Here is a 225859-nt window from a genome sequence, read left to right as displayed (position 1 = left end):
GACGGCGCTGTTTCGGCCGCGTGGACTTCCCGTCACGGCCCGCAGGTGGGCGGTGGGAGGGGGTTGAGAGGACTGCACGGCCAGCCCTTGGGGGTGCTGGTCGTCGTCACCGTCGTGGTCGGCTGCGTCGTGACGGGGGGTGGTTCCGCGGTCGTCGACGTCGGGTCCACTGGCGGTGGTGCCGCCGGAGGGGTCGTGGTGGTGGTCTTGGAGGTCGTCGTCGAGGAGGACGACGGCGTCGACGAGCTCGGGCCGCTCGACGACGAGACGGGTCTGGAGCTGTTGGTCGGCATGACGGTCGCCCAGTTCGCGCCGGTCTTCGGGGCCTCGCTCGTCTTGCCGCCCGACCCGTCGAGGAGGACACCCAACAGCACGCCCGCCAACGCCGACGCCGCGACCGCGGAACCGCACGCGGCCCAGAGCACCCGCACAGCCGTCTCCTTCACAGGTGTCGCGACAACAAGGTGGGGGAGAAGAGGATCGACCGAGACAGTACCGCTACTTCGGCATTAGCAGAATGCGTCGACCGGGCTCGATCCTGCCATTGCGCGGCGGCGGGAGTTCGCCGGTGCCCGGCGAACCGATCGATCTCTTTCGCCGCGGAATTCCGCACCGGTGCGCTGACCTTGCGGAATGGCTCCGCGGACACCTCGGGGCACTTGCCCGCGCGCTTGTGGAGCCTGTCGGGATGAACTTCCGGCGCACCTTCGGGGTCGGGACGGGCGACCCGCCGGGCCGGTGCACACGGTCGGGTGAAATGCCGGACGGCGGTCCGCTCGCGTGCCTGGTGGTGGCGGCGGCCCGGCCCGCGCGGCGGACGGCGACGTCGGCGGTCGGCCGGGTGGGCGCGCCGCGGGGTCAGCGGCGGTCGCGCAGCGCGTCGAGGTCGTGCTGGATCCGGGCCAGCCTGCGGTCGACGCTGCCGGTGCCCGCGATCCTGGCCAGCACCAGGCTCGCGCCGGACAGCCCGGCGACCAGCACCGCGCCGGTCATGTGCCACGTGGGCGCGTCGCCGGTGCAGCTGAACACGTCGGTAAACCGCTCGGTCGAGCAGGTCGCGAACGGCACGGCGGCCAGGCCGATGCTCGTCACGGCGACGCCGCCGAGCAGTGCCGAGCCGAACGTGCGCATGAGGTCGAACGCGGCGTTCGCGGTGCCCACCGCGGCGATCGCGAACAGCAGGGGCACGGGACTCGGGAACGGGCCGAGGGCGGCGCAGCCGAGCATGAGAGCCCCGACGACCGCCTGGCCGACGGCGGTGTCCCTGCTCGTTCGTGAAACCACCGGGCGACCCTAACCCGCGTCGGGGGCCCGCCGTCAGAACTTCGTAATGCCGGAACGGGACTCCGGGCGGTGTCCGGGGCGTCCCCTTTGTCGAAGATGGACGGACGACGGCGGAAGGCGGTGGGGCATGTCCCGGCGGGTGCTGGTGGGTGTGGTCGCGGTGGTGCTGGTGGTGGGGATCGGGGTCGGCCTCGCGCTGTTCCAGCCGTGGCGGCTGGTGACGACCCGGACGGCGGACGAGGCGCTGCTGGTGCCCACGTCGTCGGCGGGCGCGGTGGTCGTGCCGACCACGCCCTCGGCCGCCCCGGTGGCCCCGGCCCCCTCCTCGGCCGCGTCCTCGGTCCCGGCGGTCCCGGCGGGCCCGGTGGCGTTGGCGTCGGGTCCGTTCCGGTCGTTGGAGCACGCCACGACGGGGTCGGCGACGCTGGTGCGGCTGGCCGACGGCGGGCACGCGGTGCAGTTCGAGGGACTGGACACCAGCGACGGGCCGGACCTGTACGTGTACCTGTCGGACAAGCCGTCGGACTCCGCGGAGTCGGCGTTCGGCAGCGGGTTCACCAGCCTGGGCGAGCTCAAGGCCAACCAGGGCAACCAGGTGTACCCCGTTCCGGCCGACGCGGCGCTGGAGGACGTGCGCAGTGTCGTCATCTGGTGCAAGCGCTTCTCCGCCGGCTTCGCCGTAGCGCCCCTGGAACGAGCGTGACATCCGGGGGAAACATTCCGATTGGTCTGGGCCAGGCATAGCCTTTTCGCAGTATTGACGTATCTGGTCTAGACCACATAAAGTGGTGTGCGACACACCACGTCCCTTGTCGGTGGGCGAGCGGAAGCCCCATCGGCGAGGAGCCGGCTCACTGGGGTGAGCCACCGCGGACGGCGGTGCGGGCTCTCCCCGCGCCGCCGCCCGCGGTCACCCGGTGCCACACTGGTCGGTGATGCTCACCAGGACCATCGCGATCCACTACGTCCGGGCCGCCCTGCGCGGCGCGCTCCGCGGTGGGCACGACGTGTCCGGTGTCCTCGCCGCCGCGGGCGTCAGCGCGGCCCTGCTGGCCGACGACCGCGCCCGCGTCACCGCCGACCAGTACACCCTGCTCATCCAGGCGCTGTGGGACGAGCTGGACGACGAGGCCATGGGCTTCGCCGCCAAACCCAGCAAGCGCGGCACGTTCCAGACCATGTGCCTGCTCGCCGTGCACTGCCCCGACCTCGGGTCGGCGCTGCGCCGGGGGCTCGACTTCTACGACCTGCTCGACGCCCAGCCGACCGCCCGGCTGGTCGACGACGGGGGCGAGGTCCACCGGCTGGAGCTGGACCTGTCGGGGGCGGACGACCCGGACCACTTCCTGACGGAGTCGCTGCTGGTGCTGTGGCACCGGTTCTCGAGCTGGCTGGTGGGCAGGCGGATCCCGTTGCGGCGGGTGGACTTCACCTACCCGGAACCCGCGCACGGCGGCGAGTACCACCTGATCTTCGGCTGCCCCTTGGGGTTCGAGGCGTCCAGCACGTCGCTGTGGTTCGACTCGCGGTTCCTGCGGATGCCCGTGGTGCAGGACGAGGCGGCGTTGCGCCGCTACCTGCGCGGGTCGCCCGCGGAGCTGTTGTCCCGCAGGGACTACGGGGCGAACACGGCGAGCCTGGTGCGGCGGATCCTCGGCAACGGGATCAGCGGCGGGCTGCCGGAGGTGGCCTCCCGGCTCGGGGTGAGCGCGCCGACGCTGCGGCGCAAGCTCGCCACCGAGGGGACCTCGTTCCGGGAGGTCCGGGAGCAGCTGCTCCGCGACCAGGCGGTCGCGAGCCTCGTGCGCGGCGGCGAGTCCGTCGAGGAGCTGGCGATCCGCCTCGGGTTCTCGGAGGCCAGCGCGTTCCACCGGGCGTTCAAGCGCTGGACGGGCAGCAGCCCCGGCGCCTACCGGGCGGGCAGCTCCTGACCGTGCCGGAAAGGGCCCTCACCGCGCGGTGAGGGCCCTTTCCCGTGCTGCCGGTCAGAACTGCTCGTCGCGCGCCGCCCGCTCGCGCAGCGAGGCCGGTGGCCGGAAGCGCTCGCCGTAGGTGTCGGCGAGGTAGTCGGCGCGCTCGACGAACGCGGCCAGCCCGTAGGAGTTGGCGAACTGGAGCGTGCCGCCCGACCACGGGGCGAACCCGAAGCCGAAGATGCTGCCGATGTTGGCGTCGCGGGCGCTGGTGAGCACGCCCTCGTCGAGGCAGCGGATGGTCTCCAGCGACTGGACGAAGAGCAGGCGGTCGCGCACGTCCTGCTCGGAGACCCCGGCGTCGTCGCGGGTGTAGCGGGTGACCAGCTCGGGCCACAGGAACTTCTTGGCGCCCTCGGGGTACTCGTAGAAGCCCGCGCCGCCGGACTTGCCGGTGCGGCCGAGGCCGACCAGCTCCTCGATGACCCGGTACGCCGGGTGGTCGCCCAGCGGTGCCGCGTCCGGGTCGTCGGCGAGCGCCTGGTCGCGGATCTTGAGCTGGAGGGTGAGCGTGACCTCGTCGGAGACGGCGAGCGGGCCGACGGCCATGCCCGCCTTGCGGGCGACGTTCTCGACGAGCGCGGGCTTGACGCCCTCGGCGACCATGGTCACGGCCTCGGTGACGTAGGTGCCGAACGTGCGCGAGGTGTAGAAACCCCTGCTGTCGTTGACGACGATCGGGGTCTTGCCGATCTGCAGCACGTAGTCGAAGGCCTTGGCGAGGGTCTCGTCGGAGGTCTTCTCGCCGCGGATGATCTCGACCAGGCGCATCTTCTGCACGGGGGAGAAGAAGTGCAGGCCGATGAACTTCTCCGGGTCGGACACCGCGGTGGCCAGGCCGGTGATCGGGAGCGTGGAGGTGTTGGACGCGATCACGGCGTCGGGCAGGGCGGCGGACTCGGCGGCGGGCAGGACCTTGCCCTTGAGCTCGCGGTTCTCGAACACGGCCTCGATGATCAGGTCGCAGCCCGCGAGGTCGGCGTCGGAGTCGGTCGCGGTGATGCCGGGGACGCCGTTGGCGCCCTTCTCGGCGGCCTCGCGGGTCACGTCCTTCAGGACGACCTCGATGCCGGCCTTGGCGCTCACCTCGGCGATGCCCGCGCCCATCATGCCCGCGCCGAGCACGCCGACCTTGGTGGTCCTCGCGCGGTCCACACCGGACGGACGCGAGCCGCCGGCGTTGATCTCGTTGAGCTGGAACCAGAACGCGGTGATCATGTTCTTGGCGACCTGGCCGGAGGCCAGCTCCAGGAAGTACCGGCCCTCGATCTTCAGCGCGGTGTCGAAGTCGACCAGCGCGCCCTCGACGGCGGCGGCCATGATCTTCTCCTGCGCCGGGAACGCGCCGTGCGTCTTCTTGCGCAGCACGGCCGGTGCCGCGCCCAGCAGGGCGTAGACGTTCGGGTCGCCGACCCGCATGTCCTTGATCGTGAAGCCGGGCTTGTCCCACGGCTGCCGCGGCGCCGGGTTCGCGGCGATCCACGCCCGCGCCTTGGCGATCAGGTCGTCGCGGTCGGTGGCCAGCTCGTCGATGAAACCCGCCTGCAACGCCCGTGCGGGACGGAGCTGCCTGCCCTCCATCAGCAGCGGCAGCGCGGCCTGCAGACCCAGCAGCCGCACCATCCTGGTCACGCCGCCGCCACCGGGCAGCAGGCCCAGCGTGGCCTCGGGCAGCCCGAGCTTGATCTTGTCGTCGTCGACCACGACGCGGTGGTGGCACGCCAGGGCGATCTCCAGCCCACCGCCCAGCGCGGCGCCGTTGACCGCGGCGACGACCGGCTTGCCGAGCAGTTCGAGCCTGCGCAGCTGCGCCTTGACCCCGGTGACGCCCGACAGCGCCTCGTCGGCGTTGTCCGGCCGGACCTGGACCAGCACGTTGAGGTCGCCACCGGCGAAGAAGGTCTTCTTGGCCGAGGTGAGCACCACACCGGTGATCTCGTCGCGCTCGGCTTCGAGCCGATCGACGGCTCCGCCCATCGCTTCCGTGTACTCGGCGTTCATCACGTTCGCCGAGCCGGACATGTCCATCGTCAGCGTCACGACGCCCTCGGCGTCGCGCTCGTAGTGCACCGGCATGTCCTAGACCCTCTCGATGATCGTCGCGATGCCCATGCCGCCGCCGACGCAGAGCGTGGCGAGGCCGCGGCGCAGGTCCTGGCGCTCCAGCTCGTCGAGCAGGGTCGACAGGATCATGCAGCCGGTGGCGCCCAGCGGGTGGCCCATGGCGATCGCGCCGCCGTTGACGTTGATCTTCTCCTCGGGCAGGTCCAGGTCGCGCCGGAACTTCAGCACCACGGAGGAGAACGCCTCGTTGATCTCGAACAGGTCGATGTCCTCGACGCCCAGCCCGGCGCGGTCCAGCGCCTTGCGCGCGGCGGGCGCGGGCCCGGTCAGCATGATCGTCGGCTCGCTGCCGATCACGGCAGTCGCGATGATCCGCGCCCTCGGCGTGAGACCGAGGTCGCGGCCCGCGCGCTCGTTGCCGATCAGCATCGCCGCGGCGCCGTCGACGATCTGCGACGAGTTGCCGGGCGTGTGCACGTGGTGGATCCGCTCGACCGACGGGTAGCGGTCGATGGCGACCGAGTCGTACCCGAGGTCGCCGTGGAACTGGAAGCTCGGCTTGAGCCCGGCCAGCCGCTCCAGCGTCGTCTCGGGCCGGATGGTCTCGTCGGCGGCCAGCACGAGCGTGCCGTTCTGGTCCACCACCGGCACGATCGACCGGTCGAAGTAGCCCTTCTCCTGGGCGAGGGTCGCCAGCCGGTGCGACCGCACGGCCCAGGTGTCGACGGCCTCGCGGTCGAAGCCCTCCAGGGTCGCGATCAGGTCGGCGCTCACGCCCTGCGGCACGAAGTTCGTCGCCATGTTGGTCTCCGGGTCGGCCAGCCACGCGCCGCCGTCGGACCCCATCGGCACCCGCGACATCGACTCGACACCGCCCGCGACCACCAGGTCCTCGAACCCGGACGCCACCTTCGCCGCGGCCATGTTCACCGACTCCAGGCCGGACGCGCAGAACCGGTTGAGCTGCACGCCCGCCGTCCGCTGCGCCCACCCCGCCGCCAGCACGGCCGTGCGCGCGATGTCCGCGCCCTGCTCACCCACCGGTGACACCACGCCGAACACGACGTCGTCGACCGCCGCGGTGTCCAGCTCGTTGCGCTCGGCCAGCGACTTCAGCACCCCGGCGGCCAGCGTGACCGGCTTGACGCTGTGCAGCGACCCGCGCTTTCCCTTGCCGCGCGGCGTCCGCACGGCATCGAAGATCAAGGCTTCGCTCATGCACCCGACGGTAGGCCCGTGGCGACAACTTGCCCATGACCGCCGGAGGTGACCTTTTCGCTCAGGATCACCCCCGTGCGAAGGGTGTGACCAGGCGCTCACCCGAGCGGAACGACCTTTTCGCTCATCTTTGCCCGTCGATCCGAAGCGCGATGGTCATGGCAGACCGGGCGGTGCGGTGGTTTCGTAGCGGGTATGCCGAAGCGCCGTTCCACCTGGATGACCGAGGACCTCGACCAGCTGCGCGAGCTCGCCCGCACGTTCGTCGCCAAGGAGATGACGCCGAACCAGGAGCGCTGGGCCGAGCAGAAGCAGGTCGACCGCGCGCTGTGGACCAAGGCGGGCGAGGTCGGGCTGCTGTGCCTGTCGATCCCGGAGGAGTACGGCGGCGGGGGCGGCACCTTCGCGCACGAGGCCGTGGTGATCGAGGAGCAGGCGCGCGGCGGCGACAGCTCGTGGGGCAACAGCGTGCACAGCGGCATCGTGGCGCCCTACCTGCTGGCCTACGGCACCGAGGAGCAGAAGCTGCGGTGGCTGCCCAAGCTCGCCGGCGGCGAGTTCGTGGGCGCCATCGCGATGTCCGAGCCGGGCGCGGGGTCGGACCTCCAGGGCATCAGGACCAAGGCCGTCCGCGACGGCGACGAGTACGTGGTCAGCGGCTCCAAGACGTTCATCACCAACGGCAGCCAGGCCGACCTGGTGGTCGTCGTGGCCAAGACCGACCCCGAGCGGGGCGCGGCGGGCATCTCGCTGGTCGTCGTGGAGACCTCGACGCCGGGCTTCCGCCGCGGCCGGGTGCTGGACAAGGTCGGCATGAAGGGCCAGGACACCGCCGAGCTGTTCTTCGACGACGTGCGCGTGCCGGCGGGCAACCTGCTCGGCGGCGTCGAGGGGCAGGGGTTCGTCCAGCTGATGAACCAGCTCCCGCAGGAGCGGCTGATCATCGCGGTGGCGTCCATCGCGGGCATCGAGGCGGCCGTGGACATGACGCTGGAGTACGTGAAGGACCGCACCGCCTTCGGGCGTGAGCTGATCAAGTTCCAGAACACCCGGTTCACCCTCGCCGAGTGCGCCACCGAGGCCGCCGTCACCAGGTCCTTCGTCGACGACTGCGTCAACCGGCACCTGGCGGGCGAGCTGGACATCCCCACCGCCGCGATGGCGAAGTGGTGGTCCACCGAGCGGCTCTGCCGGGTCGTGGACGAGTGCGTGCAGCTCTTCGGCGGCTACGGCTACATGACCGAGTACCCCATCGCGCGGGCGTGGGCGGACGCGCGGGTCCAGAAGATCTACGGCGGGACGAACGAGATCATGAAGGAGATCATCGCCCGGTCGCTGTAGTGCTCACGAGGGGAAGCGGCATGAAGCAGGGACCACTGGCCGGGTTGACCGTCGTCGAGCTGGCCGGGCTCGCGCCCGCGCCGTTCGGCGCGATGGTGCTGGCCGACCTGGGGGCGGACGTCATCAGGGTCGACCGCATCGGCGGCGACCCCGGCGCGGTGCCGGGCGACCCGCTGGGGCGCGGCAGGCGCTCGGTGGCGATCGACATCCGCAAGCCGGAGGGCGCGGACCTGGTGCTGCGCCTGGTGGCGCGCGCCGACGTGCTGATCGAGGGGTTCCGGCCCGGCGTGACCGAACGGCTCGGCATCGGCCCGGCGCACGCGCTGGCCCGCAACCCGCGGCTGATCTACGGCCGGATGACCGGCTGGGGCCAGGACGGGCCGCTGGCCGACCGCGCGGGCCACGACATCAACTACATCTCCGTGGCGGGCGCGCTGGAGCCCATCGGCCGGGCGGGCGATCCGCCGACCGTGCCGCTCAACCTGCTCGGCGACTTCGGCGGCGGCGGTCTGCTGCTGGCCATGGGCGTGCTCGCCGCGCTGTACGAGCGGGAGCGCTCCGGGCACGGCCAGGTCGTCGACGCCGCGATGGTGGACGGGGCGGCGCTGCTGACCACGTTCCTGCACGGCATGCGCGCGGCGGGCGGCGAGAAGGGCGCGCGCGGCACGAACCTGCTGGACGGCGGGGCGCCGTTCTACGACGTCTACCGCACCTCCGACGACCGCTACGTGAGCATCGGGGCGCTGGAGGAGAAGTTCTACGCCGAGCTGCTCGACGTGCTCGGCCTGGCCGAGGAGGAGCTGCCGAACCGGCACGACCCGGCCAACTGGCCCGAGCTGCGGGCGCGCATCGGCGCGGTGGTCGCGACCAGGACCAGGGACGAGTGGGCGGACCTCGCCGACGGCACCGACGCGTGCCTGGCGCCCGTGCTGGAGCCCGCCGAGGCGCCCGGACACCCGCACAACGTCGCGCGCGCCGCGTTCGTCGACGTGGACGGCACCGCGCTGCCCGCTCCGGCGCCGCGGTTCGACCGCACGCCCACCGGTCGGCCCGACGCGCCGGTGCGGCCGGGAAAGCACACGACCGAGGTGCTGGCGGAGCTCGGGCTGGGCGAGGACGACATTACGGAACTGGGGCGGGCCGGAGTTATTGGCTGATCATTAAATGGGCAGCGTAATAACAGCCGGGAAATGGTCGCAGCACACGAACGCAGTGATCACGCAGAGTGTTCACCGTGCATGGTTCTGGGGGCGACGGGCCCACGGGAGTGCTGGTGGTTCGCGAGTACCTCGGTGCATCTGTGCTGGGGGTGTCGGGCGAATGGCCCGTACCCAGGTCATCGTCCCGTCGGGGCAGGTCCTTGAGCGGCCATTCGGGTGATGCTTGATGACGCTGAGGCGTGCCAGGCGGCCGATCTTGGGTCCGTACGGTGGCGGGCCGCGTGTTCCACGTTCATCAACCGGGTGAATGGGGGACCATGTCGGTGACGCGGCGTGCAACCGGCGATCACCGGGGAGCGCCGACACGGACCTGAGCGGACGGAGTGGCTTGACGTGAACACCAAGAAGGTGGTCGTGCTGGCGGCGGTCGCGCTGGTGCTGTTCCTCCTGATCACCAGGCCGGTGGAGTCCGCCGACGCCGTGCAGCAGGTCCTGACCTGGCTGCGGGAGGGCGCGGAGTCGATCATCACCTTCCTCAGGAGCCTGTTCGGCTAGTCGGCCGCCGCCGGTACGGCTGTTCGCCGTACCGCGCGGCAGGTCGCGCCACCCCTCCGGGACCGCGTTCCCGACCTGTCACCCTCGGTGACGTCAGGCCTGGAGCGTTGGACCTTATGGGTGGAATAGGGGCTATAACACCCTGGTAACGGGGTTATCGGCAAACCAGGGTCTAGCGGTTGTCCGAACGCTTGAATACGGTGCGCTGCATTGGCTGATCTTCGACCCCAGGGAGGCATAAATGGTCGAGGACTCCGGAGTCGACGAACTGCTTAGGCAGTGGGCGGCGGAGCGGTCGGACGACGCTGAGATGCAGGAGGTGAACCGGATCAAGAACGCGTGGCTCGCGGAGGCACCGCCAAGCGCTTCTCCGGGGATCCCCTCCCAGCGGGCGAACGGTGGACCGCGTGGCGTGGTGAGGGTCGAGTCGGCCAACCCCGCCTACGTGGCAGCGATGCGCAGGAGGGCACCCGAGGTGCCCGAGGTCCTGCTCGAGGCGGCCGCCAGCTACTGGCAGCTGGTCGGCGACCTCGCCGAGGCGGAGCAGTGGTGGGACGCGGGCATCAGCCCGCTGGACCAGCGCGCTCTGGACTACCGGGTGGCCGGGCTCCTGCCCGCCGACCTCGGTCGTCGTCTCGGTCCGATGACGGTGCTCCAGCACCTGCGTCGGGGCAGTGCGGCGGCGTGGTGCGTGGCGCGGCTGCAGCGGCAACGCCGGGACGGCGTGGCCTAGGAGGCTGGCGGTCCGGATACGGGAGTGGGCTCCTGGTGGAGCCCCAACCCTTGGGCACCCGGCCCTGGACCTCCAACCGCACGACCACCGGTGCTAGCTTTGAGCTGTGTCCGGCGGTGCAACGACTTCGCGGAGACTGGCCATCGCGCTGGTCTGCGTCGTCTCGCTGGTCGGCTGCTGCGGTCTCGCGTGGTGGCAGTGGACCCGGTTCGAGTCCGCCAGCGGGACCTTCCAGAACCTCGGCTACGTGTTGCAGTGGCCGTTGTTCGGCCTCTTCCCGGCTTTCATGGTCTGGCGCATCCGCAGGCTGGACGCCCAGCGCAAAGCCGAGCCGCCCGTAGTGGCGCCCACGCCTGTCGTTACCGTTGACGCCGTCAGGACACCCGTCGCGGACGAGGACGACGAGCTGGCGGTCTACAACCGCTACCTCGCCGAGCTCAACGCGCGGGACCGGTAGCGGAACGAAGGCGGTCTGTCGGGCGATGAACGGTGCGTTGAGCCGGTTCCGGTTCATGGCCTACGTGGTCGGGGTCGGGTTGCTGGTGCTGGTCGTGGCGATGCTGTTCAAGTACGTCGGCGACGCCCCCGGCCTGGTCAAGGTCGTCGGCCCGGTCCACGGCTTCCTCTACGCCATCTACCTCGTGCTCGCGGTCGACCTCGGCCTCAAGGCGCGCTGGTCGATCAAGGGCACGATCCTGGTGCTGCTGGCGGGCACGATCCCCTTCCTGTCGTTCTACGCGGAGCGCAAGGTGGTCGAGCGGGTCCGCGAGGGCGTCCCACTGTGAGGCGACCCCTGTTGACCTGCGACCCGACCGGCGAATAGCGTCTGGCGGTATCAACTGAACACGGCCGTCGATGGTGTGCGGAAGAGTCCCCCTCGGGGGCGCCGAAGGAGCAACTCCTCCCCGGAATCTCTCAGGCACAGGTACCGCGCACCGCAGGCAACTCTGGAAAGCAGGCGCACCAGCGCGCCTCGCCCACGGTGCAAGTCGCGCCCGCGCGACGAAGCTCTCAGGCTCATGACAGAGGGGGAGGCTCGCTCTAGTGGAGGAGTCTCGCCGGTGACCGTGTTCCCCTCGCCCGCCGTCGGTCGACCGGTCGCGTCCGCGCGCCAGTCGGCCGTTCCGCATGCCCGCCACCAGGGAGGACCCACCCAGATGGAAAGCCGTCGGACGCCGCTGCACGCCGAGCACGAGGCGCTGGGCGCCATGTTCACCGACTTCGCGGGCTGGCGGATGCCGCTGCGCTACGACAGCGAGCTCGCCGAGCACCACGCCGTCCGCACGACGGCGGGCCTGTTCGACCTCACGCACATGGGCGAGATCGTCCTGACGGGCCCCGAGGCCGGTGCGGCGCTGGACCACGCGCTCGTCGGCCACTCGTCGGCCATCGGCGTCGGCAGGGCCCGCTACACGATGATCACGCGGGTCGACGGCGGCGTGCTGGACGACCTGATCGTGTACCGCCTCGGCGAGACCGAGTACCTGGTGGTCGCCAACGCCTCCAACGCCGAGCTCGTGTTCGGCGAGCTGGTCGAGCGGGCCGCGGACTTCGACACCGAGGTCGTCGACAGGTCGCAGGACTACGCGCTGCTCGCCGTGCAGGGCCCGGCGTCGACCGCGATCCTCGCGGGCCTCACGCCGACCGACCTGGCGACGGTGAAGTACTACGCCTCCTACCCGACCGAGGTCGCGGGCACGCCGGTGCTGCTGGCCAGGACGGGCTACACCGGCGAGGACGGCTTCGAGCTGTTCGTGGCACCGGCCGACGCGCCCGCCGTCTGGGCGGCGCTGCTGGAGGCAGGCAAGGCCCACGACCTCAAGCCCGCGGGCCTCGGCTGCCGCGACACGCTGCGCCTGGAGGCCGGGATGCCGTTGTACGGCAACGAGCTCGACACCGCGCACACCCCGTACCACGCCAACCTCGGCCGGGTCGTCAAGCTCGACAAGCCCGGCGACTTCGTCGGCCGCGAGGCGCTGGCGGCGGTCGCCGAGTCCGGTGTGGACACCACGCTGGTGGGCCTGCGGTCCGAGGGCCGCCGGGCGCCGCGGCACGGGTACACCGTGCTCGACGCCGAGGGCGCCGCGGTCGGCGAGGTCACCAGCGGGGCGCTGTCCCCGACGCTCGGGTACTCGGTCGCCATGGCCTACGTGGCCAGGTCCAGCGCCGAGCCCGGTACCAAACTGGCGGTCGACGTCCGCGGCAGGCAGGAGCCCGTCGAGGTCGTCGCACTGCCGTTCTACAAGCGCGCCAACTGATCCGTCCAAGGGAGATCACATGTCCGACCACTTCAACTCCTCCCTCGCGGAGTTCGACCCGGAGGTGGCGGAAGCCGTCGCCGCCGAGCTCTCCCGCCAGCAGAACACGCTGGAGATGATCGCGTCGGAGAACTTCACGCCGGTGTCGGTCCTCGAGGCGCAGGGCTCGGTGCTGACCAACAAGTACGCGGAGGGCTACCCCGGCCGCCGCTACTACGGCGGGTGCGAGAACGTCGACGTCGTCGAGCGCCTCGCCATCGCGCGGATCAAGGAGCTGTTCGGCGCGGGCTTCGCCAACGTCCAGCCGCACTCCGGCGCGCAGGCCAACGCCGCCGCGATGTTCGCGCTGCTCGACACCGGCGACACGATCCTGGGCCTCGACCTCGCCCACGGCGGCCACCTGACGCACGGCATGCGGATCAACTTCTCCGGCAAGCTGTACAACGTGGTGCCCTACCACGTGTCCGAGTCGGACGGTCTGGTCGACATGGCCGAGGTCGAGCGCCTCGCCGTCGAGCACCGGCCGAAGCTGATCGTCGCGGGCTGGTCGGCGTACCCGCGCCAGCTGGACTTCGCCGAGTTCCGCCGGATCGCGGACTCCGTCGGCGCGTTCCTGATGGTCGACATGGCCCACTTCGCGGGCCTGGTCGCCGCGGGCCTGCACCCGAGCCCGGTGCCGCACGCCCACGTGACCACCACGACCACGCACAAGACCCTCGGCGGCCCGCGCGGCGGCGTGATCCTGTCCAACGACGCCGACATCGCCAAGAAGGTCAACTCCGCGGTCTTCCCCGGCCAGCAGGGCGGCCCGCTCGAGCACGTGATCGCGGGCAAGGCCGTGGCGTTCAAGCACGCCGCCAGCCCGGAGTTCGCCGATCGCCAGCGCCGCACCGTCGAGGGCGCCAAGATCCTCGCCGACCGCCTCACCCGCCCCGACGCCGCGGCCGCGGGCATCAAGGTGCTCACCGGCGGCACCGACGTCCACCTGGTCCTCGTCGACCTGGTCGCCTCGGAGCTCGACGGCAAGCAGGCCGAGGACCGCCTGCACCAGGTCGGCATCACCGTCAACCGCAACGCCGTCCCGAACGACCCCCGCCCCCCGATGATCACCTCCGGCCTCCGCGTCGGCACCCCCGCCCTGGCCACCCGCGGCTTCGGCGAGGCCGACTTCGTCGAGGTCGCCGACATCATCGCCACCGCCCTCGGCACCGACCCCGACCTCACCGACCTCCGCTCCCGCGTCGAGGTCCTCGCCGCCAAGCACCCGCTCTACCCGACCCTCTGACCTGCTCACACGACCGAGGCCCGGCTCCCGTACGCGGGGGCCGGGCCTCGGTCGTGTGGCGCGCAAGTTTGCGGCAAAGCTGAGCTTGCCTCGTTCGAGAAACCGAGGAATCTCCGCAAACTTGCCTAAATTGGCCACTTGCCTATACTAAGCAAGGTGGGCTTTTAGGCAAGTTGAAGCCAGTGGTCGGGATGAGGGCAGCCATGGATGCGACGGACAGCCTGCTTGAACAGGCCCTGGACCAGCTGCGGAGCCTGCTGGGCACCGGCTGGACGGTCTTGCCGCTGCCGAATGAGGGGCAAGACCACGCTTCCGACAGTGCGATCGACGCCGCGGTGCGGATCTCACCTCCCGACGGTGCAAGCCCGTACACGGAGATCCTCGTTGCCGCGCGGCAGAACGTGGTGCCGCGCGACGTCGACACCGAGTTCCGCGCGATGCGCAACATCATGCGCCACTCCGACAACCGCCAGACGCTGCTCGTGGTGTCGCCCTGGCTGAGTCCTCGCACGCGGCAGCAGTTGAGCGATCACGATGTCGCGTACCTGGACCTCACCGGCAACGCCTCCTTGTCGATCACCTATCCGTCCGTCCGCATCCACACCCACGGTGCGGCCAAGGCTCCGGGGTCGCTGCTGAAGGAGGCGGATACCGGCCGAACGGTCGGACTGGGCGGTGCCCGAGCCGCCCGCGTCGTGCGGTTCCTGGCCGACTTCACCCCGCCGTACCAGGCCAAGAACATCGCCGACGCCACCGGCGTCAGCTTGGCCTGGGTGTCCCGACTGCTCGGCCAGTTGGAAGACCAACTGCTCATCCGCCGCGACGGCCGCACGATCACCGCGGTGAAATGGCCGGAACTGCTCGAAGCACGCGCGGAGTCCTACGACCTCCTCCGGCGGAACCCCCATGTCAACGCCGTCGCCCTGAACGGTGCCCGCTCGGTGCTGGACGATCTCCGCGACGTGCTCCACCGTGGCGAAGCCCTGCCGCGAATCGCCGTCACCGGCACCTACGCCGCGCGGCGGATCGCACCGTTCGCGGTCGGCGGCCAGTTGCTGCTCTACGTGGACGACGAGCCGACGGCTCCGCACAGGTGGATCGACGCGCTGAACCTGCTTCCGGACGAGGAGGCGGGCGACGTCCTCCTGCTCCGCGCGCACGACCCGGTCGTCTTCGAGCGCACGACAACGGTGGAAGACATTCCTTACGTGGCACCGACCCAGGTGGTGCTCGACGGGCTGTCCGGGCCGGGACGAATGCCCGCGGAAGCCAGGCAGGTGCTGAAGTACTTGACCGACAACGACTCGAGGTGGCGACGTCCGTGGTCGCCCGATCGTGTCTGATCAAGCGCCGTTAGGATCCTGGCTCCCGTTCAAGTGAGGTTCCAACGATGTCGAAGGCCCCCGCGGGTGTCGACCAAGCCGAACTGACCGTTGTCGCGCGGAACGTTCTGCTCGACGGGCTGACGGCGTTGAGCGATCATCTCGACGCCGTCACCGTTGTCGGCGCGCAGGCTGTTTACCTGCGTACCCAGGGGTCGCGGCTGGCCACAGCCGCGTACACCTCGGATGGAGACCTCGGACTCGACCCGGCCGTCCTCGGTTCCGAGCCCCTGATCCAGCAACGCCTTCGGGAAGCCGGTTTCGAACTGCTCGACGGGAACCAGCCGGGTCTGTGGGTGCGCGAACTGGTGTTCCCCGGAATCGACACGCCGGTTGCAGTGGAACTCGACCTGCTCGTCGGTGCCACCGTCGCCGGCAAGGGATCCCGAAGTGCCGACCTCAAGCCGCACGACAAGATGACCGCCCGCCGGGTGCCCGGTCTGGAAACGGCTCTCGTGGACCGCTCACCCATGGAGATCACCGCGCTCGACGGAACCGACCGTTCGATCCACGTCCACGTGGCGGGTCCTGTCGCCCTTCTCGTGGCCAAAGCGCACAAGATCCACGACCGGCTGGACGATGCGGCCACGAAGCCGAACCGACTGACCAACAAGGACGCGGGCGACGTCTACCGACTGATGACCGAGATCGATGCCCGCGTCACCGCCGAGTCCTTCGCTCGTCTGCTTGCCGACCCGAGGGTCGGTGAGGTGACCGCGACCGGGTTGAAGTACCTGCGGGAGCAGTTCGGAGGACTGGACACCCCTGGTGTGCGGCTTGCGGTTGAGGCTCTTGCAGGTGATGTTCCCGCGGACCGCGTCGCGCGGGTCTCCCGCGCTTACGTCACCGCTCTCCGCCACTTGCCCTGACACCCTGACCCCACCCCGCACAAGAACGAGGCCCGGCCCCGCGGATTGCGGGGCCGGGCCTCGTCGTACCTCACCGCGAAGCGAATGAGCGGCAAGTACTGCGTTTCCAGTATGCCACCGAAGCCCGGCCCCTTCCCCGGGGCCGGGCTTCGGTGGTTTCACCGGATCGTCGGCTCCTAGGCGGCCGGAGCGGTGACGCCCGCGGGGAGGCACTCGACGTTGCGCTTGCCGTTGGGCTGGATCACGAACCAGGTGCCGCCGACGCCCTGGCCCGCCCACTTACCGGGGGCCGGGTCCTTGGAGTAGGTGTAGAGGGCCCAGCCCGCGAGGGTGACCTGCTCGGTGCCGTCGGCGCGCTTGATCGTGCCCACGAGAGCGGGGTCGACGCCTTCGAGCTGCGGGGTGGAGCCGGGGGCGACGGTCAGCGGCGGCCAAGTCTCGGCGCACTTGTCGACGCAGTTGGAGGCCGGGGGCTTGGGGGTGTCCTTGTCGAAGCGGTAGAGCGTGCGGCCGTCGCCGTCCTGCACGACGTCGCCCATCTTGTCGACGGTCTTGGCGACCAGTCGCACGTTGGACACCGCGGGGGCGGCGGCCGGGGGCTGCTGGGCGGCGCTGTTCTGGGCGCCGGCGGCGGGGGCGTCGGTGGGGGCACTGCTGCTGGGCGCGTCGTAGCCGTAGTCACCCGGCGCGGCAGCTGCCTCCACCGCGGAACCGGTCTGAGCCACGTTGGTGCCCTGCACGCCAACGGCGTTGGTGCTCCACATGACCAGCGCGAGCACGGTTGCCATGCCGCCTGCAACGGCGATGGCGATGCGGTTACGTCGGATCACTTCTCAACTCCTCCTCGTCCGTTCATTCGCTTCACTGGAGCAATACGGGGGGAGCGCGTGAGCGGTTCAGAACCGAACCGAAAACAATCTCGGGACGAACTACAGCCATCCGTCGTGAGTGTGGAGGCATGTGGTGGTCGGTACCGGTGGAGTGGCAGGTCAGCTGGCCTCGGTGGTCGAGAAGGTGCTCGGCACCTCCCTCCCGATCGGCCTGCGCGCCTGGGACGGCAGTTCCGCGGGGCCGTCGGACGGGCCGGTGGCGGTGATCCGGTCCAAGCGCGCGCTGCGCCGCCTGGTGTGGAACCCGAACGAGCTGGGCCTCGCGCGCGCGTACGTAGCAGGAGAGCTGGACGTGGACGGCGACCTCACCGACGGGCTCGCCCGGTTCTGGGAGCTGGCCCGCGCGGGTGCCCTGCGCGTCGGCAAGCCGAAGCCCGCCGACCTGCTGGGCGCGCTGCGCGTCGCGGCCCGCCTCGGCGCGCTCGGCCCGCGGCCCGCCGCGCCCGGTGAGGAGGCCCGGCTGTCCGGCACGCGGCACACCCGCGACCGCGACAAGGCCGCCATCGCGCACCACTACGACCTGAGCAACGACTTCTACCAGCTGGTGCTCGACCCGAGCATGGCCTACTCCAGCGGGTACTGGACGTCCGACAGCCCCGAGTACACGGTGGCCGACGCGCAGCGCGACAAGCTCGACCTGGTGTGCCGCAAGCTCGGTGTCGGCGAGGGCACCCGGATGCTCGACGTCGGCTGCGGCTGGGGCTCGATGATCATCCACGCGGCCAAGCACTTCGGCGCGACCACGACCGGCGTCACCATCTCCCGCCAGCAGCACGCGCACATCCGCAAGCGCGTCGCCGACGAGGGCCTGGAGGAGCTGGTCACCGTGAAGCTCCAGGACTACCGGGAGGTGGACGACGCCCCGTTCGACGCGATCTCCACGATCGAGATGGGCGAGCACGTCGGCGAGGAGAACTACCCCGAGTACGCCGCCACCCTGCACCGGCTGCTCAAGCCCGAGGGCAGGCTGCTGCTCCAGCAGATGTCGCGCGGCGCCAACGCCCCCGGCGGCGGTGCGTTCATCGAGTCCTACGTGGCCCCGGACATGCACATGCGCCCGGTCAGCGCGACGGTCGGCCACCTGGAGCGGGCGGGCCTGGAGATCCGTGATGTGGAAGCGCTGCGCGAGCACTACGTTTGGACCGTGCGCGCCTGGGCCGCGACGCTGGAAGAGCGGTGGGACGAGGTCGTCGCGCTGGTCGGCGAGGGCCAGGCGCGGGTGTGGCGCCTCTACCTCGCCGGTGGGGCGCTGACCTTCGAGGAGGGGCGGATGGGCGTGGACCAGATCCTCGCGGTGCGGCCGAGTGCGAACGGCACCAGCGGCATGCCGCGCGTGCGCGACTGGGTGGTGCGGTGAACGCGGGTGCCTTCGGCCTGAACGTGCTGTTCACCGGGATCTTCGTGGTGGTGCTCGTGTCGGCCCTGTTCACCGCCGCCAAGGCGCGCGGTCGCTACGACGTTGTCGACGTCTTCTGGGGCGTCGGCTTCGCGATCATCTCGGTCGCGACGCTGCTGATCGCGGGCCCGACGCCGCGCGGTCTGCTGGTGGCCCTGCTGACGGTGGTGTGGGGCGTGCGCCTCGGCGTGCACATCCACCTGCGCAACCACGGCAAGGACGAGGACCCGCGCTACGTGGCGATCCTCAAGCGCCGCGGCGTGCTCGGCATGTACCGGGTGTACCTGACCCAGGCCGTGATCATGATCCTGGTGTCGCTGCCGGTGCAGGCCGCGTCCTACGAGACCGCCCCGATCGGTCTGCTCGACTACCTCGCGGTCCTGCTCTGGGTCGTCGGCTTCGCGTTCGAGTCCGTCGGCGACTGGCAGCTGACCAGGTTCCGCAACGACCCGGCCAGCAAGGGCCAGGTGATGGACCGCGGTCTGTGGCGCTACACCCGGCACCCGAACTACTTCGGCGACGCCGTGGTGTGGTGGGGCCTGTTCCTGTTCGCCACCCACCACTGGGTCGGGCTGCTGACCGTGGTCGCGCCGATCGCGATGACGTTCACCCTGGCCAACGGCACCGGGAAACCCATGCTGGAGAAGGGGATGGAGAAGCGCCGCCCCGGTTACGCCGACTACGTGCGGCGGACCAGCGGCTTCGTCCCGTGGCCCCCGAAGAAGGCCGCCTCCTAGGTTCTTACCCGCCTCTCACCGGGACCGGCCAGACTGCGTCGGGTGACGAGCACGGTGCTGCTGGCTGACGACGACCGCGCGATCCGCGACTCCCTGGTGCGGGCGATGGAACTGGAGGGGTACCGGGTCATCCCGGTGCCCAACGGGGTGCAGGCGCTCAACGAGGTGCGCCGGTCCGGGGTGGACGCGGCCGTCGTCGACGTGATGATGCCGGGTGTCGACGGGCTGGACGTGTGCCGCCTGCTGCGCGCGGGCGGCTACCGGACGCCGATCCTGTTGCTCACGGCCAGGTCCGAGACGTCGGAGCGGGTCGAGGGGCTGGACGCGGGCGCCGACGACTACCTGGTGAAGCCGTTCGAGCTGGACGAGCTGCTGGCCCGGCTCAGGGCGCTGCTGCGCCGGGTGGAGCCGCCGCCGGAGGAGAACCGGGTGCTGCGGGTCGCCGACCTGCGGCTCGACCCGGCGGCCCGGCGGGTGTGGCGCGGCGACACCGCGGTCGAGCTGTCCAAGACCGAGTTCGACCTGCTGGAACTGCTGGTGCGCAACGCGGGCATCGTGCTGGACCACGGCACCATCTACGAGCGGATCTGGGGCTACGACTTCGGTGTCGAGTCGAAGAACCTCGCCGTGTACGTGGGGTACCTGCGGCGCAAGGTGGGCAAGCCGTCGTTGATCCACACCGTGCGCGGTGTCGGCTACACGGTGCGCGAGCCGTGAGGGCGCGGCGCCGGGCCGCGCTGGCGTCCGCCTTGGTCGCCTCCGCCGCCGTGGTCGCGGTAGCCCTGCTCGGGTACCGGGCCGCGACCGAGCTGTTCGAGGGCGACGCCGAACGGGTGTTCCGCGAGCACGTCCGGGCCGCGGTCGACGCCACCCACCGGGCCGAGCTGACCCCGCGGGCGTTCGTCGAGGCGCAGGTCGGGGACGAGCTGCTGCACTCGCGCGACGTCGTCGTGCAGGTCCTCGGCGGCAACGGGGTGGCCATCCGCGTCGAGTCCGACCGCCCGACCATCCCCGTCTACAGCGACGCCAAGGAAGTCGCGGCCCTCGACGCCGCCGGGCAGCAGGCCGAGAGCGGGATCACCCCGCGCGGGGGCGACGAGCTGCGCCTGGTCACGGTGTCGCTCGGCGGTGGGCGGGGTGCCGTCCAGGTCGCGCGGCCCATCACCAGGACCGAGCGCCTGCTCGACGGGCTGGCGTGGCGGACGGCGGGCAAGGCGGGCGCGGTGCTGCTGCTGGCCGTCCTGGCCGGGTGGCTCGTGGCGCGGCGGACGACCCGCGGGCTGGAGCGGTTGGCGGAGACCGCTCACGAGGTCGCCGCGGGCGGTCGCCTCGACGTCGTGCTGGCGACCGGCGGCACCGACGAGGTGGCCAGGCTGGCCGCGGCGTTCGACTCGGTGCTGGTGCGGCTCGCCGCCGCCCGCGAGGACCAGCGGCGGCTGGTGCAGGACGCGAACCACGAGCTGCGCACACCCCTGACCAGCCTGCGCACCAACGTGTCCGTGCTCAAGCGGATGGACGAGCTGTCGCCGGAGTCGCGCGGGCAGCTGATCGAGGACCTCGACGGCGAGACGCGGGAGCTGTCGCACCTCGTCGCCGAGCTGATGGAGTTCTCCTCCGAACGCCGGGTCGACGAGGAGTTCGGCGCGGTCGACCTGCCGGACCTGGGCGACCGGGTGGCCACGCGGGCCCGGCGGCGCAGCGGGCGGGACGTCCTCGTGGACGCCGAGGGCGTGGTCACGGGCCGGGCGCGCGGGCTGGAACGGGCGCTGGCCAACCTGGTCGACAACGCGGTCAAGTTCGCCCCCGACGGCCCCGTCGAGCTCGTGCTGCGGCCCACCGGCTTCCGCGTCCTGGACCGCGGACCCGGTGTGGCGCCCGAGGACTCCGCCCGGATCTTCGACCGGTTCCACCGCTCCGCGGCCGCGCGGTCGCTGCCCGGATCGGGGCTGGGCCTGGCGATCGTCCACGAGGTCGCCACCACGCACGGCGGCGCCGTGTTCGCCCGCACGCGGCCGGGTGGGGGAGCGGAGATCGGGTTCACCCTCTGACCCGCCCAACCGCCGGTACCAGCGCGGATCACGGTATTAGGGTGGCCGGGTGGGCAACGACACCTCCTTCCCGCGCCAACACGCGCGCACCCAGCGGTTCACCCTCGGCGCACCGAGGACCTTCACCGTCGCACCCGACGGTTCACACGTGTTCTTCCTGCGCGTCGCGACGGCCACGAGCCGGGCGAACGGGCTGTGGACCCTGGACACCGCCACCGGCGCGGAGAAGCTCGTCGCCGACCCGGCGGTGCTGCTGACCGACCCCGAGGACCTCTCGCCGCAGGAGCGCGCACGACGGGAGCGCAGCCGCGAGTCGGGCGCGGGCATCGTCGGCTACGTGGTCGACGCGGCGGCCCGGCAGGCGGTGTTCGCCTTGTCCGGCAGGCTGTTCCTCGCCGACCTGGTCTCGCACGAGGTGCGGGAGCTGCCCGCGGCGGGCCCGGTGATCGACCCCCGGCTCGACCCGACCGGCGCCCGCGTCGCCTACGTGGCCGACGGCGCGCTGCACGTCCTGGACCTGGCCGGTGGCAACGACACCGCGCTCGGCCGGGACGACGACCCCGAGGTCACCTGGGGGCTCGCGGAGTTCATCGCGGCGGAGGAGATGAGCCGCTTCCGCGGGTACTGGTTCGCGCCGGACGGCGAGTCCCTGCTGGCGGCCAGGGTGGACAACACCCCGGTACCGCGCTGGTACATCGCCGACCCCGCCAACCCGGCGACCCCCGCGGCCGAGATCGCCTACCCGGCCGCGGGCACGGCGAACGCGCTCGTGGGTCTGTTCGTGCTGGGCGTGGACGGCTCGTCGGTCGAGGTCGTCTGGGACCGGGAGGCCTTCCCCTACCTGGCTTCGGCGCACTGGTCCGCCGCGGGCTCCCCGCTGCTGCTGGTGCAGACCAGGGACCAGCGGACCGCGCAGGTCCTGGCGGTCGACACCGCGACCGGCGCCACCGAGCTGCTGCACACCGACACCGACCCGACGTGGGTCGAGATCATGCCGGGCGTGCCGGTCTGGACGCCGGACGCGAAGCTCGTCCGGATCGCCGTGCGCGACGGCGCCAACCGGCTCGTGGTCGGCGCCGACGAGTGGACGCCGGACGGCTTCCAGGTGCGCTCGGTGCTCGACGTGACGGCCGACGACGTGCTCGTGACGGCCTCGGAGGACGACCCGACGCAGATCCACGTCTACCGGGTCACCGCGGCCGGTGTCGAGCGGCTGTCCACTGTGGACGGCGTGCACACCGCGGTGCGCGGCGGCGACGTGCTGCTGCTGGCGTCGGCCGGTCTCGGTTGGTACGGCTCGAAGGTGACGGTGAACGGGCACGAGATCGGCTCGTCCGCGGAGACCCCGGTGCTCACGCCCGAGGTGGAGATGCTCACCGTCGGCGAGCGCGACCTGCGGGTGGCGCTGCTGTTCCCGACCGGCCACGTGCCCGGCTCGGCCAAGCTGCCGGTGCTGCTGGACCCGTACGGCGGGCCGCACGCGCAACGGGTCCTGTCGGCGCGCAACGTCCACCTGGCCTCGCAGTGGTTGGCGGACCAGGGGTTCGCGGTGCTCGTCGTGGACGGCCGCGGCACGCCGGGGCGCGGACCGGTGTGGGAGCGGGAGATCGCGTTCGACTTCGCCGGGGCGACGCTGCAGGACCAGGTCGACGGGCTGCACGCGGTGGCGGCCAAGTACGAGGACCTCGACCTGACCCGCGTCGCGATCAGGGGCTGGTCCTACGGCGGGTACCTGTCCGCGCTGGCCGTGCTGCGCAGGCCCGACGTGTTCCACGCGGGCATCGCGGGGGCGCCGGTGACGGACTGGGCGCTGTACGACACGCACTACACCGAGCGCTACCTCGGCCACCCCGAGGAACGGCCGGAGGTCTACGAGCGGAACTCGCTGATCGCCGACGCGGGGGACCTGGAGCGGCCGCTGATGATCATCCACGGGCTGGCCGACGACAACGTGGTGGCGGCGCACACGCTGCGGCTGTCCTCCGCGCTGGTCGCCGCGGGCAGGCCGCACACCGTGCTGCCGCTGTCCGGGGTCACGCACATGACGCCGCAGGAGCAGGTCGCGGAGAACCTGTTGCTGCTCCAGGTGGAATTCCTGAAGAGGTCGCTCGGCTGAGCGAACGGGGGAGCCGGTCGACCCGGCTCCCCCGACGGCTCACGCCAACGACCGCCGCACGGTGTACGGCGGGATCGAGCCCGACAGCAGGGCCAGGTCGTCGATGGTCTCCGGCTGGTAGCCCGAGGTCGCCAGGCGCTCGGTCATCAGCGCGGTCGGGTCCTCCACGACGTCCGCGCGGCCGAACAGGTAGGCCCACTCGTGCTCGTCGGAGCCGTAGTAGACCGTCGTGTCGAACACGTCGTTGAACCGCTGGAACGAGCGGATCAGCGTCTTGTTGCGCCACATGGTCTGGCAGCCCGCCTGCGTCACGACCACGCCGCCGGGCGTGAGCAGCGCCTTGCACATGCGGAGGAACTCCTCGCCGTACAGGCGGTTGTGCTGGGCCTCCTCCTCGCGCTCGTCGGGGAGGTCGACCAGCACGATGTCGTACTTCTCCGAGGTGGTGCGGATGTACTCCCACCCGTCGACGTACTTCACCCGGACGGTGCCGTCGCCCGCTTCGGCCTCGGCCAGCTCGGTGGTCGTGTAGCCGTAGGGCAGGTGCTCGGCGCAGAGCTTCACGGCCTGCGAGTCGATGTCGATGTGGTCGACGGCGGTCGCGCCCGCCGCGACGGCCATCTGGCACACGACGCCCTCGCTGGAGCCGATGACGAGCACGCGGTCGACCCGGTCCGCGAGCAGCAGCGCCGGGACCATCAGCGCCTCGTGGTAGGTCAGCTGGCTGAACTCGGTGCTCTGCCGGTCGTTGTCGCAGAACAGGGACCTGCCCTGCGCGGTGTCGGCGATCACCAGGTGCTGGAACTCGGTCCTGGTGTCGACGACGACGTCGTCGAGGTCCCAGATCCTGGTGAGCCCGTCGCCGAGGGGTTCGCGGATCGTCGTCGAAGACGACAGCTGGACATCAGTGTCGATGCCGTTCATACCTTTTCCTCACCAACAAGAGCCGGGACGCGGTTGCCGCGGCTGATCATGTCCGTCCGTGTCGACGCGGCGCCCAGCGCCTCGGCGAGCAACTGCACCGCAAGCGCGGGTTTCGCCTTCGTACCGCAGGTGAACACGTCCACGAACACCGATCCGACCTCCGGATAGGTGTGGATGGACGCGTGCGACTCCGAAAGCAGGGCCAGCACGGTGACCCCCTGCGGGTCGAACTGCTTGGAGATCACCTCCAGCACCGTGGCATTCGCCTGGGTGAGAGCCTCACCGAGCGCGTGCCGCAGGAACTTCTCGTCATCGAGGATCTCGGGGCTCACGCCCTCCAACTCGGCGAGCACGTGCTGTCCTGCGAACAAGCCGACCGGCTCCGTCTCGCACGGAACTTCGGACATCAATCACTCCAAACATCTTCAGTGGGACCGGGCTGTGGACAATCCGGGGCGTGCTCACCGCACGCAGTGGGTGGCCAGCGGGCCGAAACCGTTGAAGGCCACCGAGGAGTAGCTCGACGTGTACGCGCCCGTGCCGAGCAGGTCGACGTGGTCGCCCGCGGTCAGGTCGAGCGGCAGCTCGTAGACGGTGCGCTGGTACAGCACGTCGTCGGCGTCGCACGTCGGCCCGGCCAGCACGACCGGCCCGCGCGGCCCGTCGTCCTTGCCCGTGCGCAACGGGTACGCGATGGCCTCGCCCTCGGTCTCGGCCAGACCACCGTAGCGGCCGACGTCGAGGTAGACCCACCGCCGTTCGTCGGAGTACGACTTCCGCGACACCAGAACGACTTCCGACCGGATGACACCGGACTCGGCCACGACCGCGCGCCCCGGCTCGATCATCACCCGCGGCGCGTGGTCGCCGAAGTGCCGGGCGATCGAGGCGGTGATGGCGGCGGCGAACTCGGCCAGCGGCGGCGGTTCGTCCAGGTACGCCGAGGGGAGCCCGCCGCCGAGGTTGACCGTCGACAGCTCCAGCCCCTCGGCGCGCAGCTTCGCGGTCACCGCGGCGGCGTCGGCGATCGCGCCGTCCCACCCGTTGGGGTCCAGTTGCTGGGAACCGGCGTGGAACGCGACGCCCAGCGCGCGAAGTCCCATCCGGGAGGCCGAACGCAGGAGATCCGTCGCCATCTCCGGGTCGCAGCCGAACTTCTTGCCGAACGGGTACGTGGACCTGTTGGCCTCCACGAAGATCCGCAGCAGCACGGAGGAGCCCGGCGCGTGCTCGGCGATCGCCCGCACGTCCTGCTCGCTGTCCGACACGAACAGCCGCACGCCGCGCCCGTGGGCGTAGGCGATGTCCGCGGCCTTCTTGATGGGGTTGCTGTAGGAGATCCGCTCGGCGGGCGCGCCCTGCGCCAGGCACAGGTCGATCTCGGCGGGGCTGGCGACGTCGAACGAGCAGCCCTCGGTGGCCAGCAGCGCCACCACCTCGGGCTCCGGGTTCGCCTTCACGGCGTAGAAGACGCCGACCCCCGGCAGCGCCGACGCGATCGCGGCGTACCGCTCGCGGACGGTCTCGAGGTCGATGACCAGGCACGGCGTGGCCGGTCGCTCACGATCCAGGAAACGGCGGATACGAGCTTGTGCCTCCTCACGCCCGGTTCCAGCGGGACGCGGCATCGGCGGTTCGACCGCCGGTGTGGCAACGCTCTCAGTCATTCCGCCAGGGATCTCCCATCACACCGTGTTCGGGCACGGCCGTCCACTCTAGGTGGTGTTCGCGGAAAACGGGGTATCCGATCCGGTCAATGTGATCGATCAGGCTGTACGCAGCTCCACCAGGGTGACGTCCGGCGGTGCGCCGACGCGGACCGGTGGTCCCCAGAAACCCGCGCCGTTGCTGACGTACACGGGCATCCCGTCGACTTCGGCCAGTCCGGAGACCACCGGCTGCTGGAGCGTGACGGCGTAGTTGAACGGCCACATCTGGCCACCGTGGGTGTGCCCGGACAGCTGGAGGTCCACCCCGAGCTTCGCGGCCTGCACCGCCTGCACGGGCTGGTGCGCCAGCAGCACCACGGGCGTCGAGGTGTCGTGCCGCTCCAGGGCCTTCTCCATGTCCGGCCCGTCGCCGTAGCTCCGCCCGGTCACGTCGTTGACGCCCGCGAGGTCGAACGCCGCGCCGCCGCGGGTGACCGCGAGCAGCTCGTTGCGCAGCGGGTGCACGCCGAGCCTGGTCAGCTCGGCCAGCCACGGCTGCGCGCCGGAGAAGTGCTCGTGGTTGCCGGTGACGAAGAAGCTGCCGTGCGGGCTGACCAGGTCCCGCAGCGGTGCGGCGGCCTCGCCGAGCTCCTCCACCGTCCCGTCGACCAGGTCGCCGACGATCGCGACGAGGTCGGGCCGCAGGCCGTTGATGGTGTTCACGACCCGCTCGGTGTGCGAGCGGCCGAGCAGCGGTCCCAGGTGGATGTCGCTGACGACCGCGATCCGGAACCCGTCGAACGCGGGCGCGAGCTTGCCCAGCGCGATCGGGACCCGCTTGACGACCGGTCCACCCATCGCCTGGGTCACGCCGTAGCCGACGACGCCGGTGGCCACCACGCCGCCGGCCACGGCCAGCGACCGGGCGATGAACAGCCGCCTGCCGGGGTCGGCGGGCTCGCCCCCGGCCGGTTCGGGCGCGGGCGCCACGTCGTCCGCGACGGGCTCCTCGGGCCCGGCGGGCACCGTCACCTCCGCCGGGGTGCGAACGGGCCGCAGACGGCGGTTCAGCACCGCGCGGGGCACTTCCAGCACGAGCAGCAGCAAGGTGAGGTAGAGGACCATCGCGAGCCACAGGTAGCCGGGCCAGGCCAGCACCGCGGCGACGTCCGGGCCGAGCGCCCGCGACCCCACCAGCCCGCCCAGCAGGACCAGGAACATCACGACGACGGCCACCGTGCCCAGCGTGCGGCCGCGACCGGACCGCGTGGTGTCGCGGACGAGCCGCTTCCACAGGTAGAGGTGGGCGAGCCCGCACGGCACGCCGAGCAGCAGGAGGAAGATCACCCCTCAAGTCTCCACGTCCGGGCGCGCCCCCGTCGGCGGCCCCGCCGATCGGCCATTCGGGGTGACGCGATCCGCCCTAACGATCAGCGCTTGCCACCCGAACGGACCTCCACGAAGACGTTTCCCGGGGCATAATGCGGAAAGTGCGTCTCAAATGAAGACGAGGTGACCTGCCATGTCGCTCCGGATTCAAGTATTGACAGGTTATCTCCGGCACTGCCACGCTCCCCGCGGCGGCGTTGAAACCGCTTGCTTCCACTGGGGGAAGCGCACCCGTGGAATTCACGGGTTTCCCGGTCGGCTGGACTGGACCGGAATCCAGCTTCCTGGCGGACATCTCCGTTTTCCGCCACGGGTGGGGGCTTCGTGGGCCTATTGGCTGGAAAGAGGCTTGAGATGACCTCGACGATCGACGACGACGTGCAGAAATCGCTTTTCGTCAACGGGCACGATCTGACGCTCCGTGAGGTCGCCGACGTCGCGTGCGGCTCCTTACCGCTGCGTTTGAAGGTCGATCCCGACGCGGCCTCCAGGATGGCGGACTCGCACGGTCTCAAGCTCAGGCTGATCGACCTCGGGCTGCCCATCTACGGGGTCACGACCGGTTTCGGGGACAGCAGCACGCGGCAGATCTCGCCCGAGAAGACGGCCGACCTGCAGCGCAACCTCGTGGTCTACCACCTCAACGGCACCGGCCCGGAGAGCACCCGCGAGGTCGTCCGCGCCACCCTGCTCATCCGGGCGAACTGCCTGGCCCGCGGCCATTCGGGTATTCGTCCCGAGCTGGCGGCCCACCTGCTGGCGATGCTGGAGAACGACGTCCTGCCGATCATCCCCGAGCGCGGCTCGGTCGGCGCGAGCGGCGACCTCGTTCCGCTGTGCTACGTCGCGAGCGCCGTCATCGGCGTCGGTACCGTCCGGTACCAAGGGCGTGACGTGCCCGCAGTGGAGGCGTACGAGGACTGCGGCATGGAGCCGTTCGTGCTCGAGGCGAAAGAGGGACTCGCGCTCATAAACGGGACCTCGTTCATGTCGGCGTTCGCGGTTCTGGCGGTCGAGGGCGCGAAGGAGATCGCCGCGGTCGCGGACCTCTGCACGGCGCTCGGCGCGCAGGTCATGCTGGGCAACCAGGGCCATTACGACCGTTTCATCCACGAGCAGAAACCCCATCCCGGTCAGCTGTGCAGTGCCGAGAACATCTCCAGGCTCATGAGGGGTTCCGGTCTTTCGCACACCCAGGGCGAGGTTCTGACCTCCGACCCGATGCCGTCGGGTACCGGGTACTACCGGCTGGACCACCCCGTTCAGGATCGCTATTCCCTGCGCTGCGCCCCCGGCGTCACCGGCGTGCTCCGCGACCTGCTGGAATGGTCGGAGAAATGGGTGTCGATCGAGATCAACTCGACCAATGACAACCCCTTGTTCGACGCGGGCGAGAACGTCGTGCGCAGCGGCGGCAACTTCTACGGCGGGCACATCGGCCAGTCCATGGACGGGCTGAAACTCGCCATCGCCAACGTCGCGGACCTGCTGGACCGGCAGCTCGCGCTCATCGTGGACGAGAAGTTCAACAACGGCCTGCCCGCGAACCTGGTCCGCCCGGTCGAGCCGGACGACTGGCAGGCGGGGCTGCACCACGGTTTCAAGGGGATGCAGATCGCCGCCTCCTCGTTGGCGGCCGAGGCGCTGAAGCTGACCATGCCCGCGAGCGCGTTCTCCCGCTCCACCGAGGCGCACAACCAGGACAAGGTCAGCATGGGCACGATCGCCGCCCGCGACGCGAGGACCGTGCTCGAGCTGACCGAGCAGGTCGCCGCGATCCACCTGCTGGCGCTGTGCCAGGCGGTCGACTTCCGCGGGCCGGACCTGCTCAGCCCCGGCTCGCGGCCCGCCTACGACCTCGTCCGCGAGCACGTGCCGTTCGTCCACAGCGACCGTCGCATGGACGCCGACATCCACGCGGTCGTCGCGCTGATCCGCAGCGGTGCGCTGCGGAAGTCCTGCGCGGTGTCCTGACCATGGTGAGGAGTGACCCCATGTCCAGTCCTTCGGCTGAGTACGACGCGATCGTGATCGGTGGCGGCCCGGCTGGTTCGGCCGCCGCGTGGACCCTCGCCAACCGAGGCCACTCGGTGCTCGTCCTGGACCGCCAGCCGTTCCCGCGGTTCCACATCGGCGAGTCGATGCTGACCTACGCCGCCGCCCTGTTCGAGCGGCTCGGGCTCGGCGACCGGCTGCGCTCGGAGTTCCCGATCAAGACCGGCGCGGAGTTCTGCGACACCGACGGCAAGGTCACCAGGGTCGACTTCGCCGACCAGGGCGGCGGCCGGGTGGAGACCACGTTCCAGGTGGAGCGCGCGGACTTCGACGAGATGCTGCTGGACAACGCCGCCAAGGCGGGTGCAGAGGTGATCCACGAGGCCAAGGTGACCAAGGTCCTCGTCGAGGGCGGTCGGGTCGCGGGTGTCGTGGTGGCCATCGGCGACGCCTCGCACACCGTGCGGGCCAGGCAGGTGGTCGACGCCAGCGGCCGCGCGGGCGTCATCGCGAACCAGCACTTCCGGAGCAGGCGGATCAGCGAACGGCTGCGGATGCTGGCCGTGTTCAAGCACTACGACGGCATCGACGAGGCCACCAACCCCGGTGTCGAGGGCGACATCGTGATCGGGTCGCACACCGAGGGCTGGGTCTGGTCGATCCCCATCCGGCCGGGGAAGCTCAGCGTCGGCACGGTGAGCAGCCCGGCGGTGTACCAGCGGGTGGGCGACCCGGAGCAGGTGTTCGCCGAGCACGTCGACCGCATCCCCCGCATCCGGCAGCGGATCGCGGACGCGACCGCCGTGACGGAGCTCAAGAGCGAGAGCGACTACTCCTACCACACCGAGGACCTGGCGGGACCGGGCTTCTTCGTGGCCGGGGACGCGGGCTGCTTCGTCGACCCGATCTTCTCCGCGGGCGTCTACCTGGCGACCTCCAGCGGCCTGCGGGCCGGTGAGCTCGCCGCGAGCGCGCTGGAGGGCGAGCTGTCCGAGGAGGACGCGGTCGACCAGTACACCCGGTTCTACAAGACCGGCTACGACTGCTACTTCCGGTTGATCTACGCGTTCTACGACCACGACTTCAAGATCGGCTCGTTCCTCAAGAGCACCGGCGTGTGGGTGGACCCGCGGTGGGTCGCCCGGCTGCTCGGCGGAGACTTCTGGAGCGAGAAGAACGCGCTCGCCAACCACCTCCGGTCCATTGAGGACTTCGACACGTTCGCCCCCTTCGAACCCCTCTACGGCTGCCCGGTCTACCCCGAGATCGACGCGACGGAGGAGAAGGGAATGGTGCTGGGCATCGGATGAGGACCTTCGCCGAACCCAGGGTGGTCGCCGAACAACGGCCGGACGGGGCGCTGCTCCTGCGCTCCGCCGAGCCGCTGGGCGACCACCCGGCGCACCTCGCGCTGTCGTTGCGGCACTGGGCTTCCGCCGCGCCGGACGCCGTGCTCGCGACGGACGGGACGGGCTCGCTGACCTACGGCCGGGCCGCGCGGGACGCGGACGCGATCGGCCAGGCGCTGCTGGACCTCGGCGCCTCCCGCGAGCGCCCGGTCATGGTGCTGTCCGGGAACTCGTTGGCGCACTTGAGGATCACGCTCGCCTGCTACACCGCGGGCGTCCCGGTGGTCCCGGTCAGCGCGGCGTACTCGTTGCTGTCCAAGGACCACGGCCGCCTGCGGGCGATGGCGGAGCTGGTGCGGCCGGGTGTGGTGTTCGCCGACGACGCCGACGCCTTCGGGCCCGCGCTCGAAGCGACGCGCGCCCACGCCGTGACCGACCTGGAACCGCTGGCGGCCGCGGTGCCCGGCGCGAGCCTGGCGGCCGCGTTCGACGCGATCACCCCGGACACGGTGGCGAAGGTGCTGTTCACCTCGGGTTCCACCGGCACCCCGAAGGGCGTGCTGAACACCCACCGCATGCTGACCGCGAACCAGGCGATGCTGCGCGCCACCTGGCCGTTCCTGGTGGACGAGCCGCCGGTGCTCGTGGACTGGCTGCCGTGGAGCCACACCTTCGGCGGCAACCACAACGTGCACCTGGTCCTCACCAACGGCGGCACGTTCCACGTCGACACCGGCCGCCCGGCGCCCGCGCTGTTCGAGCGGTCGATCACGGCGCTGACCGCGACCCGCCCGACGGTGTACCTCAACGTGCCCGCCGGGTACGCCGTGCTGGTGCCGAGGCTGGAGGCCGACCCGGCGTTCGCCCGGCACTTCTTCTCCCGGCTGCGCCTGCTGTTCTGCGCCGCGGCGGCCATGCCGACCGCGCTGTGGGACCGGATCCGGCGGCTGGTCGACCGGCACGCCGACCACCCGATCCCGCTGACCGCCGCGTGGGGCGCGACCGAGACCGCGCCCGCCGCCACGTCCGCGCACTGGGCCGACGCGCCGTGCGGCTCCATCGGCGTCCCGCTGCCCGGCGTGACGGTGAAGCTCGTCCCGGTCGGCGGCAAGCGCGAGATCCGGGTGGCCGGACCCAACGTCACGCCCGGCTACTTCGACGCGCCGGACCGGACCGCGGCGGCGTTCGACGAGGACGGCTTCTACCGGACCGGCGACGCCGCGGCGCTCGCCGACCCGGCGGATCCGGGGCGGGGCCTGGTGTTCGACGGCCGGATCGCCGAGGACTTCAAGCTCACCACCGGCAGCTGGGTCAGCACGGGCGCGCTGCGCACCGCCCTGGTGTCCGCGGCCGGGGTGCTCTCCGACGCGGTGATCGCGGGCCACGACCGCGCCGAGGTGACGGCTTTGGCGTGGCTGAACCCGATCGAGGCGCGGGTGCTGTGCGGCAAGGACCACGACGTCGCCCTGGACGACCAGTTCCTCCGCGACCACCTGGCCGACGTGCTCGCGTCGCTGGGCGACGGCCTCGGTTCGGCGTCCCGCATCACCAGGCTGCTGCTCCTGGCCGACCCGCCCGACCTGGACGCGGGCGAGATCACCGACAAGGGCTACGTGAACCAGCTCGCGGTGCTCGGCCGCCGGGCCGGGGCGGTGGAACGGCTCTACGCCGACCCACCCGACCCGGACGTGATCACAGCGGCGGGATCAGCCCGGTGAACGTCCGGTTGCCCTCGCAGTGCGGGCACGACCGGCCGTTGTCGACGGTGCGGGGCGTCCCGCTGATCACAGCCAGCACCGGGTTCGCCACGAACCCCGCGCCACCGCACAGCTGGCACACCGTGCGCACCTCGCGGGTCACCTCGAACAGGTCGGACGGGTCTTCTTCGAAATCCTCGTCGAAGCCCTCGTCGTCGTCCTCGGAGTAGTCGTCGTCCTGCTCGTCGTCCTCGCTCATCAGGGCACCACCGTACCTGTTGAGAGCTGCGCCACCGGCCCGTGGTCGGGGTACTCCTTCCGGGTGTTTCAGCAGGTACCGTGCCGTACGTCATGCGCACGCTGCTGATCGACAACCACGACTCGTTCACCTTCAACCTGTTCCACCACCTCGCACAGGTGAACGGGCGGGACCCGGTCGTCATCACCAACGACGACCCGCGCTTCCGACTCGCCGATCTCGGCGGCTTCGACAACGTGGTGATCTCGCCGGGGCCGGGGAACCCGCGCACCAGGTCCGATTTCGGGATCTGCGCCGACGTGGTCCGGGAGAGCCCCATCCCGCTGCTCGGCGTGTGCCTCGGGCACCAGGGGCTGTGCCTGGAGCACGGCGCCGCGGTCGGGCCCGCCCCACAACCGCGGCACGGTCGGGTCGACCTCGTCCGGCACACCGGCGTGGACGTGCTGGACGGGCTGCCGTCGCCGTTCTCGGTGGTGCGCTACCACTCGCTCGCGGTCACCGACCTGCCGCCGGAGCTCGAGGCGATCGGCTGGGCGGACGACGGCGTGCTGATGGCCGTGCGGCACCGGACCCGGCCCGCGTGGGGCGTGCAGTTCCACCCCGAGTCGATCCGCACCGAGCACGGGCACCGGCTGTTGGCGAACTTCCGCCGTCTCACCGAGGAACACCACCCGGTCGTCCCCGAGCCGCCCGTGTCGGTGGTGCGGCCCGCGCCGCCGGTGCCGGAGCGGGAGGTGCTGGTGCGGTCGCTGGACGTGCACCCGGACCCCGAGGCGGTGTTCGCCCGGCTGCACGGCGGGTCGCCGGACGCGTTCTGGCTGGACAGCAGCCTGACCGGTGGGCGGGGGCGGTTCTCGGTGATGGGGGACGTGAGCGGTCCGCTGGCGCGGGTGGCCTCCTACGACGTGTGGACCGCACGGGTGACCGTGAGGGGTGCGGACGGCGAGTCGACGCACGACGGGCCGTTCCTGGACTGGCTGGAACGCGACCTCGCCGAGCACGCGGTCCGGCCGCCCGACCTGCCGTTCGAGTTCGCGCTGGGCTGGGTGGGCTACCTCGGGTACGAGCTGAAGGCCGAGTGCGGCGGCGACGCGGCCCACCGGTCGGAGACGCCGGACGCGGAGATGGTGTTCGCCGACCGGGCCGTCGTGTTCGACCACCTCACCCGGCGCGCGCATCTGCTGGCGCTGACCGACGACGGGTGGTTCGACCGGGTCGAGGCGGTGCTGCGGGAGGTGCGGCCGTTGCCGGGGCCGGTTCCGGGGACCGCGTCGGGGGAGGTGCGCCTCCGGCACGCCAGACCGCACTACCTGAAGCTCGTCGACGCCTGCCTGGAGGCGATCACCGCGGGGGAGACCTACGAGGTGTGCCTGACCAACCAGGTGACCCGGCGCGGCGAGGTGGACCCGTGGGCGGCCTACCGGTTCCTGCGGCGGGAGAGCCCGGCCCCGTTCGCCGCGTTCCTGCGGTTCGGCGGTCTCTCGGTGCTCAGCACGTCGCCGGAGCGGTTCCTGCGGGTCGACCGCGCGGGCGTCGTGGAGTCGGAGCCGATCAAGGGCACGCGGCCGCGGGGGAGGACGCCGGAGGAGGACGACGCGCTGCGGCACGACCTCGCGACCAGCGAGAAGGACCGCGCGGAGAACCTGATGATCGTGGACCTGGTCCGCAACGACCTCGGGCGCAACGCGGAGGTCGGCTCGGTCGAGGTGCCGCGCCTGTTCGACGTCGAGACCTACGCGACCGTGCACCAGCTCGTCAGCGGCGTGCGGGCGAGGCTGCGGACCGGTGCTTCGGCCGTCCGGTGCGTCCGGGACGCGTTCCCCGGCGGTTCGATGACCGGTGCGCCGAAGATCCGCACAATGCAGATCCTCGATGGGCTGGAAGGGGGACCCAGAGGTGTCTACTCGGGTGCCCTCGGTTACTTCTCGCTGTCCGGTTCAGCGGACTTCAGCATCGTCATCAGGACACTGGTGGTCCACGACGACAAGGTGAGTTTCGGCGTCGGCGGAGCCGTCATCGCGCTCTCCGACCCGGCGGCGGAATTCGAGGAGACGGCCGTGAAGGCGACCGCGATGCTCCGTCTGCTGGACACGCCGTTTCCCGGCCGCTAGACCGGTGATCAGCGGACGGCGGAATGTCCCACGATGTGGTTAACCACCCGTTTCCCCGCGTTGACCTGCCAGTAGGCAAGGCCAACGCGGCGAAACGACGACGTCAGGAAGCGTGGGCTTCCTGGAACTGCACGACCAGGCCCTGCGGAATGCGGCCACGGTCGGAGATCTGGTGCCCCTGCGCGCGCGCCCAGTCGCGAATGGCCTGAGCCTGGGCCTTGTCACCGGCCTTGACGGTGCTCTTGCCAGTGCCCTTGCGCTGCTTGCGGCCGCCCGCACGACGCGCCTTGGCGACGAAGTCACCCAGCGAGTCGCGCAGCTTGTCCGCATTCTCCTTGGACAGGTCGATGGAGTACTCCACACCGTCCAGCGCGAAGGTTACGGTCTCGTCGGCTTCGCCGCCGTCGAGGTCGTCGATGAGTTGGACGACGGTCTGCTGTGCCACTGTTCCTCCGTATGTGCTCGCATAGCGCGTGCTGCCGTCGACTGTAACTTCGCCACACGCTTCGGGGTCACCATAGTGCACAACTTGAATATCGGCTAACCTTTGAGAGGGAAAATGTGACAGAAGCCCCCCGGTCGGGTCATTTTGCGACCCGGCGTTTAAATGTCCGCCTTGGCACGGCGGCGTTACCGGCACAATCGCCCCTTCGCGGCGCCCGCCGACCGCCTATCCTGGAGCGGCATACCCACCCAGGGTAGGGAAGGCCGGGAGTGATGCACGGGTACACCTCGAACAAGGACGCCTACCTCAAGCGCCTGCGCCGCGTCGAAGGCCAGGTCCGCGGACTCCAGCGCATGGTCGACAACGACGAGTACTGCATCGACGTGCTCACCCAGATCTCCGCCGCCACCAAGGCGCTCCAGGCGGTGTCCCTCGGCCTGCTGGACGAGCACCTCAAGCACTGCGTGGCCCAGGCGGCCGCGGAAGGCGGCCCGGTCGCCGACGAGAAGATCCGCGAGGCGAGCGAGGCGATCAGCCGCCTCGTCCGCTCCTGACCCCACCACCCGCCCGGACCCGCCCGGAACCCGCGCACCCCTTGCCCGACCGGATCCACCTGATCCAGTACAGTTGGCCCCGGCCGGCCCCCGTAGCCCAACCGGCAGAGGCAGCGGACTCAAAATCCGTCCAGTGTCAGTTCGACTCTGACCGGGGGCACGCACAGGATGCACACCGCACGCGGTGTGCATCCTTTTTGTTTGCCCGAACTCGTCCGCGCGATCGGAGAAGTCGATCTCGGCGGGGGGCGGTGGCATTGGCGGGCGGGTGCGGACGGTGACAACACCAGCATCCGTTGCACCATGCGCACCATAAGCCGGGTGCCGGGTGGATCGTGTTCGGCCGGATGTGCGCGCAAAGCATCGAAACCGCCTATACCGGGCCGCGGGGCGGTCACGGGGGTGTTCGGGGTGGATCTGCGTTGAGAACTGCAAGCCGGACTGCGGGTTGGCGGACGGGGGTCCGCGCGGGGGTGAGCGGCTTGATTTCCGGTGCGACCCGATCCGGGCGGTGCGGTCGCGGTGGGTGGTCGTGGATTGGATTGGTACGGCAAAACGGAGGGGATCCGAACCGGGTGGTGTGGATCTGCCGCGTGCGCGCGTTCGGTGGTTATGCCGGGTCGGGTGGATGTCGATGAGGTGGATCTCCGGAGGGGATTCCGGCGCATAACGCGTGCCCGGTCGCCGGACGGCGGTTCGGCGCGCGGCGGGAGTGGGTGTTATGCCCGCCGCGGTGATTCGGTGTTCCGACGAGGGGAACGGCGGGTGTTCGTTCGGGGTGTTCCGGAGGGGGTGGTCTGGTTCCGATGGCGGTGGCACGACCGGGCGCGCCGGAAGGTCTCCTGTCGAGCCGCGGTGGAATTCACGTCTTTGCGGTGAGCGTGTCATTTCGCGCCAAGTTGTCACCGGTGCACGTCACCAGTCGTCCGGGGGTCACACTCCGGTGTCGTTGACACCGCGGAAGTGCCGGTCGTAGCTTTGGGTTTCTACATAGGTGTGGTGTGTGCGAGCGCGCCCGGTGAAGGGAATCGGACACCGATGGCGGAGGACACCCGCGGCTGGAACGAGAAGATCGTCGACGAGTTCCGCGCGAACGGCGGCAAGGTCGGCGGCCCCTTCGAGGGCAAGGAGCTCGTGCTGCTCACGATGACCGGGGCCAAGAGCGGCAGGGAGCGCACCACCCCGCTCGCGACGAGCCGCGACGGCGACCGCTTCGTGATCATCGCGTCCTACGGCGGGGCGGACCGCAACCCCGACTGGTACTACAACGTCCTGGCACACCCGCGCGTCACGGTGGAGTTCGGCACGGACAAGTTCGAGGCCACGGCCAGCGAGGTCACCGACCGCGCGGAGCGCGACCGCCTGTACGCGGACATGGTGGCGGTCATGCCGGGCTTCGCCGACTACGAGAAGAAGACCGACCGGCTCATCCCGGTCATCGTGCTGGAGCGCTAGGGCCCGGTCGGAGGTCCGTGGAGTCCCCGTTCGGAGGGCCGTCACGGACCTTCGTCATGCCGTAGGCGGTGCGGCGGTAGCCGCGGGTGGTCCGGGGCCGCCACCACGTCGGATCACCGGCCGGACGACCGTGCGGCCGTCCTGGACGGCGACCGGCGCCACGGTCCGGTGCCCAGGGCGACCAGGACGCCCGCGGCGCCCGTGGACGACGTGAGGGCGCCGGGGTCGGTTGACCGGTCGAAGTCGGGCCCTTCGACGAGGCCGCCGACCAGGGGGAACAGCGGCGCGACCACCCGACGACGGCGACCTGGGGGCGACCGGCCCCGGTGGCACGGGTGGATGGCCGGGGACCCCGGCCGCGGCGGCGTGCGGCGCGGCGTCGGGCACGGCGGAGGGCCGCCTGTTCGGTGGAGCGGTCACGGCCCCGGCGTGGTCCGACCGGGCCACGGGCGTCGTCCGCCGCGGTCGGCGCTTCCGTTGCGCGCCAAGACGTGCGGTGACGACCGTGCTCACCGTGTCGTACGGTCCTGGCATGTACGTGAAGCTGTGCGGCCTGCGCACCGAAGCCGATGTCGCCGCCGCCGTCTCCGCCGGTGCCGACGCGGTCGGGTTCGTGCTCACCCGGAGCGCCCGGCAGGTCGACCTCGACACCGCCAAGCGGCTCGTCGCCGCCGTGCCCGCCGGGATCCTCACCGTCGCGGTGTTCGCCGGGCTCCCGGCGCGGGAGGCGGGTGAGCTGGCGGTGGCCGCGGGCGTCGAGGCGGTGCAGCTGCACGGCGCCGACTACCCGCGGTCGTCGTTCGACGCGCTGGCCGACCTCCCGGTCAAGCTGATCCGCGCGACCCCGCTGACCGAGGACACCGACGTCACCGTCGGCGCGTACGGCGAGGACCTCCTGCTGCTCGACTCCCCGGTGGCGGGCTCCGGCCACCGCTGGGAGCTCGGTTCCACCAGGATCGAGGGGAACTGGCTGCTGGCGGGCGGTCTGGACGTGCACAACGTCGCCGAGGCCATCGCCCAGGCCCGGCCGTGGGGCGTGGACGTGTCCAGCGGCATCGAGTCGAGTCGCGGCGTGAAGGACCACGGGCTCATGCACGGGTTCGTGGCCGCCGCCCGCGGGGCCTGACCTGCCGTTCGCCCACCGCCGAACCGGTGGCGGCGGACAAAACGGGCAGGTGGGAGGGTTGATCGGCGGCACGGGGAGTGGTCGGGCATCCTTGGCTCGTTTGCCCGACGGCCCGCCGGCAGGAGTGACATGAGCACGACCCCAGAACTCGTCGTTCCGGAGAGCGTCGACTCCCCGGTGCGGGTGACGCCGCCGAAGAGCGCGCTGGCGCGTTGGCTGCTCGCGAACCGCGTGCAGCCGGTGGGACCGGAGAGCGAGGAGTCGCACGCGACGCCGCAGGCGTGGTGGAAGGTCATGTGCCTGACCGGTGTCGACTACTTCTCCACGCTGTCCTACCTGCCCGGCATCGCGGCGCTCGCCGCGGGCGCGCTGTCGCCGTTGGCGACGCTGCTGATCGTCGCGCTGACCCTGCTGGGCATGCTGCCGATGTACCGCAGGGTGGCGAAGGAGAGCCCGCACGGCCAGGGGTCGGTGGCGATGCTGGAGACCCTGCTGCCGTTCTGGCGGGGCAAGATCTTCGTGCTGGTGCTGCTGGGGTTCGTGGCCACGTCGTGGATCATCACGATCACCCTGTCGTCCGCGGACGCGACCGTGCACATGCTGGAGAACCCGCTCGTGCCCGGCGTCTTGCACGGGCACGAGGTGCTGGTCACCGTGGTGCTGCTGCTGATCCTCGGCGGGGTGTTCCTGCTGGGCTTCAGCGAGGCCGTCAGCGTCGCGATCCCGTTGGTGGGGCTGTTCCTGCTGCTGAACACGGTCGTCGCCGTGGTCGGCCTGGTGGACGTGCTCTCCTCGCCCGACGCGCTGTCGAGGTGGGTGGACGCGCTCACCGCGGGCGGCGGCCTCGGTGACGTGGTCGGACCCGCGATCCTCGCGTTCCCGTTGCTGGTGCTGGGGTTGTCCGGGTTCGAGACCGGCGTGAGCATGATGCCGCTGGTCGCCGCCGACGGCGAGGACGCCGAGGCGAAGCTGGCCGACCGGATCCGCAACACCCGCAAGCTGCTCACCGTCGCCGCGCTGATCATGTCCGTCTACCTGCTCGCGACCAGCTTCATCACGACGGTGCTGGTGCCCGCCGACGCGTTCAAGGAGGGCGGCGAGGCCAACGGCCGCGCCCTGGCCTACCTGGCGCACCACGAGCTGGGCAACGCCTTCGGCACGCTCTACGACATCAGCAGCATCCTGATCCTGTGGTTCGCGGGCGCCTCCGCGATGGCGGGCCTGATCAACATCGTGCCGCGCTACCTGCCGTCCTACGGCATGGCACCGGACTGGGGCCGGGCCGTGCGGCCGGTCGTGCTGGTCTACACGCTCATCAGCGTCCTGATCACGGTGGCGTTCGGGGCCGACGTGAACGCCCAGGCGGGCGCCTACGCGACCGGGATCCTGGCGATGATGGTGTCCGGGGCGGTCGCGGTGACCATCTCGGCGTGGCGGCGCAAGCAGAAACCGGCCACGGTCGGCTTCACGGTGCTGACGCTGGTGCTGCTGTACGCCCTGGCCGAGAACGTGCGGGAGAAACCGGACGGCATCGCGATCTCCGGGGTGTTCATCCTCGGCATCGTGCTGGTGTCACTGGTGTCGAGGGTGTCGCGGACGACCGAGCTGCGGGTGGACCGGCTGGAGTTCGACGAAGCCGCGCGCCGGTTCGTCACCGAGTCGATCGAGTTCGACGGCGCCCTGAACCTGATCGCGAACCGGCGGCAAGCCGGGGACAAGGCCGAGTACGACGCGAAGGAGACCGAACAGCGGGCGATGAACCCGGTGCCCGGCAAAGCGGACGTGCTGTTCCTGGAGATCGACGTGGACGACCCGTCGGAGTTCAGCGAAGTGCTGCGGGTGCGGGGGGTGGAGGTCGGAGGGCACCGGATCCTGCGGGCGCACAGTCCGGCGGCGCCGAACGCCATCGCGGCGATCCTGTTGTCGTTGAGGGACACGACGGGGGTGCGGCCGCACTGCTACTTCGAGTGGTCGGAGGGGAGCCCGTTGGGGCATCTGTTCCGGTATTTGATCCTGGGGCGGGGGGATACGGCGCCTGTGGTGCGGGAGGTGCTGAGGAAGAGCGATGAGGAGCCGGGGCGGAGGCCTGGGATTCACGTGGGTGGGTAGGGGGTTGTTTGCGAGGGCTGGGCCGGCCCTTGGTCTCCTTGATCCCAGGGAACTCCAGCCTGGCCCTCCCGCTGCGCAGAGCCCGGCCCTCGGCCCTCTCGCCCCGCGAGTTCGGCCCTTGGCCCTCCCGCTCGTGGGAAGCCCGGCCCCCGGCGCGCGATTGTCTCAATGCCCGATCTTCGTTGTCAAGACGATGAAGCTGTCTTGACAACGAAGATCGGGCAGGAGGGCGCTGTGGATCGGGGGCAGAGGGGAAGTCTGGCTTCGCCAGCATCGGCTTCGCCGACTCAAGCATCCTCGCTCCGCGTCGGACCAAGCATCCGCGCTTCGCGGCGGAAAAGGCATCCTTGCTGCGCTGCGGACAAGGCCCCAGGCGCTTCGCGCCGGATGCGCGGTGGCGGGCTGCGCCCAGCGGGGTGGTCTGTGCTCGCTGTCCTGTTCCTGCTTGTTTCTCAGCTCTTGAAGAAGTCTAGGACGAGGGCGTTGACCTTGTCTGGTTGTTCCATGTAGCCGAGGTGGCCTGCGTTGGGGACTTCGGCGTACTTGGCGTTGGGGATGGCGTCTGCGACTTCTCGGGCTAGGTGTGGGGGGAGGGTGCGGTCGTCGGTGAAGCCGATCGCCAGGCAGGGGGTGGTGATGCGGTGGTAGTCGGTCAGGCGGTCGGTGAAGTCGTTGAGGGCCATTTGGGCGCGTACGCCCGCGCCGACGGTGGAGCCGCCGTACTCGAAGAGGTCCAGCCAGTCGCGGGCGGTTCTGGGGTCGGCGAGGGTGGTGGGGGAGAGGTAGCGCAGGGCGGTGATGGCGGCGTGGTACTTGGACGGGAGCTTGACGCCGGAGTCGTGGAGTTCGCGTTCGCCCAACGACAACGCGGTGCGGAGGGGGTCGGGGCGGCCGTAGGTGGCGAGGAGGGCGGCGTGGGAGACGAGGTCGGGGCGGGCGAGGGCGAGTTCCTGGGTGATGCGGGCGCCCAAGGAGGTGCCTGCCACGCGGGCGGGGCCGCCGCCGAGGTGTTCGATGAGGGCGGCGGTGTCGCCGACCATGTCGTCCACGGTGAAGCCGTCGGCGCACTCGTCGGTCGGGGGGATGCCGCGGTTGTCGAAGGTGGCGACGCGGTAACCGGCGGCGACGAAGGCGGGGACCTGGTGGGCGGTCCAGACGCTGCCGGGGCTGCCGGTGCCCATGACCAGCACCACGAGATCACCTTCTCCGGTGACCTGGTAGTTGACCGTGATCCCGTTGAGTTCCGCTGACGGCATGCGCCAATGCTTACGGCAGCCCCGTCGGCGGTGTCAACGAGGCCGCGGGCGCCGACGCGGGGGCGTGGATCCGGCTACCGTGGAGGCACACCGAGCGAGGGGGTTCGATGGCGAACAGCGGTCCGGTCTTCGACCGGCGCGAGCAGTACGAGCAGATCGTGAGCGGGCTGCTCGACGGTGAGCGCGTGATCGCGGTGTACGACGCGGTCGGGGTGGGCACGGGGTTCATCGGCATCACGGACCTGCGGGTGATCCTCCAGGACAAGTCGTTCGTGGGGAAGAAGACGGCGCTGGTGTCGGTGCCGTACTCGAAGATCAGCAGCGTCGCCATGGTGTCCAACAAGAGCTGGGCGGGCGGGTTCTTCAGCACCTCGTCCATCGCGGTCACGGCGGGCACCCACGTGCACGAGATCGACTTCCGCGGGTCGGAGAAGGCGTCCCACGTGCACAACGTGGTGCTCTGGCACATCACCCGCAAGTAGGCTCGGCCCCATGGGGGAACGCCGCGCCATCCTGTCCGGGTCCACGTTCGAGGAGTCGATCGGGTACGCGCGCGCCGTGGTGGACGGCGACTGGGTGCACGTGTCCGGCACGACCGGGTTCGACTACGCCACGATGACGATCTCCGACGACGTGGTGGCGCAGGCCGAGCAGTGCCTGGCGAACATCGGCGCGGCGCTCGCCGAGGCGGGCTGCACGTTCGCGGACGTCGTGCGGGTCCGCTACCTGGTCCCGGACCCGGCCGACTTCGAGCCGTGCTGGCCGGTGCTGCGCCGGACGTTCGGCGAGGTCCGGCCCGCGGCCACGATGATGTCGGTCGGGCTGGCCGACCCGCGGATGCTGATCGAGATCGAGGTCACCGCGCACAAGCGCTAGCGGGGGCCGTGCGCGGCCCACTCGATCGCGGGGCAGTGGTCCATCACCATGGACAGCCCGGCCTCGCGGGCCCGTTCGAACGCCATCTCGTCCACGACGCCGAGCTGGAACCACACGGCCTTCGCCCCGATCGCCACGGCCTCGTCGACGAACGCGCCCGCGCTGGACGAGCGGCGGAACACGTCGACGCAGTCGACCGGGAACGGGATGTCCGCGAGCGAGGCGTACCCCTGCTCGCCGTGCACGGTGGCCGCGCTCGGGTGCACGGGCACGACGCGCTTCCCGCGCTGCTGCAGGAACCTGGCCACCCCGTAGGCCGCGCGCGACGGGTTATCACCGAGGCCGACGACCGCCCACGTGTCGCACTTGGCGAGCACGTCGCGGATGGTCGCCGGGTCGCCCCACGGTTCGTTCGTCATCCACCGATCGTACGTGGGCCCGTGCATGAGGATTTGATGAAAGTCTTTCGGATATACACCTCGGTGGGTGATCCTGTGGCCAACCGCCCGCCGCGGGAGCATCCGAGAGGACTCTTGATGCGCGTCATCACCACAGCCGTCGTCGCCGCCCTGCTCGTCGGACTGGTCGCACCGGCGGTCGCGACCGCCGAGGTCCCCGCGGCGGGGCAGTACTACCTCCAGAGCGTCGCCACGGGCCTGAACGCCGCGGTCACCGGCGACACCGTCGACCAGCACCGCCCGAAGGGCAACGAGGACCACCAGCAGTGGACCCTGCGCGCGGACGGCAGGCTGGAGGAGTCCGGCCGCTGCCTCGGGCGCTCCGGCGACAAGGCCGCCATGCAGGCCTGCGACAGCGCGGACACCCTGTGGGAGCTCACGTCCGAGGGCGACCGCCTGCGGCTCAAGGTGCCCGGCGCGGACCGCTACCTCAAGCCCGCCACGCCGTTGGCGGTCGGCGCGGGCGGTGACCAGTGGTACCTCACGCCGCTCATCCCGAACCGGCAGCCCGCGCTGCCCGACGGCGAGCGGACGCTCGACCAGGTCACGTTCCTGACCGCGCACAACGCCTACGCCAACGGCGTGGACGGCGGGTTCGCGCCGCCGTTCGTGAACCTGTTCCCCAACCAGAACCGCGGCATCGCCCAGCAGCTCACCGACGGCGTGCGCGGCTTCATGCTGGACGTCCACGAGACCGGTGACGGCGCGATCCTGTGCCACAACAGTTGCACGCTGGTCAGCAAGCCGGTCGCGCTGTGGGTGGACCTCCAGCGGATCGTGGACTTCCTCGACGCCAACCGGAACGAGATCGCCACGGTGTTCCTGGAGGACTACGTGTCCGCCGACGTGCTGCGCCGGGAGCTGGCGCGGGTCAACGGCCTGTCGACCGTGCTGTTCCGCCCCGACCAGAACGGCGTCCGGCAGAACGGCTGGCCGAAGGTGGCCGACCTGCGGGCCCGCAACCAGCGGCTGCTGATCTTCACCGACCACGCCGCCGACGGCCGGGAGAGCTCCGGTGTGCAGTACCAGCGCGACTGGACGGTGGAGAACTACTGGTCGATGGGCGCGGGCACCGGCTCGTCGGACTGGTCCTGCTACAGCCGCTGGTCGGACATCCCGTTGACCCGCACCGAGGGCGCGTTCCGGCCGCTGTTCGTGATGAACCACTTCCGGGACGTCCCCATGAGCGGCACGGTCACCACGGACAACACCAAGCTGCTCGACCGCGCGCAGCGGTTCTGCGAACCGGCGGCCCGCAAGAAGCCGACGTTCCTCGCCGTCGACCTCTACCACCTGGGCAACCCGAAGGGCGCGGTCGACGCCCTCAACACCTACCGCTACTGAAGCTGCGCCGGACGCGGCAGCGTGCAGCCCGGCGCGGACAGGGCGAGCACGCTGCCCGCGCCGAGGCACGGCACGGCGGTGTAGGTCTGCTGGCCGTAGCCGACGCCGCGGCGCACGGTGACCGTGCCCTCGTCGTCGACCTCGCACGGGTTGTCGCGGGTGCAGCGCTTGCCGCTCTCGTTCATGGTGTTGTTGACCCCCACCACCTTCCCGCTGGCCGCGTCCACGACCGGCGAGCCGGAGGTGCCGCCGACGGTGTCGCACTCGGCGGTGTAGCGGATGGAGTCGAGCCAGGTCCACTTGCCCTCGCGCAGGTGGAAGGCGAACCCGTCGATCTCGCAGGAGTACAGCCGCTTCCAGTACCCGGAGACGACCCGGATGTCCGCGTGCGCCGCCGGGTGCCTCGGCGAGAGCACCAAAGCCCTGCCGCCCATGGCCTCCACCTCCGCGTAGGTCCGGTCGAGCCGGTAGAACGACAGGTCGGTGTCGGTCATCGTGGCGTAGAGCAGGGTGGTGGCGCGCAGGGTGCCCAGCGTGCTCCTGCCGTCCGGGGCGACCAGGGTGAACGTCCGGTCGCTCGGCTGGTCGGCGACCACCTCGCCGGGTGCCATGACCTTGACGCAGTGGCCGTTGGACATGACCAGCGCCGGATCCGTCGGCTCCGCTGTCGCTGTACGCACGACCGCGCCCGAGCAGTTGTCCAGCGCCACCGTGCCGGTGAAGTCGACCCCGGTCGTGGCGGCGGCGGGTGCGGCGAGTGCGGTCAGGAGGAGCACGGCGCCGACGAGGGCGCCCGGCGTGCGGTTGGCCATGATCGCATCCAACCAGCAGGGGGCTACCCCGAAGGGCTGACTCGCTACCCCCGATAGGCGGACAGTCCGGTCAGCGCCTGGCCGATGGCGAGGGCGTGGATCTCCGAGGTGCCCTCGTAGGTGAGCACGGACTCCAGGTTGTTGGCGTGCCGCAGCGGCGAGTACTCCAGCGAGATCCCGTTCGCGCCGAGGATCGTGCGGCTCTCGCGGGCGACGGCGACGGCCGCCTCGACGTTGTTGAGCTTGCCCGCGCTGATCTGCTCCGGCCTGATCCGCCCCGCCTCCTTCAGCCCGGCCAGGTGCAGGGCGAGCAGCATCGCGTTGCCCACGGCCAGCGCCATCGACGCCAGCTTGCGCTGGGTCAGCTGGAACCCGGCGATCGGGCGGTCGAACTGGACGCGGGTGCCCGCGTAGTCCAGCGCCACCTCGACGCAGTCGCGGGCCGCGCCGACGGCGCCGAACACGATGCCGAACCTGGCCTCGTTGAGGCAGGACAGGGGCGCGCCGAGGCTGGTCGCGCCGGGCAGCCGCGCGCTGTCCGGCAGTCGCACGCCCTCCAGCACCAGCTCCGAGGTGACCGAGGCGCGCATGGACAGCTTCCGGGTGATGTCGCGGGTCGAGAACCCCGGTGTGCCGCGGGGGACGAGGAAGCCGCGCACGCCCTCGTCGGTGTTCGCCCACACCGTCGCGACGTCCGCCCAGCCGCCGTTGGTGATCCACGTCTTGGTGCCGTCCAGGACCCAGTCACCGCCGTCGCGCACGGCCCGCGTCCGCATCCCCGACGGGTTGCTGCCGAAGTCCGGTTCGGTGAGCCCGAAGCAGCCGATGGCCTCGCCCGCCGCCAGCCGCGGCAGCCACTCCAGCTTCTGCTCCTCCGAGCCGTAGCGGTGGATCGAGAACATCGACAGCGAGCCCTGCACCGACACGAAGCTGCGGATCCCGCTGTCCACCGCCTCCAGCTCCAGGCAGGCCAGGCCGTACGCGGTCGCGCTCGTCCCGGCGCAGCCGTAGCCCTCCAGGTGCATGCCGAGCACACCGAGCTTCCCCAGCTCGCGGGCGAACTCGCGGGGCAGCACGCCCGCCTCGAACCAGTCCGCGACGTGCGGCCGGGCGTGCTCGGCCAGGAACCCGGCGACGGTGGCCTGGATGTCCCGGTCCTCCTCTCCCAGCAAAGACCGGATGTCCAGCAGCTCCAACGGATCGCGCACTTCTCACTCCTGGTCGAGCCTCGGGGGCGGCAACCGGTAGGTCACCGGGGTGCGGGACAGCCGGATCGGGTTCGACACCAGGTCCAGGCCGTCGACGGTCGTGGTGGGCTCCAGGCCGAGGTCCCCGGCCAGCTCGAACGCCCCGGCCAGGTCGTTCACCGGCCCGCACGGCACGCCCAGCGGGGTGAGCACCTCGAACCAGTGCCGCGCGGAACCGGTGCGCAGCCTGGGACCCAGCAGCGCCAGCAGCTCGTCCACGTGCGCGACCCGCTGCCCGTTGGTCGCGAACCGCGGGTCGGCCGCGAGCGCCGGGACGTCGAGCGCGGTGCAGAGCCTGCCGAACTGCCGGTCGTTGCCCACCGCGAGCACCATCGGCCGGTCCGCGGTCTCCACCAGCTGGTACGGCGCGATCGACGGGTGCCGGTTGCCCATGATGCCGGGCACGACACCCGCGAGCGCGTAGCCCGCGCTCTGGTTGACCATGCTGGACAGCAGCACCGACAGCAGGTCCACCTCGACGTGCTGGCCCTCGCCGGTCGCGTCGCGGTGCCGCAGCGCGGCCAGGACGCCGACCGCGGCGTGCAGCCCGGTCAGCACGTCCACCAGCGCCACCCCGGCCTTCACGGGTTCGCCGGGACGGGCGCCGGTCACGCTCATCAGGCCGCCGACGGCCTGCACGAGCAGGTCGTAACCGGGCAGGTCGCGGCCCCGACCCGCGCCGAAGCCCGTGACCGAGCAGTAGACGAGTCCGGAGTGGACGGTGCGCAGGTCGTCGTAGCCGAGGCCGAAGCGGGACATCGTGCCCGGCCGGAAGTTCTCGACCAGCACGTCGGCGCCCAGCACGATCCCGCGTGCCGCGCGCAGCCCCTCGGCCGTGGCCATGTCCAGCGTGGTGGACGTCTTGTTCCGGTTCACCGACAGGAAGTACGTGGCCTCGCCGCGCGCGTGCGGCGGCCCCCACGAGCGGGTCTCGTCGCCGCGCGGGTGCTCGATCTTGACCACCTCGGCGCCGAGGTCGGCCAGCATCATCGTCGCGTACGGCGCGGCCAGCACCCGGCCGAAGTCCGCGATCACCACGCCGTCCAGCGCGCTCACGTGACCTGGCCCTTGGCCCGCATCGCGGCGAGCACCCGTTCCTGCGCCAACGACCGGGCGACCTCGTGCGAGGTCACCCCGCGCTCCCGCGCCCCGCGCACGACGAGCGCCGCGTTGGCCCGCAGCTTCGTCGACACCGCGGCCATCACCTTCGCCACCTCGACCGGGAACGGCGAGTAGCGCGCGTCCATGCCGAACGCCGCCGCGACCACGCCGCCCGCGTTGGCGATGAAGTCCGGCACGACCGTGATCCCGCGCGAGGCCAGCACCTCCTGCGCGGCGGGGGTCGTCGGCAGGTTCGCGCCCTCGACGACCATGGCCGTGTCGACCCGGCCCGCCCAGTCCTTGTCGATCACGTCCTGGGTCGCCGCGGGCACCAGGACGTCGCACGCCACCAGCAGCTCCGACCCCAGCGGCCGCACCCGGCCGTACTCGGTCACCGCGGCCTCGCCGACCTCGGCGCGCAACGCCAGCAGCCGCGCCACGTCCAGCCCGTCCGGGTCGTGCAGGGCGCCGTTCACCGACGACACCGCCACCACGAGCGCGCCCAGCTCCGCGAACCGGCGGGCGGCCGCGGCGCCGACCGCGCCGAACCCCTGGATCGCGACCCGCTTGCCCCGCAACGACTCCGACAGCTCGTCGGCCACCTCGGCGACGCCGTACCCGGTCACGCCCAGCTCGTCGTAGGGCAGACCGCCCAGCGACGCGGGCGCGCCCATCATCGCGCCGCGGTCACCCAGCTCGTCCTGCACGATCGCCGCGTCGCGCTCGGTGAGCCCCATGTCCAGCCCCAGCACGTACTCGCGCGGCACCTCGTTGGACAGCGCCCGCGCGAACGCCCGCAGCGCCCGCTCCTTGTCCGGGGAGGCGGGGTCGAACACGATGCCCGCCTTGGCACCGCCGAAGAACAGGTCGACCGCCGCCCACTTCCACGTCATCACCCGCGCCAGCCGGGCGATCTCCCCGGTGCTCACGTCCGGCCCCATCCGGGTGCCGCCCTTGCCCATGCCGCGGGCGGTGTTGTCGATGACCAGCACGCCCCTCATGCCCGAGCGCCGGTCCGACACGGTGACGACCTTCTCGGGTCCCCACTCGTCGATGAGCTGAAGCAGGTCGGTCATCAGGCACCTCAGACGGTGTTGAGCTCGGGGCGGTGGCCGTTCGAGGCGAATCTAGCGGCATCCAAAGTGGACACGTCGACCACGGGTTCGCGACCGAGGTAGAGGTCCCGCACGACCTCGCCGACCGCCGGCCCCTGGAGGAACCCGTGGCCGGAGAACCCGGTGGCGTAGAGGAACCGGCCAGCCGCGACCCCGTCGGGCACCTCGCCGATCAGCGCGTTGCGGTCGGGGGTCTCCTCGTACAGCCCGGCCCAGCCGGTGCTGATGCCGACGTCGAGCAGGGACGGGGCGCGGGCGCCGATCGCCGCGGCCAGCCCCGGCAGCCACGCGTCGGACCGGTCGAGGTGGAAACCGGGCTCCTGCGCCGGGTCCGACATGCCCATCAGCAGGCCGCGGCCCTCGCGGTGGAAGTAGAACGAGGACGAGAAGTCGATGGTGAACGGCACGACCGGGGCCAGGTCCGGCATCGGCTCGGTGACCACGATCTGCCTGCGCAGCGGCGTGACGTCGAGGTCGACGCCGACGAACCCGCCGACCCGCCGCGACCACGCGCCCGCCGCGCACACCACCGCGGACGTGCGGATCACCCCGCGGTCCGTCACGACGGCGGTGATCTCCCCGCCGGACGACTCGATGTCCAGCACCTCGGTGCGGGTGCGCAGGTCGGCGCCGAGCCGCCGGGCCGCGGTGGCGTAGCCCAGCACCACGGACTCCGGTGTGCAGTGGCCGTCGTCGGGGGAGTAGGTCGCGGCGAGCAGCCCGTCGGTGGACACCAACGGGGACAGGGCCTTCGCCTCGGCCACGTCGACCATCCGGCTGGGCACGCCGAGCTCGTTCTGCAACCGCACGTTCCGCTCGGCCGCGGCCACGTCCTCCGGCGTGGACAGCAGGAACAGGTAGCCGACGCGGTGCAGGTCGATCTCCTGCCCCGGCCGGTCCCCGAACCGCCCGAACGCTTCCAGGCTGCGCGCGCCCAGCCGGATGTTGACCTCGTCGGAGAACTGCGCCCGCACCCCGCCCGCGGCCTTGCACGTGGACCCGGACCCCAGCCCGTCCCGCTCCACCAGCACGACGTCGCGCACACCGGCCTCGGCGAGGTGGAAGGCGGTGCTCACGCCCACCACCCCGCCGCCGATGACGACGACCTCAGCCGAGTCGGAAGTCAAGGTCGGCCTCGATCACGGCGGTGTCCATCTGCGCCTTCTGCAACGACCCCGAGTAGTCCCAGTTCATCGACTGCCAGCGGGTGAACTGGTCGAGCACCCAGATCCCGGACTGGCGGCTCCCGTTGCCGGACTTGCCGTTCCCGCCGAACGGCAGGTGCGCCTCGGCGCCGGAGGTGGAGTTGTTGACGCTGACCATGCCCGCGCCGATGCCCGTGCGGAACCGGAACACCTTGTTCGGGTCGGTCGTGTAGATCGCGCAGGACAGCCCGTAGCCGGGCAGGTTGCCGAGGTCGACCGCCTCGTCCAGGTCGCGGTAGGTGGTGACGCCCACGACCGGCCCGAACGACTCCTCCAGGAACAGCCCGTCCTCCGGCCGCACGCCGTCGACGATCGTCGGGTGGTAGTAGAGGCCGCGGTCGGGGTCGCCCTGGAAACCCTTGCGGGGGTTGTCCTTCGTGATCCGGCCGATGCCGGTGGACCCGTGCACGACGTGGTGCTCCCGCACCGTGTCGAGGATCCGCTCGAAGTGGTCGGCGAACTTCCGGTCGAGCAGCGGTCCGAAGAGGACGTCACCGGTCGGGTCGCCGACCACCGCCTCCTCGGTCGCCGCGACGAAGCGCCGCAGGAACTCCGCGTGCACCGACTCGTGCACGATCGCCGTGCCGAGCGAGGTGCAGCGCTGCCCGGCCGACCCGAACCCGGCGAACAGCGCGCCCCGCACGGCCAGGTCGAGGTCCGCGTCCTCGGTCACCACCATGGGGTTCTTGCCGCCCAGCTCCAGGCACGGGGTCTGCAGGTGCCGCCCGCACAGCTCGCCGATCCGCCTGCCGACCGCGGTCGACCCGGTGAACCCGACCTTGTGGACGACACCCGCCTCCAGCGCCAGGTCCAGGCCCTTGAACGTCTCCTCGCCGTCGGCGAAGACGATGTTCAGCACGCCCTCGGGCAGCCCGGCGCTGGTGAAGATGTCGTAGAACGCCTTGGCGCTCGCGGCGGAGTACTCGGCGGGCTTCCACACCACCGCGTTGCCGCACAGCAGCGCCGGGACGATGTACCAGGACGGGACGGCCACCGGGAAGTTGCCCGCGGTGATGATCGCGGCGACGCCGACCGGCGTGCGGAACGTGAACAGCTGCTTGTCCGGCATCTCCGACGGCACGGTCTGCCCGTAGAGCCTGCGGCCCTCGCCGAGGAAGAACGCGCAGGTGTCCACGATCTCCTGCACCTCGCCGCGCGCCTCCGCGATCGGCTTGCCGATCTCGCGGGTCACCAGCCGCGCCAGCGCCTCGGCGTTGGCCTCGACGAGCTTGCCGATGTTGCCGATGACCTGCCCGCGCACCGGCGACGGCACGGCCGCCCAGGCCCGCTGCGCCCGGTGGGCGGCGCGGGCGGTGTCGACGAACGCCTCCGCCCGCTGCAGCTCCACCTCGAGGACCAGGTCGTTCACGTCGATCGGACTCGTGGAGGCGTAGGCGTATCCGCTTGGCATGACCCCCAGCGTGCTGCCGGGACAGGCGGTTGCCAAGCCCTCGCAGGGCGAAACCTCGCACGGTCGAGCATAAGGTGGGCTGGTGCTCAACCCGGTGCACCTGCGGACCGTGGTCGAGGTGGTCGCCGCGGGGTCGTTCGCCGCCGCCGCGCGGAACCTCGGCTACACGGCCTCGGCCGTGTCGCAGCAGGTCTCGGCGTTCGAGCGCGCCGTGGGCGTCGAGCTGTTCGAACGCGGGGCGCACAGCATCCGGCCCGCCGCCGCGGCGCTGTTCATCGCCGAGCGCGGCGGCGAGCTGCTGGCCGCGTTCGACGGGTTCGAGCAGGAGGTCCAGGCGCTGGTCACCGGTCGGCGCGGCCGGATCCGGCTGGGCACGTTCCCCACCGCGAGCGCCCGCGTCGTGCCGCACGCGGTGGCCAGGCTGACCCACGACCGACCGGACGCCGAGATCCGGCTGGACGAGGCCGAGCCGGACGACGTGCTGCCGCTGGTGCTGGCGGGCGACCTGGACGTGGCGCTCGTCTACGCCTACGACCTGGTGCCGCGGACGTGGCCGGACGAGCTGACCGTGCTGCCGCTGCTGGACGAGGCGCTGCTGGTGCTGCTGCCCGACGGCCACCCGGCGGCACGGCACCAGACCGTGCGGCCGGACGACCTGCGCGACGCCCGCTGGATCGCCAGCCGCGACGGCACCGCCGGGTCGACGTGCCTGACCCGGCTGTGCGCCGCGAACGGGTTCACGCCGCGGATCACGTTCCGCAGCAACGACTACGGCGTCGTGCACGCCCTCGTCCGGGCGGGCGTGGGCGTGGCGCTGGTGCCCGCGCTCGGGTACGAGCCGCAGGACGGCACGCAGGCGCGGCCGCTGCGCGGGACGGTGCTGCGGCGGCACGTGTCGGCCGTGCACCGGACCGCGAACACCAACCCGCTGCTGCGCGACGCGCTGGACGCCGTGGTCGCGGCCTGCGCGCTCGTCGAGGGCGAGCACCTGACCCGCGCGTGAGCTACTCGCCCTTGGCGCCGTCGGCCAGTTCGCGGAGGAAGTCGAGGTGGCCGACGTGGCGGGCGGTCTCCTGGGTGAGGTGGACCAGCAGCCAGCGGACGGTACGGGTGTCGTCGGCGGCTGCGGGCTCGTCGGGCGCGCGGCCCTCAAGGGCCTTGCCCGCCAGCTCCCACTCGGCCCGGTAGTCGGCGATGACGGACTCGGGCGTCTCGTCGTCGCCGAACGTCCAGGACGACTCGGGGTGCGAGTCCCACAGCTTCGGCAGGTCCGACCCGCCGCCGACGATGGTGAGCCAGTACCGCTCCACGGCGGTCAGGTGCTTGAGCACGCCCATCGCGCTGACCACCGGCGAGGTGGGGATGGGCGTCGCGGCCGCCTGTTCGCGGTCGAGCCCCTCGACCTTGGTCACCGCGGTGATCCGCAGAAAGGTCAGGAACTCCCAGAGCAGCCGGGACTCGTCCGTGGCGCAGGTCTCCGGCCAGCGCCTTTCCGGCGTGTTCGAACTCATGTTCGACACCTTATCGCCGGTACCAGCGGGGCGAGGTCGTGGGTGGCGGCTTGAGCCGGGCGTTCACCACGAGCACGTTCGGGCCCTCCGCGGCCACGAACTCGGTCAGCCGCGCGCCGAACACCGGCCCGAACCCGTCCACGGCCATCGCGGGCACGCCGAAGCTCGTGGCCAGCGCGACGAAGTCGGGCGTGCGCAGGTCGACCCCGGTCGTCGGGTGGCCCGCGACCTCCTGGTCGTAGCGCAGCATCCCGTAGCCGCCGTCGTCGACGACCACGACGGTGACCGGCAGCCGTTCCTGCGCGGCCGTGGCCAGGTCGCCGCAGGCGAACAGGAACCCGCCGTCGCCGCAGACCGCGACCGTCCGGCCCGCGACGGCCGCCCCGAGCGCGGCCGGGAAGCCGAAGCCGAGCGTGCCCCAGCCCACCGGGTAGGACAGGCCGCGCGGCCGGTCCACGCGGTGGAAGCCGCCGACCCAGTACCCGGCCACGCACATGTCGGCGACCAGCGTCGCGGACACGCCCTCCAGCGCCGACAGCAGGTACGCGGCCTGCGGGTCCTCCGCCAGCACGGTCCGGCGCACCTCCGCGTTGACCGTGCCGACGGGGTTGGTGAACTCGCGTTCCGGCACCCGTTCGGCCAGCTCCCCGACGACCTGGCGGGCGTCGCCGAGCAGCACGACGTCGGCCGGGTAGTTCTTGGTCGCGTCGGCGGCGTCCACGGTGACGCACAACAGCTTCCGCGGCGCGGGCATGGCCCAGTTCTGGGTCGACATCCCGTCGAAGTCCGTGCCGACCGCGATCACCAGGTCGGCGTCGTCCCACAGCGCGCCCACCTCCGGCACGTGCGCCGGGCCGTGCACGGCGCACGGGTGGTCCAGCGGCAGCAGGCCGCGCGCGGCGTACGTGGTGACCACCGGGGCCGAGATCCGCCGGGCCAGCTCGCCGACGGCCCCGCCCGCCCCGGACCGCTGCGCCCCGCCGCCCGCCCACACCAGCGGCCGTTGCGCGGCGGCGATGAGCGCCAACGCCCCGGTGAGGTCGGGCACCTCCGCCTCCTCGGCGGGCCGGTGGTCGGCGTCCGCGGCGTCGGCGGTCAGGAAGTCCGTGGGCACGCCCAGGTAGACCGGGCCCTGCGGGGCGGCCAGCGCGGTGCCGACCGCGTGGTGCGCCCGCGCGGCGAGCTCGTCGGCGGACCCGACCGTCCACCCGTCCTTCACCACCGGCAGGAACATCGCGCGCTGGTCGCGGGTCTCGTGCAGCACGCCCCGGTGCACGTCCGGCCGCCGCAGCGTCGACGGGATGTCGGTGGCGACCACCAGCACCGGCGACCCGGACGCCCACGCCTCGCCGACCGCGCCCAACGTGTTCGCCGCGCCTGGACCGGTGGTCACGATCGCCACGCCGAGTCGTCCGGTCGTGCGGGCGTACCCGTCGGCCGCGTAGACCGCGGTCTGCTCGTGCCGCACGCCGATCATCCGGATGCCGCTGCCGCGCAGCGCCTCCCAGATCGCCAGGTTGTGCACTCCGGGCAGGCCGAAGACGACCTCCACGTCGTGCGCGGCGAGCACTTCGAGCAGCCGTTCGGCTCCGGAGGTCATGGCCCCGACGGTAAGCAGCGCTGGTCAGCAGGGCAACGCGCGGTAAGCGGATGTGGGGGTCAGGACCGCGCGCGCAGGGGCTGGCACCTGGACCGCTCCCCGTCCCACCAGCCACGTCACCGTGGCCGCGGTGTCCTCCAGCCGTTCCAGCGGGTCGTGCGCGCGCAGCACCGACAGCACGTCGGACAGCGGCCGCCCGTCCAGCTCGCGCCACAGCCGCAGCGCCCGCTCCGGCAGCTCCACGTCCCGGCCGGGCCCGATCAGCGCCCACCCCGCCCGCAACCGCACCGGCGTGAAGTACGGGCTGCGCCGCGGCCCCGCGCCACCGGAGCGCTCCGGCGGACCGGGCAGCTCCAGCAACGGCCCGTCCCAGCCTTCGAGCGTGCACCACGACAGCAGCAGCCCCGCCACCCGCAGGCGTTCCTCGGCCACCTCGCGCGAGGGCGGCCCCGCCTTCGTGAGCAGCCGCGACACCAGGTCGCACCACGGTGCCGTCACCCGCTCGCGGCTCAACCGCCGCACCAGCGGCCGCGCCTGCGACCGCTCCGCGCCGGCCGCGGCCAGCACCGCCTCGCACGCCGACTCCAACGCCTCGGTCGACGCGATGTCCGCGCTCACGTCGTCCTCGGCGGACCAGGCGTCCACCGCACGCGCCGTCGACTCGGCCCCGTGGTGGAGCACCGCGATCCTGCGCACCTTCGTCAACAGGTCGGTCATGTGGTTCTTCACGGACGGCGGACCGATCCGGTTCGGTCGTCCGCCGAATTCGCTCGCCCGCGTTGGTATGGTGGTCCTGGCGTGCGTGAGCAGACGTGAGGCTGGAGCCACTCCCCGGCAACCGGGTGGCAGGTCCGCCGCGGGGTTGAGGTACCCCTGCTCTCGAGGACAACCAAGACCACCACCGACGCACGTGCGCGCGTCCTACTTCGCCGAGCCGGGCGGTGCGAGCGGGAGCCCGACGTGTCACGCACATCCCTCACCGACCAGCTGGTCGACCTCCGCCGCGACTACACCGGCGAGAACCTGACCCAGGCGGTACCGGCCGTCAAGGCCGTCCTCGCCGACTGCACCGCCGACGACCGCGACCGCATCGTCGAGACCCTGCGCGGCCGCGCCGAACTGGCAGCCCCACTGCGCGAGGCGCTGCTCCCGCCCGCGCCGTCCACCGCCCAGCAGGAGCTCGAGGCCGCCCTGCTGCGCGTCGCCTCCGACGCCGCCTCCCACCTGCAACTACGCCCACCCGCCAGCATGCTCCGCCCCGCCCACGCCTTCCGCGCCGTGGAACCGTTCGCCACCCCTCGCCTCCACCTCGCGGACCACGCCCTCGGCCCCGTCCTCTACGAGCTCCTGCCCCGCCTGGAGGACGACTGGGTCGCGGGCATGGCCGGCCTCCGCGTCGTCCACCACCCGCGCGCCGTCGAATTGACGGTCCTGGACTCCGACGCCCGCGCCATCCTCACCGGCGTCGACACCACCTCCTGGGACGTCGGCATGGCCTACGTCCACCAACTCCTGGCCGACCGCACCCTGCCCTCCACCTTCGCCACCGGCCCCCTCACCACCGCCGAACACGACCACCTGACCGACCACGGCCACACCCCCGGCCCCGCCGCCGTGGGCAGCGCCCTGCTTCGCCGCACCAACCTCTTCACCAGGGCCCCTTGGCTCCGCTCCTGGTCACAGGGCCACCAGTGGTGGCTCGAATGGCCCCAAGGCCCAGGCCTCGTCCACACCACCGACAAACTCCTCCACCCGATCTTCGGCCTCCCCAACGCCACCGAATCCCCCAGCACCGCAGGCGGCCTGGGCCTCTCCACCGGCCCCGACCTCCTCTACCTCCGCGAAATCGACGCCCCCGACGCCTCCAACGAGGAAGCACTCGCCAACTTCAAATGGCCCGCAGGCGTCACCGGCTGGTCAGCCATCATGTAACCGCCACCCACGCAGACGAGGGACGCAAACCCACCCCCCGGCCACCCCTGCCCCGTTGGGCGCAGCCCGCCAGCGCGCATCCGGCGCGAAGCGCCTGGGGCCTCGTCGGCGCCAGCCGATGCCTTGTCGAGCGAAGCCCGATGCCCTGTCCAACGGCGCAGCCGAGGATGCTTTGTCGGACGTAGTCCGATGCTGGCGAAGCCAGACTTCCCCTCTGCCCCCGATCCACAGCGCCCTCCTGCCCGATCTTCGTTGTCAAGATGGCTTTATCGTCTTGACAACGAAGATCGGGCATTGAGACAATCGCGCGCCGGGGGCCGGGCTTCCCCAGGGGTGGGAGGGCAGGCGCTGAACTCCACCTCTCAACCCCAGACCACGCCAACCAGAGGTCCCCCATCCAGCAAGACCCCCCAATGCACAAGGTACCCACGGGGTCCGACAATTCCTGCCCCTCGACCCCGCACCGACCGGTCCACAAAGGACCCCACCCCACCCCGATCCCACACCCCCGTCACACCCGTTCACCCACATGTGACATCACCTCGTGTCCGCGATCACGACGTTTTGCGATGGTGGCACCCATCGGCGTCGGTAGACTGCCGTCGACCAGCCGCGACCGCGTCCGGTCGGGCAAGACCGTCAGGAGGACCCCGGTGACCCAACCGGCCGAGGCCCACCCCGCGCCGCGCCGCGTGCTCGTCGCGGAGGACGAGGCGCTGATCCGCCTCGATCTCGTCGAGATGCTCCGCGAGGAGGGTTACGAGGTCGCCGGTGAGGCCGCCGATGGTGACGAGGCGATCAAGCTCGCGACCGAGCTGCGTCCGGATCTGGTGATCCTCGACGTCAAGATGCCCAAGGTCGACGGCATCGAGGCGGCGTCGGTGATCGCGGGCAACCGGATCTCCGCGGTGGTGATCCTGACCGCGTTCAGCCAGCGCGAACTGGTCGAGCGGGCTCGTGACGCGGGGGCGATGGCGTACTTGGTGAAGCCGTTCGCGAAGCGCGACCTGGTGCCCGCGATCGAGTTGGCGATGAGCCGGTTCTCCGAGCTGCAGGCGTTGGAGACCGAGGTCGCCGGGCTGACCGAGCGCTTGGAGACCCGCAAGGTCGTGGAGCGCGCCAAGGGACTGCTCATGAGCAAGCAGAACCTGTCCGAGCCGGAGGCGTTCCGCTGGGTGCAGCGCACGGCGATGGACCGCCGCACGACCATGAAGGCGGTCGCCGAGGCCGTCATCGAGAACTTCGGCTGACCTGGCGACACGGTCGAACCGCACCGCGGCCGTCCCCGACGCCGCGGTGCGTCCCACCCTCTGGAACCCACCGCACGCCCGTCGGTCTTCGTGAACGACGGCGTTCACCGCCGCCCGATATCGCCCCGCCGCACCGAGGCCGGCTCCGGAACCGCAGCCTGGGATCGCACTGCCGCGTCGAGGTCAAGGCCGGAACCGCTGCCGTGATCACCGCCGCATCGAGGTCGGCACCCGAACCGCGGCCTGGGAGAACACCGCCGCGTCAAGGTCGACACCGAATCCGCCGCCCACGATCGCACCGCCGCATCGATGTCGGACACCGGAACCGCGGCCTGGGATCGCGCTGCCGCGTCGGGGTCGGCGCTGGAACCGCTGCCCGTGATCGGCCCGCCGCGTCCATGTCGGCACCGGAACCGCGGCCTGCGACGGCACTGCCGCAGCGAGGTCAGCACCGGAACCGGCGCCTGAGATCGCACCACCGCGTCCCGGTCAGCGCCGCAGCCACCGTCGCGGCGCACCGCACAACGGCCATCGGCGGCCACGGTCCAGCAACACTCCTGGTCAGCTCTCCAACCTGACCAGCGTGGACCGCTGCGCCACCGCCGGGTCGACGGGGAGCACGCGCAGCTCGATCGTGTGCTTCCCGGTCGGCAGCCTGCCCAGCTCGACCCCCACCGTGTACTCGCCGCCCACCCCCGGCCCTTCGCGCGCGGTCGGGACGCTCGCCGCGAGCCGTCCGTCGATCCGGAGCTGGAACCCGGCGACGCCCGCGACGGACCCGGTGGCGCCCTCGGCGGCGATCCCGTCCACCGCGATCGCCAGCACCACCCTGCGGGCCCCGAGGGGTGTGTCCAGCGCGACCGGGCGGTCGTCCTGGTCGCGGACCTCCACCGTTCCGGGCGGCAGCTCGTCGACCCTGGCGGGCGCGCTCGGCGTGGCGCGCGGGCCGGGTGACGCGTCCACTGTGGAGTCGATCTCCAGGTAGCTCGACCGCACGGTGCCCTTCGCGTCGTGCGCGCCGGGCATCCGCAGCACGAACGGCGTCAGCGAGTCGGGGCCGTCGGCGGTGAGCAGGTCCGGTGGCACCTCCGCGACCACGGTGACCGCCGCACCGAGCCTGGCGACGCCGTCGACGACGGGCGCGGACGCCGTGGCCACGGCGGGGATGCGGCGGTCGCCCAGCTGCACGACCAGGCCGGACGGGTCGGCGGGGCCGGCGAAGGCGACGGTGGTGCGCATCCGGGCGGCGGTGGCGCCGCGCAACGGGGCGCGGGAGACGCCGATGCCGGGCGCCGGGTCCTGGAGGTCCAGCACCTCCTGGGTCGCCGGTGTCGTCGGCACCTCCACGACACCGCGCACGTCCGTGCGCGGTCCGCTGAACCCGGCCGCGTCCAGCCGCACCCTGCTCTCCCTGCCCTGCGGTCCGCGCACTCCGATGAGGACGGTCGCCTCCCGCCACGTCGGCACCGCGCCGGACGTCCCGATCACCCCGCCGTCCTGGAGCACGCGCACGCCGGTCGTCGTGACCAGCACGTCGATCCGGTGCAGCACACCGGTTCCGCGCCGCGAGGACCCCGGCGAGCTCGGGTCGGCCGCGGTCGGCACGTCCGGCCCGGTCAGCACGCGGGCGCCGGTGTCCCCGACGACGACCCGGACGGCACCCGAGGGCAGCGCGGGGTCGGCGACCTCGGTCGACCCGACCTGGTCGGGCCCGCCGGGCACCAGGTCCACGGTCAGCAGACCGCGCGAGCCCGCCGCGTCGGTGACCACCCCGACCCTGCCCAGCACACCGTCCACATCGGACAGCACGAGCGGTCGGCGGGCCCGCAGCACGGCGGAGTCGGCGCCGCAGTTCATCTCCACGACGAGCTGCCCGCCGGCGTTGCCGGTGTTCACGCAGCCGCGGTAGCCCTCCAGGTGCCACAGCGACCCGGTCCGCCGCGGGTCGGTGCTGGCCGGGTCGTCGAAGTCGTCGAGCAGGCCGGTCAGCCCGGTGCGCCAGTCGCCGTCGTCGCCGGTCCGGCCCACGGCGTCCGTCCACCCAGACCGGCGGCCGAACGCGTCGACCGTGCGGACCCCGATGGCGTAGTCGACGCCCGCGGCCAGCCCGTCGAGCTGCACCTCGGGGCTGGCGACCCGGCGCAGGCGCGGCTCCTCGCCGTCGCGGTGCCAGGAGACCTCGTACCCGGCCGCGCCCGCGGGGTCTGCCCGACCGGGCAGGGCCGAGCCCCAGGCGACCCGGATCCGGGCAGGACCCCCGGACACCGCCACCGCGTCGGGCGCGGAAGGCGGATCACGAGGACCCGTCACGAGAAGGTAGGGAGCGCTGAAATCGGGCACCAGGACGGGCTCGGGCGGCGGGTCCGATTGGGCGTGGCGAAGGGCGACGACGATGCCCGCCAGCACGGCGAGACCCACCATCGTGGTGGCGAGCCGCCGTCGCGGAGTCATCTCGCAAGGCTAAGCCGAGTTCACCCGTGGGAGGGATACAACTCGCTTAACACCCGCACGTATTGTGATCGTACTATCACAGCAGGCAGTCGATCGGAAAATCGTTCGGGTGACCTCAGAAGGGGTGCCGTGACCTGCGGGGATGACGCGGTGTGCGGAACAAAGTCCGTGTTACGGAGTGTATAAATTATCAAGTCAAACATAACGCCGCGTTGCGTTATGGTCACGAGCGCCTTGCCTGTGGTGACTGTGACCCTCCTCATCGCCTAGGTTCCGGCCAACCCTCAGGAGAGGGGATTAAGCGCGGACGGCGGAGATCTCGCTGCCGCCAAGAGCTTGGATTGAGGAGGGACATCACGTGCGTAAGCACTCAGTGAAGTCCGCAGCAATCGTTGTCGGTGTTCTGCTCGTCGCAGGAGCATGCGGCACGAACAAGACCGAGACCGGTGCTTCCGGTGGTGCCTGCGACACGTCCAAGGGCACCCTCTCGATCGGCGTGATCGCCCCGCAGTCGGGCGGCCTGTCGGCGCTGGGACTCGGCATCAAGAACTCGTCCCAGCTCGCCGTGGACGAAGCCAACGAGAAGTGCACCGTCAAGGGCTACAAGCTGGTCGTCGACACGCAGGACGACGAGGCCAACCCCGCCAAGGGCGCCCAGGCCGCGACGAAGCTGTCGTCCGACCCGAACGTCGTCGGTGTCGTCGGCACGCTGAACTCGTCCGTCGCGCAGACCGTGCAGCCGATCCTCTCCCAGAAGAAGATCGTCCAGGTCTCGCCCGCGAACACGAACCCGACGCTGACCCGCGGCGAGGCCTTCGCGACCGCCCCGAAGCGCGCGTTCGACACGTACTTCCGCGTGTGCGCCACCGACGAGCTCCAGGGGCCGTACGCGGCCAACTACCTGGTGACCAAGGCGGGCAAGAAGAAGATCGCGATCATCACCGACGGCAAGACCTACGGTGAGGGCCTCGCGGCCGAGTTCTCCAAGCAGGCGACCAAGAACGGCGCGACCATCGTCGCGACCGAGAAGGTCGGCGAGAAGGACACCGACTTCGCCGGTGTCATCGCGACCATCAAGGCCGCCTCGCCCGACGCCCTGTACTACGGCGGCGAGTACCCGCAGGCCGCTCCGCTGAGCAAGCAGATGAAGAGCTCCGGCCTCAACATCCCGCTCATGGGTGGCGACGGCATCTACGACGACAAGTACATCAGCCTCGGCGGCGGTGACGGCGACCTCGCGACCTCGGTCGGCGCCCCCACCGACAAGCTGGACAGCGCGAAGGCCTTCGTCGACGCGTACGCCAAGAAGGGCTTCAAGGACGCCTACGGCGCCTACGGTGCCTTCTCCTACGACGCCGCCAACGCCATCATCGGCAGCCTGGCGACCGCCCTCAACGGCGGTGACTGGTCCGAGTCCAAGCGGGCCGACCTGCTCAAGGCCGTCGGCACCTACAGCGGCTCCGGCGCGACCGGCTCGATCAAGTTCGACGAGTACGGCGACAGCACCAACAAGGTCCTGACGGTGTACCAGGTCACCGGTGGCAAGTGGAACGCGGCCGAGACCGGTGAGTTCACCGGCTGAGCACGACTACTGATCGTTTGACGTCAGATGCGGTGGGGGCGGGCAGTTCTGCCCGCCCCTGCTGTCTACGGAGGTAGAGGTAGTCGTGTCAACCCTGCTTCAACAGCTGGCCAACGGGGTGGTGCAGGGCGCGTTGATCGCCCTGATCGCGCTCGGGTACACCATGGTGTACGGCATCATCCAGCTGATCAACTTCGCGCACGGTGAAGTCTTCATGGTCGGTGCCTACGGCGGCCTGGCGACCTACACCTGGATCGTCCCCGAGTCCGTCAAGGACGTCTGGTACGTGTCCCTTCCCATCGTGCTCGTCGGCGGTGTCGCGGTGAGCGTCGCGATCGCACTGCTGATGGAGCGCTTCGCCTACCGCCCGTTGCGGAACGCCCCAAGACTCGCACCGCTGATCACCGCTCTGGGTGTCTCGGTGTTCCTCCAGGAGTTCGTGCGCAACTTCTACCCGAACGCCACCGCGGCCCTGCCCTTCCCCGGTGTGTTCGTCCAAGGCCAGCTGGTCATCGGACCGATCCGCGTCGGCTGGAGCGGCATCCTGCTCATCGGCGTCTCGGTCCTGCTCTCCATCGCGCTGCAGACCTACATCAACCGGTCCCGCATGGGCCGCGCGATGCGGGCCACGGCGCAGGACCCCGACACCGCCAAGCTCATGGGTGTCAACCCCGACCGCGTGATCGTGCTGACGTTCGTCCTCGGCGCGGCCCTCGCGGGCGTGGCGGGTGTGCTGTTCGGCACCTACCTGAACAACATCAACACGGACATGGGCTTCCAGACCGGCATCTTCGCCTTCACCGCGGCCGTGCTGGGCGGCGTCGGCAGCATCCGCGGCGCCGTCGTCGGCGCGTTCATCATCGGTCTGGTGAAGACGCTGGCGGGGCAGTACATGCCCGGCGGGACCCAGTACGACTACGTCTGGATCTTCGTCGTGCTCATCCTGGTGCTGGTGTTCCGGCCTCAGGGCCTGTTCGGCGAGCCGGAAAGGGTGCGCGCGTGAGCAAGCTGGCGAACACAATCAAGCCTTTCGCGCGTCCACTGGCCATCCTGGGCGGTGTGCTGCTGATCGTCGCGGCCCTCCTGCCCTGGGTGACCTTCGCGCTCAACTCGGGCAAGTACCCCGACCTGGCGACGCTGCAGTTCTTCGACGCGCCGTTCGCGGTGACCGGGTTCCGGTGGCACATCCTGCTGCTCGGCGTGCTGGTGCTGATCGCGGTCTTCGCGCCGATTCCCAGCAAGGGTCGGGTCGTCAGGTCGCTCGGCTGGGGTGGTCTCGCGGTCGCGCTGATCAACTCGATCTTCATCACGACCGAGGGCGGCGGCCTCGGCGCCATCACCGCCGCCGACGGCAACGCCGCGTTCGGCGGGATCGTCGGCATCGTGGCGGGCATCGCGGTCATCCTCGGCGGCACGGGCATCGGCATCGAGCTCCCGGCCAAGTGGAAGGTCAAGCTGTCCACGCCGCTGGCGTACCTCGTCCTCGTGGTGACCTTCGCCGCCGTGCTGTTCGCCGTCGCCCAGACGCTGACCGCGGGCGGCCAGGGCGGTCCGGCCAACCCGTACGCGGGCGGGCTGTTCCTGTCCTTCCTCGGGTTCGCGGCCGGTCTGCTGACCGCGCTCAACGGGATCGGCCTGATCGGCTGGATCTCCGAGCTGTCCGAGAAGCACCGCGTGTTCAGCGTGGTCGTCCTGCTGGCGTGCGCGCTGCTGCTGCCGTTCACCAACGCCGGGTCCGAGTACTGGATGACGGTCGCGGCGAACATCGGCATCTACGCGGCCACCGCGATCGGCCTCAACATCGTGGTCGGCCTGGCGGGCCTGCTCGACCTCGGCTACGTGGCGTTCATGGGCATCGGCGCGGTCGTCGCGGCGAACCTGTCCGGCGCCGCGGCCTCCAAGGTCGGCATCGACCTGCCGTTCCCGATCGCCGCCGTCATCGCGGCGATCATCGCGGGCATCTTCGGCGCCATCGTCGGGTCGCCGACGCTGCGCGTGCGCGGTGACTACCTCGCGATCGTGACGCTGGCCTTCGGTGAGATCTTCACCAGGTCCGCGCAGAACAACATCGGCGGGCTCACCAACGGCGCCAACGCCATCCCCGGCGTGCCGCCGCTGGACCTGTTCGGCAAGGAGTTCAACGAGCCCCTCAACATCGGCTCGGTCGAGCTCCCCTCGGGCGTCCTCTACTACGTCCTGATCGTGCTGCTCGTCGCGGCCGTGATGGCGATCTTCGCGAACCTCAAGTTCAGCCGCATCGGCCGGGCCTGGATCGCGATCCGCGAGGACGAGGACGCCGCCCGCGCGATGGGCATCAAGACCGGCAAGGCGAAGATCCTCGCCTTCCTGGTCGGCGCCACGCTCGCCGGTCTGGCGGGCGCGGTGTTCGCGCACAAGAACGGCACCGTCTCCTACGAGAGCTTCAAGTTCCTGGAGTCGGTCACCCTGCTCGCCGCGGTCATCCTCGGCGGCATGGGCTCGATCCCCGGCGCGGTGCTGGGCGCGTCGCTGCTGTTCGTGCTGCCGGAGAAGCTGCGCGAGTTCAGCGACTACCGCCTGATGATCTTCGGTCTCGCCCTGGTGCTGATCATGCGGTTCCGACCGCAGGGCCTCGTGCCGGACCGCCACCGCAGGGCCGAGCTCGCTGGTGAGGATGTCGGCGGGGTTCCGGTCGACGAGGTGCACGAGCACGACACGAAGGGGGCCACGGCGTGAGCACGCCAGTCCTGGAAGCGCGCGACGTCTCGATGGTCTTCGGTGGCCTCAAGGCGCTGCAGAACGTGTCGTTGAAGCTCGACGAGGGCAAGGTCGTCGGTCTCATCGGCCCCAACGGCGCGGGCAAGACCACGTTCTTCAACTGCCTCACGGGCCTCTACACGCCGACCACGGGCAGCGTGCTGCTCAAGGGCGACGTGCTGCCCGGCGACCCCGCGAAGGTCACCACCGCGGGCGTGGCCCGCACGTTCCAGAACATCCGGCTGTTCCCCAGCATGACCGTGCTGGAGAACGTCATGGTGGGACGGCACGTGCGGATGAAGCAGGGTCCGCTGGCCTCGATCTTCCACGGTCCGGGGTACCAGAAGGGCGAGCGGGCGGCGCGCGAGCGCTCCGCCGAGCTCCTGGAGTTCGTCAACCTCCCCGGCATCGAGGAGGAGCTGGCGCGCAACCTGCCCTACGGCGACCAGCGCCGCCTGGAGATCGCCCGCGCGCTGGCGACCGACCCGGCCGTGCTGCTGCTGGACGAGCCGACCGCGGGCATGAACCCGCAGGAGACCGAGGCCACGCGGCAGCTGATCCTGGCCATCCGCGAGACCGGTGTCTCCGTGGTCGTGATCGAGCACGACATCAAGTTCATCTTCAGCCTGTGCGACTCGGTCTCCGTGCTCGTGCAGGGCCAGCTGCTGGTCGAGGGCAGCCCCGAGGTCGTGCGTCGTGACCCGCGGGTCATCGAGGCCTACCTCGGCAAGCCGCCGGACGAGGTCGAGGCCGAGGTGCAGGCGATGGTCGAGGAGACGCGCCAGCACGGCGACGCCGCCGAGTCCACCACCGTCCTCCCGGTCGTGACCGATCCCAAGCCGGAAGGGGAGCAGGCATGAGCGCGCTCCTTGAGGTCCGCGACCTCAGCGTCGCGTACGGAGCGATCGAAGCCGTCCGCGACATCTCGTTCACCGTCGAGGCCGGTCACATCGTCAGCCTCATCGGCAGCAACGGCGCGGGCAAGACGACGACCCTGCGGACCATCTCCGGTCTGCTGCGGCCGACCGGTGGCGAGATCGTCTTCGACGGGAAGCCGATCCACGACCAGCCCGCCCACACCATCCTCGGCAGCGGCCTCGCCCACTGCCCGGAGGGTCGGCGGCTGTTCCCGCGGATGACCGTCGAGGAGAACCTCCAGCTCGGCGCCTACGTCCGCAAGGACGACGGCGTCGAGGCGGACATGCAGAACGTGTACGAGCTGTTCCCCGTGCTCGGTGAGCGCAGGCACAACAAGGCCGGTCTGTTCTCCGGTGGTGAGCAGCAGATGCTCGCCATCGGCCGCGCGATGATGTCCAAGCCGAAGCTGCTCATGCTCGACGAGCCCTCCATGGGCCTCTCGCCGATCATGACCCAGCTGATCTTCGACACCATCAAGGAGCTCCAGAAGCAGGGCACCACGATCCTGCTCGTCGAGCAGAACGCCCTGGCCGCACTCGCCCTGTCCGACCACGGCTACGTGATCGACCTGGGCCAGACGACGCTCGACGGCCCCGGCCACGAGCTGCTCGCCGACGAGCGCGTCCGCGCCGCCTACCTCGGCGAGGACTAGCACCCGGTGCGCCCGGCGCCCCGCCCTCCACGTCGGAGGGCGGGGCGTCCGCGTTTTCCGGATACCCGCCGGTACGGCCGGTCCTGTGTGGAACCCTGTCCAGGGTGAACCCGTTCATGGACCCGTGGTGGGCCACGCCCGCGGAGGGCATCACCCAGGGTGCCGTCTACGCGCTGCTCGCCATCGCGTGCACCGCCCCGGCCCGCCGCGTCGACCCCGGCCCGCTGGCGGCCTTCACCCTCGGCGTGTTCGCCTCGTACGTCGCCTACCTCGCCCTGGGCTTCCGCCCCGGCCCCACCCCGGACGTCCACCCGGCCCTGCTCGTCGGGTACCTGGCCCTCGGCCTGCTCGCGGCGGTCGCCGTCGCCGTCCCGCTCGCGGCGGCCCGCTGGCCGTTCGCCCTGGGCGCCGCCGTGGTGGTCGTCGTCCACGCGGGCGCGTGGCTGCTCCGCGGCGACTCGCCGGAACCGCCGCTGCGCCTGTTCCGCCCGCACGAGCTGGTCCCCGGGGTCGACGACGTCCAACTGCTCGTCATCGCCCTGGCCGCCCTGGCCCTGGCCCTGCGCCACCGCGTCCCACCCGTCGCCCTGAACGGCGTGCTGGCGGGCGTGGCCGGGTTCCTCTACCTCCTCAAGGTCCCCGGCTCCGCCTGGTACCTCACCGGCGTCCTGGTCGGCCTCTACGCCCTCACCGCGGCCGTCCTCGGCCTGAGCGCGCGCGCCACGATCACCATCGCCGTCGTGCTCGGCCTCGTCCAGGTGTGCTTCGAGTCCGCCATCGGCCAGCGCTGGTGGCTCCCGTTCGCCGCGGCGCTGCTGCTGGTCGCGGTCGTCTACCGGCTGCTGGCGGGGCGCCTGCGCAAGGCGCCCGCGCCCGCGGTCGCCTAGGGCGTGTGTCGAAGTCTCGTTCGATGGGAGTCGCGCCTGAGGTGGTTCCAGTCGGCCGTGCCCCCAGGGGCCACCTCAGGCCCGGCTACCGCGAACACGGACTTCGACACACGCCCTAGGGCCGCTCGCCCGGCGGGCGTTCGCGCAGGATGCAGGTCAGCCGGGCGGTGCAGACGGCCTTGCCCGACTCGTCCGACACGGCGATCTGGAACGTCGCGGTGCTCCGCCCGACGTGCAGCGGCGTGCACACGCCCGTCACCAGGCCCTCGCGCGCGGCGCGGTGGTGGGTGCAGGACAACTCCAGCCCGAGTGCCACCCGATCGGGTGCCGCGTGCAGGGCGGCGGCGACGGAGCCGAGGGTCTCGGCGAGGCTGGCGGTGGCGCCGCCGTGGAGCAGGCCGTAGGGCTGGCGGTTGCCCGCGACCGGCATGGTGCCGACCACGCGGTTCGGGTCCCACTCGGTGATCACGATGCCCAGCCTGGTGGTGAGCTGCTCCTCGGCGAGGCCCATGTCGAGACCGGGCAGGCCGTGGGGCATGGATGGGACTTCGGCGGTCACCGGCTACCTCCGGGCGGTTCGAAACTGTCGGTGCCCCACCCTAGACTCGGCCCGTGAGCACTTCCGACGCACCGCGCCTGCTGCTGATCGACGGTCACTCCATGGCCTACCGCGCCTTCTTCGCGCTGCCCAAGGAGAACTTCCAGACCAACACGGGCCAGACCACGAACGCGGTCTACGGGTTCACGTCGATGCTCATCAACCTGCTCCGCGACGAGGCGCCGACGCACGTGGCGGTGATGTTCGACGTCTCGCGCAAGACGTTCCGCTCCGAGGCGTTCGCCGACTACAAGGCGAACCGGAGCAAGTCGCCGGACGAGTTCAAGGGCCAGGTCAGCCTGATCCAGGACGTGCTGGCGACGCTGTCGATCCAGACCATGTCGAAGGACAACTTCGAGGCCGACGACCTGATCGCGACGCTGACCACGCAGGCGGTGGCCGACGGCTTCAAGGTGGCCATCTGCACCGGCGACCGGGACGCGTTGCAGCTGGTCAACGACTCGGTGACGGTGCTGTACCCGGTCAAGGGCGTGTCTGAGATGGCGCGGTTCACCCCCGAGCTGGTGCTGGAGAAGTACGGGGTCACGCCGGAGCAGTACCCGGACTTCGCGGCGCTGCGCGGCGACCCGTCGGACAACCTGCCGAAGATCCCCGGCGTCGGCGAGAAGACGATCACCAAGTGGATCCAGCAGTTCGGCTCGCTCAACGGGCTGATCGACCGGGTCGACGAGGTCAAGGGCAAGGCGGGCGAGGCGCTGCGCGACAACCTCACCAACGTCATGCTCAACCGGCACCTGACCGAGCTGGTGCGCGACGTCGAGCTGCCGCTCGGGCCGTCGGACCTGGAGAAGAAGGCGTGGGACCGCGAGGCGGTGCACCGCCTGTTCGACGAGCTGGAGTTCCGCGTGCTGCGGGACCGGCTGTTCGCGACCCTGCCGTCGGAGGAGCCGGAGGCCGAGGAGGGCTTCGAGGTCAACGGCGGCGCGATCCCGTCCGGCCTGCTAGGCGGGTGGCTCGACGAGTACGCGCGCGGGTCGCGGATCGGCATCGCGTTCCGCGAGAGCGGCGGCGACCTGGAGGGCATCGCGTTCGCGTCGGCCACCGGCGACGGCGGGTACGTCGAGGTCGCGGGCCTGGTCGAGGAGGACGAGAAGGCGCTGGCCGCGTGGCTGGCCGACGAGTCCGTCGAGAAGGCGGGGCACGAGCTGAAGCTGCCGCTGCGCCGGGTCCGCGCGCGCGGCTGGAAGCTGCGCGGCCTGACCAGCGACACCGGCCTCGCCGCCTACCTCGTGCGCCCAGGCCAGCGGTCGTTCGCGCTGGACGACCTGGCGATCCGGTACCTGCACCGCGAGCTGCGCGCCGAAGAGGTCGCCGACACCCAGCTGTCGCTGCTGGTCGACGAGGAGGAAGAGCTCCAGAAGGCCGCGAACGGCACGATCCTGCGCGCCCGCGCGGTCGCCCAGCTCGCCGACGCCCTCGACGAGCAGCTGGTCGGCATCGGCGGCACGGGGCTGCTGGCCGAGCTGGAGCTGCCGCTGATGGTCGTGCTCGACGAGGTCGAGGCGGTCGGCATCGCGATCGACTCCGAGCACCTCGCCGCGCTGGAGGCGCACTTCGCCGCGGGCGTGAAGCAGGCGGCGCAGGACGCGTACGGGGTGATCGGCAAGGAGATCAACCTCGGCTCGCCCAAGCAGCTCCAGGTGGTGCTGTTCGACGAGCTGGAGATGCCGAAGACCAAGAAGACCAAGACCGGCTTCACGACCGACGCCGAGGCGTTGCAGGACCTGTTCGAGAAGACCGAGCACCCGTTCCTCCAGCACCTGCTGGCGCACCGGGACGTGACGCGGCTGAAGTCCACCGTGGACGGCCTGCTGAAGTCCATCGCGGACGACGGCCGCATCCACACCACGTTCCACCAGACCATCGCGGCCACCGGTCGACTGTCCTCGACCGACCCGAACCTGCAGAACATCCCGATCCGCACGGACGAGGGCAGGCGCATCCGCGAGGCCTTCGTGGTCGGCGACGGGTACGCCGAGCTGATGACGGCCGACTACAGCCAGATCGAGATGCGGATCATGGCGCACCTGTCGGAGGACGCCGGGCTGATCGAGGCGTTCAACAGCGGCGAGGACCTGCACACCTACGTGGCCGCGCAGGCGTTCTCGGTGCCGACCTCCGAGGTCAGCGCGGAGATGCGCCGACGGGTGAAGGCGATGTCGTACGGGCTGGCCTACGGGCTGTCCGTGTACGGGTTGGCCCAGCAGCTGCGGATCCCGGCCGAGGAGGCGCGGGAGCAGATGGACGCGTACTTCGCGCGGTTCGGCGGAGTGCGGGACTACCTGCAGCAGCTGGTGGTGCAGGCGAGCAAGGACGGGTACACGGAGACGATCCTGGGCCGTCGGCGGTACCTGCCCGACCTGAACAGCGACAACCGGCAGCGGCGGGAGATGGCGGAGCGGATGGCGCTGAACGCGCCGATCCAGGGATCCGCGGCGGACATCATCAAGGTGGCGATGCTGGGGGTGTACCGGGCCCTGGACGAAGCCGGGCTGCGGACGCGGATGCTGCTCCAGGTGCACGACGAGCTGGTGCTCGAAGTGGCCGAGGGGGAGAGGGAGGCCGCGGAGGCGTTGGTGCGGGAGCACATGGGGAACGCTTACCGGTTGTCGGTGCCTTTGGAGGTTTCGGTGGGGGTTGGGCGTTCTTGGGATGATGCGGCGCATTAGTTGAGGGGGGCTTTTGGTGTGGTGGTTGGCCTCTGGTGGGGTTCGGCCTCCGGCCGTCTCGCCCTTGGTGAAGCCTGGTTCCCGGCGTCCCACCCCCTGGTGAGCCCGGCCCCCGGCCCTCTCGCCCCGCGAGTTCGGCCCTTGGCCCTCTCACCCCTGGTGAAGCCCAGCCCCCGGCGCGCGATTGTCTCAATGCCCGATCTTCGTTGTCAAGACGATGAAGCTGTCTTGACAACGAAGATCGGGCAGGAGGGCGCTGTGGATCGGGGGCAGAGGGGAAGTCTGGCTTCGCCAGCATCAGGCTGCGCCTGACCAAGCATCGAGCTCCGCTCGACACTGCATCCTCGGCTCCGCCATCGGACAAGGCATCCGCGCTTCGCGGCGGACAGGGCATCCTTGCTGCGCTGCGGACAAGGCCCCAGGCGCTTCGCGCCGGATGCGCGTTGGCGGGCTTCGCCCAGTTGGTGGCGGCGTTGGTTTGCTGTGGCTTTTTGCTGCTGTCCTAATGAGACGTGGTGTCGGAGTTGTGACGTGTCGTGGTTGTGCCATCGCGTTCTAGTGACCTGGCGGGTGGCTGTCAGCAAGCTGTGCGGCATGTACCGGACAACTTGGAAGCTCGCCACGGTCGTGGTGGCGGTGGGCTTGGGGCTTGGCGGCGTTGTGCCTGCGTCGGCGGGGCAGGTGGGGGTTGGGGCGGCTCGGCAGTGGCAGTCGATGGGGCCGAACGCGGGTAGTGGGGATCTTGCGTTCACGCGGGCAGAGCCGTCGCGGTTGTACGTGCTGACGTCGACCGGGCGGAACGTGTACCGGACTGATGATCGTGGGCGGACGTGGGGGCCGCCGGTGGGGTTGGACCTGGCCGCGGCGAACGGGCGGCAGATCGTGGCGGATCCGGAGGACGCGGATCTGGTGTACGTGGCGGTGGCGCCGCAAGGTGGGGATCGGGGGTCGGTGCTGCGCAGTCGCGACGCGGGGCGGACGTTCCGGGCGGTGTTGGAGACGGCGGCCGGGTTCACGAGCGTGGTGGTGTCCGGTAGGGGCGAGGCGGTGTTCGCGGGCGGTGACGACGGTGTGCAGGTCAGCACCGATCACGGGGCCCGCTGGAAGGTGATCGAAGGGGCGCCGAAGGGTGTGCGGCAGCTGGGGCTGGACGGGCGGGACCTGTTCGTCGGGACCGGGAGCGGTGTGCACCTGATCGAGAACGCGGTCGGCAAGCCGGGAGCGGCGAAGAAGCTGCCGGTGGACGTGGCGGTGGACTCGCTGTCGGTGGGCGGCAAGGTCGTGGTGGCGGCGGGGATCTTCAGCGGCGCGTTCCTCTCGACGGACCACGGGCGGACGTGGCGCAAGCCGAGCGGGACGTGGGGTGCGCAGGACGCGGTGCCGTTCGTGGGTGTCGCGCCGTCCGGTGACGTGCAGGTGCAGACGATCGAGGGCTCGCCCGACGGCACCGGGCGCAAGGCGCTGTGGGTGAGCCGGGACCTCGGGCGGACGTGGGCGGAGAAGCCCGCGACGGAGAAGGTCGACGTGTACACGGAGGTCGGGGCGTTCCCGGACCGGCCGGACGTGCAGGTGGTGGCGGCGTCGGCGGGCATCTTCACGACGCGGAACTCGGTGGACTTCGAGCGCATCGGCATCCCGGACACGGCGGTGAACGCGCTGACCGTGAGCGGGTCCGCGCTGATCGCGGGCACGCCGACGGGCAGTTACCGGTCGACCGCGCCGCTGCGGCGGACCCTCCGGGCGGGCTACCAGGACTGGGGCTGGACCGGGAAGGTACCGGACACCATCGGCAACACGATCGGCTCGCTGGAAGCGGTGCCCGGCAAGGGGAACGGCGTGCTCAGGACGCGCAACGCCTACTGCCCCGGCGACTGCTTCGTGGTGGAGCGCTCCGCCGACGGCGGGTCGACCTGGCAGCACGCGGCGGACTTCCCCGGCAACTCGCGGTCGCTGGTCGTCGACCCGCGCAACCCCGCGAACGTCTACACCGGCGCCTACCTGGCGCCCGCGGTGTACGTCAGCACCGACGGCGGGGTGAGCTTCACGCCGCGCCACGACGACGTGCTGACCGGCGTGAACGACGTCGCGGTCGACCCCACCCGGCCCACCGGGTCGCTGTGGATCGCCGACGTCCGGGGCCTCTACCTGAGCACCGCCGCCGACCTGCCGATCGGCAAGGCCTTCGACGGCCGCGTCGAAGCGGTCGCCGTGGACCCCGCCGACCCGAAGCACGTGGTCGCGGTCGGCGACGGGCTGCTCAAGATCAGCTACGACGCCGGGAAGTCGTTCGCCGACGGCGTCGGCGCGCCGGGGCTCTACTACACGTCCGTCACGTTCGGGCGCCACGGTGAGCTGTTCGCGGGCACGAGGGACTGGACCGTGGCCGCGCAGGGCGTGCAGCGCAGCACCGACGGCGGCAAGCACTGGAAGGCACTACCCACCCAGCCCGCCGACCGCGAGGTCCGCACGGTGCTCGTGTCCCCCGACGGCACCTGGCTCTTCGCGGGCACCATGGCCAGCGGCGTCCACCGACTCGCCCTCCGCTGACCCCGCGGAGGCCCGACTCGCCGGGGTGAACCGGTCAACCGGACCGCGGCTGACCGGCTGACCGGCTGACCGAACCAGGCGGCTCGACCGGGCCGGTCGACCAAGCCGAGCAACCGGGTGGGCTCACCGAAGCGTGAGCCCACCCGGCGTTGCCGCCGGGCAGACCGAACAGACCGGGCCTGCCGAACAGACCGGGCCTGCCGAACAGACAGGGCGAGCCGTGCCGGTCCACCGGCGCCGGGTGGGATCACCGCGGCGAGAGCCACCTGGCGTCGTCGGCGAGCCAGCCGAGTTCGTTGATCCGCCACGCGAGGTGCATGCGGCTTTGCGCGTCGGCTCGTTGCATCAGCTCCTGCAACCGCCGCTGGACGGTCCGCTGGCTCACCCGGAGCTGGGTGGCGATGGCCTTGTCGCTGATCCCGGCGAGCAGCAGGGACAGCAGCTGCCGTTCGTCGGGGGTCAGCGGCACGTCGGCGCCGCCCGCGTCGTCGTCGATCCGCAGCGGGATCGCGCGTTCCCAGTAGCTCTCGAACAGGGCGACGAGGGCGCTGAGCAGGCTGCTCTCCATGACCAGCGCGGCGGTCGGCTCGCCGGTGGCGTCGTCGGTGACCAGCGGGCACAGGGCGATGGACCGGTCGGCGATGGCCAGGCGCACGGGCAGGGTCGGCAGCGAGCGGCCGACCAGGCCCGCGCGGATCGAGTCGACGACCTCGGCCAGCTCGCCGGGCTGCTCCAGCAGCGCCGTCTCGAACACCGCGCGGTAGCGGACGCCGCGTGCCAGTGCCGCGGCCTCCTCGTCGTTCTCCGGCGAGGTCATCGCGATCGGTGCCTTGCGGCAGAACCAGACCACCTCCTCGCGGGCCTCGCGCTGCATGCTCAGCAGCTGGTGGCGGATCGCCTCGGCACCGGTCACCACGTCGACCAGCCGCGCCGAGTCCCGCCGCCGCGCCCCGCCCCGGTACTCGTCGGCGAGCTGCGACACCGCCGCCCGCGCCTGCTCCAGCTCCGCCTGCCCCTTGACCAGCATCGGACCGAGCAGCACGTCCGGCGGCGCGGCCGCGTACCACCCGTCGGTGCGGGTCACCAGGCCCTTGGCCAGCAGCGTCGACAACGTTGCCATGACCTCGGTCCGCCCGACCCCGGCGGCCGCGGCGATGGCGTCCGCGTCGCTGCGGTAGCCGCTGATGACGGCCCGGTAGGCCCGTTCCTCGGCCGGATCGAGCCCGAGTGCTCCCAGCACGGCCCCTCCCTTCGCCCGAGGTCACAGTACGTTCGGGAGATGATCTCCCTGGAACGGCCGGATCACCTCGGCCGCAGGGCCTCCGGCAGGCGGACCGCGTCCGGGGCCAGTCGCAGCGCCCGCAGCGCGACCGGGGCCGCCTCGCCGAGCAGGCCGACGCCGATCGACAACGAGAGCGGCCGCGCGTCGGTGTAGTGGCCCGCCGTGTAGCCGACGACCGCGTTGACCGCGATCGACAGCCCCCAGCAGGCGAACGTCCGGACGGTGTAGCGCTGCCACAGCCGACCGTCGCGGGTGGACACCACCACGGACGAGCCGCGCAGCACGCCCATCGCGAGCCCGACCAGCGAGCCGACGACCAGCCACAGCACGTCCACCGGGCCGAGGTGGCCGACCTCCGTCAGCGCGTACCCGCCCAGTCCCAGCAGCACCAGCGGCGGGCCCACCAGGTCCCGCGCGTTCAGCGGCTCCCCGACGGCCCGGCGGACCACCACCGCCACCACGGCACCGGCGACCAGCAACCACGTGATCATGACTCCCCCTTCGTAGCACGACCGTGCTACTTAAATTAGCACGGCCATGCTAAAAAGGGGAGTGCCCAGGATCGTGGACCCCGAAGCCCGCCGTTCCGCCGTGGTGGACGCGCTGTTCCGCGTCGTCCGGAGGGACGGTGTCGAACAGGCGTCGCTGCGCAACGTCGCCGAGGAGGCCGGACTGGCCATCGGGTCGGTGCGGCACTACTTCGACAGCCACGACGAGCTGCTGGTGTTCGCGCTGCGCGAGCTGGAGGACCGCGTCGAGGTGCGGATGCGCGCGGGTGCCGAGCGGATCTTCGCGGCGGACTCGTCGGCCGAACGGCGGCCGCTGGTCGAGGCGTTGCTGGGGGAGCTGCTGCCGTTGGACGCCGACCGCCACGACGAGGCGGTGATCTGGCTGGCGTTCGTGACCGCCGCCCGCACCCGCCCGTCGCTGCGGCCGTCGGCGCTGCGGCTGCACGAGGGCCTGCGGATGGTCGTGGGCCGGATCCTCGCCGGTGCCGCGCGGCTCGGCGCCCTGCCCGAGGGGGTGGCCGTCGACGTCGAGACCGAGCGGCTGGCGGCGCTGGTCGACGGACTGGCCGTCAACGCCGTGCTCCAGCCGGACCGGACGACCCCCGAGGTCATGGTGGCGGTGCTGAGCCGACACCTGGACGACCTGGCAGGCTGACGCCATGCAGATCGAGATCGTCGAGGGCGACATCACGACGCAGGACGTGGACGTCGTGGTCAACGCGGCCAACTCGTCGCTGCTCGGTGGTGGCGGGGTCGACGGGGCGATCCACCGCGCGGGCGGTCCGGAGATCCTGGCCGAGTGCCGGGCGCTGCGCGCCGGTCACCTGGGCGGCGGGCTCCCGGTGGGGCGGGCCGTCGCCACGACCGCGGGGCGGATGACCGCGCGCTGGGTCGTGCACACGGTCGGGCCGGTGTTCTCGGCCGAGGAGGACCGGTCGGCGCTGCTGACGGCCTGCCACCGCAACTCGCTGCTCGCCGCGGCCGAGCTGGGCGCCGAGACCGTGGCGTTCCCGGCGATCTCGACCGGCGTCTTCCGCTGGCCGCTGGACTCGGCGGCGAGGATCGCGCTGGCGGCCGTGCGGGAACCGGTCGGGTCGGTGCGCCTGGTGCGGTTCGTGCTGTCCGGCGAGGCGGCCTTCCGGGCGTTCAGCGAAGCCTGACCGCCGGTCGGTGGGTCACCCGCACGTCGCGGGCGGTCAGCTCGGCGCCGCAGTCGGCGCACTCCACCTTCGCGCGCACGTCGCCGCCGCAGTCGTGGTGGTGCAGGTCGAACGACGCGCCGTCCTCGGGCGCCATCCACCGCGATCCCCAGTCGCGCAGCGCCATCATCACCGGGTAGAGGTCGCGGCCCTTGTCGGTGAGCCGGTACTCGTACCGCGTGCGCACGTCCTTGTACGCGACGCGCCGCAGGATGCCCTCGTCGACCAGTTCGGCGAGGCGGTCGGTCAGGACGCTGCGGGAGATGTCCATCGAGTGCTGGAAGTCCTCGAACCTGCGGGTGCCGAGGAAGACCTGGCGCAGCAGCAGCAACGTCCAGCGTTCGCCGAGCAGGGCGGCGGGGAGGGCGATGGGGCACTGCAGGTCTGCGAGCTTCGCGTGTGCCATGTCTCCCAGAATACTCTTGCGTTCGGAAAACAGACCCAGCTATGGTCGGCGTTCTGATTCCGAACCCAACTGAGGACTGACTCCCGATGAACGGTCCACGCGTGCACGCGCTCGACCGCTGGAGCGCCCCCGCGGCCGTCGACGCGGTCTTCGAAGGCCTGTCCGACCACAGTCGCTACCTGCGGTTCCACTCGCCGATGCCCAGGCTCACCAAGGCTTTCCGCGACCGGCTCACCGACCTCGACGGCCACCGCCACGTCGCCGTCGTCGCCGAGGTCGTCGGGCGGCCGATCGGCATCGCCCGCCTCGTCGCGACCGAGCCGGGGTGCGCGGAGATCGCTGTCGCGGTCGTCGACCACTGGCAGCGCCGGGGTGTCGGGCGGATGCTGCTCACCGAGCTGGCCCAGCTCGCCGGGACGCTCTGCTACACCGAGCTGCACGGCGACGTGCTGCCGGAGAACACCGCGATGGTCCGGCTCGTCCGCGGCGCCATGCCCGGCGCGCGCACCGTCCACCAGGACGGCGTCGTCCACTACAGCTTCCCGGTGGCCTGGGCGTTCGGCGCCCCGACCCACGAGGACCTGCTCGCGGTCGTCAGCCCAGTCGTCCGATAGCGGCGACGACGAGGTCCCAGAACCGGTCCACGTCCAGCTCCACGGCCACCTTCGCGTTCGGCGCGAGGCCGCGGTAGCCGTCGAGGTCGACGACCGTCGCGCCGGTGGTGTGCGTGCCGGTCAGCTCGACCTCGACGTGCGCGTCGACGCACCGCACCAGCGACGGGTCGACCACCCGCGCGACGGCCACCGGGTCGTGCAGCGGCGGCGCGGCGAAGCCGAACATCGTCCGGTAGGTCTCGCCGAAGAACGTCATCAGCTCCGCGCACGTCCGCCCGAGCGGCCCGAGCGCCTCCAGCCGGGCGACGACCTCGGGCGTCACCAGCGCCTGGTGCGTCACGTTGAGCCCCACCATCGTCACCGGCACGCCGCTGCCGAACACGATCGCCGCCGCCTCCGGGTCGACGTAGATGTTCGCCTCGGCGTACGGCGTGATGTTGCCGCGCCCCGTAGACCCGCCCATCAGGACGATCTCGTCGATCCGCTCCGCGTCCTCGGGGTAGCGGGTGAGCAGCAGCGCGATGTTCGTCAACGCCCCGGTGGCGACCACCGTCGCGGGCAGCGACCGGTGGATCAGCTCGACGGCGTGCCCGTCCACGACGTCGACCGACGGCGGCCCGAAGTCGGGACCGTCCAGACCGGACGTGCCGTGGATGTCGTCGGCGATCCGCAGCGGCCGGGTCAACGGGCGCGCGCAGCCCGCCGCGATCGGCACGTCGATCCCCGCGGCCGTGCAGACCCGGCGCGCGTTCAGCGTCACCTTCTCCAACGTCTGGTTGGCCGCGACGGTCGTGATGGCGAGCAGGTCGAGCGACGGGTCGCCCGCCGCCAGCAGGATCGCGATCGCGTCGTCGTGCCCCGGATCGCAGTCGAGGACCACCCGAGTTCCCATCCGCCCAGTCTGGACGACCGGTTCTTGTCGGTCCGCGGCGGTAGCCTGGCCCGGTGCCTGTGCCGGGACCGCCGCTCGGATGTCTGCTCGGACCGACCGACGCGCTGCCGCACCCGCCGAGGCGGGTGCTGGTGGCCGGGACGTCCGGTGCGGGCAAGTCGACGCTGGCGGGCGGGATCGCCGCCGTGCTCGGCATCTCCTACGTCGAGCTGGACGCGCTGTTCCACGGTCCACAGTGGACACCGAGGCCGGAGTTCGCCGAGGACGTGCGGAGGTTCGTGCGTGCGCCGTCGTGGGTGACGGAGTACCAGTACCACGCCGTGCGGCCGCTGCTGCTCGGCGAGGCGGACACGCTGGTGTGGCTGGACCACCCCAAGCCGTTCGTCATGCGCAGGCTGGTCGTGCGCACCGTGCGCCGCAGGCTGGTGGGCGAGCACCTGTGGAACGGCAACTACGAGCCGCCGCTGCGGACCGTGTTCACCGACCGCGAGCACCTCTGGCGGTGGGCGTGGAAGTCGCACGGGCGGATGCGGGACAAGCTGACCCAGATACTGGCCGGGGAGCACGGGTCGCGGCTCGCGATCGTGCGGCTGCGCGGCCAGCGCGAAGTGGACAGGTGGCGCGCGGGCCCGCTGCGCCAGGCCGCCGGACTCGACGAGGAGTCGCTGCGATGAGTGATCGGATCGCGTTGGTGCTGGGCGGAACCGGCATGCTGGCCGGGTGCGCCGGGGCGTTGGTGGCGGACGGCTGGAAGGTGGTGCTGCCCAGCCGGAGACCGCGGTTCGGGCTGGCCGCCAGGGCGGCACTCGGACCGCGCGGCCAGCTGCCGACCACGACCCCGCCAGCGGAACGGCCGCGCGAGGTCGCCGCCGACTGGGCACGCCCCGACGAGCTCGCCAACCGCGTCCGCGCCGTCCTCGACGCCCCCGCCGGCCTGCTGGTCGCGTGGGTGCACTCGACCTACCGCGAACCGGTCCTGCGCGCCGTCGCCCCCCTGCTCGCCCCGACCGCCCCGGTCGTCGAGGTCCACGACTCCGGCGCCGTCCACCCCGTGCACGGCATGCGCGAACCCGTCATCGACGGCCACCCCACCCAACAGGTCGTCCTCGGCCACGTCCGGCACGGCTCCAGCACCCGCTGGCTGTCGCACGAGGAGGTGTCCGAAGGCGTGCTCGCCGCCGTCCGCCGAGCACTGGACGGACGACCGCCGTCGGTGCACCAGGTCGGCGAGGTCGACCGCTGGGGGTGAGCCGCCTTCACGGTTCGGTACCGGATCGCCCGATGAGGTCATGCGGTGGCCCCGCGGTGCGCTAGCTTGCGCGCTCGGCATCAGGGGGATGCCGCCTCGGGGGGATTCTCATGGTGTTTCCGGCTGGCCGCTCGCCGCACGAGTACCGGCCGGTGGCTGGTGCCGCCTCGATGGTGATCCTGTTCGCCTGGGTCGCCGTGGTCGCCTCGGCGGTGTACGCGGTCGGGTCGTGGACCTGGGCGCGGTGGATGGTGAGCGGGTCACCCGACTCGAGCGATTCGGGTGACCAGGGGTGGTACGCGGAGGTCCTCGGGCTCCTGTTCAGCCGGGTGGCCTGGTTCGCCATGGCGATCTGCTTCGTCTTCTGGTGGCGTCGGGTGCGGTGGAACGCGAAGCTCGTGGTTGGTCAGGGGTGGGGGCGGCGACGCGGGTCGTTGTCGATGAACGAGGTCTGGAACGCGAGCGATCCGGCGCAGCGCTCCACGGCGGCAGCGGACCGCCCCAAGAACCCGGCGTTCGGGGTGTGGTTGCTGGGCTACGCCGTGCTGCAGCTGGCCAACGCGTTGGTCGGGTACCTGGACCGCCAGAGCACCCAGGAGACCGCCATGGAGTGCACGGCTTACCCGGCCGTGGTCCACCTGGTGATCGCCGTCGTCTTCGCCTTCGTGACCACCCTCTCCGTCCGCGCGATCACCCGCAGGCAGACCGTCCCCACCTTCTTCGCCCGACCTCAGGGGTGAGGGCCGAGGCCGCGGACGAGCGGCACGGACTCGTGCACCTCAGCCGGTGACCGCAGGGGTCGAACCGCCGCCCAGATGGGGTGATGTGACGTCTTCGGGACGCGCTAGCCTGCGCGCTCGACATCAGGGGGATGTCGGGTTTCCCAGGGGATTTCCATGGCCTTCCAAGACGTCCGGTTCCCGCGCGGGTACCGCCCGGTGGCCGGTGCCGCTCGCGCGATGGGCGTGTCCGCCTGGGTCGGGGTGGTCGGCTCGCTGGTGTTCGCGGTCGGAGCGTGGGACTTCCGCTGGTGGATGGAGGACGAGGACCACGGGTCGCCGACCTCTGTCCTGGTGCTGCTCGTCGGCGGGCTGCTTGTGTTCCTGGTGGGCTTCATCGGCGCGGTGGTCTGCTTCCTCCTCTGGCGGCGGCGAGTGCGGTGGAACGCGAAGCTCGTGGTGGGCGCGGAGTGGTCCGGGCGGCGCAGGGCGTTGTCGTTGAACGACGTCTGGAACGCGGGCGACCCGGCGCAGCGGTCCGCGGCGCGTGCGGACCGCCCCCGCAACCCGCTGTTCGTGGTGTGGCCGCTGAGCTACTTCGCGCTGACCCTGGTCATGGTGGCGTACTGGTACTTCGGCCGCGGTCTCCACGGCGCGGCGTACGCCCGGTTCCTCAGCCACTTGGCCGTGGTCCACGTGGCGGTAGCCCTCGTCCTGGCCACCACGGCGACCCTCGGGGTCCACGCGATCACCCGCAGGCAGAGCGAGCCGGCTCAGGTCTGAGGGCCGAGGCCGCGGACGAGCAGCAGTACGGACTCGCGCACCTCGGCCAGTGACCGGTCGGGCTGGAACACCTGCCAGTCCAGGGCGATCACCAGCAGCGTGCCGAACAGCGCGGCCGACGCGGTGCCGACCTGCACCCCCGCGGGCAGGCGGCCCGCGTCGTGCACGCGTTGCATCTGCGCCTTCACGATCGACACGATGTCGTCGCGCAGCAGGCTCAACGTGCCGTGCCACTGGCCCGGTGTGCGCCACAGCTCGCTGACCAGCAGTTGGCCGAAGGCGGGGTACTCGGCGAAGAAGCCGAGCATCCCGTCGACCAGAGCGGCCAGCGCGTCCTCGGTGTCGTCGTGCTCCCCGGCCGGGCGCAGTCTGGCGGCGAGCAGGTCGACGCCGTGCCGCAGCAGGGCGTCGACCAGGGCGTCCTTGCTGCCGAAGTTGTAGTACACGGTGCCCTTGGCGACACCGGCCTCGGCGGCGATCTCGTCGACGGTCACCGAGGCGGCGCCGCGTTCACCGACGAGCTTCAGCGCCGCGTCGAACAGCTTCTGCTTGGTGGCGCCCGTGCGGCCCGGCCGGGGTGTGCTCACAGCACGAGCTCCGGCTTGAGGCGCGACGGCGTCCACACCCGCTGGCGGTAGGCGGCCAGCGTGGACAGCGCGAGCGCGCCGAGCAGGTAGGCGACCAGCACCAGCGCGTCGTGGCCGACCCCGGACAGCTCGCCGCCGTACATGAGGTGGCGCAGACCGTCCACGGCGTAGCCCATCGGCAAACCGTAGTGCAGCGGGTAGAGCGGTTCCGGGATGGTCTGCCACGGGAACGTGCCGCCCGCGCTGACCAGCTGCAGGATCAGCAGCACCAGGCCGACGAACTTGCCGACCGCGCCCAGCAGCGCGTTGAGGGCGTGCAGGATCGCGACGAACGTCATCGACGTGAGGAACAGGAACGCCAGCGTGCCGACGGGGTCGCTGGGCCGGATGTCGACGACCAGCGTGACGACGGAGAACATGACGACCACCTGCGCGAGGCCGAGCAGGGCGCCGGGCAGCCAGCCGCCGACCGCGACCCGCACCGCGGTCTGGCCCGCGGCCAGCGCCCGCCGGGACAGCGGCCGCAGCAGCAGGAAGAGCACGAACGCGCCGATCCAGGTGGCGAGGCCGAGGAAGAACGGGGCCAGGCCCGCGCCGTAGGTACCGGCGGCGGTCTGGCTGATGCCGCGCACGTTCACCGGGTCGCCGATGGTCTTCGCGGTCGCGTCGCGGGTGGGGTCGTCGGGGTTCGGGATCTGGCCGACGCCGTCGTTGAGGCCGTCGCGCAGCTTCGTGGTGCCGTCGACGAGCTGCTGCTCGCCGTCGCGGAGCTTGGTGGCGCCGTCGCGCAGCCGCACGGCGCCGGAGGCGAGGGCGCCCGCGCCGTCGTCGAGCTTGCCGATCGCGTCGGTCAGTGCGGGCGTCGAGGCGGCGAGCTGGGCGGCGCCGTCGGAGACCTGCTTGGCGCCGTTGGCGAGCTGGCGCAGCTGCCCCGCCGCGCCCTGGACCTTGCCGTTGGCGTCGTCGACCGGCGCCTTGGCCGTGGTCAACGCGGTCAGCACCTTCTGCACGTCCTCCTCGGCCATGCCCGCGGCCCGCAGCTTCGTCGCGATGTCGCCGTTGACCTGGTCGAGCCCGTTCACGAGCGCCTGCGCCTTGGCCGCGTAGTCCTCGGCGGTCGTCGCGGCGGTCGCGTTGCCGTCGGACACCTGCTTGGCGCCGCTCGCGAGCTGCTGCGACTTCGCGGGCAGGTCCTTGGTCTGGGTCCGCAGCTGGTCCAGCCCGCCCGCGAGGGTGGCCGCGCCGTCGGCCAACGGGGTCGCGCCGTCCACGAGCTGCTGCGTGCCCGACAGCGCGGACTGCTGCGCGTCGGCGAGCTTCGTCGCGCCGTCGGCGGCCTCGACGGTCTTCTGCCGGATCGTGGAGAAGCCCAGCAGCAGCTTGTCCGCGGCCTCCTCGCCGACCTTCACCGACACCGAGCGGCGCACCTCCGTGACGACCTGGTTCGCGATCGTGCTGCCCAGGTAGTTGTTGGCGTCGTTGGTGGTCAGCGTGATCACGCCCTGGCGCGGGGTGAACGCGCCGGGGGAGGAGAGGGCCTGCGAGAAGTCCTCGGGAAGGGTCAGCGCGAACGTGTAGGTGCCGTCGCGGACGCCCTTCTCGGCCTCGTCCTCGGAGACCTGGTGCCAGTCGAACCTGGCGCCCTTGACCAGCTCGTCGGCCACGTCGCGGCCCGCGTGCAGCTGGTCGGTGCCCTTGTCGGCCACCACGAGGGCGGCGGGCACGTGCTTGAGGTTCGAGTAGGGGTCCTTGTTGGCGTACAGGTAGAGCGACGCGTAGAGCAGCGGCACCAGCGCGAGCGCCAGCAGGGCGAGCTTGGGCAGCTTCCCGGAGCTGACCCGGCGCAGTTCGTTGAGCGCCATCCGGATCGCGGTCATGCCGTCTTCTCCTGAACTTCCTCGGTCTCGGGGACGACGACCGCGGCGGTGTCGACCACGGTGTCGTCGGTTGCCGCGTCGTCGGCGGCTTCGGCGGGCGGGGTGTTGTCCTCGCCGAGCCGGGTGGTGGGGACGTCGAGCAGCCGGGCGGAGGCGGTCGTGCAGAGCACGACGACCGAGCGCTCGGGGGTGACCTGGGCCCGTGCGAGCCGGAGCCAGGACTCGGGGACGCCGTGGTAGCGGTCCGGGCTGTCGAGCACGAGCGCGCGCACGCCGGGGCGGGCGGCGGCCAGCTCCAGCAGCAGCGCGCACCGCACGTCCGGGGGCACGTGCTCGAAGCGGCTGCCCGCGTACCGGTCGGCGTCGCGGTCGGCCAGCCAGTCGGCCACGGCCTTGCGCCCGCTGCGCTTGCCGATCATGGCGAGCTCCTCGCCCACGACGGTGCCCAGCGTGAGCGCGGCCTCCGGCTCGTTGACGTCGGGCGCGTCCACCAGCGCGACGCGCTTGCGCAGCTCCTTGGGGTCGTCGACGCCGTCGAGCAGCACCGACCCCGAGCCGGGCTTGAGCCTGCCGGACAGCACGAGGCCGAACGCGGTGTGACCCGTGCCGGGATCGCCCGCCACGAGCACGAGCTCGCCCGTGCCGACGAGCAGGGTGGTCGGCCGCACCAGCGGGCCGTGGGCCCCGGTGACACCGACGCGCCGGGCGTGGATCTCCACCGCTACCTCCTTTGAACTGACCAGTCAGTTCAAATAGTGGCGCGCACGGCGGTGGCCCGCAACTCCGGGCGGTGTGACGTTCTCGGCAACCTCGCGAAACGGACTTCGGGGCTCAGCGCAGCGCGAACGCCGGGCGCACTTCCCACACGGTCCACAGTGGACGATAACCCTGCCGCGGCCAGAACACCGAGGAGAGCGGGTTCGGCGGGTTGTAGTACAGGTACGTGCCCACCGTCCCGAGCCGCCGCAGCTCCCGGTGGGCGAACGCCATCAGCTGCTGCCCGATGCCGCTGCCGCGCGCGCCCGGCAGCACCGACAGGCAGTTCACGTACCCCCAGCGGCCGTGCGGCAGCCGGGTCGACGTCCAGTTGCCCGGCTCCGACGACACGATCGCGCACTCGGCCAGCGCCACCGCGATCCCGTCGCGCTCGGCCAGCCACGTCGGCCCGTTCGACGCCAGCCGGTCGCGCAGCGTGCGGCGCTTGAGCGCCACCGCCTCCGGCCGGGCGACCGTCGAGCCGACCAGCGACGAGTAGTGCAGCTCGGCCAGCGCCAGCTGGAGGACCGCCTCCAGGTCGTGCGGGGTGGCCCGGCGGATCCGCAGCGTCGGCGGCGGGCCGTTGTCCCGGCCGCCGGGATCGCGGCGGACGGCGATCGTCGACAGGGGCACCAGCCCGTGGTCCAGCAGCGCCTTCGTCGCCTCGGCGTCCCGGCTCGGCCAGGTCAGCACGCACGCCGAGTCCGGCTCGACGCTGCCCACCCGGTCCATCATCCGCCGCCACGACCGCAGCAGCGCGTCCATCCCGCGCCCGCCCGCCGCGCCCAGCAGCGGCGTCATCTCCCACACCTCGGTGGCCGACCAGAGCCTGCTCATCGACGCGGGCTCGTGCACCTGGTGGTGCACCACACCTGCGACCCGCGTGCCGTCCGGCAGCGCCGCCGTGAGCACGTCGCCGTCCGGAGGCTCCGGGACGGCCGGGAGCATCGGGTCGAGCGACGCGAACCGCGCGGACTGAGCGTCCAGCAGTCCTCGACCCACCCTCATGGGCCCAAGATTACGACTCGGGACCGCTCCCACCTGGTCAGGTGTGCGCGGCGCGTCGTGCCGGAGCGGTGTCCGGCGGGCTCGGCGCGACGAGCGGGGGCGCTAGCGCTTGCGGGTGCGGAAGATCGCGGTGCCGGGGAAGAGCCTGCCGCGCAGCGGGCTCCACTGGCCCCACTCGCGCTCGTGGCCCTCCGGCCACTCGGGTTCCAGCAGGTCGACCAGGTCCAGGCCGGCCTCGGCGAGCTGCCGGACGTAGTCGCCCATGGTCCGGTGGTGCTCGACGTAGGTCGCCCGGCCCGCCTCGTCGACCTCGACGTACGGCGTCCGGTCGAAGTACGACTGGGTGACCGTGAGCCCGCCGGGGCCGGGGTCGTCCGGGAAGATCCACCTGATCGGGTGAGTCACCGCGAACACCCACGGCGCGCCGGGGCGCAGCACCCGCGAGACCTCGCGCATCACCGTGCCGGAGTCCGCCACGAACGGCACCGCGCCGAACGCCGAGCAGGCCGCGTCGAACGAGCCGTCCGCGAACGGCAACTGGTCCGCGGACGCCTGGACCAGCGGGACCGCGATGCCGGTCTCCCGGTTGGCCGCGGCGGCGTGCCGGAGCATGCCCGCGGAGATGTCGAACGCGACCGGGTGCGCGCCCTGCGCGGCGAGCCAGCGGGCGCACGGCGCGGACCCGCAGCCGACCTCCAGCACGCGCTTGCCCGCAACGTCCCCGAGCAGCCGCGCGTCCTCCTCGCGGACCCCCTCCGGGCACCACATGAAGTCGGCCGCGCCGAGGAAGTCCCCGTGCTCGGCGTGGTAGTCGTCGGCGTCGGCGTCCCACCAGATCCGGTTGGCCGCGCGGGACTCGTCCGCGTCCACGGGACGCTTGGCGATCCCGGTCGTGCCGAGGGTCAGTTCGGCACTGGCGTGCTGGGTGGACACACTGCTCCTAACGTGGGGGTACCGGTTTGCCCGCTGGTCGCGAAGCCGCGTACGATACCGCCTGCGTAGTGGGTTAGCTCTGCCCATGATCCAGTAGCACGACAACTGGCCTGTGGAGGTCGGGTGTGCCCGCCGCGCGAAGCACTTTGCAGGCCACCCAATCCCAATCCGTACCGGAGCCACCTACCTAATGTCCACCGACACCACCATTGTCCCGGTCGCCAAGGCGCCGAAGCAGGTCGCGATCAACGATATCGGTACGGAGGAGGACTTCCTCGCCGCTATCGACAAGACGATCAAGTACTTCAACGACGGCGACATCGTCGAGGGCACGATCGTCAAGGTCGACCGGGACGAGGTCCTGCTCGACATCGGCTACAAGACCGAGGGCGTCATCCCCTCGCGTGAGCTGTCGATCAAGCACGACGTCGACCCCAACGACGTTGTCAAGGTCGGCGACGAGGTCGAGGCCCTTGTTCTCCAGAAGGAGGACAAGGAAGGTCGGCTGATCCTCTCCAAGAAGCGCGCCCAGTACGAGCGCGCGTGGGGCACCATCGAGGCGCTCAAGGAGAAGGACGAGCCGGTCAAGGGCACCGTCATCGAGGTGGTCAAGGGTGGTCTGATCCTCGACATCGGCCTGCGCGGCTTCCTCCCCGCGTCGCTCGTCGAGATGCGCCGCGTGCGCGACCTCCAGCCCTACGTCGGCCGCGAGCTCGAAGCCAAGATCATCGAGCTGGACAAGAACCGCAACAACGTGGTCCTGTCCCGCCGCGCGTGGCTCGAGCAGACGCAGTCCGAGGTGCGCAGCGAGTTCCTCAACCAGCTGCAGAAGGGCCAGGTCCGCAAGGGCGTCGTGTCCTCGATCGTCAACTTCGGTGCCTTCGTGGACCTGGGTGGCGTCGACGGCCTGGTGCACGTCTCGGAGCTGTCCTGGAAGCACATCGACCACCCCTCCGAGGTCGTCGAGGTCGGCCAGGAGGTCACCGTCGAGGTCCTCGACGTCGACATGGAGCGCGAGCGCGTGTCGCTGTCGCTCAAGGCGACGCAGGAAGACCCGTGGCGCCAGTTCGCCCGCACCCACGCCATCGGCCAGATCGTGCCCGGCAAGGTCACGAAGCTGGTTCCGTTCGGCGCGTTCGTCCGCGTGGACGAGGGCATCGAGGGCCTGGTGCACATCTCCGAGCTGGCCGAGCGCCACGTCGAGATCCCGGAGCAGGTCGTGCAGGTCGGCGACGACGTCATGGTCAAGGTCATCGACATCGACCTCGACCGCCGCCGCATCTCCCTCTCGCTCAAGCAGGCGAACGAGGGCTTCACGGTCGACTCCGAGTTCGACCCGACGCAGTACGGCATGGCCGCCGAGTACGACGCCGAGGGCAACTACATCTACCCCGAGGGCTTCGACGTCGAGAGCCAGGAGTGGCAGGACGGCTTCGACAAGCAGCGTGAGGAGTGGGAGCGCCAGTACGCCGAGGCGCACACTCGTTACGAGGCCCACATGAAGCAGGTCGCGAAGGCCGCTGCCGCCGAGGAAGAGGCCGCTGGGGAGACCAACTACTCCTCCGGTGGCGACGCCCCGGCCGCCGCGTCCAGCACCGGCGCCCCGGCCCAGTCCGGTGGCACCCTCGCCAGCGACGAGCAGCTCGCCCTCCTCCGCGAGAAGCTCTCGGGTGGCGCCTGATCCTCACGGATCGCTAGCCGGTAACACCTAGAAGAAGCCCCGCACCACACCAGTGGTGCGGGGCTTCTTCAGCTCCAATCAGACCAACGGCACGCCTGCCCGCCGCGCAACGAGAACCCCTCAGGCGCAGCCTGATCCCACCTGGGCGCAGCCCGCCACCACGCATCCGGCGCGGAGCGCCCCACCGCTTTGTCCGACGCGCAGCGAGGATGCCTTGTCGGGCGCAGCCCGATGCTTGGTCAGGCGAAGCCTGATGCTGGCGTAGCCAGATCCACCCGGCAACCCGATCCGAAGCCATCTCTATGCCCACCACACCTTGTCAAGACAGCTCCATCGTCTTGACAAGGTGTGGTGGGCATAGAACACTCGGCGAGCGGGTTGGAGGCATGTCCCCCCCAACCCACCCACCCCCGACCACCAACAGTCACCCCCCACCCGAACCGGTCAACCCCAAACACCACCCACCCCCACCCCGCCGCGCCTCTTGGATCCACCCCCTCCCCCCACTAAGTTCGTTCTCCTATGCCAGTCGCCAGGTACTTCCCCGCCCTCCTAGCCATGTGCGCCATGGCTTTGCTGGCCTGCGCCGCCCCCAAGAAGCCCGCCGCGCCCCCGCCCCAGATCCCCAAGATCGTCATCCCCACCTCGGTCACCCGCACTCCCGTCATGGCCGACCGCCCCATTCCCGACGACTGCGAGCTGATCGTCCCCACCACCCAGGTCGCCCAGGGGATCGGCCAGGACCTCCCCGGCGACACCCGCATGATCATCGGCCTCCCCGAGCCGTCGCTCGGCCGCACCGCCAAGATCGACTGCTACTACGGCATCCCCGACGCCAAGCCCCTCCCCGACGCCGTCGTCGTGGTCGGCATCTCCACCTACGCCGACGAGGCGACCGCCAAGGGCAGGGTCACCGAGAGCGTCGACGCGGAGCGCTCCGAGGGTGCCGCCGTCTCCGAGGTGGACGTCGGCAAGCAGAAGGCCAGCATGATCGCCAACGCCCAGGAGCGCCTGGTCGTCGGTTCGCTCGGCAAGTCCACCTTCGTGGTCAGGGCCAAGAACGGCGTCCTCCCGGACGACAAGATCGCCCCGGTGCTGGCGGGTTTCGCCGCCCAGTCCATGACCCAGCAGATCTCCTGAAAGACTGGCGCCCATGTTGCGCGTGGGCCTCTCCGGAGGAATCGGGTCAGGCAAGTCCACGGTCGCCGGCAGGCTGGCCGAGCACGGCGCCGTGCTCATCGACTCGGACAAGCTCGCCAGGGAGGTCGTCGAGCCGGGCACCGAGGGCCTGGCCCAGATCGTCGAGGCCTTCGGGCAGGACGTCCTCGACGAGCACGGCGCGCTGAACCGGGGGGCCCTGGCGGCCAAGGTCTTCACCGACGAGGCCTCCCGCAAGATCCTCAACGGGATCGTCCACCCCAAGGTGGGTGCCCGGACCGCCGAGCTCATCGCCGCCGCCGCCCCCGACGCGGTCGTCGTCCACGACATCCCGCTGCTGGTGGAGAACGGCGTCGCGCCCGCCTACCACCTCGTCGTCATCGTCCACGCCGACCAGGACGAGCGCGTCCGCAGGCTGACGACCTCCCGCGGCATGTCCGAGACCGACGCCCGCAACCGCATCGCCTCACAGGCGAGCGACGAGCAGCGCAGGGCCGTCGCCGACGTGTGGCTGGACAACTCCGGCACCCCGGACCTGGTCCTGGCGGCCGTGGACGAGCTGTGGGCGGACCGCCTGGTCCCGTACGAGGCGAACATCCGGCTCCGCCGGTTCACGCCGAGCGGCCCGAAGGTCGTGCCGTACGACGGGACGTGGCCCGTGCAGGCCGCGCGCGTCGCCAACCGGATCGCGCTGGCGTCCGGCGGGCTGACCGTCGAGCACATCGGGTCGACCGCCGTGCCGGGGCTGGCGGCGAAGGACGTGCTCGACTTCCAGCTGGGCGTCCCGTCGCTGGAGGTGGCCGACGAACTGGCCGAACGGCTGGGCGACGCGGGGTTCCCGCGGCTCACCGGTACCTACGAGGACACCCCGAAGCCGGCTGGCGCGGACCCGGAGCTGTGGCGGAAGCGGGTGCACGTGGGCGCGGACCCGCGCAGGAGGGTCAACCTGCACGTCCGGGTGGAGGGCGGCCCGGGGTGGGAGTGGGCGCTGCGGTTCCGGGACTGGCTGCGGGCCAACCCGGACGAGGTGGCGGACTACCAGGAGCTGAAGGTCGGGCTGGCCGCCGAGCACGCCTCGGACGGCACGGCGCTGGCCTACGGGGACGCCAAGGAGCCCTGGATGGCGGCCGCGTCGGAGCGGATGGGCTACAGCGGGGGCCAGACCTCGTAGAGGCCGCGGTGCATCAGCCACGCCGTCATGTCGTGGCGGTGCAGGCTGATCTCCTCCAGCGTGCGGTGCACGGTCCGCAGCGCCAGGTCGGCGTCGCCCGAGCGCAGCACGCGCCCCGCGACGGCGGCGGCGAACTCCTCCGAGCGCACGATCCGGGCGGTGGTGCCGCCGGGGACCGCGAGGCCCAGCAGGAGGTCGGTGGTGCGCCACGACCGGCCGTCGCGCTCGACGCGGACCGCGGTCAGGACGCTCGGCGTCCGGCGCGCGTGGCGCGATCGCGGACGGTGGTGCGTCAGGCGGAGGCCCAGGTCCGGGATCAGCCAGGTGACCTCGGAGTCGGAGAACGGGTCCTCCGGCGTAGGGCATTCCATCCGGAGTCCCCACCGTTCGACCTCGCAGGTCGTCAGGTGCCGCGACATCCCGGAGGAGTAGCTGCGAACAGCGCTTATGGTGTCGACCGTGTCGACCAGCTGAGGTGTGATGACCGCTCCCACGCGATCCGAGGGTAGCCCTACGTGCGCGCTTGGTAACCCTCCGGGTCGATTCGTTACATCACGGATTGATGCTCGTACCACTCTCCGTACTACCGCCGTCGCCAGGTCGTGACCGTTCCCAGGGAGGCGAGCCAGCGGACCGCGTCGAACCCGTGCGCCGAGATCCCCGTGACCGCCCGGTAGGTGGTCTCCAGCGCCCACTGGGCGCGCGGCGGCTGCACCAGGCCCGCGCCCAGCGCGGTCAGCAGCTCGTCGGTGTCGAGCACCGTCACGCTGTGCCCGGTCCGCACGATCAGGTCCAGGTAGAGGTCGATCGTCTTCCACACCGTGCCGCTGGAGGTGATCTCGACGACGTCCACGTAGAGGTCGTAGTCCCGTTCGTGGCCGGGGTGCCACGACTGCCGGGTGACGCGCAGGCCGTGCGCGGGCAGCAGCCACGACTCGAAGTGCGAGAGCTGCGGGTGGCCGGGGACGGGGCGGAACATGTAGAGGCCGCTCGGCGAGGTCCGGTACTCCTCGACACCGCGCAGGTGGCCCTTGGGATCGGTGTTGCTCTTCGCGTCCAGGTCGAAGTACTCGATCTTGGGTGGGTGGATGTGCGCCACGGGGGCGGCCTCCTGCGTTCGCATCCCGTTATCTTGCCGAGTCCAACGGCCTACCGATATTGCTACATTCGGTTGATTCCGGTGTCTAAGATCCGCCCATGTTCGGCATCATTCGCCCTTGTCGCAACCGCCTCGGCCCCGAGCTGAGGGATGCGTGGATGGCTCATCTCTGCGGTCTCTGCCTCGCCCTGCGCGACGACCACGGCCAGTTCGCGCGGGTCGTGACCAACTACGACGGCCTGGCGATCTCGGCCATGGTCGAGGCCCAGTCGCCCGCCGGGACCGGCCGCCGCGCCGCGGGCCCGTGCGCGCTGCGGGGGATGCGGCCCGCCGACGTGGCGCACGGCGGGGGAGCCCGGCTGGCCGCGACGGTGTCGCTCGTCCTGGCCTCGGCGAAGGTGCGCGACCACGTGGAGGACGGCGACGGAGTGTTCGCCCGCCGGGCCGCCAGGGGAGTGGGCCGCCGGGTCGCGGCGCGCTGGGCCGACCAGGCCGCCGAGACCGGAGCCGACCTCGGGTTCGACACGTCCGTGCTGGTCGCGGCCGTGCGCAGGCAGGAGGAGGTGGAGGCGGCCGCCGGGCTGGGCAGCTCGGTGCTGCTGGTCACCGAGCCCACCGAGACCGCGACCGGCGAGGCGTGCGCGCAGACCGCCGTGCTCGCGGGCCGCCCCGGCAACGTCGCCCCGCTGCGCGAGGTCGGCAGGCTGTTCGGGCGGCTCGCGCACCTGCTGGACGCCGTGGAGGACCTGGAGGCCGACCGCGCGTCCGGTGCCTGGAACCCGTTGACGGCCACCGGCACGGACCTGGTCGAGGCGCGGCGGCTGTGCGACGACGCCGCGCTGGGCATCAAGCTCGCGCTGCGCGAGGCGACGTTCACCGACGACCGGCTGGTGCACCTGCTGTTCGTGCACGAGCTCAAGACCGCGATCGCGCGCACGTTCGGCGACCCGCACTCCCACCAGCCGCCGCCCCCGCCCGGCTGGCGGCCCGAGCCGGGCATGTACCCGCCGCCCCACCAGCCCGGATCGGGCCAGGACAACACCTACGGCCAGTACGCCCCGCCGCCCGTGCCGCCCGCTGGTGCGCCCGGTGGCGGCACGCCGCCCGGTGGTCCGCCCCAGTCGCCGAAGAAGGGCCGCAAGAACCCCAAGGAGCCGGGGCCCGGCCGGTTCCTGTGGGCGTGGCCGAAGCTGGTCTGGCCGCCGCACGGCCGCAACGCGCTGGCGGGCTGCCTCGCGGTGTTCTACCAGTGCGGGACCTGCCAGTACTGCTGCCGCGACCCGCACCCCGGCCCGTTCAGCGGCAAGTGGCGCGACGGCTGGTGCAACGACTGCGACTGCGACTGCGGCGACGCCTGCTGCTGCGACGGCGACTGCTGCGGGTGCGACTGCTCGTGAACGGGGGTTGACCAGCGCCGATCTGAAATTGTCGGACCCCAGGCGTACCTTCGTGCTGTGGCTTTCCCTACCGAGATCCCCGCTGAGGACGCGACCCCCAAGGCGCACTCGCAGTTCCGGCCCGTCGGCGACATCCCCCGCACCGACGGGCAGTTCCGCATGGTCGCCGACTACGAACCCGCGGGCGACCAGCCCGCCGCCATCGCCGACCTGGAGCGCCGGATCCGCGGTGGCGAGAAGGACGTGGTGCTGCTCGGCGCCACCGGTACGGGCAAGTCGGCGACCACGGCGTGGCTGGTGGAGAAGGTCCAGCGGCCCACGCTCGTGATGGCGCCGAACAAGACGCTCGCCGCGCAGCTGGCGAACGAGCTGAAGGAGTTCTTCCCGGACAACGCGGTGGAGTACTTCGTCAGCTACTACGACTACTACCAGCCCGAGGCGTACATCCCGCAGACGGACACGTACATCGAGAAGGACTCCTCGGTGAACGACGACGTCGAGCGGCTCCGCCACAAGGCCACGATGAGCCTGCTGACCAGGCGCGACGTGATCGTGGTCGCGTCCGTGTCGTGCATCTACGGCCTCGGCACGCCGCAGTCCTACCTCGACCGGTCCATCGACCTGAAGGTCGGCGGGGAGATCGAGCGCGACCTGCTGCTGCGCGCCCTGGTCGACGTGCAGTACACCCGCAACGACATCGCGTTCAACCGCGGCACGTTCCGGGTGCGCGGCGACACGGTGGAGATCATCCCGGCGTACGAGGAGCTGGCCATCCGGGTCGAGTTCTTCGGCGACGAGGTCGACCGGCTGTACTACCTGCACCCGTTGACCGGCGACGTGATCCGCGAGGTCGACAGCCTGCGCATCTTCCCGGCCACGCACTACGTGGCGGGGCCGGAGCGGATGGAGCGCGCGATCGGCGACATCGAGCGCGAGCTGGAGGAGTCGCTCGCGACGATGGAGCGCCAGGGCAAGCTCCTGGAGGCCCAGCGGCTGCGGATGCGGACCAGCTACGACATCGAGATGATGCGCCAGGTCGGGTTCTGCAACGGCATCGAGAACTACTCGCGGCACATCGACGACCGGCCCGCCGGGTCCGCGCCCGCGACGCTGATCGACTACTTCCCGGACGACTTCCTGCTGGTGGTCGACGAGTCGCACGTGACCGTGCCGCAGATCGGCGGCATGTACGAGGGCGACGCGTCCCGCAAGCGCAACCTCGTCGAGCACGGCTTCCGCCTGCCCAGCGCGCTGGACAACCGCCCGCTCACCTGGGAGGAGTTCGCCGACCGCATCGGCCAGACCGTGTACCTCTCGGCCACCCCCGGCCCGTACGAGATGGGCCAGGCGGGCGGCGAGTTCGTCGAGCAGGTCATCCGCCCGACCGGCCTGATCGACCCCGAGGTCATCGTCAAGCCCACCGAGGGCCAGATCGACGACCTCGTGCACGAGATCCGCACGCGGGCCGAGCGCGACGAGCGCGTCCTGGTCACCACGTTGACCAAGAAGATGTCCGAGGACCTCACCGACTACCTGCTGGAGCTCGGCATCCGGGTCCGCTACCTGCACTCCGAGGTCGACACCCTGCGCCGCATCGAGCTGCTGCGCCAGCTGCGCCTCGGCGACTACGACGTCCTCATCGGCATCAACCTGCTCCGCGAGGGCCTCGACCTCCCCGAGGTGTCGCTCGTCGCCATCCTCGACGCCGACAAGGAGGGCTTCCTCCGCTCCGGCACCAGCCTCATCCAGACCATCGGCCGCGCAGCCCGCAACGTCTCCGGCCAGGTCCACATGTACGCCGACCGCATCACCGACTCGATGCGCCACGCCATCGACGAGACCAACCGCAGGCGCACCAAGCAGATCGCCTACAACACCGACCGCGGCCTCGACCCGCAGCCGCTGCGCAAGAAGATCACCGACATCCTCGAACAGGTCTACGCCGAAGCCGAGGACGCCATCGAGGTAGGCGGCTCCGGCCGCAACGCCTCCCGCGGCAAACGCTCCACCGGCGAACCAGGCGGCACCGGCCGCAGCTCCGGCGTCCTCGCCGACAAGGACCGCTCCGGCATGGCCCGCTCCGAACTGGCCGACCTCGTCCAACAACTCACCGACCAGATGATGAACGCCGCCCGCGAACTCCAGTTCGAACTGGCAGGCCGCCTACGCGACGAAATCCAGGACCTCAAAAAAGAACTACGAGGCATGGACGCCGCCGGCATCAAGTAACCCCAGACCACCCCCCCACAACGCCCTTCCTCGCCTAGTGGGGCGCCGGGTGCACGTTGGCGAGCTTCGCCCACGGGGTGTTGCGCGCGGCTTCGCCCACGGGGGTGTTGGCGGGCTTCGCCCACGGGGTTGGCGCGGCTTGCCGTTGCGCAGGGAATCGGGCTACGTCTGGCAGGACGTCCACGCTAGGCGTCGGATCAGATGGCTGGCCGCCCAGCTTTGCTGGGTAGGTGGTGGCTCGTGGCGGGCCTGCCTGTGGGCGGCCGGGGAATGGGCGTGTTGGTGGGGCGGCCCTCATCGGCACCAGCCAATGCCCCGTCCGACGGCGCAGCCGAGGATCCCCCCCCCCCGGATGGGCGCAGCCCGCCAGCGCGCATCCGGCGCGGAGCGCCTGGGGCCTTGTCGGCGCCAGCCGATGCCTTGTCCGACGGCGGAGCCGAGGATGCCTGGTCAGGCGCAGCCTGATGCTGGCGAAGCCAGATCCCCTCCCGCCCCCGATAAACAGCGCCCTCCTGCCTCACCCTTGTTTGTCAAGATGGCTTTATCGTCTTGACAAACAAGGGTGAGGCATTGAGACAATCGCGCACCGGGGGCCGGGCTTCACCAGGGGTGAGAGGGCCGGGGGCCGGGCTTCGCCACAGGGTGGGCACCGACCACCCCGCACCCCCACCAATAACATGCCCCCCAACAACTACATGCAACAACACATCCACCCCCACCGAGGCCCCATGAACCACACCCCCCACCTGGCCGCCGTGGAACAAGCCATGACCCGCATCCGCCACCGCCAATCCCGCCAATCCCGCCGAGCCCTCTCCACCCCCACCCCAGCCACCTTCGACGTCCTAGACGCCGTAGAAGCCGCCGAACACACCCAATCCCCTCCCACCGTCACCACCATCGCCACCGCCTTGTCCATCGACCAACCCCGCGCCAGCAAGCTCGTCGCGAAAGCCGTCACCGCCGGCCTGGTCGAACGGGTCGCCGACCAAACGGACGGCCGCCGTGCCTTCCTGAAACGAACCGAAGCCGGTCGCGCCGCTTCCGAGGAAGTGCACAACTCCCGCCGGAGCGCGTTCGACAAAGCCATGTCCGGCTGGTCGGACGCGGAGAAGGAACAGTTCGCCCGGCTGCTCGTCCGATTCGTGGACGCCCTTCCCTAGTCGGAGAATCACCGGATGACCCTCGACGACGTGATCGCGCACTGCCTGGCGAAACCGGGTGCGGAGGAGACCTACCCCTGGGGTGACGCCGAGCTGGTGTGCAAGGTGGGTGGGAAGGCTTTCGCGTTCATCGGGCTGGAGGGCGGAACGATCGGTCTGAAGTGCGCGGAGGACGCGGTGGAGCTGCGGGAGCGGTACCCCGACGACATCACGGCCAGTGCCCACATCGGACGGTACGGGTGGAATTCGGTGCGCACCAACGGTGCCGTGCCGGTGGACGAGCTGCGCGAACTGGTGGATCGTTCCTACGACGCCGTCGTGGCCAAGCTCCCGAAAGCGAAGAGGCCGTAGTGCCGCAAGCGTTCGCGGGGTGAAGTACTACGGTGGTGTCCGGGCATCGACGTGGTCAACACCGGAGGTAGTTCGCGTGGCTTATTCGGCCGAGATCAGCAGGGTCAACCCGACCTGCTTCGTGTTCCTCGTGGACCAGTCGGCGTCCATGAACGACCCCATTGGCGGGGACAGCCCGCAGCGCAAGGCGGACGTGGTCGCGGACGCGATCAACCGGCTGTTGACCGAGCTCTCGGTCAAGTGCGCGAAGGAGGAGGGCGTTCGCGACTACTTCCACGTCGCGGTCATCGGCTACGGCAGCTCCGTCGGCTCCGCGTACGCGGGGTCGCTGGCCGGTCGTGACCTGGTGCCGCTGAGCGAGGTCGCGGACAACCCGGCGAGAGTCGAGGAGCGGGTCAAGAAGGTGCCGGACGGCGCCGGCGGCCTGGTCGAGACGACGACCCGGTTCCCGGTGTGGATGGACCCGGTGGCCAACGCGGGCACGCCCATGTGCCGCGCCCTGCAGTACGCCGAGTCGATCGTGGCGAAGTGGCTGGTGGACCACCCCGGCTGCTTCCCGCCGATCGTGCTGAACCTGACCGACGGCGAGTCCACCGACGGTGACCCGGACGCCCCGGCCGCGGGCATCCGCGCGCACGCCAGCGCCGACGGTGCCGCGCTGCTGTTCAACCTGCACGTGTCGGCGGGTGGGGGTGAGCCGGTGACGTTCCCCGACGCCGACGGCGGGCTGCCGGACGCCTACTCGCGGACCCTGTTCAACATGTCGAGCGTGCTGCCCACGGACATGCGCTCCTACGCCGCTACGCAGGGCTTCTCCGTCAGCGACGCGACCCGCGGGTTCGTCTACAACGCGGACATCGCGTCGATCGTGCAGTTCCTCGACATCGGCACTCGCGCGACCGACCTGCGCTAGCGCATGTGGGCCTACGTCTCGACGCTGTCCGTGCACAAGGACGGCGCGACTCCCGAGGAGTGCGAGGACGCGGCCGGCGTGGTTCCCGTCATCGAGTCGGACGAGCCCACGGACGGGGCGGTGTCGGTCGCGGTGTCCGACGGCGCGTCGGAGAGCCTGCTCGCGGGCCCGTGGGCGCGGCTGCTGGTCGAGTCGACCGTGGAGGCCGTGCGGGCGAAGCCGGAGGTGCTGCACAGCGACTCCGGGTTCGCCCGCGTCGTGCTGGACGCGGTGGACGACTGGGACGAGTGGTTGGCCGCCTACATCGCCGGGCGCGAGGCGGAGGACCGGCCGATCAAGTGGTACGAGCAGCCGGGCCTCGACCGGGGCGCGTACGCGACGCTGCTGGCGTTCCACCTGACCGACGTCGGGCTGTGGCACGCCGCGGCGCTGGGTGACAGCTGCCTGTTCCAGGTGCGGTCCGACCGGCTGCTCCGGGCGTTCCCGGTGGAGACGGCCGTGGCGCTGGGCACGTCGCCCGCGCTGCTGAACAGCCGCAACCGCAACGAGGGGCTGATCGCCTCGAAGGCGGGCCTGGCCAACGGCGACTACGAGGAGGGCGACCAGTTCTTCCTGGGGACCGACGCGATCGCGCACTGGTTCCTCAGCGAGGTCGAACAGGACGACTGCCCGTGGGAGGTGCTGAGGGACCTCAGCGCCATCGGCAGCCAGGAGGCGTTCGCGAAGTGGGTCGCGGATGAGCGCGCGAGTGGCCGGATGAAGAACGACGACGTGACGCTCGTGCACGTCGACCTCGGGTAGGCGCCGTGGCGACGGCGAGATTCCCCTCCGGTGCGGCCTACGTCGAGGCGCTGCAGAACACGGCGCTGTGCTTCGACGACCCCGAGCTCAAGGGCGCCCGCGTCGAGCTGGACAAGCTCCAGCGGCCGCGGGCGATCTCGGGCAACTTCGCGAGCGTGTTCTCGGTGACGGCGGCCAACGGGCGGCGCTACGCGATCAAGTGCTTCACCAGGGAGGTCGCCGACCAGGAGGTCCGCTACCGCGCGGTCAGCGACCACCTGGCCAAGCTCGACCACCGCTGGAAGGTGGGGTTCACCTACCTGCCGCACGGGATCATGGTCGAGGGCCGCCGGTACCCGATCCTGAAGATGGACTGGGTCGAGGCGACCAGCCTCACCCGGTGGCTCGACGAGCACGTGCACGACTCGGCCGCCGTCGCCCGGCTCGCGGACCGGTTCGCCGAGCTGGTGGGCGAGCTGGAGTGGGCCGGTATCGCGCACGGCGACCTCCAGCACGGGAACCTGCTGGTCGTGGGCGACGGCTCGTTGCGGCTGGTCGACTACGACGGCATGTTCGTCCCCGCGCTCGCGGGCGCGGGCGCCGCCGAGATCGGGCACCGCAACTACCAGTCGCCCTCGCGCACCCAGTCGGACTTCGACGCCACGATCGACCGCTTCTCCTCGTGGGTGATCTACCTGTCGCTGGTGGCCGTGGCCGCGGAGCCCGCGCTGTGGGGCCAGCTCCGCGAGGAGGGCGGCGAGTACCTGCTGCTCACCGAGGACGACTTCACCGACCCGGACGGGTCCAGCCGGTTCTCGATCCTGCTCAACCACGTCGCACCCGAGGTGCGCGCGCTGGTCGGCCACGTGCAGGCCCTCGTCGGGATCCCGCCGAACCTGCTGCCGGAGCTCAAGCCGATCCCGGTCGACTCGCTGTCGACCCGCTCGGCGTTCCACCAGCCCACGATCTCCGGGCTGCCCGCGTGGATGGTCGACCACGTGCCGGAGGCCGACCCGGTCCCGGACAAGCACTTCACCCAGCGCGGCCCGGTCGTCTGGTCGGCCACGCTGCTGCTCGTCGCCTTCGTCGTGGGCGCCGTGCTGATGGGCGCGCTGGCCGTGGTGACGCCCGTGGCCGCCGCGGGGTTCGGTGCCGTCGGCGTCGTGCTGTGGCTCGCCGACCTGGCCGTGCTGTACCTGCGCGGCCCCGAGGCGCGGGCCGCGAAGCAGGCCAGGACGCAACGCGACGAGGCGCGGCAGGCGCGGGTCGCGGCCGACGTCGAGCTGGGCGTCGCGACCCGCCGTTCCGACGAGCTGGTGAACGCCGCCAAGGAGATCGCGGAGACCGGCCGCAAGCGCAGGCAGACCATCCAGGCCACGCACGGCAGCGAGCTGGCGGTGCTGAACCAGGAGCACTCCAAGCACCTGGCGATGCTCGCGGGCGAACGCACCGGCATCAGCAACCAGCTGCGCCAGGAGCTCGCCCAGGCCCTGCTCGCCGCGCAGGCCGAGCACGTGCGGAGCAAGCTCGCGAAGATCGAGATCGCGGCCAGCGGCCTCGACGGCTTCGGCGACAAGCTGATCGGCAGCCTCCAGGACGCCGGCATCGTGACGGCGGCCGACTTCGACGGCGTCGGCTACATGGTCAACGGCCAGTTCCAGAACCGGATCGCCCAGTTCCACCTGACGTCGGGCTACTCGGTCCGGGTCCCCGGCATCGGCGAGGTCAAGGCCAACCGGCTGGAGGAGTGGAGGCGCGAGCAGGAGCGGATCGCCCGCCTCACCCAGCCGATCCGGCTCGGCGACGGCCAGCTGCGGGTGATCGAGGCCCGCTTCCGCACCCAGATGCTCCAGCTCGGCACCACCGAGCAGCAGGCACAGGCCGCCGCCCAGCAGCGCAAGACCCTGCTCAACCAGCGCCTCACCCGCGACCTGGCCGCGTTGGACGTCTCGCAGCGCACGGCCACCGCGCAGGCCGCCCAGGAGCAGAGCAGGCACCTGCCGGTGCTGCGCAAGGCGCAGGCGGGCGCGGAGCGCGCCAGGCACCAGTACGAGCTCGCCGAGCAGGAGGCGCGGGCGCAGCGCACCATCACCTACCCGCGCTTCGTCCTGTTCTCCCTGACCGGCCGCTGACGCCCGGCAGGACTTCACCGGTCGGATGACGGGGCCGGCGGCCGGTCAGGAAGCTCAGGCGCGCGGTTCCGGCTGGATCATCCCGAACACGTTGCCCTCGGTGTCCTTGTAGTAGGCCAGCTTCCCCACGCCGGGCACCGCGTCCTTCGGCAGCGCGACCGTGCCGCCCGCGCGCTCGGCGGCGGCGATGTAGGCGTCGATGTCGTCGACCGCCACCACCATGGACGCCCCGTTGATCGGTCCGTCGATGGCGGGCTCCGGCCCGCGGCGCTGGGTGAGGCCGCCGTTGATGCCGTCGCCTTCGTCGCCGGTCACGATGGACCAGTACGGCATGTCGCCGAACTGCTGGAACTTCCAGCCGAACGTCGACTCGTAGAAGGCCTGGGCACGCGCCGGGTCCGAGGCGTGGATCTCGAAGTGCACTGGGCGAGGCATGCGCCGGACGCTACGCCCGAAACCACCCGCTATCCAGGACCGCGGTTGTCACCAATTCGGCTTAACGTCGACCGCATGGCATTCGGCATCCAGGTCACGTTCGACGCCCACGACCCCACCAAGCTGGCCGAGTTCTGGGCCCTCGCGGCGGGCTACGTGTTCCAGCCACCACCACCCGGCTTCGCCACGTGGGAGGACTTCGGCCGGTCCATCGACCTGCCGGAGGAGCGCTGGAACGACCAGTCCGCGCTCATCGACCCGGAGGGCAGGGGGCCGCGCATCTACCTCCAGCGCGTCCCCGAGGGCAAGACCGCGAAGAACCGGGTCCACCTCGACATCGACCCCGGTCCCGACAAGGCCGCGCACGTGGCGCGCCTGGTCGAGGCCGGGGCCGTGGTCGTCGGTGAGGTCGACGAGCCGACCGGCAGGTGCACCGTGCTGCAGGACCCGGAAGGCAACGAGTTCTGCGTGCACTGAGCCGGTTAGCTGGTGATGTCCTTGGTGCGGAAGCGGCGGGCGGCCAGCACCGTGAACAGCCCGCCGTACACCAGGGCCGAGAACACGCCCTTGGTCATGTCCGACCAGTCGATGTCGGTGGACAGCAGGTCCGCCCACGACAGCGCGTAGTGCGTGGGCAGGTACTGCCGCAGGTCGCCCAGCGCGGTGATCTGGTCCAGGATCTGCGACAGGATCGACGCCAGCACCGCGCCGCCGACCGCGCCGAGCGGCGCGTCGGTGGCGACGGACAGGAACAGCGCGAGCCCCGCGACCCAGAACAGGTGGATCGCGATGTAGCAGACCGCGAGCACCAGTGCCGTGACGCCGTCGGAGAACGAGGCCGCCTCACCGGTCGGGCTGACCAGCTCGCCCGAGCCGTACCAGACCACGCCGACGGCCAGCGCCACGGCGGGCAGCAGGAGCAGCCCGAACACCGACAGGATCCCGGACGAGATGGCTTTGCGGCGCATCAGCCGGTGCCGGGGGATCGGCGCGGCGAGCAGGTACTTCAGGCTCGACCACGACGCCTCGCTGGCGATCGTGTCGCCGAAGAACAGCGCCACGATCATCGGCAGCAGGAAGCTGCTCGTCACGAACAGCGTCAGCAGCACGAAGTTCACGCCGCTCGCGGTGGCCAGGTCGACGAAGCCGCCCGACCGCCGGTTCGGCGAGGACTCGCCCAGCTCGAACGAGATCACCAGGATGAACGGCAGCAGCACCAGGAAGCCCAGCACCAGCTGGGTCCTGCGCCGCCGCAGCTGGCGGACCAGCTCCACCCGCAGCGGCATGGTCTTGCGGGCCCGGTAGCCGACGGTCGAGCCGTCCGGCGCCACCCGCGTCACCTCGCCCGCCACCGCGTCCGTGAGGTCGTCGATGGCGGCCGAGTCGGTGTGCACCCCGCTGTCGTCGGTCCCGACGGCAGCGGCGTCGGCGTCCTTCTTCGCGGCGTTCACGCGGACGTCCCCTCTCCGACCAGTTCCAGGAAGGCGTCTTCCAGCCTGCGGCGCGGTCCGGCCTGGTCGACCGTCACCCCGGCCTTGACCAGCTCGGTCAACGCCTCCGAGCGCGGCGTGCCGTTGAGGCCCGCGTGCACCAGCTCGCCGTCGACGTGCACGTCGTGCACGCCGTCGATGGCGCGCAGCACGGTGGCCGCCCGCATCGGGTCGCCGACCTTGAACGTCGCCTCGCCACCGCCCTGGGCGATGTCCTCGACGAGCCCGGCCGCGACCAGCTTGCCCTTGTGCATCACCACGACGTGGCTGCAGGTCTGCTCGACCTCGGCCAGCAGGTGGCTGGAGACCAGCACCGTCCGGCCCGCCGCCGCGTAGCGGCGCAGCACGTCGCGCATCTGGTGGATCTGGGGCGGGTCGAGCCCGTTGGTCGGCTCGTCCAGCACGAGCAGGTCCGGCAGGCCGAGCATCGCCTGGGCGATGGCCAGCCGCTGCCGCATGCCCTGGCTGTACGTGCGGACCTTGCGGTCCACGGCGTTGCCGAGGCCCGCGATCTCCAGCGCCTCCTCGAAGTGCGCCTGCTCGACCGGTCGGCCGGTGGCCGCCCAGTACAGGCGCAGGTTCGCGGTGCCGGACAGGTGCGGCAGGAAGCCCGCGCCCTCGACGAACGACCCGATCCGCGACAGCACGGGAGCACCGGGCGTGACCTTGTGGCCGAACACCCTGATGCCGCCCTCGGTCGGGTGGATCAGCCCCATCAGCATGCGCAGCGTGGTGGTCTTGCCCGCGCCGTTCGGCCCGAGCAGGCCCAGCACCTGGCCGTGCTCCACCCGGAAGGACAGGTCCTTCACGGCGGTGAGCTTGCCGGGGTAGGACTTCGTCAGGTTCTCGATCACCAGCGGCACCGAGGTCAGCTCGGGGTCGACGTCCGCGGCGAGCCTGCGCCGGAACGCGGCCACGACACCGATCGCGACGAAGGCCAGCAGCACGATGCCGATGCCCCACAGCGCGGTGGTCGCGAGCCCGGTCGTGGTGTTCGTGCCCGCCACGGTGGGCAGCTGGATGTTCTCGTCGGCGAGCGCGACCCGGTACGCCGCGGGCGCCCCGGTGTTCGCGTACGCCTGGTCCGTGGTGGCCACGACGAGCTGCACGCGGTGGTTGCTCTCGATCGGCCGCACGACACCAGCCAGCGTCACGGTCACGTCGACCGGGGTGCCGTCGGCGGGCAGCGAGCCGATCCGGACCGGCGCCACGGCCGCGCCCGGCAGCGTGCGGGCGCCGTTCGCGTCGGCGTCGTAGAGCTTCACGAACAGCACCGTGCCGTCGGCGGGCACGGGCTGGCCGGGCACCGCGGCGACCCGCAGCCTCACCGTCGGCGAGCCCGCGACCAGGACCTGGCTGGTGAGCTGGTCGGAGCTGAACAGGGCGGCCTGGCCGGGCAGGTCGATCGACAGCCTGCTGGACAGCGAGCTGGACCCGCTGAGCACCGAGCCGAAGCCGGGCAGGCTGCTCACCGCGGCCGGGTTGCCGCCCGCGGGGTTGACCACGACCTGCTCACGGCCCTTGAGCGGCAACGACGTCCGCGAGGTCGCGTCCTTGCCGGTCAGGCCGGGGTAGCCGGCCGCGGACACGGTGCGCACCGACGTGGTGCCGTTGGTGCGGAACGCTCCCTGCACCGAGTACTCGAAGCCGGTGCCGGGGTCGGTGCCCTTGCCCTGGAGGTGGAACGCCATCCAGTCGGCGATCTCGCCGCGCAGCCCGGCGCCGGGGCTGCCGCCGTCGTGGCCGCCCGCGTACCAGACGACCTTGACCTTTGCGCCGTTCGCGCTGATCTGCCGGGCGTTCGCGTCCGCCTGGTCGAGGCCGAACAGGGTGTCCTGCTCGCCCTGCACGATCAGCGTCGGTTGCTTGATGCCGCTGTTGTAGGACACGGGGGAGACGTCGCGCAGCAGCTTCACCGTCGCGGGGCTCGCCTTGCCCGTGGTCGCGACCTCGGTGTAGGCGGCGCACACCTCGGCGGTGAACCGGCCGCACGCGTCCGGCGCGGCCTGGGTCCCGCCTTGCTGGCGGCCCTGGCCTTGACCCTGGCCCTGGCTCGTGGCGGCCGCGGAGGCGTCGGCGACCGCGTTGCCCGCGGCGTCGTCCTCCTGGCCCGGCTCGGCGGCCTCCCGGCCGGGGCTGGCGCTGTCGCTGCCGGAGAGGCCCGCCGAGAAGAAGATGCCCGCCCACGAGCGCTTGAACACGCCGTCGTCGCCGAACGACCCGGCGGCGGGCGTGGTGGCGGTGGGGGACCCGGTGGCGCCCGCGTTGGGCAGCAGCGCCTGCGACAGGTCGTTGTAGGTGATGACCGGCGCGAGCGTGTCGACCCTGGGGTCGGCCGCGGCCAGCAGCAGCGACAGCGAGCCGCCGTAGGAACCGCCGGTCACGCCGACCTTCGGGTCGCCGGGGCCGTCGGTCTGCACCTCTTCGCGGGTGGCCAGCCAGTCGAGCAGCTTGCGGGCGTCGGCCACCTCGCGGTCGGGGGCGTTCAACGAGATCTTGCCGGTGCTGCGGCCGAAGCCGCGCGCCGAGTAGGCCAGCACGACGAACCCCCGCTGGGCCAGCTCGGTGGCCTGTGCGGAGACGCTGGTCTTGCTGCCGCCGAAACCGTGCGGGAGCAGGATCGCGGGCGCTGGCGTCTGGACGGGCAGGTACAGCGTGGTGTCGATCTGGATCGTCTGGGAGCTCCCAGGACTTTCCGGCACGTCGATCACCGCGTCACGGGTGCTCACCGGCGGAGGGGCGTCTTCCGATCGTGTCCAGAGCACGGTGCCGCCGACGAGGGCGAGCACCACGAGCACGATGGGGAGAGACCACCTGCCGCGGAGGCGGGAGAGGTGGGACACGGGTTGACCTTATTGGAGGTTTGCTGAGAACGGGCTGAAGGTATACAAGCGGCCTCTCAGCGCGTCGCGCGCTCTTTCGGCTGGTGGGACGAACCGGCTGGGTGGATCGGGTGATTCGGGACGCGGGCGGGTGCCCCTGATCACGACGAGTGGCGCCGGTACCTCGGAGTAGGACACACTCAGTGCGAGCGTGGAGGGGAGTACTCCCAACGCGGCGGTGTCGTCAGCACGGTGCTCGACCTGAGAGCACCCGGTGCCGCCGGCCGGCAGCAGAAGTCTGCTGTTGGCGGAGGAGACCTCCGGGCATTGGCGTGCGCCTGTCCGGAGGTTGACAACATGGTAGTTCCCGCGTGGCTGTGGATCGCTACGATCGCCGGTCTGCTGGTACTCCTCGCCATCGACCTCGTCATCGTCGACCGGAAGCCGCACGAGGTCACCATCGGTGAAGCGGGCCGCTGGGTGGCGTTCTACGTCGCCGTCGCCGTCCTCTTCGGAGCGGGGCTCTGGCTCTTCGGCGACTCCGAGGCCGCGACCGGGTTCTTCGCCGGGTACATCACGGAGTACTCGCTCAGCGTGGACAACCTGTTCATCTTCCTGATCATCATGACGACGTTCAAGGTGCCCGCGATCCACCAGCACAAGGTGCTGCTGATCGGCATCCTGATGGCACTGGTCATGCGCGGCATCTTCATCGCGGTCGGCGCGGCCGTCATCTCCCAGTTCAGCTGGGTCTTCTACATCTTCGGCGCGTTCCTCATCTACACCGCCTACAACCTCGCGAAGACCAACCACGACGAGGACGACGAGGACTTCAAGGAGAACGCGGCCCTGCGCATCGTCCGCCGGGTCTTCCCGGTGTCCGACAAGTACCACGAGGCCAAGTCCTTCGTGAAGATCGACGGCAAGCGCTTCGTCACGCCGATGTTCATCGTGATCGTCGCCATCGGCACCACCGACCTGCTCTTCGCCCTCGACTCCATCCCGGCCATCTTCGGCCTCACCAAGGAACCGTTCCTCGTCTTCTCCGCCAACGCCTTCGCCCTGATGGGCCTGCGCCAGCTGTACTTCCTGCTCGGCGGCCTGCTCAGCAAGCTGGTGTACCTGTCCGTCGGCCTCTCGGTGATCCTCGGCTTCATCGGCGTCAAGCTGATCCTGGAAGCCCTGCACACCAACACGTTCTCGTTCCTCAACGACGGCGAGGGCCTGCCGGTCCCGACCATCGGCATCGAGCTCTCGCTCGGCGTCATCGTCGGCGTCCTCGCCATCACGACGGTCGCGAGCCTCATCAAGGTCAAGCGCCACCCCGAGGCCGCCAAGCACGTCGCGGGCACGGTCTAGCCAGGACGGTGCCGGTGGGCGGACGGGCTTCCCGTCCACCCACCAGCCCCGTTCCCGTCACACCACCCGCTTGCCGTCCATCCACACCCCGCGGACCGCCGCGCGCAGCTCCGCACCGCTGCGCGCCGCCATCTCCTCCGCGTCCCCCTGCACCAGCACCAGGTCCGCCTTCTTGCCCGGTTCGAGCGTCCCCAGCTCACCGTCCACACCGAGCAGTTCCGCGGCCGACCGCGTGGCCGCGTGCAACGCCTGCGCGGGCGTCAGTCCACAGGCGACCATCAACGGCAGCTCCTCCAGGTTGTCCCCGTGCGGGCCGACCCCGGAGTCCGAGCCCATCGCGATCTTCACGCCCGCCTGGACGGCCATCCGCACCGACTCGTCGTGCCGGGCCGCCACGCTCGTGGCCTTCTCCCGGATGGCGTCGGACACCTTCATCCCGTCGGCGATCTGCTTGAGCACGGCCCGCGGCGCGGTCAGCGTCGGCACCAGCCACGTGCCGTTGGCCAGCATCAGCTCCACGGCCTCCTCGTCGAGGAACACCCCGTGCTCGACCGAGCGGACGCCGTTGCGCGCGGCGACCTTGATGCCGTCGGTGGCCTGGGCGTGGGACATGACGAAGATGCCCGCCGCCCTGGCCTCGGCGACGACCATCGCGACCTCCTCGTCGCGGAACTGGCCCAGCCGGGGGTTCGAGCGCGGGGACAGCACGCCGCCGCTGGTGGCGATCTTGATGACGTCGGCGCCCGCGCGGACCAGCTCGCGGACGATCCGGCGCAGCTCCTCGGGGCCGTCGCCGACGCCGTTGGGCGCGCCGGGGTGGTGCACCGCGCCGTGCACGCCGCACGGCATCCACTCGTCGCCGTGACCGCCGGTCTGCGACACCATGCTGATCGCGATCTGCATCCGCGGCCCGGCGACCAGCCCGGTGCGCACGGCGGTCGCGACGCCGAGGTCGGAGCCCAGCGCGTCGCGCACGGACGTGATGCCGCACTCCAGCGTGGCCCGCATGCGGCCGATGGCCTGGTAGAAGGGCAGTGAGAACGGGGTGTTCAGCGCCTTCACGGTGTCGATGTCGCCGAACATGAAGTGCGTGTGGCAGTCGAACAGGCCGGGCAGGACCGTGTGACCGGTCGCGTCCACGACCTCGTCGCCGTCCAGGCCCGTGCCGACGTCCACGACCCGGCCGTCCTCGACCACCACGTCACCGGGCCGCGCGGCAGCGCCGGAGCCGTCGAACACCTTGCCACCTGCGAACACGATCCGAGTCATGGCACCGCAATCCTGTGTGATCGTCAATAAATCTCGTGAGCCTTGCTAAGAATAGTGGGGTAACGTGCTCCATCGTGCGCCCCGATGACCTGAAACTGCTGTCCGTGCCCGGCCCGCTCGCGCTGCACGGCGACCTCCTCCTGGTCACCGTGACGAGCCCCGACCTGACCGCGAACGCCTACCGAGGCGGTCTGCACCGCGTGCCGCTGGACGGCGGCGAGCCCGTGCGCTGGACGTGGGGGGACCGCGACCAGGCCCCGCGCGTCTCGCCGGACGGTCGCTGGGTGGCGTTCCTGCGCAGCTCCGGACAGGGCAAGGCGGCCGTCCCGCAGCTGCACGTGCTGCCGACCGGCGGCGGCGAACCGCGCCGGGTCACCGACCTGCCGCTGGGCGCGGGCGCCCCGGTGTGGGCTCCGGACTCGCGGCGGATCGCGTTCACCGCGCGGGTCCCCGAGCCCGGCCGCTACGGCACGGCGCTCGTCGAGGGCGAGGACGCGCCCGCACCGGACGCCGAGGCCCCGCGCCGGATCACCCGGCTGGACTACCGCGTCGACGACGTGGGCTTCCTCGGTGACCGGATGCCGCGGCTGCACGTCGTGGACGCGCTGGACCCGGACGCCGAGCCGGTCGAGCTGACCGACGGCGCGTTCGCCGTCGCGGAGCCGACCTGGACCCCGGACGGCGAGCGGCTGGTCTTCGTGGTCGACCGCGACCTGGGCGTCGTCGAGTCGCTGCACAGCGACCTGTACTCGGTGGCCGCCGAGGGTGGTGAGCCGGAGCTCGTCGTGCGCACCGAGGGCAGCGCGGCCCACCCGTTCCACGGCCCCGACGGCACGCTGCACTTCCTGGCCAGCGAGTTCACCGGCACCAACGGCGTGGCGCGCAACCTCGGCCTGTGGTCGTACTCCGGGTCGACCGCGACCAGGCTCACCGACGTCGAGACCGTCGACTGCGAACGCGCCGCGGGCGTCCCCGTGGTGACCGGCTCCGGCATCCTGGTCGCGGTCCGCAACCGCGGTGCCGTCGAGCTGCGCCGCGTGCCGCTCGACGCCTCCGGTGCGGTCCTCGACGACCTGGAAGTCGTTGCGGGACAAGGCGGTGAGGTCAAGTCGTTCGGCGCGGACGGCGACCGCGTCGTCGCGGTCGTGTCCACTTCGGACAACCCCGGCGAGGTCGTGCTCGTCGGCACCGGCGCGATCACCGACTTCGCCGCCCCGCTGCGCGCGGCGGGCGTGCGCGCGTCGGTCGAGCTGACCGGCACCGCGCCCGACGGCTACCCGGTGCACGGCTTCCTGGTGCTGCCCGAGGGCGAGGGCCCGCACCCGGTCGTGCTGGCCGTGCACGGCGGCCCGTTCATGTACCACACCAAGGGGTTCTTCGACGAAGCCCAGGTCTACGCCAGTGCGGGCTACGCCGTCGTGCTGCCCAACCCGCGCGGCTCGGCCGGGTACGGCCAGGCGCACGGGCAGTCGATCGTCGGCGGGTTCGGCACGGTGGACGTGGACGACGTGCTCGCGGTCCTGGACGCCGCGCTGGAACGGCCGGAGCTGGACGCCGACCGCGTCGGCGTGATGGGCGGCTCGTACGGCGGGTTCATGACCAGCTGGCTGGCCGCGCACCACGGCGAGCGCTTCCGCGCCGCGTGGAGCGAACGCGCCGTGAACGCCTGGGACTCGTTCGGCGGGTCGTCCGACATCGGCTGGTTCTTCGCCGACGCCTACTGCGGCGCCGACCCGGCCAAGCAGCAGGCGATGAGCCCGCTGACCTACGCCGAGAAGATCAGCATGCCGTTCGCCGTCGTGCACTCCGAGCACGACTGGCGCTGCCCGCTCGAACAGGCCCAGCGCATGTTCGTCGCGCTCCGCCGCAACGGCGTGCCCGCCGAGATGCTGATCTTCCCCGGTGAGGGCCACGAGCTCACCCGGTCGGGCAAGCCGCGGCACCGCCACCAGCGCTTCGACGCCGTCCTGGACTGGTGGTCCAGGCACCTCGGCTGACCGGTACGACTTTCGGTGGATTTCCCGCCGAAGTCGTCCCGCGCGGTGGGCGGGATATCTCAATGGCTAGCGGTGGCGGCTCCCGTGCGGCACGCTCCCTGCATGCAGTGGACAGTCCGGCCCGCGAGGCCGGAGGACGCCACGGAGATCGCCCGGATCAACGTGGCCGCGTGGCAGCACGCGTACCGGGGCATCGTCGCCGACCCCGTGCTCGATCGCATGCTGCCGGAGAGCAGGCTCCCCGGCTGGAGCCGCGTCCTCGCCCTCCCGGAGCCCAGCGCCGTGTTCGTGTCCGTGACCGACGACGGTGTCATCGGGGCCTACTGCGCGGTGGACGCCGTCCGCGAGATCGGCGACGCCCACCCGGACCTGCACACGGGCGAGATCACGGCCATCTACGCCGACCCCCGGTTCAAGGGGACCGGGGCCGGGCACGAGGTGCACGAGGTCGCCGTCCGACACCTGATCGACCACGGGTTCCGGTACGCGGTGCTCTGGGTCTTCCAGGACAACACACCCAGCCGGGAGTTCTACGAGGCGCACGGGTGGCGGCACGACGGGGTGGTGCACCGGTACGAGCTGGGGGACCAGGAGCTGCCTGAGGTGAGGTATGCCCGGTTCCTGTCGGCGCCTCGACGCCGGTCGACCGCGGCGGCCCGCCGTTCCTGAGGGTGGTCTTGGGGCGTGGCTTGGTGGGTGGTGGGTGAGGTGCCTCTACCCCGGTCGCCGAGTGTTCTATGCCCACCCAAGCTTGTCAAGACGGTGAAGCTGTCTTGACAAGCTTGGGTGGGCATAGAGATGGCTTCGGATCGGGGTGCCGGAGGGGACTGGCTACGCCAGCATCAGGCTGCGCCTGACCAGGCATCCTCGCTGCGCGTCGGACAGGGCATCCTCGGCTCCGCCGTCGGACAAGGCCACTGGCGCTCCGCGCCGGATGGGGGTGGCGGCTGCGCCAGTCCGTGTTCCTCGCGCCGCGAGGGGCGGGCGTTGGGTGGGGGCCCGAGGTGGGTGTTCGTGCGTGCCAAGGCCGAAGCGGCCCCTGATCACCCCAGCAGTGTGTAGTTCAGCTCCTCGCACACCCTGGCCAGTGGCAGGTCCAGGCCTGGGTGGTCCAGAGGTAGGAGGACGTCCGGGGCTGCTGGTAGGCAGGAGGCGCCTGGGGGGTCCCAGAGGCAGACGGCGGGGTCGCCGGAGTCCATGGAGGAGCGGTACCAGAGGCCGTCGAGTTCCGGGTAGGCGGCGCGGATGGCGCGTGCCCAGGCTTGGGTGAGGTGTTTGGGGCCGCTGCTGAGTTCCTGGGAGGCGCCGACGCGGGTGGGCCAGAGGCCGGTGAGGTCGAGGAGGCGGAGGGTGCGGCGGGGGCGCAGGGCGACCAGGAAGGGGCTGCGGGTGCGGCGGTCGACGACCGAGGTGGCCTGGAAGACCTCGGCGACGCTGGTCCGCACGGTGAGGCCGAAGTAGAGGACGCCGTGCTCCTGGGCGACCGACGGGGTGCCGTCGGGGCTCGGGGGGTGGGTGTCGAACCTGGCGTGCGGCAACGGGCCGGTGTAGCGGAAGGTGTTCCAGCGCTGGGGGTGCTGGCCTTTGGCGGTGAAGACGCGCACCAGGCGGGTCGCGCGGTGCACCGCCACCACGTCCTCGGTGCGGCGCAGGATCGCCTGCAGCACGGCGGGAGCGGGCGGCTGGGGAAGCCGTGACATTCGGGTCCAGTCGTTCGGGGACGTGGGTCAGACGGGCGTGCCGAGCATCGCCGCGAGGTCGGCGACGCGGCGCGGGTCGCCGCCTGCCAACAGCCAGTCGCGGGGAGTGGTCGGGGTGCCGTCGACGAGCAGGTCTTCCTGGGCGGTCGTCATGAACGCGGCCACGACGAGCGCGGGCTGGTCCTGCGCGACGGTGGCGAGCACGGCCTCCAGGCCGGGCAGGACGCCGGTGCCGGCGAACTGCCACGCGGGCAACCGCCAACTGCCCTTGTCCTTCCAGCCCACGAGCCTGCCGACGCCGAGCCGGTGCCGGATGCGGCTGGTGTCGACCTGCAGCTGGCGGGCCGCCTCGGCCACGGTCAGCGCGGTGTCGCGCAGCACCGACAGCGCCACTATGGACCGCGCCCTGGGCATGGCGTCGGTGTTGGTCTGCGGGCCGAGGTCGAGGCCGACGTCGGTCAGCACCTCGCGCTGGTCGGGCGTGAAGTAGCTCGCGGGCTCCGGATGAGGAGGCGCGAGCCGCTTGGCGGCCTCGGCGACCAGGTTGAGGAACTCCATTGGCGTGACCTGTAGGCCGGCCTTGGCCAGCACCGTCTCCAGCGCAGGACTCATCCGCACAGAGTATCCCGAGCGTGCGCCTTTGTGCGCCCGTTCGGGAGGATTGGTCCGAATGTTCCACTGTGCGCGCACAGCTCACCACACTACGTAAACGCGCGAGGTCCGGCACGTGAGATGGCACTCACCCGCCGCCTGGTTACCATTCGGGCCGCGCCGCTCGGCGCGTTCACGTTGCGGGGGTGGTCGTCCGATGGTCGTGGAAGCCGGGGATGCGGTCCGGTCGGACAAGCTCACCCGTGCCGTCGTCGCGGTCTGGCTGCTGGTCATGGTGGGCACGCTCGTCTACGTGATGACCCGCGAGCACGAGTGGTCGCTGGACCTGCGGGTCTACCGCAACGGCGGCGGCGCGTGGCTCAAGGGCCTGCCCATCTACGTCGACCACTTCGGCAGCGCGCTGGGCGGTCCCGACCTGCCGTTCACCTACCCGCCGATCGCGGTGGTGCTGTTCAGCCCGCTGGCCGCCGTGCCGCTGCCCGTCGCCATCTTCGTCATCGCCCTGCTCAACCTCGTCGCGCTGACCGCCCTCTGCCTGATCGCCGCCACCCGCGTCTGCGGCCGCGGCCCGCTCGCGATCCGCTACGGCCTCGGCGCCGCCGCGGTCGGCTCGGTCTTCGACCCGGTGCGCGAGACGCTGTCGTTCGGCCAGATCAACCTGCTGCTCGCCGTGCTCGTGCTGCTCGACTGCCTGCTGGCCCGCACCCGGCTGCCGCGCGGCGCGCTCATCGGACTGGCCGCGGCCATCAAGCTCACGCCCGCGGTGTTCGTGCTGTTCTTCCTCGCGAAGAAGGAGTGGCGGCCCGTCGTCACGGCGTTCGCGTCGTTCCTGGTGTTCGCGGGGATCGGTTTCCTGATCATGCCCGGCGAGGCCCGCCAGTTCTGGTTCCACGCCCTGCTCGACCCCGGCCGCGTCGGCAGGCTCACCTACACCAGCAACCAGTCGCTGCGCGGGCTGGTCGCGCGCCTCGGCCTCGACGGCACCCCGCAGGTCGCCGTCTGGGCGCTGCTGTGCCTGGTGGTCGTCGTGCTCGCGTTCGTCGCCGCGGTGAAAGCGCGGAAAGCGGGTGACGACGTGGCCGCTTTCCTGGTCGTCGCCGTCGCCGGACTGCTCGTCTCGCCCGTGTCCTGGGGCCACCACTGGATCTGGATCGCTCCGGCCCTCACGGTGTTCGCGGTTCCCGCGTACCGCGCGGCGAAGGCGTTCTGGGCGTTCGCGGTTCCCGGTGTCCTGGTGTTCCTGATCGGGCCGCACTGGCTGTTCCCCAACGACAACGACGTCGAGCGGAACTGGGCCTGGTGGCAGCAGGTCATCGGCAACGCGTACGTGTGGTTCGGGCTGGCCGTGGTCGTGGCGCTGGCCGTGGCCCGCCGTCCGAGGCCGGTGGAGGTCGGCTGACCCGCGTTCCCCGCACCACGTGCGGAAAGCGGACGGTGGTCTCGGTCCGTGTGCGACGATGACGGCGATGGCTTCAACTCCGTCCTCCCCCCGATCGAGCGCCGTGCCACTTGCGCCGCGTGCTGCTGTCAGCACGCCGCCCGAGCCCACCGGACTGCCGATCCGGACGATCCTCCTCGGCGTGGTGGGCGTTTCCCTCGTCGCGCTCGGCGGCGCGGGCGCGGGTGCCGTCGTGAAGACCGACCCGGTGCTGACCGACCTGTCGTTGAGCTGGATCCGGTACGGCCATGGCCACGACCTGGCGACGGCGCTGCTGTACGCGGGTCTGGGGCTGGTGATCTGGGCGTGGGTGCGGCTGGGGCGGATGGTGCACCGGCGGCACGTGGGCAGCCTGGCGGTGCTGGTCGCGATCGTGGCGTGGACGTTGCCGCTGCTGCTGTCGCCGCCGTTGTTCAGCAAGGACGTGTACAGCTACCTGGCGCAGGGGCAGTTGGCGCTGCACGGGTTCGACCCGTACCGGGTGGGTCCGGCGGCGTTGCCGTCGCCGTTGAGCGACAACGTGAGCTGGGTCTGGCAGAACACCCCGGCCCCGTACGGACCGCTGTTCATCCTGATCGCGAAGTCCGTGGTGTGGGCGACCGGCGCGGGCGTGATCGGCGGTGTCGTGCTGATGCGGCTGGTGCTCGCGGCCGGGCTGGCGCTGCTGTGCTGGTCGCTGCCGGGACTGGCCCGCCACCTCGGCGGTCGTCCGGCGGTCGCGCTGTGGCTGGCCGGGGCGAACCCGCTGATGCTGGTCCACCTGATCGGCGGCGGCCACAACGACATCCTGATGGTCGGCCTCATGGCCGCCGGGGTCCTGCTCGTGCTCGACCGGCGGCACGCCCACGGCATCGCGCTGGTGTCGGCGGCGGTCGCGATCAAGGCGACCGCCGTGGTGGTGCTGCCGTTCCTGGTGCTGGTCTGGGCCGCCCGGCTCGACGGCACGCGGCGCTCCCGGCTCGGCCGGGCCGTCGCGCGCGGCACGGCGGTCTTCGGCGCGGTGTTCGCGCTGTGCTCGGTGGTCGCGGGCGTCGACCTGGGCTGGATCCCGGCGCTGAAGTCGTCCTCCGCGATCGTGAACTGGCTGTCGCTGCCCAGCGCGCTGGGGGACTTCGCGCACACCCTGGTCGCCGTCGTGGTGGACGTGGAGCCGGGGGTCTTCATGGCCGTCGCGCGCGCCGCCGGGTCGGTGCTGCTGGTCTACATCGCGTGGCGGCAGTGGCGGGCGGCCGAGGACGGCGGACCCAACGCCATCCGGCACGCCGCGCTCACCATGCTCGCCGTCGCCCTGCTCTCGCCCGCGACGCTGCCCTGGTACTTCAGCTGGCCGCTGGTCCTCGGTGCCGGGCTGGCGTGGACCGCGAAGGGGCTGACCGCGGCGGTGTTCTTCTCCAGCACCCTGCTGCTGGTGACCTTCCCCGACGGCGACACGGCCCTGTACTCGTGGGGCTACCTGGCCCTGACCGCGGCCGTGTCCGCGCTGGCCGCGGTCTCGCTCACCAGGCCCGACCCGCTGGAGCTGTCGTTCAGACCGCTACCGGCGCGGCCTTCCGCAGCCGCAGGCTGAGCAGCACCAGCACGATCCCCCAGAGGATCGCGAACCCGCCGATCATCACCACGAGCGCTAGCGCCCCGGTGCCCGGCGTGGACAGCAGGATCAGGCCGAGCACCACGGACAGCACACCGCTGAGCGCCAGGAACCGCTCGTGCTCGATCACCTTGCGCAGCCGCACGGCCGTCACGATCTCCAGCACCCCGCCGACGACGGCCCACACGGCGATCACGACCAGCAGCGCCAACGCCGTGATGCCCGGCCAGAACAGCGCGACCAGCCCCGCGACCACGCCCAGCGCGCCGAGCACGCCGTGCGCCGCGTCCCGGTGGGTGATCGCCAGGTACAGCTCGGTGGCGCCGTCGACCAGGGTGTACGCGCCCCACAGGACGACCAGCGCGACCAGCGTGATGCCCGGCCAGATCAGCGCCATCAGCCCGAACAGGATCGCGAACGCCCCGCGCAGCGCGAACAGCCACCAGCGGCGGGCGAGCATTTCCCTCATCGCGTGCCTCCCCGATCGGATCACCTGACCCAATCGTGGCAGCGCCGCGGGAAACGGCAACACGGGCGAACCCAGTGTCCGCCCGTGTCGCGCGAGCTCAGCCGACCGAGACGCCCTGGCCCGTGATCAGGCCGACCGCGACCTCCTTGGTCGCCTCGTCCACCGGGGCCAGCTGGAAGTTCAGCCCCATGATGTGCGCGACCATGTCCGGCTCCGGCGGCAGGCCGTACTTGCGCAGGTAGTGCGGCACGGCTCCCGCCCAGATCCAGGTGCCGTCGGTGCGGAAGTTCAGCGGCACGTCCTGCTCACCGGCCGAGAACTCGTCCACGTCGTACTTGCTCGCGGCCAGCACGACCGGCGCGGCCTCGAGGTAGGCGGTGAGCTGCTCGCGCAGCCGCGGGTCGACCGGCGGCCGGTTGACGAACGGCCTGCCGTTCGGCGCCTTCCCGTCGTACACGCGGGCCGTGCGCATCGGCGCGGGCACACCCCCCGGGGGCGTGTCGACCGGCGCGTCCACGGGCGGCAGGCCGATCCGCTGGCGCCACCAGGCCGGGATGCGGTCCTCGGTGCGCGGGAACGTCCGCAGCTCGTCCTGGAGACCGATCGGCGGCGGCGGGTTGCGCCAGCGCGGCTCGTCCTCGGAGTTGAAGTCCACCGTGAACGCGCTCGGCGCCTCGAGCTCGTAGACGGCGGTCAGCCACGTCCCCCGGTCGGGCGCGTGCATCCCCGCGCGCAGCTGGCCCAGCAGCGTCACCACGTCCATCGGCGGCCGCAACGGCTGGAACTGCCCGTCCGGACCCGCGAACGCCATGTCGACCTCGATGTGCCGCCCGGCGGCCCGGTACTCGGTCCGCACCCGCTGCCACCCCGGCGGGAGCGCAGGCAGCATCGCGCGTCCGATCTGCCGGACCAGCACCTGCTGCTCCTGGTCGGTTAGCGGTGTAGTCGGCTGGCTCATGCGTCGCGCACCCCTTCGACATCCCCCCGGTTCGGTGCGCCGATCTTAACGGTCGCGCCACCGGCGCGTGACCGCGTCGACCCGGAAGGGGTCAATCGGAGTCGTCCCCGGACGCTTCCGCCAGCTTGGCCCGCAGCCAGTCCGGGATGTGCTCATCCGACCGGGGGAAGTAGTCCTGGTCGAGCGCGTACGCGCTCGCCGTCAGCGGCGGCGTGAAGGTCGGCTCGCCGTCGTAGTCGTACTCCACCTCGTAGCGGCCGGGCGGCTCGATGGTGATCCGCGCCGTGTACCAGCTGCCGCGGTCCTCCTCGTACATGCCCGCGCGCAGCTTCTTCAGCACGCGCATCGCCGCCGCGGGCGGCGCGACCTTGGTCTGCCCGCCGTCCGGGCCGGTGGACAGGAAGGTCGCGGTGTCGATGCCCACCGTCGACCGGAACGACAGCTCCAGCGCCCGCCAGCCCTCCGGGGCGGCGGACAGCAGGATCCCCCCCGCCTCCTGGAGCAGTTCCTCCTGCTCGGGCGGGGTCAACTGGATCGGGTCCGACATGACCACTTCCTCATCGGTAGGGCTGCTGTCCGGCGTCGAGCCTATCCCGGCCGCTCAGCGCCGACGTGGTGGGATGTTGTTGTAGACCAACGGATCCTCGGGGACGCCGTCGATCCAGTACTGCACGTGGATGGACGTGGGCGTCTTCTTCCCGTCCGGGTAGTCCATCTCGACCTGCACGGTCAGCTTCGGCTTCGGGTCGCGCGCGAGCACGTCGCCCCAGTGCTCCTCCAGCGCGCGGAAGTTGTCCGCCAGCGTGCTGCCCGGCTGGTGCTGGTTGAGGGTCTCCAGCATCGGGACCATGTTGATGTACTCGCCGGGCCCGTCGAACTCGGTGCCCGCGAGGTGGCCGCCGTTCCAGCCGACGTCCTCGTAGAGCTGGACCTCGTGCGGCTCCGGGGGCCTGCCGTGCGCCTCCTCGAACTCCTTGACGACCTGCTGGTTGTGCGCCCGGTACTCGTCGCGGCCCTCGTGGCCGACCGGGCCCTGGTCGGGGCTGCGGCGGGCCGAGTCCGACCCGGTGTGCACCAGGTCGCCCGTCATCCGCGAGGTCCGGGCGTCCGCGTCGGTGTGGAACGTGTAGACGCTGCCCGCCTGCCCGGTCACCCGGTACTCGCAGTTCGGGAACGGCTGCCTGCTGTCGGGCCGCCAGTCGCCCTGCTTGCCCGACGTGGTCTCGACGCGCACGACGTTGCCCTCGGCGTCGGTGGTGAACACGCCCCGGTCGCGGCCCGCCCGGTCGGTGACCTCGTACCGGGTGTTCGGCTCGAGCTGGACGGGGTTGCCGTCGGCGTCCCGCCCGAACGGCCTCGACTTGAGCGGCGCGTTCGGGTCGTCCCTGTCGACCTGCACGGTCCGCGGCGGCTCGTCGGCCGCGCGGTCGCGCGCGCCGCTGGGGTCGAGGTCGGACTTGTCCTTGTCGTGCGTGCCGGGGACGAACCCGTCCTCGCTGGACCTGACCTTGGTGCCGTCGGGGTTGTGGGTCTCCCACTCGCCGTTCGGCGGGATCTTCGGCTGGCGGTTGCCGTGCGCGTCGACCTCGGCGTCGGAGGTGTAGACGCGGCCGTTGCTGTCGGTCCACGCGGGCTTCGTCGGGGCCAGCACGGGGGCGTCGGTGTGCGCCGCGAGGCGCTTCGCGAAGTCGTTGCTGCCCGCGTCGCAGCCGATCAGCCTGATCGGCGTCTTGCCGTCCCACCCGTTGCGGCGCAACAGGTCCCCGTACTCCTCGGGGCTGTAGGTGTGGTTGCCGATCCGGGCCCGGCCGTCCGGGGTGATGTGGACGTCGGCGGTGAAGTAGCGCGGGTCGTTCGGCACCCGGCTCGGCAGGTCGCCCATGTCGGCGTCGCCGCGGTGGTGCGACACGCCCGCGGGCGTCGTCTCGCCGTACCGCGCGTGCGCCTCGTCGATGTCGGGCCGGTGCTGGTCCGGGGTGTGGTGGGTCGGGTCGGGGGTGTTCGGGTCGTGGTGCGGCGGCGTGTTCGGGTCGTGCTGGCGCGGGCCCGCGGGGTCGCGGTGCGGTGGTGCGGAGGGGTCGTGGTGCGGTGGCGCGCCGGTCTGCGGGCCGCGGGCCCGCGGGGCGTGCTGGGGCGGCCCGGTGTTCGGCCGCGGCTGGGTCGGGCCGGTGTGCGGCGGGTTCGTGCGCGCCGGGTTCGTGTGCGCGGGCCCGCCGGGACGGGTCTGCGGCGGTCCGGCCGGACGGGCCTGGGGAGGACCGGCGTGCGGGGGACCGGCGTGGGGAGGTCCGGCGTGCGGGGGACCGGCCTGCGCCGGTCGGTACGGCGGCGGGCCCGCCTGGGGCGGCCGCGCCTGCGGCGGACCGGAGTGGGACGGCCCGGCGCTCTGCGGCCGGGTGCCGTCCGGGGCGCGACCCTGCGGGGTGCCCGACGACAGGTCGCCGCGGTGACCGGGTGTCCCGGTCCAGCCGCTGCCCGAACCGGGCCTGGACGACCCCGGTGAACCGCCTCCGCCCGGCTGGCCACCGCCGTGCGGCGCCCCGCCACCCGGCGCGGGCGCACCCTGCTGGGGCACCTGCGCAGGCCCGGTGTCCCGCGGCCCGGTGTGCGGCTGGTCGACCCTGGACGGCGCGTCCGCCCCGGACGAGTGCGTCTGGTCCACCCGCGCTGGCGCCGACCCCGCCGGGCTCGTCGACGGCCCGTGCCCCGGCCCGACCGGACTCGGCGACGGACCACCAGGTGCGTGCGGCGGCCCACCGGGCGCGTGCCCGCCCGGCGCGGGAGCACTGGGACCGTGTCCGCCCGGTGCGGGCGAGGGGCTGCTCGGGCTGTGCCCGCCAGGGCCGCCGGGGCTGTGACCACCTGGGGTGGGGCCGCCGTTGCCGGGGCTGTGTCCACCGGGTGCGTGCGAGGGCGCGCCAGGGCTGTGCCCACCCGGAGCGTGCGACGGACCGCCGGGGTTGTGTGCGGGGCCGCCGTTGCCGGGGCTGTGCCCGCCTGGAGCGTGCGACGGACCGCCGGGGTTGTGTGCGGGAGCGCCGTTGCCGGGACTGTGCCCGCCGGGTGCGTGCGAAGGTGCGCCGGGGTTGTGTGCGGGTGCGCCGTTGCCGGGGCCGCCCGGAGCGTGGGATGGACCGCCGGGACCGTGCCCACCGGGACCGTGACCGCCGGGGGACGAGCCGCCGGGGCTGTGGCCGCCAGGGGCGGGGGAGTGCCCGGAAGGGTTGGTGGTGCTGGGGTTGTGCCCGCCCGGCCCGTGCCCGCCCGGACCGTGACCGCCGGGCGTCGAGCCGCCGGGGGAGCTGCCGGGCGTGTGGCCCGCGGGGCTGGTGCTGCTGGGGCCGTGTCCCGCCGGGCCGCCGGGTGAACTGCTGCTGGGTGACGGCGAGCTGCCGGGTGCGCGTCCCGCCGGGCTGGTGCTCGGACTCGGTGACGGGCTGCCGGGTGCCCGCGACGTCGGACTGGGCGACGGCGAGCCGCCGGGCGTCTGCGCCGCCGGAGTGGGCGAAGGACTCGGCGTGGCGCTGGACGGCGTCGTGGTGGACGGCGTGGTGCTCGACGGCGCGGTGTTGGACGACGGCGTGGTGGTGTCGGACGAAGGCCGGGACGGCGGGCCGTCCGGCTGGGTGGAGCGCGAGGTGTCGGAAGTGCTGGTGCTGGAGGACGTCGTGGTCGAGGCGGGCGTGTCGGCGTGCGACGTGGACGGCAGGTCCGTCCCGTCCCGGTTGAGCTTCTTCAGGAAACCGGGGTCGTCGATCTTCGTGCCGAGCACGTCCAGACCGGACGCCTTGCCCGCCAGCTTCCCGAGCACCTTCATGATCTTCTCGAAGATCTCGACCAGACGCTTGAGCATCGGCGAGACCTTCTTGATGGTGTCCAACAGCTTCTGGACGAGCTTCGCGATCCGGGCCGCCCACTTCCCGATGGCCGTGATGGCCTGCGCGACGATCACCGGCGTGCCGAAGCCCAGTGAGAACACGGCTTCCAGCACCCACGCGATGAGCTTCGCGACCAGGTCGGCGATCAGGTCGCGCACCATCTCGCGCACGAACGCGACGACCATGCCCATCACGCCGACGACCGTGCCGACGGACCCGGCCGCGCTGGCCGCGCCGGTGATCGCGTCGGACTGCTGCGCGGCGGCATCGCGGTAGGCGTCCGCGGCGGCGCCGGTCCACCCCTCGGTACCGGACTTCAGCGCGGTGGCGTAGTCCTCGCTGATCTTGCCCAGCTCGGTGGCCACGTTGTTCCACGTCGTGCTGTAGGACTCGATCACCGGCGGGTCGCCCGCGAGCCAGTCGAGCATGTCCTTCAACGGCTGCACGTGCTCCATCAGGAACGACGCGGCCGACGACATGAGGGTGCCGAACGGGTCGATGGCCATCGACGCGGCGTCCGCGGCGAGCCCGACGACGCCGAGGCCGCCCTCGATCCAGTTGCCGTCCTTGAAGCCGTTGAACGTGTCCATGGCGGACTCGGCGATGGAGACGCCGGTGGCCCAGCCGTTGTCACCGGTGCCCTGGGTGAACCCGGAGCCCTCCTGGGGTGCCTGCGCGACCAGGGGGTTCGACATGGTCAGTCACCGACCTTGAAGGTCTCGCCGATCGACTCGTCGACCGTGCGGTACTGCTTGACGGTGTCGTTGACGCTGTTCGCGGTGGTGTCCATGGCCTCGACGGCGCCGTTGAGCGCGTCCAGCCCCCACTGCTCGACGGGGTCGAGCATCATCCGGAACGGCTGGCACAGGATGCCGTAGGCGTCGGTCGGCATGCTGACCGTGCGGGCGGCGTCGAGCGCGCCCCGCAACCGCTCCCCCAGGTCGTCGAGCTGCTTGCGGTGTCCGTCCAGTGTCTCCGGGACGATGTCGAACTTCTCGGCCATCGGGCCGACCCCCTAGCCGTTCTCGATCAGGACAGGTATGAACCGCCGTCGAAGTCGTCGTCGTCCGCGGGGCGCCGCTGGGGGCGCTGCGGACGTGGTGCCGGTGGCGGTTGCGGTGCGTTGTGGTCGTCCTCGATGCCGAACCGGAGCTCCTCGTTCACCGACGGCGGCGGTTCCTCGGCCGGTGCGGCGGGGAAGTTCTTGCGCGCCTCGGCGAAGAGCGCGTTCGCCGTCTCGTCCTGGGTGCCGATGGTCTCGGCCATCACCTGCTGCAGCAGCTCGGGGATCCGCGACTGCGCGCGTTGCAGGCACCGCATGATCTCGGCCGACACCTCGGACATCCGCTTCTCCCGCGCGGGTTCCGCGATGTCCACAGAGGACAGGATGCCGTTGGACCCGATGGTCAGCCTGATCAGGCCGTCCCTGGACGTCTCCGTGATCGTCAGGCCCTGCACGCGTTCGGCCATGCTCTGGTAGCGCGCGGCCTTCTGCTGGATCGACTGCTCCCACTGCGCGAGCATCCGCTCCGATCCCCCGATGTCGTCCGGCACGCCGGCATCCCCCCTCGAAGCCCTCCCGAGCACTCCCGTCCAGGATGACGCACTCCGGAACGCACTGGTTCCGGTCGGTACCCAAATACGCCGAATGGCTGACGGACGACGGCGGCCCGCCGCGCTCCGAGGAGCAGGGCGGGCCGCCGTCGGACGGATCGCGGACTAGTTCACCGCGAGCAGGTCCACCACGAAGATCAGGGTCTCACCGGGCTTGATGGCGGCACCGGCGCCGCGGTCGCCGTAGGCGAGGTGCGGCGGGATGACCAGCTGGCGACGGCCGCCGACCTTCATGCCCGCGACGCCCTTGTCCCAGCCCGCGATGACGCGGCCGCCGCCGAGCGGGAAGCGGAACGGGTCGTTGCGGCTCCACGAGGAGTCGAACTCCTCGCCGGTGGTGAACGAGACGCCGACGTAGTGCACGGTGACGGCCTGGCCCGGCGTGGCTTCGGGCCCGTCGCCGACCGAGAGGTCGTTGATGACCAGGTCGGCGGGCGGCGGGCCCTCGACCAGGTCGACTTCGGGCTTCTGCGTGGCCATGCGGGTCCTCCTCGGATCGGGATGGGTCTGCCGGCGAGTCAATCATGTCCGCGACGGCGCTGCCGAATGGCCTACGTCGAGTGGAGCTTGTGGCCGCTGTAGTCGGTCTGTTGCTCTGTGTGCACCCCGATTGGGGCCTACGACACCGAGGAGATGATCATGGCGGCAACCCTGCACCGCCTGCGGTCGTGGCTTGGCGCGCTCGTGGTGGCGATCCTGCTCCCACTGGCGGGCTTCAGCGTGGCAACGGCGGCACCGGCACCTCCGTCGGCCGACGGCGAGGTCGGCACCCAGATCGTCGGCGGCACCCGCGCCAGCACGAGCACGTACCCGTGGGTGGTCTACCTGGCCACCAGCAGCGGGTTCCAGTACTGCGGCGGCACCCTGGTCGCGGCCAACAAGGTCGTCACCGCGGCGCACTGCACCGTCGGCGACTCGGCCTCCGCGGTCCGCGTGGTCGCCGGTCGTGACGACAAGAACTCCACCGCGGGCGTCGTCGCCCGCGTCACCAAGATCTGGATCCACCCGAGCTACGTCGACGCCACCCAGGGCAACGACGTCTCGGTGCTGACCCTGGACCGCAACCTCACCCAGGCGACGCTGCCGATCGCGACCAGCTCCGACACCGGGCTGTACGCGGCGGGCACCTCCAGCACGATCCTCGGCTGGGGCACCACGTCCTCGGGCGGCTCGGCGTCGCGCTACCTGCTCAAGGCGACCGTGCCGCTGACCAGCAACGCCACCTGCTCCTCGGCGTACGGCTCGGACTTCAAGGCCGCGCACATGGTCTGCGCCGCGTACCCCCAGGGCGGCACGGACACCTGCCAGGGCGACTCGGGCGGTCCGCTGGTCGCGGGCGGCAAGCTGATCGGCATCACCTCGTGGGGCGAGGGCTGCGCGCTGGCGGGCTACCCCGGCGTCTACACCAGGGTCTCCAACTTCGCGACCCTGATCACGCAGCAGATCAACTCCTAAGCACCGCAGGGGAATGCCGGGGGACCCACGGGTCTCCCGGCATTTCCGCTTTCCTTGCAACGCGCCGCGCCCCGGCTTGCGTCCTGGGTCCATGAAGCGGCCGGGAGTGGTGTTGGCGGGGATCGTCGTCGTGGGGCTGTGCGCGGGTTCCGCGCCCGCCGTCCTGGACGGGTGGGCACCGGACCCGGTGCCGCCCGTGGGCACCGCCGGACCGGTGGAGCTGGTCGCCTTCGACTCGTGCGACGAGGTGCTGTCGCGGTTCAGAGCGGCGGCGAAGGGCGACCTCGACCGGCTCTCGCGCCAGTGGGTGCCCGTCGACGGCGACGTCGCCGTCGAGTCCAAGGCCGAGGCCGGGACCTCGTTCGACAGCAGGACCGCGGCCGTGCCGGGCACGGCGGAGCACTCCACGACGAACGTGCAGGAGAACGGGGTCGACGAGCCCGACCTGGTCAAGACCGACGGCAAGCGGGTCGTGTCGGTCGCCGACGGCGTGCTGCGGGTGGTCGACGTGGCGTCCCGCCGGGTCACCGGGACGCTCGACCTGGCGAACAGCTCGGCGTCCCAGCTGCTGCTCAGCGGCGACCGGGCCCTGGTCGTGACGACGGAGGTCGCCGCCGGGATCCCGGTGCCGCCCGACGAGTTCGCGCCGCGGACCGGGTCGAGGCTGGTCCTGGTCGACCTCTCCGGACCGCCGAAGGCGCTGGGGGCGCTGACGGTCGACGGCACCTACCTGGACGCCCGCCAGATCGGTGGGGTGGCCAGGGTCGTGGTCAGCTCGACGCCGCGCCCGGCGTTCGTGTACCCGCAGGACGGCTGGTCGGTCGCCCAGACCCGGCTGGAGAACGAGAAGGTCGTCGACGCCGCACCGATCTCGACCTGGCTGCCGCACTACGAGCTGTCCACGCCGACCTCGCGCCGCGACGGCACCCTCGTCGACTGCTCGCGGGTCAGCTTCCCCGAGCAGCCCACGTCGGCGTCGCTGCTGACCGTCCTCACGCTGGACCTCTCGGCCGCGCTCGGCACCGGCGACCCGGTGTCCGTCGTCGCCGCGGGCGACACCGTCTACGGCACGGCGTCGAACCTCTACGTCGCCGACCAGCACCAGGTCTTCACCACCGGCCGGGGCCGGATCGCCCCGTCCGGGACGACCTCGGTCCACCAGTTCGACATCTCCCGGCCCGGTCCGCCGCGGCACGTCGCCTCCGGTGTGGTGGACGGCCTGCCGCTCAACAAGTACTCGTTCTCCGAGTACGCTGGGCACCTGCGGATCGCCACGACGGGCAGCACGGCGCAGAACGCCCAGCAGAGCTCGGTGATCGTGCTGGAACGGCGGGGCGACGCGCTCGTGCAGACCGGTCGGGTCGACGGACTCGGTGTGGGGGAGCGGATCCACAGCGTCCGGTTCCTCGGCGCGGTCGGCTACGTGGTCACGTTCCGGCAGACCGACCCGCTCTACACCCTCGACCTGGCCGACCCGGCGAAGCCGCGCGTGGTGGGCGAGCTGAAGATCAACGGCTACTCGGCCTACCTGCACCCGGCCGGTGACGGCAGGCTGATCGGCGTCGGCCAGGACGCGAACGACCGGGGCCGGGTCTCCGGCACGCAGGTGTCGCTGTTCGACGTGCGCGACCTCGCGAGGCCGGAACGCCTTGCCCAGTACCAGGTTCCGGGCGGCACCTCGGAGGCCGAGTACGACCCGCACGCGTTCCTCTACTGGCCCGCGGACGGCCTGCTCGTGCTGCCGGTCACCGACCGCGCCGACGGCACCGGCGGCTCGCTCGTGCTCCGCCTGTCCGGCAACGGGTTCGACGAGGTCGGCCGGGTCGTGCACCCGACCGGCACGATCCGCCGCGCACTGGTGATCGGCGACGACCTGTGGACCGTGTCGGAGGGGGGTGCGCTGGTCAGCAGCGGTGACCGGGCGGCTCAGCTCGCCTGGGTGCCGTTCGGGTAGGGGCGGTGGGCCGGGACCTGGTCGCGTCCGGTGAGCAGGCGGTGCGCGAGGACCGTGCCGCCCGCCATCGCCGCGGGCATGACCACGATGGCCGCCAACGGGATCAGGCACAGCAGGTACGACGGCACGGCGAAGCCCAGCGCGAGCGCCCGCTTGCTCCGCAGCACCGCGCGGCGCTCCTTGAGGGACTTGCCGCGGCGGGTGAACGGGATGCCGGTCAGCTCGATGCCGAGCAGCCAGCCGTTGACGAACACCGCGACCACCGGCACGACGGTCTGCCCGACGACGGGGATGAACCCGGCCGCGAACAGCGGGATCGCGAACAGCACCGCCAGCCCGATCAGCAGCACGGCGTCGCGCACGCCGTTGAGCGCGGACCGCCACCACGGCACCTGCTCGGCGTCCGGCACACCGCCCAGCTCCTCGTCCTCGATCGTCTCGGCGATGTGCTCGTAGAACGGGCCGCCGATGACGATCGTGACCGCGGTGAACGCGAGCAGCCCGATCGCCAGGTACGCGCCGATGAACGAGATGCCCGCCGCGAACCGGGTCACGGTCCGCACCGACTCGCTCCAGTCGTCCGCGAACGGCGTCGCCCAGGTGGCGATGGCGTCGATGTTCAGCGCCAGCAGCACGAAGCTGCCGATGAGCAGCGCCGAGCTGAGCACCGCCGGGATCGCCCCGATGAGCAGCAGCTTCGGCGACCGGAACACCAGCCCGAAGCCCTTCGCGAGCAGCCCGACACCCGTGGAGAAGTCCTTCAGCACCCTGATCACGGCCGCAGCCTAATCGGGTCGGCGCGGGCGTTCCCGCAAGGCGTCCGGGAACCCGGTCCCCCGCGGGTCGTGGTCGACGCCGCCACCGCTCGGGAATCCCTTCCCGGTCAGGGACTTCGCGGTCCTCGTCCGCCTGCTCGGTGCGGGGTTGCGCCGGCGGTGGGCCACGGGCGGGGCCGACCCGCCGAGGCGGCTACTCGGTCTCCGCGATGCAGGCGGTGCCGACGCGGCGGAAGCCGACCCGCTCGTAGACCCGCGCGATCTCCTCGCTGCCCGCGGACAGGAAGACCCGCGCGACGCCGTTGTCCAGGGCGTCCTGGGCCAGGGCGGCGGTGATCGCGGCGCCGAGGCCGCGGCGGCGGGCCGAGGGGAGGGTGCCGACGCCGACGACCTCGGCGACGTCCCCGGCCCGCTGGGTCATGCCGGTGGCCACCGGACCGTGGTCGGGGATCTCGGCCAGCGCGTAGCGGAACTTGGGCACGTGCACGGGGGTGACGGTCGGCAGGAGCGTGTCGCGGTCCCGCGGGCCCGTCTCGCCGGTCGCGGTGCCGGGCGCGGAGAACGAGAGCTGGGCGATCGTCCTGACCATGGCGACGTCGTGGAGGAAGCCGGGCGCCTCCGGGTCCAGGACGCGCACCCGCGCGTCGACCTCGGGCACGCGGACCGGCCCGTCCAGCACCAGCAGGGGCGCCCGCAGCACGGTGAACCCGGCCTGCTCCACCACGTCGAGCATCCCCGGCGTGGTCTCGTGGACCCACTCGAACGCCTGGGAGACGCCGAGGTCGCGCTGCCGCTCCCGCACCACCCGCACGTCCACCGCGGTCGGCTCGCCACCGGGGAACGTCGGCCGGGCGTAGTACGGGAACCCCTCGCCGTCCCGGACGAACAGCGTCAGTCCGCCGTGGACCTCCGCTCGGGCGTCCAGGCGGGGGACCGCGTCGTAGAAGGACTCGAGCTCGGCGAGGAGAGGGAGGGGCACTCGGGGCAACGTACTGGGCGGGAGCCCGGACTGCCAGGGCTTGACCGGGTCAGCCGGTCGCCGCGAACAGGTAGCGGTTGAGGCTGAAGAAGTAGTCCGGGCCGAGCGCCCGCTGACCGGCCGCCCACGCGGTGGCCTCTTCGGCGGTGATGCCGTCGCGGCCCGGCACGAACTCCGCGACCAGCTCCAGCAGTCCCGCGCTGTAGGTGGTGGGGGAGTAGCCGACGTTGAGCAGGGGGACGACGCTCGTCCGCACGTCGCGGAAGCCCGCGGCGACCAGCGCCGCGGGCAGCTTGCGCGGTAAGCGGGCGTCGGCCAGGTGCTGCTCGAACGCGGTCAGCACCCGGTCGGTCAGCGCGTCGTCGGGCGAGCGCCAGACCAGGGAGTCCCAGTCGGTGTCGACCAGCACCAGCCGACCGCCGGACCGGAGCACCCTGCGCACCTCGGCCAGCGCGCCCGGCACGTCGGGCAGGTACTCGAAGACCTGAGTGGACACGACCGCGTCGAAAGTGCCGTCCTGGAAGGGAATTCGTTCGGCACCCGCCTGGCGGTACTCGACGGCGTGGCCTGATCGGTCCGCGGCGAGCGCGAGCATGCTGGGGGACGGGTCGATGCCGCACACCGCGCCGTCGGGGCCGACCTCCGCGGCCATCTCGACGGCGAGGAAGCCCGGCCCGCTGCCGAGGTCGAGCACCCGCTCGCCGTGGTGCAGGGACAGGGCTTCCCGGACGATCCGGCGCTGCCGCACCACGTCCGGTGCCAGGTAGGTGGCCTCGACGCGGCGCGAGGTCCGCTCGTCGAACTCCAACCCGCTCATCCGGACGCGGCCCGCGTCAGCGACGACGACGGCGGAAGCTGGGGCGGCGGACGGAGGTGCCGACCCCGGCCAGGTGCAGGGCGACGCACAGCAGGCCCGCGGTGATCAGCGTGCCGGGGTTGATGACCGATCCGATGGAGGCGTCGGCGAGGTCGAGCAGCAACGCCAGTCCGAAGATGACCGCTGCGACGATGGCGAGCATTGGGTGCCTCCTTGTGCGACAAGAACTTCTTGCCACGTCACTACCCGGCGGTGGAGGCCTTCAACCGGGCATTCGGCCCAACTTCGGGGTACGGGTCGTGGAACGCCCGGACGCCGGTCGACACGTGGCTCGGTGTTCGTCGTGCCGGTCCGCTTCACGTCGTCCGCGGCGGTTCGAGGTGTGCTCGCGGAAAATCGCTCGGTCCGGTGCGCGGTCGCGGTCCACACTCCTCGGATGCCACCACCACGGGGTTTCACCCACACCACCCGTCCCGACGGGACGGTCGTCGTCCTGCACCACGGCCGCGTCGCCGCCACCCTCCGCGGTGCCAGGGCCGCCGAGTTCCTCGCCGAGGTCGACGACGACCCGCAGGAGGTCATGGCCAGGTGGACCGGCAACTACCGGCACGGCAACGAGCGCACGGCCAAGAACCACCCCCGCAACGCCGATCGGCGCTGACACCCGAATGGCCCAACGGTCCCGTTACCCTTCTACCGCACCACCTTCGGGTGATCGCGGGTGCCCACTTGGTTACATCCGACACTGGGTGTGATCCGATTGGTGGATGAGCGAGTGTCCGAGTTGCCACGGCTCCGGAATCGCGATGGACAGGAGCATCTGTGGAACCTGCGGAGGGATCGGCCAAGTCCCGGCCCCCGTGCGACCTGTGCGGTGGAACGGGGGAGATGACCTGGTTGCAACCCGAACCGGAGGACGGGGGGTACGTGCTGCGGGAAGTGGGGCATCCGTGCACGAATGGCTGCTCGGGGTGGTGGAGGGTGCCGGCGGCGGAACGGGGTGACTCGGTGGGGTGGGCCGCTGAGGCGAATGTGGGGTTGGGGGAGCTGTGAGGGGGTCTGGGGCGCGGGGAATGTCGGACCCTGTGAGTACCTTGGGTTTCGGGGGGTTCTCACGTTGGGGGGACCTTGGGTTTCCGGAGCGCGAAGCCCGGCCCCCGGCGCGCGATTGTCTCAATGCCCCACCCCCGCTTGTCAAGACGATAAAGCCATCTTGACAAGCGGGGGTGGGGCAGGAGGGCGCTGTGTATCGGGGGCAGGGGTAGATCTGGCTTCGCCAGCATCAGGCTGCGCCTGACACCGCATCCTCGGCTGCGCCGTCGGACAGGGCATCCGCGCTTCGCGTCGGACCAGGCATCGGCTGGCGCCGACAGGGCCCCAGGCGCTCCGCGCCGGATGCGCGCTGGCGGGCTGCGCCCGACGACGGATCCTCGGCTTTGCCGTCGGACGCTGCATCCTCGCTTCGCGTCGGACAAGGTATCGGGCTTCGCCCGGCGGGGTCTGGCTGTCGTCGGGTCGGGTGTTGTGTGTTGTGGTTGGTGGGTTAGCTGGCGAAGGTCTTGCCGGTTTCCAGCAGGGTCTTCAGGTCGCTGATGATGTAGGTCCAGCCGCCGCCCGCGCCGGGGATGTCGCCCGCGACCTGGGCGGCTGCCATGGGGGCGCCTTCGAGTTCGTGGGTGACGGTGAGGCGGACCGCGCCGTACTCCTCGGTGATCTCCCAGGTGAGGCGGGTGAAGCCTTCGGCGGTGAGGTCGGGGCTGAAGTTGGCGCGCCAGGTTTGGACGAGCTTGTTGGGCGGGTCGGATTCGAGGACCTCGCCGTCGATGATGACGGGTGGGGCGCCGTGTTGGGTCATGGCCTCGTTGGCGAGGACGCGGTAGGTGCCGCCGGGGCGGAGGTCGTACTCGCTGGGGCAGCCGTAGCCGTACTGGGCGTTCCACTCAGGACTGGTGATCGCGTCCCAGACCGCCTGCGGGGTCGCCTTGATCCACACCCGGTGGACCTGGACGGTGCTCGTGCTCATGCGCTGCCTCCAACTGGGCCTTGAGGTCGGTGAGCGCCGAGACGCGGCGCTCGGTGTACTTGTCGATCCACCGGTCGTGGATCAGCCGGATCGGGACCGGGTTGAGGAAGTGGAGCTTCTCCCGGCCCGAGCGGCGGGTGACGACGAGCCCGGCGTCGGCGAGGACGCCGAGGTGCTTCATGACGCCGAACCTGGTCATCGCCAGCTCCGACTCCAACTCCGTGAGCGTGCGCCCGTCCCGCTCGAACAGCAGGTCGAGCAAGAACCTCCGGGTGGGGTCGGCGAGCGCTTTGAAGACGCGGTCGTCGTCGGTCACGAACCAAGGATAGGTGACCAAATGGTCACATGTAAAGACCTCGGACATGCTGAAGGGGGCCACCCGCTCGGGTGGCCCCCTTCGACGCTCCTGCTCAGCCCCAGATGGAGTCGACCCACTCGGGGTGGTCGATGAACGGGTTGCGGTTGTGCTGGAAGGTGTCGTAGATGACCTGGTTGCGCCGCTTCTCGAACGTGCTCGGCGGGTCCTGGGTGTTCCACTGCTTGAGCACCGACAGCTTGCCGATGTAGGGGTTCGTGCCGTTGCTGGTGCTGTTGTTGACCTCGAGGTCGGGGAAGCCGTCGCCGCCCTCGTAGCGGATGGCCATGTAGAAGATCATCCTGGCCACGTCGCCCTTGTCGGCGTTGCGCGGCTCCCACGAGTCGGCGTCGGTGTAGTTGCCGGGCGCCTCGGTGGACTGGGTGCCGCCGTTGTCGAAGTCCTTGTTGCCGCGGTCGGAGTTGACGGTCACGTCGGCCGGCCGCAGGTGGTGGATGTCCGTGCCGGGACCGGTCGCGGTGCCGAAGTCGCCGTGCGACTTGGCCCAGACGTGCTCGCGGTTCCAGTCGTCGGGGTTGCCGCCGTTGAGGCTCTTGGCCCGTGACGTGCCGGAGTACAGCAGGATCACGTTGTTCGAGTTGTTCGGGTCCTGGTCGGTCAGCTTGAGCGCGTCCCAGACCTGCTCGTAGGTGAGCTTGGTCTGCGTCCGGATGATCTGGTTCAACGACGTGCGCAGCGCCGTGCCGGACTTCCCGATCGCGGGCAGGTAGTACGTGCCGTCGTAGTCACCGGGCGTCCCGGTCGGCGGCGTGGTCGTCGGCGGGGTGGTGCCACCGCCGCCCGCCAGTGCGAACGCGGTCGGCGAGGTGAGGCCGGCGTGCGAGAAGTACGCGCCGAGCGGGCCGGTGACGTCGAGCTGCTTGCCCAGCAGGCTCGGGTTGGACTGCAACCCCCAGGCCGCCCGGAACGACGACGTGATCTGGACGTAGACCATCTTCGACGTGGCGGTCTCGCTCGCGGAGTCGGCGAGGGCGAGCGCGTAGTCGTTGGGGAAGCCCGACCGGATGACGGTGCTGGTCGCGGTGGGCTGGCCGACCACGTAGCCGCGGACGGTGGCCGAGGCCCCGGTCTGCTGGCCGATGGCCTGGGCGACGGTGATCGGTGTGGCGGCGGTGGCGGTGGGGACCTGGACGGCGACGGCGACGACCGTCGCCACGACGAACAGGCCCACCGCGCTCCACCGGGCGGCACGGGATCTCGGCATGGCGTGTCCTCTCCCGAGGGCGGCGCTCCCGTGGGCAGGGATCCACGGGCTACGCAGTGTGATTAAACGTCACACGATGGGATGAAGACTGCCATGAGAATCCGCGCCAGAGGATGAACGATACGGAGCAATCCGGTGTCGGACTGGCTCAGTCCAGGTGGCGGATACCGGGCCAAAGCGCCGCCCAGGACTCGCCGAGATCCGTGCAGAGCCACACCCGACCGCCCTGCTCCTTGTTCTTGACGCCCTGGTCGTTGTCCGTCGTCGCGACCTGCCGCACCCCTCCGCGGCACGCCCGCACGGCCCACGCGGGCGGGTCGGACTTCCCGCCGGGGCGCACGAGCAGCACCGTGGTCGCCGTCTCGGGTGGCGGTCCCCAGTCGGCGTAGCCGCGGTAGCCGCTGTACGCGGCGGGCAGCCCGAGCGCGGGCCCGTAGCGCTCCAGCGCGGCGGCCTCGCCGAAGTTCTCGGTCAGGACGACGGCGTGCTCGCGTTGACCAGGTGGCAATCCCCGGTGGACGCTCGCCACCGTCTCGGCCAGCTCCGGCCAGCCGAACTGCTCGGCCGTCAGCCCGTTGAGCTTGACCACCGGGATCGTCGACAGCCGGTCGAGCGGCACCACCGGCAGCGCCAGCGGCACGACGAACGCCGCGGACCCCACCAGCGCCGTGCCGACGGCCACGCGGCGTCCGGTCGCGCCGCGCTCCAGCCACCCGTCGACGGCCAGACCACCCGCAGCCAGCAGTGCCGAGTAGGCGCCGAACAGGTACAGCGCCGAGCCGCCCGCAGCGATGAACGCCGCGGCCAGCAGCAGGTAGGCGACGCCGAGGAAGCGCGACGCGGGCGTGCGCAGCAGCCGGACCAGCCCGGCGATCCACAGCGGGGCCAGGAACGGGCTGACGTAGACCAGCTGCAGCGGCACGAAGGCCAGGCGGGCGCCGTTGCCGCCGCGTTCGCTGATCAGCTGCGCCATGTCCAGCTGCGGCCACCCGTGCTGGGCCTGCCACCACAGGTTCGGCGCCCACATCACCAGCGCCACCAGCACCCCGGCGGCGAACCACGGGCTGCGCAGCAGACCACGCGGTCCCGCCACGGCGAGACCGAGCACCAGGGCGACCGCGACCGCCGCGATCTGGTACTTGTTCAGCAGCCCCACCCCGAGCACCGCGCCCGCGACCGCCAGCAGCCGCTCGTCACCGGTCCGCAGCACCCGCACGACCAGCCACGTCAACGCCGCCGACAGGCAGATGTCGACCGTCGTGGTGTGCATCATGTGACCGGGCACCAGCACCAGCCCGGACACCGCGGCGCCGGTCGCCGCGACCAGCTGCGCCCGCGGCCGTCCGCCCATCTCGCGGGCGGTCAGGCCGACGAACAGCACCGTCAGCCCCGCGGCGATCGCGGCCGGTACCCGCAGCGCCACCAGGGAGTCGGGCGCGACGAGGTCCATCAGCCTCGCCAGCAGCGGCGTGAGCGGCGGCTGGTCCGGATACCCCCACGCCAGGTGGCGGCCCGCCGCCACGAAGTACAGCTCGTCACCGTGGTAGCCGTACCCGCCCGCGAACGCCACCAGGACGACGCCGACCAGTGCCGCCACGCCGTACACCAGCCGCGACCGCGGTGGTGCCTCGACAACCGTGCTCATGATCTTTCCCCCAAGTCCGTGTGCCTTGAGAACGTAGGGAGCGCGGCCGGTGCCGACGAGGGGGCGAGCACCCCGACGGGGGTGGGGGCAGCACCCGGATCTCCGGTGGGCGACGGCGGTTCCGGGGACGTGGCAGGATCGGGGTGTGGATGCGGAGCAAGGGGACCCGGCCTGCTGGTTGGACGCCGTCTGCCCGGAGTGCGGCCGGATCCGGGAACGTCCGGGCTCGACCGCGTGCGAGCACTGCGGCTTCGCCCCCGACGCGCCGAAGCTGGTAGCGGGCCCGGCGACGTCGGCCGTGCGCGACCGCGACCAGGAGGGGCGGGCCCGCAACGCCCGGCCGCGCGACGGCCTCGGCCGTCCGCTGCCCTACGGCGTGCCGGGTGTCGAACGCCAGCCCGAGGGCGTGCCGAGGACACCGGACGAGTCCCTGGTGGAGGCGCAGCGCCTGCTGGACGCGGGGATGCCGTTCCACGCGCACGAGGTGCTCGAGGACGCGTGGAAGATGTCGGACGGGCCGGAGCGCGAGCTGTGGCGGGGGATGGCGCAGCTGGCCGTCGGCCTGACCCACGCCGCGCGCGGCAACACGACCGGCGGGGCCGCGCTGCTCCGGCGCGGGGCGCGCAACATCGCCCCGTACCTGGACGCGCCGCCGCACGGCATCGACATCGCGGGCCTCGGCGACTGGGCGGCGGCGCTGGCGACCACGTTGGACACCGCGTCGGGCGAGGTGCCGCTGGCGGCCAACACGCCCCGGCTCGTGCGGCGCTGAGCACGCGGGAACCGACGGCCGCGGCGTGCGTCCTACCTGGTGACAGGGGTGCGGCGCGACGATGGGAGTGGCATGGCCGGAGTCAGGGGCTCGGGGTTCGCGGTCGTCGGCGTGCTGCTGGCCGTCCTGCTGGGAGGGTGCTCCGCGGTCGTCGCCGGGAGCGGTAGCGGTTCGGGGGACCGGCCGGGCACCACCACCACGCGCCCGACCACCACCACCACCACCACCACCACCACCACCGCGCCGACGACCACCGTCGTCACGACCACCGCGCGTCCGACCACGACCGCGCCGACGCCACCACCGACGTCCGTGGACGAGAGCGCCCCGGCCCAGTACTGCGACCGCCCGTTCACCGGCGCGCTCGGCAAGGAGATGCTCGCCGTCGTCGTCGAGACCCCGGCGGGCAGGCTGGACTGCGACAAGGCCGCTGCCGTCCTGGTCGACTACTACGCGCAGCGCTCCGAGCCGAAGACCGGGCTGCCGCCGCTGGCCATCGGACCGTTGTCCTGCAACCAGATCCCGGAGGGCGCGCTGCCCCAGGTCGTCTGCGCGGACGGCGACAACCTCATCTACTCGATGTGGCAGCAGCGGTGACTAGGGCGTGTATCGAAGTCCGTGTTCGCGGTAGCCGGGCCTGAGGCGGCCCCTGGGGGCACGGCCGACTGGCCCGCATACAACAGCGGTATGCGGGCCAGTCGGCCGCACCGCCAGGAACCACCTCAGGCGCGACTCCCATCGAACGAGACTTCGATACACGCCCTAGGGGGCGGGCGGCGCACCGCCCGCCCCGGCCGGTCAGTAGCGGTAGTGGTCGGCCTTGAACGGGCCTTCGACCTCGACGCCGATGTACTCGGCCTGCTTGGGCGTGAGCTTGGTCAGCTTCACGCCGAGCGCGTCGAGGTGCAGCCGGGCGACCTTCTCGTCCAGGTGCTTGGGCAGCACGTAGACCTGCCGGTCGTACTCGTCCGGCTTCGTGAACAGCTCGATCTGCGCCATCGTCTGGTTGGTGAACGAGTTCGACATGACGAAGCTCGGGTGCCCGGTGGCGTTGCCCAGGTTCATCAGCCTGCCCTCGGACAGCACGATGACCGAGTGCCCGTCCGGGAAGCGCCACTCGTGGACCTGCGGCTTGATCTCGACCTTCTTGATGCCGGGCACCTTCGCGAGCCCGGCCATGTCGATCTCGTTGTCGAAGTGGCCGACGTTGCCGACGATGGCGTTGTGCTTCATCCGCGCCATGTCCGCGGCCATGACGATGTCGAGGTTGCCGGTCGTGGTGATGAAGATGTCGCCCTTCTCGACGACGTCCTCCAGCGCCACCACGTCCAGGCCCTCCATGGAGGCCTGCAACGCGCAGATCGGGTCGATCTCGGTCACCACGACCCGCGCGCCCTGACCGCGCAACGACTCCGCCGCGCCCTTGCCGACGTCGCCGTACCCGCAGATCACCGCGAGCTTGCCCGCGATCATCACGTCCGTCCCGCGGTTCAGACCGTCCACAAGGGAGTGCCGGATGCCGTACTTGTTGTCGAACTTGGACTTCGTGACGGAGTCGTTGACGTTGATCGCCGGGAACAGCAGCGTCCCGTCGGCGGCCAGCTTGTAGAGCCGCTTGACGCCGTTCGTCGTCTCCTCGGTCACGCCCTTGATCCCGGCCGCGATCCGGGTGAAGCGGCCCGCGTCCTCGGTCAGCGACCTCGCCAGCGTCGCCAGGACGATCCGGTACTCCTCGGGGTCGTCGTCGGTCGGCGCGGGCACCGCGCCCGCCGCCTCGAACTCGACTCCCTTGTGCACCAGCATGGTCGCGTCGCCACCGTCGTCGACCACCATGTTCGGCCCGAGCCCGTCCGCGAACTGGAACAGCTGGTCCGTGCACCACCAGTAGTCCTCCAGCGTCTCGCCCTTCCAGGCGAACACCGGCGTGCCGGTCGGCTCCTCGGGTGTCCCGTCGGGACCCACCACCACGGCCGCCGCGGCCTCGTCCTGCGTGGAGAACACGTTGCACGACACCCAGCGCACCTCCGCGCCCAACGCCACCAGCGTCTCGATCAGCACCGCGGTCTGCACCGTCATGTGCAGCGACCCGGCGACCCGCGCGCCCTTGAGCGGCTGCGACTCCGCGAACTCCCGGCGCGTCGCCATCAGACCGGGCATCTCCTGCTCGGCCAACCGCATCTGGTGCCGACCGGACTCCGCCAGCGACAGGTCCGCGACCGCGAACTCGATCCCGTTGACCTTCTGCAGCTTGGAACTCACAACCCACCAGCCTCCTGTGTCAGGAGGCGCCCTTGGGGGTGGAGTCGCGAGCCGAGCGTGGCGGGTCTTCCCCGTCGCAGCGCCTCTCGACTCCTTTCCAGCATGGCAAGCCCTCCGCCGCGTTGTCAACGCGGGGCGGTTGGCACAATCGGGTGCATGGCGGCGAAGCGCAGTGCCGGGATCCTGTTGTTCCGCGACACCGAGAACGGCACGGAAGTGCTGCTGGGTCACATGGGCGGCCCCTTCTGGGCGCGCAAGGACGACCACGCCTGGTCCCTTGTCAAAGGCGAGCACCTCGACGACGAGGAACCCCAGGACGCCGCCCGCCGCGAGTTCCAGGAGGAGCTGGGACTGCCCGCACCGGACGGCGACCTGCTGGAGCTGGGCGAGGTCAAGCAGTCCGGCGGCAAGGTCGTCACGGCCTGGGCGCTCCGCGGCGACCTCGACCCGGCCGACGTGGTGCCCGGCACGTTCGAGCTGGAGTGGCCGCCGAAGTCGGGACAGCTCAAGGAGTTCCCGGAGCTGGACCGGGTCGGGTGGTTCGACCTGGAGACGGCCAGGACCAAGATCGTGAAGGGCCAGGCCGCGTTCCTGGACCGACTGGCGGCCCTGCCGGAGGGCTGAGGTCAGGCCGCCGCCCCCCAGGCTGACGTGGCGGATGTGGTGCGAGGTGGCCATCGCGATCCACTGCCGGACGACCCCGCTTCACCGGTGCCGCGCCCGCAGCTCTCCAGGCGCTCGTCACCCCACGAGCAGTCGGGACCCGCGAAGTCCGGCCGGTCGTCGTGCTCCCGCGGCCGGGCCACTCCGGTGCTCGCGGAGGAGCTCTCCGCGAGCACCGGCACGAAACATCGCGTGATGTCGCCATCACGCCGAGTCGCTAACGCTCGAAGTTCGGCGTCGCGTCGCGGGCGTTCGAGGTGCGCCCCTTCGGCTCCTCCCAGTCCTCCTGCCGTCCCAGCGGCGTCAGGTCGAGGTAGTAGTAGGAGCCGCCGGTGGCCTCGGCACCGCGGGCGTAGCTGGAGTAGGTGTGGAACACCTCGTCGCCGTCCCGCAGGAAGATGCTCTGACCAGGCGCTTCGCCCGGTTCGGTCTGGTCGACCGGACTGTAGTTGTACTCGGTGGGGAGCACGGCCGGGTCCAGCGTGACGTGGAAGTCGTAGTTGAAGTCGCTGCCGAAGGACGAGTACCAGGGGAACGTCCACCCCTTCTTCGCCTTGTAAGCCTCGATCTTCGCCAACGGCGCGCGGGACACGAACGCCAGCGACGTGTCGCGCGTGTTGAGGTGCCTGACCAGCCCGTCGGACACCTCGTCGGCGCCCGCGCTGCAGCTCGAACAGCCCTCGTCCCACGCCGGGTCGAACATGAAGTGGCCGAGGACGAGCTGGTGACGGCCCTCGAACAGGTCGAGCAGCGACACCTTCCCCGACGGCCCGTCGAACTCGTACTCCTTGTCGATCCGGACCATGGGCAGCTCACGGCGTTCGGTGTTCAGCGCGTCGCGCGCCCTCGTCGCGGCCTTCTCCTTGGCGAGCAGCTCCTTGCGCGCGACCAGCCACTCCTCGCGGGAAACCACCTTCGGCAGGCTCATGGGAATCTCCTCTCGTCACAGGGGTAGACCCGGCCACGCCGCGGAACTCGTCGGTGCAGGATCGGGTCCATGGCACTCCGGCACGTCGAGGCGCTCTCCCATGGTGACCCGATGCCCCCCGACCTGCGCGTCGGCCTGCATTTCCACCCGCACATCCTCGGCTCGCTGCTGCGCGACGGCGTCTACCGGTCGCAGTTCGAGACCGGGACCAGCAACGGTGGCCTGACCGCGCACCCCGGCGGTGACCGGTGGCGGTGGGAGAGCAGGTTGTTCGGCGGCGTCTACGACCACGCCCCGCCCGCGGACCGCCCGAAGTACGGCGCCCTGAACCACCTCCGCAAACCCGCCGGACCGGCGCCGAGGTTCGGGTCGGCGCACCTGCGGCTCACCGCGGCCACGCTGCCGCGCACCACGTTCTGCTACCCGGACAGCGTCTTCGAACCGGTGGACTTCGGGGTGGCGCACCGGATGTCGTTGATCGACAAGGCGCTGGCCGACGACCGCGACGCGCTCGACGACTACATCGAGGCGCACGTGCACGGGCCGGTGCTGCTCGACGGCGACGTGGAGGCGCTGGTGCTGGACCCGTGCTTCCGCGGCACCGGGGTCGAGGCGCTGGCGGCGGAGCTGCCGTGCCCGGTGGAGTGGCACCACGGGTTCCGCCTGCACGTCGACGACCTGCGGCCGGACTACCGCGGCGAGGAGGTCGCGGAGCTGGGGCGCGCCCTCGCGCGGGAGGGGTACCTGGACGCACGGGTCGTCGACGAGGCGCGCGGTGCGCACGACCCGCAGCTGCTCAAGCGGCTGTGGCACGTCATCGCGAGGTTCGGGTGACGGTGGCTCACAGCCCCGCGAGCTTCGCCCGGCCGTGCCGCGACAGCCACGCCTCGAACGTCATCAGCCCAGGGTGCGCTACCCGCAGCGCGGCCACGTCCGCCTTGGTCGCCGGGGGCGCGTCGAACACCGAGGCCAGGCCGGGGTCGTGCCGGCGGATCAGGTCCATCGGGATCTGGTGGTAGGCGACGGGGTGGCCAAGGGCGCGGCCGAGGACGGTGGCGACCTCGCGCGGGGTGCGCTCGTCGCCCGCGATGGTGAGCGACCGGCCGACGTACTCCTCCGGCGCGGCGAACACGAGGGAGGCGAAGGCGCCGATGTCGTCCACGCCGATCAGCTGGTAGCGGGTGTCCGGGTCCAGGACGTGGGTGAACGAGCCGTCGAGCACGTCCTTCGACAGCACGAGGCCGTCCATGAACGTGACCGGCCGCAGCACCGTGGTGGGCAGACCGAGGGAGCGGATGTGCCGCTCGACCTCCCACTTGCTGTCGAACGACGGCACGCCGGTGCGCTGCTCCGCCTCGACGAGGGAGGCGTAGACCAGGTGCGCGACGCCCGCGGCGGCCGCGGCGTCGGCGACGTTGCGCCCCCACCGGACCTCGACCTCGGTGCTGTACCCCATCGGGGCGCCGGGGTCGTGCGGGGCGGGCTGGACGCTGAACACGCCGTGCGCGCCCGCGAAGGCCCGGCCGAGCGAGGCCGGGTCGTCCATGTCGGCGACGACGACCTCGGCGCCGGCCGCGGTGAGCGCGGCGGCGGCCGGGCTCTGCGCGTTCCTGGTCACGGCTCGGACGTGCCACCCGCCCCGGAGGAGGTGGGCCGCGGCCGCGCCGCCCTGCTTGCCGGTGGCGCCGACCACGACGACGGTCTTGCCCAAGACAACCTCCAGTGCCGGATCATTTCGTTCCACACTATCCAGTGCGGAACGAAATGGATCAAGGTGCCGGAGGTGCCGTGCTGTGCCGGACGACCAACGTGGTCGCCAGCTCGATCCGCCGGTGCTCGGGCTTCTCGCCGCGCGCCAGCGTGATCGCGAGCCTGGTGCCCGCGGCGGCCATGTCCTGCAACGGCTGCCGCACCGTGGTGAGCGGCGGGCCGACCCACTCGGCCAGCGGCAGGTCGTCGAAGCCGACGACGCTGAGGTCCTGCGGCACGCGCAGGCCCGCGGCGCGCGCGGCCTCGTACACGCCGAGCGCCTGGAGGTCGCTGCCCGCGAAGATCGCGGTCGGCCGGTCGGGGCGGGCCAGCAGCACGGCCGCCTGCTTGAAACCGGCCTCGACGTGGAAGTCGCCGTAGCGCACCAGGTCCGGGTCGACGGTCAGCCCGGCGGTCTCCATCGCCGCCCGGTAGCCGTCCACCCTGGCCCGGCTGCACAGCACGCGCTCCGGGCCGCCGATCATGCCGATCCGGCGGTGGCCGAGCTCCAGCAGGTGCCGGGTCGCGGTGAGCCCGCCGTTCCAGTTCGTGGCGCCGATAGACGGGGTCTCCGGGCCGGGCTCGCCGACCGGGTCGACCACGACGACCGGGATGTCACGGGCGCGCAGCTTCGCCAGCTGCGTCGCGCTGAGGTCGGAGAACACCGCGATCACGCCCAGCGGCCTGCGCGCGATCACGCTCTCCAGCCAGCCGTGGCCGGGCGTGAGCCTGCCCTGCGACTCGGACATGACGACGGCCAGCCCGTGCTCGCGGGCGACCTGCTCGGCACCCCGGATGATCTCCAGCGCCCACGCGCTCTCCAGCTCGTGGAACATCAGCTCCACCAGGGTGGACCTGCGCGACCTGTCGTCGCCGCGGCGCTGGTACCCGTGCCTGCGGATGATCGCCTCGACGCGTTCCCTGGTGTGCGCGGCCACGTCCGTGCGGCCGTTCATCACCTTCGAAACTGTCGGTACCGACACGCCTGCCTCGGTCGCGATGTCGGCAATGGTGATCTTTCCCGACGCGGGCCCGCCGGATGCGGAGGGCTCGGCTTTCGCTGACATGCCGGCAGTCTACGACAGGGATGACCGGGGTCGAAACTATCGGCACCTATTTGCCGAACCCGGCGGTCAGGCCGCTGAGCAGGTATCGCCTGCCGATCAGGTACACGACGAAGATCGGCAACACCGACAGGGTAACCGCCGCGAGGAGCGCGGGCACGTTGGTCCCGAACTGCCCCTGGAAGTTCCACAGGCCGAGCGTGAGCACCCTGGTCGACTCCGACTGCGTCAGCACGAGCGGGAAGAGGAACCCGTTCCACGCGTTGAGCGCCGTGTAGACGACGACCGTCACGATCGCGGGCTTGGCCAGCGGCAGCACCAGGTGCCGCAGCACGCCGAACGCGCTGGCGCCGTCGATCGTCTGCGCCTCGTACAGCTCCTTCGGCACGTCGCGGAGGCTGTTGGTCAGCACCAGCGTCGCGACCGGCAGCGCGAACGCCGCCGTCGGCAGGATGATCGCGGTCAGGCTGTCGTACAGGTTCAGCCGGGTGATCAGCAGGTAGACCGGGATGATCGTCGCCTGCGCGGGGATCGCCAGCCCGGCCAGCAGCAGGGTGAACCCGCGCTGCACGAGCTTGCTGGTGCTCCGCACGATCGCGTAGGCCGCGGGCACGCCGAGCAGCACGACGATCGCGACGGTGGCGAACGTGACGACGACGTTGTTGAACAGGTAGCCGCCGAACCCGCCGGTGAGGACGGTCCGGTAGTTGTCCAGCGTCGGGTCGGTGGGCGGTTTGAGCGGGTTGTTCGTCAGGTAGTCGGCCCGCCCGCGCAGGCTGACCGCCACCATGAAGTAGAGCGGCCCCGCGACGAGGACCAGCCACACCAGCGCCGATACCCCGGCGGGCACGTTGCGCTTCACGCGCCCTCCTGCTGACTGTTCATGGACCGGTACCCGGTCACCCGCATCACGAGCAGCGACAGCCCGGTCCCGACGACCACGAGGAGCACGGCCATGGTGCTGGCGTAGCCCATCTCGAACCCGCTGAAGCCGGTGATGTACATGTGCAGCGGCGCGATCCTGGACGCCGTGCCGGGTCCGCCGCCGTCGGTGAGGATCAGGACGGTGTCGAACGTGGTGAGCGACCCCACGATCATCAGGATCGACGACGTGATGATCGTGTACCGCAGCTGCGGCAGGGTGATGTGGACGAACTGCCGCACCCGCCCGGCGCCGTCGATCGTGGCGGCCTCGTAGAGGTTGCGCGGGATCGCCCGTGCCGCGCCCTGGTAGAGCAGCGTGTGGAACGGCACGTACTGCCAGGTGATCACGAACGCCACCGTGTAGAGCGCGATGGACGGGTCGCCGAGGAACTGGATGTCGCCCAGCGGCCCGCCCAGCGCCTGCGTCACGCCGAAGTTCGGGTCGAGCATCACCTTCCACAGCAGCGCGATGGCGGCCGTGGACAGCAGCAGCGGCAGGAAGAAGATGGAGCTGAGCACCGCGCGGGAGCGCTGGCGGCCCGCGGCCCAGACGCCGATCAGCAGTGCGATCGGCGTCTGGACCAGCCACGAGACCACCATCAGGATCGCGGTGCGGCCCACCGCGTCGTACGCCTGACCGTCGTCGGCCAGCCGAGCCCAGTTGTCCACCCCGTTCGGTTGCGGTGTGCCCAGTCCGTCCCACGACGTGAAGCTCAGGAACACGACGAGGACCATGGGCAGCGCCGCGAACAGGGCGAAGAACGCGAAAGCGGGTGCGGCGTACCAGAACGACGGTCGTTGGCGCATCGTCAGCCCTGCGCCAGCGCGTCGACGAAGGCCTGCGGGGTGATCTTGCCCAGGAACAGCTCCTGGAGCTGGGTCAGCATCTTGGTCGCCTGGTCCGCGGGCAGGTCCTGGTCCCAGGACAGCTGGAACGTGGACGCCTTCTCGACCTGCTCGTAGATCCACGTCGTGTACTGGGAGTTCGCGGCCTTGGCCAGCTTCTCCTTCACGCCGGTCACCGCGGGCACGTCACCCGCGTCGATCAGCGACTGCACGTACTTCTCGTCGTTCAGCGCGGTCGAGACGAACTTCTTGGCCGCGTCCAACGACTTCGAGGACTTCGTGATCGAGTAGTAGTTCGACGCGTTGCCCACCACGGTGTCCGGCTTGCCCTTGCCGCCTGCCAGGCTCGGGAAGGTGACCCAGCCGAGCTTGTCGTTCTTCACGAAGTCGGGCGACTGGCCGAGCTGGTTCACGTACTCCCAGGAGCCCATGAGGTGCATCGCGGCCTTGCCCTGCGCGAGGATCGTGGACGCGCCGCCGACGTCGTAGCCGACGGAGGCGTAGTTGGTGCCGAAGCCGCCGCGGTCGACGAGCTCCTTCACCTTGGTCGCCGCCTCCAGCACGGCCGGGTCCTTCCAGCCCGCGGGGCCCTTGTCCCTGATGTTCTGGAACACCTCGGAGCCGCCTACCCGGTCGAGCAGGTACTCGATCCACATCAGCTCGGTCCACGCCTGCGAGCCCGCCAGCGCGATCGGCTGGATGTTCTTGCCCTTGAACGCGTCGACGAGCTTGAGCAGGTCGTCCCACGTCTTCGGCGGCTGCACACCCGCGGAGGTGAAGAGGTCCTTGTTGTAGAAGAGGACCACCGGCTGCATGCCGCGCATCGGCAGGCCGTAGTACTTGCCGTCGATCTTCGCGCCGTTCAGGACGCTGGGCAGGAAGGCGTCCTTCAGGCCGCTGGTCGAGTCGAGCACCGGCGTCAGGTCCTCGATCTTGCCCGCGTCGACGTACTCCTTGAGGTTGCCGCCGCCCCAGTTGAAGAAGACGTCCGGCGCGTTCGGGGAGCCGATCGCGACCCGGACCTTCTGCTTGTACGGGTCGTTGCCGAAGGTCTCGAGCGCTCCGCCCGCCCCCTCGATGGAGGTCTTCTCGATGGGGTTGAGCACGGGGTCCTGGAGGGCCCAGACCTTGAAGGGGCCGCCACCCCCGCTCGACGGGCCCGAGGTGCCGCACGCGGCTACCGCGGCCACCATTGCGACCAGTGCGATCAGGGGGCGCGTCCTCGATCGGCGGAACATGCGACCGCCTTCCTCTCTGCCACGGTGCGGAGTGTCGAAACATTTCGAAACATGTACGACTTGCGGAGACAGTAGGGCTGTCCCAATAGGGTGTCAAGAGTCACTTTTGTGGCCTAATTGTGCTGTTCTTGCTGCTCATTGTGTTTCGAAGTGTTTCCGATAGTATCGGGAAACAGCTTGGAACTTGCGTTGAGGAGGAGCGGGCGTGCACGACGATTCCCGGACCACCGGAGCGGCTTGGGCCGATCCGTCCCGTCCCGTCGACGAGCGCGTCGACCTGGTGGTGCGCGACATGACGATCGAGGAGAAGCTCGCCCAGCTCGTGGGGGTGTGGGTGGGCGTGTCCCCGGACGACGCCGAGGTCGCGCCCGCGCAGCACGAGTTCGCCGAGCCGCTGCCGTCGTGGGCCGAACTGACGAAACCCGGTCTCGGGCAGCTGACGCGGGTGTTCGGAACCCGCCCGATCGACCCCCTGGTCGGGGCGCGGGTGCTGGCCGAGACCCAGCGCAAGCTGGTCTCCGGATCGCGCCTCGGCATCCCGGCGATGGCGCACGAGGAGTGCCTGTCCGGCTTCACCGCCTGGCAGGCCACCGTGTTCCCGACGCCGCTGGCCTGGGGGGCGACGTTCGACCCGGTGATCGTGGAGCGGATGGCCACCGAGATCGGCGGCCAGCTGCGCGACCTCGGCGTGCACCAGGGCCTCGCGCCGGTGCTCGACGTCGTCCGCGACCCCAGGTGGGGGCGCACGGAGGAGTCGATCGGTGAGGACCCGTACCTCGTCGGGCTCCTCGGCTCCGCCTACACCCGCGGCCTGGAGTCGACCGGGGTCGTGGCGACCCTCAAGCACTTCGCGGGCTACTCGGCGTCGGCCGCCGGGCGCAACCACGCGCCGGTGTCCATCGGGCCGCGCGAGTTCGCCGACGTGGTGCTGCCGCCGTTCGAGATGGCGCTGCGCCTGGGTGGCGCGCGGTCGGTGATGCAGTCCTACGCCGACGTCGACGGCGTGCCGCCCGCCGCGAACCCCGTGCTGCTGACGGATCTGCTGCGCGGCGAGTGGGGTTTCCGCGGGGTCCTGGTGTCGGACTACTTCGCGGTGTCGTTCCTGGAGACCGCCCACGGCGTCGCCGGGTCGCCCGGCGAGGCGGCGGCGCTGGCGCTCGCGGCCGGTGTCGACGTCGAGCTGCCGACCGTCCGCTGCTACGGCGACCCGCTGGCCGAACTGGTCCGTTCCGGCAAGGTGTCGGAGGAGCTGGTCGACCGCGCGGTCACCTACGTGATGCGGCAGAAGTGCGAGCTCGGCCTGCTCGACGCCGACTGGGACCCCGAGTCGCCCGCGGTGCGCCGCGCCGAACCGGTCAACCTCGACCCGCCCGGCCTGCGCTCCCTCGCCCGCACGATGGCCGAGCGGTCCGTCGTGCTGCTGGACAACCACCGCGACGCGCTCCCGTTGCAGGCCCCGCCCCGCATCGCCGTCATCGGGCCGTGCGCCGACGACGTGCTGGCGCTCATGGGCTGCTACTCGTTCCCCAGCCACGTCGGCGTGCAGCACCCGGACGAGCCGCTCGGCGTCGAGGTCCCCACGGTGCTCGACGCCATCCGCGCCGAGTTCCCGGACGCCGACGTCGTCACCGCGCGGGGCTGCACCGTCGACGGCCCCGACCTCGGCGGTCTCGCCGAGGCCATCAGCATCGCCCGCTCGGCGGACGTCTGCGTCGCCGTCCTCGGCGACCGCGCGGGCCTGTTCGGCCGCGGCACCTCCGGTGAGGGCTGCGACGCCGAGGACCTGACCCTCCCCGGCGTCCAGGCCGACCTGCTCGCCGCCCTGGTGGACGCCGACATCCCCGTCGTCCTCGTCCTCGTCGCGGGCAGGCCCTACGCCTTGGGCGACTTCCCCGGCACCGCCGCCACCGTCCAGGCCTTCTTCCCCGGCGAGGAAGGCGCTTCCGCCGTCGCGGGCGTCCTCAGCGGCCGCGTCAACCCGTCCGGCAAACTCCCGGTGCAGGTCCCCAAGGGCCCCGGCGGCCAACCCACCACCTACCTGCACGCCAAACTGGGCGGCCCCGGCGGCGTCAGCTCGGCCGACCCCACCCCCCTCTACCCGTTCGGCCACGGCCTGTCCTACACGACCTTCGAGTACGACGCCCTGGAGCTGTCCGCCACCGAGGTTCCGACCGACGGCGAGCTCACCATCTCCTGCACCGTCACCAACACCGGCACCCGCTCCGGCACCGAGGTCGTCCAGCTCTACCTCCACGACCCCGTCGCCAGCGTCGCCAGGCCGGTCCGCCAACTCGCGGGCTTCACGCGGCTCGACCTCGAAGCGGGCCAGTCGAGGCGGGTCGCGTTCCACCTGCACGCCGACCGCACCTCGTTCACGGGCCTGCACGGCCACCGGATCGTCGAGCCGGGCGCGCTGCACGTGCTGGTCGGCGGTTCCAGCGAGGACATCAGGCTCTCCGACGAGTTCACCCTCGTCGGCGAGACCAGGCGCCTGGGCCACGACCGCGTGCTCACCACGGAGGTCGTGCTGGACTAGTGCGACGGCGGTCGCGGGGGGCGGGTTCACCCGCTGGAACCCAACCCCCGCAACCGCTCCGCCGTCGCGGCCTCGCTCGGCGCCGCACCGAGCTCCCGGTACTGCCCCAGCGCGTCGGCGTGCCTGCCCGCCCGGTACACCGGACCGAGGTCCACCGGGGCGCCGTCGTGGAACGCCTCGACCCCGCCCAAAAGTCGGAACTCCACGAGCAGCCCGCCCGTCCCCCTATCGTGGGTCGCATGGGGGAACGCATAGGGGGATTCCGGAGCGCGGCAGCGGAGGAGCGGTTCGCGGCGGCCTACCGGGAGGCGATGGCCGCGGGTCCGAGACCGGTCGAGCAGTACGACGTCCGGACGTCGTTCGGCACCGCGAGGGTGTACCGGTACGGCCCCGACGAGGGCGCGCCGATCGTGCTGCTGCACGGGTTCATGTCCACGTCGGCGGGCTGGGGGCCGTTCGTCGGCGCGTTCGCCGAGCGCAACCCGGTCTACGCGGTCGACGCGCTCGGCGAGGCGGGCGGCAGCGTGCAGACGAGACCGCTGCTGAGCGCGGCCGACCGGGCGCGGGTGCTGGACGAGGTGCTGGCGGGGCTGGGGTTGAGCGGTGTCCACGTGGTGGGGGTGTCCGCGGGCGGCTGGCTGGGGGTGTCGCTGGTCGCGCACGAACCCGCGCGGGTGGCGACGCTCAGCCTGCTGGAGCCGACGACCGTGACGTCGACGTACCACCCGGCGGTCATGTGGCGCGCGGTGCTCGCCGCGGCGATCCGGTCGGACCGGGCGATGCGCTGGTTCCTGCGGCACTCGTTCGGGCACGACGTGCTGGACCGGCCCGAGGTGCGCGTCGTCCTCGTCGGGACGCGCACGTACCGGATGAGGCTGCCGATGCTCCTGCCCCCGTCGGAGGAGCAGCTCCGCGCCGTGCGGATCCCGGTGCTGGCGGTGTTCGGCGCCCGCAACGCGGTGCACGACGCCACCCGCGCGGCGGCCCGGCTCCGGGAACTGGTTCCGCACGCCGAGGTCGACCTGTGGCCCGACAGCGGGCACGACCTGGGCGTGTTCGACGACACGGGGCCCATTACCGGGCGCGTGCTGGGGTTCGTGCGAGCTCACTCGGGCTAGGAATGTCGGTGCTGCCGGCTATGGTCCGGAGACGTTGGCATCCCGTCCGCGAACCGAGGAGGAGAGCTTCCCCATGAGCCACCTGACCACCGTGCAGCCCGACGGCACGCCCACCTGGGTCGACCTGGGCATACCCGACCTGGACCGGGCGAAGGAGTTCTACGGGGCGTTGTTCGGCTGGGAGTTCAGCACGTCCGGCCCGGAGACGGGGCACTACACGACGTGCCTGCTCGACGGCCGCCGCGTCGCCGCGATCGTGCCGGACCCGGAGCCGGGCGGGACCGACTTCGCGTGGAACGTGTACCTGGCGACCGCCGACGTGGACGCGACCGCCAAGAGCGTCATAGAGGCGGGCGGCACGGTGCGGGTGGAGCCGTCGGACGTGATGACGCAGGGGCGGATGGCGATCGCCGTCGACCCCACCGGGGCCCAGTTCGGGCTGTGGCAGGGGCGCGACCACATCGGCTGCGAGGTCGTGAACGAGCCGAACTCGTTGGTGCGCAACGACCTCGTGACGCCGAACCCGGAACCCGCTCGCGAGTTCTACGCGTCGGTGTTCGGGTTCACCCTGGAGCGCAACGAGGACATGCCGGACTTCGACTTCACCTTCCTGCGCAGGGCCGACGGCCACGAGGTGGGCGGCGTCTTCGGCAACCCGGCGGCCGTGCGGTCGCGGTGGGACACGTGCTTCGAAGTGGCGGACACCGACGCCGCGGTGGCGCGTGCGGTCGCCGCGGGCGGGACGACGACCACGCCGAACGACATGCTCTACGGCCGGATCGCGACCGTGACGGACCCGTTCGGCACCGAGTTCTCGATCATCGCGAGGCCGGTCGGCTGACAGGTAGGGTGAGGGCGGCTCCTCGACCAGTGCAGCCCCCTGCGCGCGTGCCCGGCGATACGACCGCCCTCCGCACCCGCGGTCCCCCAGTGGATCCCGAGGACTCGCCATGCCGCCCGTCAGCTCGACCAAGCACGTCTCCAGCTCCCCCGTCCGCGACCTCCTGGCGCTCACCTCCCGCCCGGAGGTGATCTCCTTCGCGGGTGGGCTTCCCGCGCCGGAGCTGTTCGACCTGCCCGGTCTGCGCATGGCGTTCCACCAAGCGCTCTCCGAGCCGACCGGCCGCGACAACCTCCAGTACGCGCCCACCGAGGGCAACCCCGCGCTCCGCTCGCTGCTCGCCGCCAGGATGACCGGCAAGGGCCTGCCGACCACCGAGGACGACCTGCTGGTGACCACCGGTTCCCAGCAGGCGCTCACCCTGGTGACCGCCGCCCTGCTCGGTCCCGGTTCGGTCGTCGCCGTCGAGGAGCCGACGTACCTGGCCGCGTTGCAGTGCTTCCGGATGGCGGGCGCCCGCGTGGTCGCGGTCGCGTCCGACGGGCACGGGATGGTGCCGGAGGCGTTGGAGGAGGTGGTCAGGGCCGAGCGGCCGTCGTTGGTGTACCTGGTGCCGACGTTCGCCAACCCCGCCGGGCGCACCCTCCCGGCCGAGCGCCGGGCCGCCATCGCCGCCCTCGCGGCGGCGCACGACCTGTGGGTGGTGGAGGACGACCCGTACGGCGAGCTGCGCTACCGGGGCGAGCCGATCGCACCGCTGGCGGTGGGCTCGGACAACGTCCTGCACCTCGGCAGCTTCTCCAAGATCGGCGCACCCGGCCTGCGGCTCGGCTGGTTGCGCGCGCCGGAGTCCCTGATGGGGACGCTGGTGATCGTCAAGCAGGCCGCCGACCTGCACACCTCGACCGTCGACCAGGCCGCTGCCGCGATCTACCTGGCCACGGCGGACCTGGACGGGCACGTCGCCGCCCTGCGCACCGCCTACCGGTCGCGCCGCGACGCGATGGTGGCCGCACTGCCCGGCGCGACTCCTGCGGGCACCACGTGGACCGACCCGGACGGCGGGATGTTCGTGTGGGTGACGCTCCCGGCGGGCACCAACACCACCGAGCTGCTGTCGGCCGCGCTGGCGCACGACGTCGCCTACGTACCGGGGCCGCCGTTCTACGCCACGACCCCGGACCAGGCGACGCTGCGGTTGTCGTTCACCACGAACGCGCCCGACCGGATCACCGAGGGCATGGCCCGCCTCGCGGAGGTGCTGCGCTGACCGGTCAGTCCTCGGGAGCGGGGGAGCGGCGGGTCCAGCGGTGCCACCACCTGGCCCGCGGGGTGCGCTCCGGGGGTGCCGGTGGCGGTGCCGTGCGGACGGGGGTGCGGGCGGCGCGCCAGTCGTCGACCACCCGGTCCACGTTCACCGGCCCGAGCGGCACCCGCGGGCCGGTGCCGAAGCGGAGCCAGTCGACGACGCGCCGGTTCAGCTCGCCCGCCAGCTCGCGGACCTCCTGCTCGGTGCGCAGGCCCTTGACGGTGTCGGGCAGGGCGTTGATCTCCTTGCGCAGGAGCAGGGGAGTGGGCAGGAGGGCGTCGGTCGGCAGGTTCTCGCGGCGCAGGTAGTCCTTGAGCCACCACTGCTCCTCGACCGGCCCCGAGAGGCCGGGGAGGGGCTTGCCCGCGCCGGGCAGGTCGTCGAACTCGCCGCGGTCGGTGGCCTCGCGGATCTGGCGGTCGACCCACGACTCGAAGCTGACATCGGCGGGTTTGCGCTCCGTCATACCCCCGATTGTGCCCGAACCCGCAGGTGGCCGTGGTCGTCTTGGCGCGAAGCCACGGCCGCGCACCCGGTCGGACGGCACAGGGCGTGCTCGACGACATCACGCACGAGCGGCCCGACGCGGTCGTCACGGCGGTGAACGAGCCCCCGACGCCGGTGGTGGAGGCGGGTGCCGCGGTCGGTCCGCGCGGCGCAGGCGGACGTCGAGGTGGCGCGGCCGGTGGTGTGCGACGAGGAGGCGCGGGACCCGCTCGTCGGCGAACCGGTCCGGCCGACCCGACCGGATACCCTCCTCCGGTGACGGATACCCCAGCACCCACCGCGACCCGTCGGACGGCGGTCGTGCTGACCGTGGCGGCACTCGTGCTCGCGGTCGACCAGGCCACGAAGTACTGGGCCGAGTCCGCGCTCGCGGGCAGGCCACCGGTCCAGGTGGTCGGCGACTTCCTCCAGTTCCGCCTGCTCTACAACCCCGGCGCGGCGTTCTCCATCGGCACGGGGTCGACCTGGGTCTTCACCGTGCTGGCCGCCATCGCGGCGGTGGTGCTGCTGCGGCTGGCGACCCAGCCGCAGACGCCGAGCCGCGCCATCGCGCTGGCGCTGCTGCTGGGCGGCGCCGTCACGCACCTGCTCGACCGGCTGTTCCGCGCGCCCGGCTTCGCGCGCGGGCACGTCGTGGACTTCATCGACTACAACGGCTTCTTCGTCGGGAACGTCGCCGACATCGCCCTGTTCGCCGGGGCCGTGCTCTTCGTGGTCCTCACGTTCCGCAGCGACCGCGAGGCCGAGCGCGCCTCCCAGGGCGAGAAGGCCGAGGACGAGAAGACGGCTGAGAACTGACCGCGGGCCGGTCGCGTGGTGCGACCGGCCCGCGGTGGTTCGGGGTGGAGTCGCCGGCAGGACGGCTCTCCGCCACGTGGTCTAGCTGAACGGGTCCAGCGTGATGTAGGCCTGCTGCGGGTTGCCGTCGTGGACGAGCGACTCGTGCGCGCCGACGTCGTCGAAGGCGAAGCCGTAGGCCTTGCCGTCGGCCATCTGCGAGTGGATGACGCGGGAGTAGTGGTTCGTCACGCCGTCCTTGTAGAAGCCCGAGTCGTTCGCGTCGGGCTGGTTCGGGTTGGTGAGCAGCGTGGACCGGTTGTACCCGGCGCACAGGGTGCGCGAGATCGGGCCGCGGACCAGGTCGTTGGGCGCGTCGAGCAGCTTGTAGCATCCGAAGATCGAGTCCGAGTCCGGCTTCTGGAACGACGTGACCTGCTGGCCCGCGCTGTTGGTGAAGTTCATCGAGTTGCCCGAGACCCGGCCGAAGTACTTGGTGTTCGGCTGGTCGGCGAACGGGGTGACGGTCAGCGTCGAGGACGCGTACTTCGACCAGACGCGGTTGACGTAGTCGTTCATGACGGTCGACGACAGCGCGCCCGCCTCGATGCCGTGGCCGGGCGCGAGGACGCGCACGACCGAGCCGTCCGACCGGGTCCGGACCAGGTTCCCCCAGCCGGACTGGGCGCGCAGGCCGTTGATGACGCCGTTGTAGCCGCCCGACTTGAGCTTGCCGGTCGTCTTCGTCGCGCCGCTCGCGGGCCGCACGCCGACGTTGTAGGGCGCCGAGAAGAAGTCGACCTGAGTGCTGTTCAGCCACAGGCCGGCGTCGTTCAGGGTGTACTCGGACCAGTTGAACAGGATGTTGACGTTCGGGTCGGACGGGTTCTGCACGGCGGGCTGCACGAGCCCGCCCGTGGTCACCTTGAAGACCAGCTTCTGCCCGTAGGAGAAGTAGACCCGGCCGGAGAACTTGGGCATCTGGATCGTCTTCGACTGCCCGTTCGCGGGCCCGGCTATGGACGCGTCGGGCGCGGGGGTCGGCGGGTTGCCGCCCGCGGGCCAGGCGTGGAACCCGCCGTTCGCGTCGGCCCAGCCCTGCTGGCCGGTCGAGAGCAGCGTGCCGAGGTTGTAGATGTAGATCTGGTCGCTTCGACCCGAGTTGTTCGTGAACGTCAGCGGGATGGTCGTCGGGACCGCCTCGGCGACGGTCGCCGTCGCGGTGAGCCCGGTTGCCACGGTCGCCACGGCCGCCAGCAGGGAGAACGTCTTGCGTTTGAGCGACATCGGCTGTCTCCTCCTCAGGATGGAGTTGTGAGAGCGCTCTCACACAGTCGCGCGGCAAGCGGCCCCGTGTCAACGGCCAATAACGCCAAGAAGTCGCGGGGGTTTCCCGGATGGGTGGTTGGTTCCCCACGGCCCTGACCGCTACCGTGGGAATCGGCAACGGGAGGTGGTGGGGTGAACGTGCTCGGTGTCCTGCTGATGAGCGCGGCGATGATCATGCCGATGGCGGTCGCCACGGACGCGCAAGTCGACTACCGCGAATGGCGCTCCGCCGCCGAGTTCGCCCAGGGCCGTTCCGAGGGGCTGACGCGCGCGCCCGCCGGGCAGGGCCTGGTCATCGGCTCGCCCGCGGGTACCGAGGGCGGGTACGAGTTCGCCCGCTGGACGTCGCCGCGGCACGCCACCCGGTTCGGCGCGACGCAGGTCGTCGCGTCGTGGAACGCCCTCACCCCACCGGGGACGTGGCTCCAGGTCGACCTGCGCGGCCCGCGCACCGGCTGGTACGCCATGGGCCGCTGGGCCTCCGGCGACACCGACATCAGGCGCACCAGCGTGCCCGGCCAGTCCGACGAGCACGGCCGGGTCGACGTGGACACGTTCGTGGCAGCCCAGGGGCAGCCGCTGCGCGACGTCCAGCTCCGCGTGACGCTCTACCGGTCGGCGGGCTCGACGGCCACCCCGACGCTGCTCATGGCCGGCGCCATGGCCTCCGCGGTTCCCGACGCGTTCACCGTGCCCGCCAGCGCGCCCGGTCCCGCGCGCGGTGTCGAGCTGCCCGTGCCGCGCTACTCGCAGAACGTGCACGAGGGCGGCGAGTCCCTGTGCAGCCCCACGTCCACCGAGATGGTCGTCGAGTACTGGGGCCGCGGCCCGACCCCGGAGGACCTGGCCGGGATCGACCCGAGCCACCCCGACCGCAGCGTCGAGTACGCGGCCGCGCACACCTACGACCTGGACTACGACGGCGACGGCAACTGGCCGTTCAACACCGCGTACGCGGCCACGTTCGGGCTGCGCGGGCACATCACCAGGCTCAGGTCGCTGACCGAGCTGGAGACCTACATCGCCCGCGGCGTCCCGGTGATCACCTCCCAGTCGTTCCGCGAGGAGGAGCTGGACGGCGCCGAGTACGGCACGGCGGGCCACATCATGGTCGTCGTCGGGTTCACCGCCGAGGGCGACGTGATCGCCAACGACCCGGCGTCCCCGTCGAACGAGGCCGTCCGGCACGTCTACCCGCGCGCCCAGTTCGAGACGATCTGGTTGCGCACCAAGCGGTACGACGCCGACGGCTCGGTGGCCGACGGGCCGGGCGGGATCGTCTACGTCATCGAGCCCTGAGCGTCGAGGTAGGCCTTCGCGAGGCGTTTCGGCGCCTTGCAGAGCCACGCCTCGACGACCAGCTCCTCCAGCTCCTCGACGCCGATCCGGTCCAGCCGCACCAGCACCGACGCGTACCCGTCGAAGTGCGGCGTCGTGAAGTACACGGCCGGGTCGTCGGCGAGCAGGGCCTCCTTCACGCCCAGGTCCGCGACCCGCGCGCCCATGATCGGCCCGTCCGGAGCGGACGGGCCGAGCGCGGCCAGGTCCGCGGGGCGCAGGGGGCGTTCGGAGACGAACCCCTTGCCCTTGACCCGCCAGTCGCGCGGCGAGCGCTCCTCCGCCTCGGGCATCGCCATCGCGAGCCGGTGCACGTCGTCCCAGGTGGCCATCCGAGCACCTTAGGACGCCCGCGGGGCGCTGTCCTGTCGTCCTGGTTGCTTCCTGGGCCACCACACGTCCGGAGACGAGGAGCCACCCGCAGGAGCGTGTCGACGAGTGCCGGGCCCGGATCGACGCGCGGGTCGGGACGAAGCGCGTAGCCTCCTGCGAGACCCGGACGGGGAGGGAGTCGCATGCCAGGGCGCAGGAGCAGGTCGGTGCTGGTGGCGCGGCTCGTCAGCGAGCGGCCCGGCAGCTCGCAGGCCGCCATCCTCGCCGAGCTGCGCCGGTGCCTGCTCGACGGCGGCGTCCCGCCCGGCACGCCGATCCCGCTGGACGAGGTCGCGGCGGTGTTCGGCGTCAGCCGGATCCCGGTGCGCGAGTCGTTGAAGACGCTGATCGGCGAAGGCCTGGTGGAGCACCGGCCCAACGCCGGCTACACGGTGGCGAAGCTGACCGCCCGCGAGCTCCAGGAGCTGTACCTGGTGCGCGGGGTGCTGGAGGCCGCGGCGCTGGCGGCGGCCGTCGGGGCGGCGGACGCGACCGACGACGAGAACGCCCGCGCGGCGCACCGCGGTCTGGAGGAGGCCGTGCGCGCCAGGGACGCGCACGCCTACCACCGGGAGAGCCGGAGCTTCCACCTGGCGCTGGTGGCTCCGTGCGGGATGCTGCGGCTGCTCGGGATGTTCGAGTCGGCGTGGAACATGACCGAGCCGCTGCAACCGATGGCGCACCTGCCGGAGGCGGAACGGGCGGAGCTGCACAACGACCACGACGCGATGCTCGCGGCGTTCGTGGCGCGGGACGCGACGGCGTTGCTGGAGGCGGCCCGCAGGCACCACGGGAGGCTCCAGTCGTCGCTGGAACTGCTGCCCCGCGACACCGGGCTCTTCGCCGATCCGGACTGAGAAACCCCAGGTCCGGCAAGATATACCGGCCTCCGGCAAGATATATGTTCCACGTGATGGACGCGTAACATCGCGCTCCTACTTTGACCTGGCGAAGCCGTTCTGACGAGGCGAGCCGGGAGTGACCATGACCGAGATCGTGCCGCACGTTGAGGAACTCCGCCCACCGTCCCCGGCCGCCGGGGTACCCGGCGGCCTGAAGGCCGAGTACGACCCCCGCCTCGCGAACGAGGACCTCGCCCCGCTGGCCGAGCAGTCCTGGGGGTCCTACAACATCTTCGCCTTCTGGATGTCCGACGTGCACAGCGTCGGCGGCTACATCACCGCGGGCAGCCTGTTCATGCTCGGCCTGAACAGCTGGCAGGTCCTGGTGGCGCTGCTGGTCGGCATCGGCATCGTGTACTTCTTCTGCAACCTGGTCGCCAAGCCGAGCCAGGCCGCGGGCGTGCCCTACCCGGTCATCTGCCGCACGGTGTTCGGCGTGCGCGGCGCGAACATCCCCGCCGTGATCCGCGGGCTGATCGCGGTCGCCTGGTACGGCATCCAGACCTACCTCGCGTCGGCGGCGCTGGAAGTGGCTCTGCTCAAGCTGTTCCCCGACCTCATCCCCTACGCCGACGTGCAGCAGTACGGCTTCCTCGGCCTGCCGCTGCTGGGCTGGGTCTCGTTCACGGTGCTGTGGATCCTCCAGGCCGCGGTGTTCTGGACCGGCATGGAGACCATCCGCAAGTTCATCGACTTCTGCGGCCCCGCCGTCTACGTCGTGATGTTCCTGCTGACCGGGTACCTGGTCTACCGCGCGGGCTGGGGCGCCATCGACCTGACCCTGGGCGACGTCAAGTACACCGGCGCGCAGTCGGTCCCGGTGATGCTGGGCGCCATCGCGCTGGTCGTGTCCTACTTCTCCGGGCCCATGCTCAACTTCGGCGACTTCTCCCGCTACGGCAGGTCGTTCTCGGCGGTCAAGCGCGGCAACCTGCTCGGCCTGCCGGTCAACTTCCTGGTGTTCTCCATCCTGGTCGTGGTGACCGCGTCCCTGACCGTCCCGATCTACGGCGAGCTGATCATCGACCCGGTGCAGACGGTCGCCCGGATCGACAGCACGCTGGCGATCGTGCTGGGAGCGCTGACCTTCACCATCGCGACCATCGGCATCAACATCGTCGCGAACTTCATCTCGCCCGCGTTCGACTTCTCCAACGTGAGCCCGCAGAAGATCTCCTGGCGCGCGGGCGGCATGATCGCCGCGGTCGGCTCGGTGCTGATCACCCCGTGGAACCTCTACAACAGCCCCGACGTCATCCACTACACGCTGGAGACGCTCGGCGCGTTCATCGGCCCGCTGTTCGGCGTGCTGATCGCCGACTACTACCTCGTCCGCAGGCAGCGGGTCGTGGTCGACGACCTGTTCACCATGTCGCCCGGCGGCAGGTACTGGTACCGCAACGGGTTCAACCCGCCCGCGATCGTCGCGACGGTGGTCGGCGCCGCGGTGGCGATGGTCCCCGTGCTGTGGACCGGCGGACCGGGCATGAAGTCGGCGGCCCAGTACACCTGGTTCATCGGCATGGCGCTGGGTCTCGCGGTCTACACCGCGCTGGCCAAACGCGCCAGGATCGCCGGGTAGCCCCGTGCTGATCAAGATCGTCAACCCGAACACCAGCAAGGGCATGACCCGGTCCATCCACGCGGCGGCGCTCGCCATGGCCGCCCCCGGCACATCGGTCGACGCGGTGAGCCCGGCCATGGGCCCCGCGTCGATCGAGAGCCACTACGACGAGGCGCTCAGCGTCCCCGGCGTGCTGGCGGAGGTCGCGGCGGGCGAGCAGTCCGGTGTGGACGGTTACGTGATCGCCTGCTTCGGCGACCCCGGCCTGGACGCGGCGCGCGAGCTGGCCGCCGGACCGGTGGTCGGGATCGCCGAGGCGGCCATGCGCACCGCGGCCTACCTCGGCCGCCGGTTCACCGTGGTGACCACGCTCGACCGCACCCGTGGCCGGGCGTGGGACCTCGCGGAGCGGTACGGGGTGCAGCGGTTCTGCGCCGGGGTGCACGCGTGCGACATCCCGGTGCTGGAGCTGGAGGAGGACCCGGACGCGCTGGAGAAGGTCACGCAGGCGTGCCGGGACGCCGTCGTGCGGGACGACGCGGACGCCGTGGTGCTCGGCTGCGCGGGCATGGCGGACCTGTGCGCGGACCTCTCCGCCGCCATCGGCGTGCCGGTGGTCGACGGGGTCCGCGCCGCCACGCTCCAGGTGCAGTCCCTGGTCGCGATGGGGCTGCGCACCGGGGCGCGCGGCGAGTTCGCCACGCCGCCGTCGAAGCCGTACACCGGGCTGCTGCGCGGGTTCAGCCTGTGACGGCCGGGCGCACCACGACGGACACCAGGGTCGCCTGACCCGTCCGCCACCCGGTGCCCACGGCGACGTAGCGGGCCGTCGTGGCGACCGCGGCGGTCGACCTCCGGCCGCGCGGCACCGCCGCGGCGGCGGGCTGGTAGGTCCGGCCGTCGGTGCTGGTCGAGACGGTGGTCGTGGGCACGAGACCGGCCGTCCAGGTCAGCACCACGCCGTCCACCGCCAGCGCCGCGCCGAGGTCGACCACCAGGCGGCCGTTCGGGCCCGGCGTCCACGAGGTCCGCGGGTCGTCGTCCACGGCCGCCGCCGGGTCGGACATGCCGGGCGGCAGGGGCGAGGTCGGGAACGCGACGCGCCCGGCCGCCAGGTCGGCCAGTGGGTACGGCCGCCCGGTCGGGAACACCACCTCGGCGCCGCTGGACAGGGGCAGCTCGGCGCCACCGGCCTGGGTGACGACCAGCGCGGCGGCGGGTCCGGTGACGCGGACGCGCCGGCCGTCGGAGACCGTCGCCGTGAGCCCGACCGGCAGCGCGCCGCCCGCGGCCCGGCGGAGGGTGAACCTGGCGGGCTCGACCCGTGCGCTCGCCGCGTCGACGGCCAGGACGTAGTCGGTGCCGGTCGCGGTGGTCCGCTGGACGCCCTGGTAGAGCTGCACCCCGGTGCGCGGCTGCGTGATCGACACCGTGCCGGTGACCCGCAGCGCGCTCAGGTTGAAAAGGCTCAGGTAGCCGTCGGCGGTGCTCGCCCGGACGCCCGCCGGGCACGTCGGCGCACCCGCGGCGGCGATCGCGCGCAGGTCCCTCGACGCACCGGTGTAACCCTCCGCGAGGAACCCGGCCGCGGGCCCGTCGGACAGCACGACCGTCCCGCCGCGCACGGCGATCGGCGCGGTCGAGCCGTGCACGACGAACCCGGCGCGCCCGTCCACGTCCAGCCACCCACCGGTGCTGCGCAGGTCGTCGTGCGGGTACGCCACGGCGGTCGTCCACCGCACGCCGTCGACGGAGGTCTCCACGCGGTAGGCCACCCCGGCCGCGGTCTCCCAGTGCAGGCGCACCCGGTCGAGCGGGACGTCCGCGCCGAGGTCGACCGAGAGCCAGCTGTCGGCGCGCGGCCGGTCGGCCCGCGACACCGCCCAGCGCGTCGCGGCGTCGCTGTCGGTCGCGAACGCCGGGTCGCGGCCGGTGTCGGACGACGACGCCGTGGTCGGACGCCCGCGCGCCGCGTCGGCACCGGACGCGCCGTCCCGCACCTCGAACGCGAAGACCGAGTAGCCGTAGGTCGGGTACGGGGTCACGCCGACCATCCGCACGTGCCGCGCGGTCGTGCGGGCGAACACCAGGTCGTCGACCCGCCCGGTGCCGACGCCGTCGGTGGCGCGCACCGTCGCGGCGCCCTCGGCCGCGGTGTACACGCGGTCGCCGTCCAGCCCCGGCACACCGGGCATCGTGCGGTTGTGGACCTCCACCCGGCCTTCCCCGGCCGCGACACCGGAGGTCGCGTACACGACGGTGCCGGTCGGCAGCGTCACCATCCCGGCCCACCCCGAGTCGAAGCCCAGCACGCTCGCCGTCGCGTCGAACCCGTCGCGGATCCCGTTGTACGCCTTGGCGAACCGCGTCCGCACGGCCAGCCCGGTCGACGGCAGGAACATCGGCGAGGCGCCGCCGAGCACGAACAGCCAGTCGTCGTGACCGGGCTGCCAGGCGAACTTCACCAGCCCGGCCTTGCTGACCGTCGCCGCCCACGCCGACTCCGACTGCTGCGCCAGCAGACCCGGTCCCGCGCCGAAGTCCGTCGCCCCGCTCGCGTGCCGGAACAGCTCCGCGGCCGAGGCGGGCTCCGGTCGTGGCCGCAGCTCGTGCAGCAGGTAGCTGATCGCGATCTCGGCCCGCGCCTCCGGCTCGTACTTGGGCTCACCGGAGAACTTCGTGATCCGGTCCACCGGCGCGTACGCCTGGTAGGCCTCCAGCCTGGCCGCGAGGTCGGCCTCGGCACGGGCGGCGAAGCGGTCGCCGAGCACCTGCGCCCGGAACGCCAACGGGATGACGTCCCTGCCGTAGAGGTGTTCGCGGTCGGCCACCATCGGCATGAGCGGCTCGCCCGCGTCGCTCATCGTGCCCAGGACGGTGCGCCACAGGCGTTCCCCGTTGGGCTGCGCGGTGACCACCTCGGGCAGCGGACGGCCCGCGAGCAGGAAGTGGACGCCGTTGCGCGCCGACGTGCGCCACAGCTCCTCCTGGTAGTGCGGCCCGAACGACCCGTGGTTCTCCACCAGGAACGTGTCGTGCAGGTTCGCCGCCGTGTTGGCGCTCACCGGCACGCCGTCCACCAGCGCCGGGTTCGCGAGGTCCGCCGCGGGCAGCCCGGAGGCGTTGCGGCTCCACCGGCCGAACGCCGCGCGCCACGCGTCCGGCGGCTGGTCGGCCCAGGCCAGTCCGGGCGCGAGGGCCTGGGCATACACGCCCATCTCCTCCAGCTTGGTGTCGCCCGCGAAGCCGCCCGCCGTGCCGTTCGGCGTCCAGCTGCCCGACCGCGGGTCGTCGCCGGTGCCCAGGGAGACCGTGTACTCGGCCTGCGCGCGGACGATGGTGTCCACAGTGGACCGCGTCGTGGCGTCCAGGTCGGACCAGAGCAGCCGGGCGGCGAGGACGAAGTAGGACTGGAAGGTGGTGTCCCAGAACAGGGTCTTGCCCCACTCGGTCCCACCGGCCAGCACGTTCGACGCGGCGAAGTGCTCGATGGTGGCGACCGTCCGCGCCCGCAGCACGTCCCGGCCCACCCCGGCGACCTGCGCGTCGTACTCGCCCCTGGTCACCAGGACCGCGTTGCCCAGCACGACGGCGAACCCGAAGTCGGTGCGGGTGTAGTGCCCCGCGGTGGCGTCGAACCGGGTCTCGGACCACCGGGTGTGCCGGAGCAGGACGCGGTAGTAGGTGTCGGCCACCGGGTCCGCGACCGCGGCGGCCCGTCCGACGCCGACACCGCCGGTCGTCCCGACCACCGCGGACGCCCCGATCAACCCCAACAACCGCCGCCGGTTCAGCAGGAACACCCCAGCCTCCTCGTGACAACGTTGTCCAGGACCGCCGGTCAATCTCACCACGGGTGACCGGCCGTTCTCCCCTGGTGGCAGGGGAATTGCTCCCTATGGCGGCACCCGGAGTGCTCTGCGACGATGCGGTCCCGGCGCTAGCAAGGAGCGTGTGATGGCATCAGTCCTGAACCCGTACATCAGCTTCACCGACAACGCCCGCGAGGCGATGGAGTACTACCAGGGCGTGTTCGGCGGTGAGCTGACGCTCAACACGTTCGGCGAGTTCGGCGCGGACGACGCGCCGTTCGCGGACAAGATCATGCACGGCATGCTGAAGACCGACAGCGGCTACACGCTGATGGCCGCGGACACCCCGCCCGGCATGGAGCACAACCCCGGCACGAACGTCACCATCAGCCTGAGCGGCAGCGACGGCGACGACCTGCGCGGCTACTGGGAGAAGCTCTCCGACGGCGGGACGGTCTCGGTCCCCCTGGAGAAGCAGATGTGGGGCGACGAGTTCGGCGCCTGCGTCGACCGCTTCGGCATCCCGTGGATGGTCAACATCACCCAGTCCTGACCCCACCCCCCGGCGGCGGGTGGGGCCCGTCGCCGGGAGGATGGCCGCATGGCGGAACTGCTGTCCGTGCGGCTGGCGCCCGAGTGGGTGACCGACTGCCTGTGGGTCCTCCGGGCGGATGACCCGATCAGGGAGAACTACGCCCCCGAACGGCTGGTGGCCGACCACGGCGCACCCGCCGAACTGGTCGCCGCGATAGAGGCGTGGGACGCCGAGTTCCAGGCCGTGTTCGTCAGCGACGACCCGATGAGCTCCGGGTTCCCGGACGAGACCACGACCCTCGCCTGGCGCTCCCGCGGCGAGGCGCTCGCGGCCCGCCTGGCCGCCCTGCTCGGCGTGCGCGTCGAGTTCCGCGTGGCCGGCTACGACCGCGTCTTCACGCCGTGAGGTGCCCCAGCACCAGGTCCGCGGCCTCCAGCACGGCGTCGCGCGACTGCTGGGTGTGGTCCAGCACGTCGAACGCGTGCTGCCCGTCCGGCACGTGGACGACGTGCACGTCGACGTCGGTGGCGAGGAACGCGTCGACCGTCTCCTGCAGCTCGGCGGACTCCAGGCCCACCCTGGTCAGCACGATCGGCCGACCGGGCGCCACGGCGTCGGCCGGGTTCATCATCGGGTAGCTCAACGCCAGGCAGCGCAACCACTCCGGTGACTCGGCGAGCCAGCGGCCGGTGAGCAGCGCGCCGCCGGAGAACGCCCACAGCGCCACCCGGTCCGCGTCCACCCCGTCCGCCGCCCGCACGGCGTCGACGATCCTCGCCAGGTCCTCGGCTGCGTCCGGCCACGCCTCGGGGGAGTGGTAGGGCGGGTCGGCGACCACCGCGACCACACCGCGTTCGGCCAGCAGCCGCGCGTACCCCTGGTAGACCGGCCACCGCCGCGGCCGGATCGGGTACACCTCGGGTGAGGGGCCGGTGACGATGACGACCGCGGGCAGCGGACCGTCGGCGCCGGGCGGCAGGTAGGTGTCGTAGCCGTCCACCTGCCCGGTGGTGCCGGTGAACGGCGTCTCCACCACGAACTCGAACTCGTGCGGTGCCCGCTGTGCCATGAGGGCAATCCTCGCAGCTGTCGCGCACGCCTGTCCGGGGTTTACCGGAAGGCCGTCGCGGGGAATCCCCGGGAGCGTTACCAACGCAGAGGGAGCGCGCCCATGGGGAAGCGGTGGCTCGTCCTGGCCGCTGTTGTCGTTGCGGTGTCAGGGTGTTCCTCGTCCCCGGACCGCGCGACCGCGGTACCCGGCGACGCCGTCACCGCCGACCGCGCGGGGCGGACGCGGGCCGACCTGACGCTGCTGACCGGCGCGACCGCCATCGTCGTCCGCTCCACCGACCTGCACGGCGACCTCTTCCGCGCGTGGTCCCCGGACGGCAGGCGCGTGGTGCCCCGCGCGACCGTCGACGGCGACGTGCTCGCCCTCTCGTTCGACAACGCCGACGAGGCGCGCGTCGAGCTGGCGTCCGACGTCACGTGGAGCGTCCACCTCGACGGCGGCGCCAAGGTGCAGACCGTCGACCTGCGCACCGCCAAGCTCGAGTCCGTCGACTTCGGCGCGGGCTCCGACCGCATCGACCTCACGCTGCCGACGCCGACCGGCACGGTTCCGGTCCGCATGACCGGCGGCGCCTCCGCCTTCGACCTGCACCTGCCCGCCGGCGCGCAGGCCCAGGTCCGGTTCAGCGGCGGTGCCGGCCACGCCGTGATCGACGGCACGTCCACCTCCGGTCTCGCGGGCGGCACCGTGCTGAGCACCACCGACCTCGACACCGCCGCCGACCACTACGCCGTCGACGCCGTGGCGGGCGTCGCCGAGCTCACGGTGGACCGGACGTGATCACCGCTCGGCGGCGGATCCCGTTTCCTGAGTCGATTCGGCCGACCAGCACCGCGGATGCCCACGGACTCAAAATCGGAACAGACTGGGATGGGTGTCCGATTCACCTCGGTGGTGGACGCAAGGACCACCTCCGCTGGCGACTGTGCACCGCTTTCCATTCCTCTGCAGAGCACCGCACTGCAGAGCCGGGTCGTGCACGTGGCACAGGCCGGACAGGCCTGCGTCGACCGCGCACTGCTCGCCCTTGCGGGTCACGGCCCGACAGCGCGTCTTCTCTTTCACGGGTGTGGTCTCAGTCGGCATCCGCACCGGCCGGACGGGTGGCGTCCACGACATCCCCTTGGCCGCTTCCGACGCCCCCGTGGTCGCCAGTCTGTCAGCGCGCTCGTTCTCGGGGTGACCGGCATGTCCTTTGACCCAGAGCCATTCGACCTCGTGCTTCTCGGTCGCGGCGTCGAGGAGTTGCCACAGGTCCACGTTCTTCACCGGTTTCTTGGACCCGGTGGTCCAACCGTTCGCCTTCCACTTCGGAAGCCACGACGTGATGCCGTCCTTCACGTACGAGCTGTCCGTGTACACCCGCACCACCGACGGTCGCTTCAGGCTTTCCAGCGCCCGGATCGGAGCCGTCAGCTCCATCCGGTTGTTCGTCGTGATCGTGGGTTCGGACCCGTGGAGTTCTTTCTCATGCGGACCGTATTTCAGCACCGCGCCCCAGCCACCGGGGCCGGGATTGCCCCAGCACGACCCATCGGTGTAGATCTCCACAACAAGTTCGTCGACCACGGCTCGAAATTACCCAACCGGCCACGGCGGAGTCCGCTCAATGCGAACTTGCTTCGGCCGACAACTTCGGACTCCGATTATTGCGGTCCTGGTGGCCATTTCAGCTTTGTCGAAGTCGTATTGCTCCGTGCCGGTGGAATGATCACGACCCACCGCCGTGTGGAGCCCCGGCGACCGGGGCTCCACCCGAGGTCACCACCCGCGCGAGCGCCACTCGTCCAGGTGACCGCGCTGCTCGCCCAGCGTCGAGTCGTCACCGTGGCCGGGGTAGAACCAGGTGTCGTCGGGCAGCTCGGCGAAGATCCGCGAGGTCACGTCGTCGAGCAGCGAGGTGAAGTTCTCCGGGGACGAGGTCTTGCCCACGCCGCCGGGGAACAGCGAGTCGCCGGTGAACAGGTGCGGGTGCCCGTCGGGGTCGCGGTAGAGCAGGGCGATGGAGCCCGGCGTGTGGCCGCGCAGGTGGATGACGGTCAGCGGGACCTCGCCGACGGCGACCGTGTCGCCGTGCTCGACGAGCTGGTCCGGCGGAACCGGCAGCGGGCCCGCGTCCAGGGCGTGGGCGACGGTGTCGGCGCCGTTCGCGCCCGCGACCGCGCCGAGCGCCTGCCAGTGGTCGCCGTGCTGGTGGGTGGTGACGATCGTCTTGAGCCTCGGCCGCTCCTGGTCGTGGCCGACCAGGTCGGAGAGGCGTTCGGGGTCGGCGGCGGCGTCGATGAGCAGGGCCTCGTTGGTAGCGCGGCACACCAGGAGGTACGCGTTGTTGTCCATCGGACCGACGGAGATCTTCGTGATGGTCAGGGCGCCGAGCGTCCGGCGGGCCGCGGGGCCGCCCGGTTCGACGTGACCGGTGTAGTCCTCTTGTACGTCCACAATGGCCGACGGTAGTCGTTCGAGTACTTGCGGCGCACTCCTTCAGGGTCCCTACAGGTTGACCCCTTAGGCTTGGTAACGATCGAATCCGACGTTGCCGAACACTCCGGAACGGGTTTCCCCCCTCGTGTCGAACTCTCCTCGCGCCTCCGCCCGACGGATCAACTGGGACGTCCTGCGGGTGGTCGCCGTGTTCTCCGTCCTGCTGCAGCACGCCACGCACGCGGGACCGTTCGTGCACCCCGAGCTCGGTCGCCCGCTGTTCTCGTTCCCCCTCGAGATGGGGGCCAGCGGGCTGGTCGTCATGTCCGCGTACTTCGCGTGCGCGTCGCTGGCGAAGGGCGAGCCCGTGCGGTTCCTGCGCAACCGGCTCTCGCGGCTGCTGCCCGCGTACGCGGTGGCGGCCACGTTCACGTTCGGCGTGCTCAAGTGGGTCGCGCCGGAGGGCTGGAGCCAGCTGGGGTTCCGCGACCTCGTGATGAACATCTTCATGCTGCAGAACTGGGTCCCGGACGTCCGGCTCGTCGACTACTCGTACTGGACGCTGCCCGTGCAGATCACCGGGTTCATCGCGGGCGCGTTCCTCTGCTCACGCTTGCGCGGCCCGTGGTTGCGCGTGCTGCTGTGGACACTCGTGTTCGGGCCGCTGGTCATGCGGATCTGGACGACCGAACCCGGTCTGGTCAGGACGCTCTACGACGGTCTCGGCGTGCACCGCGCGCAGCTGTTCGCGATCGGCATCGGCATCTGGCTGTGGTCGAAGGGCAGGCTGGGCAACGGCCACCTCGGCGCGCTGCTGGTGTGCGCGCTGGGCGCGCAGGCCATCCACAGCTCCGACCTGGAGTCCACCCTGGGGCTCGGCGTGCTGCTGCTCGGCTACTGCGCCGCGGCGAGCGGCCCGGACTGGAACGTGCAGCCGATCCGCGCGATCGCCACCCCGATCAAGTGGCTGGCGGGCATCTCCTACGGCGTCTACCTCGTGCACCAGGAGGTCGGCTACGTCGTGATGCTCTACCTCGCCCGCCTCGGGCTCGGCCCGGTGGTCCAGCTCGTCGCCTTCTTCGCCACGGCCGTCGTGCTCGGGTGGCTGCTCACCAGGTTCGTCGAGCGCCCGATCCACACCTGGCTCACCGCCGAGAGCCGGGGGCCGGAGCTGGTCCGCCTGGTGCTGGCGGCCCGGCTGCTGGCACCCCGGTTCACCGGCGGCGCGTCCGCTCAGAGCCAGCTGGGCAGCTTCGGCACGTCCCCGCTCAACCGCGCGCCGTCGTGGCGGCCGGTGAGCCAGCCGAGCACGTCGGCCGCGTCACCGCTGATGGTGACGGAGCTGTCGGTGCCCGCGGTGTTCAACTCCCAGCTGCGCTGACGACCCTCCGGCAGCGCGACGTCGATCCGCACGGCGGGCGAGTCGGGCCTGGTCGCGAACCCGCCGACCACGCTGTCCACCAGGTCCTCCAGGTGCTCCTCGGGCAGGTCGTCGAAGTCGACGCCCACGTCGAGGTCGACCAGGTGGAACAGCAGCTCGCGCAGCCTGAGCCACGGCACCTGGTGGGCCAGCAGCGTCCCGCCGCTGGGCTGGACGACCTCCGCCTCCCACGCCGAGGCGGGCAGGCTCTCGGCGGCCGCGGCGAACCGCAGGCACGCCGAGTCGAGGTCGGCCCGCAGCAGCTGCGGTGTCCGCGTCGACCCCTCCTCGATGTCGGCGTCCCGGTCGACCCTGCTCGTGTACGCCGGGTGCTCGACCCCCGTTCTCGCCCACGTCAGCAGGTTGACCAGCGCGTCGGCGTTGCGCGCCACGTGGCTGATCACGTGCGCCCGGCTCCAGCCGGGCAGCAGGCTGGGAGCGCGCACGGCGACCGCGTCCAGTTCGGCGACGGCGGCGTAGAACGCCTCGGTGGCGCGGTCGACGGCCGCGAGGTTCCCGGTGGCCAGCTGCGCCGCGCCGGACTGCTCCCTCGGCGCGGGCACGACCGACTCCACCTGGGAACCGGTGTTGGCAAAGCTCATGTGGTGCCTCTCCCCGACGTTGAGGCTCGGAATTCGGTGCCGACCAGCCTAGGAGGGTTCACCGTGGACCGGTAGCCGTCGATCACACGGGGAATCACCTGGTGGCGGTACCTCGACTCTACCGAGTGCGCGATCACGATGCCGAGGGTCGCGGGTCCCCCACGATCGGGTGAAATAGCTCTCCCTCCTCCTCGCCGCGGTGTGACGGGTGGGGCTGGTGGGGTACCTGTCCACTGCCGTGGCCACCGAGCCCGGGTGTCGGGGAATGCCGGCGGGGCCAGGACCGTTTTCGTCGGTGGTCGCACTTAGCATGGTGGTCGGCTCACCTCCCGCGGCCTGGAGACCTCCGACACGGGGGTCGACCCGCCGCGCGGGCACCAGTGGTGTTTAGTACGCTTTTTCGAACGTGTGTTCGGTACCGCACGAACCGGCGTGTGCATGGCCGGGCTCGCCAACCCAAAGCCGAAGGGAACCACCCAGTGGCAGACCGCCTTGTCGTTCGCGGCGCTCGCGAGCACAACCTGCGGGGCGTGGACCTCGACCTGCCGAGGGACGCCCTCATCGTGTTCACCGGGCTCTCCGGCTCGGGCAAGTCCAGCCTCGCGTTCGACACGATCTTCGCGGAGGGCCAGCGCCGGTACGTGGAGTCGCTCTCCGCGTACGCGCGGCAGTTCCTCGGCCAGATGGACAAGCCGGACGTGGACTTCATCGAGGGCCTGTCGCCCGCGGTGTCGATCGACCAGAAGTCGACCAGCCGCAACCCGCGGTCGACCGTCGGCACGATCACCGAGGTGTACGACTACCTGCGCCTGCTCTACGCGCGTGCGGGCAAGGCGCACTGCCCGGCGTGCGGCGAGCCGATCAGCAAGCAGACCCCGCAGCAGATCGTCGACCAGGTGCTGGCGATGCAGCAGGGCGTGAAGTTCCAGGTGCTCGCGCCGGTGATCCGCGGCCGCAAGGGCGAGTACGTCGACCTGTTCTCCGCGCTGCAGGCCCAGGGCTACTCGCGCGCGAAGGTCGACGGCACGGTGTACGCGCTGGCCGAGGTGCCGAAGCTCAAGAAGCAGGAGAAGCACGAGATCTCGGTGGTGATCGACCGGCTGTCGGTGAAGGCGAGCTCCAAGCAGCGCCTCACCGACTCGGTCGAGACCGCGCTGAGGCTGGCCGACGGGCTCGTCGTGCTGGAGTTCGTCGACCTGCCGGAGACCGACCCGCAGCGCGAGCGCGGCTTCTCCGAGCACCTGGCCTGCCCGAACGGCCACCCGCTCGCGATCGAGGACCTCGAACCGCGCTCGTTCTCGTTCAACTCGCCCTACGGCGCCTGCCCGGCGTGCACCGGTCTCGGCGTGCGCAAGGAGGTCGACCCGGAGCTGGTCGTGCCCGACGACGAGCTGTCGCTCGGCGAGGGCGCCATCGCGCCGTGGGCGGGCGGCCAGACCGCCGAGTACTTCACCCGGCTGCTGGAGTCGCTGGGCGAGACCATCGGCTACCGGATGGACACCGCGTGGCGCTCGCTGCCCGCGAAGGTGCAGAAGGCCGTGCTGCACGGCGTGAACGAGCAGGTCCACGTCCGGTACAAGAACCGGTACGGCCGCGAGCGCTCGTACTACGCGAACTTCGAGGGCGTGATCCCGTTCCTGGAGCGCCGCCAGGAGCAGACCGAGTCCGAGTTCATGCGGGAGAAGTACGAGGGCTACATGCGGGAGGTGCCCTGCCCGACGTGCCAGGGCACGCGCCTCAAGCCCGAGATCCTCGCCGTGACGCTGCACCACGCCCGCAAGGGCGACAAGTCCATCGCCGAGGTCTGCGCGATGAGCGTGTCGGAGTGCTCGGAGTTCCTCGACGGGCTCAAGCTCGGCAAGCGCGAGTCGATGATCGCGGGCGCCGTGCTCAAGGAGATCCAGGCGCGCCTGCACTTCCTGGTCGACGTGGGCCTGACGTACCTGTCGCTGGACCGCGCGTCCGGCACGCTGTCCGGTGGCGAGGCCCAGCGCATCCGGCTGGCGACGCAGATCGGGTCCGGCCTGGTGGGCGTGCTGTACGTGCTGGACGAGCCGTCGATCGGCCTGCACCAGCGCGACAACCACCGGCTCATCGACACCCTGATCCGGCTGCGCGACCTGGGCAACACGCTGATCGTCGTCGAGCACGACGAGGACACCATCCGCACGTCGGACTGGGTCGTCGACATCGGCCCCGGCGCCGGTGAGCACGGCGGCCACGTCGTGCACAGCGGGCCGTACAAGGCGCTGCTGAAGAACAAGGAGTCGCTGACCGGCGCGTACCTGTCCGGGCGCAAGGAAATCCCGATGCCGGAGACGCGCCGCAAGATCGACAAGAAGCGGCAGCTCACGGTCGTCGGCGCGCGCGAGCACAACCTGCGCGGGATCGACGTGTCGTTCCCGCTCGGGGCGCTGGTGTCGGTGACGGGTGTGTCGGGGTCGGGGAAGTCGACGCTGGTCAACGACATCCTGGCGACCGTGCTGGCGAACAAGCTCAACGGCGCCCGCCAGGTGCCCGGTCGGCACACCCGGATCAAGGGGCTCGACGAGGTCGACAAGCTCGTCCAGGTCGACCAGTCGCCGATCGGCCGCACGCCCCGGTCCAACGCCGCCACCTACACCGGGGTGTTCGACCACATCCGGAAGCTGTTCGCGTCGACCACCGAGGCGAAGGTGCGCGGGTACCAGCCGGGGCGGTTCTCGTTCAACGTCAAGGGCGGGCGGTGCGAGGCCTGCGCGGGCGACGGGACGATCAAGATCGAGATGAATTTCCTGCCGGACGTGTACGTGCCCTGCGAGGTGTGCAAGGGAGCGCGGTACAACCGGGAGACCCTGGAGGTCCACTACAAGGGGAAGACGATCTCCGAGGTGCTGGACATGCCGATCGAGGAGGCGGCCTCGTTCTTCGAGCCGATCAACGCGATCTACCGGCACCTGAAGACGCTGGTGGACGTCGGTCTCGGGTACGTCCGCTTGGGGCAGCCCGCGCCCACGCTGTCCGGCGGTGAGGCGCAGCGGGTGAAGTTGGCCTCCGAGCTGCAGAAGAGGTCGACCGGGCGGACGGTGTACATCCTGGACGAGCCGACGACGGGGTTGCACTTCGAGGACATCCGGAAGCTGCTCGGGGTGATCAACGGGTTGGTGGACAAGGGGAACTCGGTGATCGTGATCGAGCACAACCTGGATGTGATCAAGACGTCCGACTGGGTCGTGGACATGGGGCCGGAGGGTGGGTCCGGGGGTGGGATGGTGATCGCTGAGGGGACGCCTGAGGAGATCGCCGGTGAGGAGAAGAGCTACACCGGGCAGTTCTTGCGGCAGGTGTTGGATGTTGAGGATGCTGCTGTGGCTGGGTGAGGTTGCCTGGGGGTGTCCTGTGCGAAGCCCGGCCCCCGGTGCGCGATTGTCTCAATGCCCGACCCCTGCTTGTCAAGACGATAAAGCTGTCTTGACAAGCAGGGGTCGGGCAGGAGGGCGCTGTTTATCGGGGGCGGGAGGGGAGCTGGCTTCGCCAGCATCAGGCTGCGCCTGACTCGGGCATCGGACTCCGTCCGACAAAGCATCCTCGGCTGCGCCGTTGGACAAGGCATCCGCGCTTCGCGGCGGACAGGGCATCCTTGCTGCGCTGCGGACAAGGCCCCAGGCGCTCCGCGCCGGATGGGCGTTGGCGGGCTGCGCCCTGTTGGGGGTCCGCGCGGTGTTGGGTGGGCTTTGCCCTGCTGGGGTGCTTGCCGTGATTGGCAGGTTTTGCCCTGCTGGGTGCTCGCGGTGTTTTGTGGCTTTGCCTTACTGGGGTGCTTGCGGTGTTTGGCGGGTTTGGCCGTGCTCGGGGTGTGGTGGTTCGGGGTGTTGGTGGCGGCCTGCGTGGAAGCCCGCGAGGTAGGTGTACAGGCCGCGTTGGCCGTGGCGCATCATCAGTTCGTGGTTCGCTACCAGCGCTGGTCGTGCCACCACGCCTAGCTTTCGCAGCAACGGCTTCCGCACCGTCACGACCTGCTCGTACACCAGCCGTGTCCGTTCGCCGTCGGCCTCGATGCGCCATCCGACCGTGCCGTCGAGGTCGCCGGTGAGGTCTGCGACCAGGAGGCCGCGGTCGGGGTCCTGGGTGTTGTGCCGTGCCTGGAAGACGAGTTCGTACGGCAACAGCGATCGGCAGTGCAGTCGTGCGCATCGATCGTCGACCTTCACGGCCTGCTTCACCTCGGGCCACCAGAGGGGGTAGCTGCCGAGGTCGGACAGCACCTCGAAGGCCACGGCTGTCGAGCAGGCGACCGGCCAGGTGCTGTGGAAGCGGTAGAGGTTCGGCGGCACCCGGTGAGTATCGCCAACCGCGCCACCAGCCCGCCCGACCGCCAACACCCCTTCACCCGTTCAGTCGATACCACCCACCTGCACCCCGATCGTGGCGGTGTCGTTCTCGAACGTGCTGGACCCCGTCTTCGGCCACCTGGGCAAACGTGCTCCTGACCAGGGTGGTGAGAAAACCTGGACGAGTTTGAACCTTTTCCGGTGGCTCCACGTGTTGTGGGCAATCGGTTGCCGCGCAGGGAGCGAGCGACCACCCAAGGAGGTTCACCACCATGATGCGTACTCGCGCGGCCTTTTTCGGGGCCGCTACCGTGCTGGGGCTGGTTCTCCTGAGCGCCTGCGGGCAGGTGGCGACCCCGGGGAACGCCACGGCGGCCAACTCCGATCCGCAGGGGATCGCGCAGTCCAGGACGGTGTCGTTGACGGCGGCGGCGGTCGGTGGGCTGGGGCAGGTGCTGACCGATGCGAACGGGAAGACGTTGTACCGCTTCGACAAGGACATCGCGAGCCCGTCGGTCTCCAAGTGCTACGAGGACTGCGCGGTGAAGTGGCCGCCCGCGCTCGCGCCGACCGGTGAGCTGGAGGTGCAGGGTGTCGACAAGGCGCTGGTGTCCACTGTGGACCGCACGGACGGCGGCAAGCAGCTGACGGTCGCGGGGTGGCCGCTCTACACGTTCGCCCAGGACGCGGGTCCCGGTGACGCGAAGGGGCAGGGTGTCGGCGGCACCTGGTTCGCCTCCACGCCCGAAGGCAGGAAGGCGGGTGGCCCGGTGCTGGCGACGGCCGTGGTCCCCGGTCTCGGCACGGTGCTGACCAACGGTGCGGGCAACACGGTGTACCGCTTCGACAAGGACGTCGCGAGCCCGTCGACGTCGAACTGCGACGCCGACTGCGTCAAGAAGTTCCCGCCGGTGCTGACCACGACGGACGACATCTCCGTGCAGGGCGTGGACAAGGGTGCGCTCGGCGTCCTGGTCCGCCCGGACGGCACCAAGCAGGTCACGGCCAAGGGCTGGCCGCTCTACACCTCCGTCGAGGACAAGATCCCCGGTGACGCCAAGAGCCAGGGCTTCAAGGACGCGTGGTTCGTCTCGGCGCCGGACGGCCAGAAGGCCTCCGAGAACAAGGAGCTGGTGCTCACCACGGCGTCCGTCGGCAACCTGGGCACGGTGCTGACCGACAAGGGCGGCATGACCCTGTACCGCTTCGACAAGGACACCCCCAAGCCGTCGACCTCCAACTGCAACGGCGACTGCGCCGTGAAGTGGCCGCCGGCGCTGGTGACCTCGGACAGCTTCGAGGTGCAGGGCGTGGACAAGGCGCTGGTCGGCACGATCACCCGCGCCGACGGCGGCAAGCAGCTGACCGTGGCCGGGTGGCCGCTGTACACCTTCTCCGAGGACAAGGTCTGCGGCGAGGCCAAGGGCCAGGGTGTCGGCGGCACCTGGTTCGTCTCCACCCCGGAGGGCAAGAAGGCCGGGGTCTAGGCCCCCGCGAGCGAAGAGCCCGCCCGGTGAGGTCCACCGGGCGGGCTCTTCCCTGTACACGCGCTAGACGACCAGGCTGAGCAGGGCGGCCATGACGAAGCCGACCACGGACAGCACGGTCTCCAGGACGGTCCACGTCTGGAGCGTCTCCTTGACCGAGAGGCCGAAGTAGCGGGAGACGATCCAGAAGCCGCCGTCGTTGACGTGCGAGGCGATGATCGAACCCGACGCGATCGACATGACCAGCAGCGCCAGCTGGGGTTGCGAGTAGTTCAGGTCCGCCACGACCGGCGCGACGATGCCGGTGGTGGTGACGATGGCGACGGTGGCGGAACCCTGGGCGATGCGCATGCCGCAGCTGATGACGTAGGCGAGCGCGATCACCGGGAGACCCGCGTCGGACAGGGACGTGGCCAGGACCTTGCCGACGCCGGTCGCGGAGAGGACGGCGCCGAAGAAGCCGCCCGCGCCGACGACGAGCAGGATCATGCCGACCGGGCGGAGGGACTTGCCGGTCAGCTCGGTGAGCTGGTCGCGGGTCATGCCGCGGCGGTAGCCGAGCAGGTAGGTGGCCAGCAGGACGGCGATGGTGAGCGCGACGGCGGGTGTGCCGAAGAACGTGAACACGCCGTAGAGCCGGGAGCCCTTGGTCAGCAGGATGCTGCCGAACGTGCCCGCGAGGATCAGCACCAGCGGGATCGCGATGATCCCGAGCACCAGGCCGAGCGACGGCGGGTTCTTGACCTCGTCGCCCCTGGCCTCCTCCGCCGCGGCCAGCATCTCCTCGGGGACGGGCACGTTGATGCGCTTGCCGATCCACGTGGAGTACAGGATGCCGCCGACGAACCACGCCGGGATGGCGCAGGCCAGGCCCATGATGATGATCCAGCCGAGGCCGACGTGCAGCAGGCCCGCCGCGGCCACGGGGCCGGGGTGGGGAGGCATGAACGCGTGCATGACGGACAGGCCGGCGAGCAGCGGCATGGCGTACAGCACGATCGACTTGCCGCCCTGCTTGGCCGCCACGTAGACCAGCGGCGCCAGCACGAAGATGCCGATGTCGAAGAACACCGGCACGCCGAAGATCAGACCGGCCAGGCCCATCGCGAGCGGCGCGCGCTTCTCGCCGAACGCCTTGAGCAGCGACCCGGTCAGCACCTGGGCGCCGCCGGAGGCCTCCAGGATCGCGCCGAGCAGCGTGCCGAGGCCGATGATCGACGCGATGTGCCCGAGGATGCCGCCGAAACCGCCCTCCAGCAGCGATCCCGACGCCTTCTGGGCCGAGCCGACCAGGGTCTCCACCGGCAGGCCCGCGGCGAGCGCCACCAGCAGACCGGCTATCAGCAGAGCGATGAACGGCTCGACCTTGAACCGGATGATCATGATCAGCAACAGGGCGATGCTGATCGCGGACAGCGTGAGGAGTCCGCCCGTTTGGTGTTGCAGCCAGTCGATCACTTGGTTCTCCCGTTGTTGCGCAGGGAATGGCCGGGCAGCGCCCCGGTGTGCGTACCGCCGTCGATCACCGGCACCCCGTTGACCAGCACGTGCGGGATTCCTCTAGCGGCCTGCCTCGGCTCGTCGAACGTCGCCGTGTCGGCCACCTCGTTCGGGTCGAACAGGACCAGGTCGGCCGCGTACCCCTCGCGCACGAGGCCGCGGTCGGTGAGCCGCAGCCGCTTCGCGGCCCGGCCCGTCAGGTGGGAGACGCACTCCTCGAGCCCGAGCACGCCCAGTTCCCGCACGTACCGCGCGAGGTAGCGGGGGAACGTGCCCCAGGCCCGCGGGTGCGGCCGGTCGCCGACGAGCAGCCCGTCGCTGCCGCCGGTGTGCGCGGGGTGGCGCATGATCGCGCGCACGTTGTCCTCGTGGCCGACGTGCATCAAGCACGACGTGCCGAGCCGTTCGGCCAGCAGCGTGTCGAAGTACAGGTCGGCGGCCGGGCGTCCGGCGGACCGCGCGGAGGCGGCCACGCTGTGCCCGACGAGGTGGGCGTTCTCGGTGCGCCGCACGCCGTTGATCTCGATGGAGTCCCAGTCGACCGGCACGCCGTGGCACCCGTCCGAGCCGGTCTCCTCGACCTCCACCCGGATCCGCTCGCGGGTGTCCACATCGGACAGCCGCGCCAGGGTCGCCTCCGGGCCGCCCTCGGTGGCCCAGCTCGGCAGCAGCGCCGACAGGTAGGTGGCGCCGGGCAGGTACGGGTAGGTGTCCAGCGAGATGTCCGCGCCCGCCGCGATCGCGTTGTCCAGCAACGAGAGCAGCTCGCCCGCGCGGCCCTCGTTGACGGGGAAGTTCATCGTGGCGTGCGCGAGGTGCAGCGGGCAGCCGGAGTCCAGCGACACCCGGACCATCTCCGCGTACGCCTCCAGCGCGCCCGCGCCGTAGCTGCGGTGGTGCGGGCTGTAGTAGCCGCCGAGCGAGCCGGTGACCTCGCACAGCCGGACGAGCTCGGCCGTGGTCGCGTACATGCCGGGCGTGTAGGTCAGCCCCGACGAGAGCCCCATCGCCCCTTCCCGCAACGACTGCGCGACGACGGAGCGCATCCGGTCCACTTCGGACTCGGTCGCGGGCCGGTCGTCCCAGCCGACGCACAGCATCCGCACCGTGCCCTGCGGCACCAGGTACGCGGCGTTCACCGCGATGCCGCGGTCGAGCCGGTCGAGGTACTCGCCGACCGACCGCCAGTCCCAGTCGAAGCCGGGCGGGTCGTCGTTCCAGCCCGCGAGCTGGCCGCGCAACGTCTCCAGCACCGCGTCGTCGACCGGTGCGTAGGACAGCCCGTCCTGGCCGAGCACCTCGCTCGTCACGCCCTGCGACACCTTGGCGAGGTGGTCCGGGTTCGCCAGGACCTGGAGGTCGGAGTGCGAGTGCATGTCGATGAACCCCGGCGCCAGCACGAGGCCGTCGGCGTCGACCGTCCGGCCGCCGGACAGGCCCGGTCCGATCGCGGCGATCCGGCCCCCGCTGATCCCCACGTCCGCCCGGTACTCGGGCGCGCCGGTGCCGTCGACGACCCGCGCCCCCTTGAAGACGATGTCCATCCAGGCTCCTAGAAGAAGGTTCGGACGAGGTCGACCACGGTCGTGCCGTCCACGACCGGGATCAGCTGCCACTTGTCGAACACCGTGCACGGGTGCGACACGCCGAGCCCGACCCAGTCGCCGACCTCGACACCGCCCTCGGTCAGCGCCAGGAACGCGTGCTGGTCGTTGAGCGCGGTCACCGAGGCGCCCACCAGCGGCCGTTCCACGCCGCCGGAGCGCACCACCTGCGGCTCGGGCAGGCCCTCGTCGAACGACGCGTCGCGCTTGCCGATCGTGAGCAGCGCCAGGTCCGCCTGGGGCTTCGACGTGACCTGCGCCCACGCCCGCAGCGCCGGCCGGAACGGCTGCTCGCCCTCGGTGCGGCCCAGCGGCGAGATGCCGCGGTAGAAGCCGTCGTCGTGCGTCACGTACGCGCCGCTGCGCACCACGGGCAGCACCGGCAGGTCCGACGGCCACGGCCGGGTCAGCGCGGCGGCGACCTGGTCGAAGTACGCGCTGCCGCCCACTGTGACGACGACTTGGTCCAAGCCCTCGAAACGGCCCTCGCCGTGCAGCCGCAGCACCAGGTCGCGCACCGCGTCGAGGTAGGCGTCCACTGTGGACTTCGCCTGCTCGGAGCTGTCGTGGGCCAGCGCGCCCTCGTAACCGCCGACGCCGACCAGCCGCAGCACCGGGCTCTCCGCGACCGCCTTCGCCACCGCCGAGGCGGTGTCGGCGTCGCGCGCCCCGGTCCGGCCGCCGGTCGCGCCCAGCTCCACCAGCACGTCCACCGGACGCGCCGTGCCCTCCAGCGCCTCGGTCATCACCGCGACGCCCGCCACCGAGTCCACCCAGCAGGTGAACTCGAACGCGGGGTCGGCGGCCAGCTCGTCGGCGAGCCAGCGCAGCGCGGCCGGGTCGACGAGCTGGTTGGCGAGCAGGACCCGGCTCACGCCGAACGCCCGGTACACCCGCAGCTGGCTGGCGTTCGCGGCCGTGATGGCCCACGCGCCGTGGTCGAGCTGGCGGGTGAACAGCTGCGGTGCCATGGTCGTCTTGCCGTGCGGGGCCAGCGCGACGCCGTGCCGTTCGCACCACGACTCCATGGTGGCGAGGTTGTGCTCCAGCGCCGAGGCGTCGAGCACCACCAGCGGGCCGACGAACCCGTCGGTGAACAGGTCGAGGCGCCGGTCGGCCACCTCGCCCACCGAGGCCCCGAACGCCGTGCTCGGCAGCCCCTTGAAGCGCCAGTCGATGCGTTCCGCGCGCAGCGCGGCTACCGCGGTCCGGTCAATGCTCGCCGAGTCCACTTGTCCCGCTCCTCACGTTGCATATTTTGCAACGGCTATTGCGCGATGTGATGCTGAAGTGTGTAACATTCGCTTGCCCCGCCGTCAACGAGCAAGTCCGGAGGAAAGAAGCGGATGAGTTTCGAACAAGCGGGCGGAGTGGTGTGCCTCGGCGAGACGATGGTGGTGCTCGTCCCGGCCGAACCCGGTCCCGCGCACGAGGTCGTCCGCTGGACCAGGGCGATCGGCGGCGCGGAGTCCAACGTGGCCTGCCACCTGGCGCGCCTGGGCGTCGCGAGCTCGTGGGTGAGCGCGGTGGGCGCGGACGCGTTCGGCCGCGCGGTCCTCGACGCGGTCGCGGGCGCGGGTGTGGACGTCACGGGCGTGCACGTCGACCCGGAGCGCCCGACCGGCCTGTACGTCAAGGAGGCCGACGCGGCGGGCAGCCCGGTCCGCTACTACCGGCAGGGCTCCGCCGCCTCCGCGATGGGCCCCGAGACGGTGGACCGGCTCGACCTGGCGTCCGTGCGGCTGGTGCACGTCAGCGGCATCACCGCGGCGCTGTCCGACAGCTGCCTCGCCCTGCTGCGCGAGGTGCTCACCAGGCCCCGCGACGGCCTCCTGGTGTCCTTCGACCTGAACTGGCGGCCCGCGCTGTGGCACGGCCGCGACCCGGCCGTCCTGCGCGAGCTCGCGAACGCCGCCGACATCGTGCTGGCGGGCGCGGACGAGGCCGAGGCGGTGTGGGGGACCGGTGACCCGGCCGCGTTGCGCGAGCTGCTGCCCGGCCCGGCGAGCATCGTGGTGAAGCTGGGCGAGCACGGCGCGACGCTGGTGGAGGGCGACACCCACACCTTCCAGCCCGCGCTGCGCGTGGACGTCGTGGAGCCGGTCGGTGCCGGGGACGGTTTCGCGGCGGGCTACCTCGCCGCGCACCTCGCGGGCGACCCGCCCGGCAGGCGGTTGCGCGCGGGGCACCTGCAGGCGGCCGCGGTGCTGTTGACCACCGAGGACGTCGGAGTCCCCCTGCCGTCGCGGGTCACCGGCCCCCTGCTCGACGCCGACCCGTCCACGTGGGCGGCGGCGAACCTCAGGGCGGGCAACCTACGGGAGAGCGTATGAGTCAGAGCCTGGACCGCGCGTTGACGCTCGTCGGCGAGCTGGCGACCGGCCCCAAGACGCTGGAGGAGCTCGCGGGTGTCGTCGACGTGCACAAGTCGACCGCACTGAGGCTGCTGCGGACGTTGGAGTCGCACCGGTTCGTGCAGCGCGAGGGCGTGCACCACTACCGGCTCGGCACCGCCCTGTTCGACCTCGCCAACCGGGCGCTGGAGGAGCGGGACGTGCGGCGCAGCTCCGAGTCCGCGCTGCGCGAGCTCAACGCCCTCACCGGCTACACCGTGCACCTGGCCAGCTACGAGGCGGGCGAGGTGATCTACATCGACAAGTACGACAGCACCCACCCCATGCGGATGTACTCCCGCGTCGGCCGCCGCGCGCCGCTGCACTGCACGGCCGTGGCGAAGGTGCTGCTGGCGGACCTGCCGGAGGCCAAGCGGCGCGAGGTCGCCGCGTCGATGGAGTACCCGAGGCTGACCGCGAACACGATCACCGAACCGGCGGCCTACCTCGCCGAGCTGGAGCGCGTGCGGGAACGGGGCTACGCGCTGGACAACTCCGAGCACGAGGACTTCATCCACTGCGTCGGCGCGCCGATCCGCGGCTCCCGTGGTGAGGTGGTGGCGGCGGTCTCGGTGTCGGTTCCCAAGGTGCTGCTCGACTTCGAGGGCCTGGTGGCCCTCGTGCCCAGCCTGCTCGCCACCGCGCGGGCGGCGTCCATCGAGTGCGGCTTCACGCCGCGCGACTAGAGAGGGTCCTGCCTTGCCGAAGATCGAGATCAAGACCGAGACCGCGCCCCAGCCCATCGCGAAGTTCTCGCAGGGCGTCCGCAAGGGCAACGTCCTGCAGGTTGCGGGCCAGGTCGCCTTCGACGCCGAGACCGGCTCGATCGTCGGCACCACGGTGAAGGAGCAGACCGCCCAGACGCTGCGCAACGTCGGCGCCGTGCTGGCGGCGGCCGGTGCGAGCTTCGACGACGTGGTGATGCTGCGGGTGTACCTCACCGACACGGCGCACTTCGGCGAGATGAACGACGCCTACGGCGAGTTCATGACCGAGCCGTACTCGGCGCGCACGACCGTCTACGTAGGACTGCCCGCCGGGCTGCTGGTGGAGATCGACGCGCTGGCCGTGCTGGGGGACTGAGCCGCTTCCGGGAACGGGGCCACCACCCCCGCGGGTGGTGGCCCCGTTCCTTTCGCGCGCCTACTGGAAGCGGTGCCAGAAGACCTTGCCGTTGGGGCCGTAGAGCACCAGGTTGCCGTCGTTCTGCACGACGAGCCGGTCGGCCGTCGTCTCCTGCGTGCCGGAGCTCCACACCACGGTGCCCGCGGCGTTGGTGAGCACCAGGTTGCCGTTGCGCAGCGACGCCGCCACCGCGCCCGTGGTCGTGCTGTTGGTCGCCCACTGCGCCACGCCGTTGGACGTGTAGAGCACCAGGTTCCCGTCACCCTGCATGACCAGGACGTACCCGCCGTTCGCGGAGGTCCGGGTCTGGTTCGCCTGCAGGGTCTCGCCGTTGAGCAGCAGGTCCTGCGCGGGGACCGGTGCGACGACGATCCCGCTGAACAGCAGCAGGTTCTCGGTGTTGGCGCCGGGGTCGGCGATCCGGTTGTACGCCGCCACGCCGACCAGCCGGTCGCGCACCTGCTTCGGCGTCGCGTTCGGGTTGTCCGCCAGGTACAGCGCGGCCGCGCCCGCCACGTGCGGGGTCGCCATCGAGGTGCCGCTGATGGTGTTGGTCGCCGTGTCACCGGTGCCCCACGCCGACGTGATGTCCTGGCCCGGTGCGAAGAGGTCGGTGCAGGAGCCGAAGTTGGAGAAGTCGGCCTTGGTGTCGACGATGGTCGAGGCGTTCACCGTGATCGCCTCGGCGACGCGGGCGGGGGAGTAGTTGCAGGCGTTGTCGGTGAAGTTGCCCGACGCGATGGCGTAGGTGACGCCGGAGGCGATGGAGTTGCGCACCGCGGTGTCCAGGACGGCGTTGGCGCCACCGCCCAGGCTCATGTTCGCGACGGCGGGCTTGACCTTGTTGGCGGTGACCCAGTCGACGCCCGCCGCGACACCGGCGATCGTGCCGTTGCCCCCGCAGTCCAGCACCTTCACGGCGTGCAGCCGGACGCTCTTGGCCACGCCGTACTGGGTTCCGCCGATCGTGCCCGCGACGTGCGTGCCGTGGCCGTTGCAGTCGGAGTTGTCGGTGTCGACCGCGTTGAAGTCGAACGTCGCCCGGCCGCCGAAGTCCACGTGCGTGGTGCGGATGCCCGTGTCGATCACGTAGGCGTTGACGTTCGCCGCGGTGGACTCGTAGTGGTAGTTGGAGTCGAGCGGCAACCTGCGCTGGTCGATCCGGTCCAGACCCCACGACGGCGGGTTGGGCTGGTCGCCCTGCTTGGTCACGACGTGGTTCTGCGCCACGTAGTCCACGCTCGGCTCGGCGGCCAGCTTCTTCGCGCCGACCTCGGTCATCGTGCCCGCGAAACCCTTGAGGGCCGCGGTGTAGCGGTGTTCGACCTTGGCGTTCGCCTTGGCCGCCAACGAGTCCGTCTGCGTGGTGACCGCGTCCTGCTTGTACACCACGATGTAGCTGTCCGGGACGGCGTCGGGCCCACCCGCGTCGACGATCTTCCCCTCAGCGGCGGCGGGCAGTGCGGTCGCGACGGCGATCGCCATCGCGGCGACCGTCAGGCCGGACAGCCGCAGTCTCCAAGGCGCGCGAAATCCTGGCATTGCCGAGTCCCCCTCGTGCGTGATCCGGTGTCAGAAGTCCGCGCGGACGAAGATCGACAGTAGGGGACCGCACCACCGAAGACAATCGACCGATCAGCGAGATCGCTGCGCCGATCGGATCAGCTCACGCGTGCCCGTCGCTCCGCACGGACGACGGGGTCTCCATCGCCCGCCTCAGCTCCGCGCCGAGCGCGCGGGTCGCGATGGTCTGCGACCGGTCGCAGATGTCCAGCGCCCGCAAGCGGTACGCCCTCGACTCGTCGGTCTCGCCGAGGTCGTCGAGCACGGTTCCCAGCAGGATCAGCATCTCCACCAGCGCGGTCGTGCGCAGCTCGTCGGTCATGGCAACGGCTTCCCGCAACCGGTCCGCCGCCCCCGCCGCGTCGCCCTGCCCGTGCAGCGCCGCGCCGAGCTGGACCAGCGTGTCCGCCTCGGTGTGCCGGGCACCGGTGGCCCTGGCCAGCCCCAGCGCCTCCTCGCACGCCTCGCGCGCCGCGTCCCAGTCGCGCAGCGCGGTCAGGTCCGCCGCCAGCCGCAACAGGTTCAGCGCCACCGACTCGCGGTCGTGTCCGTCGGGGCGAAGGGCGACACGGGCTCGGTGGAACGCGACGCACCGGCGGTGCACCTCGGCCGACTCGGCGTACCGGCCGAACTGGTGCAGCACGATCCCCAGGTTGGACAGCGCGAACTGGGTGGCGAGCGGGTCGCCCGCGGCCTCGAACCACTCCACGGCCCGCTCGGCGAACGTGCGCGACTCCTCCAGCCGTCCCTGGCGCCGTTCGATGGCCGACCGGTAGTACACCGCCCAGGCCTGCTCCTTCACGTCGCCGCAGTCGACCGCCGCGGCCAGCGCCTCGTGGTGCACGACCAGCGCCGCCTCCTGCTCGTCCAGCAGCACGCTCAGCGTCCAGCACAGGAAGTTCAGCTGCACGGCCTCGTCGCGCCTGCTGCCCAGGACGCGGGCCGCGTCGACGCCGTAGCGGAACACCTCGTGCCACAGCGCGCCGTCACCGCGCTGGTCGGAGTACCAGTGCATCGCCGTCGCCACGTCCAGCACGGTCCGGTGCCGTTCGGCGGCGTGCGCCAGCCGCAGCGCGCCGATCCAGTGCCCGGTCTCCCGCCGCAACCACGTCGCGGCCCGCTCGTGGTCCTCAGGCGAGGCGTCCGGCCCGAACGCGCGCGCCGACGTGCGCGCCTCGCGCAGCAGCCAGTCGATCGTCCGCCACCGCGCCTCGTCCACGACCGCGGCCGACTCGTCGGCGGCCAGCCGCTCCCGCGCGAACACCCGCACCAGGTCGTGGAACACGTACCGGCCAGCGGTCCCGGACGCCTCGACCAGGCTGGCGTCGACCAGGTCCTCCAACGTCTCCTCGGCCACCAGCGGGTCCACGCCCGCGGCCATCGCCACCAGGTCCGGCCCCACGTCGCCGCCCGGCACCAGCGACATCCGCCGGAACACCAGCGCCGCCACCGGCCCCAGCTGCTGGTAGGACATCAGGAACGCCGCCCGCACCCGCAGGTCGCCCGCCGTCAGCGCCGTCAGCCTGCGGCTCTCGTCGCCGAGCTGCTCGGCCAGGTGCCCCAGGGTCCAGCGCGGCCTGCTCGCCAACCGGTTGCCCGCGATCCGCAGCGCCAGCGGCAGGTGACCGCACAGCTCGGCGACCCGCTCGGCCGCCGCCCGCTCCGCGGCGACCCGGTGCGCACCGGCGATCGCGCCCAGCAGCCGCACGGACTCGTTGCCGGACAACACGTCCAGCGCCAGCCGGGTGCCCGCCTCCAGGCCGCCTAGGGTCTGCCTGCTGGTGATCAGCACCAGCGACCCCGACCCCGTCGCCAGCAGCGGCCGCACCTGCGCCTCGTCCGCGGCGTTGTCCAGGACCAGCGCCGTCGACCGGCTCCGCAGCTCCGCCCGGTACAGCTCGGCCCGCTCGTCCTCGCGGCTCGGGATGCGCTCGTCGGTGACGCCCAGCGTCCGCAGCACCTTGTGCATGACCTCACCCGGCGACACCGGCCGCGCGTCCATCCCGCGCAGGTTCACGAACAGGCAGCCGTCCGGGAACCGCTCGGCCAACTGGTACGCCAGGTGCACCGCGACCGTCGTCTTGCCCGCGCCGGGCGGCCCGTGCACCACGACCACCTCGGTCTGCCTGCCCGCCGTCGCCGCGGCCGCCAACAACCGCAGCTCCTCGTCGCGCCCGGTCAGGTCCGGCACGTCCGGCGGCAACGCCCACGGCGCCGCCGCCACCTGGTGCCGCATCCGACCCGCCTTCGCGGTGTCCAACAACGCCCGCAGCTCCGGACCGTCCAGGCCCAGCACCACCGCGAGCGCCTCCACCGTCCGCCGCTGCGGCCCCTTCGCCCGACCCCGCTCCATGTCGCTGATCGCCCGCACGCTCACCCCCGACCCGGCGGCCAGCTCCTCCTGCGTCAGGGCGGAGCGGACGCGGTGGGTGCGGAGCAGGTCGCCGAACGTGGTGGACACCTTTCGGACACTAGCGCGAGACCTCCCGGTGCTGTCCGGCGAGCCGTGATCGGTGATAGACGTGGAGATCACCACATGGGAGGCGGCGCGATGAAGTGGTACGCGGACGGTGCGACGAGGTTCGTCCGACAGGTCGTCGCGGACCTGCTGGCGGTCGGCTGGGTGTGGTTCTGGGTGTGGTTCGCGCTGAACGCGCGGGACGGGGTGCTGAGCGCACGGGCGCCGGGGGACGGGCTGGTGGACGCGGGCGGGCGGGTGCACGACGCGTTCGCGGACGCCGCCGGGAGCGCGGGCCGCGTGCCGATCGTCGGCGGCGACCTGGCCGGGGCGCTGGGGAAGGGGACGGACGCCGGGACGACGCTGGCGAACGTGGGGCACGCGCAGATCGAGGCGGTCGAGACGGTGGCCCTGTGGGTGACCGTGGGGTTGATCGCCGTGCCGGTGATGTTCCTGCTCATCACGTGGTTGCCGTTGAGGGTGCGGTTCGCGCGGAGGGCTTACGCGGCTCGGCAGCTGAGTGCTTCGGGGCGGACGGATCTGTTGGCGTTGCATGCGTTGAACACGATGTCGTTGGGGCAGTTGGCGAGGTTTGATGATGATCCGGTGGACGGGTGGAGGAGGGGGGATCCGGAGGTGATCGCTGTGTTGGCTTCTAGGAGGTTGGGGAGGTTGGGGGTTCGGGGGTGAGGGTTTGTGTGGGGCACCCCGGGCGCCGAGTGTTCTATGGTTCCCGCACCTTGTCAAGACGGTGAAGCTATCTTGACAAGGTGCGGGAACCATAGAGATGGTTTTTCGGCGGGGTGCGTGGGGGGAGGGTGGGTTTCGGGGGCATCAGGCTGCGCCTGACAGGGCATCCTCGGCTTCGCCGTCGGACAAGGCATCCTTGCTGCGCTGCGGACAAGGCCCCAGGCGCTCCGCGCCGGATGGGGGTGGCGGGCTTTCGCCTTGCTGGGGATCCTCGCTGCGCGTCGGACAAGGCATCCTTGCTGCGCGTCGGACAGGGCCCCTGGCGCTCCGCGCCGGATGGGCGCTGGCGGGGCTTCGCCCAACGGGGGCCTCGCTGCGCGTCGGGTCAGGTGGGCAAGTGCGACGCCGGTCGTTGACCCGGCTCTTGGCTGACAAAGTTCGCACCTTGCCGGTCCCGAAATCGGTCCACACCTGTCGCTCCCGGAGCGTCGGATCATTTGGCCCGGTGAAGTTCGGATGTCACGGCTCGGGCGGGCATCCCGGCAAAGCGAGACCCGTCTCTCGACGCTACTTCGCCCCGTTACCTGTCCTAGCTGCCTGACCCGCTGCTATCTGCTTTTGTTGCCCGGCTCCCGGCTATCTGTCCTTGGTGCCTGATCCCCGGTTACCTGCCCTTGCTGTCCGCTCCCTGGCTGCCTGCCCTAGCTGTTCGACCCTCGGCTGCCTGCCCTTGCTGCCCGACCTCGCACTACCTGTCCCTGCTGCCTGGCTCCTGGTTGCCTGTCCCTGCTGCCTGGCCCACTGCGCTTGTCCGCCATCGGGCCCAACTCCCCGGCCCCTCGCCATCCCCACCATTGTCCTCTGTATGCAGGATCCAAAGCGGCGTCGGCGGTGGAGGGGGGTCAGTACACCGGGCCGGTGTACTTCTCGCCGGGGCCGGCGCCGGGGGCGTCTTGGATTACGGAGGCTTCGCGGAAGGCGCGTTGGACGGACTGGAGGCCTTCGCGGAGGGGGCCGGCGTGGGGGCCGAGGTATTCGACGGAGGCGGTGATGAGGCCGGCGAGGGCGGTGATGAGGCGGCGGGCTTCGTCGAGGTCGCGGCGGGGGCTGGTTTCGGGGGTGTCGTCGGCTAGGCCGAGGCGTTCGGCGGAGGCGGAAAGCAGCATGACGGCGGCCTTGCTGATCACCTCGATGCTGGGCACGTCGGAGAGGTCGCGGACGTTCACTTCGGGCTGCTCGGTCACGTCCGCATTGTCGCAAGGCGCCCGATCGGGTCGCCGATTCGGGGGTTGACAATCCCATCTGCTACTCTTTACGGCGCGACCAGCCCTCGTTCGTGCGAGGGCGGCAAGTGGAGCCCCGCTCCCACCCGTGCAGCCGTCAAGGCGGCCGGGTTCCGGTCCCAGCAGGAGGCCACCGTGCCGTTCTGCCCGACGCGTTCGCGCGTCGGCTTGGGTGATCGGTCGGAGGCGGGCCCCGCACCAGCAATGGTGTCGGGGCTCTTGTTTTTGGCGCACAACGAGTCTCAAAGGACGTGAATGACAAGTCCCTCGAACCGAGGTGCTCCCGCCAGCACCGAGCCGCGCATCAACGACCGCATTCGGGTGCCGGAGGTCCGTCTCGTTGGACCGAACGGCGAGCAGGTCGGGATCGTTCGCATCGAGGACGCGCTCCGACTCGCCCAGGAAGCGGATCTGGACCTCGTCGAGGTCGCCGCGCAGGCTCGGCCGCCGGTCTGCAAGCTCATGGACTACGGCAAGTTCAAGTACGAGAGCGCGCAGAAGGCCCGTGAGTCACGCCGCAACCAGCAGCTGACGGTCATCAAGGAGCAGAAGCTCCGGCCGAAGATCGACCCGCACGACTACCAGACGAAGAAGGGCCACGTGGCCCGGTTCCTCTCCGGTGGTAACAAGGTCAAGGTGACCATCATGTTCCGCGGCCGCGAGCAGTCGCGCCCGGAGCTGGGTTACCGGTTGCTGCAGAAGCTGGCGGAGGACGTCGCCGAGCTGGGCTTCGTCGAGTCCAACCCGAAGCAGGACGGCCGCAACATGATCATGGTGTTGGCGCCGCACAAGACCACGAAGACCCGTCCGCTCAAGCCCGACTACGGCGACGGTGTCGACGTAGCGGCCGAACAGGACGCGTCAGCACAGGGCTGATCTGCGGTCCGCCGCAGGAACGCATTGCCGCCCCATCCCGGTGGCAGCACGAGACGAGGACGGAAATGCCGAAGCAGAAGACCCACAAGGGGACCTCCAAGCGGATCAGGGTCACCGGCAGCGGCAAGCTGCTCCGCGAGAAGGCAGGCAAGCGCCACCTCCTGGAGAAGAAGTCGAGCAAGCTCACCCGCCGCCTCAGCGGCACGGTCGAGGTCGCGAAGAACGACGTGCCTCGGCTGAAGAAGCTCCTCGGCCTCTGAGCCGCTCCCGCACCCCCTGAACACAGGGGCGCCGGTGTCACCGCCGGGCCCCACGAGATCGACAGGATGAACCGTGGCACGCGTCAAAAGGGCAGTGAACGCCCACAAGAAGCGCCGTACCACCCTCGAGCTCGCCAGCGGTTACCGCGGCCAGCGCTCGAGGCTGTACCGCAAGGCCAAGGAGCAGGTGCTCCACTCGCTCTCCTACGCGTACCGGGACCGCCGGGCGCGCAAGGGCGACTTCCGCAAGCTGTGGATCCAGCGCATCAACGCCGCGGTCCGCGCGAACGGCATGACGTACAACCGCTTCATCCAGGGCCTGCGCCTGGCCGAGATCGAGGTCGACCGCAAGATCCTGGCCGAGCTCGCCGTCAGCGACCCGGCCGCGTTCGCCGCGATCGTCGAGCTGGCCAAGCTGGCCATGCCGGAAGACGTGAACGCGCCGCTGGCCGAGGACAAGGCCTGAGCGAGCACACCCGCGCACGACGACCCGAGGCAGCTCCGTTCACCGAACGGACACCTCGGGTCGTTGCTGCTCGGCGGCTGACCCGCCGCCAGGGCAGGGACCGCGCCGAACAGTTCCTCGCCGAAGGCGCGCAAGCGGTCCGCGAAGCACTCGCCTGGTCCGCCGCCGGCCGCGGCCGCGTCCACGAGCTGTTCGTGACGGCCACCGCGGCCGAACGCAACACCCCGCTCATGCGCACCGCCGTTGACGAGGGCATCCGGGTCACCGAGGTCACCGACAAGGCCGCCGCCGGCCTCTCGGAAACCGTGACACCGCAAGGCCTCATCGCCGTGTGCGACCCGGTCGACGTCCCGCTGGCCACCGTGCTCCGCGCCAACCCCAAGCTGGTGGCGGTGCTCCACGGCGTCACCGACCCCGGCAACGCGGGCACGGTCGTGCGCGTCGCCGACGCCGCCGGAGCCGACGCCGTGATCTTCGCCGGGGACACCGTCGACCCCCACAACGGCAAGTGCGTCCGCGCCTCCACCGGCAGCGTCTTCCACCTGCCGATCGCCCGTGCCCGCGAGGCGGACGACGTCTTCGAAGCCTGTCGCGCCGCGGGCCTCCGCCTTGTCGCCGCGGACGGCTACGCCACTGACGACCTCGACACCGCCGACCTGCGAGGCGACCTCACCCACCCCACCGCCTGGGTCTTCGGCAGCGAGGCCCACGGCCTGCCGGACACCGTGATCGGCAGGCTCGACACCTCCCTCAAGGTCCCGATCTACGGCGGCGCGGAAAGCCTCAACCTCGCCACGGCGGCCGCCGTCTGCCTCTACGCGTCGGCGCGCTCGCAGCGCAACGCGTGAGCCCGGTCTAGCCCGGCCACCCGGTGCCGGACGACTTCGGCTGGGCCTCGATCCTGGCGCACGCCTCGCGGGCCTGGGTGTCGGCGGGGCCGGTGAGGGCTTCGAGTCCGGTCAGCGCCTCGAACTCGGCGCCGGTGAGGCCCATCTCCTGGTAGTCCAGGCCGCTCGCGTCCGGCGACCGCCGGATCCGGTCCAGCCAGTACAGCAACCGGTCCGCGCACTGCGTGACGGCGTCACGGGTCGCGGCCGTCGTGGTGACCGGCGCGGGAGTCGGTGCGGGTGCGGGAGTCGGTGCGCCGCAAGCCGTCAGCACGACAAACAACACGACACCGGCCGGCCGACGCACGGGACTAGCCTTCGAGCCGTGCGGTGAGGGCGCGGACCAGCGGGTCGGTGCCGACGGGACGGTCCAGTTCGGACAGTGCGTCCTCCAGCACCGACACCACCTCCGCCACGACCTCGTCCGGCGTCCCGTCGCCGAGCAGCGCCGCGGCCCGGCGGGCGGCCGCCTCGGCGGCGGTCGCGTCCCCCGAACGCAGCCGGAACCGCCCACCGCGCGCCACCAGGAACGCCTGCCAGCCGCGGTCCTCCAGGTCGACGGCGACCTGTTCGGCGATGGCGTTCTGCTCGATCGCCCGGTCGAACTCGCCCGCCTGCGCGTGCAGGTAGGCGCGGATCGCGGCGATCCGGGCGGCCACGTGCGACCGCGGGCCGGACTCCTCGATGCCCGGCAGCAGGGCCTCGGCGCGGACGAGCGCGGCGTAGCCCTCGGCGGACTCGGTGGAGGGCAGGACGTTCGCGGCCTCGACCCACGACCCGGCCGCCTCGCCGGGCTGGTCGATCAGCTCCCAGCACTCCGCGGCCTCGGCGTAGGTGTGCGAGGACTCGACGAGCTGGTCGAGCCTGCGGCGGGCGTTCGCGAGGGCGTCCAGCGCGACCGCGCGCTGCCAGTGCTCGCCCTCGTCGATGTGCTCCAGCGCCGTCGTCAGGTGGCGCAGCGCGGCCTGGTTCTCGCCCAGCTGCGCGCACGTCTGGCCGAGCCGGAACCGCACCTGCAGACCGAGCTCGGCCTCGGCGTTGGCGGACTGGACCAGCCGCAGCGCCTCCTCCAGCGTCTCGGCGGCCTCGACGAGCCTGCCCGTCTTGAGGTAGCCGCCGCTGAGGGAGTAGCAGGCCTGCGCGGTGTGCGCCTCGCCGCCGTACTCGCGGCACGTGGCCACGGCGTCGCGCAGCTCACCGAGGTGCGTGGCCTCCAGCCCCAGCTCCTCGATGGTGATGGCGCGCAACCGGTGCGCCTCGGCCCGCCACCGACCCGGATACCGGGCCGCCCGCTCGACGAGCACGTTCGCCGTGCGCAGCGCCGCGTCACCTTGTCCCTGCACGGTTTCCAGCCGCAGCCTGATCCGCAGCCCGTCGAACCGCACGCTCTCCGGCAGGTCTTCGGCCAGCAGCGCGGTCACCGCGACCAGCGCCCCGTCCAGGTCCTGCCGCCGCGCGAGGTGTTCGACCCGGTCGACGCGCACCCTGGCCAGCAGCCGCGGCACCTCGGCCTCGGCCTGCGCGTGCGCCTCCGCGATCAGGAACTCGGCCTTGCCGTGCTCGTGCGCGTGGTCGAACAGCTCGGCGAGCACCAGCCGCGCCAGCACCGAGGTGAACGGCGTCCCGTCGCGCTCCGCCTCGGCGACGCACCTCTGCGCCGTCTCCAGGCCCGTCGCCAACCCGTCCTCGGGCAGCCGCCACACGCACAGCCGCGCGCGGTACCGGTTCGCCAGGTCGGGCTCGTCGGCCTCGTCGAGCCGGTCCACGACGTCGGCGAACCCCTCCAGCAGGTCCTCGCGCGCGATCCGCGGCGCGTGCGCGGTGAGGCGCTTCGCCATGACCTGCGCGGCGATCCCGTCCGGCAGCAGGGGATCCATGTCCGCGGGCAACGACCGGAGCAGCCTGCTGCCGGTGATGAAGTCACCGAGGTCGAACGCCTCGTTGGCGCGCACCGCCAGGTCGACCGGGTCCGACGACGGGGCCAGCTCGTCCGGCTCGTCGACGACCTCGGCGGGCGTCAGCACCGGCACCGCGAGCGGCACGTGCCCGGAGTCGGGGCGCACCAACGTCTCCCGCACCCGGTTGCCCACCGCGTCGGTGCCGTTGCGCGCGTCGAACCTGGAGGCCAGCTCCAGCGCGGACGCCTCCAGCTCGGCCCGCAGCTCGGCGGCGGGCACGGCGCGCGTCGTGACGCCGTCCGGTTCCGGCACGTCGAACTCCACGTCGTCGGCGACCCGGCTCAGCAGCAGCGCGGCCGCCGCGGCGAAGTCCATCGCCTCGGCCGGGCTGGTGGAGTGGTGCACCCGGTCGAGGTGCCCGGAGAGCAGGTCGACGCCGCGGGCCACGTGCCCGGCGGTGGCGCAGAACTCCAGGTGCGGGTTGAGGTAGCCGGTGAGCTTGTCGTCCTTGATCAGCCTGCACGCCACCAGGTGCGCGTTGCTCGCCCGGTCGTGGTCGCCCAGCGCGACGAACGCGGGCAGCAGCGCGGTGAGGATCCCCTGCGGCTGCGTCGTGCACGTGGTCTCCTGCGACAGCACGGGTTCCGCGAGCGCCACGGCCTCCGCGTGCCGTCCGAGCCTGGTCAGGTGCGACGCCTGGTCCTCGACCACGCACGCCTCGCAGTCGCTCATCGGACCGCGGTCGAGCGCCAGGAACTTCGTCAGGTGCTCGCGGTGGGCCTCCTCGTCGCCGACGTGCAGCGCCAGCGTCGCGCGCACGCCGTGCACCGGCTGCTGCGAGAAGCCGTGCTTGCGGTAGCGGTCCGCGAACTGCTCCACCACGGCCTCGAGCTGGGTCAGGCTGAACCGCGGGTCGCGGCGCAGGCCGTTCGCGATCCACTTGTGGCACCAGTCGAACGTGTGCGACTCCCAGCGGCCGAAGTCCTCCGGTCCGCGCTTCTCCGCCGCGGTGCACCAGGCGAACGGGGCCAGCATCAGGTCGTAGCGGCCCAGGTCGTAGCAGGAGCGGATCAGCGCGACCCGGCAGGACACCGCGAGCTGCTGGTGATCCGCTGCGTCCGCGGCCCGCGCCGCGCGTTCCAGCGCCTCGTGCCGGGGCATCCCCGGCGGCAGGTGGTAGGCCTCGGTGAACTGCTCCTCGGCGGCGAGCTTATCGGTCATCGGTCCCCCACGGCCCGGTTGAGCAGCTCCAGGAACGAGCGGTTGAGCGCGGCGGTGTCCTTGGGCCGCATCGGTCGCCGCGCCTGGAGCAGCGCGTGCACGTACAACGACTCGACGGTGAGCTCCACCAGCGCGGGGTCCGACAGCGCGGCCAGCCTGCGCACCAACGGGTTGCGGCAGTTCAGCACCAGCTGCTGGCTCGCCGTCGACTCCTCGGCCACCAGCTCGTTCAGCAGCTCCGCCCACAGCGGGTCCGCGTCGTCGGAGATCTCCTCGGCGTCGCGCTTGCGCTCGCCCGCGACGTTCGTGATCAGCAAGGCGGGCAACGACACCGGGTCGAAGTCGCGCGTCACGGCCTCGCAGTCGTGCCGGTCCAGCACCCCGCCCGCCTCGGCGAGCCTGCTGCGCAGCTCGGAGTCGAACAGCGGCTCGGGGTGGTCCAGCGCGGCCAGCAGCTCACCGGGCCGCACCTGCCGCGCCGCGACCGCGCCGTCCAGCGCGACCAGCCGGTCCAGGATCTCCACGTCGTAGGCGTACCCCGCGTTGAGCAGCCCGATGCCCTGCGCCTGCGCGACCGGCGCGAGCTGGCGGAACTCGTCCACGTTCGGCACGTACAGCACCGTGCCGTGCACGCGGCGGAACTGCCGCAGCGGCACCGCGCCCTCGGTCGTCTCGAACGGCAGCCACCGCTCGACCAGCCGCAGCATCTCGTCGTCCGCGCGCGCCAACGACTTGATGCCGAGGTGGTGCGCCGACAGCAGCTGCGACGTGCGCTCCGGGTCGGTCGCGTCCAACCGCACCAACCAGTCGCGCACCTGCTTGCCCAGCTCGTCGCGGACCGCCAGCAGCGTCTCGTCCTGGTAGAGCGACTCGCGGCTCGCGGTCGGCCGCAACGCCGACGAGTCGACCACGCACCGCACGAAGTACGCCCAGTCCGGCAGCAGCCCCTCGACGCCGTCACCCACGAGCATCCGCTTCAGGTACACCCGGTGCGACTGGCGCGTGCCGGGGTGCACCCCCTCGGGCAGCACGAAGGCGACACCCGTCAGGCCGACCGTCGGCACCTCGATCGGGATGGCGTCGAACGGCCGGAACCCGAACAGCCCCTCGCCGTAGTCGACCATCCGCTCGGTCAGGTCCGCGCCGGTCTCGTCCGACCGCCGCGACCACGGCAGGTCGCCCGACGTCGCGGGCTCACCCGCGACGTGCACGGTCACCGGGAGCAGGTCCCCGTACTCGGTCACCAGCGCGCGCACCATGTCCGCGGACAGCCAGTGCTCGGCGTCGCGGTTCGGCACCAGCTCGATCGTCGTCCCGACCTCGGCCCGCGCCCCGTCGTCCACCACGACCCGGTAGCTGCCCGACGCGTCCGCCGTCCAGCGCACCGCGGGCCCGCCCGAGGCCGACCGGGTGACGAGCCGGATCTCCTCCGCCACCAGGAACGCCGACAGCATCCCCACCCCGAACTGGCCGAGGAATCCCTGCCGGGTGAACCCCAGGTCGTCTCGTTTGGACGTGCGCCCCAACGTCGACAGCAGCTCGTGCACCTCGCGCTCGGACAGGCCGACACCCGAGTCCGAGATCCTCAGCACCCCGTCCGCCGTCGCGTCGCTCGGCTCGATCAGCACCTCCGCGGGCGCGTCCGGGTCCAGCTCGCGGCGCGCGGTGATGGCGTCCACCGCGTTCTGCAGCAGTTCGCGCACGTAGACGCGGGGGCTGCTGTAGAGGTGGTGGCTGAGCAGGTCGATCATCCCGCGCAGGTCGACACCGAAGGTGTGGGACATGGGTGTGCTGCTCACCTCGGGGTCGCGTGGACTGAGCCTCAGATCCTAGTGCGCCGGGTCCCGAAGCGGACCGCCCTTTGCACTACCGACCAATCCCCGACGACTCCACGTGACCGCTTGATCACCCTTGTGGAGGGTCGTTTGACCGGTGGTCACGGGCCGGGTTCGCCGAGGTGGTGTCGGGTGTTCGGCGGGTCGTTTGACCGGTGGTCCACTGCGGGAAGGGTGTAGGTGTTTCGTGGTCCCACTGGGTCGGACGGGTGGCCCTTTGGGGCGGTGCGGCGGTCCGGGACGGCGTCCGTTCGGGGGTGCGGCACGGGCTCCGCGTGCCGACGCCGTCGGTCGCCGGGGTGGTGGCCCGGTCGGTCTACCGGTCGATTCCAGGTCGGCCCGCCGCTGTGCCGCCTGCCGGCGGTGACCGGGTCCGTGGGGGTGGTTCGCGCGTCCTGTCCTGCCCGACCTGAGGTGGACCGGCGCCTCGCTGGATGGCTTTCTTGACCAGCGGTCCAGCGGGGACATCTGCGCCCCCTGTCGGGGCCGGTGGTCTCCGCTATGGCGCCCGCCATGCGGGTTTTGCCGAACGCCACCCGTTCGTGGGAGTGCGTGACCGGCGGTCCAGTGCGGTCGGAGCTGGCCGCCTCTCGTCCACTCGGTCAGAGCTGCGCTGCGGGCGTGGACATCCGGCAACCGCGGTGTTATACCTAGGTTACCTAATACTGTATACGATCTCCAATGTTGGCAGGTGGAGAACATGCCCGGTGTGCAGGAGGTGCGGGACGTCCACGGCAGGCGCTACCGCGTGGGCGAGACGGATCGGGAGCTGGTCGGGCGGTCGCGGGCCTGGTCGTTGTGGTTGGCGTGGGCGGCGATGCTGGCGGCGGGGGTGCAGCAGTACGGGTTCGGGGTGGTGGTGCCGGTGCTGACCGCGACCCACCCCCTCGCGGACGTGGTCTGGGCGCTGGCGCTGTGGACCGCCTGCCAGGCGGCGACGGCGTTCCCCGCGGCCTGGCTGCGGGACCGCGGCAGGCTGTCGACGGCCACGTCGGTCGTCGTGGGCGGGGTCCTGTGCGGGATCGGCATGGCCACGCTCGCCCACGCCACGACCCTGCCCGCCCTCTACCTCGGCTACTCCCTCGTCGGCGGCATCGGCGCGGGCCTGGTGTACGCGGCGTGCGTGGGAACCGTCGTGCGCTGGTTCCCGGACCGCGTCGCCTCCCGCGTCGGCGTGGTCGGGGGCGCGTTCGCCTACGGCTGCGTCCCCTTCGTCCTCCTCGCGGGCCTCCTGCTCACCCCCGCGACCCGCACCCCGTTCCTGGACACCGCCGCCGCGGTCGTGCTGGCCGTGGTCGTCGGCGCGGGCGTCACGCTGGAGGACCCGCCGAGGAACTGGTGGCCCGCGCACGTCGACCCCAGGGCCTGGGCCCTGGACAAGGCGCGCAGGCGCAACCAGTCGGCGGTCCGCCAGTACCTGCCCGCCGAGGCCGTCCGCAGCGGCGCCGTGGTCCCGATGTTCCTGGCCGTCGCGCTCGCGGCCGCCGTCTCCCTGTTCGACCTCGCCTTCCTGGTCGCGTTCGCCGACGACGGCCCGCTCCTCGCCGCCGCGGTGCTCAGCGCGCTGGCCGCGTGCACGGGTCTGGGGAGGGTGCTGGCCGGTCGGGTGTCGGAGCACCTCGGCCGCCGCCGCACCTGGTACCTGTCCCTGCTCACGGGCAGCGCGGCGCAGTTCGTCCTGCTCTGGGGCGGCACGCACGACCGGTTCACGGCGTTGCTGCTCGGCGCGTGCCTGGCGGGGCTGGGCACGGGCTGCTGCTATCCGCTCCTGGTGTCGCTGGTCCGCGAGTACTTCGGCGAGGAGAGCGGTCCGCAGAACTTCGGCATCCTCTACAGCGCCAAGGCGCTGGGCGGCCTGCTGGGCATCGGCGGCGCGGCCGCGGTGGTCGCCGCGCACGGCTACCCGGTGGCGTTCGTGGCCGCGGGCCTGGTCGGGCTGACGGGCGCGCTGCTGACCAGAGCCCTGGTGCAGCCCGGCCGCACCCGGCTCCTCCCGACGCCGTGACCCGCCCACCGGTGCTGTCCCGCGGCAGGCACCCCACTCCGGGGCACGGCCAGTGCCTGATGGAGCTGGTGTCCACGCTGGCGGGCGAGGTCTGGTCGGACCGCCCCGCCGCCGTGCACCCCGTGCTGGCGGCGGTCGCCAGGGCCGTCAACGACTCGTGCACCGCGCCGGGCCGCCAACGGCTGCTGCCGTTCGCGCCCCGGCTGGTCGGTGTCGTCCGCGCGCCGACGGTCGCCCTCGTCCTGCGCTGCACGGGCGAAGCGGGGGTGCGGCCGCTGCGCGGCAGGCTGGTCGCCCCGGCGGTGGTGGCGCACGCGACGAGGGTCGTCGCGCTGAGGGCGGGTGACGCCCGCGACGACGTGCTGCACCGCCTGCTGACCGACTGCCTGGAGCTCTGCCGCACCCCGACGACGAAGTGCTTTCCTGACGGGAAGACCGGCGACCGGGTACCGGGTGCGCTAGCCGGACGGCTTGGCGCCGCGGGTGGACGGGTTGTCCGCCAGGGGCTCCGCCATGACCGTCCGCAATGGACAGCAGCGGCTCGGTCTCCAGTGCGGTGACCGCGATCCCCGGCCGCTCGCTGCTGTGCTCAGGGCGAACCGGGGACGGAACTCCTGGCGAAGACCGGTGTTCACCGCACTGGCGACCGGGGAACGCCGGGCCCACCCGTGCGGTGGGGTGGGCCCGGCGCGGTCACGCCCCGAGGATCGCCCGCGCCAGCCCGGCGGTCTCGCCGGGCGTTCGGCCGACCCGGATCCCGGCCGCCTCCAGGGCCTCCTGCTTCGCGGCGGCGGTGCCGGACGAGCCGGACACGATCGCGCCCGCGTGCCCCATCGTCCTGCCCTCGGGCGCGGTGAACCCGGCGACGTACCCGACGACGGGCTTGGACACGTTGTCCCGCACGAACTCCGCCGCCCGCTCCTCGGCGTCGCCGCCGATCTCGCCGATCATCACGATCAGCTCCGTCTCCGGGTCCTCCTCGAACGCCGCGATGGCGTCGATGTGAGTGGTGCCGACGATCGGGTCGCCGCCGATGCCGACGCAGGTGGAGAAGCCGAAGTCGCGCAGCTCGTGCATCAGCTGGTAGGTCAGGGTTCCCGACTTGGACACCAGCCCGATGCGGCCGGGCTTGGTGATGTCGGCCGGGATGATGCCCGCGTTGGCCTTGCCGGGGGAGATGACGCCGGGGCAGTTCGGCCCGACGATCCTGGTGCGCCCGGAGGCGACCGCGTGCGCCCAGAACGCGGCCGTGTCGTGCACCGGGATTCCCTCGGTGATCACCACCGCCATCCCGATCCCGGCGTCGACGGCCTCGACCACCGCGTCCTTCGCGAACCGCGGCGGCACGAACAGCACCGACACGTCCGCGCCGGTCTCCGCCATCGCCTCGGCCACGTCGCCGAACACCGGCAGCGACCGCCCGTCGAAGTCGACCACCTGCCCGGCCTTGCGCGCGTTCACCCCGCCGACGACCGTCGTGCCCGCCGCCAGCATCCGCCGGGTGTGCTTGGTCCCCTCGGACCCGGTCATGCCCTGCACGACCACCCTGCTGCCCTCGTCGAGGAAGATCGCCATCTCAAGCCCCCCGTGCCGCGAGCGAGGCGGCGGTGCGCGCCGCGCCGTCCATGGTGTCCGCCAACGTGACCAGCGGGTTGTCCGCCGCCTTGAGGATCCGCCGACCCTCTTCGACGTTGTTGCCGTCCAGGCGGACGACGATCGGCTTGTGCGCGCGGTCGCCGAGGACGTCCAGCGCCCGGACGATCCCGTCGGCCACCGCGTCGCACGCGGTGATGCCGCCGAAGACGTTCACGAACACGCTGCGCACGCCGGGGTCGCCGAGGATGATCTCCAGCCCGTCGGCCATCACCTGGGCCGAGGCGCCTCCGCCGATGTCGAGGAAGTTCGCCGGTCCCGACCGGCCGAGCTCGGCGCCCGCCCGCGCGACGACGTCCAGCGTCGACATGACCAGCCCGGCGCCGTTGCCGATGACGCCGACCTCGCCGTCGAGCTTGACGTAGTTGAGCCCCTTCGCGTGCGCCCGGCGTTCCAGCGGGTCGCCCGCGTGCTCGTCGGCGAACGCCGCGTGCGCGGGATGGCGGAAGGACGCGTTGTCGTCCAGCGCCACCTTGCCGTCCAACGCGAGCACGTCGCCGGACTCGGTGCGCGCCAACGGGTTCACCTCGACCAGCGTGGCGTCCTCGGCGACGAACACCTCCCACAGCGCGGCGACGACCGGGGCGGCCTCGGCCGGGAGTCCCGCCGCCGCCACGATCTCCGCCGCCTTCGCCAGGTCGACGCCCACCGTCGCGTCGACCGGGACCTTGACCAGCGCGGACGGCTTGGTCGCGGCGATCTCCTCGATCTCCACGCCGCCCTCGGCCGACGCCATGGCCAGGAACGTCCGGCCCGCGCGGTCGAGCAGGAACGAGAAGTAGTACTCCTCGGCGATCCTGCCGGCCGCGGTCACCAGCACCTTGTGGACGGTGTGGCCCTTGATGTCCATGCCGAGCACCGCCGTCGCGGCGGCGGCCGCCTCGTCCGGTGTCGCGGCGAACCGGACACCGCCCGCCTTGCCCCGCCCGCCGGTCTTGACCTGCGCCTTGACCACGACGGCGCCGCCGATGGCCGTCGCGGCGGCGCGGGCCTGGTCGGCGGTCGTGGCCACGGACCCGGCGGGCACCGGCACCCCGTGGGCGGCGAACAGGTCCCTTGCCTCGTGTTCGTGGAGATCCAAGGCGGCCGTCCTCTCTGCGCGCGACCGGGCCGCACGGGCGCGCGAGCCCGTGCGGTCACCGGTCTGGGAGGGATAACGGGCCGACCGGGCTGCCTCCCGGAAATCCTCCGGACGCCCTCTGGACATCGGCCCCAACAAAGCGTCACTATATGCCTACCCCATACGGTATGCAATCTACAGAGAACCTCGTGGGGGCGGCCAGCCGGACCGGCCGAGTCGACGCGAACCAAGGAGTTGACCAGCAATGGCGCGGACAGCGACCGAAGCCGCCTCAGTACCCGGTACCGACGACACCCCTGCCGCCCCGGAGCTGATCTCCGGTGGACACCTGGTGGCCAAGGCGCTCAAGGCCGAGGGCGTCGACACGATCTTCACCCTGTGCGGCGGCCACATCATCGACATCTACGACGGCTGCGTCGACGAGGGCATCACCGTCGTCGACGTCCGCCACGAGCAGGTCGCCGCCCACGCCGCGGACGGGTACGCCCGCATCACCGGCAGGCCCGGCTGCGCCGTCGTCACCGCCGGTCCGGGCACGACCGACGCCGTCACCGGCGTGGCCAACGCCTTCCGCGCGGAGAGCCCGATGCTGCTGATCGGCGGCCAGGGGGCGTTGAGCCAGCACAAGATGGGCTCGCTGCAGGACCTCCCGCACGTCGACATGATGACGCCGATCACCAAGTTCGCGGCCACCGTGCCCGGCACGGCCCGTGTCGCGGACATGGTGTCGATGGCCTTCCGCGAGTGCTACCACGGCGCCCCCGGCCCGTCGTTCCTGGAGATCCCGCGCGACGTGCTGGACGCCAAGGTGCCCGTCGAGCAGGCCCGCGTCCCGTCGGCGGGCCACTACCGCGCCTCGACCAGGGCGGGCGGCGACCCGGCGGACGTGCAACGGCTGGCGGACCTGCTGGTGGGCGCCAAGAAGCCCGCGATCCTGCTGGGCAGCCAGGTCTGGACGACCCGCGCCACCGACACGGCCGTGGACCTGGTGCGGCAGCTCAACATCCCGGCGTACATGAACGGCGCGGGCCGCGGCAGCCTGCCGCCCGGCGACCCGCACCACTTCCAGCTGTCCCGCCGGTACGCCTTCGACAACGCCGACGTCATCGTCATCGTCGGCACCCCGTTCGACTTCCGGATGGGCTACGGCCGCAGGCTCTCCTCCAAGGCCACCGTCGTGCAGGTCGACCTCGACTACCGCACCGTCGGCAAGAACCGCGACGTGGACCTCGGCATCGTGGGCGACGCGGACCTCGTGCTGGCCGCGGTCGCCGCGGCCGCCACCGGCCGGGTCGACAACGGCGCCGTGGGCCGCAAGGCGTGGCTGGAGGAGCTGCACGGCGTGGAGGAGCAGGCCCGGCAGCGCAGGCTGCCGCAGCTGCTGTCCGACGCGACCCCGATCCACCCGTACCGGCTGGTGCACGAGATCAACGAGTTCCTCACCGAGGACTCGATCTACATCGGCGACGGTGGCGACATCGTCACCTTCTCCGGTCAGGTCGTGCAGCCCAAGTCGCCCGGCCACTGGATGGACCCCGGTCCGCTCGGCACGCTCGGCGTCGGCGTCCCGTTCGTGCTCGCGGCCAAGCTCGCCCGTCCCGACAAAGAAGTGGTGGCGCTGTTCGGCGACGGCGCGTTCAGCCTGACCGGCTGGGACTTCGAGACCCTCGTCCGCTACGACCTGCCGTTCGTCGGCGTCGTCGGCAACAACTCGTCGATGAACCAGATCCGCTACGGCCAGGCCCGCAAGTACGGCGTGGAACGGGAGCGCGTCGGCAACACGCTCGGCGACGTGAAGTACGACCAGTTCGCCAAGATGCTCGGCGGGTACGGCGAGGAGGTGCGCGACCCCAAGGACATCGCGGGAGCCCTGCGGCGCGCCCGCGAGTCCGGGCTGCCCTCGTTGATCAACGTCTGGGTCGACCCGGACGCGTACGCGCCCGGAACCGTGAACCAGACCATGTACAAGTAGCGCGCGCCCCTCTAGCAGGAGGACCTCCCCATGGGAAAGGCACTGGAGGGCGTTCGCGTCCTCGACATGACGCACGTCCAGTCCGGACCGTCGTCCACGCAGCTCCTCGCGTGGCTCGGCGCCGACGTGGTGAAGCTCGAGACACCCGGCCGCGGTGACATCACCCGCGGCCAGCTCCGGGACATCCCCGGCGTGGACAGCCTCTACTTCACGATGCTCAACGCCAACAAGCGCAGCATCACGCTGAACATGAAGAGCGAGCAGGGCAAGGAGGTGTTCACCAGGCTCGTCGAGAACACCGACGTGCTGGTGGAGAACTTCGGCCCCGGCGTGATCGACCGGTTCGGGTTCCCGTGGGAACGGCTGGCCGAGATCAACCCCGGCCTGGTCTACGCCTCCATCAAGGGGTTCGGTCCCGGCCGGTACGCGGACTTCAAGGCCTACGAGGTCATCGCGCAGGCCATGGGCGGCTCCATGAGCACCACCGGTTTCGAGGAGGGCCCGCCGACCGCGACCGGTGCCCAGATCGGCGACTCCGGGACCGGGATCCACCTGGTGGCGGGCATTCTCGCGGCGCTGTACCAGCGCACGTCCACCGGTCGCGGCCAGCGCGTCCAGGTCGCCATGCAGGACGCCGTGCTGAACCTGTGCCGGGTCAAGCTGCGCGACCAGCAGCGCCTCACCCGCGGCCCGCTGGGGGAGTACCCCAACGAGTCCTTCGGCGAGGACGTCCCGCGCTCGGGCAACGCCTCCGGCGGCGGCCAGCCCGGCTGGGCCGTGCGCTGCGCGCCGGGCGGGCCGAACGACTACATCTACGTGATCATCCAGCCCGTCGGCTGGAAGCCCATCACCGAGCTGATCGGCAGGCCCGAGCTGGCGGACGACCCGGAGTGGGCGACGCCGGAGGTGCGCCTGTCCAAACTGGACAAGGCGTTCGCGCTCATCGAGGACTGGACGCTCAAGCACACCAAGTGGGAGGTGATGGACGAGCTCAACGCCCACAACGTGCCCTGCGGTCCGATCCTGTCCACCAAGGAGCTGATCGAGGACGAGACCCTCGCGGCGATCGGCAGCGTCGTGGAGGTGCCGCACCCGCAGCGCGGCTCGTTCAAGACCGTCGGCTGCCCGATCAAGCTCTCCGACTCCCCGGTCGACATCGGGACGTCCCCGCTGCTCGGCGAGCACAACGACGAAGTGCTGGGCGCGCTGGGCTACAGCCCCGAACAGCTCGGCGAGCTCCGCACCGCAGGCGTCATCTGAGACCCGAGGAGCCGGACATGCCTGACACAGCGACGGGTTACGACCGCGCGGCGGTCGAGGAGGTGCTCAGGGAGGTCGAGGCCGGAGGTCGGGACTCGCTGACCGCCCCCGAGGGCAAGAGGGTGTGCGACGCCTACGGCATCAGGACGCCGGAGGAGGCCCTGGCGGTCTCCTCCGAGATGGCGGTCGCGATGGCCGAGGAGATCGGCCTCCCGGTCGTGCTCAAGATCGTCTCGCCGGACGTCCTGCACAAGACCGAGGCGGGCGGTGTGCTGGTGGGCCTGCGCACGGCCGCCGAGGTCGCCGAGGGCTTCCGCACGATCGTCGCCAACGTCCGGGCGCACAAGCCGGACGCGAGGGTCGTCGGCGTGCAGGTCCAGCAGATGCTGACCGAGGGGCAGGAGGTCATCGTCGGCGCGGTCACCGACGGGACGTTCGGCAAGGTCGTCGCGTTCGGCCTCGGCGGGATCCTGGTCGAGGTGCTCAAGGACGTGACGTTCCGGCTCGCCCCGACCGACGCGGGGACGGCGGCCTCGATGGTCGACGGCATCGCGGCAGCGGAGGTCCTGCGCGGCGTGCGCGGGAACCCCGGCGTGGACCGCGCGGCGCTGGCCGACCTCATCACCAGGGTGTCCGACCTCGTCACGGACTTCCCGCAGCTGGCCGAGGTGGACCTCAACCCCGTGCTGGCCACGCCGACCGGCGCGACCGCCGTGGACGTGCGGATCCTGGTCGACGCGAACGCCGCCGAGGTGCCGCACCGCTTCACCCGCGACGAGATCCTGGCCTCGATGAACCGCATCATGCGGCCGTCCGCCATCGCCGTGATCGGCGCGTCGGCGGAGGAGGGCAAGATCGGCAACTCGGTGATGAGGAACCTGGTCGACGGCGGCTACGCGGGCGAGATCCACCCGATCAACCCGAAGGCCACCGAGATCCTGGACCGCAAGGCGTTCAAGAGCGTCTCCGACGTTCCGGGCGACATCGACGTCGCGGTCTTCGCCATCCCGGCGAAGCTCGTCCCGCGGGCGCTGGAGGAGGTCGGCCGCAAGGGCGTGGCGGGCGCGATCCTGATCCCGTCCGGCTTCGCCGAGACGGGCAACCACGAACTCCAGGACGAGGTCGTTGCCATCGCCCGCAAGCACGGCGTCCGCGTGCTGGGGCCGAACATCTACGGCTACTACTACACGCCGGAGAACCTGTCGGCGACGTTCTGCACGCCCTACGACGTCAAGGGCGGTGTCGCGCTCACGTCGCAGAGCGGCGGCATCGGCATGGCCATCCTCGGGTTCAGCCGGTCGGCGGGCATGGGCGTGTCGTCCATCGTGGGCGTGGGCAACAAGGCGGACCTCGACGAGGACGACCTGCTGACGTTCTTCGAGTCCGACCCCAACACCCAGCTGATCGCGATGCACCTGGAGGACCTCAAGGACGGCCGCTCCTTCGCCGAGACCGCCAAGCGCGTCTCGCTGAAGAAGCCCGTCGTGGTCCTGAAGGCCGGGCGCACCGCCCAGGGCGCCAAGGCCGCGAGCTCGCACACCGGAGCGCTCGCGGGCGACGACCGCGTGTACGACGACATCCTGCGGCAGAGCGGCGTCATCCGGGCCCCAGGGCTCAACGACATGCTGGAGTACGCGCGCGGCATCCCGCTGCTGCCGACCCCCAAGGGGGAGAACGTCGTCATCATCACCGGCGCGGGCGGCTCCGGCGTGCTGCTGTCGGACGCCTGCGTGGACAACGGCCTCGCGCTGATGCGGATCCCGGAGGACCTGGACGCGGCGTTCCGGAGGTTCATCCCGCCGTTCGGCGCGGCGGGCAACCCGGTCGACATCACCGGCGGCGAACCGCCGTCGACCTACCGCAACACGATCGCGCTCGGGTTGGCGGACGAGCGCGTCCACGCCCTGGTCCTGGGGTACTGGCACACGATCGTCACCCCGCCGATGGTGTTCGCGAAGCTCGTGGTCGAAGTGGTCGAGGAGTACCGGGGCAACGGCATCGACAAGCCGGTCGTGGCCTCGCTCTCCGGTGACGTCGAGGTCGAGGAGGCGAGCGACTACCTCTACGCCCACGGCGTCGTCGCGTACCCGTACACCACCGAGAAGCCGGTCGCGGTGCTCGGCGCCAAGTACCGCTGGGCGAGGTCCGCGGGTCTGCTCGGCTGACCGCCGCCCCACCGGGGAGGGGAACGCTTCCGCCCACCGCGCCACCGGGGCGGACGAAGGGGAACGGCGCTGGGCCGACGACGTCGTCGAGCGCCCGAGGGGCACTGGTCAAAGCCGACTAGAGAGGCTCTGTGATGACCGCTGCGTCAACTACCTACCAGGAGTTACGAGACCACAACGGCCGGGTGTACCGGGTCGGTGAGACGCCGCACGACCTGATGGGGCGCTCCAGGACCTGGATGGTCTGGCTGCCATGGGCCGCCATGTTCGCGGTCAGCGTCTTCGAGTACGGCTGGGGTGCCGTGGTCGGGACGCTCGAGAAGAAGTACGGCTGGTCGCTGGGCGACGTCTTCTGGCTGGCCAGCGTCTGGGTCGTGTTCCAGGCGGGGGTCGCCTTCCCGGCGGGGAGGCTGCGGGAGAAGGGGATCGTGTCGGCGAAGGCGGCGATGCTGACGGCGGCGGGCTGCAGCGCCATCGGCTACGTCACCATCGCCCACAGCGGCAACCTGCTGCTGGCGTTCATCGGCTACTCGGTGCTCGGCGGCACCGGAGCCGGGCTGGTGTACGCGACCTGCATCAACATGGTGGGCAAGTGGTACCCGGAGAAGCGCGGCGCGCGGACCGGGTTCGTCAACGGCGCCTTCGCCTACGGGGCCGTGCCGTTCATCTACGTCTTCAGCGCGTTCCTGCGCCCCGACAACTACACCGCGATCCTCGACCTCATCGGGCTCTACATGCTGGTGATCGTCGGGATCTGCGGGTTCCTGTTCAAGGACCCGCCGAAGAACTGGTGGCCCCGGCACATCGACCCGGTGAACTGGGTGCGCGACACCAAGGAGAACGTCTCGCTGGCGAAGAACCCGCCCGCGCTCAAGCAGTACTCGCCCATGGAGGCGATCCGCACCGGGATGCTCCCCCTGATGTGGGTCGCGCTGGTCATCATCGGCGGCGTGTCGCTGTTCGGCATCAACTTCCAGGTGCCGTTCGCGAAGGCCAGCGGGTTCGGGCCGTTCGTGGCGGCGTCCTCGGCGGGCGTGCTGTCGATCGTCAACGGCACCGGGCGCGCGATCGTCGGCCTGGTGTCGGACCGGATCGGCCGCAGGCAGACGCTCACCGCCGTGCTGGTGATCGCCGCGATCGCCCAGTTCGGCGTGCTCTACGCGGGCAACACGCACAACCTGGTGCTGTTCATGGTGTTCGCGTTCCTGGTCGGTTTCGGCGGCGGCGCGTTCTACCCGCTGTTCGCCTCGCTGGTGCCGGACTACTTCGGGGAGAACAACAACGCCTCCAACTACGGCCTGGTCTACTCCGCCAAGCTCCTCGGCGGGGTGGGCGGTGGTGGCCTGGCCGCGGCGGTGGTCGCCGCGTGGGGCTACAACGGCGCATACGTCCTGGCGGGCTGCATCGCGCTGCTGTCCGCGGGCATCACGCTGTTCCTGCGCCAACCCGGCAGGTCGAAGCGCGACGCCGAGGAGCGGGCCGCCATGAGCCCGGCCGAGGCGGCGTCATGACTCCGCGACGGCCTGCCGCTCGTGGTAGGCCTGCCGGGTCCGCCCGGTGTGCTCGGTCATGATCCGGCCCGCGGCCTCGACGTCCTGCTCCGCGATCGCCTTGATCAGCTCGGCGTGCTCGTTCCAGGCGTCGTTGCCCCGCGGGCGGGCGATCGGTGTGTAGTACCAGCGGACCCGGCGGTCGACCGTGCCGATCATCTCGGCGAGCACGGTGTTCCCGGACAACCTGCTGATGAACGCGTGCAGCGCCGCGTTGGCCGTCACGAGGCCCTCCACGTCCTCGGCGGCCAGCGCGGCGACGCCCGCTTCCTGGAGCTCCCACAGCTGTTCCACGTCCTCGGGCGTCGCCCGTTCGGCGGCCAGCCTGGCGGAGTGGGTCTCCAGCACCCCGCGCACGCTGAGGAGCTGGTCGGCCTCCTCCTCGGTCGGCAGGTGCACGAACGCGCCCTGCGCGGGGCGCAGGTCCACCCACCCCTCCGTCTGCAGCCGCTGGAGCGCCTCGCGCACCGGCTGCCTGCTGACCCCCAGGTACTCGGCCAGCTCGACCTCGACGAGGTGCTGGCCCGGCACCAGCGTGCGGTTGACGATGAGCTCGATCAGCGCCTCGTAGACCGCCTGGCGGAGCGGGGCGGGCCGTTCCACGCGCTTGGCCGCGGCTCCGCTCAGGGCGGCGCGCGACCCGCGGCGACCTCCGGTCCCACCAGGGAACGGAACTGCTGGCTGGTTCACGGGCACCTCGCGATCGGTCAGGTGAATGCTTTCAGCATACAGGTTGTTGTATGCAAAGTTCATTCACGTGTTCCAGGTCACGAGGCCATCCGGGGCTACCGCTCACCTCATGTAGACGACATACTGTATGCAATTACCCGGATACGAGACGAGGCAGGACATGAGAGTCGCCGTTCTCGGAGCAGGGGCGATCGGCGCCTACGTGGGCGCGGCCCTGCACCGCGCTGGAGCAGAGGTCCACCTGGTCGCACGGGGTCCCCACCTCGCGGCGCTGCGGGCGCGCGGCGTGCGCGTCCTCAGTCCGCGGGGTGACTTCACCGAACACCCGCACGCCACCGACGACCCCTCGCTCATCGGCGAGGTCGACTACGTCTTCCTCGGCCTGAAGGCGCACGCCTACGCGTCGGCGGGACCGCTGCTCGCACCGCTGCTGGGCGAGGACACCGCCGTGATCGCCGCGCAGAACGGCATCCCGTGGTGGTACTTCCACGGCCTGACCGGCCACCCGCTGGAGAACCGGCGGATCGAGGCCGTCGACCCCGGCGGCGCCGTGAGCGCCGTCCTCGAGACCCGGCGCGCGATCGGCTGCGTCGTCTACTGCTCCACCGAGATCGAGTCGCCCGGCGTCATCCGCCACCTCGAGGGCACCCGCTTCTCCATCGGCGAACCCGCGGGCGGCGTCACCGAGCGCTGCACCGAGCTCAGCCGCGCCATGGTCGCGGGCGGCCTCAAGTGCCCGGTCGAGCCGAACCTGCGCGACGACATCTGGATCAAGCTCATGGGCAACGTCGCCTTCAACCCGCTCAGCGCCCTCACCAGGGCGACCATGGCCGAGATCTGCGCGCACGACGACACCCGGCGGCTGGTCGCCACGATGATGGCCGAGACCGTAGCCATCGCCCGCGCCGCGGGCAGCAACCCCGAGATGTCCATCGAACGCCGCATCGACGGCGCCCGCCGCGTCGGCCACCACAAGACGTCGATGCTCCAGGACCTGGAGGCGGGCAAGACCCTGGAGATCGACGCCATCATCGGCGCCGTCGTCGAGATAGCCGACCTGACCCGCGTCCCGGCCCCCGCGCTGCGCCACGTCCACGCCGCCGTCGACCTGCTCGACCGCACCTCCAGGTCCACCACCCGGTGACCCGCGGCCTGCCTGGCCCCGTCGGCATCCCGCGAGCCGCGACCCCGGAGCACAGCCGCGACCGGCACGCGGACCCGACCCGGACGAGGCTGCGCACCGACGCCCTCCGGGGCCCGCACGAGGACGCGGTGGCCGTCGTGGGCCGGGGAGCCGGAGCGGGCCGGGCGCAAGGCGTGCGGGCTCACCCGTTCCGCTGACGTACCGGAACGCCCGCTCGGCGCACGATCGATACGCGGAGGAAGTCCGCGAGGTGGATCGCCTACTATCGGCCTGCTCCGCCGCGTGTCGGGCGGCGGGGCCGATCCCACCTATCCGCGACGTGCCCAACGGGAGCTGTCCACCAACCATGTCCGGAGCAAACGACCCGTACGACCCCAAGGAGGTCGCGGCGCTCGCGCCGGAGGCCCTCGACGCGGCCGTGCAGAAGGCCCGAGAGGCGTTCGCGGGCGCTGTCGACCTCGACGCGCTCGCCGCCCTGAAGTCCGCGCACGTCGGCGACCGGTCGCCGGTGCTGCTGGCGCGCCGGGAGATCGGCGCGCTGCCGCCCAAGGCGAAGGCCGAGGCGGGCAAGCGGGTCAACGAGGCCCAGAGCGCCGTGAAGAAGGCCTACGACGAGCGCCTCGCCGTGCTGCAGGCCGAGCGGGACGAACGCGTGCTGCGCGAGGAGTCCGTCGACGTCACGCTGCCGTGGGACCGGACGCCGCGCGGCGCCCGCCACCCCATCACCACGCTGGCCGAGCGCGTGGCCGACGTCTTCGTGGCCATGGGCTACGAGGTCGCCGAAGGCCCCGAGCTCGACACCGAGTGGTTCAACTTCGACGCGCTGAACTTCGGCAAGGACCACCCGGCGCGCACCATGTCGGACACGTTCTACGTCGCGCCCGCGGACTCGGGCCTGGTGCTGCGCACGCACACCTCGCCGGTGCAGGCCCGCACGCTGCTGGAGCGCGAGCTGCCGGTGTACGTGGTGTGCCCCGGCCGCACGTTCCGCACCGACGAGCTGGACTCGACGCACACCCCGGTGTTCCACCAGGTCGAGGGCCTCGCCGTCGACAAGGGCCTCACCATGGCGCACCTCAAGGGCACCCTGGACGCGTTCGCGCGGGCCATGTTCGGCGAGAACTCCAAGACCCGGCTGCGCCCGCACTTCTTCCCGTTCACCGAGCCGTCCGCCGAGGTGGACGTGTGGTTCCCGGAGAAGAAGGGCGGCGCGGGCTGGGTCGAGTGGGGCGGCTGCGGCATGGTCAACCCGAACGTCCTGCGCGCCACCGGCGTCGACCCGGACGTCTACTCGGGCTTCGCCTTCGGCATGGGCCTCGAGCGCACGCTGCAGTTCCGCAACGGCCTGCCCGACATGCGCGACATGGTCGAGGGCGATGTCCGCTTCACGCTGCCCTTCGGAACGGAGGCCTGACCGGTGCGTATTCCGGTTAGCTGGTTGACCGAGCACCTCGAGTTCGCCGAGGCGCCCACCCCGGAGGAGCTGGCCGAGGCCTTCATCCGGATCGGCATGGAGATCGACGACGTGCGCCCGCTCGGGCCCGTGACCGGTCCCGTCGTCGCGGGCCGCGTCGTCGAGATCGAGGAGCTCAAGGAGTTCAAGAAGCCCATCCGGTTCTGCCAGGTCGAGGTCGGCCCCGGCAAGATCAACGGGATCGTCTGCGGCGCCACGAACTTCGTCGAGGGCGACACCGTCGTCGTCGCGCTGCCCGGCGCCGTGCTGCCCGGCGACTTCACCATCTCCGCGCGCAAGACCTACGGGCACACCAGCGACGGCATGATCTGCTCCGCCCGCGAACTGGGGCTCGGCGACGAGCACGCGGGCATCCTGGTGCTGCCCAGCGGCACCGCGCAGCCCGGTGACGACGCCGTGGAGCTGCTCGGCCTGGACGACACCGTCCTGGAGATCACGCCCACGCCCGACCGCGGCTACGCCTTCTCGGTGCGCGGGCTGGCGCGCGAGATCGCGTGCGCGTTCGACGTCGCGTTCGGCGACCCGGCCGTCGTCGACGTGCCGGAGGCCGAGGGCGAGGTGTGGCCGGTCCACCTGGAGGACGGCGCGGGCTGCGCCCGGTTCGTCGCCCGCCAGGTGAGCGGGGTCGACCCGACCGCGCCGACGCCGTGGTGGATGCGCCGCAGGCTGATGCTCGCGGGCATCCGCTCGATCTCGCTGCCGGTCGACGTGACCAACTACGTGATGATCGAGCTCGGGCACCCGCTGCACGCGTTCGACGCCTCGAAGCTCCAGGGCAACCTGGTCGTGCGGCGCGCGAAGTCGGGCGAGAAGCTCACGACGCTGGACGACACCGTCCGCGTGCTCGACGCCGACGACATCGTGATCGCCGACGACAGCGGCGTCATCTCGATGGCCGGTGTCATGGGCGGCGCGAGCACCGAGGTCGGCGACAAGACCGGCGACATCCTGCTGGAGGCGGCGATCTGGGACCCGGCGTCCATCGCCCGCACCGTGCGCCGCCACAAGCTGCCCAGCGAGGCGGCGAAGCGCTACGAGCGCACGGTCGACCCGGCGCTGTCCCCGGTCGCCCTGGAGCGCGCGGCGAAGCTGCTGCACGTCTACGGCGACGGCGGCATCAAGCCCGGCCGCACCGACGTGGGCACGCCCGCGCTGCCCGGCCCGGTGACGATGCCGATCGACCTGCCGGACCGCGTCGCGGGCGTGCGCTACGCCCGCGGGGTGACGGCGCGCAGGCTCGGCCAGATCGGCTGCCAGGTCGAGGTCAGCACGGGCGACGACGGGGCGACCCTGGTCACCGCCACTCCGCCGACGTGGCGTTCGGACCTGGTGCAGCCCGCCGACCTCGTCGAGGAGGTGCTGCGGCTGGAGGGGTTCGAGACGATCCCGTCCACGCTGCCGCCCGCCCCGGCCGGTCGTGGTCTGACCGAGCAGCAGCGCCGCCGCCGCACGGTCTCGCGCGCGCTGGCCGAGGACGGCTACACCGAGGTGCTGCCGTTCCCGTTCATCTCGCCCGCGGTGTTCGACTCGTTCGGGCTGATCCCGAACGACTCGCGGCGCAACACGGTCAGCGTGCTGAACCCGCTGGAGGCGGACAAGCACGCGATGGCGACCACGCTGCTGCCCGGTCTGCTGGACGCCGTGCAGCGCAACCTGTCGCGCGGCCAGAAGGACGTGGCGCTGTTCAACATCGCCCAGGTCACGCTGCCGCGCACCCAGCAGGTGCCGGTGCCCGCCATCGGCGTCGGCGAGCGGCCGACCGAGGCGCAGGTGGCGTCCATGCTGGCCGCGCTGCCGCAGCAGCCGGTGCACGTGGCCGTCGTGCTGGCCGGGCACCGCGAGCACGCGGGCTGGTGGGGCAAGGGCCGCCAGGCGGACTGGGCGGACGCGGTCGAGGCCGCCAAGCTCGTCGCCAAGGCCTACGGCGTGACCCTGCGCGTGGTCGCGTCCGACCTCGCGCCGTGGCACCCCGGCCGCTGCGCGGAGCTGCGCGTCGGCGACTGGCCCGTCGGCCACGCCGGTGAGCTGCACCCGAAGGTCGTCGAGGCGCTCGGGCTGCCCAAGCGGACCGTCGCGATGGAGCTGGACCTGGACGCGCTGCCGCTCAACGACAACCGGCCCGCGCCGATCATCTCGGCGTACCCGCCGGTGCTGCTGGACGTGGCGGTCGTCGTGGACGCCGCCGTTCCGGCCGCTGAGGTGGCCGCTGTGCTCGAGTCGGGCGGCGGTGACCTCTTGGAGGACATCCGGCTGTTCGACGTCTACACGGGCGAGCAGGTGGGCGAGGGCAAGCGCTCCCTGGCGTACGCGCTGCGGTTCCGGGCTCCGGACCGCACGCTGACCGTCGAGGAGGCCACCGCGGCGCGCGACGCGGCCGTGGCGGCGCTGGCCGAAAGGCACGGCGCCACGCTCAGGGCGTGAGGTGTCACCCGGTCGGACCACGTTGGTCCGACCGGGTGAATCACGGTCGAATGGAATAACGGCGAACTGCCTGCTCACGATGGTCCAGGTGTCTTGATTGGGCACCCGTAGGCCGGTGACGGATCCTCACGTTCAGTGAGCGGGCCTTGCTTCTCGGTTGAATGTTCTCCAAGATTGGCGGGCGGCCCGCGGGGCCGAGGGGCGAAGCGATGAACTGCCGGGCGAGTTGGTCGCCGGTCCGGTAGGGAGCTAGAGGCGAACCCACCGCCTGGAGCAACGGCTCATGGAGTTGCGCCATGCGAAATTTGGGCCCGCGAATGGAAGTCGCCGTGGCAACTACCATCCTGGGTGTCGGTGCGGCCGTCGTCGCGGCCATGCACCTGACGTGGCCCGACCCCCAGACGCCGACCATGGCCTACGCCATCAGCGCGGGCGAGGCGGGCGTGTCGGACCTCAAGCCGTTCGAGATCAACGACGTGTCCGGCGGCGCCGTGGAGCTCACGCCCGGTAGCGAGGGCGCGCGCCAGGTGCGGCTGTCGAACCCCAACGACGTCGACATCATCGTGGTCAACCTGGCGGCCGTCCCCGGCCAGCCGGTCGACTCCGCGCACAACAAGGTCCCCGGCTGCCCGTCCGGCGTGCTCTCCGTGTCGCCCATGGACACCCCCGTCGCCATCCCGCCCGCCGGTGAGGTCGAGGTGGAGATGGTCGTGCAGGTCTCCGACGACGTGCCCGCCGCGTGCAAGGACCTGGTCTTCCCGCTGACGTACTCGGGTCACGCGACGAGGGGGTAGCTGCCGTGGGGCGGTGGAGAGCGACCGAGTCGGACCGGGTCACGGTCGACGGGTCCGCCTACCCGCCCCGGTCGGCGGAGCTGGCCGTCGTGGGCGGCCGGGCGGTCGTGTCCGCGGGAACCGAGGTCGTGTCGGCGGGGACCGTGTCGGCCGGGACCGGGGCGGAGTCGGGCTGGCGGCACGAGTGCGGTGCCCGGCCACGGGCGGCCTACGCGAGCGCGGACCGGCTGCTGGTGCTCACCGACTCGCTGGACTACCACGCCTGGGGCCACCTCGGGCCCGCGCTGCTGCTGGACCTGGAGACGGGTGAGCGGGTCGCGGAGCTGCGCGGTGAGCGGGCGGCCGCGGTATCCGGCGGGCGGTTCCTGCTGGGGCTCGAGGGGTACGGCACGTTCTCGACGTGGCTGCACGACCGCGACGGCGCGCTGTTGACCACCTGGCACAGCTACGGGCACTACGTGGTGGACCCGGACGGGGTGCGCGTCGTCGAGTGCGACCGCCGCCGGCCGACCCGTTCCGCGGTCGTCCGCCTGCTGCCCGACGGGTCGGTCGAGCGCGGGCACGCGTTGCACGACGGCCAGGTCGCCGCTCCGGTCGTGCTTCCCGACGGGACCGTCGTGGTGGTGGACGGCGGGACGCTGCTGGCGGTCGGTCCCGACCTGCGCGGTGAGGTGCTGGTGGAGGTGCTGGACGTGGGCGGTGAGAGCTGGCGCTTCACCACCACCCTGGACTGGGACGCGGGGGAGGGGGCGCTGCTGGTGACCGTGGTCGAGCGCACCCGCGACGTGCCCGTCGTCCACAAGACCCACCGCGTCCTGTACGCACTCCGCCCTGTCGGGCCTGCGGTCTGAGCGCTCCACCCGCCGCGTCTGTTCACCCCAGGTGCTTCAGCGCCTCCCGGCGCGACAGCGGGGACAGCGCGGGGTGGGTGTCGACGAAGTCCCGGACCCAGGCGGGGTCGGTCTTGGCGTAGTCGCGGAGGGCCCAGCCGATGGCCTTGCGGAGGAAGAAGTCCGGGTCGGCGGTGGTGGCTTCGACGCAGTCGGTCAGCAGGTCGGTGTCGGTCGCCCACCTCGCCCCCAGCTGGCAGATCACCGACGTGCGGCGCCGCCACCGGTCGGCGTCACCCGACCACGTCCGCATGACCGCGGCGACCTCGGCGGGGTGGGCGCGCAGGAGCGGGCCGACGCGCCTGCTGGCGACCTCGTCCACGAAGTCCCACCACGCGCCGGTGACCACGAGCTCGTCGTAGAGCGGGAGCAGGTCGACGTCCTGCCACCGCCGGTACGCCCCGGTCAGGTCCAGTGCCAGGTACCGCTCCTCGCGGTACTCCGCCTCCCGCCACAACCGCAGCGCGGTGGCCCGCCACGTGTCGCGGTCCGGCATCGGGTGCGCCGCGAACAAGGCCCGCGCCAGCTTCGCCCGCTCGGGTTTGGCCACCCCGCGGAACGGCATCGCGGACTTCATGTACGCCCGCATGCCCTCCGCCTTGACGGGATCGGCCGCCTCGGCGAGTCCGGCGCGAGCTGCCTCGACCAGGTCCATGGCGGTCAAGGTAACCGCTAGCTTGGGGTCATGGACCTGATCGACCCGGCCGTCAACGACTACGTCCTGGCCCACAGCACCCCCGCCGACGCCCTGCTCCGCGAGCTCGCCGAGGAGCACCAAGCGGTGCCGTCGGGTCGCCGACTGGGCCGAGGCCAACAATGTCGAGATCGCCTACACCCCCACGAACTCTTCGTGGCTCAACCGTATCGAGGCCCAGTTCACCGCTCTGCGTTACTTCACCCTCGACGGCACTGACCACCTCGACCACAAGCAGCAGGGCAGCATGATCCGTCGCTACATCATCTGGCGAAACAAGCACGCTCAGGATCGGCGGCTACGCGAGGTCGTCAACAGGGCGAACGTTGCCTGATACGGCACTAGTGCACCCGGCGCACCGCCCAGGCGCTCACCGCGACCAGCACCCCCACCACCAGCACCACGATCCCGCTCTCGGCCCCCTGGAACTCCCAGAACTGCGACACCGGGTGGTACCGCGCGAACCTCCCCGCGACGCCCTGGTCCAGCAGGCACTGGGCGATCGGCGTCTCCCCGCACTTCTGGCCCGCGAAGGTCGTGGTCGCCCCCTGCGCGTCGAGGTACCCGATCTCCACCCGCCAGGCCCCCGGCTCCACCGCGCCGGACGCCGAGTACTCCGTCCCCGCGTAGTGCGGCCGCCCCAGGTTCGCCACGGCGGCCAGCACGCCCACGTACCCGGCGAGCGTGATCGCCATGGCCCCCAACGTGCTCCGCACCACCAGCCCCGCCGTCGCCCCGAGCGCGAACGCCACCGCGGTGTACGCCCCCAGCACGTACCCCTGGCTCTCGAACATCGGCGTCTGCAGCCTGCTCGTCAGGATGGAGCTCAACGGCCCCAACGCCTTCGCGTTCAGCAGCCCGAGCAGCGCCATCGCCACCGTCACCGGGAGCCCCGCGACGAGCAGCTTCGTCGCCCACCACCGGGTCCGGCCGATCGACTGGGTCAGGCCGAACACGTGCGTGCCCTGCTCGAACTCCCGCGCGAACACCGGCGCCCCGGCGAACATCCCCAGCAGCACCGGCATCGCCAGCATCACGAACGGCACGTAGCCCAGCAGGTCCCCGTACCGCTCGTCGAGCACCGCGGGGTCCGCGGGCAGCACCGACGACAGGTCGGCCCACAGCGCGGCCATGCCGGCGCCGACCAGTGCCACCAACGCCAACGACACCAGGGTCAGCAGCCGCTGCTGCCGCCACGCCACCCAGGTCATGCCGCCACCTCCCGCCCGCTCGTCCGCCCCGCCCGGAGGTATCCGAGCGCGAGCTCCTCCAACGTCGGCTCGTGCGCCTGCGCGTCGTCGGGCGGCTCCAGGCCCCGCACCAGCACCGTCGACTGCCGCCCCGTCTCCCGCCGCTCCACGACGGCGGCCGCGGGCACGTCCAGCTCGCGCGGTCCGATCAGCAACCGGTGCTCCGCCAGCAGCTCCTCCACGTCGCCCGCGAGCTGCACCCGCCCTCCGGACAGCAGCAGCAGGTGGTCGCAGATCCCGTCCAGGTCCGCGATCACGTGCGAGGACAGCAGCACCGTCGTCCCCTGCTCGGCCACCTCGGCCAGCAGCGCCCCCATGACCTCCTGGCGCGCCAACGGGTCCAGGTCCGCCAGCGGCTCGTCCAGCAGCAGGACCTCCGGTCGGCGCCCGAGCGCCACGGCCAGCGCGACCCTGGTGCGCTGACCGCCGGACAGCGTCCGGATCCTCGCGCCGAGCGGCACCTCGGCCTCGGCGACGAGCCGCCGCGCGTAGGCGTCGTCCCAGTCCGGGTTCAGCGCCCGGCCCGCGTGCAGGACCTCCTCGACGGTGAACCCCTGGTACAGCGGTTTCCCCTGCGCCAGGAAACCCGGTTTGCCGCGCACCGCGACCGTTCCCTCGGTGGGTCGCAGCAGCCCGGTCGCCAACGCCATCAACGTGCTCTTGCCCGCGCCGTTCGGCCCGACCAGCGCCGCGATCCGCCCCCGCGGCACCGCGACAGCGCAGCCCCGCAGCGCCCACCCCCTGCGGTAGCGCTTGCCCAACCCGGCCGCGACGAGCGCGGCCGACCCCTCGTCCATGGTTGTTCCCTCACGTCCCGTAGTGCTCGTCCAGCACGGCCTTCACCAGTGCCTCCACGTCCTCGCGCTCCAGCCCGCCCGCGTCCGCGCCCGCCAACCACCCCGCCAGTCCCTCCCGCAGCGGCCCGTCGTCGGTCGCCCCCGGTCTGGCCAGCGTCCGCACGACGAACGTCCCCAGCCCGCGCCGCCCCTCGACCAGGCCCTCGCGTTCGAGCTCCCGGTACGCCTTCAGCACGGTGTTCGGGTTCATCGCGGTGGCGGTCATGACCTCCTTCGCGGTCGGCAGCCGGTCACCGGGGCGGAGCAGCCCCAACCGCAGCGCCTGCTTGGTCTGGTGCACCAGCTGCAGGTAGGCGGCGACCCCGGAGCGGCGGTCGATCCGGAACTCGATCACCCAGCACCCTTTCACTACTTAATTGGTGAAATCATGATGGACGTACGCACGGCCGCGGCGCAAGGGGTGTCGGGAAACCCCGCCGCCCGTGAGCGCAAGCAACGTCACCCGGATAGGGGCGCGAATAAGGGTTGAGTGAGTTTGCATCCCTATGCATAATTATCCGCATGACAGTGCGGATCGCGGTCGCCGGTGCCAGCGGGTATGCGGGGGGCGAGGTGCTGCGGCTGCTGCTCTCGCACCCCGACGTGGAGATCGGCGCGCTGACGGCGGGTGGCAACGCGGGCAGTCCGCTGCTCGCGCACCAGCCGCACCTGCTGCCGCTGGCGGACCGGGTGCTGGAGGAGACGACGGCGCGCGCGCTCGCCGGTCACGACGTGGTGTTCCTCGCGCTGCCGCACGGCAAGTCGGCCGAGCTGGCGGCGCAGCTGGGCGACGACGTGCTGGTCGTGGACTGCGGCGCGGACCACCGGCTGGTCGACTCGTGGGCGTGGGAGCGCTGGTACGGCGGCGACCACGCCGGGTCGTGGCCCTACGGGCTGCCGGAGCTGCCCAGAGCGGACGGGACCCGACAGCGGGACCTCCTCCGCGGCACCAAGCGGGTGGCCGTCCCCGGCTGCTACCCGACGGTGTCGTCGCTCGCGCTCGCGCCCGCCGTCGCCGCGGACGTCGTCGAGCCCGAGGTGGTCGTGGTCGCGGTGTCCGGCACGTCCGGCGCGGGCAAGGCGGCGAAGACGAACCTGCTGGGCTCCGAGGTCATGGGGTCGCTCAGCGCGTACGGCGTCGGCGGCGCGCACCGGCACACCCCGGAGATCGTCCAGAACCTCAGCCTGGTCGCGGACCGCCCGGTCGGGGTGTCGTTCACCCCGGTGCTCGCGCCGCTGCCGCGCGGCATCCTCGCCACCTGCTCCGCCCAGCTGCGCGCCGACGCCGGGGACGTGCGCGCGGTGTACGCGAAGGCGTACGCGGACGAGCCGTTCGTGCACCTGCTGCCCGAGGGCCACTGGCCCACGACCGGCGCGGTGCTCGGCTCGAACGCGGTGCAGCTCCAAGTCGCCGTCGACCCGGACCTGAACCGGCTCGTCGTCGTCGCGGCGGTCGACAACCTGACGAAGGGCACGGCGGGTGCCGCCGTGCAGTGCATGAACCTGGCGCTAGGCCTGCCGGAGACCACCGGCCTGTCCACCGTGGGAGTGGCTCCGTGATCGATCGCGACAAGGGTGTGACCGGCCCGAAGGGCTTCAAGGCGGCGGGGGTGGCCGCCGGGATCAAGGCGACCGGTGCGCTCGACCTGGCGCTGGTGGTCAACGCGGGCCCGCTCGACGCTGCCGCGGGCGTGTTCACCACCAACAAGGTCAAGGCCGCGCCGGTGCTGTGGTCCCAGCAGGTCATCCGGGAGCGCAGGCTCACCGCGGTGGTGCTGAACTCCGGCGGCGCCAACGCGTGCACCGGCCCCGAGGGCTTCCAGGACACCCACGCCACCGCCGAGAAGGTCGCTGAGGTGCTGTCCTGCGGCGCGATCGAGGTCGCGGTCTGCTCCACCGGCCTGATCGGCGAACGGCTGCCGATGGACGCGATCCGGTCCGGTGTGGACAGTGCGGCCAAGGACCTCCAGGAGACCGTGGAGGCCGGGTTCGCCGCCGCGACCGCCGTCCTGACCACCGACTCGCGCGCCAAGCAGTCCTGGTCGGCGCACGCCGACGGCTGGTCGGTCGGCGGGTTCGTGAAGGGCGCGGGCATGCTCGCCCCCAACATGGCCACCATGCTCTCGGTGATCACCACCGACGCCGTGGTCGACGGCGCCGCGCTGGACACCGCGCTGCGCTTCGCGACCAACCGGACGTTCGACCGCCTGGACGTCGACGGCGGCACGTCCACCAACGACACCGTGCTGGTGCTGGCCTCCGGTGCCTCCGGCGTCACGCCGAGCGCCGAGGACTTCACCGCGCTGCTCACGGCCGTCGCGGGCGACCTGGTCAAGCAGCTCCAGGGCGACGCCGAGGGCGTGACCAAGGAGGTCTCGGTGACCGTCCGCGGCGCGGCGAGCGAGGAGGAGGCGGTGCACGTCGGCCGCACCGTGGCCGAGGACAACCTGGTCAAGACCGCGCTGTTCGGCTCGGACCCCAACTGGGGCCGCATCGCGATGGCGCTGGGCCGCGCGGACGCCGTGATCGACCCGGACAAGCTCGGCATCACGATCAACGGCGCGACCTTGTTCGCCAACGGCACCAAGGCGCAGGACCGCTCGGCCGCCGACCTGTCCGGCCGCGAGATCGACATCGTGATCGACCTCAACGTCGGCGACGCGACCGCCACGATCCTCACCACCGACCTCTCGCACGACTACGTCGAAGAGAACAGCGCGTACTCGTCGTGACCGGGCAGCAGGGGAGTCCGACGCAGCGGGAGGCGGGCCTCAAGGCCGCCGTCCTGGTCGAGGCGCTGCCTTGGTTGCAGCGGTTCCGCGGTGCCGTCGTGGTCGTGAAGTACGGCGGCAACGCCATGGTCGACGACAAGCTCAAGCAGGCCTTCGCGCAGGACATGGTGTTCCTCAAGCTCGCGGGCCTGCACCCGGTCGTCGTGCACGGCGGCGGCCCGCAGATCGGCGCCATGCTGAAGAGGCTCGGCATCGAGAGCGAGTTCCGCGGCGGTCTCCGGGTCACCACGCCGGAGGCGATGGACGTCGTCCGGATGGTCCTGGTCGGCCAGGTGGGCCGCGAGCTCGTCGGCCTGATCAACGCCCACGGCCCGCACGCGGTCGGCATGTCCGGTGAGGACGCGCACCTGTTCACCGCGAGCCGCCGACCGGCCATCGTGGACGGTGAGCCGGTCGACATCGGACTGGTGGGCGACATCGTGGGCGTGAACCCGGACGCGGTGCTGGACCTGGTGCGCGCCGGCCGGATCCCGGTCGTGTCGTCGGTCGCGCCGGACGCGGACGGCGTGGTGCACAACGTGAACGCGGACACCGCGGCGGGCGCTCTGGCCATCGCGCTGGACGCGCGCAAGCTCGTGGTGCTCACCGACGTCGAGGGTCTGTACGCGGACTGGCCGGACCGGTCGTCGCTGCTGCACGAGGTGCGCGCCGACGAGCTGGAGAAGATGCTGCCGGACCTGGACAGCGGCATGGTACCGAAGATGGAGGCCTGCCTGCGGGCGGTGCGCGGCGGGGTCCCGCAGGCGCACGTCATCGACGGGCGGCTCGAGCACTCGGTGCTGCTGGAGGTCTTCACCTCCAGCGGTGTCGGGACGATGGTCTTGGGGGACGGGGAATGAACGACCAGCAGCGGTGGCAGGCCGCGATGATGAACAACTACGGCACGCCGCAGATCACCCTGGAGCGCGGCGAGGGCGCGCACGTCTGGGACACCGACGGCAAGCGCTACCTCGACCTGGTCTCCGGCATCGCGGTGAACGCGCTCGGCCACGCGCACCCGGCGATCGTCGCGGCGGTGACCGCGCAGATCGGGAAGCTGTCGCACACCTCGAACCTGTTCATCAACCAGCCCTCGCTGGCGCTGGCCGAGCGGCTGCTCGACCTGTCCGGTGTGGACGGTGGCAAGGTCCTGTTCTGCAACTCCGGCGCGGAGGCGAACGAGACCGCGTTCAAGATCAGCCGCCGGACCGGTCGCACCAAGGTCGTCTCCACCGACGGCGGGTTCCACGGCCGCACGATGGGCGCGCTCGCCCTCACCGGCCAGCCGCCCAAGCGCACCCCGTTCGAGCCGCTGGTGCCGGGGGTCGTGCACATCCCGTTCGGCGACGTCGCCGCGCTGGAGGCCGCTGTCGACGACGAGACCGCCGCCTTCGTCGTCGAGCCCGTCCAGGGCGAGAACGGCGTCGTGGTCCCGCCCGCCGGGTACCTCCAGGCCGCCCGAGCGATCACCGCCGAGCACGGCGCGCTGCTGATCCTCGACGAGGTGCAGACCGGCGTCGGCCGCCTCGGCACCTGGTTCGCCTTCCAGCAGGCGGGCGTCGTGCCGGACGTGTTCACCCTGGCCAAGGGCCTGGGTGGCGGTCTCCCGCTCGGTGCGTGCATCGCCGTCGGCGCCACGGCCGACCTGCTCGAACCCGGCCAGCACGGCACGACGTTCGGCGGCAACCCGGTGTGCTGCGCGGCGGCGCTCGCGGTGCTGGACACCATCGCGTCGGACGGCCTGCTCGAACACGCCTCCTCGGTGGGCAAGGAGATCGCCACCGGTGTCGAGGCCCTGAACCACCCGCTCGTCTCCGGCGTGCGGGGAGCCGGCCTGCTGCTCGGCATCACGCTGCGCGAGGCGGTCTCGGCGAAGGCCGCGGCGGCCGCGCAGCGGGCCGGTTACCTGATCAACCCCATCCAGCCCGACGTCATCAGACTCGCCCCGCCGCTGGTGCTCGACGAGACCGACGCCCACCGGCTGGTCGCCGACCTGCCGACGTTCCTGGAGCCGTGATGACCCCGAGGCACTTCCTCCGCGACGACGACCTGACCCCCGACGAGCAGATCGCGGTGCTCGACCTGGCCGACCGCTACAAGGCCGACCGGTTCACCGCGAAGCCGTTGGCGGGCCCCAAGTCCGTCGCGGTGATCTTCGAGAAGAACTCCACCCGCACACGGCTGTCGTTCGAGGTGGGCATCGCGCAGCTCGGCGGCAACCCGGTCATCGTCGACGGTCGGTCCATGCAGCTGGGCCGCGAGGAGACCATCGAGGACACCTCCCGGATCCTGTCCGGGTACGTGGACGCGGTGGTGTGGCGGACGTTCGCGCAGAAGCGCATGGAGGCCATGGCCTCGGTGTCGCGGGTGCCGGTCGTCAACGCGCTGACCGACGAGTTCCACCCGTGCCAGGTGCTCGCGGACCTGCAGACGATCCGCAACCGGCACGGCAGGCTCGAAGGCCTGACCGCCACCTACCTCGGTGACGGCGCGAACAACATGTCGCACTCGATGCTGCTCGGCGGCGCCACCGCGGGCATGAACATCCGCATCGCCGCGCCGCCGTCGTTCGTGCCGCTGCCGTGGGTCCTCGACGACGCCAAGAAGCGCGCGGCCGAGACCGGCGGCTCGGTCGAGCTGGTCACCGACCCGCGCGAGGCGGTCGACGGCGCGGACGTGCTGATCACCGACACGTGGACGTCCATGGGCCAGGAGAACGACGGCCGCGACCGCGTCGGCCCGTTCCGGCCCTACCAGGTGAACTCCGACCTGGTGGCCGCCACCGGCGTGAAGACGACCGTGCTGCACTGCCTGCCCGCGCACCGCGGCTGGGAGATCACCGACGAGGTGCTGGACGGCCCGGACAGCGCCGTGTGGGACGAGGCCGAGAACCGGCTGCACGCGCAGAAGGCGCTGCTGGTCTGGTTGCTGGAGAACTCATGACCAGGACCGCGCGCCAGGGGCGGATAGTCGAGCTGGTCGCGCAGCGGGCGATCCGCAGCCAGTCCGAGCTGGCGAAGACCCTGGCGATGGAGGGCATCGACGTCACGCAGGCCACGCTGTCGCGCGACCTCGACGAGCTCGGCGCGGTGAAGCTGCGCGGACCCGACGGCGGCGCGCCGGTCTACGTGATCCCCGAGGACGGCAGCCCGGTGCGCGGCGTCCAGGGCGGCACCTCGCGGCTGGCGCGCGTGCTCGGCGAGCTGCTGGTCTCGGTGGACCACTCGGCCAACCTCGCCGTCCTGCGCACCCCTCCCGGCGCGGCCCAGTTCCTGGCCAGCGCCATGGACCGGGCGGCGCTGCACGACATCGTCGGCACCATCGCGGGCGACGACACGATCATCGTGGTGGCCCGCGAGCCGCTCACCGGCGCGGACCTCGCCCAGCGGATCGCGTCGCTCGCCGAGGGCCACCAGGAGGGCGACGACCATGACTGACCGGGTCGTCCTCGCCTACTCCGGTGGTCTGGACTCCTCGGTCGCGCTCGGCCACCTCGTCGAGAAGACCGGGGCCGAGGTGGTGGCCGTGGCCGTCGACCTCGGGTACGGCGGCGAGGACCCGGCGGCGCTGCGGCGGCGCGCACTGGCCTGCGGGGCGGTGGACGCCGTCGTCGTGGACGCCCGCGACGAGTTCGCCGCCGACTTCTGCCTCCCCGCCCTCCAGGCCAACGCCCTGCGCCACGGCGGGCACCCGCTGCTCCAGGCGGTGGCCCGCGCGGCGGTCGTGAAGCAGCTCGTCGACGCGGCCCGCCTGCACGGCGCGCGGGCCGTCGCGCACGGCTGCGCGGACGGGGACTGGGTAGAGACCGGCGTCGGCGACCTCGCACCCGAGCTGGAGGTGCTCGCGCCCGCCCGCGACTTCGCGTGGACCCGCGCCGAGGCCGTCCGCTGGGTGCGGGAGCGCGCCGTGCCGATCGACGTCACCCGGAGGTCGCCGTACTCGGCGGACCGGACGGCGCTGGCCCGCCCGGCCGGGACCGCGCCGCAGGCGGGCGACCCGGAGGAGATCGTGGTGACCTTCGACCGCGGCGTCCCGGTCGCGTTCGACGGCGAGACCGTCACCGCGTTCGAGGCCGTCCGGGAGCTCAACCGGCGCGCGGGCGGGCACGGCGTGGGCGGACTGGCCGACGTCGAGGCGCCCGGCGCCGTCGCGCTGGTCACCGCGCACCGGGCGCTGGAGGCCGTGACCCTGGACCGCGACACGGCCCGCTTCAAGCGGACCGCCGAGGGCCGATGGGGTGAACTCGTGCTCGACGGGCTGTGGTTCGCCCCGCTGAGGAACGCGCTCGACGCGTTCGTCGAAACCACCCAGGAGCACGTGTCGGGGGAGGTCCGGCTGCTCCTGCACGCCGGTCGCGCGGTGGTCGACGGCCGCCGCGGCGACGGCGCGCCGCACGACTCCACCCTGGACACCCGCGACGAGGGCGATACCGTCGAGCAGTTGTGGGACCTGCCGAGCAAGAGGGATTTGAACAAGTGAGCGCACTGTGGGGCGGAAGGTTCGCGTCCGGACCGGCGGAGGCGATGGCGCTGCTGTCCGCGTCGACGCACTTCGACTGGAGACTCGCCCCGTACGACATCGCGGGTTCACGGGCCCACGCGCGTGTACTGCGCGCCGCGGGACTGCTGACCGACGACGAGCTGACCAGGATGATCGCGGCGCTCGACCTGCTGGAGGCCGACGCGGCCTCGGGCGCGTTCGAGCCCGTGCTCGCCGACGAGGACGTGCACACGGCACTGGAACGAGGGCTGATCGAGCGGGCGGGCCCCGAGCTCGGCGGCAAGCTGCGCGCGGGCCGGTCGCGCAACGACCAGGTCGCCACGCTGTTCAAGATGTGGCTGCGCGACGCCGCCCGCCGGGTCGGTGACGGCGTGCTGGACGTGGTGGACGCGCTGGTCGGCCAGGCGCAGGCGCACCCGAACGCGGTCATGCCCGGCCGCACGCACCTGCAGGCCGCGCAGCCCGTGCTGCTCGGCCACCACCTGCTCGCGCACGCCCAGTCGCTGCTGCGCGACATCGAGCGGTTGCAGGACTGGGACCGGCGCACCGCGCTGTCCCCCTACGGCTCCGGCGCGCTGGCCGGGTCGTCGCTGGGCCTGGACCCGGCGGCCGTGGCGGCCGAGCTGGGCTTCGACGGGCCGGTGGAGAACTCCATCGACGGCACCGCGTCGCGCGACTTCGCGGCCGAGATCGCGTTCGTGCTGGCCATGATCGGCGTGAACCTGTCGCGGATCGCCGAGGAGGTCATCATCTGGACGACCTCGGAGTTCGGGTTCGCCGTGCTCGACGACGCGTGGGCCACCGGCAGCTCGATCATGCCGCAGAAGAAGAACCCCGACGTGGCGGAGCTGACCCGCGGCAAGTCCGGTCGGCTGATCGGCAACCTGACCGGCCTGCTGGCCACGTTGAAGGCGCAGCCGCTGGCCTACAACCGGGACCTCCAGGAGGACAAGGAGCCGCTGTTCGACTCGGTCGAGCAGCTGGAGCTCCTGCTGCCCGCGATCGCCGGGATGCTGTCCACAATCCGCTACGACACCGACCGGATGGCCGCCGTGGCCCCGGCCGGGTTCACGCTGGCGACCGACATCGCCGAGTGGCTGGTCCGCCAGGGCGTGCCCTTCCGGATCGCGCACGAGGCCGCGGGCGAGTGCGTCCGCGTGGCCGAGGGCCGCGGCGTCGGGCTCGACGAGCTGACCGACCAGGAGTTCGCCGACGTGTCGCCGCACCTGACGCCGCAGGTGCGCGACGTGCTGACCGTGCAGGGCTCCATCGCCTCGCGCGACGGCCACGGCGGTACCGCCCCGGACCGGGTGGCCGAGCAGCTCAAGCGGCTGGTCGACCGGGTCTCGGTCGCACGGGGGTTCACGGCAGCCCGTGCAAGGTAGGCAACTGACCGAGCGGGAGCTCGCCGTCGAGCCCGTCGACGCGGCGCGGCTCCTGCTCGGCTGCGTCATGGAGAGCACCACGCCCGAGGGCGTGGTGGCGGTCAAGATCGTCGAGGTCGAGGCGTACCGGGGCGCCGACGACCCCGCGTCGCACTGCTACCGGGGCAAGACCCCGCGCAACGAGGTGATGTTCGGCCCGGCAGGGCACCTGTACGTGTACTTCGTCTACGGCATGCACTTCTGCGCCAACGTCACGTCGCTGACCGACGGCGAGCCCGGCGCGGTGCTGGTGCGCGCGGGCGAGGTCGTCGAGGGCGCGGACCTGGCGCACATCCGCAGGCCGTCCGCGCGCAGCCACGCCGAGCTCGCCAAGGGGCCCGCCCGGCTCACCGGCGTGCTCGGCCTCGACCGGTCGCACAACGGCGTCGACCTGACGTCGTCCACGGCGTCGGTCCGGCTGTTCGAGGGCGACCCGGTGTCCGACGACGAGGTGGTCACCGGGCCCCGCGTCGGGATCTCGCTGGCGATCGAGGTGCCGTGGCGGTTCTGGATCGGCAGCTCGCACGCCGTGAGCACCTACCGGCGGGGTGGGAAGCACGCGCCGGACGCGGGATGACCCGTTGCCCGGCCGCAATGGTTCCTCTACGGTAACCGTTACCCATGAGGAACCATTCGGAAGCCGTCTTCGACGCGCTCGGTGACCCGACGCGACGCCGGATCGTCGAGCGCCTGCGCGGCGGTCCGGTGCCGGTCGGGGAGCTCGCGGCCGACCTCCCGGTCGGCCGCCCCGCCGTCAGCAAGCACCTCAAGGTGCTCGAGGGCGCCGGGCTCGTCGAGCACCGCAGCGTCGGCACGCGCAACCTGTACGCGTTGGCACCCAGCGGTTTCACCGCGTTGCAGCAGTGGCTGGTCGCGCACTGGGACGGCGCGCTCGACGCCTTCGCCACGCACGTGGCGGCACGGGAGGAGCAGGGCAGTGGCACTTCCACCGATCCGCCGCCAGGTCGTGGTGGCCGCGACGCCTGACGTCGCCTTCGACGTGTTCACCAGCGAGATCGGCACGTGGTGGCCGCTGGCGTCGCACAGCGTCTTCGGCGCCGAGGCGACCGTGGCGTTCCGCGACGGCGAGCTGGTCGAACGCGACCCCGCGGGCGCCGAGTCGGTGTGGGGGAGCGTGCTGGACTGGGAGCCGCCGCGCGGGTTCCGGATCAGCTGGCACCCCGGCTCAGGGCCGGACGAGGCCACCGAGGTCGAGGTCGCGTTCACCCCGGTGGGCGACGACCGCACGCTGGTCACCCTGGAGCACCGCGGCTGGGAACGGCTGTCCGACCCGACCGGCACCCGCGCGCGCTACGACGGCGGCTGGCCGACCGTCCTGGGCCGCTACGACGGCGGGTTCGGCACCGCCACCGGCGACGACGAGGTCTGGCTGGCGCTGCTGCACACGCCGGGACCGGCCGTGGCGGGCCCGCTGGAGGTCTTCGCCCACCCCGACTTCCCGGAGCACCTGGCGTTCCTGCGCGGACTCCGCGACCAGGGCGTTCTCGTCGCCGCCGGACCGTTCCCGGCCAGCGGCGAGGGGATGGCCGTCATCCGCGTGCCCGCGGGTGAGGTCGCCGAGCATGTGCGGCGCGCGCAGGACGACGACCGGTCCGTGGTCGGCGGTGTGCTCCAGGTGCGCGTGCGCCCGTGGCAGGTCGTCCTCACCGGCGCGTGAAGGAGCGGGGGCACCCGTGGGGCACCCCCGCTCCGGCAAGGTGATCGGTCCGGCAGCGCGGTCAGTAGGTCGCGGTGCGGCGGTACCAGACCCGGCGCTGACCCACGGGCAGGGCGAGCCGGGTGATCAGGTTCGTCAGCACCGCGCGCAGCACCAGCCAGATGATCGCGGCCAGGCCGTCGTTGAGCAGCGTGCGGGCGCCGACGTTGTCGGGTGTGAACAGGTCGCGCAGGCCCAGCGACACCGCGCCGGACCAGCCCTCGATCATCTGCGCGAAGCCGTTGGCGGCGTTGGCGTTGCCGATCACCAGCACGATGTGGATCGCCAGCACGATCGCGAACAACGAGCACACCACGTCGATCACGGCGCAGACGACCATCACGGTCTTCACGCGCGACCGGTCGTCGCGGGGCTGCTGCTCGACGACCTCGTCGCGCCGCACGGCCTGCTCACGGCCGTCCCGGCGCACGACCTCCTCGCGCCGGACCACTTCCTCCTCGAGCGGAACGGGTGCCCCGACCTGCGTCGGGTACTCCTCGCGCCCCCGGTACCCGTCGCGTCCCGGGTACTGCTCCGTGGGCTGGTTGTCGGCCGGGAACCTCCCGGCCGGGCGCCTCGGCTCACGATCCGGATAAGTCATCGGTCGAGTCCTCTCGGTTACCCCCAGAGCGTGACTACCCCTCACACCGCTCTCGCAAACCGCACTGCAAGAGGATTCGCTTTGACCTGGTAGGGGAGAATCGACCCCCGTGAGCGAGCACATCCTTGACGAGCTGTCCTGGCGCGGTCTGATCGCGCAGTCCACCGACCTCGACGCACTGCGGAAAGACCTGGACGCGGGCCCGCTCACCCTCTACGCGGGCTTCGACCCGACGGCGCCGAGCCTGCACGCGGGCAACCTCGTCCCGCTGCTGATGCTGACCAGGTTCCAGCGCGCGGGCCACCGGCCGATCGTCCTCGCGGGCGGTGCGACCGGCATGATCGGCGACCCCCGCGACCAGGGCGAGCGGACGCTGAACACGCTCGACACGGTCGCCGAGTGGGCGGACCGGATCCGCGGCCAGCTGGAGCGCTTCGTCGACTTCGACGACAGCCCGACCGGCGCCGTCGTGGCGAACAACCTCGACTGGACCGGCCAGGTGCCGGTGCTGGAGTTCCTGCGCGACGTCGGCAAGCACTTCTCGATCAACACGATGCTCGCCCGCGAGACCGTGAAGCGGCGCCTGGAGAGCGACGGGATGTCGTACACGGAGTTCAGCTACCTGCTGCTCCAGTCGCACGACTACCTCCAGCTCAACCGCGCGTACGGGACGAGCCTGCAGGTCGGAGGGTCCGACCAGTGGGGCAACATCCTGGGCGGAGTGGACCTGGTCCGGAAGGTCGACGGCCGGTCGGTGCACGCGCTGACCGCGCCGCTGGTCACCGACGCCGAGGGGCGCAAGTTCGGGAAGTCCACCGGCGGCGGCAAGCTCTGGCTCGACCCGGAGATGACCTCGCCGTACGCCTGGTACCAGTACTTCGTGAACGCCGGTGACACCGACGTCGTGAACTACCTGCGGCTGTTCAGCTTCCTGCCCCGCGAGGAGATCGAGGCGCTGGAGCAGGACACCGCGGAGCGCCCGCACCTGCGGGCAGCGCAGAAGCGGCTGGCCGAGGTGTTCACCGACCTCGTGCACGGGGAGCACCAGACCAAGCAGGTCATCGCCGCCAGCCAGGCTCTGTTCGGGCGGGGCGAGCTCGGCGGGCTCGACCTGTCCACGCTCGACGGGGCCATGGCGGAGGCGCCCATCGGCGAGGTCGTGCTGTCGGACGCGCCGACGATCGTCGACCTGCTGGTGAGCTCCGGGCTCGCCGAGAGCAGGGGCGCCGCGCGCCGCACGGTGAAGGAGGGCGGGGCGTACGTGAACAACGCGAAGGTCGCCGACGAGGAGTGGACTCCGGGCAAGGAGGACCTCCTGCACGACAAGTGGCTGGTGCTGCGCCGGGGCAAGAGGAACACCGCCGGCGTGCGAGTGCTCCTCTGACCTGCGATTACGTCGCTCCGACGGCCGTCGTCCCCCTCCGGGACGGCGGCCGTTGCGGTTTCTTTCGAGTGATGGCGGTCACACTGTTGTGTCGAACGGTGGTGCAGTAGCGTGCTGGTAAGGCAGGTGCACGTGACCTGACCTGCGGTTTCTTTGCGTGTTCCGGTGTCGGGACCCCCGATTTGACCTCGTCTTCCGGCACGTGTAACTTTCTCCAAGTCAGGCCAACACGGACCGCCCAGCGGGCCGGAGCCAGACGGAGAGTGCGAACCAAGCTCCCAGATCTTGTGGTAGAGTGGGCAGTCTCCGAAACGGGAAGACCCAGTCTGCGCCTCCTCTGAGGCGGTTTGACCAGGGCGTCTAGTTTCACTTAAGCTTTAGGAATATTGCGGAATCACATGCCCCTGATCGGGCCACGGTAAAACCGTGGTGAGTGATGGTGTGCGCGTGTTCTTTGAGAACTCAACAGCGTGCCGAATAGCCAGTAACTTATATGAACCCAGTCAATGGGTTTCCTTTGAGATTGAACTGGA

At 71.5% G+C, this 225859-nt stretch carries 205 protein-coding genes, 1 tRNA gene, 3 pseudogenes and 2 riboswitches; of the genes and pseudogenes, 119 read left to right on the top strand and 90 right to left on the bottom strand.

What is annotated here, in order from left to right:
* Positions 1–93: 93 nt before the first annotated feature.
* Positions 94–513, top strand: a complete 420-nt coding sequence (locus CLV43_RS15075) for a hypothetical protein (protein ID WP_106187790.1) — start codon at positions 94–96, stop codon at positions 511–513.
* Between the two features lie 345 nt (positions 514–858).
* On the opposite strand, the gene CLV43_RS15070 is transcribed toward CLV43_RS15075, so the two are convergent.
* Positions 859–1284 carry a hypothetical protein gene (locus CLV43_RS15070; protein WP_146174771.1) on the bottom strand — a complete coding sequence of 142 codons (426 nt, stop codon included), beginning with the start codon at positions 1282–1284 and terminating at the stop codon, positions 859–861.
* A gap of 127 nt (positions 1285–1411) precedes the next feature.
* Here CLV43_RS15070 and CLV43_RS15065 point away from each other — a divergent pair, with 127 nt between their 5' ends.
* Together CLV43_RS15065 and CLV43_RS15060 are read left to right on the top strand one after the other, a co-directional pair.
* Complete coding sequence (locus tag CLV43_RS15065; RefSeq protein ID WP_106187788.1) at positions 1412–1987, top strand: DM13 domain-containing protein; 576 nt, start codon at positions 1412–1414, stop codon at positions 1985–1987.
* A gap of 232 nt (positions 1988–2219) precedes the next feature.
* Positions 2220–3215, top strand: coding sequence for an AraC family transcriptional regulator (locus tag CLV43_RS15060; protein ID WP_106187787.1), 996 nt, complete (start codon positions 2220–2222; stop codon positions 3213–3215).
* 54 nt (positions 3216–3269) lie between these two features.
* Here CLV43_RS15060 and CLV43_RS15055 read toward each other — a convergent pair whose 3' ends face one another.
* Complete coding sequence (locus CLV43_RS15055; protein WP_106187786.1) at positions 3270–5333, bottom strand: 3-hydroxyacyl-CoA dehydrogenase NAD-binding domain-containing protein; 2064 nt, start codon at positions 5331–5333, stop codon at positions 3270–3272.
* Between the two features lie 3 nt (positions 5334–5336).
* Entirely contained in the window at positions 5337–6539 is a 1203-nt protein-coding gene (locus CLV43_RS15050) for an acetyl-CoA C-acetyltransferase (protein WP_106187785.1), read from the bottom strand.
* A gap of 195 nt (positions 6540–6734) precedes the next feature.
* On the opposite strand from CLV43_RS15050, the gene CLV43_RS15045 reads away from it, so the two are divergent.
* From CLV43_RS15045 to CLV43_RS15005, 10 genes are all read left to right on the top strand, one after another.
* Positions 6735–7880, top strand: a complete 1146-nt coding sequence (locus CLV43_RS15045; protein WP_106187784.1) for an acyl-CoA dehydrogenase family protein — start codon at positions 6735–6737, stop codon at positions 7878–7880.
* 20 nt (positions 7881–7900) lie between these two features.
* Entirely contained in the window at positions 7901–9037 is a 1137-nt protein-coding gene (locus CLV43_RS15040) for a CaiB/BaiF CoA transferase family protein (RefSeq protein WP_106187783.1), read from the top strand.
* A gap of 396 nt (positions 9038–9433) precedes the next feature.
* On the top strand, positions 9434–9595 hold the full coding sequence (locus CLV43_RS47780) for a hypothetical protein (RefSeq protein ID WP_170155848.1): 162 nt from the start codon (positions 9434–9436) through the stop codon (positions 9593–9595).
* 241 nt (positions 9596–9836) lie between these two features.
* Complete coding sequence (locus tag CLV43_RS15035) at positions 9837–10328, top strand: transcriptional regulator (RefSeq protein WP_106187782.1); 492 nt, start codon at positions 9837–9839, stop codon at positions 10326–10328.
* A 106-nt stretch (positions 10329–10434) separates the two neighbouring features.
* Positions 10435–10785: a hypothetical protein gene (locus CLV43_RS15030; RefSeq protein ID WP_106187781.1), complete on the top strand. Its 351-nt coding sequence runs from the start codon at positions 10435–10437 to the stop codon at positions 10783–10785.
* Positions 10786–10810: 25 nt separating this feature from the next.
* Positions 10811–11113 (top strand): DUF3817 domain-containing protein, encoded by a 303-nt coding sequence (locus CLV43_RS15025; protein WP_106187780.1) that lies wholly within the window; start codon positions 10811–10813, stop codon positions 11111–11113.
* Positions 11114–11181: 68 nt separating this feature from the next.
* Positions 11182–11269: riboswitch (glycine riboswitch) on the top strand.
* Positions 11270–11364: riboswitch (glycine riboswitch) on the top strand. It abuts the riboswitch before it with no gap.
* 121 nt (positions 11365–11485) lie between these two features.
* The gene (gene gcvT, locus CLV43_RS15020; RefSeq protein ID WP_106187779.1) at positions 11486–12586 is read left to right on the top strand and encodes a glycine cleavage system aminomethyltransferase GcvT; all 1101 of its coding nucleotides are present in this window, start codon (positions 11486–11488) and stop codon (positions 12584–12586) included.
* A 19-nt stretch (positions 12587–12605) separates the two neighbouring features.
* Entirely contained in the window at positions 12606–13871 is a 1266-nt protein-coding gene (gene glyA / locus CLV43_RS15015; RefSeq protein WP_106187778.1) for a serine hydroxymethyltransferase, read from the top strand.
* 203 nt (positions 13872–14074) lie between these two features.
* Complete coding sequence (locus CLV43_RS15010) at positions 14075–15214, top strand: helix-turn-helix domain-containing protein (protein ID WP_106187777.1); 1140 nt, start codon at positions 14075–14077, stop codon at positions 15212–15214.
* A 47-nt stretch (positions 15215–15261) separates the two neighbouring features.
* Entirely contained in the window at positions 15262–16122 is an 861-nt protein-coding gene (locus CLV43_RS15005) for a hypothetical protein (protein ID WP_106187776.1), read from the top strand.
* Positions 16123–16298: 176 nt separating this feature from the next.
* Here CLV43_RS15005 and CLV43_RS15000 read toward each other — a convergent pair whose 3' ends face one another.
* On the bottom strand, positions 16299–16952 hold the full coding sequence (locus CLV43_RS15000; RefSeq protein WP_106187775.1) for a hypothetical protein: 654 nt from the start codon (positions 16950–16952) through the stop codon (positions 16299–16301).
* A gap of 130 nt (positions 16953–17082) precedes the next feature.
* Here CLV43_RS15000 and CLV43_RS14995 point away from each other — a divergent pair, with 130 nt between their 5' ends.
* Genes CLV43_RS14995 through CLV43_RS14975 form a run of 5 tightly spaced genes read left to right on the top strand, consistent with a single transcriptional unit; the run spans position 17083 to position 23309 of the window.
* Complete coding sequence (locus CLV43_RS14995) at positions 17083–18369, top strand: SAM-dependent methyltransferase (RefSeq protein ID WP_211304371.1); 1287 nt, start codon at positions 17083–17085, stop codon at positions 18367–18369.
* Complete coding sequence (locus CLV43_RS14990) at positions 18366–19145, top strand: DUF1295 domain-containing protein (protein WP_245886468.1); 780 nt, start codon at positions 18366–18368, stop codon at positions 19143–19145. The genes CLV43_RS14995 and CLV43_RS14990 overlap by 4 nt, the downstream gene beginning before the upstream one ends.
* A gap of 42 nt (positions 19146–19187) precedes the next feature.
* Complete coding sequence (locus CLV43_RS14985) at positions 19188–19862, top strand: response regulator transcription factor (RefSeq protein WP_106187773.1); 675 nt, start codon at positions 19188–19190, stop codon at positions 19860–19862.
* Positions 19859–21193, top strand: a complete 1335-nt coding sequence (locus CLV43_RS14980) for a HAMP domain-containing sensor histidine kinase (RefSeq protein ID WP_106187772.1) — start codon at positions 19859–19861, stop codon at positions 21191–21193. Before CLV43_RS14985 ends, CLV43_RS14980 begins: the two co-directional genes overlap by 4 nt.
* Before the next feature lie 49 nt (positions 21194–21242).
* Positions 21243–23309 carry a S9 family peptidase gene (locus CLV43_RS14975; RefSeq protein ID WP_106187771.1) on the top strand — a complete coding sequence of 689 codons (2067 nt, stop codon included), beginning with the start codon at positions 21243–21245 and terminating at the stop codon, positions 23307–23309.
* A 39-nt stretch (positions 23310–23348) separates the two neighbouring features.
* Here CLV43_RS14975 and CLV43_RS14970 read toward each other — a convergent pair whose 3' ends face one another.
* The 4 genes from CLV43_RS14970 to CLV43_RS14955 all read right to left on the bottom strand — a co-directional run bounded on the left by CLV43_RS14970 (position 23349) and on the right by CLV43_RS14955 (position 27229).
* The gene (locus CLV43_RS14970; RefSeq protein WP_106187770.1) at positions 23349–24233 is read right to left on the bottom strand and encodes a spermidine synthase; all 885 of its coding nucleotides are present in this window, start codon (positions 24231–24233) and stop codon (positions 23349–23351) included.
* The gene (gene speD / locus CLV43_RS14965) at positions 24230–24640 is read right to left on the bottom strand and encodes an adenosylmethionine decarboxylase (RefSeq protein ID WP_106187769.1); all 411 of its coding nucleotides are present in this window, start codon (positions 24638–24640) and stop codon (positions 24230–24232) included. Before speD ends, CLV43_RS14970 begins: the two co-directional genes overlap by 4 nt.
* A gap of 54 nt (positions 24641–24694) precedes the next feature.
* A complete protein-coding gene (locus CLV43_RS14960; RefSeq protein WP_245886577.1) occupies positions 24695–25861 on the bottom strand; it encodes a type III PLP-dependent enzyme in 1167 nt (388 codons plus the stop codon).
* Between the two features lie 138 nt (positions 25862–25999).
* Positions 26000–27229, bottom strand: coding sequence for a metallophosphoesterase (locus tag CLV43_RS14955; protein WP_342749777.1), 1230 nt, complete (start codon positions 27227–27229; stop codon positions 26000–26002).
* Between the two features lie 396 nt (positions 27230–27625).
* Between CLV43_RS14955 and CLV43_RS14950 the strand changes: the two genes are divergently transcribed.
* Genes CLV43_RS14950 through CLV43_RS14940 form a run of 3 tightly spaced genes read left to right on the top strand, consistent with a single transcriptional unit; the run spans position 27626 to position 32333 of the window.
* Positions 27626–29245 carry an aromatic amino acid ammonia-lyase gene (locus tag CLV43_RS14950; RefSeq protein WP_106187767.1) on the top strand — a complete coding sequence of 540 codons (1620 nt, stop codon included), beginning with the start codon at positions 27626–27628 and terminating at the stop codon, positions 29243–29245.
* 20 nt (positions 29246–29265) lie between these two features.
* Entirely contained in the window at positions 29266–30576 is a 1311-nt protein-coding gene (locus CLV43_RS14945; RefSeq protein ID WP_106187766.1) for an NAD(P)/FAD-dependent oxidoreductase, read from the top strand.
* Positions 30573–32333, top strand: coding sequence for a feruloyl-CoA synthase (locus CLV43_RS14940; RefSeq protein WP_106187765.1), 1761 nt, complete (start codon positions 30573–30575; stop codon positions 32331–32333). The genes CLV43_RS14945 and CLV43_RS14940 overlap by 4 nt, the downstream gene beginning before the upstream one ends.
* On the opposite strand, the gene CLV43_RS14935 is transcribed toward CLV43_RS14940, so the two are convergent.
* On the bottom strand, positions 32308–32571 hold the full coding sequence (locus CLV43_RS14935) for a hypothetical protein (protein WP_106187764.1): 264 nt from the start codon (positions 32569–32571) through the stop codon (positions 32308–32310). The genes CLV43_RS14940 and CLV43_RS14935 overlap by 26 nt on opposite strands.
* Positions 32572–32663: 92 nt before the next feature.
* Between CLV43_RS14935 and pabB the strand changes: the two genes are divergently transcribed.
* Positions 32664–34682, top strand: coding sequence for an aminodeoxychorismate synthase component I (gene pabB / locus CLV43_RS14930; RefSeq protein ID WP_106188242.1), 2019 nt, complete (start codon positions 32664–32666; stop codon positions 34680–34682).
* 103 nt (positions 34683–34785) lie between these two features.
* Here pabB and CLV43_RS14925 read toward each other — a convergent pair whose 3' ends face one another.
* Positions 34786–35127, bottom strand: coding sequence for a histone-like nucleoid-structuring protein Lsr2 (locus tag CLV43_RS14925; RefSeq protein ID WP_106187763.1), 342 nt, complete (start codon positions 35125–35127; stop codon positions 34786–34788).
* A 272-nt stretch (positions 35128–35399) separates the two neighbouring features.
* Between CLV43_RS14925 and CLV43_RS14920 the strand changes: the two genes are divergently transcribed.
* The 3 genes from CLV43_RS14920 (at position 35400) to CLV43_RS14910 (ending at position 37136) form a co-directional block, all read left to right on the top strand.
* The gene (locus tag CLV43_RS14920) at positions 35400–35681 is read left to right on the top strand and encodes a metal-sensitive transcriptional regulator (protein ID WP_106188241.1); all 282 of its coding nucleotides are present in this window, start codon (positions 35400–35402) and stop codon (positions 35679–35681) included.
* A gap of 86 nt (positions 35682–35767) precedes the next feature.
* A tRNA-Leu gene (locus CLV43_RS14915) sits at positions 35768–35841 on the top strand.
* Between the two features lie 878 nt (positions 35842–36719).
* Positions 36720–37136, top strand: coding sequence for a nitroreductase family deazaflavin-dependent oxidoreductase (locus CLV43_RS14910; RefSeq protein ID WP_106187762.1), 417 nt, complete (start codon positions 36720–36722; stop codon positions 37134–37136).
* 113 nt (positions 37137–37249) lie between these two features.
* On the opposite strand, the gene CLV43_RS14905 is transcribed toward CLV43_RS14910, so the two are convergent.
* Complete coding sequence (locus CLV43_RS14905) at positions 37250–37429, bottom strand: hypothetical protein (RefSeq protein ID WP_106187761.1); 180 nt, start codon at positions 37427–37429, stop codon at positions 37250–37252.
* A gap of 239 nt (positions 37430–37668) precedes the next feature.
* Between CLV43_RS14905 and CLV43_RS14900 the strand changes: the two genes are divergently transcribed.
* Both CLV43_RS14900 and CLV43_RS14895 read left to right on the top strand, forming a co-directional pair.
* Positions 37669–38262: a phosphoribosylanthranilate isomerase gene (locus CLV43_RS14900; RefSeq protein WP_106188240.1), complete on the top strand. Its 594-nt coding sequence runs from the start codon at positions 37669–37671 to the stop codon at positions 38260–38262.
* A 129-nt stretch (positions 38263–38391) separates the two neighbouring features.
* A complete protein-coding gene (locus CLV43_RS14895) occupies positions 38392–40371 on the top strand; it encodes an APC family permease (RefSeq protein WP_106187760.1) in 1980 nt (659 codons plus the stop codon).
* A gap of 452 nt (positions 40372–40823) precedes the next feature.
* On the opposite strand, the gene CLV43_RS14890 is transcribed toward CLV43_RS14895, so the two are convergent.
* Positions 40824–41627: an alpha/beta fold hydrolase gene (locus CLV43_RS14890; RefSeq protein ID WP_106187759.1), complete on the bottom strand. Its 804-nt coding sequence runs from the start codon at positions 41625–41627 to the stop codon at positions 40824–40826.
* A 107-nt stretch (positions 41628–41734) separates the two neighbouring features.
* Between CLV43_RS14890 and CLV43_RS14885 the strand changes: the two genes are divergently transcribed.
* Together CLV43_RS14885 and CLV43_RS14880 are read left to right on the top strand one after the other, a co-directional pair.
* The gene (locus tag CLV43_RS14885) at positions 41735–42109 is read left to right on the top strand and encodes a PH domain-containing protein (protein ID WP_106187758.1); all 375 of its coding nucleotides are present in this window, start codon (positions 41735–41737) and stop codon (positions 42107–42109) included.
* A gap of 10 nt (positions 42110–42119) precedes the next feature.
* Positions 42120–42503, top strand: coding sequence for a RidA family protein (locus CLV43_RS14880; protein WP_106187757.1), 384 nt, complete (start codon positions 42120–42122; stop codon positions 42501–42503).
* Here CLV43_RS14880 and CLV43_RS14875 read toward each other — a convergent pair.
* Entirely contained in the window at positions 42500–42922 is a 423-nt protein-coding gene (locus CLV43_RS14875; RefSeq protein WP_106188239.1) for a CoA-binding protein, read from the bottom strand. The genes CLV43_RS14880 and CLV43_RS14875 overlap by 4 nt on opposite strands.
* Positions 42923–43039: 117 nt before the next feature.
* Here CLV43_RS14875 and CLV43_RS14870 point away from each other — a divergent pair, with 117 nt between their 5' ends.
* Positions 43040–44305 carry a phosphoinositide-specific phospholipase C-related protein gene (locus tag CLV43_RS14870; RefSeq protein ID WP_106187756.1) on the top strand — a complete coding sequence of 422 codons (1266 nt, stop codon included), beginning with the start codon at positions 43040–43042 and terminating at the stop codon, positions 44303–44305.
* Here the strand turns inward: CLV43_RS14870 and CLV43_RS14865 are convergent.
* Genes CLV43_RS14865 through CLV43_RS14840 form a run of 6 tightly spaced genes read right to left on the bottom strand, consistent with a single transcriptional unit; the run spans position 44299 to position 51196 of the window.
* The gene (locus CLV43_RS14865; protein WP_106187755.1) at positions 44299–45117 is read right to left on the bottom strand and encodes a S1 family peptidase; all 819 of its coding nucleotides are present in this window, start codon (positions 45115–45117) and stop codon (positions 44299–44301) included. The genes CLV43_RS14870 and CLV43_RS14865 overlap by 7 nt on opposite strands.
* Positions 45118–45161: 44 nt before the next feature.
* A complete protein-coding gene (locus CLV43_RS14860; protein ID WP_106187754.1) occupies positions 45162–46325 on the bottom strand; it encodes an acyl-CoA dehydrogenase family protein in 1164 nt (387 codons plus the stop codon).
* Between the two features lie 3 nt (positions 46326–46328).
* Positions 46329–47420 carry a CaiB/BaiF CoA transferase family protein gene (locus tag CLV43_RS14855; protein ID WP_211304370.1) on the bottom strand — a complete coding sequence of 364 codons (1092 nt, stop codon included), beginning with the start codon at positions 47418–47420 and terminating at the stop codon, positions 46329–46331.
* Positions 47417–48541, bottom strand: a complete 1125-nt coding sequence (locus tag CLV43_RS14850) for a Glu/Leu/Phe/Val family dehydrogenase (protein ID WP_106187753.1) — start codon at positions 48539–48541, stop codon at positions 47417–47419. The genes CLV43_RS14855 and CLV43_RS14850 overlap by 4 nt, the downstream gene beginning before the upstream one ends.
* An 8-nt stretch (positions 48542–48549) precedes the next feature.
* Positions 48550–49707 carry an NAD(P)/FAD-dependent oxidoreductase gene (locus tag CLV43_RS14845; protein WP_106187752.1) on the bottom strand — a complete coding sequence of 386 codons (1158 nt, stop codon included), beginning with the start codon at positions 49705–49707 and terminating at the stop codon, positions 48550–48552.
* On the bottom strand, positions 49688–51196 hold the full coding sequence (locus CLV43_RS14840) for an aldehyde dehydrogenase family protein (protein ID WP_106187751.1): 1509 nt from the start codon (positions 51194–51196) through the stop codon (positions 49688–49690). Before CLV43_RS14840 ends, CLV43_RS14845 begins: the two co-directional genes overlap by 20 nt.
* Before the next feature lie 82 nt (positions 51197–51278).
* Here CLV43_RS14840 and CLV43_RS14835 point away from each other — a divergent pair, with 82 nt between their 5' ends.
* On the top strand, positions 51279–52199 hold the full coding sequence (locus CLV43_RS14835; RefSeq protein ID WP_106187750.1) for a LysR family transcriptional regulator: 921 nt from the start codon (positions 51279–51281) through the stop codon (positions 52197–52199).
* Between the two features lies 1 nt (position 52200).
* Here CLV43_RS14835 and CLV43_RS14830 read toward each other — a convergent pair whose 3' ends face one another.
* From CLV43_RS14830 to CLV43_RS14820, 3 genes are read right to left on the bottom strand one after another with little or no spacing between them, the layout of a single operon-like run.
* Positions 52201–52716, bottom strand: a complete 516-nt coding sequence (locus tag CLV43_RS14830) for a DinB family protein (RefSeq protein WP_170155847.1) — start codon at positions 52714–52716, stop codon at positions 52201–52203.
* A 1-nt stretch (position 52717) separates the two neighbouring features.
* Entirely contained in the window at positions 52718–54307 is a 1590-nt protein-coding gene (locus tag CLV43_RS14825) for a thiamine pyrophosphate-binding protein (protein ID WP_106187749.1), read from the bottom strand.
* A gap of 24 nt (positions 54308–54331) precedes the next feature.
* Positions 54332–55024, bottom strand: a complete 693-nt coding sequence (locus CLV43_RS14820) for a hypothetical protein (RefSeq protein ID WP_146174769.1) — start codon at positions 55022–55024, stop codon at positions 54332–54334.
* Positions 55025–55267: 243 nt separating this feature from the next.
* On the opposite strand from CLV43_RS14820, the gene CLV43_RS14815 reads away from it, so the two are divergent.
* Positions 55268–56239, top strand: a complete 972-nt coding sequence (locus CLV43_RS14815; protein ID WP_106187747.1) for a hypothetical protein — start codon at positions 55268–55270, stop codon at positions 56237–56239.
* A gap of 653 nt (positions 56240–56892) precedes the next feature.
* Positions 56893–57489, top strand: coding sequence for an ANTAR domain-containing response regulator (locus CLV43_RS14810; RefSeq protein WP_106188236.1), 597 nt, complete (start codon positions 56893–56895; stop codon positions 57487–57489).
* A gap of 561 nt (positions 57490–58050) precedes the next feature.
* Here the strand turns inward: CLV43_RS14810 and CLV43_RS14805 are convergent.
* Positions 58051–59940 carry a fibronectin type III domain-containing protein gene (locus CLV43_RS14805; RefSeq protein ID WP_146174768.1) on the bottom strand — a complete coding sequence of 630 codons (1890 nt, stop codon included), beginning with the start codon at positions 59938–59940 and terminating at the stop codon, positions 58051–58053.
* 358 nt (positions 59941–60298) lie between these two features.
* Between CLV43_RS14805 and CLV43_RS14800 the strand changes: the two genes are divergently transcribed.
* From CLV43_RS14800 to CLV43_RS14775, 6 genes are all read left to right on the top strand, one after another.
* Entirely contained in the window at positions 60299–61522 is a 1224-nt protein-coding gene (locus tag CLV43_RS14800; protein WP_106187745.1) for a branched-chain amino acid ABC transporter substrate-binding protein, read from the top strand.
* Between the two features lie 85 nt (positions 61523–61607).
* A complete protein-coding gene (locus CLV43_RS14795; RefSeq protein ID WP_170155846.1) occupies positions 61608–62525 on the top strand; it encodes a branched-chain amino acid ABC transporter permease in 918 nt (305 codons plus the stop codon).
* The gene (locus CLV43_RS14790) at positions 62522–64237 is read left to right on the top strand and encodes a branched-chain amino acid ABC transporter permease (protein ID WP_106187744.1); all 1716 of its coding nucleotides are present in this window, start codon (positions 62522–62524) and stop codon (positions 64235–64237) included. The genes CLV43_RS14795 and CLV43_RS14790 overlap by 4 nt, the downstream gene beginning before the upstream one ends.
* Complete coding sequence (locus tag CLV43_RS14785; RefSeq protein ID WP_106187743.1) at positions 64234–65118, top strand: ABC transporter ATP-binding protein; 885 nt, start codon at positions 64234–64236, stop codon at positions 65116–65118. The genes CLV43_RS14790 and CLV43_RS14785 overlap by 4 nt, the downstream gene beginning before the upstream one ends.
* On the top strand, positions 65115–65828 hold the full coding sequence (locus tag CLV43_RS14780) for an ABC transporter ATP-binding protein (protein ID WP_106187742.1): 714 nt from the start codon (positions 65115–65117) through the stop codon (positions 65826–65828). Before CLV43_RS14785 ends, CLV43_RS14780 begins: the two co-directional genes overlap by 4 nt.
* 104 nt (positions 65829–65932) lie before the next feature.
* Positions 65933–66715: an ABC transporter permease gene (locus CLV43_RS14775; RefSeq protein WP_106187741.1), complete on the top strand. Its 783-nt coding sequence runs from the start codon at positions 65933–65935 to the stop codon at positions 66713–66715.
* Positions 66716–66830: 115 nt separating this feature from the next.
* Here the strand turns inward: CLV43_RS14775 and CLV43_RS14770 are convergent, their stop codons facing one another.
* The gene (locus CLV43_RS14770; RefSeq protein ID WP_106187740.1) at positions 66831–67253 is read right to left on the bottom strand and encodes a PaaI family thioesterase; all 423 of its coding nucleotides are present in this window, start codon (positions 67251–67253) and stop codon (positions 66831–66833) included.
* Between the two features lie 122 nt (positions 67254–67375).
* Between CLV43_RS14770 and polA the strand changes: the two genes are divergently transcribed.
* Positions 67376–70003 carry a DNA polymerase I gene (gene polA, locus CLV43_RS14765; protein WP_245886575.1) on the top strand — a complete coding sequence of 876 codons (2628 nt, stop codon included), beginning with the start codon at positions 67376–67378 and terminating at the stop codon, positions 70001–70003.
* A gap of 843 nt (positions 70004–70846) precedes the next feature.
* The gene (locus CLV43_RS14760) at positions 70847–72550 is read left to right on the top strand and encodes a beta propeller repeat protein (RefSeq protein WP_106187738.1); all 1704 of its coding nucleotides are present in this window, start codon (positions 70847–70849) and stop codon (positions 72548–72550) included.
* A 247-nt stretch (positions 72551–72797) separates the two neighbouring features.
* Here the strand turns inward: CLV43_RS14760 and CLV43_RS14755 are convergent, their stop codons facing one another.
* Positions 72798–73790: a helix-turn-helix transcriptional regulator gene (locus tag CLV43_RS14755; protein WP_106187737.1), complete on the bottom strand. Its 993-nt coding sequence runs from the start codon at positions 73788–73790 to the stop codon at positions 72798–72800.
* A 62-nt stretch (positions 73791–73852) separates the two neighbouring features.
* Positions 73853–74323, bottom strand: a complete 471-nt coding sequence (locus CLV43_RS14750; protein ID WP_106187736.1) for a DUF1453 domain-containing protein — start codon at positions 74321–74323, stop codon at positions 73853–73855.
* A gap of 73 nt (positions 74324–74396) precedes the next feature.
* Here CLV43_RS14750 and CLV43_RS14745 point away from each other — a divergent pair, with 73 nt between their 5' ends.
* Both CLV43_RS14745 and CLV43_RS14740 read left to right on the top strand, forming a co-directional pair.
* Positions 74397–74996 (top strand): TetR/AcrR family transcriptional regulator, encoded by a 600-nt coding sequence (locus CLV43_RS14745; protein WP_342749775.1) that lies wholly within the window; start codon positions 74397–74399, stop codon positions 74994–74996.
* 4 nt (positions 74997–75000) lie between these two features.
* Positions 75001–75501, top strand: a complete 501-nt coding sequence (locus CLV43_RS14740) for an O-acetyl-ADP-ribose deacetylase (protein ID WP_106187734.1) — start codon at positions 75001–75003, stop codon at positions 75499–75501.
* Here CLV43_RS14740 and CLV43_RS14735 read toward each other — a convergent pair.
* Positions 75488–75946, bottom strand: a complete 459-nt coding sequence (locus tag CLV43_RS14735) for a winged helix-turn-helix transcriptional regulator (protein WP_106187733.1) — start codon at positions 75944–75946, stop codon at positions 75488–75490. The two genes, CLV43_RS14740 and CLV43_RS14735, sit on opposite strands and share 14 nt — an antisense overlap.
* 86 nt (positions 75947–76032) lie before the next feature.
* On the opposite strand from CLV43_RS14735, the gene CLV43_RS14730 reads away from it, so the two are divergent.
* Positions 76033–76560: a GNAT family N-acetyltransferase gene (locus CLV43_RS14730; RefSeq protein ID WP_106187732.1), complete on the top strand. Its 528-nt coding sequence runs from the start codon at positions 76033–76035 to the stop codon at positions 76558–76560.
* On the opposite strand, the gene CLV43_RS14725 is transcribed toward CLV43_RS14730, so the two are convergent.
* Complete coding sequence (locus CLV43_RS14725) at positions 76541–77452, bottom strand: nucleoside hydrolase (RefSeq protein ID WP_106187731.1); 912 nt, start codon at positions 77450–77452, stop codon at positions 76541–76543. The two genes, CLV43_RS14730 and CLV43_RS14725, sit on opposite strands and share 20 nt — an antisense overlap.
* Before the next feature lie 53 nt (positions 77453–77505).
* On the opposite strand from CLV43_RS14725, the gene CLV43_RS14720 reads away from it, so the two are divergent.
* The 4 genes from CLV43_RS14720 (at position 77506) to CLV43_RS14705 (ending at position 80203) form a co-directional block, all read left to right on the top strand.
* Positions 77506–78126, top strand: coding sequence for a P-loop NTPase family protein (locus CLV43_RS14720; protein WP_245886466.1), 621 nt, complete (start codon positions 77506–77508; stop codon positions 78124–78126).
* A complete protein-coding gene (locus tag CLV43_RS14715) occupies positions 78123–78701 on the top strand; it encodes a Rossmann-fold NAD(P)-binding domain-containing protein (protein ID WP_106187730.1) in 579 nt (192 codons plus the stop codon). Before CLV43_RS14720 ends, CLV43_RS14715 begins: the two co-directional genes overlap by 4 nt.
* A gap of 110 nt (positions 78702–78811) precedes the next feature.
* Entirely contained in the window at positions 78812–79441 is a 630-nt protein-coding gene (locus CLV43_RS14710) for a hypothetical protein (protein WP_146174767.1), read from the top strand.
* Positions 79442–79597: 156 nt separating this feature from the next.
* Positions 79598–80203 (top strand): hypothetical protein, encoded by a 606-nt coding sequence (locus CLV43_RS14705; protein ID WP_106187728.1) that lies wholly within the window; start codon positions 79598–79600, stop codon positions 80201–80203.
* On the opposite strand, the gene CLV43_RS14700 is transcribed toward CLV43_RS14705, so the two are convergent.
* The 5 genes from CLV43_RS14700 to CLV43_RS14680 all read right to left on the bottom strand — a co-directional run bounded on the left by CLV43_RS14700 (position 80194) and on the right by CLV43_RS14680 (position 85364).
* Positions 80194–80790, bottom strand: a complete 597-nt coding sequence (locus tag CLV43_RS14700) for a TetR/AcrR family transcriptional regulator (RefSeq protein ID WP_170155845.1) — start codon at positions 80788–80790, stop codon at positions 80194–80196. The two genes, CLV43_RS14705 and CLV43_RS14700, sit on opposite strands and share 10 nt — an antisense overlap.
* Positions 80787–82667, bottom strand: coding sequence for a YhgE/Pip domain-containing protein (locus CLV43_RS14695; protein WP_106187726.1), 1881 nt, complete (start codon positions 82665–82667; stop codon positions 80787–80789). The genes CLV43_RS14700 and CLV43_RS14695 overlap by 4 nt, the downstream gene beginning before the upstream one ends.
* Positions 82664–83386, bottom strand: coding sequence for an ATP-binding cassette domain-containing protein (locus CLV43_RS14690; RefSeq protein ID WP_211304369.1), 723 nt, complete (start codon positions 83384–83386; stop codon positions 82664–82666). Before CLV43_RS14690 ends, CLV43_RS14695 begins: the two co-directional genes overlap by 4 nt.
* A gap of 112 nt (positions 83387–83498) precedes the next feature.
* A complete protein-coding gene (locus CLV43_RS14685) occupies positions 83499–84431 on the bottom strand; it encodes a GNAT family N-acetyltransferase (RefSeq protein WP_106187725.1) in 933 nt (310 codons plus the stop codon).
* 102 nt (positions 84432–84533) lie between these two features.
* On the bottom strand, positions 84534–85364 hold the full coding sequence (locus tag CLV43_RS14680; protein WP_245886462.1) for a class I SAM-dependent methyltransferase: 831 nt from the start codon (positions 85362–85364) through the stop codon (positions 84534–84536).
* Positions 85365–85554: 190 nt separating this feature from the next.
* On the opposite strand from CLV43_RS14680, the gene rpsA reads away from it, so the two are divergent.
* From rpsA to coaE, 3 genes are all read left to right on the top strand, one after another.
* The gene (gene rpsA / locus CLV43_RS14675; RefSeq protein ID WP_106187723.1) at positions 85555–87045 is read left to right on the top strand and encodes a 30S ribosomal protein S1; all 1491 of its coding nucleotides are present in this window, start codon (positions 85555–85557) and stop codon (positions 87043–87045) included.
* 522 nt (positions 87046–87567) lie between these two features.
* Positions 87568–88185 (top strand): hypothetical protein, encoded by a 618-nt coding sequence (locus tag CLV43_RS14670; protein ID WP_146174766.1) that lies wholly within the window; start codon positions 87568–87570, stop codon positions 88183–88185.
* 13 nt (positions 88186–88198) lie between these two features.
* The gene (gene coaE, locus CLV43_RS14665) at positions 88199–89374 is read left to right on the top strand and encodes a dephospho-CoA kinase (protein ID WP_106187721.1); all 1176 of its coding nucleotides are present in this window, start codon (positions 88199–88201) and stop codon (positions 89372–89374) included.
* Here coaE and CLV43_RS14660 read toward each other — a convergent pair.
* Positions 89350–89868 carry a ribonuclease FAU-1 family protein gene (locus CLV43_RS14660; RefSeq protein WP_106187720.1) on the bottom strand — a complete coding sequence of 173 codons (519 nt, stop codon included), beginning with the start codon at positions 89866–89868 and terminating at the stop codon, positions 89350–89352. The two genes, coaE and CLV43_RS14660, sit on opposite strands and share 25 nt — an antisense overlap.
* A gap of 89 nt (positions 89869–89957) precedes the next feature.
* On the bottom strand, positions 89958–90497 hold the full coding sequence (locus tag CLV43_RS14655) for a ribonuclease FAU-1 family protein (RefSeq protein ID WP_106187719.1): 540 nt from the start codon (positions 90495–90497) through the stop codon (positions 89958–89960).
* Between the two features lie 74 nt (positions 90498–90571).
* On the opposite strand from CLV43_RS14655, the gene CLV43_RS14650 reads away from it, so the two are divergent.
* The 7 genes from CLV43_RS14650 (at position 90572) to CLV43_RS14620 (ending at position 99438) form a co-directional block, all read left to right on the top strand.
* The gene (locus tag CLV43_RS14650; protein WP_106187718.1) at positions 90572–91870 is read left to right on the top strand and encodes a DUF5685 family protein; all 1299 of its coding nucleotides are present in this window, start codon (positions 90572–90574) and stop codon (positions 91868–91870) included.
* Between the two features lie 57 nt (positions 91871–91927).
* Positions 91928–94099 carry an excinuclease ABC subunit UvrB gene (gene uvrB, locus CLV43_RS14645; RefSeq protein ID WP_281262160.1) on the top strand — a complete coding sequence of 724 codons (2172 nt, stop codon included), beginning with the start codon at positions 91928–91930 and terminating at the stop codon, positions 94097–94099.
* A gap of 728 nt (positions 94100–94827) precedes the next feature.
* On the top strand, positions 94828–95262 hold the full coding sequence (locus tag CLV43_RS14640; RefSeq protein WP_106187717.1) for a MarR family winged helix-turn-helix transcriptional regulator: 435 nt from the start codon (positions 94828–94830) through the stop codon (positions 95260–95262).
* Positions 95263–95277: 15 nt separating this feature from the next.
* On the top strand, positions 95278–95613 hold the full coding sequence (locus CLV43_RS14635; RefSeq protein WP_106187716.1) for an MmcQ/YjbR family DNA-binding protein: 336 nt from the start codon (positions 95278–95280) through the stop codon (positions 95611–95613).
* 76 nt (positions 95614–95689) lie between these two features.
* Complete coding sequence (locus tag CLV43_RS14630) at positions 95690–96526, top strand: vWA domain-containing protein (RefSeq protein WP_106187715.1); 837 nt, start codon at positions 95690–95692, stop codon at positions 96524–96526.
* Between the two features lie 3 nt (positions 96527–96529).
* Positions 96530–97327, top strand: coding sequence for a hypothetical protein (locus CLV43_RS14625; protein WP_106187714.1), 798 nt, complete (start codon positions 96530–96532; stop codon positions 97325–97327).
* A gap of 5 nt (positions 97328–97332) precedes the next feature.
* Positions 97333–99438 carry a serine/threonine-protein kinase gene (locus CLV43_RS14620; RefSeq protein WP_106187713.1) on the top strand — a complete coding sequence of 702 codons (2106 nt, stop codon included), beginning with the start codon at positions 97333–97335 and terminating at the stop codon, positions 99436–99438.
* Positions 99439–99492: 54 nt separating this feature from the next.
* Here the strand turns inward: CLV43_RS14620 and CLV43_RS14615 are convergent, their stop codons facing one another.
* Positions 99493–99873, bottom strand: coding sequence for a VOC family protein (locus tag CLV43_RS14615; RefSeq protein ID WP_106187712.1), 381 nt, complete (start codon positions 99871–99873; stop codon positions 99493–99495).
* Between the two features lie 75 nt (positions 99874–99948).
* Between CLV43_RS14615 and CLV43_RS14610 the strand changes: the two genes are divergently transcribed.
* Positions 99949–100350, top strand: coding sequence for a VOC family protein (locus tag CLV43_RS14610; RefSeq protein WP_106187711.1), 402 nt, complete (start codon positions 99949–99951; stop codon positions 100348–100350).
* Between the two features lie 5 nt (positions 100351–100355).
* On the opposite strand, the gene CLV43_RS14605 is transcribed toward CLV43_RS14610, so the two are convergent.
* Positions 100356–101324 (bottom strand): ABC transporter permease, encoded by a 969-nt coding sequence (locus CLV43_RS14605; RefSeq protein ID WP_170155844.1) that lies wholly within the window; start codon positions 101322–101324, stop codon positions 100356–100358.
* Positions 101321–104206 carry an alpha/beta fold hydrolase gene (locus tag CLV43_RS14600; protein WP_106187710.1) on the bottom strand — a complete coding sequence of 962 codons (2886 nt, stop codon included), beginning with the start codon at positions 104204–104206 and terminating at the stop codon, positions 101321–101323. Before CLV43_RS14600 ends, CLV43_RS14605 begins: the two co-directional genes overlap by 4 nt.
* A gap of 336 nt (positions 104207–104542) precedes the next feature.
* Here CLV43_RS14600 and CLV43_RS14595 point away from each other — a divergent pair, with 336 nt between their 5' ends.
* Positions 104543–105544 (top strand): TerC family protein, encoded by a 1002-nt coding sequence (locus CLV43_RS14595; RefSeq protein WP_106187709.1) that lies wholly within the window; start codon positions 104543–104545, stop codon positions 105542–105544.
* A gap of 57 nt (positions 105545–105601) precedes the next feature.
* Here CLV43_RS14595 and CLV43_RS14590 read toward each other — a convergent pair whose 3' ends face one another.
* A complete protein-coding gene (locus CLV43_RS14590; protein WP_106187708.1) occupies positions 105602–106813 on the bottom strand; it encodes a metal-dependent hydrolase family protein in 1212 nt (403 codons plus the stop codon).
* A gap of 74 nt (positions 106814–106887) precedes the next feature.
* On the opposite strand from CLV43_RS14590, the gene CLV43_RS14585 reads away from it, so the two are divergent.
* The gene (locus CLV43_RS14585; RefSeq protein ID WP_106187707.1) at positions 106888–108810 is read left to right on the top strand and encodes a S9 family peptidase; all 1923 of its coding nucleotides are present in this window, start codon (positions 106888–106890) and stop codon (positions 108808–108810) included.
* Positions 108811–108912: 102 nt separating this feature from the next.
* Positions 108913–109479, top strand: a complete 567-nt coding sequence (locus CLV43_RS14580; RefSeq protein ID WP_106187706.1) for a GNAT family N-acetyltransferase — start codon at positions 108913–108915, stop codon at positions 109477–109479.
* A 374-nt stretch (positions 109480–109853) separates the two neighbouring features.
* Here CLV43_RS14580 and CLV43_RS14575 read toward each other — a convergent pair whose 3' ends face one another.
* Entirely contained in the window at positions 109854–110510 is a 657-nt protein-coding gene (locus CLV43_RS14575; protein ID WP_106187705.1) for an RES family NAD+ phosphorylase, read from the bottom strand.
* Positions 110511–110537: 27 nt separating this feature from the next.
* Positions 110538–111122, bottom strand: a complete 585-nt coding sequence (locus CLV43_RS14570) for a DNA-binding protein (RefSeq protein WP_106187704.1) — start codon at positions 111120–111122, stop codon at positions 110538–110540.
* A 196-nt stretch (positions 111123–111318) separates the two neighbouring features.
* On the opposite strand from CLV43_RS14570, the gene CLV43_RS14565 reads away from it, so the two are divergent.
* Both CLV43_RS14565 and mptB read left to right on the top strand, forming a co-directional pair.
* Positions 111319–112521 carry a glycosyltransferase 87 family protein gene (locus CLV43_RS14565; RefSeq protein WP_106187703.1) on the top strand — a complete coding sequence of 401 codons (1203 nt, stop codon included), beginning with the start codon at positions 111319–111321 and terminating at the stop codon, positions 112519–112521.
* 181 nt (positions 112522–112702) lie between these two features.
* Complete coding sequence (mptB, locus tag CLV43_RS14560; RefSeq protein WP_245886458.1) at positions 112703–114127, top strand: polyprenol phosphomannose-dependent alpha 1,6 mannosyltransferase MptB; 1425 nt, start codon at positions 112703–112705, stop codon at positions 114125–114127.
* On the opposite strand, the gene CLV43_RS14555 is transcribed toward mptB, so the two are convergent.
* From CLV43_RS14555 to CLV43_RS14515, 7 genes are all read right to left on the bottom strand, one after another.
* The gene (locus CLV43_RS14555; protein ID WP_106187701.1) at positions 114087–114617 is read right to left on the bottom strand and encodes an HdeD family acid-resistance protein; all 531 of its coding nucleotides are present in this window, start codon (positions 114615–114617) and stop codon (positions 114087–114089) included. The genes mptB and CLV43_RS14555 overlap by 41 nt on opposite strands.
* A gap of 97 nt (positions 114618–114714) precedes the next feature.
* Entirely contained in the window at positions 114715–115575 is an 861-nt protein-coding gene (locus tag CLV43_RS14550; RefSeq protein ID WP_106187700.1) for a hypothetical protein, read from the bottom strand.
* A 91-nt stretch (positions 115576–115666) separates the two neighbouring features.
* Complete coding sequence (locus CLV43_RS14545; protein WP_106187699.1) at positions 115667–116122, bottom strand: tudor domain-containing protein; 456 nt, start codon at positions 116120–116122, stop codon at positions 115667–115669.
* Positions 116123–116176: 54 nt separating this feature from the next.
* On the bottom strand, positions 116177–120148 hold the full coding sequence (locus tag CLV43_RS47775) for a DNA/RNA non-specific endonuclease (protein WP_170155843.1): 3972 nt from the start codon (positions 120146–120148) through the stop codon (positions 116177–116179).
* A 2-nt stretch (positions 120149–120150) separates the two neighbouring features.
* Positions 120151–120456, bottom strand: a complete 306-nt coding sequence (locus tag CLV43_RS14525) for a type VII secretion target (RefSeq protein ID WP_106187696.1) — start codon at positions 120454–120456, stop codon at positions 120151–120153.
* A 26-nt stretch (positions 120457–120482) separates the two neighbouring features.
* Positions 120483–121007 (bottom strand): YbaB/EbfC family nucleoid-associated protein, encoded by a 525-nt coding sequence (locus tag CLV43_RS14520; RefSeq protein WP_106187695.1) that lies wholly within the window; start codon positions 121005–121007, stop codon positions 120483–120485.
* A gap of 165 nt (positions 121008–121172) precedes the next feature.
* Positions 121173–121547: an FKBP-type peptidyl-prolyl cis-trans isomerase gene (locus CLV43_RS14515; protein WP_106187694.1), complete on the bottom strand. Its 375-nt coding sequence runs from the start codon at positions 121545–121547 to the stop codon at positions 121173–121175.
* 159 nt (positions 121548–121706) lie between these two features.
* Between CLV43_RS14515 and CLV43_RS14510 the strand changes: the two genes are divergently transcribed.
* Both CLV43_RS14510 and CLV43_RS14505 read left to right on the top strand, forming a co-directional pair.
* A complete protein-coding gene (locus tag CLV43_RS14510; protein ID WP_106188231.1) occupies positions 121707–122522 on the top strand; it encodes a S1 family peptidase in 816 nt (271 codons plus the stop codon).
* A gap of 91 nt (positions 122523–122613) precedes the next feature.
* Complete coding sequence (locus CLV43_RS14505) at positions 122614–124476, top strand: beta-propeller domain-containing protein (RefSeq protein ID WP_170155842.1); 1863 nt, start codon at positions 122614–122616, stop codon at positions 124474–124476.
* Here CLV43_RS14505 and CLV43_RS14500 read toward each other — a convergent pair.
* The 4 genes from CLV43_RS14500 to CLV43_RS14485 form a co-directional block, all read right to left on the bottom strand.
* Positions 124449–125252, bottom strand: a complete 804-nt coding sequence (locus CLV43_RS14500; protein WP_342749772.1) for an EI24 domain-containing protein — start codon at positions 125250–125252, stop codon at positions 124449–124451. The two genes, CLV43_RS14505 and CLV43_RS14500, sit on opposite strands and share 28 nt — an antisense overlap.
* 193 nt (positions 125253–125445) lie before the next feature.
* The gene (locus CLV43_RS14495) at positions 125446–126231 is read right to left on the bottom strand and encodes a GNAT family N-acetyltransferase (RefSeq protein ID WP_211304368.1); all 786 of its coding nucleotides are present in this window, start codon (positions 126229–126231) and stop codon (positions 125446–125448) included.
* A gap of 49 nt (positions 126232–126280) precedes the next feature.
* Entirely contained in the window at positions 126281–127048 is a 768-nt protein-coding gene (locus CLV43_RS14490; protein WP_106187691.1) for a methyltransferase domain-containing protein, read from the bottom strand.
* A 16-nt stretch (positions 127049–127064) separates the two neighbouring features.
* Positions 127065–127250, bottom strand: coding sequence for a hypothetical protein (locus tag CLV43_RS14485; protein ID WP_106187690.1), 186 nt, complete (start codon positions 127248–127250; stop codon positions 127065–127067).
* Positions 127251–127484: 234 nt separating this feature from the next.
* Between CLV43_RS14485 and CLV43_RS14480 the strand changes: the two genes are divergently transcribed.
* Positions 127485–127709 carry a hypothetical protein gene (locus CLV43_RS14480; RefSeq protein ID WP_106188229.1) on the top strand — a complete coding sequence of 75 codons (225 nt, stop codon included), beginning with the start codon at positions 127485–127487 and terminating at the stop codon, positions 127707–127709.
* Positions 127710–128591: 882 nt separating this feature from the next.
* Here the strand turns inward: CLV43_RS14480 and CLV43_RS14475 are convergent.
* From CLV43_RS14475 to CLV43_RS14460, 4 genes and pseudogenes are all read right to left on the bottom strand, one after another.
* Positions 128592–129071, bottom strand: coding sequence for an SRPBCC domain-containing protein (locus CLV43_RS14475; protein ID WP_106187689.1), 480 nt, complete (start codon positions 129069–129071; stop codon positions 128592–128594).
* Positions 129067–129387, bottom strand: a pseudogene (locus tag CLV43_RS14470) (ArsR/SmtB family transcription factor); the annotation flags it as partial. The gene CLV43_RS14475 and the pseudogene CLV43_RS14470, both read right to left, overlap by 5 nt.
* Positions 129388–129481: 94 nt before the next feature.
* Positions 129482–130651: an endonuclease gene (locus CLV43_RS14465; protein ID WP_106187688.1), complete on the bottom strand. Its 1170-nt coding sequence runs from the start codon at positions 130649–130651 to the stop codon at positions 129482–129484.
* 148 nt (positions 130652–130799) lie between these two features.
* Positions 130800–132296, bottom strand: a complete 1497-nt coding sequence (locus CLV43_RS14460) for a glycosyltransferase family 39 protein (RefSeq protein WP_106187687.1) — start codon at positions 132294–132296, stop codon at positions 130800–130802.
* 271 nt (positions 132297–132567) lie between these two features.
* Between CLV43_RS14460 and CLV43_RS14455 the strand changes: the two genes are divergently transcribed.
* Positions 132568–133068, top strand: coding sequence for a DUF309 domain-containing protein (locus CLV43_RS14455; protein WP_211304389.1), 501 nt, complete (start codon positions 132568–132570; stop codon positions 133066–133068).
* Between the two features lie 72 nt (positions 133069–133140).
* On the top strand, positions 133141–133665 hold the full coding sequence (locus CLV43_RS14450; protein ID WP_106187686.1) for a hypothetical protein: 525 nt from the start codon (positions 133141–133143) through the stop codon (positions 133663–133665).
* 201 nt (positions 133666–133866) lie between these two features.
* Here the strand turns inward: CLV43_RS14450 and ahcY are convergent, their stop codons facing one another.
* A complete protein-coding gene (gene ahcY, locus CLV43_RS14445; protein ID WP_106187685.1) occupies positions 133867–135327 on the bottom strand; it encodes an adenosylhomocysteinase in 1461 nt (486 codons plus the stop codon).
* A 156-nt stretch (positions 135328–135483) separates the two neighbouring features.
* Between ahcY and CLV43_RS14440 the strand changes: the two genes are divergently transcribed.
* Positions 135484–135951 carry an NUDIX hydrolase gene (locus CLV43_RS14440; RefSeq protein WP_106187684.1) on the top strand — a complete coding sequence of 156 codons (468 nt, stop codon included), beginning with the start codon at positions 135484–135486 and terminating at the stop codon, positions 135949–135951.
* Between the two features lie 256 nt (positions 135952–136207).
* On the opposite strand, the gene CLV43_RS14435 is transcribed toward CLV43_RS14440, so the two are convergent.
* On the bottom strand, positions 136208–136918 hold the full coding sequence (locus CLV43_RS14435) for a DUF899 domain-containing protein (protein WP_106187683.1): 711 nt from the start codon (positions 136916–136918) through the stop codon (positions 136208–136210).
* 69 nt (positions 136919–136987) lie between these two features.
* Between CLV43_RS14435 and CLV43_RS14430 the strand changes: the two genes are divergently transcribed.
* A complete protein-coding gene (locus tag CLV43_RS14430; protein ID WP_106187682.1) occupies positions 136988–137752 on the top strand; it encodes a DUF3626 domain-containing protein in 765 nt (254 codons plus the stop codon).
* 7 nt (positions 137753–137759) lie between these two features.
* Here the strand turns inward: CLV43_RS14430 and CLV43_RS14425 are convergent, their stop codons facing one another.
* Genes CLV43_RS14425 through CLV43_RS14405 form a run of 5 tightly spaced genes read right to left on the bottom strand, consistent with a single transcriptional unit; the run spans position 137760 to position 142694 of the window.
* Complete coding sequence (locus tag CLV43_RS14425) at positions 137760–138629, bottom strand: NmrA/HSCARG family protein (protein ID WP_106187681.1); 870 nt, start codon at positions 138627–138629, stop codon at positions 137760–137762.
* A 58-nt stretch (positions 138630–138687) separates the two neighbouring features.
* Positions 138688–139734, bottom strand: coding sequence for a LacI family DNA-binding transcriptional regulator (locus tag CLV43_RS14420; RefSeq protein WP_106187680.1), 1047 nt, complete (start codon positions 139732–139734; stop codon positions 138688–138690).
* A 46-nt stretch (positions 139735–139780) separates the two neighbouring features.
* Positions 139781–140593 carry a carbohydrate ABC transporter permease gene (locus CLV43_RS14415; RefSeq protein WP_245886456.1) on the bottom strand — a complete coding sequence of 271 codons (813 nt, stop codon included), beginning with the start codon at positions 140591–140593 and terminating at the stop codon, positions 139781–139783.
* Positions 140590–141462, bottom strand: a complete 873-nt coding sequence (locus tag CLV43_RS14410) for a carbohydrate ABC transporter permease (RefSeq protein ID WP_106187679.1) — start codon at positions 141460–141462, stop codon at positions 140590–140592. The genes CLV43_RS14415 and CLV43_RS14410 overlap by 4 nt, the downstream gene beginning before the upstream one ends.
* Positions 141463–141464: 2 nt before the next feature.
* A complete protein-coding gene (locus tag CLV43_RS14405) occupies positions 141465–142694 on the bottom strand; it encodes an extracellular solute-binding protein (protein WP_106187678.1) in 1230 nt (409 codons plus the stop codon).
* A gap of 250 nt (positions 142695–142944) precedes the next feature.
* Here CLV43_RS14405 and CLV43_RS14400 point away from each other — a divergent pair, with 250 nt between their 5' ends.
* Positions 142945–145275 carry a beta-xylosidase/alpha-l-arabinosidase gene (locus tag CLV43_RS14400; protein ID WP_245886452.1) on the top strand — a complete coding sequence of 777 codons (2331 nt, stop codon included), beginning with the start codon at positions 142945–142947 and terminating at the stop codon, positions 145273–145275.
* 26 nt (positions 145276–145301) lie between these two features.
* Here the strand turns inward: CLV43_RS14400 and CLV43_RS14395 are convergent, their stop codons facing one another.
* Positions 145302–145481, bottom strand: a complete 180-nt coding sequence (locus CLV43_RS14395) for a hypothetical protein (RefSeq protein ID WP_106187677.1) — start codon at positions 145479–145481, stop codon at positions 145302–145304.
* Positions 145482–145514: 33 nt separating this feature from the next.
* On the opposite strand from CLV43_RS14395, the gene CLV43_RS14390 reads away from it, so the two are divergent.
* The 3 genes from CLV43_RS14390 to CLV43_RS14380 all read left to right on the top strand — a co-directional run bounded on the left by CLV43_RS14390 (position 145515) and on the right by CLV43_RS14380 (position 148504).
* Entirely contained in the window at positions 145515–146393 is an 879-nt protein-coding gene (locus CLV43_RS14390) for an alpha/beta fold hydrolase (protein WP_106187676.1), read from the top strand.
* A 73-nt stretch (positions 146394–146466) separates the two neighbouring features.
* A complete protein-coding gene (locus CLV43_RS14385) occupies positions 146467–147234 on the top strand; it encodes a VOC family protein (RefSeq protein ID WP_106187675.1) in 768 nt (255 codons plus the stop codon).
* 109 nt (positions 147235–147343) lie between these two features.
* Positions 147344–148504 (top strand): aminotransferase-like domain-containing protein, encoded by a 1161-nt coding sequence (locus CLV43_RS14380; protein ID WP_106187674.1) that lies wholly within the window; start codon positions 147344–147346, stop codon positions 148502–148504.
* A gap of 4 nt (positions 148505–148508) precedes the next feature.
* On the opposite strand, the gene CLV43_RS14375 is transcribed toward CLV43_RS14380, so the two are convergent.
* On the bottom strand, positions 148509–149009 hold the full coding sequence (locus CLV43_RS14375) for a DnaJ family domain-containing protein (RefSeq protein ID WP_211304366.1): 501 nt from the start codon (positions 149007–149009) through the stop codon (positions 148509–148511).
* Positions 149010–149177: 168 nt separating this feature from the next.
* On the opposite strand from CLV43_RS14375, the gene CLV43_RS50055 reads away from it, so the two are divergent.
* Complete coding sequence (locus CLV43_RS50055; RefSeq protein WP_281262159.1) at positions 149178–149309, top strand: hypothetical protein; 132 nt, start codon at positions 149178–149180, stop codon at positions 149307–149309.
* Positions 149306–149848 (top strand): signal peptidase II, encoded by a 543-nt coding sequence (gene lspA / locus CLV43_RS14370; protein WP_106187673.1) that lies wholly within the window; start codon positions 149306–149308, stop codon positions 149846–149848. The genes CLV43_RS50055 and lspA overlap by 4 nt, the downstream gene beginning before the upstream one ends.
* Positions 149849–149929: 81 nt before the next feature.
* On the opposite strand, the gene CLV43_RS14365 is transcribed toward lspA, so the two are convergent.
* Positions 149930–151114, bottom strand: coding sequence for a glycoside hydrolase family 64 protein (locus tag CLV43_RS14365; protein WP_106187672.1), 1185 nt, complete (start codon positions 151112–151114; stop codon positions 149930–149932).
* A gap of 198 nt (positions 151115–151312) precedes the next feature.
* On the opposite strand from CLV43_RS14365, the gene CLV43_RS14360 reads away from it, so the two are divergent.
* Positions 151313–152455, top strand: a complete 1143-nt coding sequence (locus CLV43_RS14360) for a C39 family peptidase (protein ID WP_106188223.1) — start codon at positions 151313–151315, stop codon at positions 152453–152455.
* On the opposite strand, the gene CLV43_RS14355 is transcribed toward CLV43_RS14360, so the two are convergent.
* Positions 152437–152826 (bottom strand): MmcQ/YjbR family DNA-binding protein, encoded by a 390-nt coding sequence (locus tag CLV43_RS14355; protein ID WP_106187671.1) that lies wholly within the window; start codon positions 152824–152826, stop codon positions 152437–152439. The two genes, CLV43_RS14360 and CLV43_RS14355, sit on opposite strands and share 19 nt — an antisense overlap.
* Before the next feature lie 183 nt (positions 152827–153009).
* On the opposite strand from CLV43_RS14355, the gene CLV43_RS14350 reads away from it, so the two are divergent.
* The 3 genes from CLV43_RS14350 to CLV43_RS14340 all read left to right on the top strand — a co-directional run bounded on the left by CLV43_RS14350 (position 153010) and on the right by CLV43_RS14340 (position 156083).
* On the top strand, positions 153010–153723 hold the full coding sequence (locus CLV43_RS14350; RefSeq protein WP_106187670.1) for a GntR family transcriptional regulator: 714 nt from the start codon (positions 153010–153012) through the stop codon (positions 153721–153723).
* A 127-nt stretch (positions 153724–153850) separates the two neighbouring features.
* Positions 153851–155350 (top strand): NCS1 family nucleobase:cation symporter-1, encoded by a 1500-nt coding sequence (locus CLV43_RS14345; RefSeq protein ID WP_106188222.1) that lies wholly within the window; start codon positions 153851–153853, stop codon positions 155348–155350.
* A 4-nt stretch (positions 155351–155354) separates the two neighbouring features.
* On the top strand, positions 155355–156083 hold the full coding sequence (locus CLV43_RS14340; protein ID WP_106187669.1) for an aspartate/glutamate racemase family protein: 729 nt from the start codon (positions 155355–155357) through the stop codon (positions 156081–156083).
* Here CLV43_RS14340 and CLV43_RS14335 read toward each other — a convergent pair.
* Entirely contained in the window at positions 156073–159135 is a 3063-nt protein-coding gene (locus CLV43_RS14335; RefSeq protein WP_106187668.1) for a discoidin domain-containing protein, read from the bottom strand. The genes CLV43_RS14340 and CLV43_RS14335 overlap by 11 nt on opposite strands.
* Positions 159136–159289: 154 nt before the next feature.
* Between CLV43_RS14335 and CLV43_RS14330 the strand changes: the two genes are divergently transcribed.
* Together CLV43_RS14330 and CLV43_RS14325 are read left to right on the top strand one after the other, a co-directional pair.
* A complete protein-coding gene (locus CLV43_RS14330; RefSeq protein WP_106187667.1) occupies positions 159290–159697 on the top strand; it encodes a VOC family protein in 408 nt (135 codons plus the stop codon).
* Between the two features lie 48 nt (positions 159698–159745).
* Positions 159746–160084, top strand: coding sequence for a hypothetical protein (locus CLV43_RS14325; protein WP_106187666.1), 339 nt, complete (start codon positions 159746–159748; stop codon positions 160082–160084).
* On the opposite strand, the gene CLV43_RS14320 is transcribed toward CLV43_RS14325, so the two are convergent.
* Positions 160074–160748 carry an alpha/beta hydrolase family protein gene (locus tag CLV43_RS14320; RefSeq protein WP_106187665.1) on the bottom strand — a complete coding sequence of 225 codons (675 nt, stop codon included), beginning with the start codon at positions 160746–160748 and terminating at the stop codon, positions 160074–160076. The genes CLV43_RS14325 and CLV43_RS14320 overlap by 11 nt on opposite strands.
* A gap of 102 nt (positions 160749–160850) precedes the next feature.
* Between CLV43_RS14320 and CLV43_RS14315 the strand changes: the two genes are divergently transcribed.
* Positions 160851–161531, top strand: coding sequence for a hypothetical protein (locus tag CLV43_RS14315; RefSeq protein WP_146174764.1), 681 nt, complete (start codon positions 160851–160853; stop codon positions 161529–161531).
* Positions 161532–161876: 345 nt separating this feature from the next.
* On the opposite strand, the pseudogene rnhA reads toward CLV43_RS14315, so the two are convergent.
* Positions 161877–162320, bottom strand: a pseudogene (rnhA, locus tag CLV43_RS49260) (ribonuclease HI); the annotation flags it as partial.
* Positions 162321–162512: 192 nt separating this feature from the next.
* Positions 162513–163190, bottom strand: coding sequence for an MBL fold metallo-hydrolase (locus CLV43_RS14305; RefSeq protein WP_106187662.1), 678 nt, complete (start codon positions 163188–163190; stop codon positions 162513–162515).
* Between the two features lie 127 nt (positions 163191–163317).
* Between CLV43_RS14305 and CLV43_RS49255 the strand changes: the two are divergent.
* Positions 163318–164277 (top strand): annotated as a pseudogene (locus CLV43_RS49255) (acyltransferase family protein); the annotation flags it as partial.
* Between the two features lie 128 nt (positions 164278–164405).
* On the opposite strand, the gene CLV43_RS14295 reads toward CLV43_RS49255, so the two are convergent.
* Positions 164406–165194 carry a maleylpyruvate isomerase family mycothiol-dependent enzyme gene (locus CLV43_RS14295; RefSeq protein WP_106187660.1) on the bottom strand — a complete coding sequence of 263 codons (789 nt, stop codon included), beginning with the start codon at positions 165192–165194 and terminating at the stop codon, positions 164406–164408.
* A gap of 479 nt (positions 165195–165673) precedes the next feature.
* On the opposite strand from CLV43_RS14295, the gene uvrA reads away from it, so the two are divergent.
* Positions 165674–168553: an excinuclease ABC subunit UvrA gene (gene uvrA / locus CLV43_RS14290; RefSeq protein ID WP_106187659.1), complete on the top strand. Its 2880-nt coding sequence runs from the start codon at positions 165674–165676 to the stop codon at positions 168551–168553.
* 429 nt (positions 168554–168982) lie between these two features.
* Here the strand turns inward: uvrA and CLV43_RS14285 are convergent, their stop codons facing one another.
* Positions 168983–169555, bottom strand: a complete 573-nt coding sequence (locus CLV43_RS14285) for an SRPBCC family protein (protein WP_146174763.1) — start codon at positions 169553–169555, stop codon at positions 168983–168985.
* Positions 169556–169776: 221 nt separating this feature from the next.
* On the opposite strand from CLV43_RS14285, the gene CLV43_RS14280 reads away from it, so the two are divergent.
* On the top strand, positions 169777–170991 hold the full coding sequence (locus tag CLV43_RS14280; protein WP_146174762.1) for a hypothetical protein: 1215 nt from the start codon (positions 169777–169779) through the stop codon (positions 170989–170991).
* A gap of 63 nt (positions 170992–171054) precedes the next feature.
* Here CLV43_RS14280 and CLV43_RS14275 read toward each other — a convergent pair whose 3' ends face one another.
* The 3 genes from CLV43_RS14275 to CLV43_RS14265 are packed head-to-tail and all read right to left on the bottom strand — an operon-like array spanning position 171055 to position 175327.
* Positions 171055–172449 carry a GntP family permease gene (locus CLV43_RS14275; protein ID WP_106187656.1) on the bottom strand — a complete coding sequence of 465 codons (1395 nt, stop codon included), beginning with the start codon at positions 172447–172449 and terminating at the stop codon, positions 171055–171057.
* Positions 172446–174035, bottom strand: a complete 1590-nt coding sequence (locus CLV43_RS14270) for an N-acyl-D-amino-acid deacylase family protein (RefSeq protein WP_106187655.1) — start codon at positions 174033–174035, stop codon at positions 172446–172448. Before CLV43_RS14270 ends, CLV43_RS14275 begins: the two co-directional genes overlap by 4 nt.
* A gap of 8 nt (positions 174036–174043) precedes the next feature.
* Entirely contained in the window at positions 174044–175327 is a 1284-nt protein-coding gene (locus CLV43_RS14265) for an amino acid deaminase (RefSeq protein WP_245886448.1), read from the bottom strand.
* 114 nt (positions 175328–175441) lie between these two features.
* Between CLV43_RS14265 and CLV43_RS14260 the strand changes: the two genes are divergently transcribed.
* From CLV43_RS14260 to CLV43_RS14250, 3 genes are read left to right on the top strand one after another with little or no spacing between them, the layout of a single operon-like run.
* Positions 175442–176428, top strand: coding sequence for a sugar kinase (locus tag CLV43_RS14260; protein WP_106187654.1), 987 nt, complete (start codon positions 175442–175444; stop codon positions 176426–176428).
* Positions 176425–177174 (top strand): IclR family transcriptional regulator, encoded by a 750-nt coding sequence (locus CLV43_RS14255; RefSeq protein ID WP_106187653.1) that lies wholly within the window; start codon positions 176425–176427, stop codon positions 177172–177174. The genes CLV43_RS14260 and CLV43_RS14255 overlap by 4 nt, the downstream gene beginning before the upstream one ends.
* Positions 177175–177187: 13 nt before the next feature.
* Positions 177188–177571, top strand: coding sequence for a RidA family protein (locus CLV43_RS14250; RefSeq protein ID WP_106187652.1), 384 nt, complete (start codon positions 177188–177190; stop codon positions 177569–177571).
* Positions 177572–177631: 60 nt separating this feature from the next.
* On the opposite strand, the gene CLV43_RS14245 is transcribed toward CLV43_RS14250, so the two are convergent.
* Positions 177632–179098 (bottom strand): S8 family serine peptidase, encoded by a 1467-nt coding sequence (locus CLV43_RS14245; protein ID WP_245886445.1) that lies wholly within the window; start codon positions 179096–179098, stop codon positions 177632–177634.
* 181 nt (positions 179099–179279) lie between these two features.
* A complete protein-coding gene (locus CLV43_RS50050; protein ID WP_106187650.1) occupies positions 179280–181637 on the bottom strand; it encodes an ATP-binding protein in 2358 nt (785 codons plus the stop codon).
* 90 nt (positions 181638–181727) lie between these two features.
* On the opposite strand from CLV43_RS50050, the gene CLV43_RS14235 reads away from it, so the two are divergent.
* Positions 181728–182324 (top strand): hypothetical protein, encoded by a 597-nt coding sequence (locus CLV43_RS14235; protein WP_106188220.1) that lies wholly within the window; start codon positions 181728–181730, stop codon positions 182322–182324.
* 902 nt (positions 182325–183226) lie between these two features.
* Here CLV43_RS14235 and CLV43_RS14230 read toward each other — a convergent pair.
* Positions 183227–183568, bottom strand: coding sequence for a DUF1844 domain-containing protein (locus CLV43_RS14230; protein ID WP_106187649.1), 342 nt, complete (start codon positions 183566–183568; stop codon positions 183227–183229).
* Positions 183569–183862: 294 nt separating this feature from the next.
* On the opposite strand from CLV43_RS14230, the gene infC reads away from it, so the two are divergent.
* The 4 genes from infC to CLV43_RS14210 all read left to right on the top strand — a co-directional run bounded on the left by infC (position 183863) and on the right by CLV43_RS14210 (position 186057).
* The gene (gene infC / locus CLV43_RS14225; protein WP_106187648.1) at positions 183863–184483 is read left to right on the top strand and encodes a translation initiation factor IF-3; all 621 of its coding nucleotides are present in this window, start codon (positions 183863–183865) and stop codon (positions 184481–184483) included.
* A 65-nt stretch (positions 184484–184548) separates the two neighbouring features.
* Complete coding sequence (gene rpmI, locus CLV43_RS14220; protein ID WP_106187647.1) at positions 184549–184743, top strand: 50S ribosomal protein L35; 195 nt, start codon at positions 184549–184551, stop codon at positions 184741–184743.
* Between the two features lie 73 nt (positions 184744–184816).
* Positions 184817–185209, top strand: coding sequence for a 50S ribosomal protein L20 (rplT, locus tag CLV43_RS14215; RefSeq protein ID WP_106187646.1), 393 nt, complete (start codon positions 184817–184819; stop codon positions 185207–185209).
* Positions 185206–186057: a TrmH family RNA methyltransferase gene (locus CLV43_RS14210; RefSeq protein ID WP_106188219.1), complete on the top strand. Its 852-nt coding sequence runs from the start codon at positions 185206–185208 to the stop codon at positions 186055–186057. Before rplT ends, CLV43_RS14210 begins: the two co-directional genes overlap by 4 nt.
* Before the next feature lie 7 nt (positions 186058–186064).
* Here CLV43_RS14210 and CLV43_RS14205 read toward each other — a convergent pair whose 3' ends face one another.
* The 3 genes from CLV43_RS14205 to CLV43_RS14195 are packed head-to-tail and all read right to left on the bottom strand — an operon-like array spanning position 186065 to position 190999.
* Entirely contained in the window at positions 186065–186403 is a 339-nt protein-coding gene (locus tag CLV43_RS14205) for a hypothetical protein (protein ID WP_146174761.1), read from the bottom strand.
* 4 nt (positions 186404–186407) lie between these two features.
* Positions 186408–189215, bottom strand: a complete 2808-nt coding sequence (locus tag CLV43_RS14200) for a tetratricopeptide repeat protein (RefSeq protein WP_106187644.1) — start codon at positions 189213–189215, stop codon at positions 186408–186410.
* A complete protein-coding gene (locus tag CLV43_RS14195; protein WP_106187643.1) occupies positions 189212–190999 on the bottom strand; it encodes an HSP90 family protein in 1788 nt (595 codons plus the stop codon). The genes CLV43_RS14200 and CLV43_RS14195 overlap by 4 nt, the downstream gene beginning before the upstream one ends.
* Before the next feature lie 751 nt (positions 191000–191750).
* Between CLV43_RS14195 and CLV43_RS14190 the strand changes: the two genes are divergently transcribed.
* Positions 191751–193055 carry an MFS transporter gene (locus CLV43_RS14190; RefSeq protein WP_106187642.1) on the top strand — a complete coding sequence of 435 codons (1305 nt, stop codon included), beginning with the start codon at positions 191751–191753 and terminating at the stop codon, positions 193053–193055.
* On the top strand, positions 193052–193615 hold the full coding sequence (locus CLV43_RS14185; protein WP_106187641.1) for a hypothetical protein: 564 nt from the start codon (positions 193052–193054) through the stop codon (positions 193613–193615). The genes CLV43_RS14190 and CLV43_RS14185 overlap by 4 nt, the downstream gene beginning before the upstream one ends.
* Before the next feature lie 133 nt (positions 193616–193748).
* On the opposite strand, the gene sucD is transcribed toward CLV43_RS14185, so the two are convergent.
* Both sucD and sucC read right to left on the bottom strand, forming a co-directional pair.
* Positions 193749–194630, bottom strand: coding sequence for a succinate--CoA ligase subunit alpha (gene sucD / locus CLV43_RS14180; protein WP_106187640.1), 882 nt, complete (start codon positions 194628–194630; stop codon positions 193749–193751).
* Position 194631: 1 nt separating this feature from the next.
* Positions 194632–195789: an ADP-forming succinate--CoA ligase subunit beta gene (sucC, locus tag CLV43_RS14175; protein ID WP_106187639.1), complete on the bottom strand. Its 1158-nt coding sequence runs from the start codon at positions 195787–195789 to the stop codon at positions 194632–194634.
* A 244-nt stretch (positions 195790–196033) separates the two neighbouring features.
* On the opposite strand from sucC, the gene CLV43_RS14170 reads away from it, so the two are divergent.
* The 4 genes from CLV43_RS14170 (at position 196034) to CLV43_RS14155 (ending at position 202697) form a co-directional block, all read left to right on the top strand.
* Entirely contained in the window at positions 196034–197761 is a 1728-nt protein-coding gene (locus CLV43_RS14170; RefSeq protein ID WP_106187638.1) for a thiamine pyrophosphate-binding protein, read from the top strand.
* Between the two features lie 30 nt (positions 197762–197791).
* Entirely contained in the window at positions 197792–199021 is a 1230-nt protein-coding gene (gene frc / locus CLV43_RS14165) for a formyl-CoA transferase (protein ID WP_106187637.1), read from the top strand.
* A gap of 17 nt (positions 199022–199038) precedes the next feature.
* Entirely contained in the window at positions 199039–201186 is a 2148-nt protein-coding gene (locus CLV43_RS14160) for an acetate--CoA ligase family protein (RefSeq protein ID WP_106187636.1), read from the top strand.
* Between the two features lie 134 nt (positions 201187–201320).
* Positions 201321–202697: an OFA family MFS transporter gene (locus tag CLV43_RS14155; protein WP_106187635.1), complete on the top strand. Its 1377-nt coding sequence runs from the start codon at positions 201321–201323 to the stop codon at positions 202695–202697.
* Here the strand turns inward: CLV43_RS14155 and CLV43_RS14150 are convergent.
* Positions 202692–203426, bottom strand: a complete 735-nt coding sequence (locus CLV43_RS14150; protein ID WP_106187634.1) for a GntR family transcriptional regulator — start codon at positions 203424–203426, stop codon at positions 202692–202694. The two genes, CLV43_RS14155 and CLV43_RS14150, sit on opposite strands and share 6 nt — an antisense overlap.
* A 160-nt stretch (positions 203427–203586) precedes the next feature.
* Between CLV43_RS14150 and CLV43_RS14145 the strand changes: the two genes are divergently transcribed.
* From CLV43_RS14145 to CLV43_RS14120, 6 genes are all read left to right on the top strand, one after another.
* Positions 203587–204570 (top strand): 2-dehydropantoate 2-reductase, encoded by a 984-nt coding sequence (locus tag CLV43_RS14145; RefSeq protein WP_106187633.1) that lies wholly within the window; start codon positions 203587–203589, stop codon positions 204568–204570.
* Complete coding sequence (locus CLV43_RS14140) at positions 204567–204767, top strand: hypothetical protein (RefSeq protein ID WP_106187632.1); 201 nt, start codon at positions 204567–204569, stop codon at positions 204765–204767. Before CLV43_RS14145 ends, CLV43_RS14140 begins: the two co-directional genes overlap by 4 nt.
* A gap of 149 nt (positions 204768–204916) precedes the next feature.
* Positions 204917–205984 carry a phenylalanine--tRNA ligase subunit alpha gene (gene pheS, locus CLV43_RS14135; protein WP_106187631.1) on the top strand — a complete coding sequence of 356 codons (1068 nt, stop codon included), beginning with the start codon at positions 204917–204919 and terminating at the stop codon, positions 205982–205984.
* 3 nt (positions 205985–205987) lie between these two features.
* Entirely contained in the window at positions 205988–208465 is a 2478-nt protein-coding gene (gene pheT, locus CLV43_RS14130; protein ID WP_106187630.1) for a phenylalanine--tRNA ligase subunit beta, read from the top strand.
* A gap of 329 nt (positions 208466–208794) precedes the next feature.
* Positions 208795–209259, top strand: coding sequence for a hypothetical protein (locus tag CLV43_RS14125; protein WP_245886440.1), 465 nt, complete (start codon positions 208795–208797; stop codon positions 209257–209259).
* Between the two features lie 5 nt (positions 209260–209264).
* Positions 209265–210110: a hypothetical protein gene (locus tag CLV43_RS14120; RefSeq protein ID WP_106187628.1), complete on the top strand. Its 846-nt coding sequence runs from the start codon at positions 209265–209267 to the stop codon at positions 210108–210110.
* 22 nt (positions 210111–210132) lie between these two features.
* Here the strand turns inward: CLV43_RS14120 and CLV43_RS14115 are convergent, their stop codons facing one another.
* The 4 genes from CLV43_RS14115 to CLV43_RS14090 all read right to left on the bottom strand — a co-directional run bounded on the left by CLV43_RS14115 (position 210133) and on the right by CLV43_RS14090 (position 213284).
* A complete protein-coding gene (locus CLV43_RS14115) occupies positions 210133–210804 on the bottom strand; it encodes a DNA alkylation repair protein (protein ID WP_106187627.1) in 672 nt (223 codons plus the stop codon).
* A gap of 380 nt (positions 210805–211184) precedes the next feature.
* A complete protein-coding gene (locus CLV43_RS14100; RefSeq protein WP_106187626.1) occupies positions 211185–212054 on the bottom strand; it encodes an ABC transporter permease in 870 nt (289 codons plus the stop codon).
* Positions 212051–212890 (bottom strand): ABC transporter ATP-binding protein, encoded by an 840-nt coding sequence (locus tag CLV43_RS14095; RefSeq protein WP_106187625.1) that lies wholly within the window; start codon positions 212888–212890, stop codon positions 212051–212053. Before CLV43_RS14095 ends, CLV43_RS14100 begins: the two co-directional genes overlap by 4 nt.
* Before the next feature lie 10 nt (positions 212891–212900).
* Positions 212901–213284 (bottom strand): GntR family transcriptional regulator, encoded by a 384-nt coding sequence (locus CLV43_RS14090; protein ID WP_106187624.1) that lies wholly within the window; start codon positions 213282–213284, stop codon positions 212901–212903.
* 167 nt (positions 213285–213451) lie between these two features.
* Between CLV43_RS14090 and argC the strand changes: the two genes are divergently transcribed.
* From argC to CLV43_RS14035, 11 genes are read left to right on the top strand one after another with little or no spacing between them, the layout of a single operon-like run.
* Positions 213452–214489, top strand: coding sequence for an N-acetyl-gamma-glutamyl-phosphate reductase (argC, locus tag CLV43_RS14085; protein WP_106187623.1), 1038 nt, complete (start codon positions 213452–213454; stop codon positions 214487–214489).
* Positions 214489–215661 carry a bifunctional glutamate N-acetyltransferase/amino-acid acetyltransferase ArgJ gene (gene argJ / locus CLV43_RS14080; protein ID WP_106188218.1) on the top strand — a complete coding sequence of 391 codons (1173 nt, stop codon included), beginning with the start codon at positions 214489–214491 and terminating at the stop codon, positions 215659–215661. The genes argC and argJ overlap by 1 nt, the downstream gene beginning before the upstream one ends.
* Entirely contained in the window at positions 215658–216560 is a 903-nt protein-coding gene (gene argB, locus CLV43_RS14075) for an acetylglutamate kinase (RefSeq protein WP_106187622.1), read from the top strand. The genes argJ and argB overlap by 4 nt, the downstream gene beginning before the upstream one ends.
* Positions 216557–217717, top strand: a complete 1161-nt coding sequence (locus tag CLV43_RS14070; RefSeq protein WP_106187621.1) for an acetylornithine transaminase — start codon at positions 216557–216559, stop codon at positions 217715–217717. The genes argB and CLV43_RS14070 overlap by 4 nt, the downstream gene beginning before the upstream one ends.
* Positions 217717–218643: an ornithine carbamoyltransferase gene (gene argF / locus CLV43_RS14065; RefSeq protein WP_106187620.1), complete on the top strand. Its 927-nt coding sequence runs from the start codon at positions 217717–217719 to the stop codon at positions 218641–218643. The genes CLV43_RS14070 and argF overlap by 1 nt, the downstream gene beginning before the upstream one ends.
* Positions 218640–219137: an arginine repressor gene (locus CLV43_RS14060; protein WP_106187619.1), complete on the top strand. Its 498-nt coding sequence runs from the start codon at positions 218640–218642 to the stop codon at positions 219135–219137. Before argF ends, CLV43_RS14060 begins: the two co-directional genes overlap by 4 nt.
* Positions 219130–220179, top strand: a complete 1050-nt coding sequence (locus CLV43_RS14055; RefSeq protein WP_106187618.1) for an argininosuccinate synthase domain-containing protein — start codon at positions 219130–219132, stop codon at positions 220177–220179. The genes CLV43_RS14060 and CLV43_RS14055 overlap by 8 nt, the downstream gene beginning before the upstream one ends.
* Positions 220143–221585 carry an argininosuccinate lyase gene (argH, locus tag CLV43_RS14050; RefSeq protein ID WP_281262158.1) on the top strand — a complete coding sequence of 481 codons (1443 nt, stop codon included), beginning with the start codon at positions 220143–220145 and terminating at the stop codon, positions 221583–221585. Before CLV43_RS14055 ends, argH begins: the two co-directional genes overlap by 37 nt.
* Complete coding sequence (locus CLV43_RS14045) at positions 221575–222201, top strand: DNA-3-methyladenine glycosylase (RefSeq protein ID WP_106187616.1); 627 nt, start codon at positions 221575–221577, stop codon at positions 222199–222201. The genes argH and CLV43_RS14045 overlap by 11 nt, the downstream gene beginning before the upstream one ends.
* A gap of 44 nt (positions 222202–222245) precedes the next feature.
* Positions 222246–222611, top strand: coding sequence for an ArsR/SmtB family transcription factor (locus CLV43_RS14040; protein ID WP_106187615.1), 366 nt, complete (start codon positions 222246–222248; stop codon positions 222609–222611).
* A complete protein-coding gene (locus CLV43_RS14035) occupies positions 222562–223302 on the top strand; it encodes an SRPBCC domain-containing protein (protein ID WP_106187614.1) in 741 nt (246 codons plus the stop codon). The genes CLV43_RS14040 and CLV43_RS14035 overlap by 50 nt, the downstream gene beginning before the upstream one ends.
* Before the next feature lie 61 nt (positions 223303–223363).
* On the opposite strand, the gene CLV43_RS14030 is transcribed toward CLV43_RS14035, so the two are convergent.
* Positions 223364–223942: a hypothetical protein gene (locus tag CLV43_RS14030; RefSeq protein ID WP_245886437.1), complete on the bottom strand. Its 579-nt coding sequence runs from the start codon at positions 223940–223942 to the stop codon at positions 223364–223366.
* Between the two features lie 109 nt (positions 223943–224051).
* Here CLV43_RS14030 and tyrS point away from each other — a divergent pair, with 109 nt between their 5' ends.
* On the top strand, positions 224052–225326 hold the full coding sequence (gene tyrS, locus CLV43_RS14025) for a tyrosine--tRNA ligase (protein WP_106187613.1): 1275 nt from the start codon (positions 224052–224054) through the stop codon (positions 225324–225326).
* Positions 225327–225859 lie beyond the last annotated feature (533 nt).

The sequence above is a fragment of the Umezawaea tangerina genome (assembly GCF_003002815.1).
Classification (GTDB): Bacteria; Actinomycetota; Actinomycetes; order Mycobacteriales; family Pseudonocardiaceae; genus Umezawaea; species Umezawaea tangerina.
This window is presented reverse-complemented; position numbering and strand designations above follow the sequence as displayed.

What these genes read in the sequence shown, in the direction of transcription:
- CLV43_RS14245 (WP_245886445.1), bottom strand. Translation starts at nt 179,098, where the DNA reads ATGGCGATCGCCGTCGCGACCGCACTGCCCGCCGCCGCTGAGGGGAAG.
- CLV43_RS14200 (WP_106187644.1), bottom strand. Translation starts at nt 189,215, where the DNA reads ATGACCGATAAGCTCGCCGCCGAGGAGCAGTTCACCGAGGCCTACCAC.
- CLV43_RS14480 (WP_106188229.1), top strand. Translation starts at nt 127,485, where the DNA reads ATGCCACCACCACGGGGTTTCACCCACACCACCCGTCCCGACGGGACG.
- CLV43_RS14945 (WP_106187766.1), top strand. Translation starts at nt 29,266, where the DNA reads ATGTCCAGTCCTTCGGCTGAGTACGACGCGATCGTGATCGGTGGCGGC.
- rpsA (WP_106187723.1), top strand. Translation starts at nt 85,555, where the DNA reads ATGTCCACCGACACCACCATTGTCCCGGTCGCCAAGGCGCCGAAGCAG.
- CLV43_RS14940 (WP_106187765.1), top strand. Translation starts at nt 30,573, where the DNA reads ATGAGGACCTTCGCCGAACCCAGGGTGGTCGCCGAACAACGGCCGGAC.
- CLV43_RS14375 (WP_211304366.1), bottom strand. Translation starts at nt 149,009, where the DNA reads ATGACGGAGCGCAAACCCGCCGATGTCAGCTTCGAGTCGTGGGTCGAC.
- CLV43_RS14515 (WP_106187694.1), bottom strand. Translation starts at nt 121,547, where the DNA reads ATGGCCACGCAGAAGCCCGAAGTCGACCTGGTCGAGGGCCCGCCGCCC.
- CLV43_RS14570 (WP_106187704.1), bottom strand. Translation starts at nt 111,122, where the DNA reads ATGAGTCCTGCGCTGGAGACGGTGCTGGCCAAGGCCGGCCTACAGGTC.
- CLV43_RS14345 (WP_106188222.1), top strand. Translation starts at nt 153,851, where the DNA reads ATGACCGAGATCGTGCCGCACGTTGAGGAACTCCGCCCACCGTCCCCG.
- CLV43_RS15040 (WP_106187783.1), top strand. Translation starts at nt 7,901, where the DNA reads ATGAAGCAGGGACCACTGGCCGGGTTGACCGTCGTCGAGCTGGCCGGG.
- CLV43_RS14825 (WP_106187749.1), bottom strand. Translation starts at nt 54,307, where the DNA reads ATGACCTCCGGAGCCGAACGGCTGCTCGAAGTGCTCGCCGCGCACGAC.
- frc (WP_106187637.1), top strand. Translation starts at nt 197,792, where the DNA reads ATGGGAAAGGCACTGGAGGGCGTTCGCGTCCTCGACATGACGCACGTC.
- CLV43_RS15050 (WP_106187785.1), bottom strand. Translation starts at nt 6,539, where the DNA reads ATGAGCGAAGCCTTGATCTTCGATGCCGTGCGGACGCCGCGCGGCAAG.
- argC (WP_106187623.1), top strand. Translation starts at nt 213,452, where the DNA reads ATGACAGTGCGGATCGCGGTCGCCGGTGCCAGCGGGTATGCGGGGGGC.
- argF (WP_106187620.1), top strand. Translation starts at nt 217,717, where the DNA reads ATGACCCCGAGGCACTTCCTCCGCGACGACGACCTGACCCCCGACGAG.
- CLV43_RS14555 (WP_106187701.1), bottom strand. Translation starts at nt 114,617, where the DNA reads ATGAGGGAAATGCTCGCCCGCCGCTGGTGGCTGTTCGCGCTGCGCGGG.
- CLV43_RS14820 (WP_146174769.1), bottom strand. Translation starts at nt 55,024, where the DNA reads ATGACCGACCTGTTGACGAAGGTGCGCAGGATCGCGGTGCTCCACCAC.
- CLV43_RS14060 (WP_106187619.1), top strand. Translation starts at nt 218,640, where the DNA reads ATGACCAGGACCGCGCGCCAGGGGCGGATAGTCGAGCTGGTCGCGCAG.
- CLV43_RS14030 (WP_245886437.1), bottom strand. Translation starts at nt 223,942, where the DNA reads ATGACTTATCCGGATCGTGAGCCGAGGCGCCCGGCCGGGAGGTTCCCG.
- CLV43_RS14505 (WP_170155842.1), top strand. Translation starts at nt 122,614, where the DNA reads ATGAAGCGGCCGGGAGTGGTGTTGGCGGGGATCGTCGTCGTGGGGCTG.
- CLV43_RS14040 (WP_106187615.1), top strand. Translation starts at nt 222,246, where the DNA reads ATGAGGAACCATTCGGAAGCCGTCTTCGACGCGCTCGGTGACCCGACG.
- CLV43_RS14350 (WP_106187670.1), top strand. Translation starts at nt 153,010, where the DNA reads ATGCCAGGGCGCAGGAGCAGGTCGGTGCTGGTGGCGCGGCTCGTCAGC.
- CLV43_RS14715 (WP_106187730.1), top strand. Translation starts at nt 78,123, where the DNA reads ATGAGTGATCGGATCGCGTTGGTGCTGGGCGGAACCGGCATGCTGGCC.
- CLV43_RS14865 (WP_106187755.1), bottom strand. Translation starts at nt 45,117, where the DNA reads ATGGCCAACCGCACGCCGGGCGCCCTCGTCGGCGCCGTGCTCCTCCTG.
- pabB (WP_106188242.1), top strand. Translation starts at nt 32,664, where the DNA reads ATGCGCACGCTGCTGATCGACAACCACGACTCGTTCACCTTCAACCTG.
- CLV43_RS14750 (WP_106187736.1), bottom strand. Translation starts at nt 74,323, where the DNA reads ATGATCACGTGGTTGCTGGTCGCCGGTGCCGTGGTGGCGGTGGTGGTC.
- CLV43_RS15065 (WP_106187788.1), top strand. Translation starts at nt 1,412, where the DNA reads ATGTCCCGGCGGGTGCTGGTGGGTGTGGTCGCGGTGGTGCTGGTGGTG.
- CLV43_RS15055 (WP_106187786.1), bottom strand. Translation starts at nt 5,333, where the DNA reads ATGCCGGTGCACTACGAGCGCGACGCCGAGGGCGTCGTGACGCTGACG.
- CLV43_RS14325 (WP_106187666.1), top strand. Translation starts at nt 159,746, where the DNA reads ATGGCGGAACTGCTGTCCGTGCGGCTGGCGCCCGAGTGGGTGACCGAC.
- CLV43_RS14510 (WP_106188231.1), top strand. Translation starts at nt 121,707, where the DNA reads ATGGCGGCAACCCTGCACCGCCTGCGGTCGTGGCTTGGCGCGCTCGTG.
- CLV43_RS14355 (WP_106187671.1), bottom strand. Translation starts at nt 152,826, where the DNA reads ATGGCCACCTGGGACGACGTGCACCGGCTCGCGATGGCGATGCCCGAG.
- CLV43_RS14770 (WP_106187740.1), bottom strand. Translation starts at nt 67,253, where the DNA reads ATGCCCCACGGCCTGCCCGGTCTCGACATGGGCCTCGCCGAGGAGCAG.
- CLV43_RS14440 (WP_106187684.1), top strand. Translation starts at nt 135,484, where the DNA reads ATGGCGGCGAAGCGCAGTGCCGGGATCCTGTTGTTCCGCGACACCGAG.
- CLV43_RS14525 (WP_106187696.1), bottom strand. Translation starts at nt 120,456, where the DNA reads ATGGCCGAGAAGTTCGACATCGTCCCGGAGACACTGGACGGACACCGC.
- CLV43_RS14485 (WP_106187690.1), bottom strand. Translation starts at nt 127,250, where the DNA reads ATGCTCGCCATCGTCGCAGCGGTCATCTTCGGACTGGCGTTGCTGCTC.
- CLV43_RS14550 (WP_106187700.1), bottom strand. Translation starts at nt 115,575, where the DNA reads ATGAGCCAGCCGACTACACCGCTAACCGACCAGGAGCAGCAGGTGCTG.
- CLV43_RS14565 (WP_106187703.1), top strand. Translation starts at nt 111,319, where the DNA reads ATGGTCGTGGAAGCCGGGGATGCGGTCCGGTCGGACAAGCTCACCCGT.
- CLV43_RS14330 (WP_106187667.1), top strand. Translation starts at nt 159,290, where the DNA reads ATGGCATCAGTCCTGAACCCGTACATCAGCTTCACCGACAACGCCCGC.
- CLV43_RS14595 (WP_106187709.1), top strand. Translation starts at nt 104,543, where the DNA reads ATGGTAGTTCCCGCGTGGCTGTGGATCGCTACGATCGCCGGTCTGCTG.
- CLV43_RS14365 (WP_106187672.1), bottom strand. Translation starts at nt 151,114, where the DNA reads ATGTCGCTCAAACGCAAGACGTTCTCCCTGCTGGCGGCCGTGGCGACC.
- CLV43_RS15005 (WP_106187776.1), top strand. Translation starts at nt 15,262, where the DNA reads ATGTCGAAGGCCCCCGCGGGTGTCGACCAAGCCGAACTGACCGTTGTC.
- CLV43_RS14580 (WP_106187706.1), top strand. Translation starts at nt 108,913, where the DNA reads ATGCAGTGGACAGTCCGGCCCGCGAGGCCGGAGGACGCCACGGAGATC.
- CLV43_RS14320 (WP_106187665.1), bottom strand. Translation starts at nt 160,748, where the DNA reads ATGGCACAGCGGGCACCGCACGAGTTCGAGTTCGTGGTGGAGACGCCG.
- CLV43_RS14385 (WP_106187675.1), top strand. Translation starts at nt 146,467, where the DNA reads ATGAGCCACCTGACCACCGTGCAGCCCGACGGCACGCCCACCTGGGTC.
- CLV43_RS14710 (WP_146174767.1), top strand. Translation starts at nt 78,812, where the DNA reads ATGGTGTTTCCGGCTGGCCGCTCGCCGCACGAGTACCGGCCGGTGGCT.
- CLV43_RS14970 (WP_106187770.1), bottom strand. Translation starts at nt 24,233, where the DNA reads ATGAACGGCATCGACACTGATGTCCAGCTGTCGTCTTCGACGACGATC.
- CLV43_RS14430 (WP_106187682.1), top strand. Translation starts at nt 136,988, where the DNA reads ATGGCACTCCGGCACGTCGAGGCGCTCTCCCATGGTGACCCGATGCCC.
- CLV43_RS14850 (WP_106187753.1), bottom strand. Translation starts at nt 48,541, where the DNA reads ATGACCGACCTGCTTCAGCTCATCGACGAGTGGGGACCCGAGAAGGTC.
- CLV43_RS14475 (WP_106187689.1), bottom strand. Translation starts at nt 129,071, where the DNA reads ATGAGCACGAGCACCGTCCAGGTCCACCGGGTGTGGATCAAGGCGACC.
- CLV43_RS14740 (WP_106187734.1), top strand. Translation starts at nt 75,001, where the DNA reads ATGCAGATCGAGATCGTCGAGGGCGACATCACGACGCAGGACGTGGAC.
- CLV43_RS14270 (WP_106187655.1), bottom strand. Translation starts at nt 174,035, where the DNA reads ATGGACATCGTCTTCAAGGGGGCGCGGGTCGTCGACGGCACCGGCGCG.
- CLV43_RS14610 (WP_106187711.1), top strand. Translation starts at nt 99,949, where the DNA reads ATGGCATTCGGCATCCAGGTCACGTTCGACGCCCACGACCCCACCAAG.
- CLV43_RS14870 (WP_106187756.1), top strand. Translation starts at nt 43,040, where the DNA reads ATGCGCGTCATCACCACAGCCGTCGTCGCCGCCCTGCTCGTCGGACTG.
- CLV43_RS14155 (WP_106187635.1), top strand. Translation starts at nt 201,321, where the DNA reads ATGACCGCTGCGTCAACTACCTACCAGGAGTTACGAGACCACAACGGC.
- CLV43_RS14405 (WP_106187678.1), bottom strand. Translation starts at nt 142,694, where the DNA reads ATGGTGGCCGCGGTAGCCGCGTGCGGCACCTCGGGCCCGTCGAGCGGG.
- CLV43_RS14910 (WP_106187762.1), top strand. Translation starts at nt 36,720, where the DNA reads ATGGCGGAGGACACCCGCGGCTGGAACGAGAAGATCGTCGACGAGTTC.
- CLV43_RS14935 (WP_106187764.1), bottom strand. Translation starts at nt 32,571, where the DNA reads ATGAGCGAGGACGACGAGCAGGACGACGACTACTCCGAGGACGACGAC.
- sucD (WP_106187640.1), bottom strand. Translation starts at nt 194,630, where the DNA reads ATGGCGATCTTCCTCGACGAGGGCAGCAGGGTGGTCGTGCAGGGCATG.
- CLV43_RS47775 (WP_170155843.1), bottom strand. Translation starts at nt 120,148, where the DNA reads ATGTCGAACCCCCTGGTCGCGCAGGCACCCCAGGAGGGCTCCGGGTTC.
- CLV43_RS14380 (WP_106187674.1), top strand. Translation starts at nt 147,344, where the DNA reads ATGCCGCCCGTCAGCTCGACCAAGCACGTCTCCAGCTCCCCCGTCCGC.
- CLV43_RS14735 (WP_106187733.1), bottom strand. Translation starts at nt 75,946, where the DNA reads ATGGCACACGCGAAGCTCGCAGACCTGCAGTGCCCCATCGCCCTCCCC.
- CLV43_RS14875 (WP_106188239.1), bottom strand. Translation starts at nt 42,922, where the DNA reads ATGACGAACGAACCGTGGGGCGACCCGGCGACCATCCGCGACGTGCTC.
- CLV43_RS14100 (WP_106187626.1), bottom strand. Translation starts at nt 212,054, where the DNA reads ATGACCTGGGTGGCGTGGCGGCAGCAGCGGCTGCTGACCCTGGTGTCG.
- CLV43_RS14950 (WP_106187767.1), top strand. Translation starts at nt 27,626, where the DNA reads ATGACCTCGACGATCGACGACGACGTGCAGAAATCGCTTTTCGTCAAC.
- CLV43_RS15010 (WP_106187777.1), top strand. Translation starts at nt 14,075, where the DNA reads ATGGATGCGACGGACAGCCTGCTTGAACAGGCCCTGGACCAGCTGCGG.
- CLV43_RS15025 (WP_106187780.1), top strand. Translation starts at nt 10,811, where the DNA reads ATGAACGGTGCGTTGAGCCGGTTCCGGTTCATGGCCTACGTGGTCGGG.
- CLV43_RS14450 (WP_106187686.1), top strand. Translation starts at nt 133,141, where the DNA reads ATGGCCGGAGTCAGGGGCTCGGGGTTCGCGGTCGTCGGCGTGCTGCTG.
- CLV43_RS15045 (WP_106187784.1), top strand. Translation starts at nt 6,735, where the DNA reads ATGCCGAAGCGCCGTTCCACCTGGATGACCGAGGACCTCGACCAGCTG.
- CLV43_RS14190 (WP_106187642.1), top strand. Translation starts at nt 191,751, where the DNA reads ATGCCCGGTGTGCAGGAGGTGCGGGACGTCCACGGCAGGCGCTACCGC.
- CLV43_RS14885 (WP_106187758.1), top strand. Translation starts at nt 41,735, where the DNA reads ATGGCGAACAGCGGTCCGGTCTTCGACCGGCGCGAGCAGTACGAGCAG.
- CLV43_RS14435 (WP_106187683.1), bottom strand. Translation starts at nt 136,918, where the DNA reads ATGAGCCTGCCGAAGGTGGTTTCCCGCGAGGAGTGGCTGGTCGCGCGC.
- CLV43_RS14460 (WP_106187687.1), bottom strand. Translation starts at nt 132,296, where the DNA reads ATGAGCACGGTTGTCGAGGCACCACCGCGGTCGCGGCTGGTGTACGGC.
- speD (WP_106187769.1), bottom strand. Translation starts at nt 24,640, where the DNA reads ATGTCCGAAGTTCCGTGCGAGACGGAGCCGGTCGGCTTGTTCGCAGGA.
- CLV43_RS14055 (WP_106187618.1), top strand. Translation starts at nt 219,130, where the DNA reads ATGACTGACCGGGTCGTCCTCGCCTACTCCGGTGGTCTGGACTCCTCG.
- CLV43_RS14235 (WP_106188220.1), top strand. Translation starts at nt 181,728, where the DNA reads ATGAAGTGGTACGCGGACGGTGCGACGAGGTTCGTCCGACAGGTCGTC.
- CLV43_RS14900 (WP_106188240.1), top strand. Translation starts at nt 37,669, where the DNA reads ATGTACGTGAAGCTGTGCGGCCTGCGCACCGAAGCCGATGTCGCCGCC.
- CLV43_RS14575 (WP_106187705.1), bottom strand. Translation starts at nt 110,510, where the DNA reads ATGTCACGGCTTCCCCAGCCGCCCGCTCCCGCCGTGCTGCAGGCGATC.
- CLV43_RS14880 (WP_106187757.1), top strand. Translation starts at nt 42,120, where the DNA reads ATGGGGGAACGCCGCGCCATCCTGTCCGGGTCCACGTTCGAGGAGTCG.
- CLV43_RS14625 (WP_106187714.1), top strand. Translation starts at nt 96,530, where the DNA reads ATGTGGGCCTACGTCTCGACGCTGTCCGTGCACAAGGACGGCGCGACT.
- CLV43_RS14695 (WP_106187726.1), bottom strand. Translation starts at nt 82,667, where the DNA reads ATGACCGCGATCCGGATGGCGCTCAACGAACTGCGCCGGGTCAGCTCC.
- CLV43_RS14410 (WP_106187679.1), bottom strand. Translation starts at nt 141,462, where the DNA reads ATGCGCCAACGACCGTCGTTCTGGTACGCCGCACCCGCTTTCGCGTTC.
- CLV43_RS14145 (WP_106187633.1), top strand. Translation starts at nt 203,587, where the DNA reads ATGAGAGTCGCCGTTCTCGGAGCAGGGGCGATCGGCGCCTACGTGGGC.
- CLV43_RS14255 (WP_106187653.1), top strand. Translation starts at nt 176,425, where the DNA reads ATGAGTCAGAGCCTGGACCGCGCGTTGACGCTCGTCGGCGAGCTGGCG.
- coaE (WP_106187721.1), top strand. Translation starts at nt 88,199, where the DNA reads ATGTTGCGCGTGGGCCTCTCCGGAGGAATCGGGTCAGGCAAGTCCACG.
- CLV43_RS14360 (WP_106188223.1), top strand. Translation starts at nt 151,313, where the DNA reads ATGAGCGCGGCGATGATCATGCCGATGGCGGTCGCCACGGACGCGCAA.
- gcvT (WP_106187779.1), top strand. Translation starts at nt 11,486, where the DNA reads ATGGAAAGCCGTCGGACGCCGCTGCACGCCGAGCACGAGGCGCTGGGC.
- CLV43_RS14890 (WP_106187759.1), bottom strand. Translation starts at nt 41,627, where the DNA reads ATGCCGTCAGCGGAACTCAACGGGATCACGGTCAACTACCAGGTCACC.
- rpmI (WP_106187647.1), top strand. Translation starts at nt 184,549, where the DNA reads ATGCCGAAGCAGAAGACCCACAAGGGGACCTCCAAGCGGATCAGGGTC.
- CLV43_RS14805 (WP_146174768.1), bottom strand. Translation starts at nt 59,940, where the DNA reads ATGACTCCGCGACGGCGGCTCGCCACCACGATGGTGGGTCTCGCCGTG.
- CLV43_RS14095 (WP_106187625.1), bottom strand. Translation starts at nt 212,890, where the DNA reads ATGGACGAGGGGTCGGCCGCGCTCGTCGCGGCCGGGTTGGGCAAGCGC.
- CLV43_RS14730 (WP_106187732.1), top strand. Translation starts at nt 76,033, where the DNA reads ATGAACGGTCCACGCGTGCACGCGCTCGACCGCTGGAGCGCCCCCGCG.
- CLV43_RS14465 (WP_106187688.1), bottom strand. Translation starts at nt 130,651, where the DNA reads ATGCCGAGATCCCGTGCCGCCCGGTGGAGCGCGGTGGGCCTGTTCGTC.
- CLV43_RS14615 (WP_106187712.1), bottom strand. Translation starts at nt 99,873, where the DNA reads ATGCCTCGCCCAGTGCACTTCGAGATCCACGCCTCGGACCCGGCGCGT.
- CLV43_RS14650 (WP_106187718.1), top strand. Translation starts at nt 90,572, where the DNA reads ATGTTCGGCATCATTCGCCCTTGTCGCAACCGCCTCGGCCCCGAGCTG.
- CLV43_RS14260 (WP_106187654.1), top strand. Translation starts at nt 175,442, where the DNA reads ATGAGTTTCGAACAAGCGGGCGGAGTGGTGTGCCTCGGCGAGACGATG.
- CLV43_RS14655 (WP_106187719.1), bottom strand. Translation starts at nt 90,497, where the DNA reads ATGCGAACGCAGGAGGCCGCCCCCGTGGCGCACATCCACCCACCCAAG.
- CLV43_RS14780 (WP_106187742.1), top strand. Translation starts at nt 65,115, where the DNA reads ATGAGCGCGCTCCTTGAGGTCCGCGACCTCAGCGTCGCGTACGGAGCG.
- CLV43_RS14635 (WP_106187716.1), top strand. Translation starts at nt 95,278, where the DNA reads ATGACCCTCGACGACGTGATCGCGCACTGCCTGGCGAAACCGGGTGCG.
- glyA (WP_106187778.1), top strand. Translation starts at nt 12,606, where the DNA reads ATGTCCGACCACTTCAACTCCTCCCTCGCGGAGTTCGACCCGGAGGTG.
- CLV43_RS14670 (WP_146174766.1), top strand. Translation starts at nt 87,568, where the DNA reads ATGCCAGTCGCCAGGTACTTCCCCGCCCTCCTAGCCATGTGCGCCATG.
- CLV43_RS14685 (WP_106187725.1), bottom strand. Translation starts at nt 84,431, where the DNA reads ATGAGGGTGGGTCGAGGACTGCTGGACGCTCAGTCCGCGCGGTTCGCG.
- CLV43_RS14960 (WP_245886577.1), bottom strand. Translation starts at nt 25,861, where the DNA reads ATGCCGCGTCCCGCTGGAACCGGGCGTGAGGAGGCACAAGCTCGTATC.
- CLV43_RS14590 (WP_106187708.1), bottom strand. Translation starts at nt 106,813, where the DNA reads ATGACTCGGATCGTGTTCGCAGGTGGCAAGGTGTTCGACGGCTCCGGC.
- CLV43_RS14295 (WP_106187660.1), bottom strand. Translation starts at nt 165,194, where the DNA reads ATGAGCTTTGCCAACACCGGTTCCCAGGTGGAGTCGGTCGTGCCCGCG.
- CLV43_RS14640 (WP_106187717.1), top strand. Translation starts at nt 94,828, where the DNA reads ATGAACCACACCCCCCACCTGGCCGCCGTGGAACAAGCCATGACCCGC.
- pheS (WP_106187631.1), top strand. Translation starts at nt 204,917, where the DNA reads ATGTCCGGAGCAAACGACCCGTACGACCCCAAGGAGGTCGCGGCGCTC.
- CLV43_RS14895 (WP_106187760.1), top strand. Translation starts at nt 38,392, where the DNA reads ATGAGCACGACCCCAGAACTCGTCGTTCCGGAGAGCGTCGACTCCCCG.
- CLV43_RS14280 (WP_146174762.1), top strand. Translation starts at nt 169,777, where the DNA reads ATGATGCGTACTCGCGCGGCCTTTTTCGGGGCCGCTACCGTGCTGGGG.
- CLV43_RS14160 (WP_106187636.1), top strand. Translation starts at nt 199,039, where the DNA reads ATGCCTGACACAGCGACGGGTTACGACCGCGCGGCGGTCGAGGAGGTG.
- CLV43_RS14315 (WP_146174764.1), top strand. Translation starts at nt 160,851, where the DNA reads ATGGGGAAGCGGTGGCTCGTCCTGGCCGCTGTTGTCGTTGCGGTGTCA.
- CLV43_RS15060 (WP_106187787.1), top strand. Translation starts at nt 2,220, where the DNA reads ATGCTCACCAGGACCATCGCGATCCACTACGTCCGGGCCGCCCTGCGC.
- infC (WP_106187648.1), top strand. Translation starts at nt 183,863, where the DNA reads ATGACAAGTCCCTCGAACCGAGGTGCTCCCGCCAGCACCGAGCCGCGC.
- CLV43_RS14420 (WP_106187680.1), bottom strand. Translation starts at nt 139,734, where the DNA reads ATGTCAGCGAAAGCCGAGCCCTCCGCATCCGGCGGGCCCGCGTCGGGA.
- CLV43_RS14705 (WP_106187728.1), top strand. Translation starts at nt 79,598, where the DNA reads ATGGCCTTCCAAGACGTCCGGTTCCCGCGCGGGTACCGCCCGGTGGCC.
- CLV43_RS14070 (WP_106187621.1), top strand. Translation starts at nt 216,557, where the DNA reads ATGAACGACCAGCAGCGGTGGCAGGCCGCGATGATGAACAACTACGGC.
- CLV43_RS14725 (WP_106187731.1), bottom strand. Translation starts at nt 77,452, where the DNA reads ATGGGAACTCGGGTGGTCCTCGACTGCGATCCGGGGCACGACGACGCG.
- CLV43_RS14195 (WP_106187643.1), bottom strand. Translation starts at nt 190,999, where the DNA reads ATGTCCCACACCTTCGGTGTCGACCTGCGCGGGATGATCGACCTGCTC.
- CLV43_RS14115 (WP_106187627.1), bottom strand. Translation starts at nt 210,804, where the DNA reads ATGGACCTGGTCGAGGCAGCTCGCGCCGGACTCGCCGAGGCGGCCGAT.
- polA (WP_245886575.1), top strand. Translation starts at nt 67,376, where the DNA reads ATGGCCTACCGCGCCTTCTTCGCGCTGCCCAAGGAGAACTTCCAGACC.
- CLV43_RS14490 (WP_106187691.1), bottom strand. Translation starts at nt 127,048, where the DNA reads ATGAGCGGGTTGGAGTTCGACGAGCGGACCTCGCGCCGCGTCGAGGCC.
- CLV43_RS14170 (WP_106187638.1), top strand. Translation starts at nt 196,034, where the DNA reads ATGGCGCGGACAGCGACCGAAGCCGCCTCAGTACCCGGTACCGACGAC.
- CLV43_RS14390 (WP_106187676.1), top strand. Translation starts at nt 145,515, where the DNA reads ATGGGGGAACGCATAGGGGGATTCCGGAGCGCGGCAGCGGAGGAGCGG.
- CLV43_RS15035 (WP_106187782.1), top strand. Translation starts at nt 9,837, where the DNA reads ATGGTCGAGGACTCCGGAGTCGACGAACTGCTTAGGCAGTGGGCGGCG.
- CLV43_RS14920 (WP_106188241.1), top strand. Translation starts at nt 35,400, where the DNA reads ATGCACGGGTACACCTCGAACAAGGACGCCTACCTCAAGCGCCTGCGC.
- CLV43_RS14545 (WP_106187699.1), bottom strand. Translation starts at nt 116,122, where the DNA reads ATGTCGGACCCGATCCAGTTGACCCCGCCCGAGCAGGAGGAACTGCTC.
- CLV43_RS14840 (WP_106187751.1), bottom strand. Translation starts at nt 51,196, where the DNA reads ATGCCAAGCGGATACGCCTACGCCTCCACGAGTCCGATCGACGTGAAC.